The 227,285-nt window shown below is 70.6% G+C and carries 213 protein-coding genes, 4 tRNA genes, 6 pseudogenes and 1 riboswitch (2 of these 224 running past the window's edge); of the genes and pseudogenes, 71 read left to right on the top strand and 152 right to left on the bottom strand.

Translation table 11 applies throughout. The features are described from left to right. Positions 1-740 carry the 5' portion of an NAD(P)-binding domain-containing protein gene (locus KKZ08_RS23420; protein WP_223776313.1) on the bottom strand. The gene continues 151 nt to the left of window position 1, outside the view, so only the first 740 of its 891 coding nucleotides appear in the window; its start codon is at positions 738-740; its stop codon lies beyond the left edge, outside the window. 153 nt (positions 741-893) lie between these two features. Continuing rightward, positions 894-2,299, bottom strand: a pseudogene (locus tag KKZ08_RS23415) (PLP-dependent aminotransferase family protein). Between the two features lie 47 nt (positions 2,300-2,346). Here KKZ08_RS23415 and KKZ08_RS23410 point away from each other — a divergent pair. Genes KKZ08_RS23410 through KKZ08_RS23400 form a run of 3 tightly spaced genes read left to right on the top strand, consistent with a single transcriptional unit; the run spans position 2,347 to position 4,051 of the window. Next, positions 2,347-2,865: a carboxymuconolactone decarboxylase family protein gene (locus tag KKZ08_RS23410; protein ID WP_223776312.1), complete on the top strand. Its 519-nt coding sequence runs from the start codon at positions 2,347-2,349 to the stop codon at positions 2,863-2,865. After that, positions 2,862-3,308, top strand: coding sequence for a carboxymuconolactone decarboxylase family protein (locus KKZ08_RS23405; protein WP_223776311.1), 447 nt, complete (start codon positions 2,862-2,864; stop codon positions 3,306-3,308). Before KKZ08_RS23410 ends, KKZ08_RS23405 begins: the two co-directional genes overlap by 4 nt. Continuing rightward, positions 3,305-4,051 (top strand): isocitrate lyase/phosphoenolpyruvate mutase family protein, encoded by a 747-nt coding sequence (locus KKZ08_RS23400; RefSeq protein WP_223776310.1) that lies wholly within the window; start codon positions 3,305-3,307, stop codon positions 4,049-4,051. Before KKZ08_RS23405 ends, KKZ08_RS23400 begins: the two co-directional genes overlap by 4 nt. Positions 4,052-4,157: 106 nt before the next feature. Here KKZ08_RS23400 and KKZ08_RS23395 read toward each other — a convergent pair whose 3' ends face one another. The 5 genes from KKZ08_RS23395 to KKZ08_RS23375 all read right to left on the bottom strand — a co-directional run bounded on the left by KKZ08_RS23395 (position 4,158) and on the right by KKZ08_RS23375 (position 11,364). Beyond that, positions 4,158-5,138 (bottom strand): ABC transporter substrate-binding protein, encoded by a 981-nt coding sequence (locus KKZ08_RS23395; RefSeq protein WP_223776309.1) that lies wholly within the window; start codon positions 5,136-5,138, stop codon positions 4,158-4,160. A gap of 1 nt (position 5,139) precedes the next feature. Further along, positions 5,140-7,113, bottom strand: a complete 1,974-nt coding sequence (locus tag KKZ08_RS23390; RefSeq protein WP_223776308.1) for an ABC transporter permease subunit — start codon at positions 7,111-7,113, stop codon at positions 5,140-5,142. Further along, positions 7,113-8,228, bottom strand: a complete 1,116-nt coding sequence (locus KKZ08_RS23385) for a glycine betaine/L-proline ABC transporter ATP-binding protein (RefSeq protein WP_223776307.1) — start codon at positions 8,226-8,228, stop codon at positions 7,113-7,115. Before KKZ08_RS23385 ends, KKZ08_RS23390 begins: the two co-directional genes overlap by 1 nt. Continuing rightward, positions 8,225-9,772, bottom strand: coding sequence for a GMC oxidoreductase (locus KKZ08_RS23380; RefSeq protein WP_223776306.1), 1,548 nt, complete (start codon positions 9,770-9,772; stop codon positions 8,225-8,227). Before KKZ08_RS23380 ends, KKZ08_RS23385 begins: the two co-directional genes overlap by 4 nt. Positions 9,773-9,834: 62 nt before the next feature. Further along, positions 9,835-11,364 carry an aldehyde dehydrogenase family protein gene (locus tag KKZ08_RS23375; protein WP_223776305.1) on the bottom strand — a complete coding sequence of 510 codons (1,530 nt, stop codon included), beginning with the start codon at positions 11,362-11,364 and terminating at the stop codon, positions 9,835-9,837. Between the two features lie 156 nt (positions 11,365-11,520). Between KKZ08_RS23375 and KKZ08_RS23370 the strand changes: the two genes are divergently transcribed. Then, positions 11,521-12,402: a hypothetical protein gene (locus KKZ08_RS23370; RefSeq protein WP_223776304.1), complete on the top strand. Its 882-nt coding sequence runs from the start codon at positions 11,521-11,523 to the stop codon at positions 12,400-12,402. 1 nt (position 12,403) lies between these two features. On the opposite strand, the gene KKZ08_RS23365 is transcribed toward KKZ08_RS23370, so the two are convergent. The 3 genes from KKZ08_RS23365 to KKZ08_RS23355 form a co-directional block, all read right to left on the bottom strand. After that, positions 12,404-12,967, bottom strand: a complete 564-nt coding sequence (locus KKZ08_RS23365; protein ID WP_346657890.1) for a hypothetical protein — start codon at positions 12,965-12,967, stop codon at positions 12,404-12,406. Next, the gene (locus tag KKZ08_RS23360; RefSeq protein ID WP_223776303.1) at positions 12,964-13,209 is read right to left on the bottom strand and encodes a helix-turn-helix transcriptional regulator; all 246 of its coding nucleotides are present in this window, start codon (positions 13,207-13,209) and stop codon (positions 12,964-12,966) included. The genes KKZ08_RS23365 and KKZ08_RS23360 overlap by 4 nt, the downstream gene beginning before the upstream one ends. Positions 13,210-13,288: 79 nt before the next feature. Beyond that, entirely contained in the window at positions 13,289-14,224 is a 936-nt protein-coding gene (locus KKZ08_RS23355) for a LysR family transcriptional regulator (RefSeq protein WP_223776302.1), read from the bottom strand. Between the two features lie 91 nt (positions 14,225-14,315). On the opposite strand from KKZ08_RS23355, the gene KKZ08_RS23350 reads away from it, so the two are divergent. Then, complete coding sequence (locus tag KKZ08_RS23350) at positions 14,316-15,803, top strand: MFS transporter (protein ID WP_223776301.1); 1,488 nt, start codon at positions 14,316-14,318, stop codon at positions 15,801-15,803. Positions 15,804-15,957: 154 nt separating this feature from the next. Here KKZ08_RS23350 and KKZ08_RS23345 read toward each other — a convergent pair whose 3' ends face one another. Beyond that, positions 15,958-16,947, bottom strand: coding sequence for a malate dehydrogenase (locus tag KKZ08_RS23345; RefSeq protein WP_223776300.1), 990 nt, complete (start codon positions 16,945-16,947; stop codon positions 15,958-15,960). Between the two features lie 379 nt (positions 16,948-17,326). After that, positions 17,327-18,451 (bottom strand): XRE family transcriptional regulator, encoded by a 1,125-nt coding sequence (locus KKZ08_RS23340; RefSeq protein WP_223776299.1) that lies wholly within the window; start codon positions 18,449-18,451, stop codon positions 17,327-17,329. Between the two features lie 443 nt (positions 18,452-18,894). Between KKZ08_RS23340 and KKZ08_RS23335 the strand changes: the two genes are divergently transcribed. Continuing rightward, complete coding sequence (locus KKZ08_RS23335; protein ID WP_223776298.1) at positions 18,895-19,227, top strand: hypothetical protein; 333 nt, start codon at positions 18,895-18,897, stop codon at positions 19,225-19,227. On the opposite strand, the gene KKZ08_RS23330 is transcribed toward KKZ08_RS23335, so the two are convergent. From KKZ08_RS23330 to KKZ08_RS23315, 4 genes are all read right to left on the bottom strand, one after another. Next, on the bottom strand, positions 19,228-19,932 hold the full coding sequence (locus tag KKZ08_RS23330; protein WP_223776297.1) for a response regulator transcription factor: 705 nt from the start codon (positions 19,930-19,932) through the stop codon (positions 19,228-19,230). A 4-nt stretch (positions 19,933-19,936) separates the two neighbouring features. Continuing rightward, entirely contained in the window at positions 19,937-21,103 is a 1,167-nt protein-coding gene (locus KKZ08_RS23325; protein WP_223776296.1) for a sensor histidine kinase, read from the bottom strand. 214 nt (positions 21,104-21,317) lie between these two features. Continuing rightward, positions 21,318-21,959 carry a DUF3017 domain-containing protein gene (locus KKZ08_RS23320; protein ID WP_263303406.1) on the bottom strand — a complete coding sequence of 214 codons (642 nt, stop codon included), beginning with the start codon at positions 21,957-21,959 and terminating at the stop codon, positions 21,318-21,320. 127 nt (positions 21,960-22,086) lie between these two features. Beyond that, positions 22,087-22,947, bottom strand: coding sequence for a bifunctional methylenetetrahydrofolate dehydrogenase/methenyltetrahydrofolate cyclohydrolase (locus tag KKZ08_RS23315; RefSeq protein ID WP_223776294.1), 861 nt, complete (start codon positions 22,945-22,947; stop codon positions 22,087-22,089). Between the two features lie 255 nt (positions 22,948-23,202). Between KKZ08_RS23315 and KKZ08_RS23310 the strand changes: the two genes are divergently transcribed. After that, a complete protein-coding gene (locus KKZ08_RS23310; protein WP_223776293.1) occupies positions 23,203-23,829 on the top strand; it encodes a hypothetical protein in 627 nt (208 codons plus the stop codon). 100 nt (positions 23,830-23,929) lie between these two features. On the opposite strand, the gene purH is transcribed toward KKZ08_RS23310, so the two are convergent. Next, positions 23,930-25,501 (bottom strand): bifunctional phosphoribosylaminoimidazolecarboxamide formyltransferase/IMP cyclohydrolase, encoded by a 1,572-nt coding sequence (gene purH / locus KKZ08_RS23305; RefSeq protein ID WP_223779152.1) that lies wholly within the window; start codon positions 25,499-25,501, stop codon positions 23,930-23,932. Positions 25,502-25,512: 11 nt separating this feature from the next. After that, the gene (gene purN / locus KKZ08_RS23300) at positions 25,513-26,136 is read right to left on the bottom strand and encodes a phosphoribosylglycinamide formyltransferase (RefSeq protein ID WP_223779151.1); all 624 of its coding nucleotides are present in this window, start codon (positions 26,134-26,136) and stop codon (positions 25,513-25,515) included. A gap of 301 nt (positions 26,137-26,437) precedes the next feature. Here purN and KKZ08_RS23295 point away from each other — a divergent pair, with 301 nt between their 5' ends. Further along, on the top strand, positions 26,438-27,220 hold the full coding sequence (locus tag KKZ08_RS23295; RefSeq protein WP_223776292.1) for a hypothetical protein: 783 nt from the start codon (positions 26,438-26,440) through the stop codon (positions 27,218-27,220). Positions 27,221-27,236: 16 nt separating this feature from the next. Here the strand turns inward: KKZ08_RS23295 and KKZ08_RS23290 are convergent, their stop codons facing one another. Then, the gene (locus KKZ08_RS23290) at positions 27,237-29,090 is read right to left on the bottom strand and encodes a DUF6350 family protein (protein WP_223776291.1); all 1,854 of its coding nucleotides are present in this window, start codon (positions 29,088-29,090) and stop codon (positions 27,237-27,239) included. Positions 29,091-29,241: 151 nt separating this feature from the next. On the opposite strand from KKZ08_RS23290, the gene KKZ08_RS23285 reads away from it, so the two are divergent. Further along, a complete protein-coding gene (locus tag KKZ08_RS23285) occupies positions 29,242-30,492 on the top strand; it encodes a helix-turn-helix domain-containing protein (protein WP_223776290.1) in 1,251 nt (416 codons plus the stop codon). Between the two features lie 134 nt (positions 30,493-30,626). Here the strand turns inward: KKZ08_RS23285 and sucD are convergent, their stop codons facing one another. The 7 genes from sucD to KKZ08_RS23250 all read right to left on the bottom strand — a co-directional run bounded on the left by sucD (position 30,627) and on the right by KKZ08_RS23250 (position 40,377). Then, complete coding sequence (gene sucD / locus KKZ08_RS23280) at positions 30,627-31,511, bottom strand: succinate--CoA ligase subunit alpha (protein ID WP_127912796.1); 885 nt, start codon at positions 31,509-31,511, stop codon at positions 30,627-30,629. Positions 31,512-31,532: 21 nt separating this feature from the next. Next, positions 31,533-32,711: an ADP-forming succinate--CoA ligase subunit beta gene (gene sucC, locus KKZ08_RS23275; protein ID WP_223776289.1), complete on the bottom strand. Its 1,179-nt coding sequence runs from the start codon at positions 32,709-32,711 to the stop codon at positions 31,533-31,535. 308 nt (positions 32,712-33,019) lie between these two features. Then, positions 33,020-34,303: a hypothetical protein gene (locus KKZ08_RS23270; protein WP_223776288.1), complete on the bottom strand. Its 1,284-nt coding sequence runs from the start codon at positions 34,301-34,303 to the stop codon at positions 33,020-33,022. 132 nt (positions 34,304-34,435) lie between these two features. Next, positions 34,436-35,446: a hypothetical protein gene (locus tag KKZ08_RS23265; protein WP_223776287.1), complete on the bottom strand. Its 1,011-nt coding sequence runs from the start codon at positions 35,444-35,446 to the stop codon at positions 34,436-34,438. A 133-nt stretch (positions 35,447-35,579) separates the two neighbouring features. Beyond that, complete coding sequence (locus KKZ08_RS23260) at positions 35,580-36,749, bottom strand: VWA domain-containing protein (protein ID WP_223776286.1); 1,170 nt, start codon at positions 36,747-36,749, stop codon at positions 35,580-35,582. Further along, a complete protein-coding gene (locus KKZ08_RS23255) occupies positions 36,746-39,256 on the bottom strand; it encodes a DUF5682 family protein (protein ID WP_223776285.1) in 2,511 nt (836 codons plus the stop codon). Before KKZ08_RS23255 ends, KKZ08_RS23260 begins: the two co-directional genes overlap by 4 nt. After that, on the bottom strand, positions 39,253-40,377 hold the full coding sequence (locus KKZ08_RS23250) for an AAA family ATPase (protein ID WP_223776284.1): 1,125 nt from the start codon (positions 40,375-40,377) through the stop codon (positions 39,253-39,255). The genes KKZ08_RS23255 and KKZ08_RS23250 overlap by 4 nt, the downstream gene beginning before the upstream one ends. Positions 40,378-40,530: 153 nt before the next feature. Here KKZ08_RS23250 and KKZ08_RS23245 point away from each other — a divergent pair, with 153 nt between their 5' ends. Beyond that, on the top strand, positions 40,531-41,934 hold the full coding sequence (locus KKZ08_RS23245; RefSeq protein ID WP_223776283.1) for an SWIM zinc finger family protein: 1,404 nt from the start codon (positions 40,531-40,533) through the stop codon (positions 41,932-41,934). Between the two features lie 167 nt (positions 41,935-42,101). Continuing rightward, positions 42,102-43,755 (top strand): annotated as a pseudogene (locus KKZ08_RS23240) (DUF5691 domain-containing protein). A gap of 49 nt (positions 43,756-43,804) precedes the next feature. Here KKZ08_RS23240 and KKZ08_RS23235 read toward each other — a convergent pair. Further along, a complete protein-coding gene (locus tag KKZ08_RS23235) occupies positions 43,805-44,221 on the bottom strand; it encodes a cobalamin B12-binding domain-containing protein (protein WP_205036198.1) in 417 nt (138 codons plus the stop codon). A gap of 423 nt (positions 44,222-44,644) precedes the next feature. On the opposite strand from KKZ08_RS23235, the gene KKZ08_RS23230 reads away from it, so the two are divergent. Further along, positions 44,645-45,673 carry an alpha/beta fold hydrolase gene (locus KKZ08_RS23230; RefSeq protein WP_223776282.1) on the top strand — a complete coding sequence of 343 codons (1,029 nt, stop codon included), beginning with the start codon at positions 44,645-44,647 and terminating at the stop codon, positions 45,671-45,673. 216 nt (positions 45,674-45,889) lie between these two features. Beyond that, positions 45,890-47,470: a M23 family metallopeptidase gene (locus KKZ08_RS23225; protein ID WP_223776281.1), complete on the top strand. Its 1,581-nt coding sequence runs from the start codon at positions 45,890-45,892 to the stop codon at positions 47,468-47,470. A 26-nt stretch (positions 47,471-47,496) separates the two neighbouring features. Here the strand turns inward: KKZ08_RS23225 and pcrA are convergent, their stop codons facing one another. Next, on the bottom strand, positions 47,497-50,013 hold the full coding sequence (gene pcrA, locus KKZ08_RS23220; protein WP_223776280.1) for a DNA helicase PcrA: 2,517 nt from the start codon (positions 50,011-50,013) through the stop codon (positions 47,497-47,499). Positions 50,014-50,289: 276 nt separating this feature from the next. Next, positions 50,290-50,446, top strand: a riboswitch (cyclic di-AMP (ydaO/yuaA leader). A 7-nt stretch (positions 50,447-50,453) separates the two neighbouring features. Between pcrA and KKZ08_RS23215 the strand changes: the two genes are divergently transcribed. Next, positions 50,454-51,701, top strand: a complete 1,248-nt coding sequence (locus tag KKZ08_RS23215) for a C40 family peptidase (protein ID WP_223776279.1) — start codon at positions 50,454-50,456, stop codon at positions 51,699-51,701. 79 nt (positions 51,702-51,780) lie between these two features. On the opposite strand, the gene KKZ08_RS23210 is transcribed toward KKZ08_RS23215, so the two are convergent. Beyond that, positions 51,781-52,134, bottom strand: coding sequence for a hypothetical protein (locus KKZ08_RS23210; RefSeq protein ID WP_223776278.1), 354 nt, complete (start codon positions 52,132-52,134; stop codon positions 51,781-51,783). A 344-nt stretch (positions 52,135-52,478) separates the two neighbouring features. On the opposite strand from KKZ08_RS23210, the gene KKZ08_RS23205 reads away from it, so the two are divergent. Both KKZ08_RS23205 and KKZ08_RS23200 read left to right on the top strand, forming a co-directional pair. Beyond that, positions 52,479-53,549 carry a C40 family peptidase gene (locus KKZ08_RS23205; protein WP_223776277.1) on the top strand — a complete coding sequence of 357 codons (1,071 nt, stop codon included), beginning with the start codon at positions 52,479-52,481 and terminating at the stop codon, positions 53,547-53,549. A 33-nt stretch (positions 53,550-53,582) separates the two neighbouring features. Beyond that, positions 53,583-54,239: a hypothetical protein gene (locus KKZ08_RS23200; RefSeq protein WP_223776276.1), complete on the top strand. Its 657-nt coding sequence runs from the start codon at positions 53,583-53,585 to the stop codon at positions 54,237-54,239. 34 nt (positions 54,240-54,273) lie between these two features. Here the strand turns inward: KKZ08_RS23200 and KKZ08_RS23195 are convergent, their stop codons facing one another. Both KKZ08_RS23195 and KKZ08_RS23190 read right to left on the bottom strand, forming a co-directional pair. Beyond that, positions 54,274-55,002, bottom strand: coding sequence for a response regulator transcription factor (locus KKZ08_RS23195; protein ID WP_223776275.1), 729 nt, complete (start codon positions 55,000-55,002; stop codon positions 54,274-54,276). Then, positions 54,999-56,288: an ATP-binding protein gene (locus KKZ08_RS23190; protein WP_223776274.1), complete on the bottom strand. Its 1,290-nt coding sequence runs from the start codon at positions 56,286-56,288 to the stop codon at positions 54,999-55,001. The genes KKZ08_RS23195 and KKZ08_RS23190 overlap by 4 nt, the downstream gene beginning before the upstream one ends. 183 nt (positions 56,289-56,471) lie before the next feature. Here KKZ08_RS23190 and KKZ08_RS23185 point away from each other — a divergent pair, with 183 nt between their 5' ends. Beyond that, positions 56,472-57,833 carry a PspC domain-containing protein gene (locus KKZ08_RS23185; protein ID WP_223776273.1) on the top strand — a complete coding sequence of 454 codons (1,362 nt, stop codon included), beginning with the start codon at positions 56,472-56,474 and terminating at the stop codon, positions 57,831-57,833. Continuing rightward, a complete protein-coding gene (locus KKZ08_RS23180; protein WP_223776272.1) occupies positions 57,820-58,065 on the top strand; it encodes a hypothetical protein in 246 nt (81 codons plus the stop codon). The genes KKZ08_RS23185 and KKZ08_RS23180 overlap by 14 nt, the downstream gene beginning before the upstream one ends. 7 nt (positions 58,066-58,072) lie before the next feature. Here KKZ08_RS23180 and KKZ08_RS23175 read toward each other — a convergent pair whose 3' ends face one another. The 3 genes from KKZ08_RS23175 to KKZ08_RS23165 all read right to left on the bottom strand — a co-directional run bounded on the left by KKZ08_RS23175 (position 58,073) and on the right by KKZ08_RS23165 (position 61,007). Beyond that, on the bottom strand, positions 58,073-58,621 hold the full coding sequence (locus KKZ08_RS23175) for a DoxX family protein (RefSeq protein ID WP_223776271.1): 549 nt from the start codon (positions 58,619-58,621) through the stop codon (positions 58,073-58,075). Between the two features lie 162 nt (positions 58,622-58,783). Then, complete coding sequence (locus KKZ08_RS23170) at positions 58,784-60,049, bottom strand: hypothetical protein (RefSeq protein WP_223776270.1); 1,266 nt, start codon at positions 60,047-60,049, stop codon at positions 58,784-58,786. 172 nt (positions 60,050-60,221) lie between these two features. Then, a complete protein-coding gene (locus KKZ08_RS23165; protein ID WP_223776269.1) occupies positions 60,222-61,007 on the bottom strand; it encodes a class II aldolase/adducin family protein in 786 nt (261 codons plus the stop codon). Positions 61,008-61,176: 169 nt separating this feature from the next. On the opposite strand from KKZ08_RS23165, the gene KKZ08_RS23160 reads away from it, so the two are divergent. Further along, positions 61,177-61,656, top strand: a complete 480-nt coding sequence (locus tag KKZ08_RS23160) for a pyridoxamine 5'-phosphate oxidase family protein (RefSeq protein WP_223776268.1) — start codon at positions 61,177-61,179, stop codon at positions 61,654-61,656. 182 nt (positions 61,657-61,838) lie between these two features. On the opposite strand, the gene guaA is transcribed toward KKZ08_RS23160, so the two are convergent. Continuing rightward, the gene (guaA, locus tag KKZ08_RS23155; protein WP_223776267.1) at positions 61,839-63,425 is read right to left on the bottom strand and encodes a glutamine-hydrolyzing GMP synthase; all 1,587 of its coding nucleotides are present in this window, start codon (positions 63,423-63,425) and stop codon (positions 61,839-61,841) included. A gap of 481 nt (positions 63,426-63,906) precedes the next feature. Between guaA and KKZ08_RS23150 the strand changes: the two genes are divergently transcribed. Next, on the top strand, positions 63,907-64,215 hold the full coding sequence (locus KKZ08_RS23150; protein ID WP_223776266.1) for a chorismate mutase: 309 nt from the start codon (positions 63,907-63,909) through the stop codon (positions 64,213-64,215). A 734-nt stretch (positions 64,216-64,949) separates the two neighbouring features. On the opposite strand, the gene KKZ08_RS23145 is transcribed toward KKZ08_RS23150, so the two are convergent. The 3 genes from KKZ08_RS23145 to KKZ08_RS23135 form a co-directional block, all read right to left on the bottom strand. Further along, complete coding sequence (locus KKZ08_RS23145; RefSeq protein WP_223776265.1) at positions 64,950-65,660, bottom strand: hypothetical protein; 711 nt, start codon at positions 65,658-65,660, stop codon at positions 64,950-64,952. Between the two features lie 148 nt (positions 65,661-65,808). Continuing rightward, the gene (locus tag KKZ08_RS23140; protein WP_223776264.1) at positions 65,809-66,657 is read right to left on the bottom strand and encodes a hypothetical protein; all 849 of its coding nucleotides are present in this window, start codon (positions 66,655-66,657) and stop codon (positions 65,809-65,811) included. A 110-nt stretch (positions 66,658-66,767) separates the two neighbouring features. Next, complete coding sequence (locus tag KKZ08_RS23135) at positions 66,768-67,133, bottom strand: hypothetical protein (protein ID WP_223776263.1); 366 nt, start codon at positions 67,131-67,133, stop codon at positions 66,768-66,770. A 260-nt stretch (positions 67,134-67,393) separates the two neighbouring features. Here KKZ08_RS23135 and KKZ08_RS23130 point away from each other — a divergent pair, with 260 nt between their 5' ends. After that, positions 67,394-68,491 carry an LAETG motif-containing sortase-dependent surface protein gene (locus KKZ08_RS23130; protein WP_223776262.1) on the top strand — a complete coding sequence of 366 codons (1,098 nt, stop codon included), beginning with the start codon at positions 67,394-67,396 and terminating at the stop codon, positions 68,489-68,491. 126 nt (positions 68,492-68,617) lie between these two features. Here the strand turns inward: KKZ08_RS23130 and KKZ08_RS23125 are convergent, their stop codons facing one another. From KKZ08_RS23125 to KKZ08_RS23095, 7 genes and pseudogenes are all read right to left on the bottom strand, one after another. After that, positions 68,618-70,441 (bottom strand): GMC family oxidoreductase, encoded by a 1,824-nt coding sequence (locus KKZ08_RS23125; RefSeq protein ID WP_223776261.1) that lies wholly within the window; start codon positions 70,439-70,441, stop codon positions 68,618-68,620. A 75-nt stretch (positions 70,442-70,516) separates the two neighbouring features. After that, positions 70,517-72,133, bottom strand: coding sequence for a succinic semialdehyde dehydrogenase (locus tag KKZ08_RS23120; protein ID WP_223776260.1), 1,617 nt, complete (start codon positions 72,131-72,133; stop codon positions 70,517-70,519). Between the two features lie 143 nt (positions 72,134-72,276). Next, positions 72,277-73,926 (bottom strand): serine/threonine-protein kinase, encoded by a 1,650-nt coding sequence (locus KKZ08_RS23115; RefSeq protein WP_223776259.1) that lies wholly within the window; start codon positions 73,924-73,926, stop codon positions 72,277-72,279. 123 nt (positions 73,927-74,049) lie between these two features. Then, entirely contained in the window at positions 74,050-75,609 is a 1,560-nt protein-coding gene (locus KKZ08_RS23110; protein ID WP_223776258.1) for a serine/threonine-protein kinase, read from the bottom strand. A gap of 123 nt (positions 75,610-75,732) precedes the next feature. Further along, entirely contained in the window at positions 75,733-77,247 is a 1,515-nt protein-coding gene (locus tag KKZ08_RS23105; protein ID WP_263303405.1) for a serine/threonine-protein kinase, read from the bottom strand. 185 nt (positions 77,248-77,432) lie between these two features. Beyond that, a pseudogene (locus KKZ08_RS23100) lies at positions 77,433-79,955 on the bottom strand (protein kinase). A 128-nt stretch (positions 79,956-80,083) separates the two neighbouring features. After that, positions 80,084-82,153, bottom strand: coding sequence for a serine/threonine-protein kinase (locus tag KKZ08_RS23095; protein WP_223776256.1), 2,070 nt, complete (start codon positions 82,151-82,153; stop codon positions 80,084-80,086). Positions 82,154-82,288: 135 nt separating this feature from the next. Here KKZ08_RS23095 and KKZ08_RS23090 point away from each other — a divergent pair, with 135 nt between their 5' ends. Then, positions 82,289-82,534, top strand: a complete 246-nt coding sequence (locus tag KKZ08_RS23090) for a hypothetical protein (protein ID WP_223776255.1) — start codon at positions 82,289-82,291, stop codon at positions 82,532-82,534. A gap of 73 nt (positions 82,535-82,607) precedes the next feature. On the opposite strand, the gene KKZ08_RS23085 is transcribed toward KKZ08_RS23090, so the two are convergent. After that, complete coding sequence (locus tag KKZ08_RS23085; protein WP_223776254.1) at positions 82,608-84,317, bottom strand: glycerol-3-phosphate dehydrogenase/oxidase; 1,710 nt, start codon at positions 84,315-84,317, stop codon at positions 82,608-82,610. A 228-nt stretch (positions 84,318-84,545) separates the two neighbouring features. Here KKZ08_RS23085 and KKZ08_RS23080 point away from each other — a divergent pair, with 228 nt between their 5' ends. Next, the gene (locus KKZ08_RS23080; RefSeq protein ID WP_223776253.1) at positions 84,546-85,799 is read left to right on the top strand and encodes a nucleotide sugar dehydrogenase; all 1,254 of its coding nucleotides are present in this window, start codon (positions 84,546-84,548) and stop codon (positions 85,797-85,799) included. A 71-nt stretch (positions 85,800-85,870) separates the two neighbouring features. On the opposite strand, the gene KKZ08_RS23075 is transcribed toward KKZ08_RS23080, so the two are convergent. From KKZ08_RS23075 to KKZ08_RS23060, 4 genes are all read right to left on the bottom strand, one after another. After that, positions 85,871-86,995: a GuaB3 family IMP dehydrogenase-related protein gene (locus KKZ08_RS23075; RefSeq protein ID WP_223776252.1), complete on the bottom strand. Its 1,125-nt coding sequence runs from the start codon at positions 86,993-86,995 to the stop codon at positions 85,871-85,873. Between the two features lie 111 nt (positions 86,996-87,106). Further along, positions 87,107-88,624 (bottom strand): IMP dehydrogenase, encoded by a 1,518-nt coding sequence (guaB, locus tag KKZ08_RS23070; protein ID WP_223776251.1) that lies wholly within the window; start codon positions 88,622-88,624, stop codon positions 87,107-87,109. Positions 88,625-88,751: 127 nt separating this feature from the next. Further along, positions 88,752-89,327, bottom strand: coding sequence for a sigma-70 family RNA polymerase sigma factor (locus KKZ08_RS23065; RefSeq protein ID WP_127909693.1), 576 nt, complete (start codon positions 89,325-89,327; stop codon positions 88,752-88,754). A 266-nt stretch (positions 89,328-89,593) separates the two neighbouring features. Continuing rightward, on the bottom strand, positions 89,594-90,205 hold the full coding sequence (locus KKZ08_RS23060; protein ID WP_003948568.1) for a response regulator transcription factor: 612 nt from the start codon (positions 90,203-90,205) through the stop codon (positions 89,594-89,596). Between the two features lie 389 nt (positions 90,206-90,594). Between KKZ08_RS23060 and KKZ08_RS23055 the strand changes: the two genes are divergently transcribed. Then, on the top strand, positions 90,595-90,924 hold the full coding sequence (locus tag KKZ08_RS23055; RefSeq protein WP_223776250.1) for a WhiB family transcriptional regulator: 330 nt from the start codon (positions 90,595-90,597) through the stop codon (positions 90,922-90,924). Between the two features lie 81 nt (positions 90,925-91,005). On the opposite strand, the gene KKZ08_RS23050 is transcribed toward KKZ08_RS23055, so the two are convergent. Further along, positions 91,006-91,935, bottom strand: coding sequence for a LysR family transcriptional regulator (locus KKZ08_RS23050; RefSeq protein WP_223776249.1), 930 nt, complete (start codon positions 91,933-91,935; stop codon positions 91,006-91,008). A gap of 82 nt (positions 91,936-92,017) precedes the next feature. On the opposite strand from KKZ08_RS23050, the gene KKZ08_RS23045 reads away from it, so the two are divergent. Next, positions 92,018-92,695 (top strand): MOSC domain-containing protein, encoded by a 678-nt coding sequence (locus KKZ08_RS23045; protein WP_223776248.1) that lies wholly within the window; start codon positions 92,018-92,020, stop codon positions 92,693-92,695. A 58-nt stretch (positions 92,696-92,753) separates the two neighbouring features. Continuing rightward, a complete protein-coding gene (locus KKZ08_RS23040) occupies positions 92,754-93,527 on the top strand; it encodes an SDR family oxidoreductase (RefSeq protein ID WP_223776247.1) in 774 nt (257 codons plus the stop codon). 189 nt (positions 93,528-93,716) lie between these two features. Here KKZ08_RS23040 and groL read toward each other — a convergent pair whose 3' ends face one another. The 3 genes from groL to KKZ08_RS23025 all read right to left on the bottom strand — a co-directional run bounded on the left by groL (position 93,717) and on the right by KKZ08_RS23025 (position 97,185). Next, the gene (groL, locus tag KKZ08_RS23035) at positions 93,717-95,345 is read right to left on the bottom strand and encodes a chaperonin GroEL (protein ID WP_223776246.1); all 1,629 of its coding nucleotides are present in this window, start codon (positions 95,343-95,345) and stop codon (positions 93,717-93,719) included. Positions 95,346-95,461: 116 nt separating this feature from the next. Further along, positions 95,462-95,770 carry a co-chaperone GroES gene (gene groES, locus KKZ08_RS23030; protein WP_017239619.1) on the bottom strand — a complete coding sequence of 103 codons (309 nt, stop codon included), beginning with the start codon at positions 95,768-95,770 and terminating at the stop codon, positions 95,462-95,464. A gap of 488 nt (positions 95,771-96,258) precedes the next feature. Then, the gene (locus KKZ08_RS23025) at positions 96,259-97,185 is read right to left on the bottom strand and encodes a polysaccharide deacetylase family protein (RefSeq protein WP_223776245.1); all 927 of its coding nucleotides are present in this window, start codon (positions 97,183-97,185) and stop codon (positions 96,259-96,261) included. 82 nt (positions 97,186-97,267) lie between these two features. Here KKZ08_RS23025 and KKZ08_RS23020 point away from each other — a divergent pair, with 82 nt between their 5' ends. Next, the gene (locus KKZ08_RS23020) at positions 97,268-98,533 is read left to right on the top strand and encodes a methyltransferase domain-containing protein (protein WP_223776244.1); all 1,266 of its coding nucleotides are present in this window, start codon (positions 97,268-97,270) and stop codon (positions 98,531-98,533) included. A gap of 135 nt (positions 98,534-98,668) precedes the next feature. Further along, a pseudogene (locus KKZ08_RS23015) lies at positions 98,669-99,254 on the top strand (class I SAM-dependent methyltransferase). A 3-nt stretch (positions 99,255-99,257) separates the two neighbouring features. Here the strand turns inward: KKZ08_RS23015 and KKZ08_RS23010 are convergent. The 4 genes from KKZ08_RS23010 to tsaB are packed head-to-tail and all read right to left on the bottom strand — an operon-like array spanning position 99,258 to position 101,794. After that, complete coding sequence (locus tag KKZ08_RS23010) at positions 99,258-99,515, bottom strand: hypothetical protein (protein ID WP_223776243.1); 258 nt, start codon at positions 99,513-99,515, stop codon at positions 99,258-99,260. Further along, a complete protein-coding gene (gene tsaD, locus KKZ08_RS23005) occupies positions 99,512-100,630 on the bottom strand; it encodes a tRNA (adenosine(37)-N6)-threonylcarbamoyltransferase complex transferase subunit TsaD (protein ID WP_223776242.1) in 1,119 nt (372 codons plus the stop codon). Before tsaD ends, KKZ08_RS23010 begins: the two co-directional genes overlap by 4 nt. Further along, positions 100,623-101,105, bottom strand: a complete 483-nt coding sequence (rimI, locus tag KKZ08_RS23000) for a ribosomal protein S18-alanine N-acetyltransferase (RefSeq protein WP_223779150.1) — start codon at positions 101,103-101,105, stop codon at positions 100,623-100,625. Before rimI ends, tsaD begins: the two co-directional genes overlap by 8 nt. A gap of 32 nt (positions 101,106-101,137) precedes the next feature. Beyond that, positions 101,138-101,794 carry a tRNA (adenosine(37)-N6)-threonylcarbamoyltransferase complex dimerization subunit type 1 TsaB gene (gene tsaB, locus KKZ08_RS22995; RefSeq protein WP_223776241.1) on the bottom strand — a complete coding sequence of 219 codons (657 nt, stop codon included), beginning with the start codon at positions 101,792-101,794 and terminating at the stop codon, positions 101,138-101,140. 111 nt (positions 101,795-101,905) lie between these two features. Here tsaB and KKZ08_RS22990 point away from each other — a divergent pair, with 111 nt between their 5' ends. Next, on the top strand, positions 101,906-102,457 hold the full coding sequence (locus KKZ08_RS22990) for a hypothetical protein (RefSeq protein WP_223776240.1): 552 nt from the start codon (positions 101,906-101,908) through the stop codon (positions 102,455-102,457). 323 nt (positions 102,458-102,780) lie between these two features. Here the strand turns inward: KKZ08_RS22990 and tsaE are convergent, their stop codons facing one another. The 5 genes from tsaE to KKZ08_RS22960 form a co-directional block, all read right to left on the bottom strand. Continuing rightward, positions 102,781-103,293 carry a tRNA (adenosine(37)-N6)-threonylcarbamoyltransferase complex ATPase subunit type 1 TsaE gene (tsaE, locus tag KKZ08_RS22980; protein WP_223776238.1) on the bottom strand — a complete coding sequence of 171 codons (513 nt, stop codon included), beginning with the start codon at positions 103,291-103,293 and terminating at the stop codon, positions 102,781-102,783. Between the two features lie 10 nt (positions 103,294-103,303). Beyond that, positions 103,304-104,491: an alpha/beta hydrolase gene (locus KKZ08_RS22975; RefSeq protein ID WP_223776237.1), complete on the bottom strand. Its 1,188-nt coding sequence runs from the start codon at positions 104,489-104,491 to the stop codon at positions 103,304-103,306. Positions 104,492-104,524: 33 nt separating this feature from the next. Then, complete coding sequence (alr, locus tag KKZ08_RS22970) at positions 104,525-105,685, bottom strand: alanine racemase (RefSeq protein ID WP_223776236.1); 1,161 nt, start codon at positions 105,683-105,685, stop codon at positions 104,525-104,527. Between the two features lie 122 nt (positions 105,686-105,807). Then, entirely contained in the window at positions 105,808-107,247 is a 1,440-nt protein-coding gene (locus KKZ08_RS22965) for an NAD(P)H-hydrate dehydratase (protein WP_223776235.1), read from the bottom strand. 271 nt (positions 107,248-107,518) lie between these two features. Then, on the bottom strand, positions 107,519-107,887 hold the full coding sequence (locus KKZ08_RS22960; protein WP_223776234.1) for a holo-ACP synthase: 369 nt from the start codon (positions 107,885-107,887) through the stop codon (positions 107,519-107,521). A 107-nt stretch (positions 107,888-107,994) separates the two neighbouring features. On the opposite strand from KKZ08_RS22960, the gene coaA reads away from it, so the two are divergent. Together coaA and KKZ08_RS22950 are read left to right on the top strand one after the other, a co-directional pair. Continuing rightward, complete coding sequence (coaA, locus tag KKZ08_RS22955; RefSeq protein ID WP_223779149.1) at positions 107,995-108,990, top strand: type I pantothenate kinase; 996 nt, start codon at positions 107,995-107,997, stop codon at positions 108,988-108,990. A 34-nt stretch (positions 108,991-109,024) separates the two neighbouring features. Further along, positions 109,025-109,972 carry a DUF389 domain-containing protein gene (locus tag KKZ08_RS22950; RefSeq protein WP_223776233.1) on the top strand — a complete coding sequence of 316 codons (948 nt, stop codon included), beginning with the start codon at positions 109,025-109,027 and terminating at the stop codon, positions 109,970-109,972. Here KKZ08_RS22950 and glmM read toward each other — a convergent pair. The 4 genes from glmM to KKZ08_RS22930 form a co-directional block, all read right to left on the bottom strand. Then, complete coding sequence (glmM, locus tag KKZ08_RS22945; protein WP_223776232.1) at positions 109,969-111,336, bottom strand: phosphoglucosamine mutase; 1,368 nt, start codon at positions 111,334-111,336, stop codon at positions 109,969-109,971. The genes KKZ08_RS22950 and glmM overlap by 4 nt on opposite strands. Positions 111,337-111,439: 103 nt before the next feature. Continuing rightward, positions 111,440-111,961 carry a 30S ribosomal protein S9 gene (rpsI, locus tag KKZ08_RS22940; protein ID WP_223776231.1) on the bottom strand — a complete coding sequence of 174 codons (522 nt, stop codon included), beginning with the start codon at positions 111,959-111,961 and terminating at the stop codon, positions 111,440-111,442. Between the two features lie 42 nt (positions 111,962-112,003). Further along, positions 112,004-112,447, bottom strand: a complete 444-nt coding sequence (gene rplM, locus KKZ08_RS22935) for a 50S ribosomal protein L13 (RefSeq protein WP_076684960.1) — start codon at positions 112,445-112,447, stop codon at positions 112,004-112,006. Between the two features lie 244 nt (positions 112,448-112,691). Next, positions 112,692-113,897, bottom strand: coding sequence for a glycosyltransferase family 87 protein (locus KKZ08_RS22930; RefSeq protein ID WP_223776230.1), 1,206 nt, complete (start codon positions 113,895-113,897; stop codon positions 112,692-112,694). 74 nt (positions 113,898-113,971) lie between these two features. Here KKZ08_RS22930 and KKZ08_RS22925 point away from each other — a divergent pair, with 74 nt between their 5' ends. Then, entirely contained in the window at positions 113,972-114,838 is an 867-nt protein-coding gene (locus KKZ08_RS22925; protein ID WP_223776229.1) for a hypothetical protein, read from the top strand. Positions 114,839-114,860: 22 nt separating this feature from the next. Here the strand turns inward: KKZ08_RS22925 and truA are convergent, their stop codons facing one another. The 49 genes and pseudogenes from truA to KKZ08_RS22680 form a co-directional block, all read right to left on the bottom strand. Continuing rightward, the gene (gene truA / locus KKZ08_RS22920; protein ID WP_223776228.1) at positions 114,861-115,721 is read right to left on the bottom strand and encodes a tRNA pseudouridine(38-40) synthase TruA; all 861 of its coding nucleotides are present in this window, start codon (positions 115,719-115,721) and stop codon (positions 114,861-114,863) included. A gap of 142 nt (positions 115,722-115,863) precedes the next feature. Next, positions 115,864-116,364 (bottom strand): 50S ribosomal protein L17, encoded by a 501-nt coding sequence (gene rplQ / locus KKZ08_RS22915; RefSeq protein WP_223776227.1) that lies wholly within the window; start codon positions 116,362-116,364, stop codon positions 115,864-115,866. Between the two features lie 137 nt (positions 116,365-116,501). After that, positions 116,502-117,524 (bottom strand): DNA-directed RNA polymerase subunit alpha, encoded by a 1,023-nt coding sequence (locus KKZ08_RS22910; protein ID WP_016645160.1) that lies wholly within the window; start codon positions 117,522-117,524, stop codon positions 116,502-116,504. A 116-nt stretch (positions 117,525-117,640) separates the two neighbouring features. Beyond that, the gene (gene rpsK / locus KKZ08_RS22905) at positions 117,641-118,045 is read right to left on the bottom strand and encodes a 30S ribosomal protein S11 (RefSeq protein ID WP_003948617.1); all 405 of its coding nucleotides are present in this window, start codon (positions 118,043-118,045) and stop codon (positions 117,641-117,643) included. A 65-nt stretch (positions 118,046-118,110) separates the two neighbouring features. Then, positions 118,111-118,491 carry a 30S ribosomal protein S13 gene (rpsM, locus tag KKZ08_RS22900; RefSeq protein WP_030782528.1) on the bottom strand — a complete coding sequence of 127 codons (381 nt, stop codon included), beginning with the start codon at positions 118,489-118,491 and terminating at the stop codon, positions 118,111-118,113. Positions 118,492-118,697: 206 nt separating this feature from the next. Continuing rightward, a complete protein-coding gene (gene rpmJ / locus KKZ08_RS22895; RefSeq protein WP_003948619.1) occupies positions 118,698-118,811 on the bottom strand; it encodes a 50S ribosomal protein L36 in 114 nt (37 codons plus the stop codon). 58 nt (positions 118,812-118,869) lie between these two features. Next, positions 118,870-119,091, bottom strand: coding sequence for a translation initiation factor IF-1 (gene infA / locus KKZ08_RS22890; RefSeq protein ID WP_003948620.1), 222 nt, complete (start codon positions 119,089-119,091; stop codon positions 118,870-118,872). Between the two features lie 163 nt (positions 119,092-119,254). Further along, positions 119,255-119,413 (bottom strand): annotated as a pseudogene (locus KKZ08_RS22885) (type I methionyl aminopeptidase); the annotation flags it as partial. Between the two features lie 95 nt (positions 119,414-119,508). Further along, a complete protein-coding gene (gene map, locus KKZ08_RS22880; protein WP_223776226.1) occupies positions 119,509-120,345 on the bottom strand; it encodes a type I methionyl aminopeptidase in 837 nt (278 codons plus the stop codon). Between the two features lie 116 nt (positions 120,346-120,461). After that, positions 120,462-121,115, bottom strand: a complete 654-nt coding sequence (locus KKZ08_RS22875; protein WP_223776225.1) for an adenylate kinase — start codon at positions 121,113-121,115, stop codon at positions 120,462-120,464. Continuing rightward, on the bottom strand, positions 121,115-122,428 hold the full coding sequence (gene secY, locus KKZ08_RS22870; RefSeq protein WP_223776224.1) for a preprotein translocase subunit SecY: 1,314 nt from the start codon (positions 122,426-122,428) through the stop codon (positions 121,115-121,117). The genes KKZ08_RS22875 and secY overlap by 1 nt, the downstream gene beginning before the upstream one ends. A 225-nt stretch (positions 122,429-122,653) precedes the next feature. After that, positions 122,654-123,109: a 50S ribosomal protein L15 gene (gene rplO / locus KKZ08_RS22865; protein WP_062775150.1), complete on the bottom strand. Its 456-nt coding sequence runs from the start codon at positions 123,107-123,109 to the stop codon at positions 122,654-122,656. A gap of 1 nt (position 123,110) precedes the next feature. Then, complete coding sequence (gene rpmD, locus KKZ08_RS22860; protein ID WP_005481207.1) at positions 123,111-123,293, bottom strand: 50S ribosomal protein L30; 183 nt, start codon at positions 123,291-123,293, stop codon at positions 123,111-123,113. After that, complete coding sequence (gene rpsE, locus KKZ08_RS22855) at positions 123,293-123,901, bottom strand: 30S ribosomal protein S5 (RefSeq protein WP_127912612.1); 609 nt, start codon at positions 123,899-123,901, stop codon at positions 123,293-123,295. Before rpsE ends, rpmD begins: the two co-directional genes overlap by 1 nt. A 41-nt stretch (positions 123,902-123,942) precedes the next feature. Next, a complete protein-coding gene (rplR, locus tag KKZ08_RS22850; RefSeq protein ID WP_127912613.1) occupies positions 123,943-124,326 on the bottom strand; it encodes a 50S ribosomal protein L18 in 384 nt (127 codons plus the stop codon). Between the two features lie 3 nt (positions 124,327-124,329). Beyond that, positions 124,330-124,869 (bottom strand): 50S ribosomal protein L6, encoded by a 540-nt coding sequence (gene rplF, locus KKZ08_RS22845; RefSeq protein ID WP_055527119.1) that lies wholly within the window; start codon positions 124,867-124,869, stop codon positions 124,330-124,332. A gap of 21 nt (positions 124,870-124,890) precedes the next feature. After that, positions 124,891-125,289: a 30S ribosomal protein S8 gene (rpsH, locus tag KKZ08_RS22840; protein WP_018528360.1), complete on the bottom strand. Its 399-nt coding sequence runs from the start codon at positions 125,287-125,289 to the stop codon at positions 124,891-124,893. A gap of 219 nt (positions 125,290-125,508) precedes the next feature. Further along, positions 125,509-125,694 carry a type Z 30S ribosomal protein S14 gene (locus KKZ08_RS22835; RefSeq protein WP_003956452.1) on the bottom strand — a complete coding sequence of 62 codons (186 nt, stop codon included), beginning with the start codon at positions 125,692-125,694 and terminating at the stop codon, positions 125,509-125,511. Between the two features lie 5 nt (positions 125,695-125,699). After that, entirely contained in the window at positions 125,700-126,257 is a 558-nt protein-coding gene (rplE, locus tag KKZ08_RS22830) for a 50S ribosomal protein L5 (RefSeq protein WP_062775145.1), read from the bottom strand. Beyond that, positions 126,257-126,580, bottom strand: a complete 324-nt coding sequence (gene rplX / locus KKZ08_RS22825; protein ID WP_223776223.1) for a 50S ribosomal protein L24 — start codon at positions 126,578-126,580, stop codon at positions 126,257-126,259. Before rplX ends, rplE begins: the two co-directional genes overlap by 1 nt. A gap of 2 nt (positions 126,581-126,582) precedes the next feature. Further along, entirely contained in the window at positions 126,583-126,951 is a 369-nt protein-coding gene (gene rplN, locus KKZ08_RS22820; protein ID WP_003974257.1) for a 50S ribosomal protein L14, read from the bottom strand. Positions 126,952-127,057: 106 nt separating this feature from the next. Next, positions 127,058-127,342, bottom strand: a complete 285-nt coding sequence (rpsQ, locus tag KKZ08_RS22815) for a 30S ribosomal protein S17 (protein WP_125514477.1) — start codon at positions 127,340-127,342, stop codon at positions 127,058-127,060. Next, on the bottom strand, positions 127,342-127,566 hold the full coding sequence (gene rpmC, locus KKZ08_RS22810) for a 50S ribosomal protein L29 (protein ID WP_127912615.1): 225 nt from the start codon (positions 127,564-127,566) through the stop codon (positions 127,342-127,344). Before rpmC ends, rpsQ begins: the two co-directional genes overlap by 1 nt. After that, entirely contained in the window at positions 127,566-127,985 is a 420-nt protein-coding gene (gene rplP, locus KKZ08_RS22805; protein ID WP_014047785.1) for a 50S ribosomal protein L16, read from the bottom strand. The genes rpmC and rplP overlap by 1 nt, the downstream gene beginning before the upstream one ends. A gap of 5 nt (positions 127,986-127,990) precedes the next feature. Beyond that, the gene (gene rpsC, locus KKZ08_RS22800) at positions 127,991-128,824 is read right to left on the bottom strand and encodes a 30S ribosomal protein S3 (protein ID WP_223776222.1); all 834 of its coding nucleotides are present in this window, start codon (positions 128,822-128,824) and stop codon (positions 127,991-127,993) included. Next, positions 128,824-129,171 carry a 50S ribosomal protein L22 gene (gene rplV, locus KKZ08_RS22795; protein ID WP_004571827.1) on the bottom strand — a complete coding sequence of 116 codons (348 nt, stop codon included), beginning with the start codon at positions 129,169-129,171 and terminating at the stop codon, positions 128,824-128,826. The genes rpsC and rplV overlap by 1 nt, the downstream gene beginning before the upstream one ends. Before the next feature lie 42 nt (positions 129,172-129,213). Next, positions 129,214-129,495, bottom strand: coding sequence for a 30S ribosomal protein S19 (gene rpsS, locus KKZ08_RS22790; RefSeq protein WP_062775140.1), 282 nt, complete (start codon positions 129,493-129,495; stop codon positions 129,214-129,216). 12 nt (positions 129,496-129,507) lie between these two features. Beyond that, positions 129,508-130,344, bottom strand: a complete 837-nt coding sequence (gene rplB / locus KKZ08_RS22785; RefSeq protein WP_223776221.1) for a 50S ribosomal protein L2 — start codon at positions 130,342-130,344, stop codon at positions 129,508-129,510. Positions 130,345-130,383: 39 nt separating this feature from the next. Beyond that, a complete protein-coding gene (gene rplW, locus KKZ08_RS22780) occupies positions 130,384-130,803 on the bottom strand; it encodes a 50S ribosomal protein L23 (protein ID WP_223776220.1) in 420 nt (139 codons plus the stop codon). Further along, positions 130,803-131,456, bottom strand: a complete 654-nt coding sequence (rplD, locus tag KKZ08_RS22775) for a 50S ribosomal protein L4 (RefSeq protein ID WP_223776219.1) — start codon at positions 131,454-131,456, stop codon at positions 130,803-130,805. The genes rplW and rplD overlap by 1 nt, the downstream gene beginning before the upstream one ends. A gap of 8 nt (positions 131,457-131,464) precedes the next feature. Continuing rightward, positions 131,465-132,109, bottom strand: coding sequence for a 50S ribosomal protein L3 (gene rplC / locus KKZ08_RS22770; RefSeq protein WP_030782583.1), 645 nt, complete (start codon positions 132,107-132,109; stop codon positions 131,465-131,467). Positions 132,110-132,123: 14 nt separating this feature from the next. After that, complete coding sequence (gene rpsJ, locus KKZ08_RS22765) at positions 132,124-132,432, bottom strand: 30S ribosomal protein S10 (RefSeq protein ID WP_003948644.1); 309 nt, start codon at positions 132,430-132,432, stop codon at positions 132,124-132,126. Positions 132,433-133,048: 616 nt separating this feature from the next. Then, the gene (gene tuf, locus KKZ08_RS22760; RefSeq protein ID WP_040252668.1) at positions 133,049-134,242 is read right to left on the bottom strand and encodes an elongation factor Tu; all 1,194 of its coding nucleotides are present in this window, start codon (positions 134,240-134,242) and stop codon (positions 133,049-133,051) included. A gap of 143 nt (positions 134,243-134,385) precedes the next feature. Continuing rightward, the gene (gene fusA, locus KKZ08_RS22755; RefSeq protein ID WP_223776218.1) at positions 134,386-136,512 is read right to left on the bottom strand and encodes an elongation factor G; all 2,127 of its coding nucleotides are present in this window, start codon (positions 136,510-136,512) and stop codon (positions 134,386-134,388) included. Between the two features lie 39 nt (positions 136,513-136,551). After that, the gene (gene rpsG, locus KKZ08_RS22750; protein WP_003974303.1) at positions 136,552-137,022 is read right to left on the bottom strand and encodes a 30S ribosomal protein S7; all 471 of its coding nucleotides are present in this window, start codon (positions 137,020-137,022) and stop codon (positions 136,552-136,554) included. Positions 137,023-137,024: 2 nt separating this feature from the next. Beyond that, entirely contained in the window at positions 137,025-137,396 is a 372-nt protein-coding gene (gene rpsL, locus KKZ08_RS22745) for a 30S ribosomal protein S12 (protein WP_003948652.1), read from the bottom strand. Between the two features lie 266 nt (positions 137,397-137,662). Beyond that, complete coding sequence (locus KKZ08_RS22740; protein ID WP_223776217.1) at positions 137,663-138,079, bottom strand: hypothetical protein; 417 nt, start codon at positions 138,077-138,079, stop codon at positions 137,663-137,665. An 11-nt stretch (positions 138,080-138,090) separates the two neighbouring features. Further along, entirely contained in the window at positions 138,091-138,849 is a 759-nt protein-coding gene (locus tag KKZ08_RS22735) for a hypothetical protein (protein ID WP_223776216.1), read from the bottom strand. 133 nt (positions 138,850-138,982) lie between these two features. After that, on the bottom strand, positions 138,983-142,897 hold the full coding sequence (locus tag KKZ08_RS22730; protein WP_223776215.1) for a DNA-directed RNA polymerase subunit beta': 3,915 nt from the start codon (positions 142,895-142,897) through the stop codon (positions 138,983-138,985). Positions 142,898-142,995: 98 nt separating this feature from the next. Beyond that, complete coding sequence (gene rpoB / locus KKZ08_RS22725; RefSeq protein WP_223776214.1) at positions 142,996-146,481, bottom strand: DNA-directed RNA polymerase subunit beta; 3,486 nt, start codon at positions 146,479-146,481, stop codon at positions 142,996-142,998. Positions 146,482-147,056: 575 nt separating this feature from the next. Then, positions 147,057-147,440: a 50S ribosomal protein L7/L12 gene (gene rplL / locus KKZ08_RS22720; RefSeq protein WP_223776213.1), complete on the bottom strand. Its 384-nt coding sequence runs from the start codon at positions 147,438-147,440 to the stop codon at positions 147,057-147,059. Positions 147,441-147,548: 108 nt separating this feature from the next. Beyond that, on the bottom strand, positions 147,549-148,079 hold the full coding sequence (rplJ, locus tag KKZ08_RS22715) for a 50S ribosomal protein L10 (protein WP_223776212.1): 531 nt from the start codon (positions 148,077-148,079) through the stop codon (positions 147,549-147,551). Positions 148,080-148,340: 261 nt separating this feature from the next. Beyond that, positions 148,341-149,327, bottom strand: a complete 987-nt coding sequence (locus tag KKZ08_RS22710; protein ID WP_223776211.1) for a hypothetical protein — start codon at positions 149,325-149,327, stop codon at positions 148,341-148,343. A gap of 102 nt (positions 149,328-149,429) precedes the next feature. Next, entirely contained in the window at positions 149,430-150,332 is a 903-nt protein-coding gene (locus KKZ08_RS22705) for a hypothetical protein (RefSeq protein ID WP_223776210.1), read from the bottom strand. A gap of 158 nt (positions 150,333-150,490) precedes the next feature. Then, entirely contained in the window at positions 150,491-151,213 is a 723-nt protein-coding gene (rplA, locus tag KKZ08_RS22700; protein WP_055698213.1) for a 50S ribosomal protein L1, read from the bottom strand. Positions 151,214-151,302: 89 nt separating this feature from the next. Further along, on the bottom strand, positions 151,303-151,737 hold the full coding sequence (rplK, locus tag KKZ08_RS22695; protein ID WP_030782612.1) for a 50S ribosomal protein L11: 435 nt from the start codon (positions 151,735-151,737) through the stop codon (positions 151,303-151,305). 192 nt (positions 151,738-151,929) lie between these two features. Continuing rightward, the gene (gene nusG / locus KKZ08_RS22690) at positions 151,930-152,835 is read right to left on the bottom strand and encodes a transcription termination/antitermination protein NusG (protein WP_223776209.1); all 906 of its coding nucleotides are present in this window, start codon (positions 152,833-152,835) and stop codon (positions 151,930-151,932) included. Positions 152,836-152,912: 77 nt separating this feature from the next. Next, positions 152,913-153,200, bottom strand: a complete 288-nt coding sequence (gene secE / locus KKZ08_RS22685) for a preprotein translocase subunit SecE (protein ID WP_223776208.1) — start codon at positions 153,198-153,200, stop codon at positions 152,913-152,915. Positions 153,201-153,307: 107 nt separating this feature from the next. Then, positions 153,308-153,380 (bottom strand) — tRNA-Trp (locus KKZ08_RS22680). A gap of 181 nt (positions 153,381-153,561) precedes the next feature. Here KKZ08_RS22680 and KKZ08_RS22675 point away from each other — a divergent pair. Together KKZ08_RS22675 and KKZ08_RS22670 are read left to right on the top strand one after the other, a co-directional pair. Further along, complete coding sequence (locus KKZ08_RS22675) at positions 153,562-154,788, top strand: pyridoxal phosphate-dependent aminotransferase (RefSeq protein ID WP_223776207.1); 1,227 nt, start codon at positions 153,562-153,564, stop codon at positions 154,786-154,788. Positions 154,789-154,950: 162 nt separating this feature from the next. Then, complete coding sequence (locus KKZ08_RS22670; protein ID WP_223776206.1) at positions 154,951-155,970, top strand: adenosine deaminase; 1,020 nt, start codon at positions 154,951-154,953, stop codon at positions 155,968-155,970. Here KKZ08_RS22670 and KKZ08_RS22665 read toward each other — a convergent pair. Beyond that, positions 155,960-156,559: a TetR/AcrR family transcriptional regulator gene (locus KKZ08_RS22665; protein ID WP_223776205.1), complete on the bottom strand. Its 600-nt coding sequence runs from the start codon at positions 156,557-156,559 to the stop codon at positions 155,960-155,962. The genes KKZ08_RS22670 and KKZ08_RS22665 overlap by 11 nt on opposite strands. A 100-nt stretch (positions 156,560-156,659) precedes the next feature. On the opposite strand from KKZ08_RS22665, the gene KKZ08_RS22660 reads away from it, so the two are divergent. Beyond that, positions 156,660-157,292: an NAD(P)H-binding protein gene (locus KKZ08_RS22660; RefSeq protein ID WP_223776204.1), complete on the top strand. Its 633-nt coding sequence runs from the start codon at positions 156,660-156,662 to the stop codon at positions 157,290-157,292. Between the two features lie 22 nt (positions 157,293-157,314). On the opposite strand, the gene KKZ08_RS22655 is transcribed toward KKZ08_RS22660, so the two are convergent. From KKZ08_RS22655 to KKZ08_RS22630, 6 genes are all read right to left on the bottom strand, one after another. After that, positions 157,315-158,370 carry a UDP-N-acetylmuramate dehydrogenase gene (locus KKZ08_RS22655; RefSeq protein ID WP_223776203.1) on the bottom strand — a complete coding sequence of 352 codons (1,056 nt, stop codon included), beginning with the start codon at positions 158,368-158,370 and terminating at the stop codon, positions 157,315-157,317. Positions 158,371-158,450: 80 nt separating this feature from the next. Next, positions 158,451-158,879: a MaoC family dehydratase gene (locus KKZ08_RS22650; RefSeq protein WP_223776202.1), complete on the bottom strand. Its 429-nt coding sequence runs from the start codon at positions 158,877-158,879 to the stop codon at positions 158,451-158,453. Between the two features lie 4 nt (positions 158,880-158,883). Further along, on the bottom strand, positions 158,884-159,348 hold the full coding sequence (locus tag KKZ08_RS22645) for a MaoC family dehydratase N-terminal domain-containing protein (RefSeq protein WP_223776201.1): 465 nt from the start codon (positions 159,346-159,348) through the stop codon (positions 158,884-158,886). A 102-nt stretch (positions 159,349-159,450) separates the two neighbouring features. Further along, positions 159,451-159,615, bottom strand: a complete 165-nt coding sequence (rpmG, locus tag KKZ08_RS22640; protein ID WP_004571794.1) for a 50S ribosomal protein L33 — start codon at positions 159,613-159,615, stop codon at positions 159,451-159,453. A gap of 85 nt (positions 159,616-159,700) precedes the next feature. Then, positions 159,701-159,773, bottom strand: a tRNA-Met gene (locus KKZ08_RS22635). A 47-nt stretch (positions 159,774-159,820) separates the two neighbouring features. Beyond that, positions 159,821-159,893 (bottom strand) — tRNA-Thr (locus tag KKZ08_RS22630). A gap of 256 nt (positions 159,894-160,149) precedes the next feature. On the opposite strand from KKZ08_RS22630, the gene KKZ08_RS22625 reads away from it, so the two are divergent. Both KKZ08_RS22625 and KKZ08_RS22620 read left to right on the top strand, forming a co-directional pair. Then, positions 160,150-161,433 (top strand): amidohydrolase family protein, encoded by a 1,284-nt coding sequence (locus tag KKZ08_RS22625; RefSeq protein ID WP_223776200.1) that lies wholly within the window; start codon positions 160,150-160,152, stop codon positions 161,431-161,433. A gap of 343 nt (positions 161,434-161,776) precedes the next feature. Then, complete coding sequence (locus KKZ08_RS22620; protein ID WP_223776199.1) at positions 161,777-162,433, top strand: SDR family oxidoreductase; 657 nt, start codon at positions 161,777-161,779, stop codon at positions 162,431-162,433. Between the two features lie 42 nt (positions 162,434-162,475). On the opposite strand, the gene KKZ08_RS22615 is transcribed toward KKZ08_RS22620, so the two are convergent. Next, a complete protein-coding gene (locus KKZ08_RS22615; RefSeq protein ID WP_223776198.1) occupies positions 162,476-162,688 on the bottom strand; it encodes a hypothetical protein in 213 nt (70 codons plus the stop codon). Between the two features lie 78 nt (positions 162,689-162,766). Beyond that, a tRNA-OTHER gene (locus KKZ08_RS22610) sits at positions 162,767-162,837 on the bottom strand. A 707-nt stretch (positions 162,838-163,544) separates the two neighbouring features. Here KKZ08_RS22610 and KKZ08_RS22605 point away from each other — a divergent pair. Further along, positions 163,545-165,557: a hypothetical protein gene (locus KKZ08_RS22605; RefSeq protein ID WP_223776197.1), complete on the top strand. Its 2,013-nt coding sequence runs from the start codon at positions 163,545-163,547 to the stop codon at positions 165,555-165,557. 587 nt (positions 165,558-166,144) lie between these two features. On the opposite strand, the gene KKZ08_RS22600 is transcribed toward KKZ08_RS22605, so the two are convergent. Continuing rightward, complete coding sequence (locus KKZ08_RS22600) at positions 166,145-167,290, bottom strand: restriction endonuclease (protein ID WP_223776196.1); 1,146 nt, start codon at positions 167,288-167,290, stop codon at positions 166,145-166,147. 324 nt (positions 167,291-167,614) lie between these two features. Further along, positions 167,615-168,166, bottom strand: coding sequence for a hypothetical protein (locus KKZ08_RS22595; protein ID WP_223776195.1), 552 nt, complete (start codon positions 168,164-168,166; stop codon positions 167,615-167,617). A 1,255-nt stretch (positions 168,167-169,421) separates the two neighbouring features. On the opposite strand from KKZ08_RS22595, the gene KKZ08_RS22590 reads away from it, so the two are divergent. Next, entirely contained in the window at positions 169,422-170,210 is a 789-nt protein-coding gene (locus KKZ08_RS22590) for an NUDIX domain-containing protein (RefSeq protein WP_223776194.1), read from the top strand. Here KKZ08_RS22590 and KKZ08_RS22585 read toward each other — a convergent pair. Next, the gene (locus KKZ08_RS22585) at positions 170,194-171,201 is read right to left on the bottom strand and encodes an XRE family transcriptional regulator (protein ID WP_223779148.1); all 1,008 of its coding nucleotides are present in this window, start codon (positions 171,199-171,201) and stop codon (positions 170,194-170,196) included. The two genes, KKZ08_RS22590 and KKZ08_RS22585, sit on opposite strands and share 17 nt — an antisense overlap. 717 nt (positions 171,202-171,918) lie before the next feature. Between KKZ08_RS22585 and KKZ08_RS22580 the strand changes: the two genes are divergently transcribed. The 17 genes from KKZ08_RS22580 to KKZ08_RS22500 all read left to right on the top strand — a co-directional run bounded on the left by KKZ08_RS22580 (position 171,919) and on the right by KKZ08_RS22500 (position 184,978). Further along, positions 171,919-172,137, top strand: a complete 219-nt coding sequence (locus KKZ08_RS22580) for a DUF6284 family protein (protein WP_263303354.1) — start codon at positions 171,919-171,921, stop codon at positions 172,135-172,137. Further along, positions 172,134-172,667 carry a hypothetical protein gene (locus tag KKZ08_RS22575; protein WP_223776192.1) on the top strand — a complete coding sequence of 178 codons (534 nt, stop codon included), beginning with the start codon at positions 172,134-172,136 and terminating at the stop codon, positions 172,665-172,667. Before KKZ08_RS22580 ends, KKZ08_RS22575 begins: the two co-directional genes overlap by 4 nt. Beyond that, positions 172,664-173,671, top strand: coding sequence for a DUF2637 domain-containing protein (locus KKZ08_RS22570; RefSeq protein WP_223776191.1), 1,008 nt, complete (start codon positions 172,664-172,666; stop codon positions 173,669-173,671). The genes KKZ08_RS22575 and KKZ08_RS22570 overlap by 4 nt, the downstream gene beginning before the upstream one ends. Continuing rightward, on the top strand, positions 173,671-174,012 hold the full coding sequence (locus tag KKZ08_RS22565) for an RRQRL motif-containing zinc-binding protein (protein ID WP_223776190.1): 342 nt from the start codon (positions 173,671-173,673) through the stop codon (positions 174,010-174,012). Before KKZ08_RS22570 ends, KKZ08_RS22565 begins: the two co-directional genes overlap by 1 nt. A gap of 37 nt (positions 174,013-174,049) precedes the next feature. Beyond that, positions 174,050-174,550 carry a hypothetical protein gene (locus KKZ08_RS22560; protein WP_223776189.1) on the top strand — a complete coding sequence of 167 codons (501 nt, stop codon included), beginning with the start codon at positions 174,050-174,052 and terminating at the stop codon, positions 174,548-174,550. Between the two features lie 19 nt (positions 174,551-174,569). Continuing rightward, positions 174,570-175,112, top strand: a complete 543-nt coding sequence (traA, locus tag KKZ08_RS22555; protein ID WP_223776188.1) for a plasmid transfer protein TraA — start codon at positions 174,570-174,572, stop codon at positions 175,110-175,112. A 14-nt stretch (positions 175,113-175,126) separates the two neighbouring features. Next, positions 175,127-177,175 carry a plasmid transfer protein TraB gene (gene traB, locus KKZ08_RS22550; protein ID WP_223776187.1) on the top strand — a complete coding sequence of 683 codons (2,049 nt, stop codon included), beginning with the start codon at positions 175,127-175,129 and terminating at the stop codon, positions 177,173-177,175. Between the two features lie 172 nt (positions 177,176-177,347). After that, positions 177,348-177,815, top strand: coding sequence for a hypothetical protein (locus KKZ08_RS22545; protein ID WP_223776186.1), 468 nt, complete (start codon positions 177,348-177,350; stop codon positions 177,813-177,815). A gap of 17 nt (positions 177,816-177,832) precedes the next feature. Next, positions 177,833-178,156, top strand: a complete 324-nt coding sequence (locus tag KKZ08_RS22540; protein WP_223776185.1) for a hypothetical protein — start codon at positions 177,833-177,835, stop codon at positions 178,154-178,156. An 88-nt stretch (positions 178,157-178,244) separates the two neighbouring features. Next, the gene (locus KKZ08_RS22535; RefSeq protein WP_223776184.1) at positions 178,245-179,108 is read left to right on the top strand and encodes a hypothetical protein; all 864 of its coding nucleotides are present in this window, start codon (positions 178,245-178,247) and stop codon (positions 179,106-179,108) included. Then, positions 179,105-179,797, top strand: coding sequence for an SAM-dependent methyltransferase (locus KKZ08_RS22530; protein ID WP_223776183.1), 693 nt, complete (start codon positions 179,105-179,107; stop codon positions 179,795-179,797). The genes KKZ08_RS22535 and KKZ08_RS22530 overlap by 4 nt, the downstream gene beginning before the upstream one ends. Continuing rightward, on the top strand, positions 179,794-180,711 hold the full coding sequence (locus tag KKZ08_RS22525) for a bifunctional DNA primase/polymerase (RefSeq protein WP_223776182.1): 918 nt from the start codon (positions 179,794-179,796) through the stop codon (positions 180,709-180,711). Before KKZ08_RS22530 ends, KKZ08_RS22525 begins: the two co-directional genes overlap by 4 nt. Next, positions 180,708-181,127: a hypothetical protein gene (locus KKZ08_RS22520; protein WP_223776181.1), complete on the top strand. Its 420-nt coding sequence runs from the start codon at positions 180,708-180,710 to the stop codon at positions 181,125-181,127. The genes KKZ08_RS22525 and KKZ08_RS22520 overlap by 4 nt, the downstream gene beginning before the upstream one ends. Then, positions 181,124-182,275 (top strand): DUF3631 domain-containing protein, encoded by a 1,152-nt coding sequence (locus KKZ08_RS22515; protein WP_223776180.1) that lies wholly within the window; start codon positions 181,124-181,126, stop codon positions 182,273-182,275. The genes KKZ08_RS22520 and KKZ08_RS22515 overlap by 4 nt, the downstream gene beginning before the upstream one ends. A gap of 183 nt (positions 182,276-182,458) precedes the next feature. Next, positions 182,459-182,647 (top strand): helix-turn-helix domain-containing protein, encoded by a 189-nt coding sequence (locus tag KKZ08_RS22510; protein ID WP_031034634.1) that lies wholly within the window; start codon positions 182,459-182,461, stop codon positions 182,645-182,647. Between the two features lie 69 nt (positions 182,648-182,716). Then, positions 182,717-184,084 (top strand): tyrosine-type recombinase/integrase, encoded by a 1,368-nt coding sequence (locus tag KKZ08_RS22505; RefSeq protein WP_223776179.1) that lies wholly within the window; start codon positions 182,717-182,719, stop codon positions 184,082-184,084. Between the two features lie 405 nt (positions 184,085-184,489). Then, positions 184,490-184,978 carry a YajQ family cyclic di-GMP-binding protein gene (locus KKZ08_RS22500; RefSeq protein ID WP_223776178.1) on the top strand — a complete coding sequence of 163 codons (489 nt, stop codon included), beginning with the start codon at positions 184,490-184,492 and terminating at the stop codon, positions 184,976-184,978. Positions 184,979-185,033: 55 nt separating this feature from the next. Here the strand turns inward: KKZ08_RS22500 and KKZ08_RS22495 are convergent, their stop codons facing one another. Beyond that, positions 185,034-185,300 (bottom strand): GlsB/YeaQ/YmgE family stress response membrane protein, encoded by a 267-nt coding sequence (locus KKZ08_RS22495; protein ID WP_223776177.1) that lies wholly within the window; start codon positions 185,298-185,300, stop codon positions 185,034-185,036. A gap of 104 nt (positions 185,301-185,404) precedes the next feature. Here KKZ08_RS22495 and KKZ08_RS22490 point away from each other — a divergent pair, with 104 nt between their 5' ends. Beyond that, positions 185,405-186,637 (top strand): APC family permease, encoded by a 1,233-nt coding sequence (locus tag KKZ08_RS22490; protein WP_223776176.1) that lies wholly within the window; start codon positions 185,405-185,407, stop codon positions 186,635-186,637. An 84-nt stretch (positions 186,638-186,721) separates the two neighbouring features. Here KKZ08_RS22490 and KKZ08_RS22485 read toward each other — a convergent pair whose 3' ends face one another. From KKZ08_RS22485 to KKZ08_RS22425, 13 genes are all read right to left on the bottom strand, one after another. Continuing rightward, positions 186,722-187,270 (bottom strand): SMI1/KNR4 family protein, encoded by a 549-nt coding sequence (locus tag KKZ08_RS22485; RefSeq protein ID WP_223776175.1) that lies wholly within the window; start codon positions 187,268-187,270, stop codon positions 186,722-186,724. An 81-nt stretch (positions 187,271-187,351) separates the two neighbouring features. After that, positions 187,352-187,747: a YccF domain-containing protein gene (locus KKZ08_RS22480; protein ID WP_223776174.1), complete on the bottom strand. Its 396-nt coding sequence runs from the start codon at positions 187,745-187,747 to the stop codon at positions 187,352-187,354. Beyond that, complete coding sequence (gene htpX / locus KKZ08_RS22475; protein ID WP_223776173.1) at positions 187,744-188,607, bottom strand: zinc metalloprotease HtpX; 864 nt, start codon at positions 188,605-188,607, stop codon at positions 187,744-187,746. The genes KKZ08_RS22480 and htpX overlap by 4 nt, the downstream gene beginning before the upstream one ends. 158 nt (positions 188,608-188,765) lie before the next feature. Beyond that, positions 188,766-190,307, bottom strand: coding sequence for an NADH-quinone oxidoreductase subunit N (locus KKZ08_RS22470; protein ID WP_223776172.1), 1,542 nt, complete (start codon positions 190,305-190,307; stop codon positions 188,766-188,768). Next, entirely contained in the window at positions 190,304-191,893 is a 1,590-nt protein-coding gene (locus KKZ08_RS22465) for an NADH-quinone oxidoreductase subunit M (protein ID WP_223776171.1), read from the bottom strand. The genes KKZ08_RS22470 and KKZ08_RS22465 overlap by 4 nt, the downstream gene beginning before the upstream one ends. 6 nt (positions 191,894-191,899) lie before the next feature. Continuing rightward, entirely contained in the window at positions 191,900-193,894 is a 1,995-nt protein-coding gene (locus KKZ08_RS22460; protein ID WP_223776170.1) for an NADH-quinone oxidoreductase subunit L, read from the bottom strand. Beyond that, positions 193,891-194,298: an NADH-quinone oxidoreductase subunit NuoK gene (nuoK, locus tag KKZ08_RS22455; RefSeq protein WP_223776169.1), complete on the bottom strand. Its 408-nt coding sequence runs from the start codon at positions 194,296-194,298 to the stop codon at positions 193,891-193,893. The genes KKZ08_RS22460 and nuoK overlap by 4 nt, the downstream gene beginning before the upstream one ends. Then, positions 194,298-194,918, bottom strand: a complete 621-nt coding sequence (locus KKZ08_RS22450) for an NADH-quinone oxidoreductase subunit J (RefSeq protein ID WP_223776168.1) — start codon at positions 194,916-194,918, stop codon at positions 194,298-194,300. Before KKZ08_RS22450 ends, nuoK begins: the two co-directional genes overlap by 1 nt. Beyond that, entirely contained in the window at positions 194,915-195,523 is a 609-nt protein-coding gene (locus KKZ08_RS22445) for an NADH-quinone oxidoreductase subunit I (protein ID WP_223776167.1), read from the bottom strand. Before KKZ08_RS22445 ends, KKZ08_RS22450 begins: the two co-directional genes overlap by 4 nt. After that, positions 195,523-196,491 (bottom strand): complex I subunit 1 family protein, encoded by a 969-nt coding sequence (locus KKZ08_RS22440; protein ID WP_223776166.1) that lies wholly within the window; start codon positions 196,489-196,491, stop codon positions 195,523-195,525. The genes KKZ08_RS22445 and KKZ08_RS22440 overlap by 1 nt, the downstream gene beginning before the upstream one ends. After that, positions 196,488-197,732 (bottom strand): NADH-quinone oxidoreductase subunit C, encoded by a 1,245-nt coding sequence (locus tag KKZ08_RS22435; RefSeq protein WP_223776165.1) that lies wholly within the window; start codon positions 197,730-197,732, stop codon positions 196,488-196,490. Before KKZ08_RS22435 ends, KKZ08_RS22440 begins: the two co-directional genes overlap by 4 nt. Further along, on the bottom strand, positions 197,729-198,367 hold the full coding sequence (locus KKZ08_RS22430; protein WP_223776164.1) for an NADH-quinone oxidoreductase subunit B: 639 nt from the start codon (positions 198,365-198,367) through the stop codon (positions 197,729-197,731). The genes KKZ08_RS22435 and KKZ08_RS22430 overlap by 4 nt, the downstream gene beginning before the upstream one ends. Beyond that, complete coding sequence (locus KKZ08_RS22425; protein WP_055547887.1) at positions 198,358-198,747, bottom strand: NADH-quinone oxidoreductase subunit A; 390 nt, start codon at positions 198,745-198,747, stop codon at positions 198,358-198,360. Before KKZ08_RS22425 ends, KKZ08_RS22430 begins: the two co-directional genes overlap by 10 nt. A gap of 284 nt (positions 198,748-199,031) precedes the next feature. On the opposite strand from KKZ08_RS22425, the gene KKZ08_RS22420 reads away from it, so the two are divergent. From KKZ08_RS22420 to KKZ08_RS22400, 5 genes are all read left to right on the top strand, one after another. After that, positions 199,032-200,234 (top strand): sensor histidine kinase, encoded by a 1,203-nt coding sequence (locus tag KKZ08_RS22420; RefSeq protein WP_223776163.1) that lies wholly within the window; start codon positions 199,032-199,034, stop codon positions 200,232-200,234. Between the two features lie 221 nt (positions 200,235-200,455). Then, entirely contained in the window at positions 200,456-201,814 is a 1,359-nt protein-coding gene (locus KKZ08_RS22415) for a sensor histidine kinase (RefSeq protein ID WP_223776162.1), read from the top strand. 217 nt (positions 201,815-202,031) lie between these two features. Next, entirely contained in the window at positions 202,032-202,691 is a 660-nt protein-coding gene (locus KKZ08_RS22410; RefSeq protein ID WP_276573902.1) for a response regulator transcription factor, read from the top strand. A 315-nt stretch (positions 202,692-203,006) separates the two neighbouring features. Further along, positions 203,007-204,938: a 2-oxoacid:acceptor oxidoreductase subunit alpha gene (locus tag KKZ08_RS22405; RefSeq protein ID WP_223776160.1), complete on the top strand. Its 1,932-nt coding sequence runs from the start codon at positions 203,007-203,009 to the stop codon at positions 204,936-204,938. Continuing rightward, positions 204,931-205,992, top strand: a complete 1,062-nt coding sequence (locus KKZ08_RS22400; protein WP_223776159.1) for a 2-oxoacid:ferredoxin oxidoreductase subunit beta — start codon at positions 204,931-204,933, stop codon at positions 205,990-205,992. The genes KKZ08_RS22405 and KKZ08_RS22400 overlap by 8 nt, the downstream gene beginning before the upstream one ends. A 40-nt stretch (positions 205,993-206,032) precedes the next feature. On the opposite strand, the gene KKZ08_RS22395 is transcribed toward KKZ08_RS22400, so the two are convergent. Further along, positions 206,033-206,404: a helix-turn-helix domain-containing protein gene (locus KKZ08_RS22395; protein ID WP_223776158.1), complete on the bottom strand. Its 372-nt coding sequence runs from the start codon at positions 206,402-206,404 to the stop codon at positions 206,033-206,035. A gap of 124 nt (positions 206,405-206,528) precedes the next feature. Between KKZ08_RS22395 and KKZ08_RS22390 the strand changes: the two genes are divergently transcribed. Both KKZ08_RS22390 and rarD read left to right on the top strand, forming a co-directional pair. Then, the gene (locus KKZ08_RS22390) at positions 206,529-207,389 is read left to right on the top strand and encodes an SDR family oxidoreductase (protein ID WP_223776157.1); all 861 of its coding nucleotides are present in this window, start codon (positions 206,529-206,531) and stop codon (positions 207,387-207,389) included. A gap of 127 nt (positions 207,390-207,516) precedes the next feature. After that, positions 207,517-208,497: an EamA family transporter RarD gene (rarD, locus tag KKZ08_RS22385; RefSeq protein WP_223776156.1), complete on the top strand. Its 981-nt coding sequence runs from the start codon at positions 207,517-207,519 to the stop codon at positions 208,495-208,497. Positions 208,498-208,550: 53 nt separating this feature from the next. Here the strand turns inward: rarD and KKZ08_RS22380 are convergent, their stop codons facing one another. Next, positions 208,551-209,477, bottom strand: coding sequence for an NAD(P)H-binding protein (locus KKZ08_RS22380; protein ID WP_223776155.1), 927 nt, complete (start codon positions 209,475-209,477; stop codon positions 208,551-208,553). Between the two features lie 81 nt (positions 209,478-209,558). On the opposite strand from KKZ08_RS22380, the gene KKZ08_RS22375 reads away from it, so the two are divergent. Continuing rightward, positions 209,559-210,422: an AraC family transcriptional regulator gene (locus KKZ08_RS22375; protein WP_223776154.1), complete on the top strand. Its 864-nt coding sequence runs from the start codon at positions 209,559-209,561 to the stop codon at positions 210,420-210,422. On the opposite strand, the gene KKZ08_RS22370 is transcribed toward KKZ08_RS22375, so the two are convergent. After that, positions 210,359-211,330 (bottom strand): hypothetical protein, encoded by a 972-nt coding sequence (locus tag KKZ08_RS22370; RefSeq protein ID WP_223776153.1) that lies wholly within the window; start codon positions 211,328-211,330, stop codon positions 210,359-210,361. The two genes, KKZ08_RS22375 and KKZ08_RS22370, sit on opposite strands and share 64 nt — an antisense overlap. A gap of 544 nt (positions 211,331-211,874) precedes the next feature. Between KKZ08_RS22370 and KKZ08_RS22365 the strand changes: the two genes are divergently transcribed. Both KKZ08_RS22365 and KKZ08_RS22360 read left to right on the top strand, forming a co-directional pair. Further along, positions 211,875-213,473, top strand: a complete 1,599-nt coding sequence (locus KKZ08_RS22365; RefSeq protein ID WP_223776152.1) for a hypothetical protein — start codon at positions 211,875-211,877, stop codon at positions 213,471-213,473. A 149-nt stretch (positions 213,474-213,622) separates the two neighbouring features. Next, on the top strand, positions 213,623-214,219 hold the full coding sequence (locus KKZ08_RS22360) for an NAD(P)H-dependent oxidoreductase (protein ID WP_223776151.1): 597 nt from the start codon (positions 213,623-213,625) through the stop codon (positions 214,217-214,219). A gap of 18 nt (positions 214,220-214,237) precedes the next feature. Here KKZ08_RS22360 and KKZ08_RS22355 read toward each other — a convergent pair whose 3' ends face one another. From KKZ08_RS22355 to KKZ08_RS22340, 4 genes are all read right to left on the bottom strand, one after another. Beyond that, complete coding sequence (locus KKZ08_RS22355) at positions 214,238-215,131, bottom strand: ABC transporter permease (protein ID WP_223779147.1); 894 nt, start codon at positions 215,129-215,131, stop codon at positions 214,238-214,240. Positions 215,132-215,135: 4 nt separating this feature from the next. Beyond that, on the bottom strand, positions 215,136-216,119 hold the full coding sequence (locus KKZ08_RS22350; protein ID WP_223779146.1) for an ABC transporter ATP-binding protein: 984 nt from the start codon (positions 216,117-216,119) through the stop codon (positions 215,136-215,138). 147 nt (positions 216,120-216,266) lie between these two features. Beyond that, positions 216,267-217,577: a DUF2092 domain-containing protein gene (locus KKZ08_RS22345; RefSeq protein ID WP_223776150.1), complete on the bottom strand. Its 1,311-nt coding sequence runs from the start codon at positions 217,575-217,577 to the stop codon at positions 216,267-216,269. A 285-nt stretch (positions 217,578-217,862) separates the two neighbouring features. After that, the gene (locus KKZ08_RS22340) at positions 217,863-218,873 is read right to left on the bottom strand and encodes a polyprenyl synthetase family protein (protein ID WP_223776149.1); all 1,011 of its coding nucleotides are present in this window, start codon (positions 218,871-218,873) and stop codon (positions 217,863-217,865) included. Positions 218,874-219,131: 258 nt separating this feature from the next. Between KKZ08_RS22340 and KKZ08_RS22335 the strand changes: the two are divergent. Both KKZ08_RS22335 and KKZ08_RS22330 read left to right on the top strand, forming a co-directional pair. Then, positions 219,132-219,851: pseudogene (locus KKZ08_RS22335) on the top strand (oligopeptide:H+ symporter); the annotation flags it as partial. A gap of 97 nt (positions 219,852-219,948) precedes the next feature. Further along, positions 219,949-221,949 (top strand): CocE/NonD family hydrolase, encoded by a 2,001-nt coding sequence (locus KKZ08_RS22330; RefSeq protein WP_223776148.1) that lies wholly within the window; start codon positions 219,949-219,951, stop codon positions 221,947-221,949. 100 nt (positions 221,950-222,049) lie between these two features. Here the strand turns inward: KKZ08_RS22330 and KKZ08_RS22325 are convergent, their stop codons facing one another. Further along, complete coding sequence (locus KKZ08_RS22325; RefSeq protein ID WP_223776147.1) at positions 222,050-222,865, bottom strand: HAD family hydrolase; 816 nt, start codon at positions 222,863-222,865, stop codon at positions 222,050-222,052. Positions 222,866-223,402: 537 nt separating this feature from the next. Between KKZ08_RS22325 and KKZ08_RS38695 the strand changes: the two genes are divergently transcribed. Continuing rightward, positions 223,403-223,537: a hypothetical protein gene (locus KKZ08_RS38695; RefSeq protein ID WP_263303353.1), complete on the top strand. Its 135-nt coding sequence runs from the start codon at positions 223,403-223,405 to the stop codon at positions 223,535-223,537. A gap of 140 nt (positions 223,538-223,677) precedes the next feature. After that, positions 223,678-224,967 (top strand): fumarylacetoacetase, encoded by a 1,290-nt coding sequence (fahA, locus tag KKZ08_RS22320; protein ID WP_223776146.1) that lies wholly within the window; start codon positions 223,678-223,680, stop codon positions 224,965-224,967. A gap of 105 nt (positions 224,968-225,072) precedes the next feature. Here fahA and recQ read toward each other — a convergent pair whose 3' ends face one another. Beyond that, positions 225,073-227,064: a DNA helicase RecQ gene (gene recQ / locus KKZ08_RS22315; RefSeq protein WP_223776145.1), complete on the bottom strand. Its 1,992-nt coding sequence runs from the start codon at positions 227,062-227,064 to the stop codon at positions 225,073-225,075. A gap of 195 nt (positions 227,065-227,259) precedes the next feature. Then, positions 227,260-227,285, bottom strand: partial view of an NADH-quinone oxidoreductase subunit NuoN gene (gene nuoN, locus KKZ08_RS22310; protein WP_223776144.1) — the final stretch only. 1,624 nt of this gene lie beyond the right edge of the window; only the last 26 of its 1,650 coding nucleotides appear in the window; its start codon lies off the right edge, out of view; the stop codon is at positions 227,260-227,262.

Raw genomic sequence — 227,285 nt, 5'->3', positions numbered from 1 at the left:
GCCTGGACGTCGAGCGAGCCGAGGTCCGGCCCGTACTCGCCGCTCTTGACCGCCTCGGCCATCGAGGTCAGCAGTGGCGGGTAGGCGGCGACCGAAGCCGCGAGGCGGTCGGTGAACCCGGTGACGTCGACGCCCTCCGCCTGGACCAGCTTGAGCGTGTGGAGAAAGCCGATGAGCAGCTCGAAGCCCATCGCGACCTGGGCCATGAACTCCACGGCCGCCGCACCGGGGTCCTCGCCGTGGTACACGACGCCGCCCAGCACCCGAAGCGTCGGCTCGTGGGCCTCGTAGGCGGCGCGGGAGCCGCTGAACGGGAACACGACGTGGGGCTTGCCGACGTCCGGCGGGTCGCCCATGACCTTGCCGTCGATGTACTCCGCGCCGCGCTCGCCCGCCCAGCGCTCGTACGCCCGCGCCTGGGCGGGAGAGCCGCTCGTGACGTTCACCAGGACCTTGCCCGCGACCGCCGTGTCGACCGAGGCCAGCACCTCGTCGACCGCCGTGCCGTCGAGCAGGCAGATCACGACGAGCGGGCTCGCCGCCACCGCCTCCGCCGCCGTGGCGGCCGCGGTGGCACCCGCCTCGACCAGTGGCGCGCTCTTGGACGCGGTCCGGTTCCAGACCGTGGTGCGAAATCCGTGCTCCACGAACGTCCGGGCGATCGCTGAGCCCATGTCACCGAGCCCGAGCACGGTGACCTTCCTTGCCGCACCCTCTGCCGGCACCGACGTCGTCGTCATGCTGTCCCCCTTCTCCGGCGGCGGGCCGGGAGCCCGTTCCGCTCGCGGGGAACGCTAGTTGGGCGCCTCGGGGGCGGGATCAGCCGCAGGGCCGAGGGGGTCTAGGGCTTTGGGCTCGGGCCCACCGGACGAGGACGTACCCGTCCCGCCACATCACGGCAGCACCCGGCACAACGCCTCCAGCGCCCCCGCCCACGCGTGCTCCGCGGGCGTCCCGTACCCCACGACCAGCGCGTCCTGCCGCCGCACCGCCGCGAGCGGATGGCGGAAGCGGGAGAGCCCCTGGACCGCGAGCCGCTCCCAGTTGGCGGCCTGGACGACGGATTGCTCGGTGCCCGGCGGGAGTTCGAGGACCGCGTGGAGGCCCGCGGCGATGCCCGTGGCGCGGGTCTCGGGGGACCGTTCGGCGAGAGCGGCCACCAACTGGTCGCGGCGGCGCCGGTAGCGCAGGCGGGCGGCGCGGACATGACGGTCGTACGCACCCGAGGTGAGGAACTCCGCGAGGGTCAGCTGGTCGAGTGCGCTGCCCGACCATCCAGCGGCGTCCTTCTCGCCGACGACCTCGTCGCGCAGCCCCGAGGGCACCACCATCCAGCCCAGGCGCAGGCCGGGGGCGAGGGACTTGCTTGCCGTGCCGAGGTAGACCACGCGTTCGGGGTCGAGGCCCTGGAGCGCGCCGACGGGCTGGCGGTCGTAGCGGAACTCGCCGTCGTAGTCGTCCTCCAGGATCACCCCGCCCTCGCGCCGCGCCCAGTCCACGGCCGCCGCGCGCCGGTCGGGGTGCAGCGGCGAACCCATCGGGAACTGGTGCGCGGGAGTGAGCAGCACCGCCTTCGCCGGGCCCCGCTCCAGCCCCGCGACGTCCGTGCCGAGCCCGTCGAAGGCGAGCGGCGCCGTGCGCAGCCCGGCGCGGTGCAGGAGGTTCCAGTGGATGTCCAGGCCGTACGACTCCACGGCCGCGTCCCGCAGCCCGCGTGCCCGCAGGACCCGGCCGAGGATGGACAAGCCGTGCACGAACCCTGCGGTGATGACGGTGCGGTCGGGGTCCGTGGACACGCCCCGGGCCCGCGCGAGGTAGCCGGCGAGGGCCTCGCGCAGTTCGATGCGGCCGCGCGGATCGCCGTACCCGAACGCGGCGTTGGGCGCCGCCGCCAGCGCGCGGCGGGCCGCCTTGAGCCACTCCGCGCGCGGGAAGGAGGAGAGGTCGGGGTGCCGGGGTGCAGGTCGTACGTCGGCGCCCCGGCGGGCCTGCGGGCGGGCGCGGGCCGCACCGGCGGCGCGACCGGGCGCTCGGCGACGCGCGTGCCCGAGCCCTGGCGGGCGGTGAGCCAGCCTTCGGCGACGAGGTCGGCGTAGGCGTCGGCGACGGTGTTGCGGGCGATGCCGAGGTCGACGGCGAGGGAGCGGGACGAGGGCAGCCGGGTGCCGGGAGCGAGGCGGCCGCCGCGGACCGCCTCGCGCAGAGCGTCGGTCAGGCCCTTGCGCACACCGCCGCGGGCGGCGTCACCGCCCGTCTCCAGGTGCAGGTCGACGCCCAGAGTGGCCCAAGATTCTCCCATGGAAATGGACCATACCGGTGGGCGACCACGCCCGTAGGGTCGTCGTCATGACGACGAACGAGCACCCCGCCACCACCACCGCCACGAAGGAGTACGTCCACGAGCACACCCCCCGCCTGGCCTGGGCCCAGCACGCCCCCGAGGTCTTCAAGGCCATGATCAGACTCGACGCGGCGGCCCGTAAGGGGCTCGACCCGGTGATCTACGAACTCGTCAAGATCCGCGCCTCGCAGATCAACCGCTGCGCGCTCTGCCTGGACATGCACACCAAGGACGCCCTCGCGGCGGGCGAGAGCGTCGAGCGGATCATCCAGCTCAGCGCGTGGGAGGAGTCTCGGCACTTCTACACGGCCAAGGAAGTCGCCGCGATCGAGCTGACCGACGCGGTGACCGTCCTGACCGACGGCTTCGTGCCGGACGAGGTGTACGAGCGGGCCGCCCAGCACTTCGACGAGGCGGAGCTGACCCAGCTGATCGCCGCGATCGCCGTCATCAACGCGTGGAACCGCTTCGGCGTCTCGACGCGCCAGGTGCCGGGCCACTACAAGGCCGGGGACCACAAGTGACCGCTCGTACCACCTACTTGGACAAGGGCGTCGCCTCCGCGATGTCCGCGCTGAGCGCCGCCGCCAAGCGGGGCCTCGGCGATCCGGCCCTCGCCGAGCTGGTGATGATCCGGGCCTCGCAGGTCAACGCCTGCGCGTTCTGCCTCGACATGCATGTGGAGATCGCCCTCAAGAACGGCGAGAGCGCCAAGCGGATCGCGCTGCTCGACGCGTGGGAGGAGGCCGGTGCGCTGTTCGACGAGCGGGAGCGCGCGGCCCTCGCCCTGACCGAGGCCGTCACCGTCCTCACCGAGGACTTCGTGCCGGACGAGGTGTACGAGCGGGCCGCCCAGCACTTCGACGAGGCCCAGCTCGCCCATTTGCACGGCCTGATCGCCGTCATCAACAGCTGGAACCGGCTGATGGTCAGCCGCCGCATCGAACCCGGGGGGACCTTCTCATGACCGCCGCCACCAACGCCGTCGACACCCTGCGCGCCCTGCACCACGACCGCGCGCCCGGCGACCCGCTGATCCTGCCCGGACCGTGGGACGCCGCGAGCGCCCGGGTCTTCGAGGAGGCCGGCAGCCCCGCGCTCGCCACGCCCAGCGCGGGGATCGCGCTCTCGCTCGGATACGAGGACGGGCAGGTGCCGCCCGACGAGATGTTCGCGGCGGTCACACGTGTCGTACGGTCCGTCTCCGTGCCCGTGAGCGCGGACATCGAGGGCGGCTACGGCCTGCCACCGGAGGAACTGGTGGAGCGGCTCCTCGCGACCGGGGCGGTCGGCTGCAACCTGGAGGACTCCGTCAAGGCGGAGGACGGGACGAGCACGCTCAAGGACCCCGCCGAGCACGCCGACTTCCTCGCGGAGGTACGGGCCGCCGCGGGCGACCGGCTCTTCGTCAACGCGCGCGTGGACACGTTCCTCAGGGGTGTCCCCGGGCCGGAGGCCGCGATCGAGCGGGCCCGCCTGTACGTGGCCGCCGGCGCGGACTGCGTGTACCCGATCCTGGCGCCCGCCGAGGCGATCCCCGCACTGCGGGCGGGCATCGAAGGCCCCCTCAACATGGTGGCGGAGCCGGTCGGCCCGTCCCCGCGGAAGCTGGGGGAGCTGGGCGCCACGCGGATCACCTTCGGGCCCGGCCTGCTGCACCGGAGCCTGACGGCACTGCGGGACATCGCCGACGAGCTGGCCCGCCCCTGAGCCCGGGCTGACGGACCGGCCCTGACACGGCTGTGCCGGGCGCCTTGCCCACAAAGCGCCCGGCACACCCGGCCACCCAGCACACAGGGACGGCCCGCGTGGACGCCTACTCAGGAATCCACGCCCGCCACTTCGCCTCGTTCTGCTCGACCCACTTCTTCGCCGCCGCGTCCGGCGACATCTTCTTGTCCGCGATCATCAGGGAGACCTCGTTCTGGTCCTCCTCCGACCACTTGAAGTTCTTCAGGAACTTCGCGGCGTCGCCGCCCTTCTTGGCGAAGTCCGCGTTGAGGTACTTCTGGAGCGGCGTGTGCGGATAGGCGCACTTGATCTCGGCCGGGTCGGCGTCGCAGCCCTCCGTGTACGCGGGCAGCTTCACCTCCGTCATCGGCACCTTCTCGAACAGCCACTGCGGCTTGTACCAGTACGTCAGGAACGGCTTCTTCTGCTTGGCGAACTGCTCGATCTGGGTGATCTGCGCCGCCTCCGAGCCGGCGAAGACGACCTCGTAGTCCAGGCCGAGGTTCTTGACGAGGGCCTTGTCGTTCGTCACGTACGACGGGGAGCCGTCCATGAGCTGGCCCTTGTCGCCGCTCTCGGAGGTGCGGAACTGGTCGGCGTACTTGTTGAGGTTCTTCCAGTCGGTGACGTCCGGGTGCTTCTTGGCGAAGTACGTGGGGACGTACCAGCCGATGTGGCCCGTCACGCCGACGTCGCCGCCGGGGACGATCGTCTTCTTGTCCTTGACGTAGCGCTGTTCCTGCTCGGGGTGGCCCCAGTCCTCCATGATCGCGTCGACGCGGCCCTGGCTGAGGGCGTCCCAGGCGGGGACCTCGTCGATCTGGACCTTGTCGACGCGGTAGCCCAGCTCGTTCTTGAGCAGGTACTCGGCGACGGCGACGTCCGCCTGCGCGCCGACCCAGGACTGGACCGAGAGGGTCACCGTCTTGGCCCCGGCGGCGTTCGCGTACGGCGACGCCTGCTTGGTCATGTCGGCGGCGCCGCAGCCGGAGAGCGCGAGCAGCGCGCCGCCGGCCGTGACGGCGCTCAGGACACGCGTACGAATCACGTGCGTACGAGTGCGCATGTCACGCTCCCTTCTTGACGCGGCGCTCGGTGGGCTGCGTGACCCGGTCGAGCATCAGGCCGAGGCAGACGATCGCGGCACCGGCCACCAGGCCGGTCGCCAGGTCGCCCTGCGCGATGCCGAACACCACGTCGTAGCCGAGCGCGCCACCGCCGACCAGACCGCCGATGACGACGACGGCCAGGACCAGGACGACGCCCTGGTTGAGGGCGAGCAGGAGCGCCGGGCGGGCCAGCGGCAGCTGGACCCTGCGCAGCTGCTGCCAGCTGGTGGCGCCCAGCGAGCGCGAGGACTCCATCGCGGCGCCGTCGACCTGGCTCAGGCCCTGCGTGGTGATGCGGACGACGGCGGGCAGCGCGTAGACCACGGCGGCGGCGACCGCGGGGGCCCGGCCGATGCCGAAGAGGGCGACGACCGGGATCAGGTAGACGAACTGCGGCATCGTCTGGAAGACGTCCAGCACCGGTCGGAGCATGCGTTCGAACCGCTTGCTGCGCGAGGCGAGGACGCCGATGGCGAAGCCGAGGACCAGCGTCACGGCGACACCGGCGAGGACCTGCGAGAGCGTGTCGAGGGACTTGTTCCAGACGCCGAGCACACCGATCGCGGCCATCGCGGCGACGGCGGTGAGCGCCGTCTGCCAGGTGCCGATCAGCCAGGCGAGCGCGGCGACGATCAGCAGGACGGACCACCAGGGCAGGCCCTGGAGACCGTCGCGGACGGGGTTGAGGATCCAGGTGGTGAAGTGCGCCGCCCAGTCCGCGGTGCCGCCGACGACGGGCACGTCGGTGTACAGGTGGTCGACCATCCAGTCCTTGGCGGTGTTGACCGACGGGGCGATGTTGACGACCCAGCCGGTCGGCCAGTCCACGCGGTCCGCGAAGCGGGCGGCGAGCGCGGCGACGACCGTCACGGCGGCCACCAGCGACCAGCCGCGCCAGCCGCGCAGCGGCGACGCGTCGGCCTCGGCGGTCTGCGTGCCCATGCGCTCACCGGCGGCTCCGGTCACCCGGTCCAGGACCACGGCGAGCAGCACGATCGGGATGCCTGCGGCGAGCGCCTGGCCGACGTCGACGGTCGAGAGCGCCTGGTAGACGCGGTCACCGAGGCCGCCCGCGCCGATCACCGAGGCGATGACGGCCATGGAGAGCGCCATCATGATCGTCTGGTTGACGCCGAGCAGGAGTTCCTTGAGGGCGAGCGGCAGGCGCGCCGAGAGCAGGCGCTGGCGCCCGGTCGCGCCGAGCGAGGTGACCGCCTCCATGACGCCGCTGTCGGCGCCCCGCAGGCCGAGCGCGGTGAGCCGGGCCATGGGCGGCGCCGAGTACACGACCGTGGCGAGGACGGCCGCCGGGACGCCCATGCCGAAGACGAGGGCGAAGGGGAGCAGGTAGGCGTACGCGGGCAGCACCTGCATGGTGTCGAGGACCGGCCGCAGGATGCGGAAGACGCGGTCGCTGAGCCCGCCCGCGAGGCCGAGGAGCAGGCCGACCACGACCGAGGCGAGGACCGCCACGATCATCAGGGCGAGGGTCTGCATGGTCGGCACCCACATGCCGAGCAGCCCGCACACGGCGAACGACACGGACGCCATGACGGCGAGCTTGACGCCCGCCACGCGCCAGGCGATGAGCCCGGCGGCGACGGTCACGCCGGCCCAGCCGGCGCCGAGCAGCACCAGGTAGACGCCGCGCACGGAGAGCACGATGGCGTTGCTGACGTGCCCGAAGAAGTAGGTGAACAGCGGGTGGCTGTCGCGGTTGTCGATGATCCAGTCGGTGGTCCTGCCCAGCGGCTCGGTCAGGTCGACGGTGAGGGCGTCGGGCCAGGCGCCGGAGGCCCACTTGGCGTTGAGGATCGGCACGATCACGGCCGCGGCGACGGCGAGGAGCAGGACCTTGCCGACGGCGCGGTGGCGGAGGAGGGCGCCGATTCCCGTATCGCGGACGGGACCGGAGGCGGTGGCGGTGGCCATCAGGCGACCACCTCGCCCTTGCCGGGGACGTTTGGCGCCGGGGCCGCGGTGGTACCCGCGACCACGGCGAGCAGCCCGGCGTGGTCGACCACGCCCAGGCAGCGCGCGCCGTCCATCACGCGCACCGGGGAGCCGGTGCGGGCGACGGCCTCGATGGCCTCGGTGACCTTGGCGTCGGGCGCGAGGGCCGCGCCCGTGGTCTCCTCGTCGGCCTCGGCGGGGCGCATGGCGCTGCGCACGCTGATCACGTCGGCGCGGGCGACGTCGCGCACGAAGTCGCGGACGTAGTCGTCGGCCGGGGAGCCGACGATCTCCTCGGGGGTCCCGAGCTGGACGACGCGGCCGTCGCGCATCAGGGCGATGCGGTCGCCGAGCTTGAGTGCCTCGCTGAGGTCGTGGGTGATGAAGACCATCGTGCGGCCCTCTTCACGGTGCAGGCGGACGACCTCCTCCTGCATGTCGCGGCGGATCAGCGGGTCGAGGGCGCTGAACGGCTCGTCGAACAGCAGGACTTCAGGGTCGACGGCGAGGGCGCGGGCCAGGCCGACGCGCTGCTGCTGGCCGCCGGAGAGCTGGCCGGGCTTGCGCTGTTCGAGCCCCTGGAGGCCGACCTTCTCGACGACTTCGAGGGCCTTGGCGCGCCGCTCGGCCTTGCCGACGCCCTGGATCTCCAGGCCGTACGCGACGTTGTCGAGGACCGAGCGGTGCGGCAGCAGGCCGAAGTGCTGGAAGACCATGGCGGCGCGGTGGCGGCGCAGTTCGCGCAGGCGGGCCTTGTCCATGGCGAGGACGTCCTCGCCGTCGATGGACAGCTCGCCGGAGGTGGGCTCGATGAGCCTGGTCAGGCAGCGTACGAGGGTGGACTTGCCGGAGCCCGACAGGCCCATGACGACGAAGACCTCGCCCTTGTTGACCTCGAAGGACACATCGCGCACGGCGGCGGTGCAGCCGGTCCGCTCACGCAGCTCGGCGGGGCTCAGGCCGTGCAGCTCCGTGTCGCCGGGTATCCGCTCGGCCCTGGGGCCGAAGACCTTCCAGAGGTTCTTGACGGCGAAGACGGGCCCTTCGGCGGGCGCCTGAGCCGTGTCCGCGATCGTCGCGGTGGCCTCGCTCATCGGCCGTCACCACCAAGGATCTCGGCACATTTCTCCCCGACCATGAGCACTCCGATCATCGGGTTCACGGCGGGCATCGTCGGGAAGACGGATGCGTCCGCGATACGGATTCCTGCCAGGCCCCGGATCCTCAGCTCCGGGTCGACCACGGCGAGTTCATCAGTGGAAGCACCCATTCGGCAGGTGCCGGCCGGGTGGTAGACGGTGTGCGCGGCCTTGCGGACCAGTTCGCCGATCTCGGCGTCGTCGGTGACGTCGGGGCCGGGGAAGACCTCGCGCTTGAGCCACTTCTTGAACGGCTCGGCCTGCGCCACCTTGCGCGCCAGCTTGATGCCGTCGACCAGGGTCTGCCCGTCGTAGTCCCCTTCGTCCTCGAAGTACCGGAAGTCGAGGGCGGGCTTGACCTCCGGGTCCGCCGACGTCAGGTAGAGGCGGCCGCGGGCGCGGGACTTGGGGATGTTCGGCGTCATCGACACGCCGTGCTCCGGGCGTTCGTAGCCGAGACGCTCCGGATTGTCGGTGAACGGGATCTGGTAGAAGTGGAACATCAGGTCCGGGCCCTTGTGGTCCGGGTCCCGCTTCACGAACAGACCGGCGTCCGAGTCCATCGCGGAGTTGCCGGGGATCGGCCCGTTGGTCTCCCAGACGATGACCGACTCGGGGTGGTCGATGAGGTTCTCGCCGACGCCCGGCAGGTCGTGCACGACCGGGATGCCGAGGGCTTCGAGGTCCTTCTTCGGGCCGATGCCGGAGTGCATGAGCAGGCGCGGGGTGTCGACGGCGCCGGCGCAGACCAGCACCTCGCGGCGGGCGGTGAGCAGCGCCTCGGCGCCGTCCTTCATCCGTACGTGGACGCCGCGCGCGGTCTTGCCGTCCAGTTCCAGCTTGGTCGCCCAGGTCTCCAGGAACAGGTGGAGGTTCGGGCGGTCACCGGCCTCCATGTGGGGGTGGAGGTAGGCGACGGAGGCGGAGGAGCGCTTGTTGTTCTCCGGGTGGTACGCGAGGTCGAAGAAGCCGACGCCCTCGTCGAAGGGCTTGTCGTTGAAGCCGACGACCTCGGGGACGCCGAGGGCGGTCTTGGTGGCCTCGACCCAGTCGGTGGCGATCTGGTTCTGGTCCTTCTTGGCGACGCGCACGATGTTGTTGCGCAGCTTGCCGAAGTAGGGGTCCATGGCCTTGGCGTTCCAGCCGGTGGCCCCGGCCTCCTCCCACTCGTCCCAGTCGGACGGCAGCGGCTTGAAGGAGATCAGGGTGTTGTGGGAGGAGCAGCCGCCGAGCACCTTGGCACGGCTGTGCAGGATGTGGGAGTTGCCGCGTGGCTGTTCCGTGGTCGTGTAGCCGTAGTCGAGGTCGCCGCCGAGCAGGCCGAGCCAGCGGCGGAGCGTGAGGACGTCCTCACGGTCGATGTCGCTCGGGCCGCCCTCGATGACGGCGACGGTGACGTCCGGGTTCTCGGTGAGGCGGGAGGCGATCACCGATCCCGCGGTGCCGCCGCCGACGATCACGTAGTCGAACTCGGTTGCGGACTGGGGGGTTTCAGCCATGGGGTGGCTACTCCTCTTCCTGCGAGGTCGTACAAGGTGCTTGCGCGTGATGAGCGGGCGGATCAGCCCGCGAACCAGCGGACCGGGCGCGGCGCCAGGTTCTGGTAGATGTGCTTGGACTCGCGGTACTCGGCGAGTCCCGCGGGGCCGAGCTCGCGCCCGACGCCGCTCTTGCCGAAACCGCCCCACTCCGCCTGCGGCAGGTAGGGGTGGAAGTCGTTGATCCAGATGGTGCCGTGGCGCATCCGGCGGGCCATGCGGCGGGCGCGGCCCGAGTCGGCGGTCCACACGGCGCCCGCGAGGCCGTACTCGGTGTCGTTGGCGAGCGCGACGGCCTCGTCCTCGGTGCGGAAGGTCTCGACGGTCAGGACCGGCCCGAAGACCTCCTCCCGTACGACCTTCATCTCGCGGTGGCACTGGTCGAGCACGGTCGGCTCGTAGAAGTAGCCGGTGGCGGGCCGTACGTCGCTCGGCTCGGGGCGCTTGCCGCCGCAGCGGAGCACGGCGCCCTCCGCCAGGGCGGAGGCGACGTACATCTCGGTCTTCTCGCGCTGCTGCTGCGAGACGAGGGGACCGCACTCCACGCCGTCCTCGGTGCCGCGGCCGAGCTTGATCCGCTGGGCCCTGTCGGCGAGTTCGGCGACGAAGCGCTCGCGGACGGACTCCTCGACGATGAGGCGGCCACCGGCGGAGCAGACCTGCCCGCTGTGGATGAAGGCGGCGTTGAGCGCCTGGTCGACGGCGGTGTCGAAGCCCTCTTCGGTGGCGCAGGCGTCGGCGAAGACGACGTTGGGGTTCTTGCCGCCGAGTTCCAGGGCGACCTTCTTCACGCCGAGCGCGGCGGCCTGGGCGACCTTGGTGCCGGAGACGAGGCCGCCGGTGAAGGAGACCAGGTCGACGTCGGGGTGGTCGGCGAGGCGGGCGCCGACGGTGTGGCCGGGGCCGGTGACGATGTTGGCGACACCGGCGGGCAGACCGGCCTCGACGAGCAGGTCGATGAGGGCGACCGTCGTCAGCGGGGTGACCTCGCTGGGCTTGATGACGAAGGTGTTGCCGGCGGCGAGCGCCGGGGCGATCTTCCAGCTGGCCTGGAGGAGCGGGTAGTTCCAGGGCGTGATCATCGAGCAGACACCGACGGGCTCGTGCACGACGACGCTGTGGATGTCGTCGCTGCCCGCGTCGACGACGCGCCCGGCGCCCTCTCCGATGACCAGGTCGGCGAAGTAGCGGAAGGCGTCGGCGACGCAGTCCACGTCCACGCGGCCCTCTTCGAGGGTCTTGCCCGCGTCGCGGCTCTCCAGGAGGCCGATCTCCTCCCGGTCGCGCACGAGGAGGTCGGCGACCTTGCGCAGCAGGGCGGCACGCTCGGCGACGGGCGTGGTGGGCCACGGCCCCTCGTCGAAGGCCTTGCGCGCGGCGGCTATGGCCGCGTCGGCGTCCTCGGTCCCGCCCTCGGCGATGAGCGCGAACGGCTTGGCATCTGCCGGGTCGAGGATCTCGCGGGTGGCGCCGGAGGCGGCGCTCAGCCACTCTCCGCCCACATGGATGGTCTGTTGTGCGGACACGCCCGTATGCCTTCCGTTCCTGGTCATCTGCACCGCCCGTTACACGCGGTAGCCGGGAGCCCCTGCCCAGGGGCGGAGAAACCATGCGCATCCGGTGGCTGAAAGTGCGCTGTGTCACTGCGCGGGTGGGCACTCGGGGCGAAACGCACAGTCGATACACGTTCTGTCACCGGAGGTGACGCAATGAGCCGAATGTCCCGAGTTTCCCGGAAGCGCGTCTGGAGCGGTGCGCTGTGCTGCGCGGTCGCCCTGCTGACCGTACCCGCGTGTTCCTCGAACGGCGACGACGGAGACGGCGCCGGAGACGGCGGCAAGGCCCGCGGCGGGGGCGGCAACGGTGTCGCGGACCTGAGCGCCCGGAAGATCTCCGACAAGGCGAAGCAGGAGCTGTTGGACGCGGAGTCGGTGCACATCTCGATGAAGCGGACGGGCGGGGACACCACGGCGAAGGGCAGCGGCCGCGACGCGGATGCGGACTCGGACGCCGACTCGGGCTCGGACGACCCGGCCTCCCTCGAACTGACCCTCGACCGCGACGGCAACTGCGCCGGCACCATGAAGGACGCCCGCGGCGCCTCGCTGGATCTGGTCAAGCGCGGCGACAAGGTGTGGATGAAGCCGGACGAGGCGTTCTGGAAGACCCAGGCCCCCGGCGGCGACGGCAAGGCCGCCGCCGAGCTCTTCAAGGGCCGCTACATCCACGGCACCACCGGCGACGCCATGCTCAAGGACGCCGTCGGAGTCTGTGACCTGAAGGAGCTCCAGCGGGAGATGCGGGACGCCGACGACACCGATGACACCAAGTCGCTGAAGAAGCGCGAGCCCACGACGGTCGACGGCATCGACGTCGTGCCGCTGACCGAGACGGAGGACGGCAGGAAGAACACGATGTACATCGCGGCCGAAGGCAAGCCGCGCCTGGTCAAGTCCGTGAAGAACGACGACGGCGGCGAGCGGACGACGACGGGCTTCACCGACTACGGCGAGCCGGTGCCGGCCAGGACGCCGTCGCCGAAGGAGTCGGTGGACGTGGCGAAGCTGAAGGAACACCTCCAGAAGGCGTGACTCACAGGGCTCCGGCAGCCCCTACGGCCTCGACGATGTCATCGTCATCGTCGAGGTCCGGCTCGTCCCCTGCCGTGAGGCCGGCCACCCAGAGCGGCATCAGCCAGTGCACGACGAAGACGCTGAACAGGACGGGGAAGACCAGGCCCCCCAGCTTCTGGCCGGCGAGCCCCGCCGCACCGACGGCGACGGCCGCGCCGAGGAGCAGCCACATCATCACGCCGTGGGCGCGGGCCACCACGCGGTCCTTCTCCGCCCGCTGACGCTCGTCGAGGACGCGGGAGCGCAGTTCGAGCAGACCGCGGGTGGCGCCGTTGATGACGCCCGTCGCGACGCACCACGGCAGCAGGAGCCCGAGCATGACGTAGACGGCCCACTCCTGGTGCCCGAGGACCGTGCCGAGCCAGGCGACGATGCTCGCACCGGTCAGCGCCATGTGGACGACGACCGCGGTGCGGCGACGGGCCGCGGTGGCGTAGAGCGAGGCCCCCTCGCGGCGGTTCATGATCGCGTACATCCGCCGGTCGTAGCCGGTCACCGGACGCTTCTCGTCGGTCGTCATCATGGGTTCCTCCCGTAGACCTGATCCGTGAGCGGGCGAAACGGTTCGAGGGAGAACAGCGCCTCGACCGGCAGCCCGAAGAACTTCGCGATCTTCAGCGCGAGGTCGAGGCTCGGGTTGTACTGCCCCCGCTCGATGTAGCCGATGGTCTGGTAGTGGGCCCCCACTGCCTCGGCCAGGCTCTGACGCGACACCTTCCGCTCGGCGCGCACCATCGCCAATCTGTTGTGCACTTGCTCGCTCATGTATAAGAAGTACTACATTCAGAAGCAGGTCAGCAAGAGAAGCCGCCGCCGGGTACCTTGCGCCCCAGCGACTCCCCCGTCACATGAGCAACTCCCGCGCACACTCCCGCAGCCACGCGTGCGCCGGATCCGCGTCGTGCCGGGGGTGCCAGGCCATGCCGAGCGGCAGCGGCGGCAGGTCGAGGGGGATCTCGAAGGTGACGAGGCCGAGCGTGTCCGTCAGGGGGCGGGCCCACGACGTGACCAGGCCGACCAGATCCGTACGCAGCAGCATGAAGGCGGACGCGGCGAAGGTCCCCACGCTGCCCACCACCCGCCTGCTCAGGCCGAGTTCGGCGAGCGCGGCGTCCAGCGGCCCGGTCAGACGCCCCCGGCGCGAGACGGTCACATGGTCGGCCGCCGCGAATCGATGCACCGTCAGCTCGCCACGCAGCAGCGGGTGTTCAGGTCGTACGACGCCGAGCATCCGGTCGTCGCGGAAGTGCTCCACGCGCACCTCGGGCGCGGTCTCACCGATCACGCCCAGCTCCAGGTCGGCGGTGCCCTGCCGCAGCAGGGGCGCGTCCTCGTGGCTCTCCCCCAGGAAGCGGAGCCGGACGCCCGGCGCTTCCCGCGCGGCGCGGGCGAAGAGCGCGGGGCCGTAGGCGCCGACGAGCGCGTCGTTGCCGAGGATCGTCAGCGTGCGGGAGACCGTACGCAGGTCGACGGCGCCGGGCCCGGCGAAGAGCGCGCGGGCCCGCTCCACCACGGCGCTCACCTCGGCCTGGACGGCGAGCGCGTGCGGCGTCGGCACCATCTGCCGCCCCGCGCGTACGAGGACGGGGTCGCCGAGGGCCTTGCGGATGCGGCCGAGCGTGCGGCTCATCGCGGGCTCCGAGAGGTGCAGGCGGCGGGCGGCACCGGACACGCTCTGCTCGTCGAGGAGGACGTCGAGGGCGAGGAGCAGATTGAGGTCGAGCCCCGCCCCGCCCGCACCGGGCACACCTGGTCCGCAGCTGGATTGCGTCACGCGCATTCATTCCTTGCGAAAGTTGCACTGGAAAGCAGGTCGGGCCCGAGCCTACGGTGGCCGCACATCCCACGTCAGACGCTCCCCAGGAGGAGCCTTGCTCTCGCCTGCCCGCACCACGATCCGGCCGCCCGCCCCGCGACCCCCGCTGCCGCGGTCGGCCCTGCTCGCCCTCTGCGCCTGCGTCCTCGTCGCGCAGAGCATGGTCGCCGCCATCAACCTCCTTGTCCCGCAGCTGAGTTCGTCCTCCCTGCACCCGTCCTCCAGCGAGCTGCTGTGGACGGTCGACGCGTATGTCATCGTCTTCGCGGGGCTCCTGATCCCGGCCGGCGCGCTCGGTGACCGGTACGGCCGCAAGGGCGCGCTGCTCTGCGGACTCGGTCTCTTCGCGGCCGGGGCCACGCTCAGCGCGCTCGCCACCACTCCGGCGGTGCTGATCGCCGGGCGCGGCGTGTCCGGCGCGGGGGCGGCGCTGATCACCCCCGCGACCATGTCGATCCTGCTGCGCGTCGCCGCGCCCGCGCACCGGCCGCGCGCCCTCGCCGCCTGGACGCTCGCCGTCGGCCTCGGCGGTCTGGCCGGCAACCTCGGCGGCGGGCTGATCGGCCAGTACCTGTCCTGGCGCGCGCTGTTCTGGGTGATGGTGCCGCTCGCCGCACTGCTCGCGGCGGCGGTCGCCCGCACGACCCCCCGTACGGACAAGGCCGTGGAGACGCCCGCACCGGACCCGGTGGGCACGCTACTGCTGACCGGCGGGCTGTTCGCCCTCCTCTTCGGCATCATCGAGAGCCCGCTGTACGGCTGGGCGTCCGCCCGCATCCTGGCCGCCTTCGCGGTGGGCGCCGTGCTCGTCGCGTCGTTCGCCGCCCACGCCCTGCGCTCGCGCACCCCGCTTCTCGACCCCCGGGTCTTCGGCTCACGGCGGCTGCGCGCGGCGTCGCTCGGGACGGCCGCGTGCTTCTTCGGGCTCTTCTCGCTCTTCTACGTCAACTCGCAGTACTTGCAGTACGTGAAGGGGTACGGCGCCGCCCGCGCGGGCCTCGCCATCATCCCCCTCACGGTCGGCATGGCTCTGGTCCCCAGGCTCGCGGCCCGCTGGTCGGGCCGGCCCCGGCCCGTGGTGGGCGGCGGGCTGCTCCTGATCGGTCTCGGCCTGCTCGGCGCGTCCACCGCGGGGGCCTCGACCCCCTACGCGCTGTACGCCTGCTGGCTGCTGGTCATCTCGGCGGGCACCGGACTGTGCATGCCCGCGCTCACGCTCGGTGTCGTCGGCTCGCTCCCGGCCCACCAGGCGGGGCTCGGCTCCGGCCTCAGCACCTCGGCCCGCGAGGTGGGCGCCGCGCTCGGCGTGGCCGTCACCGGAACGACGCTCGCCGCCCACGCCTCGGGCGGCTTCGCGGACGGCATGGCGGCGGCGCTGCGGGTGGTGGCGCTGGTGGTGGTCGCCGCGGCGGCGGTGGTGACGGCGGGCTACGGCAAGTCCGGATCCGGTTCGGGACAGAGGGCGAACGGCGGGCAGAACCACTCCAGCGCGGCCGCCGGCAACTCCTCCTCGTCCTGCCTGCCGTCGTCCTCCGCGCCGTAGACGGCCAGGGCGTCCCCTTGGCCTTCTGGACCCCGGAGATCTCTGAAGGGGCGAAGAGCGCCCCGGTCCCGCGAACCGGTGAACACCCGGAACGGGAACCGCCCCCGGCGGCCGGTGAACGGCTGCCGGGGGCGGGGCACCCCGAGGGGTGACGTCAGATGAGGCCGAGACCGCGCACGGCGTCGCGCTCCTCGGCGAGCTCCTTGACGGACGCGTCGATGCGCGCACGCGAGAACTCGTTGATCTCCAGGCCCTGGACGATCTCGTACTTGCCGTCCTTGGCGGTGACGGGGAAGGAGGAGATGAGCCCCTCCGGAACGCCGTACGAACCGTCGGACGGAATGCCCATGGAGGTCCAGTCGCCCTCGGCCGTGCCGTTGACCCACGTGTGGACGTGGTCGATGGCGGCGTTGGCGGCGGAGGCGGCCGACGAGGCGCCACGGGCCTCGATGATCGCGGCGCCGCGCTTGGCGACGGTCGGGATGAACTCGTCGGCGAGCCACGCCTGGTCGTTGACGACCTCGGCGGCGTTCTTGCCGGCGATCTCCGCGTGGAAGATGTCCGGGTACTGGGTGGCCGAGTGGTTGCCCCAGATGGTCAGGCGCTTGATGTCGGCGACCGACGAACCGGTCTTCTTCGCCAGCTGCGACAGGGCGCGGTTGTGGTCCAGACGCGTCATCGCGGTGAAGCGCTCGGCCGGTACGTCCGGGGCGGCGGCCTGCGCGATGAGCGCGTTGGTGTTGGCCGGGTTGCCGACGACGAGCACCTTGATGTCGTCGGCGGCGTTGTCGTTGATGGCCTTGCCCTGCGGCTTGAAGATGCCGCCGTTGGCCTCCAGGAGGTCACCGCGCTCCATGCCCTTGGTGCGGGGGCGGGCGCCGACGAGCAGCGCGACGTTGGCGCCGTCGAAGGCGACGTTCGGGTCGTCGCTGATCTCGATGGAGTTCAGCAGCGGGAAGGCGCAGTCGTCGAGCTCCATGGCGGTGCCCTCGGCGGCCTTCAGCGCCGGCGTGATCTCGAGAAGGCGCAGGTTGACCGGCACGTCAGCGCCGAGCAGGTGGCCGGAGGCGATGCGGAAGAGCAGCGCGTAGCCGATCTGGCCGGCCGCGCCGGTGACGGTGACATTCACGGGAGTGCGGGTCATGGCGATCTCCGTAAGACAGCTGGCGGTGGGGTCCCGTGTCCCTCGTACTGGATCCCCTGATTCCTGGATCCCCGCCGACGCCTCTTCGAGTTCTCGATCGCCTCTCGATGATCGATCTCTTGGCATCAAGAGAGATCCGCCCGTCAGGCTATCGCGCCCCGGCCACCCCTCGCCGCCGGGTCCGTGTGGCCCCGCCCACAGCGTCACCCCGGGGGGGCGGCCGCCACCTCGGGGGAGGGAGCGTGGCGGCCGCCGTGGGGGTGTTGACCACTCCCGTGGGGGTACGGTGCGCCTGCCCGCGCACCTTCATCTCATGCGCGCGGCGCCCACCTTTTTCCGCCCCGCCCGCTGCCTTACTCCGTACAGCTACTCCGTAGAGCTATTTCGTGCAGCCGGTCTGCCCCGAGGCCAACGCCGCGCAAGCCTTCGCCGCGCTCCCCGTCTTGACCGCCACCATCGGCGTGTACGCGTCGAAGTCCTCGTCCACCGTGCCCTTCTGCTCGGCGGACGCGCCCCCGCCCGACCCCGTGACGGTGACCTCGTCACCCGGTGACGCCTGGGTGATCCGGGCCCACGCGGCCCCGCACGTCTTGCTGTACCGCACCTCGACCAGCGCCCCGCCCACCGTGGCCCGCGAGGTCGTCTTCGCCAGTTCCCCGCCGCAGCCCATGTTCTCGGGGTCCTTGCCCGCGCAGTCCGCCCCGCGGCACTCCACCCCGTCGGGCAGCTTCGCGTCCCCCTTGCTGCTCGGCGTCACGGACGACTTGGCCGCCTCGCCGCCCTTGCCGTCGTCCCCGAGCCCGGGGACGAGGAGGGCGACCGCGATGACGACGAGCGCACCGACCACGCCCGCGAGGAACATCGTCGCCTTCCGCCTGCGCCGCTGCCCGTCGGGCGAGCCCCCGGCGGGCACGGGCCCGGCATCCGCAGGCACCCCGGCACCCGCCGCGCCGAAGGGCGACGCGGAGGCATCACCGTACGAGGAGGACGTGGCCTGCGGCGGCACGGTGGGCGAGACCCCCGCCGGCCCGGCCACACCGGTCAGGCCTCCCACGCCCGCGGTGCCATTGCGCGCCGGCCGCGCGGGCTTGCCCTTCTTCGCGACACCCGGAGCGGCGGCCCCCGAAGGCGACTTCTTGGCCGTGCCCGCGGCCGCATCGGCCCCCAACTCCCCCAGAGCCGCCCGCGCCTGCGAGATCCGTATCGCCTGCATGGTCATGTCGTGCCGCATCTCGGAACGGCTCCAGGCCCGCTCCGCGAGCTCCCACAGGGTGATGAGATGCACCGGCTGCGTGCCCGTGACCTCGGCCAGCGCGACGACCGCGCCCTTCGGCGCGAGCAGCCGCCCGTTCAGATAGCGCTCCCACGACGTCTTGCTGTAGCCGGTCCGGTCCGATACGGCCGCGATGCTCAGGCCGCTGCGGTCGACGAGCGCGCGCAGCCGGCCGACGAACTCCCTGACTTCCGGGTCGAGTTCATCTGGTAGCGCCTTCCAACGAGGCATTGCTCCCCCTATTCCCCTCCGGAACTACCCAGAGGGATGCGCAAAGCCAGGATGTCAGTTCCCGGGGCGGGGGCGCACGGGTTCGTTATGGGCCACGGGCGCGTCACAGACATCGGGGCAGGCTCGTTGCAGGCCGAGAACACCGTTGCGGAATGGTCACCTCCGTGCCACAGGGACCTGGCATCCCTTGAACGAGATTGGCGCGTCCATGACTCTGGATCTCGAGCGGAACGCACCGCTTACATCGGGAGATTCCATAGGAAACACACCTCCCTGAACGGCGGCGCCCGTCCTCCCACGGGGGAGAGGACGGGCGCCGTCTCTTTTACCCGAAAGGGCGTACTTCGGCCGAGTTCGTGGCAGCGGGCCGGGCCGGGTCGGCAGAGTCTGTGAGGCGGCGCCCGCAGCAGCGGACCGCGCCTCCTCACGAAGGGAACCCGGACATGCAGTACGGCAAACGCCTCGCCGGCGGCCTGATCACCGCAGCCGCCCTCCTCGGCACCGCCCTCGCCGCCTCCCCCGCGGCCACGGCGGCCCCGGCACCCCCCGCGTCCGCCACGGCCCACGCGATCCGCGGGACGGCCCCGGCCTGCGTCAAGCGGGACGTCATCAAGCACCGCAAGTACGTGAAGGTCACCAACCTCTGCGGCCGGGCCATGCACCTGAAGGTCGTCATCGACTGGGGCCCCGACTCGCGCTGCCTCACCTACCAGCACAAGCAGCAGTGGGAGTGGAACTGGGGCCGCGGCTCCTACGGCAAGGTCGTCACCTGCTGATCAGCCGCCCGCCCCGCCCGTCCCTGGCGTGACGAGCCCCGTCTCGTACGCCACCACGACCGCCTGCGCCCGGCTGTCCAGGCCGAGTTTGCTCATCGTGCGGTTGAGGTGCGTCTTGACGGTGGCCTCGCTGATGTAGAGCCGCTCGGCGATGTCCGCGTTGGTCAGGCCGCGCGCGATCAGCTTCAGGACCTCGACCTCACGCAGGGTCAGCGCCGCGAGGCCCGGCGGCGGCCGGCACTCGTCGCCGCCGGGCCCCGACCCCGAGGCCTGCCGCGAGAACGCCTCGACGAGGCGCCGCGTCACGCTCGGCGCGAAGAGCGCGTCACCGCAGCCGACCGCGGCCACCGCGGCCAGCAACCGGTCGGGACCCGAGTCCTTCAGCAGGAACCCGGAGGCGCCCGCGCGCAGCGCCCCGTACACGTACTCGTCGAGGTCGAAGGTGGTCAGCACCAGGACGCGCGGCGCCGGTTCGGGCGCCTGGGCGAGGATCTTCGTGGTGGCCGTGATGCCGTTCATCCCCGGCATCCGGATGTCCATGAGGACGACGTCGGGCCGGGTCCGCGCGGCGAGTTCGACGGCCTCGTCGCCGTCACCCGCCTCGCCGACGACCTCGATGCCGGGCGCGGCACGCAGCAGGCCGACGAGTCCCGCGCGGATGAGGAACTGGTCGTCGACGACAAGTACCCTGATGGAGCCGGTCATCCGGTCATTCCGCCCCGTCGTCCCCCGAAGCCGCGGCCTGCGCCGAGGTCGGCAGCGTGAGCCGCACGGCGAATCCCCCCTCGCTCAGCGGGCCGATGCTGATCGTCCCGCCGTAGAGCTTGGCCCGCTCCCGCATCCCAAGCAAGCCGTGTCCACTGCCGGTTCGCACTCTGTCTCGATTCACCCCCTTCCCGTCGTCGATGACCGAAACCTCTATGTGCCGCGCGCGGTAGGCGAGTTCGACGACCGCGCCCGCTCCCCGCGCGTGCTTCATCACGTTGGTCAGCGCCTCCTGCACCACGCGGTACGCGCACAGTTCGACGCCGGGGGCCACCGGCCGCGGGGTGCCCGTGACGCGCAGGGTGACGGGGACGCCCCCGGCGCGGACCCGCTCGACCATGTCGTCCAGGCGTGCGAGCCCAGGCATCGGCGCCTCGGGGGCCGCGTCGCCGTCCCGCTCGCCGTCCTCGGCGCGCAGTACCCGCAGCATGCGGCGCAGCTCTTCGAGTGCCTCGCCGCTCGTCCCTGAGATGGTGGTGAGCGCGGCGCGCGCCGTGGCCGGATCCGAGCCGAAGACGAACGTGGCGAGGCCCGCCTGCACGGATATCACCGACATGTGGTGGGCGACTACGTCGTGCAGTTCGCGGGCGATCCGGCCCCGCTCCTCGGCGACCTCGCGCCGGGCCCGCTCGTCCTGCTCCCGCTTGAGCTGGCGGGCCAGTTCGGCGGTGCGGCGGGCGGCATATCCGAAGCGCCAGATCACCAGCGGGAAGCCGATGGCCTGGGCGACGACGGACGGCATCCCGGCGCCGCCGCTCACCACTCCCGCGAAGATCCAGACGGTGCCCATCAGGGCCGCGCAGGGCAGCGAGACGCGGGTGGGCCGCAGCGACCCGACCGTATAGACGGCGAGCATGGGCGCGAAGGTGTTCAGGACGGGCCAGTAGCCGGCCAGTACGTAGACGATCCACACCACGTGGATGAAGAGGAGCACGGCCACCGGTGCCTTGCCGCGCAGCACTGCCGGAGCGTTGGCCAGTACCACCAACGCGTATCCCGTGGCGTCGAGTTCCGGCCAGCCCTGCCGTACGGACTCCTGGCCGAGCAGCACGGCCACCGTGGTCAGGGCGACCGCGATGAGCGCGTCGACGACGAGGGGGCGGATCCGCATCGCCGCAGCGTAACCCCGGTGCGGGCGGCGGACGTCAACCATGCGCGGTACCGCGGTAGTTGCAGGGACCGCGCGCCTACCGCCGCCGGAGCATCCGGATGTCAGCCGGGCGGCTGACGACGCGCCCGCCGTGCCGCCCGTAACGTCGTGGACCGGCGGTGGCCCGGCGCTTCGGGGGAGGACGGGCCACCGTCGCGGGGGGGGGCGCCGGGCGCTAGCTGCTGATCGTGAAGTGCAGCGTGTCGTCCAGGAAGGGGATCTCCAGCCACGGTTCGGGCTGCGCCATCATCGCGAGGAGCACGATGGCGGTGCCGAGCGCCCCGTAGGTGACCATGTCCGTGAAGCGCGAGCGCACCGCCAGCATGCCGACGTCCGGCACGGCCCACCGCAGCAGGGCACCGCCGACGAGCGCGAGGCCGACCAGCATGGTGCCGACGCGGAACACGTCGAGCGCGGTCAGCAGCAGCCCGAGCCCGACCAGCGAGGCGACCCCGAGCAGCGGCCACTGCCGGGCGGGCGCGGGCGCGTCCCCGGACGCCGCACGGCCGCCACCCTCGGGCCGCGCGGTATCCCGAGTGAACAACGGAAACCGCCGCGAAACCTTCCGCGGCTGCCCATCGGGGCCGGGGGCGCTGACGGCACCCTTTGCCTGGACGGTTTCGGGGGTCTCGGGGGTGGCTGTGGCGCCGTGGGCTTCGGGGGTGGCGGTGGTCTCTGCGGCCCCGGGGGCCTCAGAGGACCCGGAGGTCCCAGCGGTCCTGGAAGCCTCGGAAGTCCCGGAAGCCTCCGCCGCCTCCGCCCCCGCAGAAGCCCCCGACGACTCGGTCACCTTTGGGGCACCCGGAGCCTTCGCGATCTCCGGAGCCTTCGGCATCTCCGAGGCCCCCGGAGTCTTCGGGGGCACCGGAGTCTCCGGGCGCCGCGGAGCCGGCCCGGCCCCCCGCTCGGGTTCTGCGTTCATGAGCTGCTCGCCCCTTCCCGGGTCAGCTCGCGGCAGCGATTCGCTCGGCGGCCTCGACGACGTTCACCAGGAGCTGGGCGCGGGTCATCGGGCCCACCCCGCCCGGGTTCGGGGAGATCCATCCGGCGACCTCGGCGACACCCGGGTGGACATCGCCGACGATCTTGCCGCTGTCGTCGCGCGAGACGCCGACGTCCAGGACGGCCGCGCCCGGCTTCACGTCCTCGGGCTTGATGAGGTGCGGGACGCCCGCCGCGGCCACGATGATGTCGGCCCGCTTCAGGTGCGCCGCCAGGTCACGCGTACCGGTGTGGCACTGCGTGACCGTCGCGTTCTCGGACTTGCGGGTGAGCAGGAGCGGCATCGGCCGGCCGATCGTCACGCCGCGGCCCACGACCACGACCTCGGCGCCCTTGATCTCCACGTCGTGCTGCCGCAGCAGCCGGATGATGCCGTACGGAGTGCAGGGCAGCGGCGCCGGCTCGTTCAGGACGAGGCGGCCGAGGTTCATCGGGTGCAGACCGTCGGCGTCCTTGTCCGGGTCCATGAGCTCCAGGACGCGGTTCTCGTCGATGCCCTTGGGCAGCGGCAGCTGGACGATGTAACCGGTGCACGCGGGGTCTTCGTTGAGTTCGCGGACGACCGCCTCGATCTCCTCCTGGGAGGCGGTGGCGGGCAGTTCGCGCTGGATGGAGGCGATGCCGACCTGCGCGCAGTCGCGGTGCTTGCCCGCGACGTACTTCTGGCTGCCCGGGTCGTCACCGACCAGGACGGTACCGAGTCCGGGCGTGACGCCCTTCTCCTTCAGGGCCGCCACGCGGGCGGTCAGTTCGGACTTGATCGCGGCTGCGGTGGCCTTGCCATCGAGAATCTGGGCGGTCATGACCCCATCTTCCCGGATGAGACCCGCCCGGTACCAATCAGGGCGCCCCCTCGGCCGCACGGCGGCCCACCGGCTGATCAGCGAGGTTGCACTTGCACAACACATACGGAATGCGGCTGGACAAATAAGCCGCGCCTAAAGAACGATAAGCGGCACAGTGCCGCGGGCAGTGTCGGGGGGACGGACCGCATCTGTAAGACCTACCTCCGTGATGTGCCGCGTCGTCCCCGCACCACCCGACGGAGGAAGACCGCCATGAGTTACGGCGACCCGAACAACCCCTACGGGCAGCCGCCCCAGCAGCCCCCGGCCGCTCCCGGGTACGGCTATCCCCAGCAGGCCCCGCCCGGCGTCCCGCCCCAGCAGGGCTACGGCTACCCGCAGCAGCCGGCCTACCCCGGCTACCCGGGCGGCAACATGATGCCGCAGTCGATGCCGGGCCTCCTGGTCACCGCGCGCGTCTTCCTGTTCCTCATCTCGGCGGTACAGATCCTGGCCGCGATCGGCTATCTCTACGTCGCTGCGGTCGCGAACGACGTCTCCGACAGCGCCGACGAGTTCGGGCTCAGCGGCGCGGGCGACTTCGGCGACGCGGCCGCCGGCATCTTCGTCGTCATCGCGCTCATCGCGGCCGGCTTCGCCGCCCTGTCGATCACGCTGGGCGTGAAGTTCAGCCGCGGCGGCCAGGGCGTGCGGATCACCACCGTGGTCTACGGCGCGCTCGGCGGCATCCTCGGTCTGATCGGCCTCTTCATCGGCCTCGACTCGGGCCTCGCGACCGCCGTCATCTTCCCGCTGATCTGGGTCGTCTTCGCCGTCATCATCACGATGGCCCCGGTCGTCCCCAGCGGCACCGCGTGGTTCAACCGCCCGCGCTACTGAACGGCTTGGCCCCCCGCACGGGGCACGACCGGTGGCCGCGTCCTCCCCGAGGGGAAGGACGCGGCCACCGTCATGCGGTCATACGTAGGTCAGGTGCCGCTCAGTGGAAGAAGTGCCGCGTCCCCGTGAAGTACATGGTGACGCCCGCCTTCTTCGCCGCCTCCACGACCAGCTCGTCGCGGACCGAACCGCCGGGCTGGACCACGGCCTTGACGCCCGCCGAGGTCAGGATCTCCAGGCCGTCGGGGAAGGGGAAGAACGCGTCGGACGCGGCGTAGGAACCACGCGCCCGCTCCTCGCCCGCCCGCTCGACGGCGAGCTTCGCGGAGTCGACGCGGTTGACCTGGCCCATGCCGACGCCGACCGAGGCACCGTCCTTGGCGAGCAGGATCGCGTTGGACTTGACCGCGCGGCACGCCTTCCAGGCGAACGCCAGCTCGGCGAGCTCACCCGCGTTCAGCGCGTCGCCCGTGGCGAGCGTCCAGTTGGCGGGGTCGTCGCCGTCGGCCTGGAGCCGGTCGGTGACCTGGAGCAGCGCGCCGCCGTCGATCTGCTTGACCTCGACCGGGTTCGCCGGCGCCCGGTGGGCGCGCAGCACGCGGATGTTCTTCTTCTTGGTCAGGACGTCCAGGGCGCCGTCCTCGTACTCGGGCGCGACGATGACCTCGGTGAAGATGTCGGCGACCTGCTCCGCCATCTCCTTGCTCACCGGGCGGTTCACCGCGATGACACCGCCGAACGCGGAGAGCGGGTCGCAGGCGTGCGCCTTGCGGTGCGCCTCGGCGACGTTCGCGCCGATCGCGATGCCGCACGGGTTGGCGTGCTTGATGATCGCGACGCAGGGCTCGTCGTGGTCGTACGCGGCACGGCGCGCGGCGTCCGTGTCCGTGTAGTTGTTGTACGACATCTCCTTGCCGTGCAGCTGCTCGGCCTCGGCGAGGCCGCCCGTGCCGTCGACGTAGAGGGCGGCGCCCTGGTGCGGGTTCTCGCCGTAGCGGAGGACGTTCTTGCGCTCGTACGTGGCGCCGAGGAAGCCGGGGTGACCGGAGTCGTCCGCGGCCGCGTAGTCCGCGGCGAACCAGCCGGCCACCGCCACGTCGTACGCGGCCGTGTGCTGGAACGCTTCTCCCGCGAGCCGCTTGCGCGCGGTCAGGTCGAAGCCGCCGGCCCTGACCGCCGCGAGGACGTCCGCGTACCGCTTCGGGTCGGTGACGACCGCGACGGAGGGGTGGTTCTTGGCGGCGGCGCGGACCATGGACGGGCCGCCGATGTCGATCTGCTCGACGCACTCGTCGGGAGTGGCGCCCGAGGCGACGGTCTCCTTGAAGGGGTACAGGTTCACGACGACGAGCTGGAAGGGCTCGACGCCCAGCTCGGCGAGCTGGTCGCGGTGGTCCGCCAGGCGCAGGTCGGCGAGGATGCCCGCGTGGACCTTGGGGTGCAGGGTCTTGACCCGGCCGTCCAGGCACTCGGGGAAGCCGGTGAGCTCCTCGACCCTGGTGACGGGGACGCCCGCGGCGGCGATCTTCGAGGCGGTCGATCCGGTCGACACGAGCTCGACGCCCGCCTCGTGCAGCCCGCGCGCGAGGTCTTCGAGGCCGGTCTTGTCGTAGACACTGACGAGCGCGCGCTTGACGGGGCGCTGCGCGGCGTTCGAGTCGGCAGCGTTCATAGCTTCGGCGGTCACGGGATAAGAACCTTTCGTCCCTCAATGCGGTAGCCGTGCCGGGCCAGACGCCCCACGACATCGACGAGCAGCGTGCGCTCGACTTCCTTGATGCGCTCGTGCAGAGCGCTCTCGTCATCCTCGTCCCTGACCTCGACCACGCCCTGGGCGATGATCGGGCCGGTGTCGACGCCGTCGTCGACGAAGTGGACGGTGCACCCGGTGACCTTCACGCCGTACGCGAGCGCGTCGCGCGCGCCGTGGGCCCCCGGAAAACTGGGCAGCAGGGCGGGGTGGGTGTTCACGAACCGCCCGCCGAAGCGCGCGAGGAACTCCTTCCCCACGATCTTCATGAACCCGGCGGAGACCACCAGGTCCGGTCCGTGCGCGGCCGTCGCCTCGGCCAGGGCCAGGTCCCACTCGTCGCGGCTCGCGTGGTCCCTCACCCGGCAGACGAAGGTCGGGATCCCGGCGCGTTCGGCGCGCTCCAGGCCCGCGATGCCCTCGCGGTCGGCGCCGACGGCGACGATCTCGGCGCCGTAGGCCTGCGCGCCCACGGCGTGAATGGTGTCGATCAGGGCCTGGAGGTTCGTCCCCGACCCGGAGACCAGCACGACGAGTCGCTTGGGGCGCGCGACCACGGCGCTCTCGGCCACGGCGCTTTCGGCCACAGCGGGGCCCTTTCTCGGGAGGTGCGTCTTTGTACGGTCGTACGAAGGCTTCGAGCCCCGCGATACGGGGAACTCTACGAAGCGGCCGACCGTCAGCAACGATACCGGCACACGGAACCGCCCCTCACGGGACGGGGGCGCGCGCGGAAGGTAGCGTCTGTGGAAAAGGCGCCAATACCGACGATCGCCGGGTGGCCGAGCCGCACACGGTCCCGCATGCGGGCTCCACGGCTCTCCACCACGGCTCTACCAAGGGGAAGACGCACACCAGATGCCGGACCGTAGCCGCCCTTCGTCTCCACCGCAGGACTCCGACTCCCAGGGACCGGAGTCCCGGGGTTCGGGCTCCCAGGGCACGGGCAAGGACGACGACAACCCCTTCGCGCCGCCGCCGGAGGGGACTCCGGACCGGCCGTGGCAGCCGCGCCGCCCCGCCGACGGCCCCGAGGGCTCTTCGCCCGACGGCTCCGGTGAGGGCCACGGCTCTCCCTGGGGCAGCCAGTGGAGCGACCGGCAGCCCGGCCGCTCCCCGGGCGGCTTCGGCGAGCGCCCCGGTCAGCGGGGCGGTCCCGGCCAGGAAGGCCCCTCCGGTCCCGGCGGCGGTGGCCTGCGCTGGGACCCGACGGACCCGTCCCAGCGCCACGCGCGCTACGCCCTGCTCTCGGGCATGTGGGCCTTCTTCTTCGCGCTGTTCGGCTGGCGGTACGTGGCGTTGCTGCTCGGCGCCCTCGCGCTGATGTGGGCCATCCAGTCGCTGCGCGCGAAGCCGCGTACGCCGGACCCGACGCGGCCCGCGGCCGGCGCCGCCGCCCAGGGCGGTCGGGCACAGGGCGAGCCGTCGTCCACGCGGCCGCAGACGACGGCCGCGATCAGCGGTCTGGTGACGGGCGCGCTGGCGCTGGTCATGGTGGCGGGGACGTTCACGGCGCAGCTGGTGTACCGCGACTACTACACGTGCGTGGACGACGCGCTCACCACCACGTCGAAGCAGTCCTGCGAGGATCTCCTGCCCGAGCAGCTGCGTCCGCTCCTCGGCGAGCAGGACGACGACTGACCGCTGCCGCTCTGCCTCACCGCTGTCTCACGGCTCGGGGGGCCGTTCCCCGGCCTCCCGCAGCGCCCGCCGACGGGCTTCGCCGGACGCTTCCTCGGCCGTCGGCAAGAAGGGGTACCGCTCGGAGCCGTGCCGCTCGGAACCGTGCCGGTCGGTGGTGGTTCCGGGAGGCGGAGCCGGGGCCGGGCCCGAGGCGGCGGCCGGGGCGGGCGTCGTCACCTCGGCCGGGGCGCCGCCGCGCCGCGTGAGGACCGCGCGGGAGAGTCCGAGGCGGGCAGGCCCAGGCCGGTAGCCCCAGCGCGGCAGCCGGGGCCGCGGCAGGCGCGCCCTCGCGGCGACGGCAGCGTGAACCGCGGCGTCCACGCCCGGCGTCCGGCGCCGGAGGCCTCCCCCGCGTCGGACCGTGCCGCCGCGTTCGCACTCCCGTCCCCTTCCCGGTCCCGTTCCCCGTCCCTTCCCCGCCCTGCCCCGCGCCCCACCCGGCCGCCGGTGCCGCCACCGCCACCCGTCCCGGACCTCTCCCTCTCCCCGCCCTGGGCGCCGCCGCCCGCGCCCCGCGCCCGACCGCTTCCGCAGCCGCCACGCGCGCAGGATCACCGCCGTCGGCACCGCGATCGGCAGGGTCCAGCACAGCGCCGCCGCCCCGGTCCGCCACCACACCGGCCCGAACTCCGCGAGCACCGCCACGCCCATCGGCCCGCCCGCCGACGCCGCGAGGCCCGCCGTAGCCACCCGCACACCGCCGCCGCCCCGCCGCCCCGGCAGCCGTGCGCCCCAGCGACCAGGCCTCGTCCCGCTCCCCGAAGGCGGGCGCCGCCGACTGGACCGTGCAACACGCCACCACGAGCCCCGCCACCACCGGCACCACCCCCACCGCCCAGTCGAACGGCGTCCCGGGCCCCGCCTCGGGCAACGCCTCCAGCAGCGGGATCCGCGGCAGCCGCGGGCCCGCGTCCACGGCGACGGGGGCGGCGACGCTTCCCGCGCCGACCGCGAAACCTGGGCCGAGGCCGTACGCCGCGCCCCACACCGCCGCGTTCGGCACCAGCGCGAGGGCCAGCAGCAGTACCGCGAACTGCCCCGACCGCACCTCCGTGACCTGCGCGAACGCCTCCGTCACCGGCCCTACGCGCAGCACGAGCGCCACCGCGACCAGCAGCGCGCCGCCGCCGACGAGCGCCACCGCCCCGGCCGCCCCGGCCCGCGCCACGGCGAGCGTTCCGCCGCGTACGAAGAGCCCGTGCACAAGACGACTCCGCAGTACCCGGGGAAGCACGGCGAGCGGGGGCCGCAGGGGCGCCGGGAGGGGACCGCGCGGGCGGCCGAGCGCCGCCCACACCCCGCACGCCGCCGCACCCGCCGCGAAGACGGGCAGGTGCAGCAGCGCGTCGAGGAGGTCCGGCCGCAGCTCGCCGCCCGACGCGTACACCGTCGCGGCGATGCCGACCAGCAGATAGCCGCTCACCACCCCGCACCACGCCGTGCCCACCGGGTGGCCCAACTCCTCCGGGTCGGCCGCGTCCCGCGCCGCCCGGTACACGAGCCAGGCCGGCAGGGCGGAGAGCAGCAGCGGCGTCACGCCGACCGGCACGGACGCCCCTGAGAGCGTGTCCGCCCGGACCAGCTCCGTGCCGTGGGCGAGCAGCCACAGGCTCGCCGCGATGTGCAGGGCCCCGTCGGGGCCGCTGTCCGGATACGGCGAGCTGATCCACAGGGCGATCACCAGCACGGCGAGCGAGCCGAGACCGAGGCCCGCCGCGACGGCCCCGCCCGCCAGGCAGGTCGCCAGTCCGGGGGAACGGTCACGGGACTGTTCGCTCAACAGCTTCACGAGGGGCGGCGAGGCGCTGTGATCGGTCGTCTGGGTCACCCGGCCATGCTCCCAACGACACGCGCTTTCTCCTCGTAACAGGCGAATACCGGATGTGTCGCCCAATATACGTTTATGTACTTTTTCGTTCGGCGGCTCGGCTGCGCCCTGCCCTCCGCCGCACGTCGGCCCACGGTGCGGAGAGTCCGACATGCCCCAGAGCCCTGCCACGTCTCTGCCGTCCCCCAAGGAACGCCGCAGGCTGCGCGAGGCGAAGTCGCTGAGCCAGGCCGCCCTCGCCGCGAAGCTGGGCGTCTCGCGCGAAACGGTCCGCTCCTGGGAAAGGGGCCGCACGCACCCCCAGGGCCGCACCCATGAGGCGTACGCGGAATTCCTGACCGCGGTCGCCGAGGAGCAGACCGGAAAGGCGGCACCCGAAAAGGCGGCACCCGAGGAGACCCCACCCGCACCCAAGGCCACCCCCGGCGCCTCGCCCGCCCGCCGGAACCTGCGGACGCAACCCGCCGAGGCCGCGAGGTCGACGACGCGGCCCGAGGCCCCCGCCAAGCGCGCGGCGGGGCCCCAGACGCCCACCGCCGTGGCCGCCGCCCCGGCCGCGGTGACCGGCCACCCCCATCGCGGCCCGGCCCCCGCGCGCCGGGCGGATCTCACCCCTGCCCAGGCCTTCGACGCCCTCTGCGAGGACACCGCTCCCGCCCTGGTCCGCCAGACCTATCTGCTCACCGGGCGCCGCACCCTCGCCCAGGAAGCCGTCGAACGGGCATTCCAGCAGGCCTGGCACCGCTGGCCGGAGGTGGCCGTGGACCGTGACCCGGCAGGCTGGGTCCGCGCCGCCGCGCACGAGTACGCGATGTCGCCCTGGCACCGCTTCCGGCCGCGCCTGCACTTCCCGGACGCCCCGCCCGCCGAACCGGCCGACCGCGTCCTCTTCGGCGTACTCCTGAGCCTGTCGCCCGCCCAGCGCCGCGCCCTGCTGCTCTACGACGGCCTCGGCCTCGACCTGCCCGACACGGCGGCCGAGACGGAGGCGAGCACGCCGACCACCGCGAACCGCCTGCTGTACGCGCGCGAGGTCATCGCCGAGCGGCTGCCCGACCTGGCCGACCCCGAGACCCTGCACCGGCGCCTCGGCGAACTGGCCGCCACGGAGAAGCTCCGGTCGCCGAAACCGGAACGCGTACGGATCACCGGTGAGCGCCGCGCCCGCCTCTGGACCCGGGCGGCCATCGCCCTCACGACCCTGATCGTCGGAGCCACGGCCCTGACCCTGCGCACGGCCCCGACCCGGTACGAGCCGCCGCAGTCCCCGGGCAAGGCCATCAGCGGCGTACCGGCCCGGATGGGCCCGGGCCCTCTCACGTACCAGGACACGAAACTGCGCGAGAAGCTCCGCGCGGAACTGACGACGGGCCGCCACCGCCTGGCCCCGCAGCCGAAATGACGCCCCTGTAAGGGGCTCCCTTCCAGGGCGCGGGGAACCGCGCGACCGGCCCCCACCGGCCCGCAGGTGAAAAACACGAAGTGGGCCCGCACCTCAACAGAGATGCGGGCCCACCTTCAACGGCGGAGGTGAGCTCAGCCCGCCAGGATGGCCCGCGCCAGCTTGGCCGTCTCGGTCGGCGTCTTGCCGACCTTGACGCCCGCGGCCTCAAGGGCCTCCTTCTTGGCCTGCGCGGTGCCGGAGGAGCCGGAGACGATGGCGCCGGCGTGGCCCATGGTCTTGCCCTCGGGCGCCGTGAAGCCCGCGACGTAGCCGACGACCGGCTTCGTCACGTTGGCCTTGATGTAGTCCGCCGCACGCTCCTCGGCGTCGCCGCCGATCTCGCCGATCATGACGATCAGGTCGGTGTCAGGGTCGGCCTCGAACGCCTCCAGGGCGTCGATGTGCGTCGTGCCGATGACCGGGTCGCCACCGATGCCGACGGCCGAGGAGAAGCCGATGTCACGCAGCTCGTACATCATCTGGTACGTCAGCGTGCCGGACTTCGAGACCAGGCCGATGCGGCCCGGCTTCGTGATGTCGCCCGGGATGATGCCGGCGTTCGACTGGCCCGGGGTGATGAGACCGGGGCAGTTCGGGCCGATGATGCGGGTCTTGTTGCCCTTCGACTTCGCGTACGCCCAGAAGGCGGCGGAGTCGTGGACGGCGATGCCCTCGGTGATGACGACGGCGAGGGGGATCTCGGCGTCGATCGCCTCGACGACGGCGGCCTTGGAGAAGGCCGGCGGCACGAAGAGGACGGAGACGTTGGCGCCCGTCTTCTCCATGGCCTCCTTGACGGTGCCGAAGACCGGTACCTCGGTGCCGTCGAAGTCGACGGACGTGCCGGCCTTGCGCGGGTTCACGCCGCCGACGATGTTCGTGCCGTCACCCAGCATGAGCTTGGTGTGCTTCATGCCCGTGGCACCGGTCATGCCCTGGACGATGACCTTGCTGTCCTTGTTGAGGAAGATAGCCATGGCTGTTCTGTCCCTCGTCCCTTACTTCGCGGCCGCGAGCTCGGCGGCCTTGTCGGCCGCGCCGTCCATGGTGTCCACACGCTGCACGAGCGGGTGGTTGGCGTCGCTCAGGATCTTGCGACCCAGCTCCGCGTTGTTGCCGTCGAGGCGCACGACCAGCGGCTTCTCGACCTTCTCGCCCTTGGAGGCGAGCAGTTCCAGGGCCTGCACGATGCCGTTGGCGACCTCGTCGCACGCGGTGATGCCACCGAAGACGTTGACGAAGACGGACTTGACGTCCGAGTCGCCGAGGATGATCTCCAGGCCGTTCGCCATGACCTCGGCGGAGGCGCCGCCACCGATGTCGAGGAAGTTGGCGGGCTTCACGCCGCCGTGCGCCTCACCGGCGTACGCGACGACGTCCAGGGTGCTCATGACGAGACCCGCGCCGTTGCCGATGATGCCGACCTCGCCGTCGAGCTTCACGTAGTTGAGGCCCTTGGCCTTGGCCGCAGCTTCGAGCGGGTTAGCTGCGTCCTTGTCCTCGAGCGCCTCGTGCTCCGGCTGGCGGAAGTCGGCGTTGGCGTCCAGGGACACCTTGCCGTCCAGGGCCAGGATGCGGCCGTCCTTGGTCTTCACCAGGGGGTTGACCTCGACGAGGAGCGCGTCCTCGGCGACGAAGGTGTCCCACAGGGTCACCATGGCCTCGGCGACCTTCTCGGCCACGTCGGCCGGGAACTTCGCCTGGGCCACGATCTCGCGGGCCTTCTCGATGTTCACGCCCTCGACGGCGTTGACCGGGACCTTCGCGAGGGCCTCGGGGGTCTTCTCCGCGACCTCCTCGATGTCCATGCCGCCCTGCACCGAGGCCATGGCCAGGAAGGTGCGGTTGGTGCGGTCGAGGAGGTACGAGACGTAGTACTCCGCCTCGATCTCCGGAGAAAGCTCGGCGATCATCACCTTGTGGACCGTGTGGCCCTTGATGTCCATGCCGAGGATGTCCGTCGCGCGAGCGACGGCCTCGTCCGGATTCGCCGCCAGCTTCACGCCGCCGGCCTTGCCGCGGCCACCGACCTTCACCTGCGCCTTGACGACCGACTTGCCGCCCAGTCGCTCGGTGGCCTCGCGCGCCGCCTCAGGCGTGTCGATGACTTCACCGGCCAGCACCGGTACACCGTGCTTGGCGAAGAGGTCCCTCGCCTGGTACTCGAACAGGTCCACGCGCGTCCGTCCCTAATCCGTGATCTCGCTGCGATCTCGCTGCTTTGGTGTCAGCTGTCTGCGTGGGCGTGCCGCGGAGGGCAACGTGACTGCGCTGTCACAAGGGAGGCGTAGGACGGAGTCCAATACGCGGCATGTCCGTCTCGCAGGTTATCGCCGTGGGCCGTGGGTCCCTAAATCGCAGATCACATTTGGGCGGTGATGACGGTCACAGAGCGGCCCCTTACGGCGTGACCGGCCTCGCCCGGCCGCGGCGGTCACCACGGCAAACGGGCGGCCCCCGCTGCGTCAGGGGCCGCCCGTTTACTTCAGTTGCTCCAGTTGCTCCCGCGATCAGGCGGTGTACGACGTGTACGGGGCCTGGGGGGTCTGCGGGGCCTGGGGGTCTGCGGGGCCTGCGACGCGAGCGGGGCCTGCGGCGCGTGCGGGGTGTAGGACGCGATCGAGTCGTACGTCGGCAGGTAGTCCGGCGTGACGTCGGCGCCGACGCGCTGGACGCCGGTGACGGCGTTACCGGCGAGCGCCTGGGCGTCGGGGGTGACGGTGCCGGTCAGGTCCTGCGCGAAGGGCTGGACGTGTGAGACGACTCCGCCGGCGAACGGCCGTACGTCGCCCGTGACCCCCTGCGCCAGGCTGTCCGCGCTGCCGCCGACGCCCCGCACGACGGGGTTCACCTGGTCCACGACGGTCTGCACGAGCGGCGTGACCGAGCCGATGACGCCGCCGGCGAACGGCCGCACGTCCTCGTCGACGACCGCCTGCGCGAACGGCGGCACCTGTCCGACGACCCCGGCCGCGAACGGCTGCACGTCGCCGACCACGCCCTGCGCGAGGTACGACGCGTCCCCGACGGCCTGCCCGGCGACGGGCAGGAGCCCCTCGACGGCGGTGGCGGCGATGGGCGGCAGCACGGCGGCGGCGGTCTCGTCGACGATCGGCGAGGCGGGGGTCATGGTGGCTGCCGTGGCGGTGGTGGCGGCGCCCTGGGTCTGGACCGCGGTGCCCTGGGTGTAGGCGGCGGCGTCCTCGGCGTAGGCGCCGGTGCTCTGGGCGTAGGTGGCGGTGTCATCGGCGTAGGCGACGGTGTCATCGGCGTAGGCCGGGGCGTGCGCGGCGGCGCCCTGGGCCTCGGCGCGGGCCTGGGTGAGATCCGGGGCGAAGGCGGAGAGGGGGCCGAACAGGTAGTCGACCTCGTCCGCCGCGTCGACCTGCGGGAGCGCGCCGTCGACGTACTGGCGGACCTGGTCCTGGAGGTGGCCCGGGAGCGCGGTCTTCCTCTCGGCCTGGACGGCGGTCTTGGCCGCGGTCTTCTTGGCCTGGGTCGCGGTCTTCTCGGCCTGGGCCGTGGTGGAGCCACCGGTGGCCTTGGAGGCCTTGGCCTGGACGCCGGACGCCTTGGCCTTGGCCTTCGCCTCCTGGGCCTTGATGCCGGTGGCCTCGTCGGTGACGTCGGAGACCGCGTCCGACGCCTGGTCCGGGAGCGCGACGGAGTGCTGGGGCAGCTCGTCGGCGCTGGCGACGGCGGAACCGAGCGCCCACGCACCGGTGACACCAGCGGCTATGACGATGGAACGACGGATGTTCTTGTTCATGCTCGCGTGATCCTTCGAATTCTTGCTCTGGCTGTGGATCCGGTCCGCGGGAGTCCTTCGCAGGAGTCCGGCGGCCGACGGGCAGACCTGTCCCGCCCCCGCGCGGCAGGTCATCGCGGGGAAAGGGCTGCCCTAGCCAGGGAATTCGGGGATGTCACGGTGCCGGTCGCGGATCGGCGCGCAGTCCGCGGGACGCCCGGGCCCCGCGAGCAGCCGGACCGGCGCGCGGCTGTCGAGCGCGGCGGCGCACTGATCGCCGTGGCGCGACGCGTTGCCGTCCACGGCGGTGGCGTTGCCGAGCCTGCCTCCGGGGGCGGCGGGCGAGGGCGTGTGGCCCGCGCCGTATTCACCCACGGCCTTGCCGCTGCCGCTGTGGGCGCCGACGCGGTGGCCCGGGAGCCAGGCCCCGGTGGCGTACGGCGACTCTGCCCGCGGCCCGGCCGACCGCTCGGCACGGTGCTTCGGCCCGGAAGCGGAACCGTCGTCGCCCCGCGCCCCGCCCTCCGAGGCGGCCTCGGGCGCGGGCATGGGCGCAGGCGTGGCTCCGGGGGCCGGGGCGGGATCGGCGTCGCGGCCGGGGCCCTCCCCGTCGCCGACGCCCCCGTCGCCGAGGCCCGGAAGCTGCGGCTCCGGAATCCACCGGGTCGGCGGCGGCGTCTCGCGCAGGGCGTCGGTGACGTCGTCCACGGCCTTGCCGACCGGGAGTTCGGTTCGCGGTACCTCGGGCTTCACGACCGGCTCGATGCTGTACCGCAGGGCGGCGGCCCGGGTCACCGGCTTGGTGGCGGGCTCGGCTGCGGCTGCGGTGGCCGCCTCGGTTTCGACTGCGGCTTCGCTGGCCGCCTCGGTTTCGGCTGCCGCTTTGGTGGCCGCAGAGGCAGTGATCGACTCGGCGACGGCCGCGCCGCCCGATTGCCGGGCAACCGGAACCGGCTCGGCAGACCGCGCCGACTGGACCCCCTCCAAGGGGCGCGACGGAACGCCTTCCACCGCCTGCGCCCGCTCCCCGAAGAGGAGCCCGAGAACCAGCAACCCCAGCAACCCACCCAGCACCAGCGCCACGCGCAGCACACGTCGCCCGGTCACCGTGTACGCGAGGCGCACGGCGGCTCCGGACGGAGCGGCTGCGGAAGCGGGAGTCAAGGCGGGGAGAGTCCTCTGCTGAGGGGAAGGTCCGTCTCACGGCGCGGCGGAACGCATCGCTCCGCAGGTGAGGCGCGTCGATCCTCGCACGGGACGCCCGCCGTCGCGCAAGCCCCCTGCTACCGATGGGCAGTCATGTCCGGTTCCCCCCACTGATGTCCGGTATGGGAAGCGGGCGCCTCTCGATCGCCGCGGCCATCACCTCCGGGAAGAGGTCCGGCGTACAGGCGAAGGCCGGCGCGTCCAGCGCGGCGAGCGCGGCCGCGTGCTCGCGGTCGTACGCGGGCGCCCCCTCGTCGGAGAGCGCGAGCAGCGTCACGAACTGCACTCCGGAGGCCTTCATCGCCGCGACCCGCTTCAGCATCTCGTCGCGTATGCCGCCTTCGTAGAGGTCGCTGATGAGGACGACGACCGTCTCGGCGGGCCGGGTGATCTGCGACTGGCAGTACGCCAGGGCGCGGTTGATGTCCGTCCCGCCGCCCAGCTGCGTGCCGAACAGGACGTCCACCGGGTCGTCGAGCTGCTCGGTGAGGTCCACGACGTTGGTGTCGAAGACGACGAGGCGTGTGTTCAGCGAGCGCATGGAGCCGAGGACGGCCCCGAACACCGAGGCGTAGACGACGGACGCCGCCATCGAGCCCGACTGGTCGACGCAGAGGATGACGTGCTTCTTCACGGACTGCGACGCACGCCCGTACCCGATGAGCCGTTCGGGGACGACCGTCCTGTACTCCGGCAGGTAGTTCTTGATGTTGACCGCGATGGTGCGGTTCCAGTCGATGTCGTGGTGGCGGGGCCTGCTGACGCGCGCGCTGCGGTCGAGCGCGCCGGTGAGCGTGGAGCGGGTCCTGGTCGCGAGCCGCTTCTCCAGTTCCTCGACGACCTTGCGCACGACGGCCCGTGCGGTCTCCTTGGTCGTCTCCGGCATGGCCTTGTTGAGGGAGAGCAGCGTGCCGACCAAGTGCACGTCCGCCTCGACGGCCTCCAGCATCTCGGGCTCCAGGAGCAGCGTGGAGAGCCCGAGCCGGTCGATGGCGTCGCGCTGCATGACCTGGACGACGGACGAGGGGAAGTACGTCCGGATGTCGCCGAGCCAACGCGCGACGGACGGCGCGGATCCGCCGAGCCCCGCCGAACGGTCCCGCCCCCGGCCCTCCTTCCCGTCCCCCGCGCCGTAGAGCGCGGTGAGCGCGCCGTCCATCGCCGCGTCCTGCCCGGCGAGCGCGCGTCCCGTCCCGTCGGCGCTGTCCCCGCCGAGCACGAGGCGCCACCGCCGCAGCCGCTCATCCGTCGTGCCGGTCATCCCGCCACCCCCATCGTGTCGTCGCTCTCCCTCTGTGCCATGCCGAGCAGCAGCCGCACGGTCGGTACGGCGGCGTCCGCGCGCGCGGCATCGATCACCTCGCCGAAGCCGGGCACGCCGCCCCCGCCCACCACGGGCCCTGCCCCCGGCGTCCCACGCCGCACCAGCTCCCCCAACGTCCGCCGCACCCCGGGCTCGTACGCCGAGAACGTGCGCCGCAGCAACGGCAGTACGTCGATGAAGGCGTCGTCCGACACGCCGCTCAGCCAGTCGTCGACCAGGCCGAGCAGCCGCTCGTCGTGCACGAGGAGCATCCCGCCCCCCGACCCGCCCCCGACGAAGCCCTCGATCCAGGCGGCGGCTTCGGCCGGTTCGCTCCCCCGTGACAGGGCGAGCCCCATCAACCGGGCGACTTCGTCGCCCGCCAACTCCCCACCGTCCAACAACAGCCGCACACACCGCCCCCGCACAACCCCGGCAACCGTGTCCCGCCGCGCGATCACACGCAACACGGAGCCCCACCGCGCCCGCATCCCGTGCACGCGGTCCCTGCCGGGGACGGCCGGCCCTCTCCCCTGGGCACCGTCCGCCGGTATCCCGCCAGGGCCAGCCGGCCCACCTGTGACGCCGTCCCGTTCACGCCCGGCCTCGGCAGAGCCCGCAGGGGACTCCTCGGCAGGGCCCCCGCGGAACTCCCCGAGCAGCCCGACCGCCTGGTGGACGGCGTCCACATGCCCCCGCATCTCCAGGGCCGCGTCCGTGCCGAGCCCCACGCAGGCGCCCGGCAGCCCCACGAAGACCCGCTCGGCCAGTCCGAGGGCGACCTCGCCGAGAGCCCCCGTGTCCGTCCCCCGCACGTCCCCGTAGCGGAGCGAGCGCACGAGGGCGGGCAGGGCCTGCGCGAGGTGCCCGACGTCCGCGTCCAGTGCCGCCCGGTCGGCGAGCACCCGCATCACGACGGGCAACGCCTCCGGCAGCTCCGCCAGCAGACACCGCTCGGCGAGCGCGGTGACATCGGCGAGGCCCGCCGCCCCGACCGCGTCGGCCGACGCCTTGCCGGAGGCCGCGCCGAGGACCGTGGTCCCCCACACCCCGGCCTCCGCGACCCGCACGGACAGCTCCGGCTCCCACCGCAGCCGCCAGGTCTCCCGGAACGTCCCCGTGCTCCCCCGGGACCGCTCCGGCCGACCCCAGTCGACGCCGAGGAGCCGCAGGCGGTGCAGCAGCGTGCTGCGGGCCGCGTCCGTCTCCTTGCGGAGGTCGAGCTCCACCTCCCGCTCCAGCGCCTCCGGTTTGAGCCGCAGCCTGCGCTGCGCACGCGTGAGGTCGCGCTGGAGCGGCACGGCGGGCGCCGACTCGGGGACCTCCCCCAGCACGTCCCCGACGACGAGCCTGTCGTGCACGAGGGCGAGCGGCACGTCCGAGCCCTCGCACATCACCGCCCGCACGGCGTCGGTCGTCTCGCTGAGCCCGGCCAGCGGCCGCCCCCGCATCGCGGCCAGCGCCTCGGCGAGCCGTACCGCCTCGATGACGTGCGCGGACGACACGAGCCGGTCCTCGTCGCGCAGGAGCCCCGCGACCTTCGTCATCCAGCGCTCCAGGGGCCGGTCGGCCGCGGCGAACAGGTGGCCGTACCAGCCGGGGGAGGCGATCCCCGCCCCATACCCACTGGCACGGGAGAGGCGACGGTGGGTCCAGGGGACCCACGTCATCTCGGCCTTCACCTTCGGGAGCCCCTTGAGCAGCGCCCGGTCGGCGGCCACGGTGGCCTTGCGCCGCAGCGCGGGCACATGCCAGGCCCCGCACACCACCGCCACGCGGTCGGGGCCGAACTCCTTCTGGGCGGCGCGCATCCGAAGCCTCATGTGGGCCTCGCGGACCAGGTCACGGCTGTGCCCGCCATCTCCGTAGACCTCGCGCAGCGCCTCCATCGCATCACTCACCGCCTCGAACGGCGCGAACGCGTCACCGCCCGCCTCCCGGTGTTCGACGACGTCCTCCCACCAGCGCTCGGGGTCGTCGTATCCGGCCGTCTCGGCGAGGACTGCGATGGGGTCGATCCGTACGGCGTCCTCACCCTCCTCGGGCACATCACTCCCCTCAAGCACATCACCCCCCTCGGGCACATCAGGCTCGTCGGACTCATCAGACTCGTCGGACTCGGCAGGCTTCTCCGCCCGCGCCAGCGAGTGCGCCGCCGGCAGGTCGATGAAGCGGACCGGTACATCCCTCTCCACGGCCCACCGGATGGCCACCCACTCCGGGGAGAACTCGGCGAGCGGCCAGAACGCCGAGCGACCCGGCTCGTCCACGACGTGCGCGAGCAACGCGACCGGCGGCCGCATCCCCTCGTCACCGGCCAGCCGCACCAGGGGGTCGGCCTCCGGCGGTCCCTCGACGAGGACGGCGTCCGGCCGCGCCTCGTCGAGCGCGGCCCACACCGCGCGGGCCGACCCGGGCCCGTGGTGCCGCACCCCGAGCAGCAGCGTCCCACCCGCCCCCGTCATGCGCTCACCTCTCGGCACGCGCGGTAGAAGTCCTTCCAGCCGTCCCGCTCCCGCACCACCGTCTCCAGGTACTCCTGCCAGATCACGCGGTCCGCCGCCGGGTCGCGCACCACGGCGCCGAGGATGCCCGCTGCCACGTCGCCGGGGCGGAGGACGCCGTCTCCGAAGTGGGCAGCCAGGGCGAGGCCGTTGGTGACGACGGAGATCGCCTCGGCCGTCGACAGCGTGCCGCTGGGCGACTTCACCTTCGTACGCCCGTCGGCCGTCACGCCGTCGCGCAGCTCGCGGAAGACGGTGACGACACGGCGTATCTCGTCGAGGCCCTCAGGGCCCGCGGGCAGGTCGAGCGCGCGGCCGATCTGATCGACACGGCGCGAGACGATGTCGACCTCGGCGTCGGCGCTCTCCGGCAGGGGCAGCACCACGGTGTTGAAGCGGCGGCGCAGGGCGCTCGACAGGTCGTTGACCCCGCGGTCGCGGTCGTTGGCAGTGGCGATGAGGTTGAAGCCCCGTACGGCCTGGACCTCCTGGCCCAGCTCGGGGATGGGGAGGGTCTTCTCCGACAGGATCGTGATGAGCGTGTCCTGCACGTCGGCGGGGATGCGGGTCAGCTCCTCGACGCGCGCCGTCATCCCCTCGGCCATCGCCCGCATCACGGGGCTCGGCACGAGCGCGTCACGGCTCGGGCCGTGGGCGAGGAGCTGGGCGTAGTTCCACCCGTACCGGATGGCCTCTTCCGGGGTGCCCGCCGTGCCCTGCACGAGCAGTGTCGAATCCCCGCTGACCGCGGCCGCGAGATGCTCGGACACCCAGGTCTTGGCCGTGCCGGGCACGCCGAGCAGCAGCAGGGCGCGATCTGTGGCGAGCGTGGTGACGGCGACCTCGACGATGCGGCGCGGACCCACGTACTTCGGCGTGATCACGGTGCCGTCGGGCAGCGTGCCGCCGAGCAGATACATCGCCACGGCCCACGGGGAGAGCTTCCACCGCTGCGGCCGCGGCCGGTCGTCCTGCGCGGCGAGGGCGGCCAGCTCGGCGGCGAAGGCGTGCTCCGCGTGCGGCCTCAGGACCGTGTCCTGATTCGCGGTCGCGGACGTCGTCGAGTCGATGGAAACGGTCATGGAGCGATCCCCCTCCAGCTCGTCCGGGCACATCTGGCCCGGATGTGTCTCCACCGTGCACCACGCCACTGACAATCGACCCGCGCACGGCGCTGACCTGCCCCAATCCCTGTCGGCGGACCGATTGTCAGTGGTGGCGCCTACCTTCGAGACATGACTCAGCAGGGGGTGCGCTGGACGGTGGACCAGGTGCTGGCACTGGCGCCTGACGCCTCGTCACGCAGGGCGGGAAGCAAACTGGGCGTCGCCGGACCGTGGTCGGAGACGGGCAGTTCCGGCGAGGGGGTGGTGTGGGGACTGTGCAGGGGCAGTGGCAGCAAGCCGTATCAGACACTCATCGACATCACGGGCGTCACAGGCAATACAGGTATCGCGGGCGTCACAGCCGCAGCGGGCCCAGCGGACGGGGCGGGTCCGGCGTACAAGTGCAGTTGCCCGAGCCGCAAGTTCCCGTGCAAACACGCGCTGGGACTGCTGCTGCTCTGGGCGGGCGCGGACGGCACCGTGCCGGGCGGGGAGCCGCCCGAGTGGGCCGAGGAATGGCTGTCGTCCCGCCGCAAAAGAGCGGAGGACAAGCGGAGTTCGCAGGCCGCGCCCCCCGCGCCGGCCGACCCTGAGGCGGCCCGCAGAAGAGCGGAGAAGCGGGCCGAGCGCATCACGGCAGGGGTGACGGAGCTGGAGCAGCGCCTGTCCGACCTGCTGCGCTCCGGTACCGCCTCCGCCGAACAGGCGGGGTACGGCCTGTGGGAGGAGACAGCCGCCCGCATGGTCGACGCACAGGCGCCAGGACTGGCGGCGCGCGTGAGGGAGTTGGGGTCCATACCCTCCTCGGGCCCCGGCTGGCCGGTACGCCTGCTGGAGGAGTGCGCCCTGCTGCACCTCCTCGACCAGGGCTGGCTGCACCGCGACGCGTTGCCGTCCGGCCTGGCCGCCACGGTCCGCTCCCGCGTCGGCCTGCCCGCCCGGCCGGAGGGTCCACCGCTGCGGGACCGCTGGCTGGTCCTCGCGCAGTACGACACCGCCGACAGCAAACTCACCACGCGCCGCGTCTGGCTGTACGGCACGGCCTCCGGCCGCACCGCGCTGCTCCTCTCCTACGGAGCGGCCGGCCGCGCCCCCGCGCTCACCCTGCCGGTGGGCCTCGCGCTCGACGCGGAGCTGACGGGATACCCGGGCGTGCGGCAGCTACGGGCCGACCTGGGCGAACAGTTCAGCACCCCGGCACCCACCGCCGAGCGGCCACCGGGCGTACGCACGGACGAGGCGGCCGCGCGCTACGGCGAGGCGCTCCGTCACGACCCGTGGCTGGAGTCCTGGCCGGTGACGCTCTCCGAGGTCATACCGGCCAAGGCCGACGGCGCTTGGCAACTGGCCGACGCGGGCGGCGGCTCGGCGCTGCCGGTGACGCCCGCCGCCGCGTCCGGGCCGGGCCTGTGGCGGCTGGTCGCCCTGTCCGGAGGAGCACCGCTGACGGTGTTCGGCGAGTGCGGCCACCAGGGCTTCACCCCGCTGACGGCCTGGCCGCGGGACGCGGAAGAGACGGTGCCGCTGTGCTGACCGACGAACGCCAGGAGGAGCAGATGCCGACCACACCCACGGCGCCTGGGGCACACACAGCGCCCGGAGCACACACAACGCCCGGGACACCGACGGCAGCCGGGACAGCGACGGCACCCGTGACACCCCCGGCAGCCGGGACACCCCGGCCACCCGATGCCGCCTCCATACGCCCGCCAGATGCCGCCTCGACGTCCCCCCGCGTCGCCTGGGAGGACCTCGTCTCGGCGGCGCTGCTCGGCACCGACCGCCGCGCACTGCCCGACCCGCTCCACACACCCGGCAAGGAGCCACCACTCGCCCTCCTCGACGAGGCGGCGGTGCAGACGGTCCGCCGCAGGGCGGGACTGCGCCCGGCACCGGCCGCCACCCCGCCCAGTAAGCGGCGCGGGACCCAGGCCGCCGGTGCCGCCCGCGGCCCGTCGCAGGCTCGCCACGCTGCTCACCGACCAGCCCGGCCTCGGGAGCGGCGGCCGACGCGGCGCGACGCCGGACCTGATGGAACTGCTCCCCCAGTGGCTCGCCCTGGCCAACGCCCGGGGGTACGGCGCGCCGCCCGAACTGCTCCCCGCCCTCCTGAACGCGGCGCGCGGCCGTACGGACCTGCGTCCCCAGGCGCTCGCCTTCGCGGGCCCCAGGGCCCTGTGGCTGGCCCGCCTGAATCCGGACTGGAAGTTCGCGCTCCGGGCCACTCCGGGAGGCGGCGTGGCCCTGCCCTCCACGGACGACGCGCCCAAGGTCCGCCAGCTGTGGGAAGAGGGCCTCTTCGCCGAACGGGTCGCGCTCCTGACCACGCTCCGCGCACGCGACGCGCATGCCGCGCGGCAGCTGCTCGCCACGACCTGGCCGACGGAGCGTGCGGAGGACCGCCTGATGTTCCTCGATTCGCTCCGCACGGGCCTGTCCGCCGCGGACGAGCCGTTCCTCGAGCAGGCCCTCACCGACCGCAGCCGAAACGTCCGGTCCACGGCTGCGGAGTTGCTCTCCGCGCTCCCCGACTCGCCACTGGCCGGGCGGATGGCCGCGCGGGCGGCCTCCTGCGTGGCCGTGGACCACGTGTCGAGCACGCCGACCCTCACGGTCGAGGCCCCGCACGAGTGCGACGCGGGCATGGAGCGGGACGGCATCGTCGCCAAGCCCCCGGCCGGCCGGGGCGAGCGCTCGTGGTGGCTGGGCCAGCTGGTGGAGGCCGCGCCGCTCACCACCTGGCGCACCCGGCTGGGGAATCGCACACCGGCCGAGATAGTGGCGCTCCCGGTGGCCGACGACTGGCGCGGCGAGCTGCACGCCGCGTGGTGCCGCGCGGCCGTGCGCCAACGGGACGCGACCTGGTCCAGGGCCCTGCTCGGCATGCCCGCGTCCCCCGACGCCGCGGGCCCCGGAGCCGTGTCGCTCGCCGAGCGCGCCAAGCTCCTCGCCTCGCTGCCCGCGACGGACCGGGCGGAGTGGGTCGCAGGTTTCATCGCCGCGCACGGTCTGTCCGAGGCGTTCCAGCTGCTCGGGGTGTGCGCGGTCCCCTGGGCCGAGCCCCTGGGCCGCGCGGTCGTCGACGCGTTGAACATCGCGCGGGACGCGGGCAGCTACCCCTGGAGCTTCAGCGGGGTCATGGGCCTCGCGGAGCGCTGTCTCGACCCCTCCGAAGCGGTCCGCCTGGAGGCGCTCACCGCGATCCCGGACGAACCGGAGGACGCGTCACCGGGCGCGGGCAGCTACTGGTCGGAGGCGTTCCAACGCCTGGTCACCACGCTGCGCCTGCGCGCGGCCATACGCGACGAGCTCCCGCCGCTCCCCGAACCCCGCACGGAGCGCGGGATCACGTGAGGGGGCAGGCGGGAGCCCCAGGGCCACCGCCCTGGAACAGCCGCAGGATTCAGGCCCCGGCGGGCTGCTGCACGTTGGCCCGCACCCATTCCACGATCGAGGTCGTGGTGGCTCCGGGGGTGAAGATCTCCGCGACGCCCTTCTCCTTCAGCGGCGCGATGTCCGCCTCCGGGATGATCCCGCCGCCGAAGACCAGGATGTCCTGCGCGTCCCGCTCCTTCAGGAGTTCGAGCACCCGCGCGAACAGCGTGTTGTGCGCCCCGGACAGGATGGAGAGGCCGATCGCGTCGGCGTCCTCCTGGATCGCGGTGTCCACCACCTGCTCGGGCGTCTGGTGCAGCCCGGTGTAGATGACCTCCATACCGGCGTCACGCAGCGCCCGCGCGATCACCTTGGCCCCGCGGTCGTGCCCGTCGAGCCCCGGCTTGGCGACCACCACGCGGATCGGCCCGGCTGCCACACCCATCACTGCCTCCATGTACCGATATCCGTACCGACAACCATCTGTCCAAGCACAGATACCCCGCACCACACCGGCCGGGGAAGTGAACGAACGTTATCCACAGCATCGCGCAAGCGGCAGTTTCACGGTGGAGAGGGAGGGGGAAATCACACGTTGGGACATGTTCGCTGCGCGCCGTCCACCAACCAGGGGTTCACGCTCCGCATCCGGACCAGGCGCGAGGGGAGCCGCAACGAGATCGCCGCACCACCATGCCGTCAGCCGCACGGCATGGTGGTCCGGTGCACCGGCGACGTCACGGGGGTACGGAGCCGCCACACCACGGCGGCACCGCACGCCTTCGCGGAGCCGGCTCCTCGCCCACGACTCCCCCTAGGGCGCACGGGGGACGAAGACGCCCTCCCGTGCGCCGTCGGGAGGTCGACGATGCCGGTCACAGGGGCCCGCCCCTTTCGCTTCCGCAGCTTTCCGCTGCCAGACCTGCCCGCACTGCCGGCCCTGCCCGCGTTCCTGACGCCGTCGACCCTGCCCGCACTGCCCCCGCTGTCGGCACTGCCCGCACTGCTGGCGCTGCCCTCGCTGCCCGCAGTACCGACGCTGCCTTCGCTGCCCGCCCTGCCCCGGCTGCCTTCCCTGGCCGCCCTGCACGCCAAAGCGGCAGGCCGTATCTCCCTGGCCCTCCTGAAGTCAACCGCCCTGGAACTGGCGATCCTCGCGGGCCACCTCGTCCTCTACCCCTCGGGCATCGCCCAGGAGCGCCGGACGGCCCCCGTCCAGCCGCCGCCCGACGCCCCTCGCCTCCCCGCGGACGACAGGCCTCCGGTTCTTCTCCTGCACGGCTTCATCGACAACCGCTCCGTCTTCGTCCTGCTCCGCCGCGCCCTCGCCCAGGACGGCGGACGCCGCGTGGGGTCCCTCAACTACTCCCCGCTCACCTGTGACATCCCTGCCGCCGCCGAGCTGCTCGGCCGCCACGTCGAGGAACTCTGCGAGCGCACGGGCCACCGCCGGGTGGACGTCGTCGGACACAGCCTCGGCGGCCTGATCGCCCGCTATTACGCGCAGCGCCTCGGCGGCGACATACGCGTACGCACGCTGGTCACGCTCGGCACTCCGCACGCGGGCACGCGGGTCGCGCCGCTCGCCGACGCGCATCCGATCGTGCGGCAGATGCGCCCGGGCTCCGCCGTGATCGAGGAGCTGAAGGAACCGGCGCCGGACTGCCGCACCCAGTTCGTGAGCTTCTGGAGCGACCTGGACCAGACCATGGACCCGCTGGAGACGGCGTGCGTCGACCACCCCGACCTGCTCGTGCAGAACATCCGGGTAACCGGAATCGGCCATCTCGCGCTGCCGGTGCACCCGGCGGTGGCGAACGGCGTACGTCAGGCACTCGACCTGGCGAATCCAGGAGCCGACGCGAGGCAAGAACCGGGCGGACTCACGGTCGCCTGACCACGACCGGGCATCGGGTCACGGACCCGATCCACGCCCCCGGACATCGAACGCGGCTCGAACGCAGGGCCAAGGCTGTGCCCACAGTCCCCCGAAAGACGGCCGAATGCCCGTTTCCTGAGAGGGCGAAACCTGCCGAAGATTGTCGCGCCCGTATACCGCCGGGTACAGTCGCCGCACTGCTCTGCCCCTGCTGCCGAGGCGAAAGAGAAGTTGGTGAACGACCGTCACCCGTCGGGGAGCTCGACTCCCCAGCCCTCGGCACCTGGCGCCGACTACGCGACGTACGATCCACACAGCGCCGAGCACGGCGGCTACGGCTACGACGCCCACTCCACCGGCACTTTGGACACCGGCAGCTTCAGCACCGGCAGCTTCGACACCGGTACGTTCGCCACCGATCCGCTCTTCGGCGACATGCCCGGCACCGAGTACGGCACGGGCCAGTGGGCGACCACCACCACCGCCCAGCAGCAGACGGCCGACTACGACGCGTACGCCGGGCAGCACCACGCCGCCGCGTACGACACCGGCAGCTACGACACCACCTCCGCGTGGACGACCGGCGACTACCAGCACCTCGCCGACATTCCGGCCCAGCAGGGCCCGGACAGCTCGGGTCAGTGGGACGCCACCGCCTGGAACCAGGGACCCTCGACCGGCCAGTGGGAGACGCAGGTCTTCGAGACGCAGACCTTTGAGACGGGCGCCTTCGAGACGGGCACGTTCGACTCGGGCACGTTCGACGCCGCGGCGTGGAACTCGCCCGACGAAACGCACGGGACATCCGAGGCGCACGAGGCAAACGAAGCGCACGAAGCAAACGGCGCGCCCGCGAACCAAGGGGCGCACGACACGTCGCACGAGCCGCACGACGCGCCCCACCCGTACGAGACCGCGGAATCCGAGAATCCGCAGCCGTACGAACTCACCGAGCAGTACGAGATCGCCGCCGACGCCCCCTACACGGCCACGGAGCCGGAGCCGGCTCCGGAAGGCCCGGCTCCGGGGTCCCGCGCCGCCGCCCGCGGCAAGAACGGCGGCTCCGGCGCGGGCCGGTCCCGGACCCGCCGCCGCACCCCCGCCAAGCGCTCCGCCCTGTTCACCGTCGCCGTGCCGTCCGCCTGCGTGATGGGCGTCGCCGGAGTGGCCGCCGCCTCCGTGGGCAGCTTCGGCGGGGACGAGGCCAAGGACACGACCGCCTCGGCCCCGGACACCACGTCCGTGAAGCCCTCCACCGCCAACAACAAGCTGGACACCCAGCTGGCGAACCTCTCCGCGGACGCCGGTGACTTCGCGGACCGCGCGAGCCGCACGCAGGAGCGCATCGACCTCAAGGCCGAGCAGGTGGCCGCCGAGAAGAAGGCGGCCGCGGAGGCGGCACGCAAGGAGCGGCTCCGCCCCAAGTTCGCCCTGCCGGTCAAGCAGCACGGACTGAGCGCGTACTACGGACAGGCCGGCGTCAACTGGATGTCCGCCCACTCCGGCATCGACTTCCCCGTGTCGTACGGCACGGAAGTCCTCGCCGCCACCGACGGCACCGTCTCCACGAAGTGGAACAGCGCCTACGGCAACATGGCGATCGTGACCGCCAAGGACGGCACGGAGACGTGGTACTGCCACCTCTCCACGCACAAGATCTCCACCGGGCCCGTGAAGGCGGGCGAGGTCATCGCCTTCTCCGGCAACTCCGGCAACTCCACGGGACCGCACCTGCACTTCGAGGTGCGCCCCAGCGGCGGCTCGGCGATCGACCCGCTGCCGTGGCTGCGCAGCCACGACCTCGACCCGACGTAACGTAACTCCGGCCGCCGCCCGGGGCGTTACAGCTTCTCGACCGGCGCGTACCGCAGCAGGAGCCGCTTCGGCTTGGGCTCGCCGAAGTCCACCGTCGCCTCGGCGTTCGCACCCGTGCCCTTCACTCCGACCACGGTCCCGAGGCCGAACTGGTCGTGCGTGACCCGGTCCCCGACAGCCAGCGAGACCACCGGCTTCTCCGAGGCGCGGCGCGTGGCGAAGCCCTGCGCGCCGCCCGTGCGCGAACGCGACGAGGACAGCGACGAGGTGATGCCCGCGGCGGGACCCGACGACGCGGGGGCGCCGACAGAGCCCTTCCGCTTCCAGTCCAGATACGTATCCGGAATCTCTTCGAGGAAGCGCGACGGGGGGTTGTACGAGGGCTGGCCCCAGGCGCTGCGCATCGAGGACCGCGTCAGATAGAGCCGTTCACGCGCGCGCGTGATGCCCACGTAGGCGAGGCGGCGCTCCTCCTCCAGCTCCTTGACCTGCCCGAGGGAGCGCATGTGCGGGAAGACGCCGTCCTCCATGCCGGTCAGGAACACCACGGGGAATTCGAGGCCCTTGGCGGTGTGGAGCGTCATCAGGGTGATGACTCCGGAGCCGTCGTCCTCCTCATCCGGAATCTGGTCGGAGTCGGCGACGAGCGCGACGCGCTCCAGGAAGTCGGAGAGCGTGCCGGCCGGGGCGGCGGCCCCTTCGTCGCCTTCCGCTGGGCCTTCCGCCTGGCCGTCCTCCTGAGCACCGGCCGCCTGGGCGTTCTCCTGCTCGAACTCCAGCGCGACGGCGGCGAGTTCCTGGAGGTTCTCGATACGGGTCTCGTCCTGCGGGTCGGTCGAGGCCTGCAACTCGGCGAGGTAGCCGGTCCGTTCGAGTACGGCCTCCAGGACGACGGCCGGGCCCGCGCCGGACTCGACGACGGTCCGCAGCTCCTCCATGAGCGTGTTGAACCGCTTGACGGCATTGGTCGAGCGGGCCGCCATTCCGTACGCCTCGTCGACGCGGCGCAGCGCCTGCGGGAAGGAGATCTTCTCGCGCTGCGAGAGCGCGTCGATCATCGCCTCGGCGCGGTCGCCGATGCCCCTCTTGGGGACGTTGAGGATGCGGCGCAGCGGGACCGCGTCCTCGGGGTTGGCGAGGACCCGCAGGTAGGCCAGCACATCGCGGACCTCCTTGCGCTCGTAGAAGCGGACGCCGCCGACGACCTTGTAGGGCAGGCCGACACGGATGAAGATCTCTTCGAAGACACGCGACTGGGCGTTCGTGCGGTAGAAGATCGCGACGTCGCCGGCCTTCGCGTCACCCGCGTCCGTGAGCCGGTCGATCTCGTCCGCGACGAACTGCGCCTCGTCGTGCTCGGTGTCTGCCACGTAGCCGGTGATGCGGGCGCCCGCGCCCTGGTTGGTCCACAGATTCTTCGGGCGGCGGCTCTCGTTCCGCTCGATGACCGCGTTCGCGGCGCTCAGGATCGTCTGCGTGGAGCGGTAGTTCTGCTCCAGGAGGATCGTGGTCGCGTCGGTGTAGTCCTCCTCGAACTGGAGGATGTTGCGGATCGTGGCGCCGCGGAAGGCGTAGATCGACTGGTCCGCGTCACCCACCACGCACAGCTCCGCCGGGTCGTCGCCCTCGCCACCGGAGGGTCCGACCAGCTCGCGCACCAGGGCGTACTGCGCGTGGTTGGTGTCCTGGTACTCGTCGACCATGACGTGCCGGAAGCGGCGGCGGTAGTGCTCGGCGACGTCCGGGAAGGCGCGCAGGAGGTGGACCGTCGTCATGATCAGGTCGTCGAAGTCCAGCGCGTTCGCCTCGCGCAGGCGTGACTGGTACATGGCGTAGGCCTGGGCGAGGGTCTTCTCGAAGCCGTCGGCGGCCTGGGCGGCGAAGTCCTCCTCGTCGATCAGCTCGTTCTTCAGATTCGAGATCTTGGCGCTGAAGGACTTCGGCGGGAACTTCTTCGGGTCGAGGTCCAGGTCACGGCAGACCAGGGCCATCAGGCGCTTGGAGTCCGCGGCGTCGTAGATCGAGAAGGAGGACGTGAAGCCGAGCTTCTTGTACTCGCGGCGCAGGATGCGGACGCAGGCGCTGTGGAACGTCGAGACCCACATCGCGTTGGCCCGGGGGCCGACGAGCTGCTCTACGCGCTCCTTCATCTCGCCCGCGGCCTTGTTCGTGAAGGTGATCGCGAGGATCTGCCCCGGGTGCGCGCCGCGCTCCGCCAGGAGATACGCGATGCGGTGGGTCAGCACCCGGGTCTTGCCCGAACCGGCGCCGGCCACGATGAGCAGCGGGGAGCCGGCGTGCACGACCGCCGCACGCTGGTTCTCGTTCAGCCCCTCCAGGAGCGTCGCCGGGTCGATGACCGGGCGCGGGGCCCCGTCGCGGTAGTGCGTGTCCCGGGTCATGGGCACGTCGAACTTCCCGTCGAACAAGTCGTCCGGAACCGGTTCCGGAGCGCTGTCCTCGGGCGGCGGCGGGGGCTCTTCGTCCGTGGCCCGGGAAGGCCGGAGGTCCGCCAGGAAGCTGTCATCAAAGAGGCTGCTCATCGCCTCCCGAGTCTAGGCGGCCCCACTGACAACCCGCCCCGGGTTCCGGCCACCTTCCTCCCGGGCCCGTCCGGCGTGCGCCTGTCTACGCCTCACCTACGCCACGCCCACACCCGGTCACGCTCCGCAACAGCGCCGCCTGCCCGACCCCGGCGCCCCGGAAAGTAACGGAAATGTATCGGGCATAAGGAACATCAACCTTCACACGCGCCACACGAGTTGGCTAGCGTGCTCCGCGGGCCGCTCGTCCCCCCACCGGCGAATCCCGCCGGGAACGGGTTGCCTCCGCCGAGTCCGACCTGTTCGGAGCCGGGGACCCACCGAAAACCTGGGGTGAATCGGCCCCGTACGCAGTACGGGACCGTAGGGCAACCTTCCGGACCATCCGCCCGAACCCGACAGCTAACCCGGTAGGCGGTCTACGGAAGGAGTCGCCTCCCTTGGCGTCGCACCGCAAGCCGCGGACCCGGACAGCCGGAATACGCACCGCCCCCGCCGTCGGCATCACGACGGCCGCCCTCACCTCCGTGGCGCTCCTGTCACAGGCCGCGCAGGCGGCCCCCTCCGCACCGGCGAAGCCCAGCCTCGAAGAGGTGCGGAAGAAGGTCGACGACCTGTACCACCAGGCGGGCGTGGCCACCCAGAAGTACAACTCGGCCAAGGAGAAGACCGAGAAGCAGCGCAAGAAGGCCGACCGGCTGCTCGACGACGTGGCCGAGCGCGCGGACAGGCTGAACGAGGCGCGCCAGAAGCTCGGCTCCATCGCCGCCGCCCAGTACCGCACCGGGGCCGTCTCCCAGACCGCCACGATGATGCTCGCCAAGGATCCGCAGGGTTTCTTCGACCAGAACCACCTGGCGGACAGGCTGACCAAGCGGCAGAAGAAGGCCGTCGACGACTACCAGGCGCAGCAGGCGTCGGCGACGAAGCAGCGTACGAAGGCCGCGCGGAGCGTGGAGACGCTGAGCGACTCGCGGGACGATCTCAGGACGAGCAAGGAGACCGTCCAGAAGAAGCTGGGCGAGGCGCGTGAACTGCTCTCGGAGCTGACCGCCGAGGAGAAGGCCCGGCTCGCCGCGATCGAGCGGACGAAGGAGCGGGAGGCCAAGCGCAAGGCCGAGGAGCTGGCCCGCAAGGAGGTCGCCGAGGCGGAGCGCAAGCGCAAGGCGGAGGAGGCGGCCAGGAAGGAGCGGGAGGAGCAGGGGCAGGGGGAGGGCCAGGATTCCGGGTCGGGTTCCGGATCGGGTTCCGGCGCCGGTTCGGATGCGGGTTCAGGCCCGGGCGGGGGCTCAGGCTCCGGTGGCGGCTCGGGCTCCGGAAGCACCGGCGGAAGTTACGCCACCAAGGCCGCGAAGGTCATCGACTTCGCGGAGGCACAGATCGGCAAGCCGTACGTATGGGGCGCGACCGGGCCCGACTCCTACGACTGCTCCGGGCTCACCCAGGATGCCTGGAAGGCGGCGGGGATCACCCTGCCCCGCACCACGTGGGACCAGGTGAAGGCCGGCACGACCGTGAAGACCGCCGACGCCGAGCCGGGCGACCTGGTCTTCTTCTACGACGACATCAGCCACGTGGGGATCTACATCGGCGGCGGCAAGATGATCCACGCCCCGAAGCCGGGCGCGAAGGTCCGCGTCGAATCGATCTACTACATGCCGATCCACAGCGTGGTGCGCCCGGCGTAGCCGCGGAAGGTCACCCTCTACGCGCGCGTGGCCCGCACTCCCGAAGGAGCGCGGGCCACGCGCGTAACCGGTTCGGGGATCAGGTCCACAGCACGGCGATGAAGACGTTCGCCGTGGTCAGCAGCCCCACCGCGCCGAACACACCCTTGTCGATCTTCTCCTCGTCCCGCTTCACATAGACCAGCGCGAGGATCACGATCAGCACGGCCATCTTGATGCCGATCTTGACGTTGTTGACCGCGTTGCCGTCCGCCTGGTTGAGACCCACGAGGGCGACGCCGGTGACGAGCATGATCAGCGCGCCGTGCAGCATCGCGGGACCGAAGCGGGCTGCGCCCTGGCCCATCTGCTTCATCTGGGTCAGGAAGCCGCCCAGGAGCGAGGCGATGCCGATGATGTGCAGGCCGACGAAGAGATGGATGAGTACGTCCATGGGGCCGGAGCCTAGCCCGGACCCGTACCGCTCCCCGCAGGCGGCCCCATAGCACCCTCCGCCGGGCCACCAGGGCGCGAACCGTCACATTGGTCACGGTCGCCCGCCAAGCCGTCACCGACCCGTCAGCAGCGCGGACAGGCGCAGTAACGATTCCGACCTTCTCCGGCAGTTGCGCACAATCCGCCTCCACGCCGTGACGCCCACGTTTAGCGTCCTCACCAGGTGACCGGCTCCCCACCGCCGCCCCGCTCAGGGCGGCAGTCGGCCACCACCGCCGAGAAACCCGGCGGCGGCCCGCTCCCCCTTTGCGGGCCGCCGCCGGCCAGGTAAGGAGCTCCTCCGTGGCAGCGCACCGCAAGCCCAGACAGCGCTCGCTCAGCGGCCACACGGCCCGCACCGCCGCCACCCTCGCCCTCGCGGCAGCCGCCTCGGTGACCGCGCTCGACGGCTCCGGGCACGCGGATCCCCGGCCCGGCCCCGCCGAGGTGAAGTCCAGGGTCGACGCGCTCTACCGCGAGGCGGAGATCGCCACCGAGAAGTACAACGGCGCGAAGGAGAAGGCCGAGAAGGCCGAGGAGTCGCTCGGCGAGCTGCGCGACGAGGCGGCCCGCAAGGCGGAGAAACTCAATGCCGCCCGCAACAGCCTGGGTTCGTACGCGACAGCGCAGTACCGCGCGGGCGGCATCGACCCCTCCATGCAGCTCGCGCTCTCCTCGGACCCCGATCAGTTCCTGGACCGCGCCTCTCTCGCCGACCGGGCGGGCAGCCGCCAGGCCGCGGCCATCGGCGGCGTACGCAAGAGGCTCCGGGAGTTCGACCAGCTGCGTACCGAGGCTGACGACCGTCTGGCCACCCTCCGCGCACGCCAGGCGGACCTGAAGAAGCACAAGAAGACCGTCACCGGCAAGCTCGGCGAGGCCAAGCGGCTGCTGGCCCGGCTCACCGAGGAACAGCGCGTGGAGTTCGCGAGGCTCGCGGACGAGGACCAGGGCGGTCACAGCGGCCGGGCCGACCGTTCCAAGGCCCGTGACACACCCCCGAGCGGCGCTGCCAAGGCCCCCAACGCCCGCGCCGCCACCGCCGTTTCCTACGCGTACAAAGCCATCGGCAGCCCCTACGTGTGGGGCGCGACGGGCCCGAGCGCCTTCGACTGCTCAGGGCTGATCCAGGCCGCGTACCGCTCGGCGGGTGTGTCGCTGCCCCGCACCACCTACGCCCAGATCGCGGCGGGCGAGCGTATCCCGCGCTCCGCTTTGCGCCCCGGTGACCTGGTGTTCTTCTACTCGGGCATCACCCACGTCGGCATGTATGTGGGCAACGGCCAGATGATCCACGCTCCCAACCCGAGCGCCCCGGTCCGGCTCGCCCCGATCGACCAGATGCCGTTCGCCGGTGCCACGCGGGTGGCGTGAAGCGGCCCGGCGGCCCCCAGTACTGTCGGGTCCATGCCCAGCCGTACGTTGCCGCCACCTCCCCCGCCCCCGTATCTGCGTACCTGGCCGGACCGGCAGGCCCTGCTGACCGACCGCGGCCTGGCCCTTCACGAACTGCGCAGGCGGCACCTGGGAGTGCACCGGCTCCTCTTCCTGTGGCTGTGCGCAGCCGCTGCCGTCATCGGCTGGGCGCTGCTGATGCAGCCGGTCAAGCTCATCGAGGACGACGATGCCACGGGCATCATCCTCGGCCCGGTCCTCGCGGTCCTCGGCCTCGCGGCGCTGGCCCCCGCTGTGGTCGGCGTCGTCTTCAGCATCCGCCGCGACCGGCGGATACGGGAACTCGCCGATGCCTGGGTCACGTTGGACCGCCACCCGGCGTCCGACGCCCGGCTGCGCGCCCCCGGCCTCAGCCTCCTCTGGATCCTGTCCTCCCTCGCCGTGTGCGCCCTCGGCCTGTGGGTGTCCTTCGCGTCGGCCGCCTACGCCGAACCGGGCCGCCAGACCTACGCCGACGTCGTCCTCGGCATGGGCGCCGGCCTGATCCTGTGGCTGACGGGCCTGCTGGGCGCGGCCAAGGCCCTCGGCCACTACCGCTGGGCCCTGCGGAGGCTCGGCGCCGCCCCTGCCCCGACACCGGCCCCGACACGTGGCGGCATCCCTCACTGAGGCCCGCAGGTCTCACGGCGCAGGCCATGCCCCCTCAGACCAGCCGTCGCGCCGTCGCCCACCGCGTCAGCTCATGGCGGTTGGACAACTGGAGCTTCCGCAGGACGGCCGAGACATGCGACTCGACCGTCTTCACGGAGATGTAGAGCTGCTTGGCGATCTCCTTGTACGCGTACCCGCGCGCGATGAGCCGCAGGACCTCCCGCTCGCGCTGCGTGAGCCGGTCCAGGTCCTCGTCGACCGGGGGCGCGTCGGTGGAGGCGAAGGCGTCCAGCACGAAACCCGCCAGCCGCGGCGAGAACACCGCGTCGCCGTCCTGCACACGGAAGATCGAATCCACCAGGTCGGTGCCGGTGATGGTCTTGGTGACATAGCCGCGGGCACCACCCCGGATGACACCGATGACGTCCTCGGCGGCGTCGGACACCGAGAGCGCCAGGAAGCGCACGGGGTTCTCCGCGTCGGACATCAACGGCGCGCAGCGACGCAGCACTTCCACGCCGCCACCCCCCGGAAGGTGCACGTCGAGGAGGACGACCTCGGGGCGCGCGGCCGTGATGACCGTGACCGCCTGGTCGACGTCGGCGGCCTCACCGACCACCTCGACGCCCGTGATCTCGGTCCGGCCGATCTCCGCCTGCACCCCGGTGCGGAACATCCGGTGGTCGTCGACCAGGACGACTCGCACATGACGCCCGCCCGCACCGCCTTCGTCCGACCCGGTCGGCTCCGCGGGTTCCCCCGCCTCGGTCGCGTCGCTCATGTCGTCGCCGTCCTCTCCATCTCCAGCTCGACTTCCGTGCCGCCACCCGGCACCGCGCGCAGTCGCGCCGTGCCGCCGTTGCGCTGCATGCGGCCGATGATCGATTCTCGTACGCCCATGCGGTCGTCCGGTACCGCGTCCAGGTCGAATCCGGGGCCGCGGTCCCGGACGGACACGAACACCGTCTCTCCCTCGACTTCGGCGAAGACCTGCACCGCACCGCCCTCGCCACCGTACTTGGCGGCGTTCACCATGGCCTCCCTCGCGGCCTGCATCTGCGCGGTCAGGCGGTCGTCGAGCGGGCAGTCGCCGACGACGACGACCTCGATCGGGACGCCGTGCTTGTCCTCGACCTCCGCCGCGCTGTGGCGCACCGCTTCGGCGAGGGTGTCGGGCTCCTCGTCCTCGTCCTTGCCGTTGCCCTCGGGTTTGTAGAGCCAGGCCCGCAGGTCACGCTCCTGGGCCCGGGCGAGGCGGCGCACCTCGCCCGGGCTCTCCGCGTTGCGCTGGATCAGGGTGAGGGTGTGCAGCACGGAGTCATGGACATGGGCGGCGACCTCGGCTCTCTCCTGGGCACGGATGCGCATCAACCGCTCCTCGGAGAGATCCTGCGCCATGCGGACGAGATAGGGGCCGGCGAGGAGCGCGATGCCGACGAGCACGGCGAGGGCGGCCTGGAGCACGGCGCCCAGGTGGGCGGCGGAGCCCTGGAGCACGAAGATGCCGGTCACCCCGGCGCCGACCAGGAGGACACCGGCGGCCGAGCGGGCGAGCGTCAGGGTGCGTCTGCGTCTGCCCACGGCCATCCAGCGGGCCCGGCGGGCGTTGTCGGCCTGCCGCCAGACCAGGGCGACGCCCGCGGCGACGAGCAGGGTCGGGACGACATACGCCTTGGTCGAGCCGTCCAGGTTCACGTTGCCGACGAAGACCATGGAGACGACGACCATCGCGAGGAGCGCGACGATCTGTCCCTTGTCCGGCTTGCGGGCCACGAGTCTGCGGCGGCCGTCGGCCGATGTCTCGCTCGTGACGGCCGCGGGTGGCCGCTCGGCGTCGACACCGCCGATACCGAGCGGGACGAAGAACCAGAACGCCGCGTACAGCAGAGCGCCGAGGCCGTCCGCCGTGAACAGGCCGACGAAGACGAGCCTGACCCAGATCACGGGCAGTCCGAGGTGTCCCGCGAGACCGCGTGCGACACCGCCGAGCCAACGCCCGTCACCGCTGCGGTAGAGCTTGCGCAGCGGTCGGACGTCGTCGAGGGGAGGTGCGGCGGCTTCCGGCATGCCTCGATATTCACACGCGGGCGCGGACGGGGGCATCAGGGTCGATCCCCGAGACTTCCCTGATCTCGACCCCTGCCCCGCCCCTGTCAGGGTGGGAGCCCGAGGAGTCTCAGGGGAGATATCAGGGTCGGGCCAGGGTCTTCCCGACTGCCGCGGCGGGCTCGGGGCGGTCACCATGGATACATGACAGATCAGCAGCCCGCCGAGACGGAGACCGAGGCCGCCATCCGCGACGCCCTGCGCGATGCGTACGGCGCGCCGGACGCTCCCGCGGCCGGTCATGGGCCGGGCCTGCCCGTGGAGGAGCGCAAGTTCCGCCGCGACCGTCGGCACAGAAGGCTCGGCGGCGTGTGCGCGGGGCTCGGGCGGCACTGCGACATGGACCCGGTGATCTTCCGCATCGGCGTCGCGGTCCTCGCCATCACGAGCGGCCTCGGCCTGGTCTTCTACGGCTTCGCCTGGCTCTTGGTGCCGTACGAGGACGAGGAGGAGAACGAGGCGCGCAGGCTCCTCTCCGGCCGGGTCGACGGCCAGGCGCTGACGGCCGTGCTCTTCGCGCTCGTCGGCTGCGGCGTCTTCCTCACCTTGTTGAACAACGGCGGGGCACTCACCTTCGCCGCCGTCCTGACCCTGCTCCTCGCGGGCGCGGGGTATTGGTCGCAGCAGCGCGGCACCCCGGACTCGGACCCGGTCGCCGCACAGGCCGCGGCGGACGCCCCGCCCGAGGCGAAGGCCCCGCCCGTCGCCAGCAGCCCTTCCTGGTGGCGTGACCCGATCGTCAAGGACGGCACACACGACGGACTCTCCGGCTACTTCTGGGGACCGGAGGGCCTCGACATCGCCTACCAGCCGACGGGCCACCAAGGCGTGCCCCGGGCCGAACCGGCTGCCGCCCCGCCGCCCAAGCCGCGCGGGCCGCGGTGGATCGGCGGCTGGGTGTTCCTCCTCGCCCTGGTCGCCGGTGGTTTCGGCACCGGCCTGACCTGGGAGAGCCAGCCCCTCGGCACGACGCTTCAGACCGGCCTGGCCTGCGCGCTCGCGGTGTTCGGTCTCGGCATCGCGATCAGCGCCTTCCTGGGGCGCACGGGGGCGGGTTCGATCGTGCTCGCGGTGCTCACCGCCGGGCTCCTCGCGGCCACGGCGGCCCTCCCGAAGAACATCACGACGCACTACGCCCGCACCCACTGGATACCGGCGACGGCGGCGGACGTCCGCCCCCAGTACGAACTGGGTCTCGGCACGGGCACACTCGACCTGAGCAAGATCGACATCGGCAAGGGCCGGACGCTGGAGACCAGCGCCGAGGCCGGCGCGGGTGACCTCAGAGTGATCGTGCCGAAGGACGCCACCGTGCGGCTGCACGCGGAAGTAGGCGTCGGCGACATCGTGTTGCCGAACGACAAGGGCAAGGATCTGGACATCGCGCCGGGCCGGGAGAAGAAGGTGACGCTGAAGCCGCCCACCGGTGGCAAGGACGGCGGCACGCTCGATCTGCGGCTCGAAGTGGGCGTCGGACAAGCGAAGGTGACCCGTGCTACGTCATGAACTTCACCCCGGCAAGCTGGTGGCAGGCCTCTCCCTGCTGGCGGTCGCCGTCGTGTACGCGGGCGACGCGGGCGGCGCGTGGGAAGCGCCGTGGTTCGTGGCGCTCCCCCTGGTGATGGTGGGCCTGCTGGTCGCGTGCGTGGCGGCGGCGATCCATGGGATACGCCCGCACGGCCCGGCCCGTCGCAGCGGCCGTGCCCGGGGCGGCGAGGAGCCGCGGCTGCGGGAGTAGGCCCCGGTCATCGGCGGCCGCGCACCTGGGGCTTGGCGGAGTCCCAGGGCTCCCCTCGGCGGGCGGCGAGCATGGCGTCCACGGAGAGGACGGAGGCCCCGGCGAGCACCAGCGGCAGCCATGCCATCAGGTACGCCAGGTCGTTGCCGTAGTAGTAGGGCTCCTCGGCCCAGCTGACGGTCAGCCACAGGCTGAGCGAGATCAGCGCACCGCCCAGAGCGGCGACGCGGGCGAACAGGCCGAGCAGGGTGCCGATGCCGACGACCAGTTCACCTAGGGCGATGGCGTAGCCGAAGCCGACGGGGTTCTTGAGGGAGAGGTCGACCAGAGCGGGGATCGCGGAGATCTCGCGGACGCCCTCCATCGTCGCGCCGATCGAGCCGACTCCGTCGGCGCGCATGAAGGCGCTGTCCGTGAGTTTGTCCAGGCCGGCGTAGATGAAGGTGACGCCGAGGAAGATCCGCAGAGGCAGCAGGGCATAGCGGGTGGCGGACTGCCGCCAGTCGTCCCGCCGTCGGTATCCGGTGTGGCTGTCCGTCCGCATGCCGTGAGCCATGGCTGTGCCGCCTCTCCCGTAGCCCCGTCTTCCGACCATACGTAGGAGAAGGGTCCGCTGCTCACCGCTCTGTGGCGGGAATTTCACGACACCGAACATCGACGTCAAGGGGGATCTGATGCGTCAGCCGAAGTGGGTCGGCCGATGGCTGGGGGTGTGGGCTCAGTCCGTGACGTCGATTGTGACGCGGTTCGTCTCCACGCCCGCGGCGGTGACGACCTGCACGTCGACACGGCCCGGCTCGACATCGACCGGGACGGGCACGGTCAGCGTCGTGTCGGCCGGGTTGCTGAAGCCACCGGGCACCGGCACGAGCGGTACGTGGACGTGCACGGCGCCGATCCGGACGACCATGCGGGCGAGCCGGTCCGCGTCGCCCGCACCGGGTGGCACGAAGCCCGCGCCGCGGATCTCGATGTCGTCGCCGGTGCGGATCGGGGCGTCGAGATCACCGGCCTCCCGCGCCCGGACGACGGAGAGGATCACGGGACGGCCGCCTTCGGAGTACTTCCCCGCGAGGTATGTCGCGGCAGACACCAGGACCAGTACGGCGAGTCCCCACGGAAGATCGGGCAGTTGCTCGGGCCGCCGCGCGAGGCGGACGGCGGCGAAGACCACGGCGACGGCGCTGACCAGGACGTACTGCGCGTCGGTGAAACTGCCGCGGCCCGCGTCGTCGGTGAGCGGGTCGGCGGCCCGGGGCCGGTCCGCGGGCACCTTCTGGAGCCGCTGGCCCAGGACGCGCAGGCCGACGACCCTGCGGACGAGGACCGCGACCCCGCACACCACGGCGAGGACGGTCACGACCCCCGCGGCGCGGCCGAGTTCCAGCCCGGCGATCAGCTCGTCTCGTCGTCCGTGCCCGGAGGCCAGGGCCAGCTGCCCGGCGAGGACCAGCACCGAGAAGATGACCAGGAGCACCCAGCAGGCCGCCACGGCACGCGACGTGGAGAGCCGGTTGTCCTCGCCGATGACCGGTGCGAGGACGCCGCCGCGCTCCCGGTGGACGTATGCCGCGCCGGTCAGCAGCCCGCCCACGACCAGCGCGGCGAGTAGGCCCGCGGTGCGCGCAGCCGTCCAGCCGGTGCCGATCGCGGTGAACGCCTGGACGAGGAGGAGGGCGGCGAAGCAGCCCCAGACGAGGCCGAGTGTGCGTGTCCACAGGCGCCGCAGCCAGGCCTCGCCCTCTGCCCTGCCGCGCTCGGCGACGGTCCGGGCGGACTGCGTCAGCTCGTCCGACACCCACTGGCGCGACGCCCCCGCCGAATGGGCAACGGCTGCGGGCAGCCCGTGCCCGGCCGCCAGTTCGTCCCGTTTGGTGAGGAACGCGGCCACGGCGCGCCGGTGCCCCTCGCTCGCGCCGTGTGGGCAGCCGCCGCAGGTGCAGCCTCCCCCGTGCGCGTCTTGTCTCGCCTCCTGCACCGCCACCGCGTACGCCGCCTTCCCCAGCCTCGAAGCCTGTGAGGCCTGTCGTGAACTTCCTTGCAGAGAAGGGGAATTGTGCCGCACTGAAAGGCGAACGAATCCCACGGGTCAGGTCAGCGGGGGTGAATGGGCCACACGCGCGTTGACGGGGTGGCCGAGGAGGCCGGCCGGTGGCTCAGGCCAGCAGGTCCGGTTCGCTGCGGCTGATGTCCTGCCACAGCGACTGGTAGTTGATCCACGCGACCAGGTCACTGCCGAGTTGCTCGCGGGTCCGCACCGCCTGCTTGTGGCCGATCATCACCGGGCGGCCCGCGGCCCGTGCGCTCAACTGGACCTGGCAGGAGCGCTCCATGGAGAGGAACCACCAGGCCGCGGCGTCGACGGAGTCCCCCACGGTGAGCAGGCCGTGGTTGCGCAGGATCACCGCCTTGTGGCCGCCGAGCGCGGTCGCGATCCGGTGCCCCTCCTCGGTGTCCACGACGACGCCCGTGTAACCGTCGTACAGGGCGTGACTCTCGTAGAAGGCACAGGCCTCCTGGGTGATCGGGTCGAGGAGTTCACCGAGGGTGGAGAGAGCGCGCCCGTGCAGCGAATGGCAGTGGGCGACGGCGACGACGTCGGGCCTGGCCAGGTGCGCCTGGGCGTGCACGGTGAAGGCGGCCTGGTTGACGTGATACCGCCCTTCGACCACCTGCCCTTCGGCGTTGGCGAGGACGAGGTCGCTGACGGTGATGTGCTTGAAGGGCATCCCGAAGGGGTTCACCCAGAAGCAGTCCCTGTGCTCCGGGTCCCGCGCGGTGATGTGCCCGGAGACCCCGTCCTCGTACCCGAGCCGCCCGAAGATCCGCAGCGCTCCGGCGAGGCGCTCCTTCCGGTACCGCCGTTCGTCCGCCGGCGAGTCGTGCGCGGGCGGCATCGCGAACTGCAACCGTTCGACGGGTATCGGTGTGGGCGCCTGCATGTGTCCTCCATCCCTGGCTGTACGAGGCGGAAGGTACCGGTGGTACGTGCAGGTGAACAGGGGGGCGCCGCCCGGTGGGAGGGACGGGAGCGCGGGAGCGTGGAAGCCCCGGAGAGTGGGGCGAGCAAAGGCGACAGGAGATGTCTGGTATCGGCGCCACACTCGATGCATGTCGTACAACTGGGAAGCCTTCGCCGCGGCGGAGCCCGGACTCGCCGAGATCGTCGAGAAGCGCTTCGGGGCGTTCACGCACCATGTCCTCGCCACGTTGCGCAAGGACGGGTCGCCGCGTACCAGCGGGCTCGAAGTCCGTTTTCTGTCAGGGGAGTTGTGGTTGGGCATGATGCCCGGCTCCCGCAAGGCGCTGGACCTGCGCCGGGACCCGCGCTTCGCGCTCCAGTCGAATCCGGGGTCCGATCCGGAGATGGCGGAAGGCGACGTCCGTATCGCGGGCCGGGCGGTCGAGGTGCGGGACCCGCAGGTCGTCGCGCGGTATGCGGACGCGGTCAATCCGCCGGATCCGACGGCGTTCCATCTCTTCCGCACCGAACTGACGGAGGTGGTCCGCACGTACATCGAGGACGGGAAGTACCTGGCGGTGCAGCTGTGGAAGCCGGGCGCGCCGCTGCGGACGACACGCCGGACCTGACCCGGCGACCTCCCGCCCGGCGGCCTCCCAGCCGGCGGCTTCCCGCACCCCGACCAACGCCGCACCCCGAAGACCCCCGCACACCCCGCACCGCACTCCCCGCACCGCACACCCCGCAAAGCAGCGAACGGCGCCGTCTGCCTCGGGGGAGGCGGACGGCGCCGTTCAGGGCATGCGGGAGGTCACTCCCACTCGATGGTCCCCGGCGGCTTCGACGTGACGTCGAGGACCACGCGGTTCACGTCGGCGACCTCGTTCGTGATGCGGGTCGAGATCTTGGCGAGGACGTCGTACGGCATGCGCGTCCAGTCGGCCGTCATGGCGTCCTCGGACGAGACGGGGCGCAGCACGATCGGGTGGCCGTAGGTGCGGCCGTCGCCCTGGACGCCGACGCTGCGGACGTCCGCCAGCAGCACGACCGGGCACTGCCAGATGTCGCGGTCGAGACCGGCCTTCGTCAGTTCCTCACGGGCGATGGCGTCGGCCTCGCGCAGCAGGTCGAGGCGTTCCTTGGTGACCTCACCGACGATGCGGATACCGAGGCCGGGGCCCGGGAACGGCTGGCGCTGGACGATCTCGTCCGGCAGGCCGAGCTCGGCGCCGACCATCCGGACCTCGTCCTTGAACAGCTTGCGCAGCGGCTCGATGAGCTTGAACTCGAGGTCCTCGGGGAGGCCACCCACGTTGTGGTGGGACTTGATGTTCGCCGTGCCGGTGCCGCCGCCGGACTCGACCACGTCGGGGTAGAGCGTGCCCTGGACCAGGAACTCGACCGGCTGGTCGCCGGGGGCCTCGGCGATGATCTCCGCCTGGGCCTGCTCGAAGACCCGGATGAACTCGCGGCCGATGATCTTCCGCTTCTCCTCGGGGTCGGAGACCCCGGCGAGCGCGGCGAGGAACCGCTCCTGGGCGTCGACGACCTTCAGCTGCACGCCGGTCGCGGCGACGAAGTCCTTCTCGACCTGTTCGGTCTCGTCCTTGCGCATCAGGCCGTGGTCGACGTACACGCAGGTCAGCTGCGAGCCGATGGCCTTCTGCACGAGGGCGGCGGCGACGGCGGAGTCCACACCGCCGGACAGGCCGCAGATCGCGCGCTTGGTGCCGACCTGCTCGCGGATCGCGGCGACCTGCTCGTCGATGACGTTGCCGGTCGTCCAGTCCGGCTTGAGGCCGGCGCCGCGGTAGAGGAAGTGCTCCAGGACCTGCTGGCCGTGCGTGGAGTGCATCACCTCGGGGTGGTACTGCACGCCGTACAGCTTCTTCTCGTCGTCCTCGAAGGCGGCGACCGGCACGACGTCCGTGGACGCGGTGACCGTGAAGCCCTCGGGCGCCGCGCTGCACGCGTCGCCGTGCGACATCCACACGGACTGCTCGGTGGGCGTCCCCTCGAAGAGGGTGGAGCCGGCCTTGGAGACGGCGAGCGGCGTACGGCCGTACTCGCGCGCGCCGGTGTTGTCGACGGTGCCGCCGAGGGTGGCCGCCATCAGCTGGAAGCCATAGCACATGCCGAAGACGGGGACACCGGCCTCGAAGAGGGCGCGGTCCAGGGTGGGCGCGTGCTCCGCGTACACCGAAGACGGGCCGCCGGAGAGGATTATCGCCGCGGGCTTCTTGGCGAGCATCTCGGAGACGGGCATCGTGCTCGGCACGATCTCGCTGTAGACCCGTGCCTCACGGACGCGACGGGCGATGAGCTGGGCGTACTGCGCTCCGAAGTCGACGACCAGAACGGTGTCGGGAGCGGCGGCAGCGTGGGGCGCTGATGGCACGGCGGCGGCCTTCCGGCGTTGAGCGATGAGCGAGAGGCTCAGTGCGTGTGCAGGGGGTCTGTTTTGTCGATTCTACCGGGCTCGACGTGGCCTTCCTCGTCGCATCCGACGGACCTTGCCCCCGGTGAGCACTGTCTGGACAGCCGTCTCAATATCCGAGCCGCCCGCCGAACGGATTGACCCGGCCCACGGGCGTGGGGGCATACTGGCCCCGTGAACAAGCACCTCGCCTTCCTCTTTACCTATGGCAACCGGCCCGCCGGCTGCCATGGTCGAGCTGCTTGATCCACTGACAAGCGACTTCCCAGGCGCCCCGGGCCGACAAGGCCCGGGGCGTTCTGTCATTTCCGGGCCTTGTCGCTCCGGGGCACCTCATCCGTCAACGGATCAACGGATCAACGGATCACGGGAATCACCGCCACCTCAGGAACCCGAAACCCGAACCCCGAACCCCGAACCCGACAATCACCTGGAGCCCCACATGACCGCCACCGCCACTGCCACCGCCACCACCCCCGCCGAGAAGACCGGCGCCCGCACCCCCGAAGCCGCCGGTGTGATCGAGAACGCCCGCGAGCGGATCGACGCGCTCGACGACCGGATCATCGGCCTCGTCCAGGAACGGATGGCCGTCTCGGCCGTGATCCAGGAGGCCCGGATCACCTCGGGCGGGCGCCGCGTGAACCTCTCCCGGGAGATGGAGATCCTCGCCCACTACAGGGACGCGCTCGGCAAGCCCGGCACGACACTCGCGATGACGCTCCTGGAGCTGAGCCGCGGCCGTGTCTGAGCAGGCGTTCTGCGGACCGGACCTGAGTTCGGATCGCTTCTCACCCGTACGGCGCGTGACCGGTTCCGGCCGGGCTTCGTTGGTCCCGATGTCCGTGCCAGCCAGGGGCGGGCCGTAAGAACCACGCGTGGCTCCGCTGGAGCGATGAGGCGTACGGATCATGTCGTACGCCGTGGGACCTCGCTCCAGTGATGTGACCGGACGGCAGGGGACAGCAGCCCGGTCACCCAAGAGAACGGTCGGCTCCGGGGACGCCCGGGGCCGACCGGCCTCCGTCCCGACGGACCTCGAAGAGCGCCGCAACCCCTCCCCCGGCCCCACCCCGCAGCCCGCTTCCCTCGCGCCTCTGCCGCGGTGCCGCCCCGATCCCAGAGCTCCGGCCCTGTCCGGAATCCACCGTCCGGCCACCCGACCCTTATCGCTATAGATCGCTATAGATGGGGTCGAAATAGATGCGTCGAAATGGTTGCGTCCCCGAGAACCCATCGAGCACGATGCCTGGGAGGGCGAGCCGCAGGGCCCGTCCATCGCCTCACTGCCATTGGTCGATACCACGCGCGCGCCCTCAGTGCGCCGGGGCGGCCACCGGCGCCTCGAACTGCGGCGCACTCCCCCCGGCGCCGCCCCGAGGCATCGACGCCGCCCTGACGTCGGTGCCGACAGCGAAGGGCCCCGCGGATCCGTCCCGCGGGGCCCTTCGCTCTTACAGGCTCTCGCAGGCGGCGACTCGTGGCCTACAGCTTCTCGACCTTGGCGACCTGCGCCTCGACGATCTTCTCCGGCACGCCGAACTCCTTCGGCTTGAGCAGGTTGATCGAGTAGAAGGCGGCAAGCGTCGAACCGCTGCGCACCACCGTGAAGCTCATCGGCGTCTTCTGGCCCTCGATGAGACCCACGACCTTGTACGAGACCGCCTCGTCGCCCGCCTTCGGGGCGGTCAGCGCCGCGACCTCGCGGTACTTGGAGCCGGCGTGCTCGTACGCCTTGCACTTCTGCGTGGCCGTGCGGAGACCGTCCATGACCTTCTCCGCGTCGTCCTGCTCATGGGCGAGCAGCGCGAGCGTGATGATCGTGGCGTCCAGTTCGTCGGGACCGGTCATGGTCCGGCCGAGGCGGGCCTTCGACGCCGGGTCGGTGGCGAACATGAACATGTCCGCGAGCGGCTGGCAGGTCGCCGGGGCGGCGGCCACGGTCTGTGCGGGCATGTCCGCGGCGGACAGCTTCTCGATCTTGTAGCCCTTGAGGTCGCCCTTGGCCAGCACCGCCTTCTCCAGGTCGGCTGCGGACAGCGCGGCCGCCTTCGTGGCGGACGGCTTCGAGTCCTGCGCGGACTTGGCCGGTTCCGACGGCTTCTTGCCGTCGTCGTCACTCCCGCACGCTGCCGTCAGGCCCAGCGCGACCGTGACGGACGCGGCCACGACGGCCCGAGACACAGATGACTTCACGTTTCCTACCTTCATTCGCACGGCGCGGGGACAGACCCGCGCCGAGGCGAAATGAAAGCGGCAAACTCGCCAACTTTGCCAGCGATTTGCGTAACGATCAGGAACCACCGAAAAGGTTGTACGGGACGCGTGTGAAACGCGTGTGAAATCAGAGCTTGCGGAGCTGCGCCTCGACGATCGCGGCCGCCACCTTCGGGTCCTCGTCCGCCTTGGGCGTGCCGATGCCCTCCATGCCGTTCCGCTCGGCCTCCTTGTCCTCCTGGACACCGGCGGGGTCATACAGGTTCGACGCGTCGAAGACCGCGAGTGTGCCGCCGTCGCGCACGACCGTGACTGTCTGCCGGGCCACGTACTCGCCCTTGGGGTGGGCGAGTTTGTACGAGACCGCCTCGTCCCCCTTCTTGTCCGGTGTCTGCGGCTTGCCCGGCGCGGACAGCGGCCTGACCCCGAAGTAGCGGTGGCCGCCGACGCGGAAGGTGGCGCACTTCTTCGACTTCGACGCCGCGCGCAGGCCGGCCATGACGCGCTCCGCATCGGCCTCGGCATAGGCGGCCAGCCTGACGTCGGTCGTCGTGAGGTCCTTGCCGTCGGCGCCGGTCAGGATGCGGCCGACGTGGGCCTTCGCCTTCGGGGAGTTGGCGGCGCCAGGGCCGGTGCCGGTGTCGGGGCCGAGGAGCGCGGCGAGCGGAGCGCACACGGCGGGGTCGGTCTTCCTGGCCGCCTCCGGAGCCTTCGGGGCCTTCGAAGGCTCCACGCCCGCGGAACCGGAGGAGGCGTCGCGAGCCACCGGCTTCTCCACCCTGTAGCCCTTGACGTCACCCGCGACGAGGGCCGCCTTCTCCAGCCGGGTGGCAGCGCCGCCACCGCCCTTCGCGGAACCCGCGCCCGGCTTCGCCGACTTCTCGCCGCCGTCGCCGCTTCCGCCACAGGCCGCGGTCGCCCCGAGGGCGGCCACGACCGACACGGCCACCACGACACGCGACACAGCTGACTTCACGTTCTCTCCCCCATCGTTCCCGGTCCGGCCGAGGACCCACCCTTCTACGACGGAAGAAGATCGTTTCCGGTTCCCCCCTTCCCCCGGCCCCCCCCAACAGCCGCTCCCCCTCACCAGCCCGCGAGCCAGAACCGGAACGGACTGAGCAGCACGATCGCCAGCGCCATGCCGCCGATCACTATCACGACGCTCCACACCCGGCGGCGGCGCTCGGAGCGCGGGTCGCGGCGCGGCCCCGTGGGCGCCGCGCGCCAGTCGTCGGGCCGCCACCGCACGGGCTCGGCGTCACGCCTCGCGCGCCGACGGCGCAACCGCCCCATGCGTTCGGCCTCTTGGCGCGCGGCCTCCTCGTCGAGGCGCCGCAGCCTTTCGGCCACCATGCGGGCCCGCGCGGACGGCTCCTTCGGCGCCGTCGAGCGGATGTCCCGCTCACTGTCCTTCTCGAACTGCTTCCACACCTCGTCGGGTATGGCCAACGCTCTTCCCTCCCCGTGTCTCCCTGTGGTTCCCCGTATCCCCATCGCCCCCTCGGGCGGGGGCAGTTCTACGGCACCCCGCCACAGGGACACAACCCATGTGATCCACACCACATAAGAATTCTGTGAAAGCAAGGACAACCATTCACAGGGATCACAGGTCATGCATGAAGTAACAACAGACACATCCGCGGTCCCGCCGCGGGAACTTCCCTTTCCGCGCTGCCGACCGGGCGGCGCGCCGGACTTTATGAGGTCTCATGAAGCTTCGCCGTGCCATGGCAGCAGCGGCCGCCACGGCTGTCGTAGCGCCGCTGGCGCTCCTGGCCGCACCGGCCGCGTCCGCCACCGGCGGATCCGCCTTCTCGGTGGGCGCGCCGGCCGGGCAGGGCGAGGCCCCCGCTCCCACGAACACGACCACCGACGCGCCCAAGCAGCCCCCTGCCCCGACACAGGACCCGACGCGGGACACGCAGGACCCGACGCACAAGCCGACGCACAAGCCGACCAAGAAGGCTCCCCTGCCGAAGCCGAAGCTTCCGGTCGAGAAGCCGACGAAGCCGGGGGAACCGGGTGAGCCGGGCGGGACCGCGGAGGACGAGGACGAGGGCGAGAGGAAGCCGGCCCCGTGCAAGGTCGAGGGCGGCGACGTGCAGGACCCCGACTCCGTGCTGGAGATCGAGCTCTCGGGCCTGCCCGAGAAGATCGTCGCGGGCAGCGGCTGGCACCCGTTCGAGCTGTCCGCCACCAACCCCACCGACGAGCCGCTCGGCGAGGTCGAGTGGACCATGTTCGTGAACGGCAGGTCGAAGACCGCCGACGGGCAGAGCCGGCTGCGGAAGTACGCCACCCTCCAGTACCTCGACCCCGAGACCGAGACCTGGAAGTCGACCAGGGGCGGGGGCGGCGGCCTCGCCTTCGACGTCATCGAGCTCGGCACCGAGGAGACGGCCGACATCGAACTGCGGCTCAAAGTCGACGCCAAGGCCCCGGCCGGCAAGGGCTACGCGATCGGCCTCGGCGATTACGTGGACTCCGAGCTGGACTGCACGCGCAACTCCTTCGCGAACCAGCCGCTGACCATCCGCAGGCCCGGTGACCAGGCCGAGCACCCGGGCACACCGAAGCCGAAGCCGACCCTGACGCCGACCGTGCGGCCCTCGGCGACGCCGTCCGCGACCGCGACCGCCGCGCCGCAGCCGCAGGGCACCGCCAACGGGCCGGTGAACGGCAGCCTCGCCGAGACCGGTTCCAGCTCGGCACTGCCGGCCATCGGCCTCGTCGGCGGCGCCGCCGTGGTCATCGGCGCGGGCGCGGTGTTCGTCGTACGTCGCCGCAAGGCCGACACCGCCGCGTAGGCGGCACAGCCGCGTAAGTCACAGCGGCACCTGATCACGCGGAAGGACCTGCGCTCGGAGGGGGGCGCAGGTCCTTACGTGTATCAAGTTCCGCTATAGGTGCATCAAGTGCCGCTATCAGTACCGCTACTGCTCGGGCGCCGCCGACGGCATCGCCGGCATCCCCAGGAACGGCAGCTTCAGCGCGCCGAAGGCGTCCGCCGGGACCGCCGGGGTCTTCGGCTCCACGGCCGCGAGCCGCTCGTACGGCCGGCCCTGCGCCGGACGCGGGTCCTCGCCACCCTTGTTGGGCCAGAACGACATCGCCCGCTCGGCCTGCGCGGTTATCGTCAGGGACGGGTTCACGCCGAGGTTCGCGGAGACCGCGGCGCCGTCGACCACCGAGATGCCCGGGTGGCCGTAGAGCCGGTGGTAGGGATCGATGACGCCGGTCTCCGCCGAGTCGCCGATGGGGCAGCCGCCGAGGAAGTGGGCGGTCAGCGGAGTGCCCATCAGCTCGCCTATGTTCGAACCCGCGAAGCCGTTGATCTCCTGGGCCAGGAGCGTCGCCGCGCGCGTGGCCTCGGGGATCTGGTCGGGGTTCGGCGCGCCGTGGCCCTGGCGGGCGGTGAGCAGGCCCTTCCCGAGGCCCTTCTCCTTGCGGTACGTGGTCAGGGAGTTGTCGAGCGACTGCATGACCAGGCCGATGATGGTCCGCTCCGACCAGCGCCGGTTGGAGAGCGAACGGAACAGGAGCGAGGGGTGGCGGGCCACGTTGCCGAGCCAGCCGGTGACCCGCGCCTTGCCGCCCCGCACGCTGTACGGGACCTGGAGCACCGTCAGGCTGCCCATGGCGTTGGACTTCTTGCCGTAGCGGACGGGCTCGATGTGCGTGTTCGCGTTCGGGTGGATCGACGAGGTGATGGCGACGCCCCGGGTGAAGTCGACCCGCTTCGCGCCGTGCCGCTTGCGGTAGCGGCGGTCGGTGGTCTGGGCGCCCACGAGCGCCTCGGAGTTGGTGCGGGTCAGCGTGCCGAGGCGCGGGGAGACGCGGGGCAGCAGGCCGCTGTCCTTCATGCGGTGCAGGAGTGTCTGCGTGCCGTACGTACCGGCGGCGACGACGACCTTGCGGGCGCGGAACGTACGCCCCTTGCCCTTGCGCTTGGCGTCGGTCGGCAGCGTCCCGACGGCGAAGCCGCCGCGCGAGTCCTCGGTGAGGGTGACGACGGAGGTCATCGGGTGGATGACCGCGCCCGCCTTCTCCGCGAGGTGGAGGTAGTTCTCGTTGAGGGTGTTCTTCGCGCCGTGCCGGCAGCCGGTCATGCACTCGCCGCACTCGGTGCAGGCCCGCCGCGCCGGTCCCGCGCCGCCGAAGTAGGGGTCGGGGACCTCGCCGCCGGGCCGCGTCGTCGCCGTACCGTCCGCGTCGTCCTTGTCGCCGAAGAAGACGCCGACGGGCGCCATGTGGAAGGTGTCGCCGACGCCCATGGCCTCGGCGGTCGCCTTCAGGTGGACGTCGGAGGGCGTCGTCGTCGGGTTGAGCCGCACGCCGAGCATGCGCTTGGCCTGCTCGTAGTAGGGGCGCAGCTCGTCCTGCCAGTCCGTGATGTCCTTCCACTGCGGGTCTTCGAAGAACGGGGCGGGCGGTACGTAGAGCGTGTTGGCGTAGTTCAGTGAGCCGCCGCCGACTCCGGCGCCCGCGAGGACCATCACGTTGCCCAGCAGGTGTATGCGCTGGATGCCGAACAGGCCGAGCGCCGGGGCCCAGAGGTAGTTCTTCAGGTCCCAGGAGTTCTTGGGCAGCGTCGCCCGCGTGAAGCGCCGCCCGGCTTCGAGCACGCCGACGCGGTAGCCCTTCTCCGTCAGGCGCAGCGCGGACACGGCGCCGCCGAAGCCGCTGCCCACGATGACTACGTCGTAGTCGTACTCGTCGTCGCCCGCCTGGATCCGGGCAGAGCTCTCCTGTGACATCGACTCTCCTCGTCAAATTGCCCGCGGCCGTCTGTGGTTGCTCGTGCAGTTCCCCGCGCCCCTTACGGGACGCTGCTAACGCAGTCGGAACGCCTTCATGACCTTCAGGCTCGTGGTCATGAACGCCGCGTACTTCTCGTCGTCCAGGCCGAAGGAGGGGGCCAGCGGCACCAGCCGCTGCTGGGCGACGGTCTGGGCCTCGGTGAACTTGAGGATGCCCTCGGAGCCGTGTCGGCGGCCGAGGCCCGAGTCCTTCATGCCGCCCATCGGGGACTGCACGCTGCCGTAGGCGGGCGCGTAGCCCTCGTTGACGTTGACCGTGCCGGTGCGCAGGCGGGCGGCGATCTCGCGGCCGCGGCGGCCGTCCTTCGTCCAGACCGAGGAGTTCAGGCCGTACGACGTGGAGTTGGCCAGCTCGATCGCCTCGTTCTCGTCCGTGAAACGGTAGACGGAGACGACCGGGCCGAAGGTCTCCTCGGTGCAGACCGCCATGGGCGCCTCGACTCCGTCCAATATGGTCGGCTCGAAGAAGTACGGGCCTATGTCGGGGCGTGCGACGCCGCCCGCGACCAGCGTGGCGCCCTTGGCGACGGCCTCCTCGACGTGCCGGGTCACGGTCTCCAGCTGCCGTTCGCCGACGAGCGAGCCCATGTCGGCGCCGTACGTGAGGGACGTGCCGAGCCGCATCGCCTTCGTCCGCTCGGCGAAGCGCTCCAGGAACCGGTCGGCGATCGACTCGTGGACGTACAGCCGCTCGATGGATATGCACAGCTGGCCCGCGGAGGAGAAGCAGGCGCGCACCGCGCCTGCGGCGGCCTTGTCGACGTCGGCGTCGTGCAGGACCAGCATGGCGTTCTTGCCGCCGAGTTCGAGCGAGACGCCGACCAGGCGGGCAGCGGCGCCCTGCGCGACCGCGCGGCCGGTGCGGGTGGAGCCGGTGAAGGAGACGTAGTCGGCGTGCCTGACGACCTCGGGGCCGACGACCGGGCCCTCACCGAGGACGACCTGGAAGACCTCGGACGGCAGCCCCGCCTCGATGATCAGGTCACGGGCCCACAGGGCGGTCAGGCAGGTCTCCGTGTCCGGCTTCATCACGAGGGCGTTGCCCGCGACGAGGGCGGGCAGCGCGTCGCCGATGGAGAGTTCGAGCGGGTAGTTCCAGGGGGCGATCTGCCCGACGACGCCGCGCGGCTGGCGGTTCTCGGTGACCTTGGTGAGCGTCGGGACGACGCCGGTGTGCCGCTTGGGGCTCAGGTACGAGGGGGCCTTGCGGCCGTAGTGCCGGGCGGCGACCGCGACGGCCTGGATCTCCTCGTGGGCGTGGAGGCGGGCCTTGCCGGTCTCCAGCTGGATCAGGTCGAGCACCTCGGCCTGGCGCTGGAGCACCAGGTCGTGGAAGCGGAGCAGGACGGCCGCGCGCTGCCGCACCGGGGTGCGGGCCCAGGCGATCTGGGCGGTGCGGGCCCGCTGGAAGGCGGTGGCCACGTCCTCGGGGGTGGACTCGGGCAGGTCGGCCAGCTTCTCGCCGGTGAGCGGCGTGTGGTTGGCCGTGCGCCGCGACCCGATGACGTCACGGGTGAGCTGGGCTATCAGCTCGGGCGTGACCACGTCGGCGGCGGTACGCGCGCCTTCGGGGGCCGGGGCGGTCGGGTTGGTTCCGAGGGGCGCTGCGGTGGCCTGCGAGTCCGTCATGCTCGTGAGAGTAGGCCCACGTCAGGGTTTTGGGTACCCATCGGTAACGGGCTTCACGGGCCACTCGCACGGCGCCAGTGATTGCTGGCGGCAAAGCCGCTGATCAGGGCGTTGTCACGGCCCGCACCCCTCCTGGGGCCTTTTCAGAGCTTGTCGATCTCCAGCTCCGCGATGGCGGTCTCCGCGACCTCGCGGCCGCGGGCCGTGAAGTCGCCCTTGCCCGGGTAGTCGATCCACAGCCGGTACATGTCGCCCGACCTGGTCCGGTAGTAGAAGATCTTGGCCTCGTGCGGCAGCTCGGTCTGCGAGTCGGTGTACGTGACCGTGTTCACGGCGGCGGCCCGGTCCTTGAACTTGGTCTCCTTGGTCTTCCCGTCCGGCGCGGGATCGCTGTCCATGTCGCTGAACAACGACTCGCCGCTCTCCTTGAACTTCTCCATGTCGGCGTACGCCTGGGCCGCCGAGGACCCGGCGATGTCCTGGGACGTGTCGGTCTTCTCGGCGCGGTCGAGCGTGATGAAGATGGCGCCGCTCGGGTCGTCGTAGCGGATCCAGCTCTCGTTCGTGTCGGTCGGTTCCGGCTTGCTCTCCACGTAGTGCGCCGGCGCGGAGACGGTGGCGGCGACCACTGCCGCCTTGTGCTTCTTCCAGCCCTCCGCCTGCGACGCGCCTTCGAAGGGGTTCACGGCCACCAGCACGCCCGCCGCCACCGCCGCGACGACCACTCCGGCTATGACGGCCAGCGCCTTGCGGCTCAGGAAGACGCCCTTGCCGTTACGTCCGTCGCCGCCGCCCGCGACCGTGACGACCTGCGTCGGCGCGGGCTGCGGCGGCTTGGCCGCTTCCTCCAGGAGGGCGCGGACCCGCGCGGCGTCCGGGCGCTGCGCGGGGTCCTTGGCCAGCAGGCCGTTGATGGCGCGGGCGAGCGGTCCCGAGGCCGAGGCGGGCGCGGCGGGCGTCGCGTTGAGCACCGACTGGAGCGTCGCCGGGGTGTTGCTGCGGCGGAACGGCGAGACGCCCTCCGTCGCCGCGTACAGCACGACGCCCAGCGACCAGAGGTCGGAGGCCGGTCCTGGCCGCTGCCCGAGGACCCGCTCCGGGGCGATGAATTCGGGCGAGCCGACGAAGCCGCCGGTGTCGGTCAGGTTGGTCTCGCCCTCGATCTGGGCTATGCCGAAGTCGGTGAGGATGACCCGGTCGTGCCTGCCGAGCATGACGTTGTCCGGCTTCACGTCACGGTGCAGGATGCCCGCCTGGTGCGCGGCGTCCAGGGCGTTCAGGACCTCCAGGCCGATGCGCGCGGCGTCACGGGCGTCCAGCGTGCCCTCCTGGAGCGCGGCGCCGAGCGAGCGGCCCTGCACCAGCTCCATGACGATCCACGGCTGCCCGTCCTCGACCGCCACGTCATGGACGTCGACCACCGCGGGGTGGTCCAGGCGGGCGGCGGCGCGTGCCTCGCGGCGCATCCGCTCGAAGGCGTTGGCGCGCTCGCGCTCGGGCAGGTGGTCGGGCAGGCGCGGCTCCTTCACGGCGACCTCGCGGTCCACCGTCTCGTCCCTGGCGCGCCACACGGTGCCCATGCCGCCGTGGCCGAGCTTGGCGAGCAGCCGGTAGCGGCCCGCGATCAGCCGCCCGGCGCCGGGGTCTGGGGCGGGGTGAGGGGCGGGGTGAGGGGCGGGGTGGGGCTGCGCGTACGGATTGGGCTGCCCCGGAACACCAGGCTGCCGCGGCTGCTGCAAGCCGAAACTCGTGGGCTCGTACGGGCCGTAGGAGGCTCCCCCGTCATGACTCATGCCCCCATGCCTACCCTGCCGGGCACCTCCGTTTCCAGCCAGCCCCCCCCACTTGTGACCTGGGTGATGCACGCGACGGGACACCGTCCACGTACGTGTCCAGTCGCCCGCGTACGTGCCTGGTCACCGGCGTACGAACGTGTCCACCGCCGTGTCGAAGTACTTCCGCGTCTGATCCGCCTCCGCCGCCGGTCCCGAGACCCACACGTCGTACATCCGGCCGCCCTCCTCCCAGCACAGGTCGTACGTGTGCCGCTCGCCGGCCGGTTCCTCGAAACCGTCCCACGTGAACTCCAGGAGGGCGGCCGGGCGGCCGTTGCGCGTGGTCTGGGTGATCTCGCCGCCGCGGTAACCCGGGTTGGTCCGCGGCCCCTCGGCATCCGCGCGGCGCTGCGCGGCGAGCGGGCCGCCGGGCTCCCGGGCGGACTCCTTGATGCCGATGCGGTAGGTGCCGCTCGGCGAGACGTAGAAGACGCGGGGGCCCTCGCTCTGGCGCGTGAAGCCCTTCGGCACGGCGATCGTGAAGCCCTCCGGGTCCTTCGCCAGGCGGTAGCCGTCGGGCGGCTGAGGGGCGGGCGGCCGGGGCGTACGGGTGCTCTGGGTGACCGTCACGGTGGGCGTCGGGCCGCTGACGGAGGTGGAGGGCAAGGCCGAGTTCGCCGGCGTACCGCCGTCCCCGTCCCGGCCGAGCAGCAGCGCGGCGGCCGAGACCCCGGCCCCCGCCACGGCCGCCGCCAGCGCCCCGGCGATCAGCATGACCCGCCCCTGACGGCCGCGCGGCGCCGGCTCCGGGAGCCCGGCGCCCGGCCTGCCGTGCACCGGCCGCGCGGGCATGTGCCCGGTGTCGACGTACGCCCGCAGCAGCCGCTCCGCCCCCGCCGCGTCGAGGCGTCGCCGCGGGTCGCGCTCCAGGAGGCCGAGGACGACCGGGAGGAGCGGCGCCGCGCTGTCCGGCGGGCGTATCTCCTCGTAGACCACGGCGTGCAGGACACCGCCGATGGAGTCCCTGCGGAAGGGCGACTCACCGGCCAGCGCGGTGACGAGCAGCGCGCCGAGCGACCACAGGTCCGACTCCGGTCCGGTCCGCTCCCCCGCGATGCGCTCGGGCGCGGTGTACTCGGGCGAGCCCACGAACGACCCCACCTCCGTGAGCGTCGTCGCCCCGCTGACCTGCGCGATCCCGAAGTCGGTGAGGACGACACGGCCGGTGGCCCGCTCCACGAGTACGTTGGCGGGCTTGAGGTCCCGGTGCAGGATGCCCGCCTCGTGGGCCGTACTCAGGGCGCCGAGGAGGTTGATGCCCATCCGCGCGACCGCCTGCGCGTCCAGCGGTCCGGCCCGCGCGATCTGCCCCGCGAGGGAGCCGCCCTCGATCAACTCCATCACTATGTAGGGCTGTTCGTCCTGTACGACGACGTCGTGGACGACGACGATGTGCGGATGCCGCAGCTGCGCCACCGCCCGCGCCTCACGCAGGGTCCGCTCGCGCGCCTGGGTGGCCTCGGTGTCGGAGAGCGACTCGTCCCGCTCCAGTTCCTTGACGGCGACCTGGCGCGCGAGCAGCAGATCGGTGGCCCGCCACACGACCCCCATGCCGCCCCTGCCGAGCCGCGCCTCCAGGCGGTAACGGCCCGCGATCACACGGGCGCTGCTCCCACCTGCGTGGTCACCCAGGCTCCCCATGCGGCCATCATGCCCCACACGTGTGCGAACGGAATGCGTGTCACCCGGCGGCTGGCGGGTTCCGGCCGCACTGGCCGGGCGCGCCGGGGGCGCACCACGCGCCTCGGGGGCGGACGCGGGCGCTCAGCCCTTGTGCCCCTCCCGCCATCCCAGCAGCATCGCGTCGAACTGCTCGCGGGCGGTGTCCCAGTCGTCGGCGGGGGCCGACATGTAGATGGCGTACTCCACGCCATCACGGCTGAGATACGTCTGTTCGATGGCGCGGCGCGGACCCCTCGTGGTGTCGTTCGCCCCGGCCCGCCAGCTGAACTCCCAGAGCGCGCCCGGCCGGTCGCGGAAGGTGTTGGAGTTGAGGTGCAGCCGCCGGTAGTCCGGGAGCCGCAGGGTCTTCTCCAGCGCCAACAGGTGCAGGTACGAGGTCTCGTACTGCGGGTCCCTGTCGACGCCGATGCGCAGGAAGCGGCGGCCGCCGTCGGGGGTGTAGTCGATCTGGTTGCCGTCCATCTGGCGCTTCCAGCCCTTGGGCAGCATGAGGCTGAAGCCGCCCGGGTCCTTCACCCGCCGCCAGTCCGCGGGGATGCCGCCCACGCTCTCGGCCGCGTCACGGCCTGCCGTGGACCGCTCCTGGCCGCCGCCTCCGGTGACGTGCAGATAGCCGAAGACACCGCCGCCGCCGAGCAGCGCCGCCGCGACGGTGAGCGCGACCACGGCGAGCCTGCGGCGGCGCCTCCCGGCCGGGCGGGCGGGTCGGGAGGGTGCCCGCCGGGCACCGTGGGGGCGGCCGCGGCCCCTCGGCCACGGTGGCGGCATCGCGTCGCGGCGTGGAGGCTTACTGCCCGTGGCGTGCGTCCGCGTCGGCGCGTAGGGCCGCGCCGTGTTCGGCCGCCTGCCCTCCGCCGCCTCGGCGAGCATTCGCTCGGCCTCCTCGGCGCCGGGCCTGGCCGTCGGATCCTTGCGCAGGAGGGCGCTGATGACGGGCGCGAGGACCCCCGCGTGCCCGGGCGGCGCGGGCTCCTCGGTGACCACGGCCTGCATGGTGCCGATCGGCGACGTGCGCCGGAACGGCGAGTTGCCCTCGACCGCCGTGTACAGCGTCGCGCCGAGCGCCCACAGGTCGGACGCGGGGCCGGGGTTGGCGCCGCTGACCCGCTCGGGCGCCAAGTAGTCCACGGAACCGACGACTTCCCCGGTCCGCGTGATCGTCGAGTCCCCCTCGATCGCCGCGATCCCGAAGTCGGTGAGCAGGACCCGCCGGTCCTCCGCCAGGAGTACGTTGCCGGGCTTGACGTCGCGGTGCAGCACCCCGGCGGCGTGCGCGGCGCGCAGGGCCTTGAGCGTCCACAGGCCGATGCGGGCGGCCTCGACCGCGTCGACGCGGCCCTGCTCCTTGACGGCGTCGGCCAGCGAACAGCCCTCCACCAGCTCCATCACGATCCAGGGCCGGTCGTCGTACTCCAGGACGTCATGGACGGTGACCACGGCGGGGTGGTTGATCCGGGCGGCGGCCCGCGCCTCGGCGTGCGTACGCGCGAGGAGGATCGCGCGGTCGGCCTCCTGCACGTACTGCGCGGCCGTCAGCTCCTTGACGGCGACGGCACGGTGCAGCACCTCGTCCCGGGCACGCCACACCCGGCCCATGCCACCGCGGCCGATGGACTCCCCGAGTCGGTAGCGGCCCGCGAGGAGCAGGCCCTGGCTCTGATTCACGTTCCCCCGCAATGGTCTTGACAGGGCCCAGGTTAAGGAGAGGGGAGCGCGCGCGGAACCACAGGGGGCCTACGGAGACCTCAATGTGACGCATGCCGTGCATGTACCGGCGTGGGCTAGTCAGTGACCTGGTACGTCTTCGACGCCTGCTCGAACAGCCGTGTCACTTCGTCCCGCTCGGCCTCGGGTCCCCGCACCTGCACCACGTGGTACTTCCCGCCGACGATCATCGCGAGGTTGCGCACATAGACCTCGCGGCCCTCCCCGTCCTGCCAGGTGAACTGCCCCTCCGCCATGGCCCGCCCGCCCACGTCGATGCGGCGCATGCCGCTGGAGGTGGCCCAGGAGGAGTCGCGGAACGGCTGGAGCTCGCGCTCGTGCTCACGCTGGTAGCCTTCGGGGTCGCTGAACCGTTAGCCCACCGTGTGTCCGCGCCCCGGCCACCACGGCGACGCTGCGCGAAGCCCGACGTCGGTCCGGGCTTCCTGCGAACTGGGGTCGTTGGAGCCTCTCGTCGGCGCCCGCTTCGCCTCGGGCCGGCTCGGCGGCGCGGCGCCCGCGATGCCGCCCCGGCCTGGCGGCCGTGGCCCCCGGTGGTGGCGGGCACGGCGGCGCGGCGCCTGCGCACGACCTCGCCGCGACGGCGTACGACGGGCAGTCGTCCTGCGTCGTACGGCGGCACCGGCACGACATGTGCCCCGGCCTCCGGCTCCGGGGCCGAGCGCACCAGGGAGCGGAGCCAGCCGCTCAGCTCCTCGAAGTCGAGCCGGTCGGTGGGGTCCTGACGCAGCAGGGACTCGACGACGGGCCGCAGCGGGCCGCACTCCTCGGCGAAGGCGGGCGGCTCGGCGCACACGAGCTGCACGAGTTCAGCGGTGCTGTCCTCGGGGTAGGGCGCGTGTCCCTGCACGGCGCGGAAGAGCAGCGCCCCGAGGGCCCACAGGTCGGTGGCGGGGCCGATCGGCGCGGCGAGCTGCCAGTTCTCGTGCACGGGCCCGGCCTGCTCGGGGGCCCACCGTTCGGTGACGGCCCCGACGACCACCATGCGCGCGTGCCGGGCCCGCTCGGCGGCCAGAGCGGTGCCGGGCCCACGCGGCCCTCCCGCCTCACCGTCGGCCACGTCCCACGCAGCGCGCTTCTCGCGGGCGCTGGCGGGGGTGGGCGCGGGGGGCTGGTGGCGGTTGGGGGGCTCGTGTGGTGCGTGGGGTGGCTGAGGCTGGTGGGGAGCACGGGGCTGGTGGGGTACAGGGGCCCGTTGCTGCTGGCCGGGCTCGTAGGGTGAGCGGCGCTCATGGGGTGCACGGGGTCCTTGCTGTGCGCCGGGCTCGTAGGGTGAGCGGGGCTCATGGGGCGCGCGGGACCCCTGCTGCACACCGGGCTCATGGGGTGAGCGGGGCTCATGAGGTCCGCAGGACCCCTGCTGCACACCGGACTCGTAGGGTGAGCGCGACTCGTAGGGTCCGCCAACGCCCCGCCCGCCGGGCCCACGGCGCTCGGCGCCCTCCACCGCGCCCCGCTGACCGCCGCCGCGCGGAACCGCGCCGTGCCAGGGCTTCGTGTCGCCGACTCCATAGGGGTCCGAGATCCGTCCGGCCGTCCCGGGCTGCGTATCACCGCCCCGAGGGCCCGGCACGCCCGCGGAACCAGGCCCGGTGCCACCCGCGTCCGCCCGGGCGGCGGCTCCTCGACCCGGGCCGAGGCCCGCGCGGCCCCGCGCGATACGCCGCGATGGACCCGCCGCGCGCGGCCCGCGCCTCGCCCCGAGCGGAGCCCTCGGCTTCGGCCGCCTCCGCCGCGTCCACGGCCTGGCCGGCCCGCCGCACCGCGGCCCGCGAAGCACCGCCGTCCCGCGAGTACCCCGCGAACTCCCCGCCCCGCTCGACCTCTTCGTACGCCTCCGGAGCGGGCTCAAGCGGCATCCCTCGGTCCTCGTACCCCACCTCCGAGGCGCCCTCAAACGCGGCCACGTTCCCGACCGACCCCGCCGAACCGGTGGCCTCCCCCGCCTCCACGGGCCGGGGGTCGTACCCGCACAGGGCCTCCTCGGCCGCGCCGGCCGCGAGTCCCGTCAGCATCACGCGGCCGTCGTCGCAGATCAGCACCGTGCGCGCGGTGATGTTCCGGTGCACCCAGCCGTGCGCGTGCAGCACGCGCAGCGCCGCCAGGACGTCCGCCGCGACCTCCGCCGCCCGGTACGGGCTGAGCGGCCGGTCCGCGAGGAGTGCCGCCAGCGGCCTCGCCGCCACCAACTCGCTGACTATCCACAGCGAACCACCCTCGGCGAACACGTCGAACACCTGGTCGAGCCGCGGATGGTCCGGAATCTGCGCGGCCGTCTGCGCCGCCTCCATCGCGCGCCGCACGGCCGGATCCGTGGGCCTGCGCGTCGTGCGCGCCGAGGCCCGCCGCGCTCCGGCCCCTCCCGGACGTGCGCCCGCCCGAGGCACGAAGCCCTCGGGCAGGTCGTCCTCGTCGAGCACCTCCGCCTCGACGACTTCGGGCAACGGCACCTGCCTGACCAGGACTTCCTGCCCGCTGTAGGTGTCGAAGGCACGGGCTTCGGCGAGCTCGTACTCGTCCGAGGGAGGCAGCGGCAGGCGGTAGCGGTCGGCGAGCACCCGTCCCGCATAGTCGTCCACGATGCCTCCCCCGTCCGCCCGGTGGTCAATTCCGTTCGACTTGCGGCTCGTTACGGCTGTGTACGGACCGCAAGCATTCACGATACGTGCCGTGGGCGAACCGCAATGAGGGGATACGAGATCTCAGCTCACGACTTCGGCTGGAACGTCCTCGTGAAGGTCCGCCACGCGGCCCGCCGCTGCTCGCCCTTCCAGTCATCGGCCTTGGCGGTGTACATCATTCCGTAACCGAGCCCGCCGTTGACGACGAAGCCGCGGTCGACGGAACGGTACTTCGTGCCGCCGTCCACGTAGGTGAACTCCCAGTCGGCGGTGTTCCACCCGCGGAAGTCCACCTTCTCGATCCTTATCCGGTCGTACTGCGACCGGACCATGTAGTTCTCCTGGTTCTTCCAGTCGCTCACCGGGTTGTCCTTGGGCGTGGTCGTCCAACCGATCAGCAGCTTCTGGCTGTTGGGCCCGGTGAACCGCGCGCCCGCCCTGCCCGTGGACTGGTACTTCCACCCCTTCGGCAGCCCGATCTTGAAACCCTGGTCGTGCTCGTACGTCGACGCCGCGCCGTCACCCGGCTTCTTGCCGTCGTCCTGGCTGGGGTCGTGCCCCTCGCCCTCGTCCGAGTCCGCCTCGTCGTCCTTGCCCGGGTCCTTGCCCTGGCCCTGGCCCTGCCCCTTGTCGCCCTCGGAGCCGGCACCGGAACCGGAGCTGCCGCCCGTCTCCTTGCCGGTGTCCTTGCCGTCCTCGCGCTGGTCCCCGCCCCCGGACGCCCCGCTGGACGCGGCCTTGTCGCCGCCCTTGCCGCCCTGGGCGGAGCCGCCGTCACCGCCGTTCGACAGCGCGAAAGCCAACACCGTGCCCAGCACGGCGAGTACGGCCACCACGGAGACGATGACCAGCGTCCGGCGCGGCACCACATCGGTGAGCGACGCCTTGGGCGGCACCCGGGGCGCCGTCCGCGGCGGCGCGCTCGGCGCCTGCGGCACGGCGGCACCGCTCCTGTGCCCGGCCACGCCGGAGGCCACAGGACCAGAACCCGAGCCCGCGGCGCCCGCAGCACCGGCCCCCGTGGCCGACGCGGCGGCCTTGCGGACCGACCGCAGCGCACCCTTCAGCCGATCGGCGGCCTCCTCGCCCTTGCGCCCGGCGACGGACCCGGAGGCGGCGGACGCACCGGCGGCACCGGCGGCCGCGCCCGCCTTCTTCGTCAGCCTCGCCGGCATGCCCGGCCCGGAAGCCTTGGGCGCCTTGGGCGGCTTGGACAGCCTGCTGGTCTTCGCCGGCTGCGGCGGCGCCGGAGGCAGCGGCACGACCTTGGTCGCCTCGACCGGTTCCGGCTCCGCCCTGGTCTCCGGCGCGTGGATGACGTCCCTCAGGAGCGCCCGCGCCCCGGCGTCGTCGAGCCGCTGCTGGGGGTCCTTGGCGAGCAGGCCGTAGATGACCGGCTCCAACGGCCCCGCGTTCTTGGGCTTGTCGACGTCCTCGGTCATCACCGCCGTCAGGGTCGCGATGGCCGAGCCCTTGTCGTACGGAGGGACGCCCTCCACCGCCGCGTACAGCAGGCCGCCCAGCGACCACAGGTCGGCCGCCGGGCCCGGCTTGTGCCCGCGCGCCCGCTCCGGGGAGATGTACGAGGGCGCGCCGACGAGCATGCCCGTCGACGTGATGGACGGGTCGCCCTCGACCTGGGCGATGCCGAAGTCCGTGAGCACGACCCGGCCGTCCTCGGCGATCAGCACGTTCGACGGCTTCACGTCGCGGTGCAGGATCCCCTCGCGGTGCGCGGACCGCAGCACGTCGAGGATGGCGAGGCCGACCTCGGCCGCCCGCCTCGGCGTGAGCACGCCGTCCTCGCGGATCGCCTCCGCGAGGGACTTGCCCTCGACCAGCTCCATCACGATCCACGGCCGGTCGTCCTCGTCGACGACGTCGTAGACCGTCACGGCGCTGGTGTTGCGGATCCGCGCGATCGCCTTGGCCTCGCGCAGCGTCCGTGTGATGAGCCGCCGCTTCTCGTCCTCGTCGATGCTCGTCGGGAACCGCAGCTCCTTCACCGCGACCGTACGGCCCAGCGTCTCGTCCTTGGCGCGCCACACGGTGCCCATGCCGCCGCGGCCGAGCACCTCTCCCAGCCGGTACCGGCCGGCGAGGAGACGTTCGCTCTTGTCCCGACGGGCCTCACCCGTCTGCTCCGCGTCCGACATGCGTCCCCTCTGCTGCTACCGCTGCTACCCGAGCAACCCGCCCTGACAGAGCCTTCATTGTCCCTTACTCAAGGACCGGCCGGCGCCCAGGGTCCACCGTCCCTCATGAGGGACCGCGTACCGGGAGGAAGTGCCATGCCGACACCGCGCTCACCGGCGACCGTGATCCTGGCGGCGATCCTCATCTGCCTGACGGCAGGCCCACCGCACCGCACGGCGTCGGCCACGGATGCCACTCTTCCGCTGCTCACCGGTCCCGGCAAGGCCCCGGCCGCGGCCCTCCTGCCCCGGGAGCGCTCCACACCACCCCCACGCCCCTCGGCCCCCGCCGTCAATCCTCCCTCACAGGGCCTCAACAACCCTGTGGGACAAGGCCCGTAACCCCGGCGCGCAGCTTTCCGGGGCCAGCGCTCGGAATCCGCCCGGCTGAAACTGCCCGGCTGAATCCGCCCGGCTAACCGAGCGGCGCGATGTCCGGCGCGCCCAGCCGCGCCGCGTCCGCCGTCAGGTCGTCCGGTTGGCGCTGCGACTCCCGCTCGGCCTCCACCCGCTTCTCGTAGTGCTGCACCTCCCGCTCGATCTGGTCCTTGTCCCAGCCGAGGACCGGCGCCATCAGCTCGGCGCACTCCCGGGCGCTGCGCGTGCCCCGGTCGAACGTCTCGATGGAGATGCGGGTCCGCCGGGTCAGGACGTCGTCGAGGTGCCGGGCGCCCTCGTGTGACGCGGCGTAGACGACCTCGGCCCGGAGGTAGTCGTCGGCTCCCGGCAGGGGCTCGCCCAGCTTCGGGTCGGTGGTGATGAGTTCGAGCACCTCTTCGGCGAGCGAGCCGTAGCGGTTCAACAGGTGCTCCACGCGCACGACATGAAGACCCGTCTGGGCGGCGATCCTCGCGCGGGCGTTCCACAGCGCTTTGTACCCCTCGGCACCGACCAGCGGGATGTCCTCGGTCACGCAGTCGGCGACCCGCTGGTCAAGGCCGTGCACGGCCTCGTCGACGGCGTCCTTGGCCATCACCCGGTACGTCGTGTACTTGCCGCCCGCGACGACCACCAGGCCGGGTGCCGGATGCGCGACCGTGTGTTCGCGCGACAGTTTGCTCGTGGCGTCCGACTCGCCGGCGAGCAGCGGCCGAAGGCCCGCGTACACCCCCTGGACGTCGTCGCGGGAGAGCGGCACCGCGAGCACCGTGTTCACGTGTTCGAGCAGGTAGTCGATGTCGGCGCTGGAGGCGGCCGGGTGGGCCTTGTCGAGGTCCCAGTCCGTGTCGGTCGTGCCCACGATCCAGTGCCGCCCCCAGGGGATGACAAAGAGGACGCTCTTCTCGGTCCGCAGGATCAGGCCGGTCGAGGAGCTGATCCGGTCCTTGGGGACGACCAGGTGGATGCCTTTGGACGCCCTGACGTGGAACTGGCCGCGTTCGCCGACCATCGCCTGGGTGTCGTCCGTCCACACGCCCGTGGCGTTCACGATCTGCTTGGCGCGGACCTCGTACTCCCCGCCGCCCTCCACGTCCTGCACCCGGGCGCCGACCACGCGCTCGCCCTCGCGCAGGAAGCCGGTGACCCGCGCGCGGTTGGCGACCTTCGCCCCATACGCCGAAGCGGTGCGCACCAGGGTGGCGACATAGCGGGCGTCGTCCATCTGCGCGTCGTAGTACTGCATCGCGCCGACCAGCGCGTCCTTCTTCAGGCACGGGGCGACGCGCAGGGCGTGGCGGCGCGTCAGATGGCGGTGCATGGGCAGGCCGCGGCCGTGTCCGCGCGACATCGACATGGCGTCGTAGAGCGCGACGCCCGAGCCGGCGTACAGCCTCTCCCAGCCCTTGTGCTGCAAGGGATAGAGGAACGGCACCGGCTTCACCAGATGCGGGGCGAGCCGCTCCAGGAGCAGGCCGCGCTCCTTCAGCGCCTCCCGGACGAGCGCGAAGTCGAGCATCTCCAGATAGCGCAGCCCGCCGTGGATCAGCTTGCTCGACCGGCTCGACGTGCCCGAGGCCCAGTCACGGGCCTCGACGAGGCCGGTGGACAGGCCGCGGGTCACCGCGTCGAGGGCGGTCCCGGCGCCGACCACCCCCGCGCCCACCACCAGGATGTCCAGCTCCCTCTCGGCCATTCCCGCAAGTGACTCGGCACGCTCCGCCGGCCCCAGTGTCGCTGTCCTCACCGCTGCCTCCCGCTGTGATCGGGTGTGGTCGGACTCACATCATGCCCAGATTTCTCCCGCGCCCGCCGATCTCGCCCGCAGCCTGTGGACAACACTCCGGACCGGCATGGCAGTGCAATGCCACAAAACGGTCATATTTACTCCTAGTCTGACATTGCGCTGGTCCGCCTTGTCCACAGGGCTTGCGCGCTCGTCCCGCTCCGGCTACTGGGAGGACGGCCCACCGCCATGCCCGCAGATCTCGCCGTCATCGGTCTCGGCCACCTCGGCCTGCCCCTCGCCCAGGCCGCCGTCGCGCGCGGCATCGCCACCATCGGCTATGACCCCGCCCGCGCCCCCGACCTGGCGGGCGGCCGCCTGCCCTGCGACGGCGCCGAGGGCACCCTCACCGCCGCCGACGTCCGCCGGATGCTCTCGGGGGGCTTCCGGCCGACCACCGACCCGGCCGAGCTCGGCCGGGTGCGCACCGCCGTCATCTGCGCGCCCACGCCGCCCGCCGCCGACCGCTCGCTCGACCTGAGCCAGGTGGCCGACGCCGCCCGGGCGCTGGCCGTGCGCCTGCGCCCGCACACCACCGTGATCCTCGAATCCCCCGCGTACCCGGGGAGCACCGAGGAATTCGTCCGTCCGATCCTCGAATCCGGTTCGGGCCTGCGCGCCGGCCGCGACTTCCACCTCGCCTACTCCCCGGGCCGCCTCGACCCCGGCAACCGCTCGCACGGCTACGCGGGCACCCCCAAGGTCATCGGCGGCCTCACCCCGGCCTGCACCGAATCGGCGGCCGCGTTCTACGGCCGCCTCACCGACAAGGTCGTACGCGCCCGTGGCCCCCGCGAGGCCGAGACCGTGCACCTCCTGGAGACCAACTACCGGCACGTCAACATGGCCCTGGTCAACGAGATGGCGGTGCTCTGCCACGACCTGGGCATCGACCTGTGGGACGTCATCCGGTGCGCGGAGACCAAGCCCTTCGGCTTCCAGGCCTTCCGTCCCGGCCCCGGCGTCGGCGGCCACGGCGTCCCCCTGGACATCCCGAACCCGTCCCGCGGCGCCCGCCCCCTGCGCATGGTCGAACTGGCCCAGCAGGTCAACGACCGCATGCCGAGTTACGTCATCCAGCGCTCGGCGACCCTGCTCAACGAACACGGCAAGTCCGTCCGCGGCGCCCGCGTCCTGCTCCTCGGCGTCACCTACAAGCCGGACCTCGCCGACCAGCAGGGCGCCCCCGCCCAGGAGGTGGCGACCCGCCTGATGGAGCTGGGCGCGGCCGTCAGCTACCACGACCCCTACGTGCCGAACTGGAGCATCCTCGGCCGTCCCGTCCCGCGCGCGGACACCCTCTACGAGGCGGCGGCCGACGCCGACCTCACGATCCTGCTCCAGCACCACCGCACGTACGACCTGCAAGGCCTGGCCGTGAAGGCGCAGCTCCTGCTCGACACGCGCGGCGCGACCCCGGCGGGCGCGGCGCACCGCCTCTAGGCACGCGCGCGTGCACGTACGAGAAAGGGCCCCGGTACACCTACCGGGGCCCTTCTACGACGTACGGAGTGTCACCGCTTGTGCTGCGAGTCCGCGACCGTCACCTCGACGCGCTGGAACTCCTTGAGCTCGCTGTAGCCCGTCGTGGCCATCGCGCGGCGCAGCGCCCCGAAGAAGTTCATCGAACCGTCCGGGATGTGCGAGGGACCGGTGAGGATCTCCTCGGTCGTGCCGACCGTGCCGAGGTCGACCTTCTTGCCGCGCGGCACGTCCTCGTGGACGGCCTCCATGCCCCAGTGGTGGCCCTTGCCGGGCGCGTCCGTGGCGCGGGCGAGCGGGGAGCCCACCATCACGGCGTCGGCGCCGCACGCAATGGCCTTGGGCAGGTCGCCGGACCAGCCCACGCCGCCGTCGGCGATGACGTGCACGTAGCGGCCGCCGGACTCGTCCATGTAGTCGCGGCGGGCGGCCGCGACGTCGGCGACGGCGGTGGCCATCGGGACCTGGATGCCGAGGACGTTGCGCGTGGTGTGCGCGGCGCCGCCGCCGAAGCCGACGAGGACACCGGCGGCGCCCGTGCGCATCAGGTGCAGGGCGGCGGTGTAGGTGGCGCAGCCGCCCACGATGACCGGCACGTCGAGCTCGTAGATGAACTGCTTGAGGTTCAGCGGTTCGGCGGCGCCGGAGACGTGCTCGGCGGAGACGGTGGTGCCGCGGATCACGAAGATGTCGACCCCGGCGTCCACGACGGCCTTGGAGAACTCGGCGGTGCGCTGCGGGGAGAGCGCGGCGGCGGTGACCACACCGGAGTCGCGCACCTCCTTGATGCGCTGCCCGATGAGGTCGGCCTTGATCGGCGCGGAGTAGATCTCCTGGAGGCGCCGGGTGGCGGTCTCCGAGTCAAGACCGGCGATCTCGTCGAGCAGCGGCTGCGGGTCCTCGTACCGCGTCCAGAGGCCCTCCAGGTTCAGGACGCCGAGGCCGCCCATCTCACCGATGCGGATGGCGGTCTGCGGGGAGACCACCGAGTCCATGGGGGCCGCCAGGAAGGGCAGCTCGAAGCGGTAGGCGTCGATCTGCCACGCGATCGAGACCTCCTTCGGGTCGCGGGTGCGCCGGCTCGGTACGACGGCGATGTCGTCGAAGGCGTACGCGCGGCGGCCGCGCTTGCCGCGCCCGATCTCGATCTCAGTCACGTTGTGGGGCCTTTCCCTCTTGGTCTGCCTGTCCAGTATCCCCGACACACACGGAAGGGGCGGCCCCGGTGAGCGGGACCGCCCCTCCACGCGCGCGTGGAGCGCAGGAGACTACTTGCTACGGCTGTAGTTCGGCGCCTCGACCGTCATCTGGATGTCGTGCGGGTGGCTCTCCTTGAGGCCCGCGGACGTGATGCGGACGAAGCGGCCGTTGGCCTGGAGCTCGGGGACGGTGCGCCCGCCCACGTAGAACATCGACTGGCGCAGGCCGCCGACCAGCTGGTGGACGACCGCGGAGAGGGGACCGCGGTAGGGCACCTGGCCCTCGATGCCCTCGGGCACCAGCTTCTCGTCGGAGGCGACGCCCTCCTGGAAGTAGCGGTCCTTGGAGAAGGAGCGCTGGTCGCCGCGGGACTGCATGGCGCCGAGCGAGCCCATGCCGCGGTAGGACTTGAACTGCTTGCCGTTGATGAACATCAGCTCACCCGGGGACTCCTCGCAGCCGGCGAGCAGCGAGCCCAGCATGACCGTGTCCGCGCCGGCGACGAGCGCCTTGGCGATGTCTCCGGAGTACTGCAGGCCGCCGTCGCCGATGACCGGGACACCGGCCTCCTTGGCGGCGAGCGAGGCCTCGTAGATGGCCGTCACCTGCGGTACGCCGATGCCGGCGACGACACGCGTGGTGCAGATGGAGCCGGGGCCGACGCCGACCTTGATGCCGTCGACACCGGCGTCGATGAGCGCCTGGGCGCCCTCGCGCGTGGCGATGTTGCCGCCGATGACGTCGACGCCCGGGGCGTCCGACTTGATCTTGGCGACCATGTCGCCGACCAGGCGGGAGTGGCCGTGCGCGGTGTCGACGACGATGAAGTCGACGCCCGCGGCGACCAGCGCCTGGGCGCGCTCGAAGGCGTCACCCGCGACACCGACGGCGGCGCCGACCAGGAGGCGGCCCTCGCCGTCCTTGGCGGCGTTCGGGTACTTCTCGGCCTTCACGAAGTCCTTGACCGTGATGAGGCCCTTGAGGACGCCCGCGTCGTCGACCAGCGGAAGCTTCTCGATCTTGTGGCGGCGCAGCAGCTCCATGGCGTCCACGCCGGAGATGCCGACCTTGCCGGTGACCAGCGGCATCGGCGTCATGACCTCGCGGACCTGGCGGCTGCGGTCGTTCTCGAAGGCCATGTCGCGGTTGGTGACGATGCCGAGCAGCTTGCCCGCCGCGTCGGTCACCGGGACGCCGCTGATGCGGAACTTCGCGCAGATCGCGTCGGCCTCGCCGAGCGTCGCGTCCGGGTGCACCGTGATCGGGTCGGTGACCATGCCGGACTCGGAGCGCTTCACCAGGTCGACCTGGTTGGCCTGGTCGGCGATGGAGAGGTTGCGGTGCAGCACGCCGACGCCGCCCTGGCGCGCCATGGCGATCGCCATGCGGGCCTCGGTGACCTTGTCCATCGCGGCCGACAGCAGCGGAACGTTCACGCGCACGTTCTTCGAGATGAACGAGGAAGTGTCGATCTGGTCGGGCGCCATGTCCGACGCGCCCGGCAGCAGCAGCACGTCGTCGTAGGTCAGCCCGAGTGTCGCGAATTTCTCGGGCACCCCAGTCGAAGAACCGCCGTTTGCAGTCATGACACCTTCCCCAAATGGCCTTGATCGGTGCGGATGTCCATGCTAACGGGAACGGAGGGTGTCTCATTCCACGATCAAGATCATCGGCGTTCTTTGTACGTTCGTACGTCTGCCCGCGGGCAGGTGCCTACTGCTCGGCGAGCGCCCTCAGGCGGCTCAGCGCCCGGTGCTGGGCCACCCGCACCGCGCCGGGCGACATGCCCAGCATCTGTCCGGTCTCCTCGGCCGTGAGCCCGACGGCGATCCTGAGCAGCAACAGCTCGCGCTGGTTCTCCGGAAGGTTGGCGAGGAGCTTCTTGGCCCACTCCGCGTCACTGCTGAGCAGGGCGCGCTCCTCCGGGCCGAGCGAGTCGTCGGGCCGCTCGGGCATCTCGTCGGAGGGCACGGCGGTGGATCCGGGATGGCGCATCGCCGCGCGCTGCAGATCGGCCACCTTGTGCGCGGCGATCGCGAAGACGAACGCCTCGAAGGGCCGCCCGGTGTCCTTGTAGCGCGGCAGCGCGAGGAGCACCGCGACGCAGACCTCCTGTGCCAGGTCCTCCACGAAGTGGCGCGCGTCACCCGGCAGCCGGGACAGCCGGGTGCGGCAGTACCGCAGGGCCAGCGGGTGCACGTGCGCCAGCAGGTCGTGCGTGGCCTGTTCGTCGCCCTCAACGGCGCGAAGGACGAGGGCACCGATCACCGTCGTCTTGTCATCGCGCATCGGTCCATGGTGCCTTGGTGGCGACTGATCCGTGGCACCGCGTCCGTAGTTGTGCACTGAAGCGTTATGAGCAGGTGCGCCGGAACTCATCTCCTGCGCCCTCCCCTCCCGCTCGATCGACTCGTCCCCGAGGAACTCCACACCTCAAGGATGCGGCATCGGCGGCGAAGCGACGGCAACCGCTCTCGAAAAGGTCGAAAGCGGGCGTCCGTCGCCCCGCCCACCGAGCGGCGGGCGGGGAGCGCCACGCCCCCGCTGCGGCGCACTCAGCGGACCAGACCCCAGCGGAAACCGAGCGCGACCGCGTGCGCCCGGTCCGAGGCACCGAGCTTCTTGAAGAGCCGCCTGGCGTGTGTCTTCACGGTGTCCTCGGAGAGGAAGAGCTCGCGCCCGATCTCCGCGTTCGACCGGCCGTGGCTCATGCCTTCGAGCACCTGGATCTCGCGCGCGGTCAGCGTGGGCGCGGCGCCCATCTCGGCCGAGCGCAGTCTGCGCGGGGCGAGCCGCCACGTCGGGTCGGCGAGCGCCTGCGTGACCGTCGCGCGCAGTTCGGCGCGCGAGGCGTCCTTGTGCAGATAGCCGCGGGCACCGGCGGCGACCGCGAGCGCGACCCCGTCGAGGTCCTCGGCGACGGTGAGCATGATGATGCGCGCACCGGGGTCGGCGGACAGCAGCCGCCGGACGGTCTCCACGCCGCCCAGACCAGGCATGCGTACGTCCATCAGAATCAGGTCCGAGCGGTCGGCGCCCCAGCGGCGGAGGACTTCCTCGCCGTTGGCCGCCGTCGTCACGCGCTCGACGCCGGGCACGGTCGCGACCGCCCGGCGGAGCGCCTCTCGGGCAAGCGGGGAGTCGTCGCAGACGAGGACGGATGTCATGACTGTCCTCCGCGGCTCTCACAGCTGCTGCGCGTCACCTTGAGCCTCCAGGCTGGTACTTATTCGTCACCTGTGCGGTTGACGCTCTCGGACACCTGCCCGAGCGCTTGTTCTTTCAACCGCCTCCGCACTCTCAACGACGGTCACCCGAAAGAGTTACGGGGCTGTCAGTCATCTTCGGCACTCTACGTGAGGGCCCGGACACGGAGCAGAGCGCGCGGGAGACCCTCAACGTTTCATCACAAGCTATGCCCCATTTAGCGGCTTTTCTTCCCATTTACCGGTGTCTATGGCTAGATTCGCAATGAGTCATATTTTCATCTCCTTAGACAGTAGATGTACGGTCGTGGGCACCTATCCGCGTCAGAACGGCTTCAAGGGGACCAGCAATGGCAGATTTCTCCCGCCTTCCCGGACCGAACGCAGATCTGTGGGACTGGCAGCTCCTCGCGGCCTGCCGCGGGGTCGACAGCTCGCTCTTCTTCCACCCGGAGGGCGAGCGGGGCGCGGCGCGCAGCGCACGAGAGAACTCCGCCAAGGAGGTCTGCATGCGGTGCCCGGTACGCGCGGAGTGCGCCGCTCACGCGCTCGCGGTGCGCGAGCCGTACGGCGTGTGGGGCGGACTGACGGAGGACGAGCGCGAGGAACTCATGGGGCGGGCGCGCAACCGCCTGGTCACGGCGACCGCGTCGCCGGGGAGAGCCCCGTCCCACCACTGAAGTAACGTTTCTTCGGATTGGGCCCGGTTTCCCGGTGGGGCCTGGCCCCTCGGAGCCTCACGGCCCCTCGGTGCGCCGCGCTCAGCGGGCCGCGGCCCGCGCGAGGTGGTCCAGCGTGGCGGCGACGGCCGGCACCTGCGCCAGGTCCGGCAGCGTGAGCGCCACGATCTCCCGCCGCACGGCAGGCTCCACCGTCACCGTGCGGGCACCCCTCGGGCGCACCGACTCGATCGCGAGCTCGGGCAGCACGGCCACCCCGAGGCCCGCGCCGACCAGGCCGATCACCGCCGGATAGTCGTCGGTCGCGAAATCGATCCGGGGCACGAAGCCGGCCCCCTCACAGACCTCCACCAACTGCCGTCGGCAGCGCGGGCAGCCCGCGATCCACGGCTCATCGGCGAACTCCCCGATGGTGACCGCGTCGGCCCCCGCGAGCCGGTGCCCCTCGGGTACGAGCCCGACGAGCCGGTCCGCGAGCAGGGGGCGCACGACGAGGTCGTCCCACTCCTCGGCGGCGGCCACACCACCGCCCCTGCCCTGAGGCGCTTCACGCCGCCCCTCGTACCGGAAGGCCAGCGCCACGTCGCAGTCGCCCTCGCGCAGCATCTCCACCGAGCGCGGCGGCTCGGCCTCCACGAGGGACACGCGCGTGCCGGGGTGTGCCGCGCGCAGCGCCGCGAGGGCGCCGGGCACCAGCGTCGAGCTGCCGCTGGGGAAGGAGACGAGACGGACCCGGCCCGCGCGCAGGCCCGCGATGGCGGCGATCTCCTCCTCCGCGGCGGTGAGCCCGGCGAGGATGCCCGTGGCGTGCCTGACCAGGGCCTCGCCCGCCTGGGTCAGGCGCATCTCACGGCCGGTGCGGATCAGCAGCGGCGTCCCGGTCGAGGCTTCGAGGGCCTTCATCTGCTGGCTCACGGCGGGCTGGGTGCAGCCGAGCTCGCGGGCCGCCGCCGAGAAGGAGCCGGTGGTGGCCACGGCGCGCAGGACACGGAGATGACGGGCCTCGATCACGGTCCGAGCATAAGCGATGCTTGGGCATGAAGCGAAATATTCGGTCGCGCCTTTGAGGCCGTTGCGCCTACGCTGCCGCGTCATGAAGCTTCTGTCTGTGAACCTGGGCCGTTCCGAAGCCGTCCCGTACACCGACGCCCCCTCGGGCCGCACCGGCATCGCCAAGCGCCCGGCCGCAGGACCGGTCAAGGTGAGCGCACCGGGCCCCAAGGGCGTCGCCGGCAGCGGTCTGGCCGGTGACTCGGTCAGCGACCTGCGCCACCACGGCGGAGACGACCAGGCGGTGTACGCCTACGCCCGCGAGGACCTCGACGCCTGGGAGCGCACGCTCGGGCGGTCCCTGCCCGACGGCTCCTTCGGCGAGAACCTCACGACGTCCGGGATCGACGTGAGCGGCGCGAAGATCGGCGAGCGCTGGCGGATCGGCTCCGGTCTGGTGCTCGAAGTGACGAGCGGCCGCATTCCCTGCCGTACGTTCCAGGGCCATCTCGGCGAGCGGGGGTGGGTGAAGCGGTTCACCCGGGAAGGCGTTCCCGGCGCCTATTTCCGGGTGATCGAGCCGGGTGAGATCAAGGCCGGGGACGCCGTCGAGATCCTGCACCGCCCGGCGCACGAGGTCACCGTCGCCCTCCAGTTCCGCGCCGTCATGACGGAGAACACGCTGCTGCCGCGGCTGCTCGACGCGGGCGAGGCGCTGCACCCCGAGGTGGCCGAGCGGGCGCGCACATACGCGGCGCGCTCCGGCGCGGGGGCCTCGTGATCCGGAGGCCTGACGTCCGCGCGGCACGGCCGTCACCGGATCTCACTAGCCTTGGTCCATGACTACGGCTCTGATTACGGGATCAACCGCCGGCATCGGCGCCGCCTTCGCGCGACGCCTCGCCGGTGACGGCCACAACCTCGTCCTGGTGGCGCGCGACACCAAGCGGCTGCGGGAGCAGGCGACCGAGCTGCACGACCGGCACGGCATCGAGGCGGAGGTGCTCACCGCCGACCTCTCGACGGACGACGGCATCGAAGCGGTCGAGAAGCGGCTCTCGAACCGCAGGGACGCGGTCGATCTGCTGATCAACAACGCGGGCTTCGGCAACAAGGGCCGGTACCTGGAAGTCCCCATGGCCGACGAGCTGACCATGCTCAAGGTGCACTGCGAGGCGGTGCTGCGGCTGACGTCGGCGGCCGTGGAATCGATGCGGGAGCGGGGCCGGGGCGGTGTGGTGAACGTCGCGTCGGTCGCGGCGTTCCTGCCGCGTGGCACGTACGGCGCTTCGAAGGCGTGGGTCGTGCAGTTCACGCAGGGCGCGGCGAAGGATCTGGCGGGCAGTGGGGTGCGGCTGATGGCGCTGTGCCCCGGCTTCGTCCGTACGGAGTTCCATGAGCGTGCCGGCATGGGCACGTCCAACATCCCCGACTGGATGTGGCTCGACGCGGACAAGCTGGTCGCGGCGGCGCTGGCCGACTTGGCCCGGGGCAAGGTCGTCTCGATCCCCGACCCCCGGTACAAGGCCCTGATGGGCGTGGCCAAGCTGACGCCCAGGTCTCTGCTGGGCGGGGTCACGTCGCGTACGGGACGGAAGTACGGCCCCCAGTAGCCCTGGCCCTGGGCGGGGCCGGGGCCACGCCCCGTCAGGGGCGCGGGGAACTGCGCGACCAGCCAGAGACGACCTGCACCCGGCAGAGGCAGAGCCACCCGGCAGACGCGCCCCCGGAAAGGGCCGAGGCCCGGCTCCCCGCAAGGGGGGAGCCGGGCCTCGGTACACCGTTCAGGCAGAGCGCAGCGGTCAGTGGGAGTGACCGTGGCCGTGGCCGTGACCCGCGTCGCCCTCGTCCTCCGCCGGCTTCTCGACGACCAGCGTCTCGGTCGTCAGCAGCAGCGAAGCGATCGACGCGGCGTTCTCCAGGGCCGAACGGGTGACCTTGACCGGGTCGATGACGCCGGCCTTGACCAGGTCGCCGTACTCGCCGGTCGCGGCGTTGAAGCCGAAGCCCTTGTCGAGCTCGGCGACCTTGGAGGTGATGACGTAACCCTCCAGGCCGGCGTTCTCGGCGATCCAGCGCAGCGGCTCGACGGCGGCGCGGCGGACGACGGCGACACCGGTGGCCTCGTCGCCCTCCTTGCCGAGGTTGCCCTCAAGGACCTTGACGGCGTGGACCAGGGACGAGCCACCACCGGAGACGATGCCCTCCTCGACCGCGGCGCGGGTCGCGGAGATGGCGTCCTCCAGACGGTGCTTCTTCTCCTTCAGCTCCACCTCGGTGGCGGCGCCGACCTTGATGACGCACACGCCGCCGGCCAGCTTCGCGAGGCGCTCCTGGAGCTTCTCGCGGTCCCAGTCGGAGTCCGTGGCCTCGATCTCGGCCTTGATCTGGTTGACCCGGCCCTCGACGTCGGCCTTGTTGCCGCCGCCGTCGACGATCGTCGTGTCGTCCTTGGTGATGGTGACGCGGCGGGCGGTGCCGAGCACGTCCAGACCGACCTGGTCGAGCTTGAGGCCGACCTCTTCGGCGATGACGGTGGCACCGGTGAGGGTGGCCATGTCGCCGAGCATCGCCTTGCGGCGGTCGCCGAAGCCGGGGGCCTTCACCGCGACGGCGTTGAAGGTGCCGCGGATCTTGTTCACGACCAGGGTCGACAGGGCCTCGCCCTCGACGTCCTCGGCGATGATCAGGAGCGGCTTCGAGGAGTTGGCCTGGATGACCTTCTCGAGCAGCGGCAGGAGGTCCTGGATGGAGGAGATCTTGCCCTGGTGGATCAGGATGTACGGGTCGTCGAGGACGGCCTCCATACGCTCCTGGTCGGACACCATGTACGGCGACAGGTAGCCCTTGTCGAAGGCCATGCCCTCGGTGAAGTCGAGCTCCAGGCCGAAGGTGTTGGACTCCTCGACGGTGATGACGCCGTCCTTGCCGACCTTGTCCATCGCCTCGGCGATGAGCTCGCCGACCTGCGGGTCCTGGGCGGACAGACCGGCGACGGCCGCGATGTCGGCCTTGTCGTCGATCGGACGGGCGGTGGCGAGGAGCTCCTCGGAGACGGCCTTGACGGCGGCGTCGATGCCCTTCTTCAGGGCGGCCGGGGAGGCGCCGGCGGCGACGTTGCGCAGGCCTTCCTTGACCAGGGCCTGGGCGAGCACGGTGGCGGTGGTGGTGCCGTCACCAGCGATGTCGTTGGTCTTGGTCGCCACCTCCTTCACCAGCTGGGCGCCGAGGTTCTCGTACGGGTCCTCGACCTCGACCTCACGGGCGATGGTGACGCCGTCGTTGGTGATGGTGGGGGCGCCGAACTTCTTGTCGATGACGACGTTGCGGCCACGGGGGCCGATCGTCACCTTGACCGTGTCGGCAAGCTTGTTGACGCCGCGCTCAAGGGCGCGACGGGCGTCCTCGTCGAACTTCAGGATCTTCGCCATGGGAGCGATTCAGCCCTCTCGAAAACTCGGGTGAACGAACTGCGCCCCTCGCCGCCCGGCAATCAGCGGGGTGACCAGGGGCGCAGCTCGAAAGCAATGCTTCTGCTTCGGGTGAACTACTTCTCGACGATCGCGAGCACGTCGCGAGCCGAGAGGACGAGGTACTCCTCGCCGTTGTACTTCACCTCGGTGCCGCCGTACTTGCTGTACAGCACGATGTCGCCGGTCTTCACGTCGAGCGGCAGGCGCTCGCCGTTCTCGAAGCGGCCCGGGCCCACGGCCAGGACGACGCCCTCCTGGGGCTTCTCCTTGGCGGTGTCCGGAATGACCAGGCCGGAGGCCGTGGTCTGCTCGGCATCGAGCGGCTGGACCACGATGCGGTCCTCAAGCGGCTTGATGGCAACCTTGGAGCTGGTGGTCGTCACGATCCGGTCTCCCCCTTCGGAGATCTCACGGGGTCAAGTCTGAGTGTGGCGACCAGGTGGATCCGTCGTCGCGGGTGCCGGACCTGCCCGTCGCTGTTGGCACTCTCCAACGGGGAGTGCCAGAAGCGAGACTAGGACGGCGATTAGCACTCGGTCAAGCGGAGTGCCAACCGGCTGCGTCGGGCCTCACGGGGACGCGGCGCTCCTCGGCCGGGCGGGCACAGGACTGGCCTTGCCCGGGCAACGGGTTTCCGGGGCCCCGAGTTCCCCCGTGGGTGTTGCCGCGGCGCGCGACTGCCCTGCCTCCGGGGCCTGCCGGCAGCCGGGCGTCCCCGGCTTCTCCTTGCGCGGCATCTTCTCGGCCGCCTTTCTGCCGAGACGCTCGATCGGGTCCACCGATTCCGCGCAGGACGTCAACAGCGCGGGCGCGAGTACTCCGCACAGCACGGCCCCGGCGAGGAGGCGGCGGTGTGCCCGCGCCCGCCGGGTCACAGGTAGTCCTCCAGCCTGGCCACCGCGTACCCCTTGCTCGTGACCGTCTTCATGACCCGGCGGACCATGTCGGGCATGGTGCCCTTCCAGTCATCGCGGCCTCGGAAGTGGGTGAGGATGATGTCGCCGGGGTGCAGGTCACGGTCCCACTCGCGGTAGTCCATGCGGTTGGCGAAGGCCTCCGCGTTCCACAGCGGCACCGCCTTGATGCCGCAGGACTTGGCGGCCCGCAGCGTGTCCCGGTTGTAGTTGCCGTACGGCGGCCGGAAGAGTTCGGGCCGCTTGCCGTAGCGCTTCTCGATGACCTTCTGCATGCCGCAGATCTCGTGGCGTTGCCGCTTGTACGAGAGTCCGGGCAGGTACGGGTGGTTGAGGGTGTGGTTGTTCAGGGCGACACCGCGGTCCTGCATCTTCCTGAAGTAGCCGTAGTCCTCCTTGACCAGGTAGTTGCTGAGGAAGGCGGTGTACGGGATCTTCAGGTCGCTCATCATCCGCAGAAACGCCCGGTCCTTTTCGGCGCCGTCGTCGATGGTCAGGAAGACGACCTTCTTCTTGGTCGGGATCGTCGTGAAGACCGGCGGCAGCTTCGCCTGGCCCCTGACCTCGAACCCCTTGCGGGCCTTGATCCGCGGCTTGGTCGCGGGCGGCTCGGGCGCGGTCAGCGGTGTCTTGGCCAGCCCCCAGCGCTTGGCGGCGGCGACGCGCGCGGCCTGGGCGGCGCCGAGCTGGCGGGCGTAGGAGTCGAGGGCCCGGGCGGGCGGTGCCTGGAGCGGCTGCACGCCGTGGGCGGGCCGCACGGCATCGGAGTCACCCTCGGAGACGCAGCCCGAGGCGATCGCCGCGACGGTCAGGGCGGCCACCACGGCACGCGCCTGATTCTTCCGTCTTACGGCGCATTCTTCGTTTTGTCGTACGAGTTGCATGGCGCCGGATCCTCGCAGTTCACCGCCCGGCCGGGGGGCCGACACCGCCGCCCGCCGCACACCGTCCACCGACTGGCCCACAATGGGGCAGGTGAACGCCCCGAACACGCCGAGCAGCCCCGCAGCCGACCACGCCGACGGCGACGCCGGCCTCGGCGATCCCCTCGCCGCCTTCGCCGCCCTGCGCACCGGCACGGGCCGGGCCCTGCTCGACCAGGTGCGAGACGTCGAACCCGCGCAGGAGCTCGCCGCCGCCACCCGGCTGCGCCGTACCTACCCGGCGCCGCTGGTCTCCGCCGCCCTCGCCCAGGCGCGGCTGCGCACGCGGGCCGCGGCGAAGTTCGGCGCCGAGGACGCGGCCCGGATGTTCTTCACGCCGAACGGGGTCGAGCAGTCCACCCGCGCCTCCGTCGCCACGCACCGCGCGGAGCGTTTCAAGGCCCTCGGGGTGCGCTCTCTCGCGGACCTGTGCTGCGGCATCGGCGGCGACGCGATCGCCCTGGCGCGGGCCGGGATCTCCGTACTCGCCGTCGACCGTGACCCGTTGACCTGCGCGGTCGCCCGGGCCAACGCGGAAGCGCTCGGCCTCGCCGACCTGATCGAGGTGCGCGAGGCCGACGTCACCGACGTGGACACCTCGGCGTACGACGCGGTGTTCGTCGACCCGGCGCGGCGGTCCTCGGGGCGGGGCCGCATCTTCGACCCGGAGTCCTACTCCCCGCCGCTGTCGTGGGCGGTCGAGGCGGCCCGCAAGGCCCCGCGCGCCGCGCTGAAGATCGCCCCCGGCATCCCGCACGAGGCGGTCCCCGCCGAGGCCGAGGCCGAGTGGATCTCGGACGGCGGTGACGTGAAGGAGGCCGTGCTGTGGTTCGGCACGGACTCCCCCGCCTCGCACCGCGCGACGCTGCTGCCCGGCGGCGCCTCCCTGCGGAGCCCGCTCGCCACGATGCTGCCCGACCCCGAGGTGCGCCCCGTGGGGCGGTACCTGTACGAGCCGGACGGCGCCGTCATCCGCGCGCATCTGGTCGCCGAGGTCGCGGCCCGGGTCGCCGGCGGACTGATCGACGAGACCATCGCGTACGTCACCTCCGACGAGCTGCACGCGACGCCGTACGCCGTCGCGTACGAGATCACCGATCAGCTGCCCTTCGGCGTGAAGAAGCTGAAGGCCCTGCTGCGGGAGCGGGAGGTCGGGATCCTCACGGTGAAGAAGCGGGGCTCGGCGGTGGAGCCGGAGGAACTGCGGCGGAAGGTGAAGCCCCGGGGCAAGAACGCGGCGACGGTGTTCCTGACGCGGGTGGCGGGGGCGCCGATGATGCTGATCGGACACCCGACGGCTCCGGTCTGACCGGGCGTCTGTTCTGCCTGCCGGGCGCCTGGGGGCCGTTCTTGCCCGCGGGCCGTCCCGGGTTGACCGCGCGGTTCCCCGCGCCCTTTACGGGGCGCCCCCGGAACTGAGCCTTGCTCTGCCAGGCTCGCCGCCATGCCCTTCGACCACAACGACCACTACCACCCGCTGCTCCTGAGGCACCTGCCGCCGCACGGCCGCACCGCCCTCGACGTCGGCTGCGGCACCGGCCGCTTCGCTCGGCGGCTCGCGGCGCGTGGTTACGAGGTCGACGCGCTTGATCCGTCGCAGGAGGTCATCGCCGCGGCCGAGGCGGCCGGCGGAGGCCCCCGCTAGGCAGGCGGACGTGACCGCACAGGATCTTCCCGAGGGCCGCTACGACGTGATCACCTGTCTGGCGAGCCTGCACCACATGCCGTTCGCCACGGTCACACGGCTGCGCGCGGCCCTCGCCCCCGGCGGCACCCTGCTCGTCCTCGGCTGCTACCGCGGGATGACGTGGTGGGACCTCGCGGCGTCGCCCGCCAACGCCGTGGCGCGGGCGGCGGTGTACGCGGGTGAGCGCCTGCGCGGCACGTACGCGCCCCCGCTCAAGGCCCCCGTACGGCAGCCCGACATGACGCTCCCGCAAGTCCGAGCCGAGGCAGCGCGCCTCCTGCCCGGCAGCAGCGTGCGGCAACTGCTGTTCTGGCGGTACCTGCTGACGTACCGCAGGAGCTGATCCTCAGCCCGCGTCCACCGACTCGAACCGCCAGCGGTGCACCGCGCGCGTCACCAACTCCGGCGCCGGTTCCGGCAGCTCCGGAAGGTCGGCGTCGTACGCGGCGTCCCACCAGGTGATGACGAGGACCCGGTCCTGCGGGGCGCGGAAGTACTCCCGTCGCAGCGGCGCGGCGTCGAACCGCTGTTCCCGCGCCCATGCCAGCAGTTCCTCGCCCCGCCCGTCGGCGGCACGGGCCTCCCACATCAGCGCGACGGTCACGAGTACAGGTTCTCCTTGCTGACCTCGTGCACGTGATCGTGGTCGTGCGCGTGGCCATGGCCGTGGCCCGGCACGTGCGGCTCCGTCACCGGCAGCGACGAGTCCGCCGACAGGTCGAGGGACGAGGCCGACCGGTTGCGCGCCACCATCTCCGCGCCGAGGGCGGCGACCATCGCGCCGTTGTCCGTGCACAGCTTCGGCCGCGGCACGCGCAGCCGGATGCCCGCCTTCTCGCACCGCTCCTGGGCGAGGGCGCGCAGCCGCGAGTTGGCGGCCACACCGCCGCCGATCATGAGGTGGTCGACGCCCTCGTCCTTGCAGGCGCGGACGGCCTTGCGGGTCAGCACGTCGACGACCGCCTCCTGGAAGGAAGCCGACACGTCCCGCACCGGCACGTCCTCCCCCGCGGCCCGCTTCGCCTCGATCCAGCGGGCGACGGACGTCTTCAGGCCGGAGAAGGAGAAGTCGTACGCGGGGTCGCGCGGCCCGGTGAGCCCGCGCGGGAAGGCGATGGCGTTCGGGTCGCCCTCGCGCGCGTACCGGTCGATGACGGGGCCGCCCGGGAAACCGAGGTTCAGCACCCGCGCGATCTTGTCGAAGGCCTCGCCCGCCGCGTCGTCGATGGTCGAGCCGAGCGGCCGCACGTCCGAGGTGATGTCGGCGGAGAGCAGCAGCGACGAGTGGCCACCGGAGACCAGGAGCGCCATGGTCGGCTCGGGCAGCGGCCCGTGCTCCAGCTGGTCCACACAGATGTGCGAGGCGAGGTGGTTGACGCCGTACAGCGGCTTGTCGAGCGCGTAGGCGTAGGCCTTGGCCGCCGAGACGCCGACGAGCAGCGCGCCCGCGAGGCCGGGCCCGGCGGTCACCGCGATGCCGTCGAGGTCCTTCGCGCTCACCCCGGCTTCCTTCAGGGCGCGGTCGATGGTCGGCACCATCGCCTCCAGGTGGGCCCGGGAGGCGACCTCGGGGACGACACCGCCGAAGCGGGCGTGCTCGTCGACGCTGGAGGCGACGGCGTCGGCGAGCAGGGTGGTGCCGTGGACGATGCCGACGCCGGTTTCGTCGCAGGAGGTCTCGATGCCGAGGACGAGGGGTTCGTCGCGCGAGTCAGCCATGAATCTCGGTTCCTTGTACGCCTGATACGGGGGTGGAGGGATCGGTGCGACGCATGACCAGGGCGTCCACGTTGCCCGGTTGGTAGTAGCCGCGCCGGAAGCCGATGGGTTCGAAGCCGAAGCGCTCGTACAGCTTCTGTGCGCGCGTGTTGTCGACGCGCACCTCCAGCATGACCTCGGCGCACTCGAAGGCGGTGGCGGCCTGGAGCAGGTCGGTGAGCAGCCGGGCGCCGAGCCCGGTGCCCCAGTGGTCGCGGGCGACGGCGATGGTCTGGACGTCCGCCAGGTCGCCCGAGGCGGCGAGGCCCGCGTACCCGACGAGACGGTCGCCGTCCATGGCCACCACGTAGCGGCGGGTGGCCAGCGGCCCGCGCGCGTGGGCGAGCTCGGACCAGAACATGCCGCGTGACCAGGCGTCGTCCGGGAAGAGCTCCTTCTCCAGGGCGAACACCGCGTCGATGTCCCACCAGCGCATCTCGCGCAGCACGGCGGCCGCGTTCACCTGGGTCACTGGGGAGTGACCACCTTGTAGTTCTTCGGCACCTGCGCGTCGGGGCGGCGCAGGTACAGCGGCCTCGGCTCCAGGAGTTCCTCGCCCGCGGCGAGCCGCTCGGCGGCGAGGGAGGCGAGGGCCGCCGCCGAGACGTGCTCGGGGGCGCGGGCGTCGGGGAAGGTGTCGGGGTAGAGCAGCGCGCCCGCGCCGACGGCGGGCAGGCCCTGGACCTCGGCGGCGATGTCCGCGGGCCGGTCGACGGCGGCGTCGGTCACGCGCGTGCGCGCGTCGGCGTAGCGCGCCCAGTAGACCTCCTTGCGCCGGGCGTCGGTGGCGACCACGAACGGGCCGGTCTCGATGCCACAGGCGTACGCGAGGCCGTCCAGCGTGCACACGCCGTGCACGGGGACGCCGAGCGCGAGGCCGAACGTCTCGGCGGTCATCAGGCCGACCCGCAGCCCGGTGTAGGGGCCGGGACCGACCCCGGCGACGATGCCGGTGACGGCGTCGAGTCTCAGGCCGGCGTCGGCGAGGACGCGGTCGACGGCCGGAAGCAGCAGTTCCCCGTGTCGGCGGGCGTCCACCTGGCTCGATTCGGCCACGACGGAGGAGCCGTCGTGCAGGGCGACGGTGACGGCGGGCGTTGCGGTATCAAGAGCGAGCAAGAGCACGCGAACAGCCTACGGCTCCGGCGCCCGCCGCACGGCCGCCCCGGGATGAGGGGCCCTTCCTGCTACCGTCACTTCATAGTCGTCGCAGTACGAAAAGGTGGGTGGCGCAAGGTGTCAAGGAGCAGCTCGGGATTCGTGGCCGGGCTCACCGCCGCCGCGGTCGCCGCGATCGGCTTCCTCGCCTATCAGGCCTCGGCCAGCGTGCCGGAGGACCTCGGCAAGCGTCCCGAGAAGTCCCCCGGCGCGTCCGCCCCGCGCAGCCCCGAGGAGAAGGCGGACCCGACGGCGGTGCCGGCGCGGTCCGGCGCGGGCGAGCGGGTCGTGTACTCCCTGGCCGAGGACCGCGTCTGGCTGGTCGAGGCCTCGGGAAAGCCTCGGATCACGTTCAAGGTGACGCCGGGCACGGTCGACCCGGCGCCGGGCACGTACGCCGTCACCTCCCGCTCCGGCTCCGTCACCGGCACGGACGGCGTGCCGATCGAGCACGTCGTGCGGTTCACGAGCGTCGACGGCATCACGGTCGGCTTCAGCGCCGCGGTCGACAACTCCACGCCGAAGCCGGACCCGTCGAAGAAGACCGGCGGCATCCGCGAGTCGCGCGCGCACGGCAACGCGATGTGGGAGTTCGCGACGATCAGCAAGAAGGTCGTCGTCGTTCCGTAGCCACCTCGGGCCTGCGTCCGGCGGGCGCCGGATACCTGGGCGGCGTGGAGATGGCCGTGGCGGCGGCGCACGAAGCCAGCAGATCACTCATCGACAGGTGCGCCGGGTCCGAGACGGCCAGAGGTCCCGGCAGCCCGTGCGGCTGCGGCTGTGCGTCACGTTCTGAAGCCGACATGGATGCCTCCTGGGCTCCCGGGGGCAAACGTGGTTAGGTAGACCTAACCAGTACCGGTATCCATGTGACCACGCGCGACGCACGCGACGCAACATCTTGCCGACGACTTGTCGGAACCTTCGGGTGAACGTACGAGTCCGTGCCGCGCCTAGGCCGCGAGCGACGCCAGATCCGCGCCGGCCCACCGCTCGCCGAGCCCGGTCAGGGTCACCTCGCGCACCTCGTCCGTCGTGTCGCCGACGGCCCGGTGGATGACGACGTGCAGCCGGTCATCCGTCAGCTCCTCGACCTTGCCCTCGCCCCACTCCACGACGATCACCGATTCGGGGAGCGAGACGTCGAGGTCCAGGTCCTCCATCTCGTCGAGGCCACCGCCCAGGCGGTACGCGTCGACGTGCACCAGCGCGGGGCCCGCGCCGAGCGGCGGGTGGACGCGGGCGATGACGAAGGTCGGCGAGGTGACGGCGCCGCGCACCCCGAGGCCCTCACCGAGGCCGCGGGTCAGCGTGGTCTTGCCGGCACCGAGCTCACCGTTGAGCATGACGAGGTCGCCGGGGTGCAGCAGTTTGGCCAGGCGGCGGCCCAACTCGCCCATCTGTTCGGGGGAGTTGACGGTGATCTTGAGTACGTTGGCGGGGGCCTGGTGGTGCGGTGCTTCCATACCGACCACGTTAGCCGCTGGAGGACCCCGCATCGGCTGCCGCCCGGCCACCGGCGCCCGCCCTGGACAGCAGCTCGGCGAGCCGGTCCGTGACCACCTCCGGGTGCTCCAGCATGACCAGGTGCCCGGCGTCCGGGACCAGGACCAGCTCGGCGTCCGGCAGCAGCGCGGCGATCGCCTCGCTGTGCTCGCTCGGCGTGACGAGGTCCTTCTCGCCCGCGAGCACCAGCACCGGCAGCCCCGCGAAATGCGCCAGGGCCGCCGCCTTGTCGTGCTCGGCGAAGGCCGGGTAGAACTCCGCGACGACGTCGATCGGCGTCGACTCGATCATCCGCTCCGCGAAGCGCGCGATCGCCGGGTCGACGTCCTTGCGCGAGAACGAGTAGCGCTTGATGACGCCGGCGAAGAGGTCGGCGGTGGCCCGCCGCCCGCGCTCCACCAGCTCGGCCTGCGAGCCCAGCGCCCGCAGCACACCGGGCAGCACCCGCCGGACCGCGTTCATCCCGGCCACCGGCAGCCCGAAGTTCACCTGACCGAGCTGCCCCGAGGACGTGCCGACAAGGGCGACGCCCACGACGCGCTCGCGAATCAGCTCCGGGAACTGGTCGGCCAGGGCCATGGTCGTCATGCCGCCCATGGAGTGCCCGACGAGGACGAGCGGCCCCTCGGGGGCGGCCGCGTCGATGACGGCCTTCAGGTCGCGCCCCAACTGGTCGATGGAGACCGGCACATCGCGCTCCACCTGGTCGACGCCCCGGGCCGAACGGGCGTGGCTGCGCTGGTCCCAGTAGACCGCCCGGACCACCCCGCGCAGGGCGGCGCGCTGGAAGTGCCAGGAGTCCTGGTTCAGGCAGTAGCCGTGGCTGAAGACGACGGTGACCGCGTCGCGCGGCGCGTCCTCGACCTCTTCGACCTCGTAGGCCAGCTCGGTGCCGTCGTCCGCGTACGCCGTGCCGGGCATGCCGCGCAGCGAGCCGTACGGCCCCGCGGCGTCCAGGGCGAGGCGGGCCTTCTTGCGCATGCCCCGGCCGACGGTGAGCCGCTCTATGGCGACGCCGGCGGCGGCGCCCGCGGCGATGACACCCAGCGCCGCGCCGGCCACCCCGGCCCGGCGCCAGCTCCCCGCCACGGCGGCGGCCTCCGTCACGACTTCCGTCACCGCTTCCGCCGCGGCAGCCCCCGTGCTGCTCTCGCTCACGTGCCGCTCCTAGTCAGTGGTCGGACTGCTCGTTCACATCTCTCCGGTGCCGGGCCGCTCATTCACGTACAGCCGCGGGACGCGCGATCCGATGCGGGTGACGATCTCGTACGCGATGGTGCCCGCCGCCTGGGCCCAGTCCTCCGCGGTCGGCTCCCCCCGGCCACCGGGCCCGAACAGCACGGCCTCGGCGCCCACTTCGGGCTCGTCCCCGCCGAGGTCGACCACGAACTGGTCCATCGCCACGCGGCCCGCGGCCGTCCGCCACTTGCCGCCGACGAGCACCGGGGCCGTGCCGGAGGCGTGGCGCGGGATGCCGTCGCCGTACCCGGCGGGGATGAGGCCGAGGGTCGTCTCCCCCGGAGTGACGTAGTGATGTCCGTAGCTGACGCCGTGACCGGCCGGGGCGCGCTTCACGTGGGCGAGCGAGGCGGTGAGCGTCATGACGGGCCGCAGCCCGAAGTCCTCGGGGGTGCCCACCTCGGGGCTCGGCGAGACGCCGTACGTCGCGATGCCCGCCCGTACGAGATCGAAGTGGGCCTCCGGGAGCGTGAGCGTCGCCGGCGAGTTGGCGATGTGCCGCACCTCGGGGCGTATCCCCTGGTCCTCGGCGTACGCGACCATCTCCCGGAAGACGGTGAGCTGGGCGGCGATCGAGGGGTGCCCCGGCTCGTCGGCGCACGCGAAGTGCGACCAGAGGCCGGTGACCCTGACCAGTCCCTCGGCCTCGGCGCGCAGGGACTCGGCGATCAGCTCGGGCCAGTCGGCCGGCATGCAGCCGTTGCGCCCGAGGCCGGTGTCGGCCTTGAGCTGGATACGCGCGGGGCGCCCCGCCTCGCGGGCCGCCGCCGTCACCTCGCGCAGCGCCCACAGCGCGCTCACCGCCATGTCCAGGTCGGCCTCGACGCCCTCGCGCCAGGGGCCGCCGGGCGTCCACAGCCAGCACATGATCCGCCCCGGCAGGCCCGCGGCGCGCAGGGCCAGGGCCTCCTCCGGCGTCGCGGTCCCGATCCACGTGGCGCCCGCCTGGACAGCGGCCCTGGCGCAGGGCACCGCTCCGTGGCCGTACCCGTCGGCCTTCACCACGGCCATGAAGGCGGCTTCCGGCGCACGGGCGCGCAGCGAGCGCACGTTGGCGCGGAGGGCGGCGAGGTCGATCTCGGCGCGGACACGGAAAGGGGCTGTCTCGTTCATCGCGGACCAGTGTCTCAGAGCGCACCGACAGCCCCGCCCGCACGGCTGGGCCTCGGCGGGCGGGCGGAGCCGACCACCCGAACCATGTCCACCAGCCCGCCTACGCCACCCATCGCAACCGGTCAGCCGGGGCGCCGCACGTCCCGCCAGGCCGCGGGGATCGCGTCGGCCACGTCCTGCGCGGCCACGGGCGCCCCGTCCGCGGCGTGCCGGGCGGCGAGGCCGTGCAGGTAGGCGCCGACGGACCCCGCGTCGCGCGCCCCGAGGCCCGCGGCGAGCAGGGAGCCCGCGAGACCGGACAGCACGTCGCCGCTGCCCGCAGTGGCGAGCCAGGGCGTGCCGGTGGCGTTGACGCGCACGGCGCCCTCGGCCGAGCCGACCAAGGTGGTGGACCCCTTCAGCAGAACAGTCGCGCCGAACCGCCCCGCCAGCTCCCGCACCGCGGAGAGCCGGCCCGCCTCCACCTCCTCACGCCGCACACCGAGCAGGGCGGCGGCCTCCCCGGCGTGCGGTGTGAGCAGCGTGGGCGCGTGGCGCTCCCGCACCGCCCGCTCCGCCACCAGCCGCAGCCCGTCGGCGTCGATCAGCACCGGCACCTCGGCGCCGACCGCGTCCCGCAGCCGCTCCTCGTCGTCACCGAGGCCGGGCCCCACGACCCAGGCCTGCACCCGCCCCGCCTTCGACGGCGGCCCGGCGGAGACCAGCGCCTCGGGGAACCGCGCGATGACGGCGTCCGCGGCGGGCCCCACGTACCGCACCGCGCCCGCGCCCCCGCGCAGCGCCCCGGCCACGCAGAGCACGGCGGCGCCGGGATACCGCGCGGAACCGGCGACGATGCCGACGACCCCGCGCCGGTACTTGTCGCTCTCCCCTCTCGGCAAAGGCAGCAGCCCCGCGACATCCGCGTACTGCAACGCCTCCAACACCCGCTCCCCGGAAGCCAACTCCAGCCCGATGCCGACAAGCCGCACCGCTCCGGCATACTCCCGCCCGGGATCGATCAACAGCCCCGGCTTGTACGCCCCGAACGTCACCGTCACATCGGCCCGCACCGCCTCGCCGTGCACCTCGCCGGTGTCCGCGTCGACGCCGCTCGGCAGATCCACGGCGACGACCAACGCGTCCCGCGCGGCGGCGGCGACAAGCTCGGCCGCCCGCTCCCGGAGCCCGCCGCGCCCTCCGATCCCCACGATGCCGTCCACGACAAGCCGGGCCCGCGCGACCACGTCCTCCGCCCGGTCGGCACCACCGTCCACGACCACGCCCCCGGCGCCCCGCAACGCGGCGAGCCCTCCGGCATGGGCCCGCTCCGGAGCCAGCAGCACCGCGCTCACACCCGCCCCCCGCCGGGCCAGCCGAGCCCCGGCGTACAGGGCGTCCCCACCGTTGTCCCCGCTGCCCACCAGCAGCGTGACCCGGGAGCCGTACACCTTGCCGAGCAACTGCGCACACTCGGCGGCAAGCCCCGCGGCCGCCCTCTGCATCAGGGCCCCTTCGGCCCCCCGAGCCATGAGCTCCCGCTCCGCCGCCCTGACACTCGACACTCCGTACGCATCACGCATGCCCCTCAGTGTCCCCCCACGCCCACGGAAATACCCGGCGCGGTGTGGCAGGCGTGACGGGAAAAGCGACGACGGCCCGCACCCGCGAGCGCACCCGAGGGGACACGGGGGTATGTGCGCGCGGAGCACAGTGGTGGTCATAAGGGCGCCGAAGCAGCACAGGCCCCACGCCAAGATGGCGAGCACGGACATACCCCCGGGGCCCCGCCCCCAAAGACGCACCCGAGGCACCCCACGGCACAACCCGCACCCGCACCCACGGCCGCCCCACCTACCCCTCAGCGATCACCACCGCAGAAGCAACCCCCGCATCGTGGCTGAGCGACACATGCCAGGCCCGCACCCCCAACTCCGCAGCCCGCGCCGCCACAGTCCCCCGCACCCGCACCCGCGGCTGCCCACTCCCCTCGACATACACCTCGGCATCGGTCCACCGAAGCCCCCCCGGCGCCCCCAACGCCTTCGCCAAGGCCTCCTTCGCCGCGAACCGCGCCGCCAGCGAGGCCACCCCCCGCCGCTCCCCACTCGGCAGCAACAACTCGCTCTCCAGGAACAGCCGTTGGGCCATCCCCGGCGTCCGGGCCAACGCCGCCCCGAACCGCTCGATCTCGGCCACGTCGATGCCGACCCCGATAATCACAGGCCCACTCACCCCAGAAATCGCCCGAAAAACACCGGGTCAGCGTGACACACCCCACCACACGCCCCGCCCCACGGCCGTTCAAACAGCCGTAACAATGGACTGTGATCTCTTCGGTCTCCGCGCCAGACAAGGCGCAGCGGAGCGCCCACCGGCACAAACCGGAGGCGACTCCCTACCTCGACCTGACCCGCGCCGAGTGGAGCGCTCTGCGGGAGAAGACGCCCCTGCCCCTGACGGCGGAGGAGGTGGAGAAGCTGCGCGGCCTCGGTGACGTCATCGACCTGGACGAGGTCCGCGACATCTACCTCCCGCTCTCCCGCCTCCTGAACCTCTACGTAGGAGCGACGGACGGCCTCCGCGGCGCCCTCAACACCTTCCTCGGCGAAAAGCGATCCCAGTCCGGCACCCCCTTCGTCATAGGGGTCGCCGGCTCCGTGGCCGTCGGCAAGTCAACCGTCGCCCGCCTCCTCCAGGCCCTGCTCTCCCGCTGGCCGGAGCACCCTCGCGTGGAGCTGGTGACGACCGACGGCTTCCTCCTCCCCACGAAGGAACTCGAAGCACGCGGCCTGATGTCCCGCAAGGGCTTCCCCGAGTCGTACGACCGCCGCGCCCTCACCCGCTTCGTGGCGGACATCAAGGCGGGCAAGCAGGAGGTCACGGCCCCGGTCTACTCCCACCTGATCTACGACATCATCCCGGGCAGACGCCTCACCGTCCGCCGCCCCGACATCCTCATCGTGGAGGGCCTGAACGTCCTTCAGCCCGCCCTCCCCGGCAAGGACGGCCGCACCCGCGTGGGCCTCGCGGACTACTTCGACTTCAGCGTGTACGTCGACGCCCGCACCGAGGACATCGAGCGCTGGTACCTGAACCGCTTCAAGAAGCTGCGCGACACGGCCTTCCAGAACCCGTCCTCGTACTTCCGCAAGTACACGCAGGTGTCGGAGGAGGAGGCCCTGGACTACGCCCGCACGACCTGGCGCACGATCAACAAGCCGAACCTCCTGGAGAACGTGGCGCCCACCCGGGGCCGCGCCGCCCTGGTGGTCCGCAAGGGCCCCGACCACAAGGTGCAGCGCCTGAGCCTGCGCAAACTCTGAAGGGACACACGCCCCGCCCGACTACCCTGCGCACATGCTGCACCTACGCCTGATCTCCCCCGCCGACAAGACCGACGACGTACTGCGCCTGATCGAGGGGACGACGGGCACCACGCACCTCGCCGTGGTCCCGGGCGCCGCCCGCAACCCCACGGGCGACGTGATCATGTGTGACGTCGCACGCGAGGCGGGCGACGAGCTGATCGGCGGCCTGCGCGCGCTGGACCTCGACAAGTGCGGGTCGATCGCGGTGGAGAACATCGATCTCTCCCTCTCCGACCGCGCCGACAAGGCGGAGCACGAGGCTCCGGGCGAGGCGGCGGACGCGGTCCTGTGGGAGCAGCTGTCCGACGCGACGCACGAGGAGTCGACGCTCTCGATCACGTACGTCGCGTTCATCACGCTCGCCACGATGATCGCGGCCTGCGGCGTCGTGCTCGACAACGCGATCCTGATCGTGGGCGCGATGGCCGTCGGGCCGGAGTTCGGCCCCCTCGCCGGTTTCTGCACGGCCCTGGTGCGGCGCGCGCCGAGGCTGGCGCTGCGCTCGCTGATCGCGCTGCTGGTGGGCTTCCTGGTGGCGATGGCGGTGACGGTCGGCTTCAGCTACTTCATGGACGCCACGGACCTGTTCAGCGACGAGGCCCTGAGGGCGGAGCGGCCGAACACGAACTTCATCTACCGCCCGGACTGGTTCTCGTTCGTCGTCGCGGTCCTCGCGGGCGCGGCGGGCACGCTCTCCCTCACGTCGGCGAAGTCGGGCGCCCTGGTGGGCGTGGCGATCTCCGTGACGACGGTCCCCGCGGCGGCGAACGCCGCGGTCGCCTTCAGCTACAGCGAGTACAAGCAGGCGTGGGGCTCCACCGAGCAGCTCCTGCTGAACCTCCTCGGCATCGTCCTCGCCGGTACGCTCACGCTGCTGGCCCAGAAGGCGCTCTGGGCCACGCAGCGCGACCGTACCGCCAAACCCCGGCGCGCCTAGCCGAGCGCGGACTTCACCGAGTCCGCGAGCCTCTCGGCCACGGACCGCGCCTGCTCGATGTCGGCGGCCTCGACCATGACCCGCACCAGCGGCTCCGTACCGGAGGGCCGCAGCAGGACCCGGCCGGTGGAGCCCAGCTCGCGCTCGGCGTCGGCGACGGCGGTGGCGAGCTCGGCGGAGGTCTTCACACGCGACTTGTCGACGTCCGGCACGTTGATGAGGACCTGCGGCAGGCGCTCCATGACACCGGCGAGGTCGGCCAGCGTACGGCCGGTCTCGGCGACCCGCGCCGCGAGCAGCAGCCCGGTCAGCGTGCCGTCGCCGGTGGTGGCGTGGTCGAGGATGATGACGTGCCCGGACTGCTCGCCGCCGAGGGCGAAGCCGTGCTCCTTCATCGACTCCAGGACGTACCGGTCGCCGACGGCGGTCTGCACCAGCGAGAGGCCCTGCCCCTCCATGGCGAGCTTGAAGCCGAGGTTCGACATGACGGTGGCGACAACGGTGTCGTGACGCAGCGTGCCGTGCTCGCGCATGGCGAGGGCGAGCACGGCGAGGATCTGGTCGCCGTCGACCTCGGCGCCGGTGTGGTCCACGGCCAGGCAGCGGTCGGCGTCGCCGTCGTGCGCGATGCCGAGGTCGGCCTTGTGCTCGACGACGGCGGCCTTGAGCAGGTCCAGGTGGGTGGAGCCGCAGCCGTCGTTGATGTTCAGACCGTCGGGCTGCGCGCCGATGGTGATGATCTCGGCACCGGCGCGCGTGAACGCCTCGGGCGAGACGCGGGCGGCGGCGCCGTGCGCCTCGTCGAGGACGATCTTCAGTCCGTCGAGGCGGTTGGGCAGGACGCCGAGCAGGTGCGCGATGTACTGGTCGAGCCCCTGGTCGTACGACTTGACGCGGCCGACGCCGGCGCCGGTGGGCCGCTGCCAGGGAGCTGCGGTGCGGTGCACGAACTGCTCGTCGTACTCGGCCTCGATGCGGTCCTCCAGCTCGTCGGCGAGCTTGTGGCCGCCGCGGGCGAAGAACTTGATGCCGTTGTCGGGCATGGCGTTGTGACTGGCGGAGAGCATCACGCCGAGGTCGGCGCCCAGCGCACCGGTGAGATGCGCCACCGCGGGGGTGGGCAGCACACCGACGCGCAGGACGTCCACGCCCGCGCTCGCGAGGCCGGCGACCACGGCGGCCTCCAGGAACTCCCCGGACGCGCGCGGGTCCCGCCCGACCACCGCCACCGGGCGATGGCCTTCGAAGGTGCCCACCTCGGCCAGTACGTGCGCCGCCGCCACGGAGAGTCCGAGCGCGAGCTCGGCCGTCAGATCCGCGTTGGCGACACCGCGCACGCCGTCCGTGCCGAAGAGTCGTCCCACTGCTGTCCTCCGAACGTTTGTTCTTGATAGACGAACGCCCCGGCAAGCACAGGATGTGCCGCCGGGGCGAACGAAAAGTACAAGCAGGCCAAGCAGGCAGCGATTAGCGCTTGCTGTACTGCGGGGCCTTGCGGGCCTTCTTGAGACCGGCCTTCTTGCGCTCGACCGCACGGTCGTCACGCTTGAGGTAACCGGCCTTCTTCAGGGCGCCGCGGTTGTTGTCGACGTCGGCCTCGTTCAGCGCACGGGCGACACCGAGACGGAGCGCACCGGCCTGACCGGAGACGCCGCCACCCGAGATGCGGGCGATGACGTCGTAGCGGTTGTCGAGCTCGAGCACCTTGAAGGGCTCGTTGACTTCCTGCTGGTGGACCTTGTTCGGGAAGTAGTCCTCGAGCGTGCGCCCGTTGACCTTCCACTTGCCGGTGCCCGGGACGATCCGGACGCGGGCGATGGCGTTCTTGCGACGGCCCAGGCCGGCGGCCGGCTGCGGGTCGCCGAAGCGCGCGGCGTTCGACTCCGAGGTGTACTCGCCCTCAAGGGGAGCCTCGGACTCGGTGGTGTACTGCTCGACGTCAGCGATCTCGGTCTCTTCGACCGGCTGCTCAACGGTGGTCTCGGCCACGATTCTCCTCAGATTTCTTTTCGTCTTTGGGGGTGGCCGGAACTACTGCGCGACCTGGGTGATCTCGAACGGGACCGGCTGCTGAGCGCCGTGCGGGTGCTGGTCGCCCGCGTAGACCTTCAGCTTCGAGAGCATCTGACGGCCCAGGGTGTTCTTGGGGAGCATGCCCTTGACGGCCTTCTCAACGGCCTTCTCGGGGCTCTTGGCGAGCAGCTCGTCGTAGCGGACGGAACGCAGACCACCCGGGTAACCGGAGTGGCGGTACGCCATCTTCTGGGTCTTCTTGTTGCCGGAGAGGTGCACCTTCTCCGCGTTGATGATGATGACGAAGTCACCGGTGTCAACGTGGGGGGCGTAGATCGGCTTGTGCTTGCCGCGCAGGAGGGTGGCAGCGGTGGTCGCCAGACGACCCAGGACGATGTCCCGGGCGTCGATGACGTGCCACTGGCGGGTCACATCGCCGGGCTTGGGGCTGTACGTACGCACTTAGTAGCCTTCGCTTCTTCAGTGGATGGGGTCCAGACACACGGCACCCAGGAAGCGATCATGCAGCTGGGGCCCACAATGCCGGGGACGCTGCCCGTATGCGAGCCACTGGTAACTGCTCCAGGGAACCTACGTAAGGGCCCTTTCGCGTGAGATCGAGGACACCAATACGTATCAATCCCCGAGAGTACCTGCGCCGCCCCGTACCGGTCAAAACGCGGCCCTGAAGACCGGCACCGGCGACTCACACATCACGGACAGGTCTGTACTCATCAGGGTAACCGCCCGCCCGCTCCACCCCGTACCGACCGCACAGCGCCCCCGCCGCACACGCCCACCCGACCGTGACCGCGAGCAGACACAGCGTCGCCGCGTCCTTGAAGGCCCGCCGCGTCATCGGCTCCAGCCAGGGCCAGGTGAAGCCGGGTACCTGCGGGACCAGCGCCACCCAGAACCACGGACTGCGCCCCGGCGCCCCCGCACTCAGCACCCCCGCGAGCAGCAGCGGCAGCACGACGAGGAGGTAGTGGTCGTAGGAGGGCCGGGAGACGAGGAAGGCCGAAAGCATCAGCATCGTGGCGCACTCCACCACCCGGGCCGGCCCCTCGTCCCCTCTCCCCCACCGCCGCCAGGCGCACCACACCCCGGCACCGGCGGCACACCCCGCGAGCAGCGCCGCCCCCGACTGCGGTACCCCGACCCGCGCGAGGACCGCCGCGGGCGACGCCTCGTAGAGCCGTACGAAGGCGTCGTCGCCGCGCAGCAGGAAGGGCAGCGTCCGCGTGAAGAACCCGGCGGGGTCCGGCATCGCCAGCGCGGCCCCCAGCGACGCCACCACCGGGACCGCGACCGCCGCCCCGAGCGCCCGCCACCGCCCCGCGAAGACGAAGAGGAGCACGACCGGCGCGAGCAGCGGCTTCACGGCGACGGCGGCGCCGATGACGAGCCCGGCCGCGGTCCACCGCCCGCGGCACACGAGCAGCAGGGCGAACGGCAGCGCCGCCGCGGAGGCCACCGTCCAGTTGCCGAGCGCGATGAGGTGCCCGAAGGGCGTGAAGCCGAGCGCGAGCCCCAGCAGGCCGTACGCGGCGAACCGGCTGCGCCACGGCACGTCGTACAGCCGCAGCGCGCACAGCCAGCCGGTGACGAGGCCCGCGCTGACGCCCGCGGGCACCAGGAAGCGCACCACCCCGGGGGGCAGCAGGGCCTGCGGCACCGCCGCGAGGACGGCCGCGGGCAGATAGAGGAAGTGCCGGTCGGCGTAGGGCGAGCGCCCGTGGATCCACGCCTCGGCGGCCCGCACCACGATGGCGTTGTCCATGCCGCCGTCGGGCGACCGCAGCCCCACCCGGACGGCCCCGGCGAGCAGCACCAGAGCGAGCACGGCCCGGACATGCCACCCGGAAGGCCGCAACAACCATCCACTTACCGCCGATTTGCCCGTATTCATACGGCTCAGGCTAGGCCGGGAACCCCACGCGACCCCGCCTCAACATCCCCAACTCCCCGTCTAAGATGCGCCCCATGAGCTTTGGGCAAGGGGGACCTCAGTGGGGTCCGGGCGGAACGGGCGGACCCGGCGGCGGACCCACGCCCGACTGGGCGGCGCTCGCCGAAGCCTCCGAGGCACGCACACGGCGCCGCAAATGGCTGATGATCGGCGGCGGCGCGCTCGCCACGATCGGCATCGCGGCGGCCGTGGCGATCACCGTCGTCTCCGCGAACAGCGACGACGCCACCGCCTCGAACAAGCCGGCCAGTGAGCTGCCGGCGACAGCGGACATCCCCGGAGCGAGCGACGACCCCGGCCCGACCTTCAAAGAGACGACGCCGCCGCCCCCGCCGAACCCCAAGGACTTCATCTCCAGCGCCAAGAAGGACAAGGCGCCGCTCACCCCCGAGGGCCTCTTCCCCGGCAAGACGTTCACCTCGGGCGAGACGGTCTACAAGAAGGGCGCGACGGCCGATACCCAGAGCTGCGCGTCCGTCACCCAGCCCGCCCTCGGCACGATCCTCACCAAGCACGACTGCTCGCGCATGATCCGCGTCAGCTACCTCAAGGGCGGCGTCGCGGTCACCATCGGCGTCGCCGTCTTCGACACCTCGGCCGAGGCCGCGAAGGTCAAGGACGAGGTGAAGAAGGGCCTGGTCAACGCGTTGTCGGGCAAGGGCGTGCCGGGCTTCTGCCAGACCGGGGTGTGCCGCGGCACGTACAACGCGTACGGCCGCTACGCGTACTTCACCACCACGGGCTACACCAACGGCAAGAACGTGACGACGGGCGACAGCAAGGCCTACGCCGCCGGCGACACCCTGGCCCGCTTCGCCTTCCAGCGGATCAACCAGCGGGGCGAGGCCCAGGCATCGGCCGCGGCCGCCGCCCCGCAGTAGCGACCGGCTGCCCGGCCCCGGCTCAGCAGCAGCCTGCGTCGGCGCCGGGCAGCGTCCGCTTGTTGCGCGCTTCCTTGCTGCGCGCGGCGAGCAACTCGTCGGCGGGGTAGCCGACTTCCTCCAGCGTGAGCCCGTGGGGCCGCACGACGTGCACCGCCGAGTCCCGCACGCGCGCCTGAAGCACCTTCCCCGGCCACTCCACGGGCCGGTGCCCGTCCCCCACGAAGAGCATGGCACCGACGAGCGAGCGCACCATGTTGTGGCAGAAGGCGTCGGCCCGGACGGTCGCCTCAAGGATCCCGTCGGGCCGCCGCTCCCACCGCAGCTCCTGGAGCGTACGGATGGTGGTGGCCCCCTCACGCCGCTTGCAGTAGGCCGCGAAGTCGTGCTCGCCGATCAGGTGCTCGGCGGCGGCGTTCATGGCGTCGAGGTCCAACTCCCAGTCGTGCCACAGCACATGACCGCGCAACAGCGGGTCGACACCGCCGGGGTGGTCGGTCACGCGGTAGGCGTACCGCCGCCACACGGCCGAGAAGCGCGCGTTGAACCCCGCGGGCGCCTCGGCGACCTTCCACACCCGCACGTCGTGCGGCAGCCGCCCCGCGAGCCGCCGCAGCAGCTTCTCGCGGTGCTCCTCCCACACGGCCTCGGGCAGATCGACGTGCGCGACCTGCCCGCGTGCGTGCACTCCGCTGTCGGTCCGCCCGGCGACGGTCAGCTCGTACGTCTCCTGGGAGCGCGTCACGGTCCGCAGCGCGGCCTCGATCTCCCCCTGGACGGTCCGCTGCCCGTCACGCTGCTTGGCCCAGCCGGAGAAGCCCTTCCCGTCGTACGACAGGTCCATCCGTACCCGCACGAACCCGGGCTCTGCCTCATCACTCACTCGTGGATCCTCTCAGGCAACAAAAAAACGGGCCCACCCCGGCAAGGGGCGGGCCCGCGACGCGCCCTGAAGGGGCGCGGGGAACTGCGCGACAAGCCACGACGAGGCCGCGGCCGACGACGCGCAGTCCCCGGCAGGACGCTTACGCGTCCTTCGACTCCTCGGCCGGAGCCTCGGCAGCCTCATCGGCCTTGGCCGTGTCGACCTTGGCGTCGGTGGCCTCGGCGTCCTTGGCGGCGCGCTTGGTCGCGGCCTCGGCCTCACCGGTGGCCTCCTGGGCCACGGTCAGGGCCTCCACCAGCTCGATGATCGCCATGGGCGCGTTGTCGCCACGACGGTTACCGATCTTGGTGATACGGGTGTAGCCACCCGGGCGGTTCTCGTAGCGCGGGCCGATCTCCGTGAAGAGCGTGTGCACGATGCTCTTGTCGGTGATGACGGACAGCACCTGGCGGCGGTTGTGAAGGTCGCCCTTCTTCGCCTTGGTGACCAGACGCTCCGCGTACGGACGCAGGCGGCGGGCCTTCGCCTCGGTGGTGGTGATGCGGCCGTACTCGAAGAGCTGCTTGGCGAGGTTCGCCAGCAGAAGCTTCTCGTGCGCGGCGCTGCCGCCCAGACGGGCACCCTTGGCAGGCTTCGGCATGGTGTTTCTCCTAGTGATCTGCCCCGGCCGTATCAGGTACCGGAGTCAGTGGACCCGAGCCCCGTCAGGGGCGCGGGGAACTGCGCGATCAACCACAACGATCCCGCAGCCAAATTCAAACCGTCGGTCCCGAGCCCTTAGTACTGCTCGGTCTCGACGAACCCGGCATCCGCGTCGTCGTCCGCGCCAAACGCGTCCGCGGCGGCGGTCGGGTCGAAGCCGGGAGGCGAGTCCTTCAGCGCGAGACCCATGCCGTTCAGCTTCATCTTGACCTCGTCGATCGACTTCGCACCGAAGTTGCGAATGTCGAGCAGGTCCGCCTCGGAGCGGGCCACGAGCTCGCCCACCGAGTGAATGCCCTCGCGCTTGAGGCAGTTGTACGACCGAACGGTGAGCTCAAGCTCCTCGATCGGCAGCGCCAGATCGGCGGCCAGGGCGGCGTCCGTCGGGGACGGGCCCATGTCGATGCCCTCGGCGTCGATGTTGAGCTCGCGCGCCAGACCGAACAGCTCGACCAGGGTCTTGCCGGCCGACGCCATGGCGTCACGCGGACGCATGGCCTGCTTGGTCTCGACGTCGACGATCAGCTTGTCGAAGTCGGTGCGCTGCTCGACACGGGTCGCCTCGACCTTGTACGTGACCTTGAGCACCGGGGAGTAGATGGAGTCGACCGGGATACGACCGATCTCCTGGCCGACCTGCTTGTTCTGCACGGCGGAGACGTAGCCGCGACCGCGCTCGACGGTCAGCTCCATCTCCAGCTTGCCCTTGCCGTTGAGCGTGGCGAGGACGAGGTCGGGGTTGTGGACCTCGACACCGGCCGGCGGGGCGATGTCAGCGGCGGTGACCAGGCCCGGACCCTGCTTGCGCAGGTACATGACGACGGGCTCGTCGTGCTCGCTGGACACGACCAGCTGCTTGATGTTGAGGATCAGGTCGGTGACGTCTTCCTTGACGCCCGGCACGGTGGTGAACTCGTGCAGGACACCGTCGATGCGGATGCTGGTGACAGCAGCGCCGGGGATCGACGAGAGGAGCGTACGACGCAGGGAGTTGCCGAGGGTGTAGCCGAAGCCCGGCTCCAGCGGCTCGATCACGAACCGGGAGCGGAATTCGTCGACGACCTCTTCGGTCAACGAGGGACGCTGAGCAATCAGCATGTTGCGATCCTTCAGTCAGGGGCACCCACTATTTGATGCCCTGAATTCACTACAAGGGTACGGGCGGCACGCCTCCGAAGAGCCGTACCGCCCGGAACCTCAAGAAATACCGTGCGTCAGACGCGACGGCGCTTGGGCGGACGGCAGCCGTTGTGCGGCGTGGGCGTCACGTCCTGGATCGAGCCGACCTCAAGGCCGGTCGCCTGGAGCGAACGGATGGCGGTCTCGCGACCGGAACCCGGGCCCTTGACGAAGACGTCGACCTTGCGCATGCCGTGCTCCTGCGCGCGACGGGCAGCCGACTCGGCGGCCATCTGCGCGGCGAACGGCGTGGACTTGCGCGAGCCCTTGAAGCCGACGTGGCCGGCGGAGGCCCACGAGATCACGTTGCCGGTCGGGTCCGTGATGGACACGATCGTGTTGTTGAACGTGCTCTTGATGTGAGCGTGCCCGTGAGCGACGTTCTTCTTTTCCTTGCGGCGCACCTTCTTGGCAGCGCCCTGACGACCCTTGGGGGGCATCTATAACTCCTACGGGAGGTGGTCGGTCCTGCAGCGACAGCTGTCGATAGACCGCTGAGCGAGGACTACTTCTTGCCCGGCTTCTTCTTACCGGCGATGGCGCGACGCGGGCCCTTGCGGGTGCGGGCGTTCGTGCTGGTGCGCTGACCGCGGACGGGCAGGCCACGACGGTGACGCAGACCCTGGTAGCAACCGATCTCGACCTTGCGGCGGATGTCGGCCTGGATCTCGCGGCGGAGGTCACCCTCGGTCTTGATGTTGGCGTCCACGTACTCGCGGATCTTGACGAGGTCTTCCTCGGTCAGGTCGCGGACGCGGGTGTTGCGGTCCACCTCGGTGGCGTCCAGCGTCTGCTGGGCCAGCGTGCGGCCGATGCCGAACACGTAGGTGAGGGCAACCTCGATGCGCTTTTCGCGCGGGAGGTCAACGCCTTCAACGCGTGCCATTCATGGCTCCTGTTGATTCTTCGGAGGTCTTCAGCAGAACCACTCCCAGCCGCCGTCCCCTTCTGCTCGAGAAGAGTTGGTACGTACTGGGTCCCCGGCCTCCGACCGGGGGTGTCGCCCTCCATTACCAAGGGAATTGAAGAGGGACGGGTCCTGCATATGTGCTTACTTGCGTCGCGCGAAACTCTGCGAACTGCAGTCGTACGTCAGCCCTGGCGCTGCTTGTGGCGCGGGTTGTCGCAGATGATCATGACCCGGCCGTGACGGCGGATCACCCTGCACTTGTCGCAGATCTTCTTGACGCTCGGCTTGACCTTCATTGGGTGAGGTTCTCCGGGTCAGTGCCACCACCCCGCCGCGGCGGAGTGCGGGCAAGATCTACTTGTACCGGTAGACGATCCGGCCACGCGTCAGGTCGTACGGAGACAGCTCCACCACGACCCGGTCGTCAGGGAGGATGCGGATGTAGTGCATGCGCATCTTGCCACTGATGTGTGCCAGGACCTGGTGGCCGTTCTGGAGCTCCACCTTGAACATGGCGTTCGGAAGAGACTCGACGACAGTGCCTTCGATCTCGATGGCACCTTGCTTCTTGGCCACGCTTCGCCCTTCGAATCGACTACCTTGATCGACTTCATGCTCCGTATGCAGGCACACGGATGCACGAGAGCCGACGCGTCAGTCTACGTCAGTGCACTCCGAAAGACGAATCGAGAAAGTCTGCCCCACGACGAAGATCCTTAAGCAAGAGGGGAGAACCCCCTCAGCCCAGCGGATCCGGCGCGACAGCGACCCCGTACTCCGCCAGCCTGGCCCTGCCGCAGTCCGGAGCCGTCAGGACCAGCGGGCCCTCCTCCGTCAGCGCCACCGAGTGCTCCCAGTGCGAGGACCACGTGCCGTCCGTGGTGATGACCGTCCAGTCGACCTATCCCAGACGCCCCCCTCGCGGGCTCGGCGCCGGGGCGCCTCACAGGCTTCGGGCGGCTGCGCCGGACTCCGTCCGCCGGGCGGCCCGCCTCAGCCCAGCGGATCCGGCGCGACAGTAACCCCGTACTCCGCCAGCCTGGCCCTGCCGCAGTCCGGAGCCGTCAGGACCAGCGGGCCCTCCTCCGTCAGCGCCACCGAGTGCTCCCAGTGCGAGGACCACGTGCCGTCCGTGGTGATGACCGTCCAGTCATCCTCCAGGACCTCCGTGCGGGGGGTGCCCAGGGAGACCATCGGCTCGATGGCCAGGCAGAAGCCGGGGACCAGCTTGGGGCCCTTGCCGCGGCGGCGCTCGACGTAGTTCAGGAGGTGGGGGTCCATGTGCATCTCGGTGCCGATGCCGTGCCCGCCGTAGTCCTCGACGATGCCGTACTTGCCGCCGCCCGGCTTCGGCTGGCGGCGGATGTACGTCTCGATGGCGCGGGAGATGTCGACGAGGCGGTTGCCCTGCTTCATGGCCGCGATGCCGGCCCACATCGACTCCTCGGTCACCCGGGACAGCTCGACCAGCTCCGGGGCGTGACCGGTGCCGACGAACGCGGTGTACGCGGCGTCGCCGTGCCAGCCGTCGATGATCGCGCCGGCGTCGATGGAGATGATGTCGCCGTCCTTGAGGACGGTCTTGTCGTCGGGGATGCCGTGCACGACGACCTCGTTGACCGAGGTGCAGATCGTGGCGGGAAAGCCGCCGTACCCGAGGAAGTTGGACTTGGCGCCGTGCTCCTCGATCACCTTGCGGGCGACCTCGTCCAGATCCTTGGTGGTGGCGCCGGGCACCGCGGCCTCACGTGTGGCGGCGTGAATCGCGGCGACGACAAGGCCCGCCTCACGCATCTTCGCGATCTGCTCGGGGGTCTTGATCTGCACCATGGGGCTTCCGCTCTCCGTCATCCGTCGACAAACCGGCTACGCACACGAACCGGGTACGTAGACAACAGTACGGCCGCGGTCCCCTCACGGGCACCGCGGCCGAAACAGCGTACTGACTACTTGTCGCCCTTCAGGGCTTCCATCGCACGCTCGGTGACCTCGTCCACCTTGCCGAGCGCCGAGATCGTGACGACCAGACCCTGGGTCCGGTAGTAGTCGATGATCGGCTCGGTCTGCGTGTGGTAGACCTCAAGGCGCTTGCGGACGGTGTCCTCGCTGTCGTCCTCGCGCTGGTACAGCTCACCGCCGCAGACGTCACAGACGCCTTCCTGCTTCGGCTGCGAGTACGTCACGTGGAAGACGTGGCTGGAGTCCTTGCGACAGATCCGGCGGCCGGCGATCCGCTTGACGACCTCGTCCTCCGGGACCTCCAGGTCCAGGACGGCGTCGAGCTTCACGTCATCGGCCTTGAGGGCCACGTCCAGCGCCTCGGCCTGCGAGACATTGCGCGGGAACCCGTCGAGCAGGAAGCCGTTCTCGGCGTCCGGCTTCGCCATGCGGTCCTTCGCCATGCCGATCGTCACCTCGTCGGGCACGAGGTTCCCGGCGTCCATGTACGCCTTCGCCTGCTTGCCCAGCTCCGTGCCCTGGCTGATGTTGGCGCGGAAGAGGTCGCCCGTGGAGATGTGCGGGATCGACAGGTTCTTGGCGAGGAACGCGGCCTGCGTTCCCTTGCCCGCACCGGGCGGCCCGACGAGGACGATTCGCATCAGCGGAGGAACCCTTCGTAATTGCGCTGCTGGAGCTGGCTCTCGATCTGCTTCACGGTTTCCAGACCCACACCCACGATGATGAGGATGCTCGTCCCGCCGAACGGGAAGTTCTGGTTGGCCCCGAAGCCCACCAACGCCATCGTCGGCACAAGAGCGATCAGACCCAGATACAGCGAACCCGGCCACGTGATCCGGTTGAGTACGTAACTCAGGTACTCAGCGGTCGGACGGCCAGCCCGGATGCCCGGGATGAAGCCACCATACTTCTTCATGTTGTCCGCGACTTCCTCGGGGTTGAAGGAGATCGCGACGTAGAAGAAGGCGAAGAAGACGATCAGCACGAAGTATGTGGCGATGTAAATCGGGTGGTCACCACTGGTCAGGTTTGCCTCGATCCACGTCTTCCATCCCGCATTGCCGCCCGCGAACTGGGCGACCAGGGCCGGAATGTAGAGCAGCGAGGAGGCAAAGATCACAGGGATGATGCCCGCCTGGTTCACCTTCAGCGGGATGTACGTCGACGTCCCGCCGTAGGACCGGCGGCCGATCATGCGCTTCGCGTACTGGACCGGGATGCGCCGCTGCGCCTGCTCGACGAAGACCACCAGCCCGACCATGACGAGCCCGACCGCGATGACCGTGCCGAACTCGATCCAGCCGTCGGCGAGCGAGCCCTGCTCCTTGATGGCCCACAGGGCGCTCGGGAAGGTCGCGGCGATCGAGATGAACATCAGGATCGACATGCCGTTGCCGATGCCGCGGTCGGTGATCAGCTCACCGAGCCACATCACACAGGCCGTACCGGCGGTCATCGTGATCACCATCGTGATCGTGACGAAGATCGACTGGTCAGGAACGATCTCGCTGGCGACGGGGCAGCCCTGGAAGAGGGTGCCGGTACGGGCGGTGGCCACCAGGCCGGTGCCCTGAAGGATCGCGAGCGCGATGGTCAGATAGCGCGTGTACTGCGTGATCTTCGCCGTGCCGGCCTGACCCTCCTTCTTGAGGGCCTCGAGCCGCGGGATCACCACGGTCAGCAGCTGCAGAATGATGCTCGCCGTGATGTACGGCATGATGCCGAGCGCGAAAATCGTGATCTGAAGCAGCGCGCCACCACTGAACATGTTGACGAGACCGAACAGGCCCTGGTTCTGATTTGCGTTGTCGATGCAGGCCTGGACGTTCTTGTAGCTGACCCCGGGGATCGGCACATGCGTACCCACCCGGTAGATCACGATGATGCCGAGCGTGAAGAGCAGCTTCTTGCGCAGGTCGGGCGTCTTGAACGCCCGGGCGAACGCGGTGAGCACGGTGCCTCCTGCGACCCCCGCGCGCGTGCGCCAGAGGTGGTGGTCTTGAGGTTCGACGAATACGTATCAGTCAACAAAACCGTGCGGGCAGACCGCACGGAGCTTAGACAGTGCACGCCACCTTACCGGCGACCGTGCCCCCCTTGGAACGACCAACCGGGGATGCCCCTTTTGTGGGGCATCCCCGGCTGGGAATCGCTCATGTCATCGACACGTCTGAGGGAATCAGACGAGCTCGGTGACAGTACCGCCCGCGGCGGTGATCTTCTCCTTGGCGGAGCCGGAGACGGCGTCGACCGTCACCTGCAGCGCCACGGTGAGCTCACCCTGGCCGAGGACCTTGACGAGGCTGTTCTTGCGAACGGCACCCTTGGCGACGAGACCCTCGACGGTGACCTCGCCACCCTCCGGGTACAGCGCGCTCAGCTTGTCGAGGTTCACGACCTGGAACTCGGTCTTGAACGGGTTCTTGAAGCCCTTGAGCTTCGGGAGACGCATGTGGAGGGGCATCTGGCCACCCTCGAAGCGCTCCGGAACCTGGTAACGGGCCTTGGTGCCCTTGGTACCACGACCAGCGGTCTTACCCTTGGACGCCTCACCACGACCCACACGGGTCTTGGCGGTCTTGGCGCCCGGGGCGGGCCGGAGGTTGTGGACCTTCAGCGGGTTCTGCTCCGCCATGTCAGTCGACCTCCTCAACCGTCACGAGGTGGCGGACGGTGTGCACCATGCCGCGGAACTCGGGACGGTCCTCCTTGACGACCTGCGTGTTGATGCCCTTGAGACCAAGGGAGCGCAGGGTGTCGCGGTGGTTCTGCTTGCTGCCGATGTACGACTTCGTCTGCGTGATCTTGAGCTGTGCCATTACGCAGCACCAGCCCCGGCACGCGCCCGCAGCAGAGCCGCGGGAGCGACGTCCTCGAGGGGCAGACCACGGCGAGCCGCGATCTCCTCGGGACGCTGCAGACCCTTGAGGGCCGCCACGGTCGCGTGCACGATGTTGATCGCGTTCGACGAACCGAGCGACTTCGACAGGATGTCGTGAACGCCGGCGCACTCGAGCACGGCACGCACCGGGCCACCGGCGATAACACCGGTACCGGGGGAAGCAGGCTTCAGCAGGACGACGCCCGCCGCCTTCTCGCCCGTGATCGGGTGCGGGATGGTGCCCTGGATACGGGGGACCTTGAAGAAGTGCTTCTTGGCCTCCTCAACACCCTTGGCGATGGCGGCCGGCACCTCCTTGGCCTTGCCGTAACCGACACCCACGGTGCCGTCACCGTCGCCCACCACGACCAGCGCGGTGAAGCTGAAGCGACGACCACCCTTCACAACCTTGGCGACGCGGTTGATCGCGACGACGCGCTCAACGTACGCGGTCTTCTCGGCGGCGGCGTTGCCACCGTCGCGACCCTTCCGGTCCCGCCGCTCGCCGCCACCGGCACCGCCACCGCGGCGCTGGGGTCCAGCCATTGGAATTACCTCTCTCTGTTTCCGCTAGCTACGGAACCGACTCAGAACTTGAGTCCGGCTTCGCGGGCGGCGTCCGCCAGGGCGGCGATGCGCCCGGCGTACTGGTTACCACCACGGTCGAACACGACAGTCTCGACACCGGCGGCCTTGGCGCGCTCGGCGACCAGGGCGCCGACCGACTTGGCGGCCGCGGACTTGTCGCCCTCGGCGCCGCGGATCGTGCTGTCCAGGGTCGACGCCGACGCAAGGGTGTGACCCTTGATGTCGTCGATGACCTGGGCCACGATGTGGCGGTTGGAGCGCGTCACGACCAGGCGCGGACGCTCAGCCGTACCCGAGATGTGCTTACGGATGCGGATGTGACGACGCTTGATGGCAGCACGCTTGTAAGCGTCGCCCTTAGCAATCTTGACACCGTATGCCATGGCTTACTTACCCGCCTTTCCGACCTTGCGGCGGATGACTTCGCCTTCGTACTTGACGCCCTTGGCCTTGTACGGGTCGGGCTTGCGCAGCTTGCGGATGTTGGCCGCAACCTCGCCGACCTTCTGCTTGTCGATGCCCTCGACCGAGAACTTGGTCGCCGATTCGACCTTGAAGGAGATGCCCTCGGGCGCCTCGATCAGGATCGGGTGGCTGTAGCCGAGCGAGAACTCCAGGTTGGAGCCCTTCGCCAGGACGCGGTAACCGACACCGCTGATTTCGAGCTTCTTCACGTAACCCTGGGTCACGCCGGTGATCATGTTCGCCACCAGCGTGCGGGACAGGCCGTGGAGGGCCTTGTTCTGACGCTCGTCGTTCGGGCGGGTGACGTTCAGAACGCCGTCCTCACCCTTAGCGATCTCGATCGGCGCGACGATGGTGTGGCTCAGGGTGCCCTTGGGACCCTTGACCGCGACCGTCTGGCCGTCGATGGTGACGTCCACGCCGGCGGGAACCGTGATGGGGAGCTTGCCAATACGCGACATTAGCTATTCCTCCGTTCCCGACTACCAGACGTAGGCGAGGACTTCCCCACCTACGCCCTTCTTGCCTGCCTGCTGGCCGGTCAGGAGACCGTGCGACGTGGAGATGATCGCCACGCCGAGGCCGCCGAGGACCTTCGGCAGGTTGGTGGACTTCGCGTAAACCCGGAGACCGGGCTTGGAGATCCGCTTGATGCCCGCGATGGAGCGCTCACGGTTCGGGCCGAACTTCAGCTCGAGAACGAGGTTCTTGCCAACCTCGGCGTCCTCGACCTTCCAGCCCGTGATGAAGCCCTCCTGCTGGAGGATCTCCGCGATGTGAGACTTGATCTTGCTGTGCGGCATCGCCACGGTGTCGTGGTACGCCGAGTTCGCGTTACGCAGACGAGTCAGCATGTCCGCGATCGGATCAGTCATGGTCATGAATTGGCCTTCGGCCTCTCTCGCCGGGGTTTCCTATCTGCGCCATCCCTCTCCCCACTCAGAGGCGGGACGGGTGCGGCGCGGGGACCTACGGCGTAGTAAGTCGGTCAGGGCGGCAGACGCCCAACCCTCCTAGCCTAAGCCATGGAGAGGGGGGCCTCTGCCGACCCTTTACTTACCGAGAGATCCAGGAGTCCTTGAACCCTTGAAAAGGGAGGACTACCAGGAGCTCTTGGTCACGCCCGGCAGCTCGCCACGGTGAGCCATCTCACGAAGGCACACGCGGCAGAGGCCGAACTTGCGGTAGACGGAGTGCGGACGGCCGCAGCGCTGGCAGCGGGTGTACGCACGCACACCGAACTTGGGCTTACGAGCAGCCTTGGCAATCAGAGCCTTCTTCGCCATCTCGCTTACGCCTCCTTGAACGGGAAGCCGAGGTGACGAAGGAGCGCACGGCCCTCAGCGTCGTTGGTCGCCGTGGTGACCACGGTGATGTCCATACCCCGGACGCGGTCGATCTTGTCCTGGTCGATCTCGTGGAACATGACCTGCTCCGTGAGACCGAAGGTGTAGTTGCCACGGCCGTCGAACTGCTTGGGGGACAGACCACGGAAGTCGCGGATGCGCGGCAGCGCGAGCGACAGGGTGCGGTCCAGGAACTCCCACATGCGGTCGCCGCGGAGCGTGACGTGGCAGCCGATCGGCTGACCCTCGCGCAGCTTGAACTGCGCGATGGACTTCCGGGCCTTCGTCACGGCCGGCTTCTGGCCGGTGATCGTGGTGAGGTCGCGGATGGCGCCGTCGATCAGCTTCGAGTCACGGGCGGCGTCGCCGACACCCATGTTGACCACGATCTTGACGAGGCCGGGGATCTGCATGACGTTCTCGTACGAGAACTCCTCACGCAGCTTGCCCGCGATCTCCTCGCGGTACTTCGTCTTGAGACGCGGAGTGGTGGTGGTCGTCATCAGATGTCCTCACCCGTCCGCTTGGCAACGCGGATCTTGTTGCCCTCGTCGTCGAAGCGGTAACCGACGCGCGTGACAACCTTGTTGCCGTCCTTCTCCACGACCAGCTGGACGTTGGAGACGTGGACGGGGGCCTCGGTCGTCACGATGCCACCGGCCTGCGAGCCGCTGGCGGTCGGGCCGGCCTTCGTGTGCTTCTTGACCCGGTTGACACCCTCGACCAGGACGCGCTCCTCGCGCGGGAAAGCGGCAATGACCTTGCCCTGCTTGCCCTTGTCCTTACCGGTGATGACCTGGACCAGGTCGCCCTTCTTGATCTTCATGCTTACAGCACCTCCGGCGCGAGCGAGATGATCTTCATGAACTTCTTCTCGCGCAGCTCACGGCCGACGGGGCCGAAGATACGGGTGCCGCGAGGGTCGCCGTCGTTCTTCAGAATGACGGCGGCGTTCTCGTCGAAGCGGATGTACGAGCCGTCCGGACGGCGGCGCTCCTTGACGGTGCGAACGATGACCGCCTTGACGACGTCACCCTTCTTCACGTTGCCACCGGGGATCGCGTCCTTGACGGTGGCGACGATGACGTCACCGATACCCGCGTAGCGGCGACCCGAGCCACCGAGAACACGAATGGTGAGAATTTCCTTCGCACCCGTGTTGTCGGCGACGCGAAGTCGCGACTCCTGCTGGATCACGTCTATCTCCTGTTTGTCTGCCGGTTCCCGGCAGGGGCTTCACTCTGACGAGCTGGGCCCCTGCCGAGCCTGGCGGAACGAACTCCTAGGGATACCCCTGGGAGAATTACTTGGCCTTCTCGAGGATCTCGACGATGCGCCAGCGCTTGGTCGCCGACAGCGGACGCGTCTCCATCAGGAGGACGCGGTCGCCGACGCCGGCAGCGTTCTGCTCGTCGTGCGCCTTGAGCTTGTTCGTACGGCGGATGACCTTGCCGTACAGCGCGTGCTTGACGCGGTCCTCGACGGCGACGACGACGGTCTTGTCCATCTTGTCGCTGACGACCAGACCCTCACGGGTCTTGCGGAATCCGCGGGTCTCGGTGTTCTCAGTCACGTTGCTCTCGCTCATCAGGCGCTCTCCACCGTCTCGATGCCCAGCTCGCGCTCACGCATCAGGGTGTAGATCCGCGCGATGTCCTTACGGACGGCCTTGAGCCGGCCGTGGTTCTCGAGCTGACCCGTCGCCGCCTGGAAGCGGAGGTTGAACAGCTCTTCCTTGGCTTCGCGAAGCTTGTTGACAAGCTCCTCGTCGCCCAGTTCGCGCAGCTCGGACGCCTTGGTACCGGCCGACATCACGACTCACCTGCCTCGCGCCGGACGATGCGGCACTTCATCGGAAGCTTGTGAGCAGCGCGGGTGAGCGCCTCACGAGCAATCTTCTCGTTCGGGTAGGACAGCTCGAACATCACCCGACCGGGCTTGACGTTCGCGATCCACCACTCGGGAGAACCCTTACCGGAACCCATGCGGGTCTCGGCGGGCTTCTTGGTGAGCGGACGGTCCGGGTAGATGTTGATCCAGACCTTGCCGCCACGCTTGATGTGGCGGGTCATCGCGATACGAGCCGCCTCGATCTGGCGGTTGGTCACGTACGCCGGAGTGAGGGCCTGAATGCCGTACTCGCCGAACGCAACCTGCGTACCACCCTTGGACATACCGCTGCGCTTCGGGTGGTGCTGCTTGCGGTGCTTGACCCTACGGGGGATCAGCATTTCGGTCAGGCCTCCGTTCCGGTGCTCTCAGCAGCCGGAGCAGCGGCGGCAGCCTCGGCCTTGGGGGCCTCGGCGGCCGAAGCCGACTGCTGCGGCTTGCGACCGCGACCGCCACGCTCGCCACCGCGGCCACCACGGGCCGGGCGGTCGTTGCCACCACGGGCCGGGCGGTTGCCGGCGCGGGCAGCGGCGTTCTCGGCGCGAACCTCGGCGATGTTCTTGACGTCGCCCTTGTAGATCCAGACCTTCACGCCGATGCGGCCGAAGGTCGTCTTGGCCTCGAAGAAGCCGTAGTCGACGTTCGCGCGGAGCGTGTGCAGGGGCACGCGGCCCTCGCGGTAGAACTCCGAGCGGGACATCTCGGCGCCGCCGAGACGGCCACCACACTGGATCTTGATGCCCTTGGCGCCCGCCTTCATCGCCGACTGCATGCTCTTACGCATGGCGCGACGGAAGGAGACGCGGGAGGACAGCTGCTCCGCCACGGCCTGGGCCACGAGCTGAGCGTCGACCTCGGGGTTCTTGACCTCGAGGATGTTCAGCTGGACCTGCTTGCCCGTGAGCTTCTCGAGGTCACCGCGGATGCGGTCGGCCTCGGCGCCACGGCGGCCGATGACGATGCCGGGACGAGCGGTGTGGATGTCCACACGCACGCGGTCACGGGTGCGCTCGATCTCAACCTTCGAGATGCCGGCGCGCTCCATGCCGGACGTCATCATCCGACGGATGGCGACGTCTTCCTTGACGTAGTCCTTGTACAGCTTGTCGGCGTACCAACGCGACTTGAAGTCGGTCGTGACACCGAGCCGGAACCCGTGCGGGTTTACCTTCTGGCCCATTACCGGGTTCCTTCCTTGCTGCTGACGACCACGGTGATGTGGCTGGTCCGCTTACGGATCCGGTAGGCACGGCCCTGAGCACGCGGACGGAACCGCTTCAGGGTCGGGCCCTCATCCACGTACGCCTCGCTGATGACCAGCGAAGAGGCGTCGGTGTGGTCGTAGTTGTGCGCGGCGTTGGCAATGGCGCTGTCCAGCACCTTGCCGACCGGCACGCTCGCGGCCTGCGGGGCGAAACGCAGGACCGCCTGAGCCTCCGTGGCATCCATGCCACGGATGAGGTCCACCACGCGGCGGGCCTTCATGGGCGTGACGCGGATGTACCGCGCCTGGGCCCTGGCTTCCATGGTTGTCCCTTCGGTGTTAGTCATAGTCGATTCCACCCCGCCTTAGCGGCGCTTCGACTTCCGGTCGTCCTTGACGTGACCCCGGAAGGTGCGCGTCGGCGAGAACTCGCCGAGCTTGTGGCCGACCATCGACTCGGTGACGAACACCGGGATGTGGGTCTTGCCGTTGTGCACCGCGATCGTGTGACCCAGCATGCTGGGGACGATCATCGAGCGACGGGACCAGGTCTTGATGACGTTCTTGGTGCCGGCTTCGTTCTGGGCGTCCACCTTCTTTACGAGGTGGTCGTCGACGAAGGGCCCCTTCTTGAGACTGCGCGGCATCTAAACCCGCTCCTAGCGCTTCTTGTTCGACTTGCGGCGGCGGACGATGTACTTGTTGCTCGCCTTGTTGCGATCACGAGTACGACCCTCCTTCTTGCCCCACGGCGAGACCGGGTGACGACCACCGGAGGTCTTGCCTTCACCACCACCGTGCGGGTGGTCGACCGGGTTCATCACGACACCGCGCACGGTCGGGCGAACGCCCTTCCAGCGCATACGGCCGGCCTTGCCCCAGTTGATGTTCGACTGCTCGGCGTTGCCGACCTCGCCGATGGTGGCGCGGCAGCGGACGTCGACCAGACGGATCTCACCGGACGGCATGCGAAGGTGCGCCATGGCGCCTTCCTTCGCGAGCAGCTGCACGGAGGCACCCGCGGAGCGGGCGAACTTCGCGCCGCCGCCGGGCCGCAGCTCGATGGCGTGGATGGTCGTACCGACCGGGATGTTGCGCAGCGCCATGTTGTTGCCGGGCTTGATGTCGGCGCCGGCGCCACTCTCGATCCGGTCACCCTGCTGCGTGCCGCGCGGGGCGAGGATGTAGCGCTTCTCGCCGTCCGCGTAGTGCAGCAGCGCGATGCGCGCGGTGCGGTTGGGGTCGTACTCGATGTGCGCGACCTTGGCCGGCACGCCGTCCTTGTCGTGACGACGGAAGTCGATCACGCGGTAGGCGCGCTTGTGTCCGCCACCCTGGTGGCGAACGGTGATCCGACCGGCGTTGTTACGGCCGCCCTTGCTGTGCAGCGGGCGAACCAGCGACTTCTCCGGCGTGGACCGCGTTACCTCGACGAAGTCGGCGACGCTGGAGCCACGACGGCCCGGCGTAGTCGGCTTGTACTTGCGGATTCCCATTTCTCAGTCCTCGTCCGATATTCGGACCAGGGCGCTCCGTTAGGAGGCCTGGCCGAAGATGTCGATACGGTCGCCCTCAGCAAGGGTCACAATCGCGCGCTTGGTGTCGGCACGCTTGCCGAAACCAGACTTGGTGCGCTTGCGCTTGCCCTGACGGTTGATCGTGTTGACCCCGGTGACCTTGACCGAGAAGACCGACTCGACGGCCTGCTTGATCTGGGTCTTGTTGGAGCCGGGGGCCACGATGAACGTGTACTTGCCCTCGTCGAGCAGCGCGTACGACTTCTCGGAGACGACCGGCTTGACGAGGACGTCGCGCGGGTCCGAGAAGGACTTGCTCAGCGGGGTGGGCTCAACGGCGATCTTGCCCTCGGTCGCGATGCGCTTCGCCTTGGCGACGCGCGCGGCCTTGGCGGCCTTCGCAGCCTTGGACGCGATGCTCTGGTGACGGATAGCCATCAGGCTTCGCTCCCTTCGGTCTCATCGGCCTTGGGGCCAGACACGAAGGACTCGAACGCGGCCTTGGTGAAGACCACGTCGTCCGAGACGAGCACGTCGTACGTGTTCAGCTGGCCCGGCTCCAGGATGTGCACCTGGGGCAGGTTGCGGGCGGAGAGCAGCGAAAGCTCGTCCGAGCGCTCGATGACCAGGAGCACGTTCTTGCGCTCGCTGACCTTGCCGAGCAGGCTCTTCGCGGCCTTCGTCGAGATCTCGCCCTCGACCACGCCGGAGACGACGTGGATGCGGGAGTTGCGCGCCCGGTCGGTGAGGGCGTGACGCAGAGCGGCAGCCTTCATCTTCTTGGGGGTGCGCTGGGAGTAGTCACGCGGCACGGGGCCGTGGACGACGCCACCGCCGGCGAACTGCGGCGCACGGGTCGAACCCTGGCGCGCGCGGCCGGTGCCCTTCTGGCGGTACGGCTTCTTGCCGCCACCGCGGACTTCGCCGCGGCGCTTGGTCTTGTGCGTGCCCTGACGGGCCGCGGCCAGCTGCGCGACGACGACCTGGTGGATCAGCGGAATGCTGATCTTCTCGACGTCGAAGATCTCCGCGGGGAGCTCGACCGTCCCGGTCTTGTCGCCTGCCGGCGAAAGGATGTCAATGGTGCTCATGGGTTACCTCAGGCCCCCTTGGCCGCGGTACGGACCAGGACGAGGCCGCCGTTCGGACCAGGAACCGCGCCCTTGATGAGCAGCAGGCCCTTCTCCGCGTCAACGGCGTGGACGGTCAGGTTCTGGGTGGTGACCCGCTCGTTGCCCATGCGACCCGCCATGCGCATGCCCTTGAAGACACGGCCGGGGGTGGCACAGCCACCGATGGAACCGGGCTTGCGGTGCACGCGGTGGGCACCGTGGGAGGCCTTGCCGCCGTGGAAGTTGTGACGCTTCATCACACCGGCGAAGCCCTTGCCCTTGCTCTTGCCGGTGACGTCGACCTTGATACCGGCCTCGAACGTCTCGGCGGTCAGCTCCTGGCCGAGGGTGTACTCGCTGGCACCAGCGGTACGGATCTCGACGAGGTGGCGACGGGGGGTCACGTCGGCCTTGGCGAAGTGGCCCTTGAGGGGCTTGTTCACCTTGCGCGGGTCGATCTCGCCGAAGGCGATCTGGACCGACTCGTAGCCGTCGCTGTCATTCGTACGGACCTGGGTAACGACGCAGGGCCCGGCCTTGACCACGGTCACCGGGACGACACGGTTGTTCTCGTCCCAGACCTGGGTCATGCCGAGCTTCTCGCCCAGGATGCCCTTGATCTGCTTGGTCATCTTCTTCGCGCCCTTCAGAGCTTGATCTCGATGTCAACGCCGGCCGGAAGGTCCAGGCGCATCAGCGAGTCAACGGTCTTGGGCGTCGGGTCGAGGATGTCGATCAGGCGCTTGTGCGTGCGCATCTCGAAGTGCTCGCGCGAGTCCTTGTACTTGTGCGGCGACTTGATGACGCAGTACACGTTCTTCTCAGTGGGCAGCGGCACCGGGCCCGCGACCGACGCACCAGTGCGAGTCACCGTCTCGACGATCTTCTTCGCCGAAGAGTCGATGACCTCGTGGTCGTAGGCCTTGAGCCGGATGCGGATCTTCTGTCCCGCCATGGCTACTTAGTAGTCCTTTGTCTCGAACGCTCTGGCTCCCGGGAGGCCCTTTTTTCTACTTCCTCCGACCCACGCGGTCGGGCGTGTCGCAGTCCCGCTCACACAGTTCTCCCGAAGGAGAATCCCTGCCAGGGGCTGCGGCCCTGATGACCGCGGGTCCGGGGGAAGAAACCCACCGGGCGCCTGGCCGAACCCCGCGCTGCACTTCCCGAAAGATTCCCGTACGTCCGCTCCAGCGCTGCCGCAAGCGACAGATGGGGCGACGAGTACTGTGGGACTCGCTTTCGGTCCTCCCGGCGGGAGGCGCGCAGCATCGGCACTCAACCGAGCAACCAGGACAGTCTGCCATACGGGGCACGTCTGGTGCCAATCGAGCCGAAGACATTACCCCGTGAGTGACGAAGGTCAAACCCGGGGTGCGTGTCGGCGCGCCTCTCCCCGGCCCCTGCGGGGCCTGGGCGGGCCCAGGCCGGCCGGGTGGCCACCGCCGCGGCCCCGCGACACCGTCCACGCGCGAAAGGGCCCGTACGACCGAAGTCGTACGGGCCCTCCCGTTACTGCGATGCGCTCAGTTCAGAGCAACCGGGTCTCCCCGATCAACGCGCAAGCGAGATGCTTACTTGTTGATCTTGGTGACCTGGCCGGCGCCCACGGTCCGGCCACCCTCACGGATGGCGAACTTCAGGCCCTCTTCCATGGCGACGGGCTGGATGAGCTCGACGGTCATCTCGGTGTTGTCGCCCGGCATGACCATCTCGGTGCCCTCGGGGAGGGTCACGACGCCGGTCACGTCCGTGGTGCGGAAGTAGAACTGCGGACGGTAGTTGTTGAAGAAGGGGGTGTGACGGCCACCCTCGTCCTTCGACAGGATGTAGGCCTGGGCCTCGAACTCGGTGTGCGGCGTGACCGAACCGGGCTTGATGATGACCTGGCCGCGCTCGACGTCCTCGCGCTTGATGCCACGGAGGAGCAGACCGACGTTCTCACCGGCCTGGCCCTCGTCGAGCAGCTTGCGGAACATCTCGATACCGGTGACCGTGGTGGTGGTCTTCTCGGTCTTGATGCCGATGATGTCGACGGTCTCGTTGACCTTGAGGATACCGCGCTCGATACGACCGGTGACGACGGTGCCACGACCGGTGATCGTGAAGACGTCCTCGATCGGCATCAGGAACGGCTTGTCGACGTCACGCTCGGGCTCCGGGATGGACTCGTCGACAGCCTTCATCAGGTTGAGGACGGACTCACCCCACTCCTTGTCGCCCTCGAGCGCCTTGAGCGCCGAGACCTTGACGACCGGAACGTCGTCGCCCGGGAACTCGTACTCGGAGAGGAGCTCACGGACCTCGAGCTCGACGAGCTCCAGGATCTCCTCGTCGTCCACCATGTCGGCCTTGTTCAGGGCGACGACGATGTACGGAACGCCGACCTGGCGGGCCAGGAGCACGTGCTCCTTGGTCTGCGGCATCGGGCCGTCGGTGGCGGCGACCACGAGGATGGCGCCGTCCATCTGCGCGGCACCCGTGATCATGTTCTTGATGTAGTCCGCGTGACCGGGGCAGTCGACGTGGGCGTAGTGACGCGTCTCCGTCTGGTACTCGACGTGCGCGATCGAGATCGTGATACCGCGCTGGCGCTCCTCGGGAGCCTTGTCGATCTGGTCGAAGGCCGAGGCCTCGTTCAGGTCGGGGTACGCGTCGTGCAGCACCTTGGTAATGGCGGCCGTGAGGGTCGTCTTACCGTGGTCAATGTGACCGATGGTGCCGATGTTGACGTGCGGCTTAGTCCGCTCGAACTTCGCCTTCGCCACTGGGTCCTCCTGGGAGTGGTTCTGTACGCCTTGCTTCATCGGCGCCAGGTGATCTTTGCTGGGAAGCCAGCCGCCGGGGTTCTTGCCTTACGGGGTCGAACCCCGGCGGATGGTGTCAAGCCTAAAGCGTTAACTGGGGTGAGTTACTCGCCCTTGGCCTTCGCGATGATCTCCTCGGCGACGTTCCGCGGAACCTCGGCGTAGGAGTCGAACTGCATTGAGTAGCTTGCGCGACCCGACGTCTTGCTGCGGAGGTCTCCGACGTAGCCGAACATCTCCGAGAGGGGCACGAGGCCCTTCACGACGCGAGCGCCGCTGCGCTCCTCCATGGCCTGGATCTGGCCACGGCGGGAGTTGATGTCACCGATGACATCGCCCATGTAGTCCTCGGGCGTGGTGACCTCGACGGCCATCATCGGCTCAAGGAGCACGGGGGACGCCTTGCGCGCGGCCTCCTTGAAGGCCTGCGAACCGGCGATCTTGAAGGCGAGCTCGGAGGAGTCGACCTCGTGGTAGGCCCCGTCGATGAGCGTGACGCGGACGCCCGTCATCTCGTAGCCCGCCAGGATGCCGAACTGCATGGCCTCCTGAGCACCCGCGTCCACCGAGGGGATGTACTCCTTGGGGATGCGGCCACCCGTGACCTTGTTCACGAACTCGTACGACGCGTCGCCGCCCTCGATGGGCTCGATCGCGATCTGCACCTTCGCGAACTGACCGGTACCACCGGTCTGCTTCTTGTGGGTGAAGTCCACGCGCTCGACGGCCTTGCGGATCGTCTCGCGGTAGGCCACCTGCGGCTTGCCGACGTTCGCCTCGACGCGGAATTCGCGCTTCATGCGGTCGACGAGCACCTCGAGGTGAAGCTCGCCCATACCACCGATGATGGTCTGGCCGGTCTCCTCGTCCGAGTGCACGCGGAAGGAGGGGTCCTCCTCCGAGAGACGCTGGATGGCGACACCCAGCTTCTCCTGGTCGCCCTTGGACTTGGGCTCGATGGCGACCTCGATGACCGGCGCCGGGAAGTCCATGGACTCCAGGATCACCGGGTTCTTGTCGTCGCTCAGCGTCTCACCGGTGGTGGTCTGCTTCAGGCCCATGACGGCGACGATGTCGCCGGCGCCCACCGAGTCGATCTCCTCACGCTTGTTCGCGTGCATGCGGTAGATCTTGCCGATGCGCTCCTTCTTGCCCTTGACGGAGTTCAGCACCGCGGTGCCGGCGTCCAGGCGACCGGAGTAGATCCGGACGAAGGTGAGCTTGCCGAGGTGCGGGTCGCTCGCGATCTTGAACGCGAGGGCCGACAGCGGCTCGTCGTCGGACGGCTTGCGCTTGACGACCAGCTCCGGGTCCTTCACGTCGTGGCCCTCGATGGCCTCGACGTCCAGGGGAGACGGCAGGTAGCGCACGACCGCGTCGAGCAGGGGCTGGACGCCCTTGTTCTTGAACGCGGTACCGCAGAAGACGGGGGTGACGGTGGTGTCGCCGCCCTTGCCGGAGGCGATGGTGATGCGACGGATCGCCGCGTACAGCTGGTCCTCGGTGGGCTCCTGGCCCTCGAGGTACAGCTCCATCATCTCTTCGTCGTTCTCCGCGACGGCCTCGAGCAGCTTGCCGCGGTACTCCTCGGCAGCCTCGGTGTGCGTGTCGGGGATGTCGACGATGTCGTAGGCCTCGCCCATCTTGGTCTCGGCGGACCAGACGAAGGCCTTCATGGTGACGAGGTCGACGACACCCTTGAAGTCAGCCTCCGCGCCGATGGGCAGCTGCATGACCAGGGGGGTCGCACCGAGGCGGTCGACGATCATGTCGACGCAGCGGTGGAACTCGGCACCGGTACGGTCGAGCTTGTTGACGAAGCAGATACGCGGGACGCCGTAGCGGTCCGCCTGACGCCACACGGTCTCGGACTGGGGCTCAACGCCGGCGACGCCGTCGAACACCGTCACGGCACCGTCGAGCACGCGGAGCGAACGCTCCACCTCGACGGTGAAGTCGACGTGGCCCGGGGTGTCGATGATGTTGATGGTGTGGTCGACGTCGTTCAGCGGCCAGTGACAGGTGGTGGCAGCAGAGGTGATCGTGATGCCACGCTCCTGCTCCTGCTCCATCCAGTCCATCGTCGCGGCGCCGTCGTGGACCTCACCGATCTTGTACGAGACACCGGTGTAGAACAGGATCCGCTCGGTGGTCGTCGTCTTGCCCGCGTCGATGTGAGCCATGATGCCGATGTTGCGCACCTTGGCCAGGTCAAGTGAAGTGGTAGCCATGTCGGCTCAGTCTTCTCTCGGTCTCGATGTGGGTAGCGACTACCAGCGGTAGTGCGCGAAGGCCTTGTTGGACTCGGCCATCTTGTGGGTGTCCTCGCGCTTCTTCACAGCGGCACCGAGGCCGTTGGAGGCGTCGAGGAGCTCGTTGAGCAGACGCTCGGTCATGGTCTTCTCGCGACGGGCGCGGGAGTAACCGACCAGCCAGCGCAGGGCGAGCGTGTTCGCACGGCCCGGCTTGACCTCGATCGGGACCTGGTAGGTCGCGCCACCGACACGGCGGGACTTGACCTCGAGGGTCGGCTTGATGTTCTCGAGCGCGCGCTTCAGCGTGATGACCGGGTCGTTGCCGGTCTTCTCGCGCAGGCCCTCCATGGCGCCGTACACGATGCGCTCGGCGGTGGAGCGCTTGCCGTTCAGCAGCACCTTGTTGATGAGGGAGGTCACCAGAGGAGAACCGTAGACCGGGTCGATGATGACCGGGCGCTTCGGGGCGGGGCCCTTACGAGGCATTCTTACTTCTCCTTCTTGGCGCCGTAGCGGCTGCGGGCCTGCTTGCGGTTCTTGACACCCTGGGTGTCGAGGGAACCGCGGATGATCTTGTAGCGAACACCAGGCAGGTCCTTCACACGGCCACCACGCACGAGCACGATGGAGTGCTCCTGCAGGTTGTGTCCCTCACCCGGAATGTAGGCCGTGACCTCGATCCCGGAGGTCAGACGCACACGCGCGACCTTACGGAGGGCCGAGTTCGGCTTCTTCGGGGTGGTCGTGAACACACGCGTGCAGACGCCACGGCGCTGGGGCGAACCCTCGAGTGCGGGCGTCTTGTTCTTCTCGACCTTGTCCTGCCGGCCCTTGCGGACCAGCTGCTGGATCGTAGGCACTACTTCTCCGGTTTCTGTGTGCCGAATAGTAAAGCTAACCTGGAACGTCCCCGACCCACGCGGTCGGGTGTGTCGAATGCTGCAGACTCCCGCCGCAAGGCGGAAAGGGGCGCAGATTACGGTGGCCGTTGACGGACTCGCGATGCGGTTGAAGACACGCGCACGAGCCCAGGCACACCCCAGGCACAAGGTCTGAGCGTACCTACCTCATCGAGTCTGGTCAAAACAAATGCGATGGGGGGCGACACGCCGGACATCTGACCGCATCAGGAGCGCCGCAGGAAGTCCTTGATCAATCGAGCGTCCGCTTGGTCCTTGGGGCGGATCGAACGTTCTTTCCAGAGGAGGATCTGGGACAGCGGGCAGAACGGGATGCCGGACACCCACTCGGCCCCCTCGATCAACACGTCCGGCTCCGGCGTCCCGGGCAGCCAGCGGTCGAATACCTCGATGTCGCCCCCGAAGAGCAACACCATGCGGCCGTGCCAGGACGGCGCGGGGACCGGATCGGCCAACGCCTCGGCGGTCTTCCAGGCGGCGCCGCGCGCGACGACGTCCAGGTCCCCGATCTGGTCCCGGATGCCGTGCGCCAGCAGCGCCCCGCTCCCGGCCACCACGTAGTCCGTGGCCGGCAGGTGCAGGGACAGCAGCTTCACGACCAAGGGGTGCCTTCGCAGCTCCAAGGCGGCGCCTCCTAGAGGATGGGCAGCCCGACCGCCGTGCGAGCGGCCATGCTCATCACCAGCGAGGCGATGACACTGGCCAGCGTACCGATGAGGAAGTACTCGGACGCGTGCTTGCCGTGTTCGCTCGTGGGCACCCGGGCCAGCGATTTGGCGGCGAGCACCAGTGCAGCGGCCTCCGGCTGGCCCGCGGCGAGGAACGCGAAGAGCAGCCCCCGCTCCAGCAGGCCGATCGCCCGCCCAGCGCTCATGAACTCGACCGCGGCCCGCCGCTCCGGACCGTCCTCCAGGGCCAGGATCTCCCGGCGCACCGGAGCGGTCGCGGACTTGGCCAGGGCTCCGCCCCCGAACACGGAGATGAGCGCCGCCGAGAGGAACACCGCCACCCCGTCGCTCAGCAGCAGCTCCCGTGCGAGCGCCCCGGCGGTGGGGCCGGCGGACCATGCCGCGAGGCCCACGGCTGCCGAGAGGGCCGCGGCGCTCACCCAGCGGTTGCGTGCGACTCTCCCCACCATGAGCGGCAGCGTGACCGAGAAGGCGAGAGCCGGCATGCCCGCCGGGTGCTTCCACAGGACGAAGCCCAGGGACAGCAGGGCGGCCACACAGAGCGCGATCCAGGGCTTGCCCTCGTCGCCGTACGGGAGAACCGCGTACGCCCCGTAGAGGGCCGTGAAGACGACCATCCGCCAGGGGCGCGGGCCGTGCCACGCCAGTCCCAGCGGGATCAGCACCGCGGCCGCCAGACCGAAAGAGACCCGAGCCGTCTCCACTCCCCCGCCCCTCCAACTCCCCCGCGCCGCAGGGTACTTCGGCTCGGACCACCCGCATCCTAGTCAGCCGGGAACGCCGAAGGGCGGCCACCCCGCGCAATGCGGGGCGACCGCCCTTCAGTGAACCCAGGCCTTACTGGTTGTACGGCCCGTAGTCGTAGTCCTCCAGCGGAACGGCCTGACCGGAGCCCGTGCCGAACGGCGAGTAGTCGATGTCGTCGTAACCGACGGCCGAGTACATCGCTGCCTTGGCCTCCTCGGTCGGCTCCACCCGGATGTTGCGGTAGCGGGACAGGCCCGTACCGGCCGGGATGAGCTTACCGATGATGACGTTCTCCTTGAGGCCGATCAGGGAGTCGGACTTGGCGTTGATCGCCGCGTCCGTCAGGACCCTGGTCGTCTCCTGGAAGGAAGCCGCGGACAGCCACGACTCCGTCGCCAGCGAGGCCTTGGTGATACCCATCAGCTGCGGACGGCCGGAGGCGGGGTGACCGCCCTCGGTGACCACACGACGGTTCTCGGTCTCGAACTTCGAGCGCTCGACGAGCTCGCCCGGCAGCAGCTCCGCGTCGCCGGACTCGATGATCGTCACGCGGCGCAGCATCTGCCGGATGATGATCTCGATGTGCTTGTCGTGGATCGACACACCCTGCGAGTTGTAGACCTTCTGGACTTCGCCGACCAGGTGGACCTGGACCGCGCGCTGACCGAGGATCCGCAGCACGTCGTGCGGGTTGGTGGCACCGAAGGTGAGCGGCTGGCCCACCTCGACGTGGTCACCCTCACGCACCAGGACCTTGGCACGCTTCGAGATCGGGAACGCCGTCTCGTCGCTGCCGTCGTCCGGGGTGACGACGATCTTCTTGGTCTTCTCGGTCTCCTCGATGCGGACACGGCCCGCGGCCTCGGAGATCGGGGCGACACCCTTCGGCGTACGAGCCTCGAAGAGCTCGACGACACGGGGCAGACCCTGGGTGATGTCGTCACCGGCCACACCACCGGTGTGGAAGGTACGCATCGTCAGCTGGGTACCGGGCTCACCGATGGACTGGGCGGCGATGATGCCGACCGCCTCACCGATGTCGACCAGCTTGCCGGTGGCGAGCGAGCGGCCGTAGCAGAAGGCACAGGTGCCGACCGCCGACTCACAGGTCAGGACCGAGCGGGTCTTGACCTCCTCGACGCCGTTGGCGACCAGGGCGTCGATGAGCACGTCACCGAGGTCGACGTTGGCCGGCGCGATGACCTTGCCGTCGATGACGACGTCCTCGGCCAGCATGCGGGCGTACACCGAGGTCTCGACGTTCTCCGTCTTGCGGAGCACGCCGTCCTCGCCCTTGACCGCGATCTTGAGCTTCAGACCGCGCTCGGTGCCACAGTCCTCCTCGCGAATGATGACGTCCTGGGAGACGTCGACCAGACGACGGGTGAGGTAACCGGAGTCGGCGGTACGCAGAGCCGTGTCCGCCAGACCCTTACGGGCACCGTGCGTGGAGATGAAGTACTCGAGGACGGAGAGGCCCTCACGGAACGAGGCCTTGATGGGACGCGGGATGGTCTCGTTCTTCGCGTTCGACACCAGACCACGCATACCGGCGATCTGCCGCATCTGCATCATGTTTCCTCGGGCACCCGAGTCAACCATCATGAAGATGGGGTTGGTCTTGGGGAAGTTCGCGTTCATCGCCTCGGCGACCTCGTTGGTCGCCTTGGTCCAGATCGCGATGAGCTCCTGCGTGCGCTCGTCCTTGGTGATCAGACCGCGCTCGTACTGCTTCTGGACCTTCTCGTCCTGCTCCTCGTAGCCCTTGACGATGGCCTTCTTGGCCTCGGGCACGACGACGTCGGAGATGGCCACGGTGACGCCGGAACGGGTCGCCCAGTAGAAGCCCGCCGCCTTCAGGTTGTCGAGCGTCGCCGCCACGATGACCTTGGGGTAGCGCTCGGCGAGGTCGTTGACGATCTCGGAGAGCTGCTTCTTGCCGACCGAGTAGTCGACGAAGGGGTAGTCCTCGGGCAGCAGCTCGTTGAAGAGCGCGCGGCCCAGCGTCGTACGCAGCCGGAAGCTGTCGCCCTGCTGGTAGGCACGCTCGTCACCGAAGTCGTCGCCCTCTTCGCTGACCGGCGGGGTCCAGCCGCGCGGCGGGATGGTGCCCACCGGGAAGCGGATGTCGACCTTCGCCTGCAGCGAGAGCTCACGGGCGTCGAACGCCATGATCGCCTCGGCCGTGGAGCCGAAGGACCGGCCCTCGCCGATGACCTCGCGCTCTTCCTCGTCCGTGGTGAGGAAGAACAGGCCGAGCACCATGTCCTGGGTCGGCATGGTGACGGGACGGCCGTCGGCCGGCTTCAGGATGTTGTTCGAGGACAGCATCAGGATGCGGGCCTCGGCCTGCGCCTCCGCGGAGAGCGGCAGGTGCACGGCCATCTGGTCACCGTCGAAGTCCGCGTTGAACGCGGTGCAGACGAGCGGGTGGATCTGGATGGCCTTGCCCTCGACCAGCTGCGGCTCGAAGGCCTGGATGCCGAGGCGGTGCAGCGTGGGCGCACGGTTCAGCAGCACCGGGTGCTCGGCGATGACCTCTTCGAGGACGTCGTACACGACCGTGCGGCCGCGCTCGACCATCCGCTTGGCGCTCTTGATGTTCTGCGCGTGGTTCAGGTCGACCAGGCGCTTCATCACGAACGGCTTGAAGAGCTCCAGCGCCATGGCCTTCGGCAGACCACACTGGTGCAGCTTCAGCTGCGGACCGACGACGATCACGGAACGCGCGGAGTAGTCCACACGCTTGCCGAGCAGGTTCTGACGGAAGCGACCCTGCTTGCCCTTGAGCATGTCGGACAGCGACTTCAGCGGACGGTTGCCGGGGCCCGTGACCGGGCGACCGCGACGGCCGTTGTCGAAGAGCGCGTCGACGGCCTCCTGGAGCATGCGCTTCTCGTTGTTCACGATGATCTCGGGCGCACCGAGGTCGAGAAGCCGCTTCAGGCGGTTGTTGCGGTTGATGACGCGGCGGTACAGGTCGTTCAGGTCGGAGGTCGCGAAGCGGCCACCGTCCAGCTGCACCATCGGACGCAGGTCCGGCGGGATGACCGGCACGCAGTCGAGCACCATGCCCTTGGGGCTGTTGCTGGTCTGCAGGAACGCGGAGACGACCTTGAGGCGCTTGAGCGCACGGGTCTTCTTCTGGCCCTTGCCGGTACGGATGATCTCGCGAAGCCGCTCGGCCTCTTCGTCCAGGTCGAAGGACTCCAGGCGCTTCTGCAGGGCAGCGGCACCCATGGAGCCGTCGAAGTACGTGCCGAAGCGGTCACGCAGCTCGCGGTAGAGCAGCTCGTCGCCCTCGAGGTCCTGGACCTTGAGGTTCTTGAAGCGGTTCCACACCTCGTCGAGACGGTCGATCTCGCGCTGGGCGCGGTCACGGAGCTGCTTCATCTCGCGCTCGGCGCCTTCGCGCACCTTGCGGCGCACGTCGGCCTTGGCGCCCTCGGCCTCGAGCTCGGCCAGGTCGGTCTCGAGCTTCTTGGCGCGGGCCTCCAGGTCGGAGTCGCGACGGTTCTCGATCTGCTGACGCTCGACGGAGACGTGCGCCTCCAGGGACGGCAGGTCGCGGGTACGACGCTCCTCGTCCACGAACGTGATCATGTACGCCGCGAAGTAGATGACCTTCTCGAGGTCCTTCGGGGCGAGGTCCAGCAGGTAGCCGAGGCGCGACGGGACGCCCTTGAAGTACCAGATGTGGGTGACGGGAGCGGCCAGTTCGATGTGGCCCATCCGCTCGCGGCGCACCTTGGCGCGCGTGACCTCTACGCCACAGCGCTCACAGATGATGCCCTTGAAGCGGACACGCTTGTACTTGCCGCAGTAGCACTCCCAGTCCCGGGTCGGACCGAAGATCTTCTCGCAGAAGAGTCCGTCCTTTTCGGGCTTGAGCGTGCGGTAGTTGATGGTCTCCGGCTTCTTGACCTCGCCGTGGGACCACTGTCGGATGTCGTCCGCGGTGGCAAGGCCGATCCGCAGCTCGTCGAAGAAGTTGACGTCGAGCACTTTGTCGTCAATCCCTCTTTCGGGGTCGAGTCTCAATCATGGTCTGTACGGGTCCGGGGCAGGGCCGGGGCCTCACGAGGAGGCCCCGACCAGACCCGTCAGACCTCTTCGACGCTGCTCGGCTCGCGCCGGGACAGGTCGATGCCGAGCTCCTCCGCCGCGCGGAAGACGTCCTCGTCGGTGTCGCGCATCTCGATGGACATGCCGTCCGAGGACAGCACCTCCACATTGAGGCAGAGCGACTGCATTTCCTTGATGAGCACCTTGAAGGACTCAGGGATGCCGGGCTCGGGGATGTTCTCGCCCTTGACGATGGCCTCGTAGACCTTCACGCGGCCGGTCACGTCGTCGGACTTGATCGTCAGGAGCTCCTGAAGGGCGTACGCGGCGCCATAAGCCTCAAGCGCCCACACCTCCATCTCACCGAAGCGCTGACCACCGAACTGTGCCTTACCACCCAGCGGCTGCTGGGTGATCATGGAGTACGGGCCGGTCGAACGGGCGTGGAGCTTGTCGTCGACCAGGTGGTGCAGCTTGAGGATGTACATGTAGCCGACCGAGATCGGCTCCGGGAAGGGCTCACCCGAGCGGCCGTCGAACAGCGGCGCCTTACCGGTCGGGAGCACCATGCGCTCGCCGTCGCGGTTCGGGATCGTGTGCTCGAGCAGACCGGCCAGCTCGTCCTCGCGGGCACCGTCGAAGACGGGGGTCGCGACGTTCGTGCCGGGCTCGACCTTGTCGGCACCGATGGCCTGGAGGCGCTGCGCCCACTCGTCCGCGAGGCCGGAGACGTCCCAGCCGCGGCTGGCGAGCCAGCCGAGGTGGATCTCCAGGACCTGTCCCGGGTTCATTCGGGACGGGACACCCAGCGGGTTGAGGATGATGTCGACCGGGGTGCCGTCCTCCAGGAACGGCATGTCCTCGATCGGCAGGATCTTCGAGATGACGCCCTTGTTGCCGTGACGGCCGGCGAGCTTGTCACCGTCGGTGATCTTGCGCTTCTGCGCCACGTAGACACGGACCAGCTGGTTCACGCCCGGCGGCAGCTCGTCGCCCTCTTCGCGGTCGAAGACGCGGACGCCGATGACCTTGCCGATCTCACCGTGCGGCACCTTCAGCGAGGTGTCGCGCACCTCGCGCGCCTTCTCACCGAAGATCGCGCGGAGCAGGCGCTCCTCCGGCGTCAGCTCGGTCTCACCCTTGGGCGTGACCTTGCCGACGAGGATGTCGCCGGCGACGACCTCGGCACCGATACGGATGATGCCGCGCTCGTCGAGGTCGGCGAGGACCTCCTCGGAGACGTTCGGGATGTCCCGGGTGATCTCCTCCGGGCCGAGCTTGGTGTCACGGGCGTCGACCTCGTGCTCCTCGATGTGGATCGAGGAGAGGACGTCGTCCTGCACGAGGCGCTGCGACAGGATGATCGCGTCCTCGTAGTTGTGACCCTCCCACGGCATGAACGCCACGAGCAGGTTCTTGCCGAGGGCCATCTCGCCCTCTTCGGTCGCGGGACCGTCGGCCAGGACCTGGCCCTCGATCACGCGGGCGCCCTCGTCGACGACAACCTTCTGGTTGACGGAGGTGCCCTGGTTCGACCGGGAGAACTTGGCGATGCGGTACGTGGTGTACGTGCCGTCGTCGTTGGTGACGGTGACGTAGTCCGCGGAGACCTCCTGGACCACACCCGCCTTCTCGGCCTTGATCACGTCACCGGCGTCGACCGCGCAGCGGTACTCCATGCCGGTGCCGACGAGGGGAGCCTCGGCGGTGATCAGCGGCACGGCCTGACGCATCATGTTCGCGCCCATGAGGGCGCGGTTGGCGTCGTCGTGCTCGAGGAACGGGATCATGGCGGTCGCGACCGACACCATCTGGCGCGGCGAGACGTCCATGTAGTCGACGTCCGTACCGGGCACGTAGTCGATCTCTCCGCCACGGCGGCGGATCAGGACGCGGGCCTCGGCGAAGTGGAGGTCGTCCGTCAGCGGCGCGTTGGCCTGCGCGATGACGAAGCGGTCCTCCTCGTCGGCCGTCAGGTAGTCGACGTCGTCGGTGACCTGGCCCTCGACGACCTTGCGGTACGGCGTCTCGACGAAGCCGAACGCGTTGACGCGGCCGTACGAGGCGAGCGAACCGATCAGACCGATGTTCGGGCCTTCGGGGGTCTCAATGGGGCACATGCGGCCGTAGTGAGACGGGTGCACGTCACGGACCTCGAAGCCGGCCCGCTCACGGGAGAGACCACCCGGGCCGAGCGCCGACAGACGGCGCTTGTGGGTGAGACCCGACAGCGGGTTGTTCTGGTCCATGAACTGCGACAGCTGGCTGGTGCCGAAGAACTCCTTGATGGAGGCGACGACCGGCCGGATGTTGATCAGGGTCTGCGGCGTGATCGCCTCGACGTCCTGAGTCGTCATGCGCTCGCGGACGACGCGCTCCATACGAGCCAGACCCGTGCGGACCTGGTTCTGGATGAGCTCGCCCACGTTGCGCAGACGGCGGTTGCCGAAGTGGTCGATGTCGTCGGTCTCGACGACGATCGACGTACCGCTGTCGCCAACGGTCTCGGTCTCACCGGCGTGCAGCTTCACCAGGTACTTGATCGAGGCGATGATGTCCTCGACCGTGAGGATGCCCGCGTCGAGCGGAGCGTCCGCACCCAGCTTCTTGTTGACCTTGTAGCGGCCGACCTTCGCGAGGTCGTAGCGCTTGGGGTTGAAGTAGAGGTTCTCGAGCAGCGTCTGAGCGGCCTCACGGGTCGGCGGCTCGCCCGGACGGAGCTTGCGGTAGATGTCGAGCAGCGCGTCGTCCTGGCCCTGGGTGTGGTCCTTCTCCAGGGTGGCGCGCATGGACTCGTACTCGCCGAACTCCTCGAGGATCTGCTCGGTGGTCCAACCGAGAGCCTTGAGCAGAACGGTGACCGACTGCTTGCGCTTGCGGTCGATGCGGACACCGACCATGTCGCGCTTGTCGATCTCCATCTCCAGCCAGGCACCCCGGGACGGGATGATCTTGGCGGAGAAGATGTCCTTGTCGGACGTCTTGTCGATCGAGGAATCGAAGTAGACACCCGGCGAACGGACCAGCTGCGACACGACGACACGCTCGGTGCCGTTGATGACGAAGGTGCCCTTGTTGGTCATGAGCGGGAAGTCGCCCATGAAGACCGTCTGGGACTTGATCTCGCCGGTCTCGTTGTTGGTGAACTCGGCGGTGACGAAGAGCGGGGCGGCGAACGTGAAGTCGCGCTCCTTGCACTCGTCGATCGAGTTCTTGGGAGGCTCGAAACGGTGGTCGCGGAACGTAAGGGACATCGACCCGGAGAAGTCCTCGATCGGGGAGATCTCCTCGAAGATCTCCTCCAGACCGGACTTGGTGGGGACGTCCTGTCCGCTTTCGAGAGCCGCCTCGACACGAGCCTTCCACGCGTCGTTGCCGAGCAGCCAGTCAAAGCTCTCGGTCTGCAGCGCAAGAAGGTTCGGAACCTCGAGGGGCTCCTTGATCTTTGCAAAGGAAATGCGCAGCGGGGCGGTGCTGGCGCCGTTGTTCGTATTCGCGGTCGAGGCAGTGCGCGAGGCGGCCAAGAGGGGGTCCTTCCGAGGGCTCGGACTCACTACGCGCGTACCGGTCCCAAGCTGGACACAGAGACGGAGATCCCAGGTCAGGGAAGCTTCGGTCCACAGTGCTCAAGCATGGGCATGCCCCTGGTGACGGGCAGGAGGCAGCTAACAGGCAGCGCAAAGGGTCAGTGTAGCCAGTTGGCCCACTGATGTCCAGTGCGGGTTCTGGGAGACCCTCGTTGTTCTCAACCCCTGCTGCAAGCCACGCCCTCGATGCACATCGATACTGCCCTCTTCGCCGCCGATCCATGCCTCGGATGCGGATCGTTGTGACGACGCGTCCTGAGAATTGCGCGCTGCGTGCGGTTCGTCAAGGCCCCCATGCCCAGACGTCGCCCTGAGACACTCACCGTCACGGGCTGTCCCGAGGCACAACGAAGATCACCATACTCGCCGGGACCGACATCGCAAGGCAGGCCTCGCGCACGTCCCGTGAACGCCGAAAGGCGACCACCCACATGGGTGATCGCCTTAGGCGTCCCGCGCGTTACAGCGTTTCCGCCATACGAACGGTCAGAAGAGTCGGACGACTCGTGAGGTCACTTGACCTCGACGGAGGCGCCGGCGCCCTTGAGGGCCTCGGCGGCCTTCTCCGCGGCGTCCTTGGCGACCTTCTCGAGGACCGGCTTCGGGGTGCCGTCGACGAGGTCCTTGGCCTCCTTGAGACCCAGCGAGGTCAGCTCACGCACGACCTTGATGACCTGGATCTTCTTCTCGCCGGCGCCGGTGAGGATGACGTCGAACTCGTCCTGCTCGGCCTCGGCCTCGGCCGGGGCGGCAGCGGCGCTACCAGCGGCAACGGCGACGGGCGCGGCGGCGGTGACGTCGAACTTCTCCTCGAAGGCCTTCACGAACTCGGAGAGCTCGATGAGGGTCATCTCTTCGAACTGCGCGAGCAGGTCGTCCTGGGACAGCTTCGCCATGATGGCGTCCTTCCACTAATTCGGCTGGTGCCGGGTGTACATGAAGGCGGGCGTACGTTGGGCCCGCGGTGACCGTCGCCTCAGGCGGCGGTCAATGTGCGAGCCGAATTACTCGGCACCGCCCTGCTCGGCCTGCTTGGCACGAAGCGCCTCCGCGGTGCGGACGAACTTCGAGGGAAGCGCCTGGAAGAGCGCGGCAGTCTGGGACTGCTTGCCCTTCATGGCGCCCGCCAGCTTGGCGAGCAGAACCTCGCGGGACTCGAGGTCCGCAAGCTTCTTGATCTCGTCGGCGGACAGCGCCTTGCCGTCAAGGACACCGCCCTTGATGACGAGGTTCGGGTTTTCCTTGGCGAAGTCACGAAGACCCTTGGCCGACTCCACCGGGTCACCGGTGACGAAGGCAACCGCCGTCGGACCCGTGAACAGGTCGTCCAGCGTGTTGATCCCGGCCTCGTTGGCCGCAATCTTGGTCAGCGTGTTCTTCACCACGGCGTACTCGGAGTTTTCACCGAGAGAACGGCGCAGCTGCTTGAGCTGGGCCACGGTGAGACCCCGGTACTCGGTCAGCACGGCGGCGTTCGAGCTGCGGAACTTGTCCGTGAGCTCGGCTACCGCGGCAGCCTTGTCGGGCGTCGGCATAGAGCGTCGGCCTCCTTCCGGGTGATGAGGACCGCTCAGAAGGGGCTGGGAAAAACAGAACGCCCCGGCGCAGGCGCACGGGGCTGAGCTCGACCGAACAGGAACCCGTCCGGGAGCACTTCCACAGTCACCTACGCGGGTCGTCCGCAGTTTCAGCGGATCCTTCGGCCACTGCACCCTCTAGTGCGAGCACAGCAACGACCAGCGGTCTTTGGCTTCTGGGGAAGCGTACGCGAACGGGTCCTCGTCAAGCAAATCCGGTCAGAAGCCGCTGTCGGAGCCCGCTCCGGAGCCGCCCTTGCCGAGCTCCTTGAACATCTCCATCAGGTCCAGGGTCTGCCCGGCCGGCGGCGGGGTGACCTTGGCGGCCGCGCCGTAGTCCGAGAAGGTCTGCGAGGTCTTCACCGTGCCGTCGGGCGTCTTGATGTCGATGTCCATGCGGACCGGGTAGTCGTCCTCGTTGACCCAGACCTCGGTGTCGTAGCCCTTGATGCCGGCCTTCTCGACGTTCTTGAAGAGCTGCTCACGCTCGCTCTTGCCGAGGACGTCCTTGAGCCCGTCGTTGGACTCCATCATCTCCTTGACGGTGAGCCGGCCCTTGTAGCGCTGGGTCTGCACGCCCTCGATCTTCGCGGCACCCAGGTGCTTCAGGTTCGGCGAGTCGAGGAGCATCGCGAGCTGCTGCGCGGGGTCCTGGCTCATGCTGTCCAGGCCGCCGGTCATCTGCTTGGTCAGCTTGTCGTCGCCGGTCTGCTTCGCGATGGAGTTCAGGTCCATCTTCATCCAGCGCCTGCCGTCCATGTCCTTGGCCGCCGCAGCGCCCATGTCCATGTATATGACGTTGTCGCGCCAGAGCATCCGGATCTGCTTGGGGGCGCTCGGGTCACCCTCCGTGAGCGCGGAGCCCGTCATCGTCACGTCCATGACGGTCGGGTCCCAGCCCATGACGCCGGACATCTTCATCTCGCCGGCCCCGCCCATCGCCTTGGCGGTCTCGCCGGGCGGGGTGGACATCGTCATCTCGACCTTGGCCGACTTGGCGGCCGAGGTCTTCTTGTACGCGGCCGTGATGACCTCGGTCACCTGCGAACGGGACTGGTGCTTGCCCGAGTCCGCCGCCCCCTTGTCGGACTTGTCGTCCGAGCCCGTACAGGCGACCGCGCCCGTACAGAGCAGCGCGGTGGCGAGCACGCCGCCCGCCGCCCGCCGCCCGCGCGCCTTGCTTCCACGTACGGCACCAACAGTCATGACCCCACCCCTAGGAACACATGATCGATCCACTTTCTGAGTGCTGAGAGTACCTGAGCACCCGCTCCCGGGGCCCGCGGGTTATGCGGGGGCTGCGTGGGGCTACGCGGCGGGCTGCTTGTTCATGAGCTCCTTGAAGCTCACGGTGTCCGAGGCCGGGGGCTTCTCCACGGAGAGCGGCGTGCCGTAGTCGCTGTAGTAGGCGGTCTGCGAGAAGGCGCCGTTCTTCGTGTCGGCCTTCTCGATCTTCTTGACGAGCAGATCGTCGTCGTCGACCCAGATGTCGATCGTCTCGGTGCTCATGCCGGCCTGCTCGAACTGCTTCTTCAGCTCGCTCAGCTGCTCTTCGTCCAGGTCGGTGTTCTTGGCGGTGAAGTCGGCGACGTCGACCTTCCCCGAGTAGTGGGTCGCCTTCGTCCCGCGGACCTCCTCCTCGCCGACGCGCTTCACGTCGCCCGAGGCGAGCAGCATCTTCACCGACTGGTTCGGCGTGCTCTTCTGCATCTGGTCCTGGAACGCCTCGCCCGCGGCGCCGCTCATCTCCGCCAGCGTGTCGTAGTCGTACTCCAGCCAGTGCTTGCCGCCACCCGCCTGGGACGCGAATGTGTCCCCCATGTGCGCGTAGAAGCCGTTCTTCAAGTAGCGGTAGTCGATCTTCCGCTGGCCGAGCTGTTCCATCTGCTGGGCCTGGGCGCCGCCCGTGAAGGTCACGGTCACGTTGCCCGTGATGCCGTCGGACCAGCCCATGACGCCCTTCATGTCCATGGACACCTGTGAGCCCATGGAGGTCGTGCCGTCGATGCGGGCGGTGTCCGCCTTGTCGGTCGTCTTCTGGACCGTACGCAGGGCGGCTATCGGGCTGACCTTGATCCCGCCCTCGTCCTGCCCGCCCCCGGCTCTGTCGGAGGAACCTCCCGAGTCACCGGAACCGCAGGCCGCCAGGCCCGTCAGCGCGGCCGCCACCGCGATCGAGAGACCCGTACGCCGCATGGTCGTGCTGTTCATCCCGTCCCACCCCTTGGCTTCGTGGAGGTCCGCTTCCTTGCCGCAGGCCTCTGACAGTCGTATCCGAAAGGCTCGTACACAAACAGGACGGGCCCCGCACCTCGAAAGGTTGCGGGGCCCGTCCACAGAACGCGTACGCGACGCGGCTGCCGTCAGTTTCAGACGGCGGCCGGGTCCTCCTCGACGAGGAGGTTGCGGGTGCGGTTCGAGTCCAGCGGGATGCCGGGGCCCATCGTGGTGGTGATGGCGGCCTTCTTGATGTAGCGACCCTTGGCGGCCGACGGCTTCAGACGGAGGATCTCCTCCAGGGCCGCGGCGTAGTTCTCCACCAGCTTGGTGTCGTCGAAGGACACCTTGCCGATGATGAAGTGCAGGTTCGAGTGCTTGTCGACGCGGAACTCGATCTTGCCGCCCTTGATGTCGTTGACAGCCTTGACGACATCGGGGGTCACGGTGCCGGTCTTCGGGTTCGGCATCAGACCACGCGGACCGAGCACGCGGCCGAGGCGGCCGACCTTGCCCATGAGGTCCGGGGTGGCGACGACGGCGTCGAAGTCCAGGCGGCCCTTCGCGACCTCGTCGATCAGCTCGTCGGCGCCGACGATGTCGGCCCCAGCGGCTTCCGCGGCCGCAGCACGGTCACCGGTCGCGAAGACCAGGACCCGGGCGGTCTTGCCGGTGCCGTGCGGGAGGTTCACGGTGCCACGGACCATCTGGTCGGCCTTGCGCGGGTCGACGCCCAGACGCATGGCGACCTCGACGGTGCCGTCGAACTTGGTCGCGGAGGTCTCCTTGGCGAGACGGACGGCCTCGAGCGGGGCGTACAGCTTCTCCCGGTCGATCTTGGCGTCCGCAGCGCGGAGAGTCTTGCTGCGCTTCACTTCTGCTCCTGGTGTGTTCAGGTATGGAGTCGTGGTGCGGGCCAGCGCTTGGCCCTACCACTGGAGAAAGGTCAGACGGGGGAGGAGTCTCAGCCCTCGACCGTGATGCCCATGGAACGGGCGGTGCCGGCGATGATCTTCGACGCGGCGTCCAGGTCGTTGGCGTTGAGGTCTTCCATCTTGGTCTGCGCGATCTCGCGGATCTGCGCCTCGGTGACCTTGGCGACCTTGGTCTTGTGGGGCTCGCCGGAGCCCTTCTCGACACCAGCGGCCTTCAGGATCATCTTGGCGGCCGGCGGCGTCTTGGTGATGAAGGTGAAGGAGCGGTCTTCGTAGACCGTGATCTCCACCGGGATCACCCAGCCACGCTGCGACTCGGTCGCGGCGTTGTAGGCCTTGCAGAACTCCATGATGTTGACGCCGTGCTGGCCCAGGGCGGGGCCGACCGGCGGGGCCGGGTTGGCGGCACCAGCCTGGATCTGGAGCTTGATCAGCCCCGTGACCTTCTTCTTCTTGGGAGGCATTGCTCTCTCCGGGTCCTAGTGAGAGTTTTCAGCCGACCGTCCGGTCATCCGGATGGAGGCATACCGCACAACGATAACGGGTATAGTCGCGCGGCTAAAAACCGAGCAGGTCAGACCGGCTTTGGCAGCCCGTCTGACCTGTTCGGAGGCGTGTGTTCCAGAGGAAGCCGAGGCAGCCGCGAGGGCCGCGGGCTAGTTCTTCTGGATCTGGTCGAAGCTGAGCTCGACCGGGGTCTCGCGGCCGAAGATCTCGACGAGGCCCTTGACCTTCTTCGAGTCGGCGTTGATCTCGTTGATCGTCGCCTGCAGCGTCGCGAACGGGCCGTCGGTGACGGTGACCGAGTCGCCGACCTCGAAGTCCAGGACCTGGACCTCGACCTTGCGGGCGGGAGCCGGCTTGCCCTCGGCCTCCGCGGCCTCGCGGGCGGCCTTCTCCTCGGCCTCGGGGGCGAGCATCTTGACGATCTCGTCCAGGGTCAGCGGGTACGGGTCGTAGGCGTTGCCCACGAAGCCGGTGACGCCGGGGGTGTTGCGGACGACGCCCCAGGACTCGTTCGTCAGGTCCATGCGCACCAGCACATAGCCGGGGAGCTTGTTCTGACGGATGGTCTTGCGCTCGCCGTTCTTGATCTGGGCGACCTCTTCCTGCGGCACCTCGGCCTGGAAGATGAAGTCCTCGACGTTCAGCGAGACGGCGCGCTGCTCGAGGTTGGTCTTCACGCGGTTCTCGTAACCGGCGTAGGTGTGGATGACGTACCACTCGCCGGGCAGGGTGCGGAGCTCCTCGCGCAGGGCGACGATCGGGTCGACCGGCTCGGACTCCTCCTCCACCGGCTCCTCGTCGGCGGCCTCGGCATCCGTGGCGTCGACATCGGCATCGTCCGCGGCCTCGTCCTCTTCGGACTCGGCGGCAGCCTCGGCGTCGCCCTCCAGGTGGACGGCGGCCTCTTCGGCGGGCTCGCCCGCGGCGGCGTCGGCTGCCTCGGCCTGATCCGGCTCCTCGGCGTCCGCCGCCTCGACGATGTCGAGCTGGTCCTCCACGGACTCCGCGTCCTCTCCGCGAGGCGCGACGGCGTCGTTCAGGTTCGGGTCAGACACGGTGGCTGCTTCTTCCTGGATACAAGGGGTGGAACACGCGAATAGGGGCGCCGAGTACGGCGCCCTTCGCTCTCGGCTCAGCCGAAGATGTACTTGACAGCGTGGCTGAAGCCATAGTCAATCACGGTCACAAGGCCGATCATGATGACGACGAAGACAATCACCACTGTGGTGTAGGTCGTGAGCTGGCTACGAGTCGGCCAGACGACCTTGCGGAGCTCCGCGATGATCTGGCGGTAGAAGAGCGCGAGACGGCCGAAGGGGCCCTTCTTGCCGCGCTTGCCGCCCTTGCGGGCCTTCTTCTTGGACTCCGGCGCCTCGTCCTGGGCATCAGGCATGTCGATGGAGCCCACGGCGTCCGTCACTCGTCCTCACCTGATTCCGGGTCGTGGCCGTGCCGCGCCCGGTTGAGCCGCACGGCGGTGCATTGCAGTACGTACATGCGCACACATCCTGGCGAAGGAGTGTGTAGCAGGGCCGGAGGGACTTGAACCCCCAACCGCTGGTTTTGGAGACCAGTGCTCTACCAATTGAGCTACGACCCTTTGATTTCCCCCAACCTACCGCATCCGCCCAGGTGCACGGAGTGCCTCGAGAGGGTGCGGCCGGTGAGGGCCAACGAGCAGTGAGTGTACGTGGTCTGCGGCCCCCCGTCGAACAGATTGGGTTCCGACGGTGTGGGAAACCCACGCGCCGGGGGCCTTTCAGGTCTGGAACGATGGGGCCATGAGCGCTGCAACTTCTCCGACCGAGCGCCGGGTGTCCGCGCGCATCGGCGCGATCTCCGAGTCCGCGACCCTCGCCGTCGACGCCAAGGCCAAGGCCCTGAAGGCCGCCGGGCGCCCGGTGATCGGCTTCGGCGCGGGTGAGCCCGACTTCCCCACTCCGGACTACATCGTCGAGGCGGCCGTCGAGGCCTGCAAGAACCCGAAGTTCCACCGCTACACACCGGCCGGCGGCCTCCCCGAGCTCAAGGCCGCGATCGCCACCAAGACGCTGCGCGACTCCGGGTACGAGGTGGACGCCTCGCAGATCCTGGTGACGAACGGCGGCAAGCAGGCCATCTACGAAGCGTTCGCCGCGATCCTCGACCCGGGCGACGAGGTCATCGTCCCGGCCCCCTACTGGACGACGTACCCGGAGTCGATCCGCCTGGCCGGCGGTGTCCCCGTCGAGGTCGTCGCCGACGAGACGACCGGTTACCGCGTCTCCGTCGAGCAGCTGGAGGCCGCCCGCACGGAGCGCACCAAGGTCGTGCTCTTCGTCTCGCCGTCGAACCCGACGGGCGCCGTCTACAGCGAGGCCGACGCCGAGGCGATCGGCCGCTGGGCCGTCGAGCACGGCCTGTGGGTGATGACCGACGAGATCTACGAACACCTCGTCTACGGAGACGCGACGTTCACCTCGCTCCCCGCGATCCTCCCCGAGCTGCGCGACAAGTGCATCGTGGTCAACGGCGTCGCCAAGACGTACGCGATGACCGGCTGGCGCGTCGGCTGGATCATCGGCCCGAGGGACGTCGTGAAGGCCGCGACGAACCTCCAGTCGCACGCCACCTCCAACGTCTCCAACGTCGCGCAGGCCGCCGCGCTCGCGGCCGTCTCCGGTGACCTGGTCGCCGTCGAGAAGATGCGCGAGGCCTTCGACCGGCGCCGCAAGACCATCGTGCGGATGCTCAACGACATCGAGGGCGTCTTCTGCCCCGAGCCCGAGGGCGCCTTCTACGTCTACCCCTCGGTCAAGGGCCTCCTCGGCAAGGAGATCCGCGGCAAGCGCCCGCAGGACTCCGTCGAGCTGGCCGCGCTGATCCTGGAGGAGGCCGAGGTCGCGGTGGTCCCGGGCGAGGCCTTCGGGACGCCGGGTTACCTGCGCCTTTCGTACGCGCTCGGTGACGAGGACCTCGTCGAGGGCGTCTCGCGCCTCCAGAAGCTCCTTGCGGAGGCCCGCGACTGAGGTCTCTGGAGAAAATCGCGCTCCACGCGCGCGTGCGGGCCGCCTTTCCACCGGAGAGGCGGCCCGTTCCTGCTGAGGGGCGGTCCGTTTCTTCGTTCGGGGAAGGCCTCGAAGGGGGAAAGGCGCTACCGGGACGCCAGGTGCGTACGGCAAGATCCTGGAATGGAGCGTGTACGAGACATAAGAGAGCTGCCCAAGGCCCATCTGCACCTGCACTTCACCGGGTCGATGCGGCCCTCCACCCTGCTCGAGCTGGCCGACAAGTACGGGGTGCGGCTCCCGGACGCGCTGACCGGCGCCGAACCGCCGAAGCTGCGCGCCACCGACGAGCGCGGGTGGTTCCGCTTCCAGCGGCTCTACGACGCGGCGCGCTCCTGTCTGCGTGAGCCCGAGGACATCCAGCGGCTGGTGCGGGAGGCCGCAGAGGAGGATCTGCGGGACGGCTCGGGGTGGCTGGAGATCCAGGTCGACCCGACCTCGTACGCGCCGCGGCTCGGCGGTCTGATCCCGGCCCTCGATGTCATCCTGGACGCGGTCGACACCGCCTCGCGGGAGACCGGCCTCGGGATGCGCGTGCTGGTCGCCGCCAACCGCATGAAGCACCCGCTGGACGCCCGCACGCTGGCGCGGCTCGCGGTGCGTTACGCGGACCGGGGCATCGTCGGCTTCGGGCTCTCCAACGACGAGCGGCGGGGCATGGCGCGGGACTTCGACCGCGCCTTCGCGATCGCCCGCGACGGGGGGCTCCTCGCGGCGCCGCACGGCGGTGAGCTGACCGGGCCCGCCTCGGTGCGGGACTGCCTGGACGACCTGCACGCGGCCCGGATCGGGCACGGGGTGCGGGCCGCCGAGGACCCGCGGCTCCTGAAGCGGCTCGCGGACCGCGGCGTGACGTGCGAGGTGTGCCCGGCCTCCAACGTCGCCCTCGGGGTCTACGAGAAGCCCGAGGACGTGCCGCTGCGGACCCTCTTCGACGCGGGGGTGCCGATGGCGCTCGGCGCCGACGACCCGCTGCTCTTCGGCTCGCGCCTCGCCGCCCAGTACGAGATCGCGCGTGAGCACCACGCCTTCGACGACGCCGAACTGGCCGAGCTGGCGCGGCAGTCGATCCGCGGCTCGGCCGCCCCCGTGGACGTACGGGAGAAGCTGCTGTCCGGGGTCGACGCCTGGCTCAGCGGCTGATTCCCGCGAGGAGCGTGCGGGCGAGGGCCGCCGCGAACGCCTCGACGGGCTGCGGGGGGCGCTTGCCGATCACGGCGTCGTAGGCGAAGGCGCGCTGCGCGCAGGCGCCCAGGAGCAGCGAGGCGGCCGCGAACGTGTCGGCCTCGGCGGCGATCCGTCCGGCGTCACGTTCGGCCCGGAGATAGGCGTCCAGGGCCTCGATGGGGATGTGAGGGCCGGCGCCCATCTGCTGGAGCGCGTCCTCGTGACGTCGCTTGAGCTTGGTCTCGGCGTACAGGGACGCGGCGATCGGGAAGCTCTCGGCGTAGAAGTCGCTGGCCAGGCGGGCGATCTCGGCGAGGTTCTCCTCGACGCCGCGCTCCCCCGGCTCCTCAGTCAGGCGGTGCAGCAGCGGGCCGAGGCGGGGCAGCCTCTCCTGGAGGACGGCCACGAACAGCTCCTCCTTGCTCGCGAAGTGCTTGTAGAGCGCGGCTTCGGAGCAGCCCGCGGCCTTGGCGATCTCCTTGGTGGTGGCGCGGGCGAGGCCGATGGTGAGCATGAGATCGTGCGCCGCGTCGAGGATGCGGGCCCGGGTGGGCTTCTGCTGCATGTGCCGTCCAACCAGACTTGACGAGGGGTGAGTGTTTACTCACTCTAGAGGTGAGTGAATACTCACCCACCTATCTACTACCCCTCCCGAAGGGTGCGCGATGAAGCTGACGGTGTTCGGTGCGACCGGTGGTATCGGCGGGGAGATCGTCCGGCAGGCCCTGATGGCGGGTCACCAGGTCACGGCCGTGGTCCGCGACCCGGCGCGGCTGGCCGCCGAGGGAGAGGGCCTGGAGGTCTTCCGGGCCGACCTGAGGGACGCCGAGGCGCTGCGGGCGGCGGTGACCGGGCGGGACGCGGCGCTCTCGGGGCTCGGGGCGCGCAAGCGGTCGGACGCCGGGATCGCGGCGGAGCTCACCCGGTCGGTGGTGCGCGCGCTGGAGGCCGAGGGGGTGCGCAGGCTCCTGGTGGTGAGCGCCGCGCCGGTCGGCCCGCCCGCCGAGCGGCAGCCCTTGGTCGACAAGGTCGTGGGGCTCGTGGTCAGCGCGGTCCTGAAGGACGTGTACGTGGATCTGCGGGCCATGGAGGCCGAACTGGCACGCAGCGCCACGGACTGGACGTCCGTGCGCCCGCCGAGGCTCCAGGACAAGCCCGTGACGGGCGTCTACAGGAAGGTCGTCGGAGGCACTCCGCGCAGCGGGCGCTTCATCGGGCGCGCCGATGTGGCGCACGCCATGCTGGCGATGATCGACGACCCGTCGACGGTGAAGCAGGGCGTGGGCGTGGCCTATTGAGGCTGCCGTCGGCGGCAGCCGGCTACAGGCTGACGCCGACCATGACCGGTTCGTTGACCAGGGTGATCCCGAAGGCGTCCCGCACTCCGGTGACGACCTCGCGGGCGAGCGCCAGCAGATCCTCGGTGGTCGCGCCGCCACGGTTGGTGAGGGCGAGGGTGTGCTTGGTGGAGATCCGGGCCCGGCCCTCTCCGTAGCCCTTCGTGAAGCCCGCCTTGTCGATGAGCCAGGCGGCGGAGGTCTTCACGCGGCCGTCGCCCGCGGGGAAGCCGGGCGGGTCGATGCCCGGGCCGAGCCGGTCCGCCACGCGCGCGTGGAAGGCGGCGAACTCGTCCTCGGTGAGGATCGGGTTGGTGAAGAAGGACCCGGCCGACCAGCTGTCGTGGTCCTCGGGGTCGAGCACCATGCCCTTGCCGGCGCGGAGCTTCAGGACGGTCTCCCGCGCGACCGCCGCCGGAACCCGCTCGCCCGCCTCGACGCCGAGCGTGCGCGCCGTCTCGGGGTACTTCAGCGGCGCGCTCATCCCCTGCGCGCCCTCCAGCGTGAAGCGGACCCGCAGGACCACGAAGCGCTCGGGGTCGGCCTTGAAGCGGCTGTGGCGGTACGAGAAGTCGCACTCCGCGTTCGGGATCACGACCGTCTCGCGGGTCCGCCGGTCGTACGCGACCACCTCGGTGATCGTCGAGGAGACCTCCTGGCCGTACGCCCCCACGTTCTGGATCGGCGTCGCGCCTGCGGAACCGGGGATTCCGGCGAGGCACTCGATGCCCGCGAGGCCTGCCTCGACGGTGCGGGCGACCGCGTCCGTCCAGACCTCGCCGGCCGCCAGCTCCAGCTTCGTACCGTCGAGGGCGAAGCCCTGGGTGGCGATGCGCAGGGCGGTCCCGTCGAAGCCCTTGTCGCCGATGACCAGGTTCGATCCGCCGCCGATGAGCAGCAGCGGGGTCCCGGAGTCGTCGGCCTCGCGGACGGCCGTGATCACCTCGTCGTCGGTCGTCGCGGTGATCAGGCGGGTCGCGGGGCCACCGAGACGGAAGGTGGTCAGCGGGGCGAGGGGGGCGTCGATGAGTTCCTGCACGTGCCCAAGAGTACGAGAACGGCCCCGCCGGTCCGGCGGGGCCGTTGCCGCGAGGAGCGGTCAGGCTGCGATCACGGCCGTCAGGCCAGCTGCACGACCGCACGCGACATGCCGAGCACCTTCTGGTCCGCGCTCTTGGCGACCAGGTCGACCCGGACCCGCTTGTCGTCCATCTTGGCCGCGACCTTGGCGCTGACGTCGATGGTGGCACCCTTGTCGTCGTTGGGGACGACGACGGGCTTGGTGAAACGGACGCCGTACTCGACGACCGCTCCCGGGTCGCTCACCCAGTCGGTCACGACCCGGATCGCCTCGGCCATGGTGAACATGCCGTGCGCGATGACGTCGGGCAGCCCGACCTCCACCGCGAACTTCTCGTTCCAGTGGATCGGGTTGAAGTCCCCCGAGGCGCCCGCGTACCGCACGAGTGTGGCGCGTGTCACCGGGAAGGTCTGGGCCGGCAGCTCGGTGCCGACCTCGACGTCGTCGTAAGAGATCTTCGCCGTCATCGCCTCAGACTCCCTCTCCCGCGGGCTGCGCCGCACGCGCGACGAGCTTGGTCCAGGCGGTCACGACGTGCTCCCCGGCCTCGTCGTGGACCTCACCGCGGATGTCGATGATGTCGTTGCCGGCGAGCGTTTTGATGGCCTCGATGGTCGAGGTGACGGTGAGCCGGTCACCCGCGCGCACCGGACGCGTGTAGGCGAACTTCTGGTCGCCGTGTACGACGCGGCTGTAATCGAGCCCGAGCTGCGGGTCCTGGACCACCTGACCCGCGGCCTTGAAAGTGATCGCAAACACAAAAGTCGGCGGGGCGATCACATCGGGGTGACCGAGTTCCTTGGCGGCTTCCGCGTCGGCGTACGCGGGATTGGTGTCCCCGACGGCCTCGGCGAACTCGCGGATCTTCTCCCGGCCGACCTCATATGGATCGGTGGGCGGATAGGACCGCCCCACGAAGGACTGGTCGAGCGCCATGGACTCGGTACCTCCTGTGGTTGGTGGTGACGCGGAATTCGTATGGAAACGACACGAGGCCGCCCCCACAAACGGGGACGGCCTCGTGTACGAGCCTGCGTGTCAGCGCGTTTCGCGGTGCGCAGTGTGCGCGTTGCAGCGCGGACAGTGCTTCTTCATCTCAAGACGGTCCGGGTCGTTACGCCGGTTCTTCTTGGTGATGTAGTTCCGCTCCTTGCACTCCACGCAGGCCAGCGTGATCTTCGGGCGGACGTCGGTGGCAGCCACGTGAGTGCTCCTTGGACGGATGGACGGATGAACGCATAAAAGAGTAGCCGATCGAAGGACCGACCCCACAATCGGCTACCAGGAGTAGCGGTGACCGGACTTGAACCGGTGACACAGCGATTATGAGCCGCTTGCTCTACCGACTGAGCTACACCGCTGCGATGCCGGATCCCCCCGCCCGAAGGCGAGGATCACTCGACATCAGAGCCCCAATGCGGAATCGAACCGCAGACCTTCTCCTTACCATGGAGACGCTCTACCGACTGAGCTATTGGGGCGAGCGATGAAGACATTACACGGTTGGTCGCCGATCGCCCAAATCCGTTTCGTCAGGGCCGTCCGAGGGCATCGGGAAGAGCGCCTCAGGCGTCTCCGAACACCTCATCCGCACCCTTCGTCAGAGCCGTCGCACCACACCGGTACGACTATTTCGCTCCTCCTCGAAGCGGGCCTGTCGCCGTCCTAGGCTCGGCACACGCTGCGTGATCTTGACGCCTCGAACGACAGCAGCCGCCCCCGAACCCCAGGAGCGCGATGCCCGACAGCCAGCCGCAGCAGCCCCATTCCTCCGGCTCCTCCGGCCCCGACCCCACGGCCGAATCCGGTTCCCTGCTGCTCTGCGGTGCCAGGCTCACCGACGGCAGGACGGTGGACGTCCGGCTCGGCGGCGGGCGCATCGAGGCGGTCGGCACGACCGGCAGCCTGTCCGCGCACACCGCGCGCGTGGACCTGGCCGGCTACCTGCTGCTGCCGGCCGCCGCCGAAGCCCACGCGCACGGCGACACGGCCCTGTCGGCGGACGCGGCGGGCCCTGTGTCGTACGACATCCCCGATGTGCAACGCAGAGTCACAGAGGCGGCCCTGCTCCAGCTCGGGCACGGTGCGACGGCCGTGCGGTCGCACGTGCGGATCGGCGACGTCCAGGGGCTCGACCCGATGGAGGCCGTGCTCCAGGCACGGCGCTCGCTGCGGGGCCTGGTCGATCTGACGACGGTCGCGGTGCCGCGGCTCCTCACCGGCGTCGCGGGCGCCGACGGGCTCGCGATGCTGCGGGACGCGGTGAAAATGGGCGCCTCCGTAGTGGGCGGTTGTCCGGATCTCGACCCCGACCCGGCGGGCTACGCGGAGGCGGTCCTGGAACTCGCCGCCGAGCATGGCTCCCCCGTCGATCTGCATACGGACGGTGACGATCCGGCCAGGCTCGGACGGCTCGCGGCGATGGCGGCCGGGCTGCGCGCGGGGGTCACGATCGGCCCGTGCGGGGGGCTCGGCCGCCTGCCGTGGGACGTGGCCGCGCGCACGGCCGAGCAGCTGGCGGCGGCCGGGGTGACCGTGGTCTGCCTGCCGCAGGGCGGGTGCGGGAACGCGGAGCGGCGGGGGGTGGCGCCGGTGCGGTTGCTGCGGTCGGCGGGGGTGCGGGTGGCCGCGGGCAGTGGGGCCATGCGGGACGTGTCGAACCCGGTGGGGCGCGGGGATCCGCTGGAGGCCGCCTACCTGCTGGCCTCGCGGTGCGGGCTGCGGCCGAAGGACGCCTACGCGGCGGTGAGCGGGGCAGCGCGGGAAGCCATGGGGCTGCCCGAGGTGCGGGTGGAGGCGGGCTTCCCCGCGGAGCTGCTCGCGGTGCGGGGCGACCGGCTCGCGGGGGCGCTGTCGCTCGCGTACAGCCGGATCGTGGTGCACAGGGGGCGCGTGGTGGCGCGGACCAGCGCGGTGCGGGAGTACTACGACTCGGCGGCGGCCGTGGCCCTGGACCTGCCGCGCCAGGGCCGCGCGCAGGGGGAGGACCCGGGGCTCAGGGGCGGCGAGGCGTCTTCCTGAGGGGTGGCGGGGCGGTGCGAGTGGCCGGTGAGCTGCTGCGGGGGCCGCGTGGTGGGTGTGATGGCGTCGGGGGCTTGTGGCTGCACAGGGGGCGTGAAGGGGAGCGCGGAGGGGCACGCGGAGGCTGGTGCCGCTGAGCTCCGGGCGGTCGCTGTGGTCCCCAGGAGAGGGCGCTGGTGGGTGGCGGGCTCAGGAGCAGCGCAGGCACCTGCGGCGGGCCCCAGGGGCCCGGCTGGCCCCCGCCCTCCCCAGGAAGAGCCCACGTACCCGCATACGCGTGATCCGGTTGTTCCGCCCGCTGCGCGTGCGGCGAACGCGTCCGCCCTGCCGTACGGTCGACAGCATGCGCATTGTCATCGCTGGGGGTCATGGTCAGATCGCGCTGCGGCTGGAGCGTCTGCTCGCCGCGCGTGGTGACGAGGTCGCAGGGCTGATCCGCAACAGCGGCCAAGAGGCCGATCTGCGTGCGGCCGGCGCCGAACCGGTGCTGTGCGACCTGGAGTCGGCCTCGGTCGACGAGGTCGCCGAGAAGCTGCGCGGAGCCGACGCGGCCGTCTTCGCGGCGGGCGCGGGGCCCGGCAGCGGCGCGGATCGCAAGAACACCGTGGACCGGGATGCGGCCGTGCTCTTCGCGGACGCGGCGGAGCGGGCCGGCGTGCGGCGGTACATCGTCGTGTCGTCGATGGGTGCCGATCCGGCCCACCAGGGCGACGAGATCTTCGACGCCTACCTGCGGGCCAAGGGCGAGGCGGACGCGAACGTACGCGCGCGTGCCGCGCTGGACTGGACGATCCTGCGTCCCGGGATGCTGACGGACGACGCGGGCACCGGTCTCGTACGCCTGGAGGCCTCGACCGGGCGCGGGCCGATCCCGCGGGACGACGTCGCCGCGGTGCTCGCGGAGCTTCTGGAGACGTCCGCGACGGCCGGGCTGACGCTGGAGCTGGTGAGCGGCTCGGTGCCGGTGTCGGTGGCGGTCAAGTCCGTTGCGGGCAACTGACTTCCGAACGCCGTCCGCCCCTGAGGAACTCTCTCCTCCCGCTCAGAACAGCGGGAGCTGGCCCGGCAGGTCCGGAACCGTGTAGCCGTCCAGGGCGGGCTGTACGGCGCCCAGCTGGGCCTGGCGGCGGGAGCCCGGGCAGGAGACCAGGTCGCCGGTGGCGCGCGGGCCCGGCGGGTCATGACGGGCGAACCGTCCGCCGACGACGGCGATCTCGCGGCGGCACTCCGGGCAGTTTCTGCGACGGGACGACATGAACCCATTCTGCTGTGGACGCACGAAAAGACCCTCCCCGTCTCGCGTTTCCGCAAGTCGGGGAGGGTCTCCTTCGTGTGGCGGCGCCAGGATTCGAACCTGGGAAGGCTGAGCCGGCAGATTTACAGTCTGCGCGACCACCACGCCACGACCAGGGCTTTCAAGCAACCCGCAGGCGGCCGCCCCACAGGTGCCCCATACGTGAGCGGGCACCCCCTTCTCCACGCCACCCCCTAGGTACGAATGCTCGGCAGCCATGCTCCTGAACGATCGACCAGGCCTGCCCCAGCTGCAGCAAGCACCACTGACCGGACACCAAGAAGTGCTGCGCCAAACGTTGCCGGATGCTGCGCCAGCATTGACAGCCACCCCACCCGGAAGGTGGCCGTGCACCGCGGTCGCCTGCCAAGTATTCGTGTAGGACCAGCTCACTCCCAGCCGCACGGGCAGCTCGGGCCGGGAGACGGGCAGTCCGGTGGCAGCAGCTAACCGGGCACCTTATACCGGACTACCTGATGTACCGTCAATTTATCTTCAGATACGGGCATTTGGCTTGCACAACATCTCCACGACACCTCAGACTCCTGCGCAGTGATGCGAAACACGCGTGACTGCGCCCTCCTGCGAAGCGCCGACTTCTATGGAGTGCAGCGAGGCCCACCCCCACAGCTCACACACGAGCGTCGAGGCCGGACTAGCGCAGTCTGGATGTGATTCGTGACGCTCCCATCGATGCGGGCCGGATCCGCGGAGCGTGGGTGCGAGGGCTGGTGTTCGGCGTGCCTGGCTCCCGCGTGCAGTGACACCGTGGGAGACGGACTTTCACGGTGCAGGGAGCCCGCAAGGAGGCCCTCTCTTGGCACCCAACACCTCGAACAACGGTGAGCCGACCGTCAACGGCGAACGGACCGAGCTGTCCAAGCCTCTCCGCCGCGTTCCTTCCATTCCCGACCCCACGCTGCACAAGGATCTGAGGGCCGCGCTGAAGAAGCGGGGCATGGCGGATCGCGTGGCCGGCGCTATCTCGACGATCTGGACCGACCCGGCAGCCGTGCTGCCCCAGGTGAACAACCCCCAGCGCCGTCGGATCCCGGGGGCCTACCTGCTCGTGATTTCCGGCTCTGTTTACACGTCGCGCCTAGTGCCCGACCCGCTCAACCCGCGCAACCTCGACCACGTTCAGTTCGCACTTGCCCAGGCTGCAGGTGCGCCGCCGGCCACCCTGGTGCCGGCCGTGCAGGAGGGAGAGGGCGAGCTGGCTATCCGCGTCGAGAGCCGCGACGCGCTTGTCGAGCAGGTTGACTGGGCGATCGAGACGACCCGCAACCGCAACAGTCCGCAGCCGGACATTGCCGAACAGGGCATCATGGACCCGCCGATCGGGGTCGCCACGACCGTGTTCTACGACGACACGGACGAGACCCCGACCACGCACATCTTCGTCCGCGAGGGCTCCAGCCGGACCAGCCACGGTCTCTACAATGTGGGCGCGACTGCTGAGGAGGTTCTCTTCTCCCTCCCTCGAAACGCCAGTTCGATGCAGGCTCACATCGACAAGATCAACAGTTACGTCAGCAAGCCTGCAGAGGACATCCTGCTCACCGAGAAGGGTGCGATTCGGTGCGCCGTCACGGACTTCGAGCTCATCATCGGTGTAGTGCCGGACGTTGCCGGGGCGGTCGACCTGTCGCAGGCCATCAAGGCGCGCGTGGCTCAGGATCACCTCAACACCAAGGAGCCGTGGACCGACGCGGCCAAGCACACCTCACTCGCCGAAGAGTGCCTGCTCTCTGCCCGCGCCGCAGGCGTCATTCCCAGCGATGCGGAGGCTGACTGGCTGGGGGGGCGACTCACTCCCAAGGAGGCCGCGGCACGCAAGATCGTTGCGTTCGGAGACGACCGTGCAGCCCGTGCGGTTCACCTGTTCACCACCGACGACAAGCAGATCCACAACGCTGTGCGTCAGCCGATCGCCCTGGTCCTCACCAACGAACCGACTGGCCGCAAGCGCACCCGTGTCACCACCAAGACCAAGCTGCCCTTGGCCGTTGAGCTCATCGTCAGGGAGAAGCGGGGTGCTTCGTCTGACGGCGAGCTCGACCGTTTCCGCAAGGTGCTCACTGAGGCCCTTCCCGCCGACTTGCAGAAGACGTCGTGGCGCCCCACCAAGCGCTCCCCCGAGCAGCTATTTCAGGCAGCTCTGAGGGAGATGGAGGAAGGCAAGGACGAGCGGCCCGCTGGCATCGAACTGTGGGTGCGGGCCGCTTACGTCCTCGCTAAGCACAACGCCATCAGTGGGCCGCGCCACGACGTGGGGGCCGGCGGTGACCGCCGTCGAGCCGGCGCCGTCATGGAGGCTCTGGCCGACACTGAGCAGGGACTTCGCCACCTGCGCCAGGTGATCGAAGACGACCGGGCCGAGCTCCCGCCCCGTCAGGTCGATGACCAGGGTCAGCCGCGCAAGGATGGCGAGGGCAATGACCTCCCCATCGACAACGACTTCCTGCGCACGAAGCTCGCGCCCAAGGGGGGCCTGACTCCGCCGCCCCTTAGCCCTGACAAGGCCGTGCAAGAGCACTACAAGCGCGGTGTGCTTGCCACCAAGGACGCCCTCCGCAGCCTGGAGGCGGAGATGCGTAACTTGGCCGGTCTGGTTGACGACGACGGCGTGCCGCTGATCGAGCGGGAAGGGAAGTCCCACGCTCGGCTCCTCATGGACAAACTGCAGAACCTTGCTGCAGAAGCCCAGGACTGGTGGGAGAAGGCCGTGGAGGCTCAAAGCGGCTCCACGTCGTCCGCCGTCGTCGACGAGAACGAGGCGGACGAGGCGGATGAGGAGGACGAGGCCGCCCGCCGCCGGTGTATGTAGCCGTCGACGAGCGCGGCGCCGTCTGTTACGTCGGCTCCGTGTGCAGGCCCAGCGATGAGCAGGGACTCGGAAGCCACGTCGCTGAGTACCTGGCCGATCTTCCCAAAACGGAGAAGTGGGCTGGGGTGTACACCCTTCCTCTCAGGCCTGACACCCCTGATCCCGAAGTAAGGCGCATTGGCGGGGACATTGCCGGATGGCTCCTGCCGTATGACCGCGAACGCTGGCCACAAGCCGGCTAGTGGGTAGAGGGTGCTGGGTGGTGCTGAACTTGCAGCCGCCGCCCAGCACCCCTCAGCCTTCCCGCGCTCTCTACTCCTCAGCCGACGCCGCCACGGACGCCAATTACGACGGGATATCGAGTGCAGCCAGTTGATAAAGGTGGTCCAGCTGTCGCTATCGGCGCACCCACGGAAATGTTATTGACGATCGGCAGGGCGAGCGAACCGAAAATTATGAGGCCCAGTTTCCATCCGCTCGCTGCATGATAAGGAAATTCCGACCTCCGCAGCATTCGTCTCCCCCAGAGCAATGTGTTCAGTACGCCCGCGAAACGGACGGCATCGCCCAAACCGTCGAGTCGGCCGCTACGGATGCGGAAAGCTCTGCTGGAGCCAGTCCCGCACCGCTTCGGGGGTGGTCCTTCCGTGCTGCCGTAGTGCGTCGGTGATGTCTCGACCACAGACGAGGGCAATGGGATGCCCGTCCTCGTGCACCTCGCTCTGCACTTGACGGTTGAAGTGCGAAGTGGTCACCAGAACGCCGAAGTTGCGGTGCCGAATACGGGAGATGAGCCGGGAGACCTCGCGGACACCGACGCTATTGTCAGGTACGTAGCACTTAGCTTCCAGGGCGAAGTCAATGCTGATTGGAGCGGCCGAAGGCCCCAGAACGTATGAACCGACCGCATCCCTTCCGCCGTCGCGGCTCGGCCGTGTCACATCGACCATCCCTGTGGCGGGAGCAATCAGCCGCCAGACGGCTACGGCACACGCCTCGAAGTCCGTCTCGCGCCCGCGGAAGTACTCCCGGATCTCCGCCAGCATGGCCTGGCCGACGCGGTCGTCGGGAAGCTGCTGGGCAGCTGAGCGTATGACCGTCGTAGCTGGTGCGAGCAGTGGCCGGTAAACCCGGCTTTCAGTCCAGGCCCGCCAGACTTCCGGGCACTCGCCTCCCAAGGGGCTGCCGCCGGCCAGCACGTGCCGGATCCAGGCGCGGGGAATGCGCGCCTGGTCCAGCACGGTGAAGCGGGAGCGGTAGTTCTGAAACCGCTGCGCACCGCTCGTGCGCCAGATCGCCGAGAGTTCGTCATCGGGTGCCAGTGTCGGTCCGCCAGGGGCAAGCAACCCGCGAAAGCGGACCGCACGACCGGGTGCCGCCTTCTCGAAGAGCAGGAACGGGGGGACTCCACTGGCCCGTTCCTGCGCGGACCCGTGAGAGAGCGCGAAGGCGTCGCGCAGCAACACATTGCCCTTGCGCGGTGTCTCATGGAGGCCCTTTCCTGGGGTGCGGTTGTCGCCGTAGTAGGTAAAGGTGCCGGTCTCGGTATCCAGGTGATCCGGCCAGTCCACCGCTCCGCCGCTGGTGTACAGCACCGCCAGGCGCACCGTCCCCTTCACCGGGGACCCGGCGTAGCGGAACCCTCCCTGGTTGCCGGTACCAGGCAGCAGCTTGCCGATGGGGTCATCGCCGGAGTGCCCAAGGGTCCCGCCGGCGTAGACAGCGTCGACCAACAAGTCAGCTTCACCAAGGTCCGTGAAAGGGATGTCTAGTTGGGCTGAGCGAGGTGAAGGGATCATGGGCTACGTCTACCAGACGGCTACGACACCCCAGCGGCCGAGCGCCGCGATGACCAACCGACCGACTGCCCTATCTGATCGGCCCCGCCTCGCCGACCGGCAGCGTTACAGTCTGCGGAGCGAACCCTTGCTGAGGTGCGAAGACGCACGAAGCAGTCGCCGATGCCCCACAGACTCCCCATGACGGGCCGCCTAGAGGCACGCGTGCTTGCCAACGCTGCTGGTTGAAGCCTTCACAGCCTCACCCGCAGATGCTCGCTACAGCCAGCTCGAAACCCATTCAAGTAGGTAACTCAATACCGTGCCGCTCTTCACTTCCGCCAAGAGCAGAGCCACCAAGGCGACAACCAAAGAAACGAGCGACACCCATAGCGCAATTCGCCCTATCTTGAATGTATCGATCGATGCACCAAGAGACGCGACCGCACTGAGGATTTCTCGGTAATCCTTGTCCTCGGTCGCCAGTTCTGCCACCTGTTCCTTCTGCTGGTCCGCCAACATCTGCGTGAAGTTGACCGAGGGGAAAGCTTGACCGGAACGCGCCAACTGGCTAGCCAGCCAAGGCGCATCTTCCATCGTGAAAACAGGAACCCTGCCAGATCTGACATAGGTATCATGAAATTGCGGGAGATCCCGCACTGCACTGCTCAGATCCATGCTGAGCGCCAAAAATGAATCACGCATTCTCTTTAGCCGTCTGGCACTGAATTTGCCATGCTGCGTGCGCGCTTCGTCACGCAGTTTCGAGTAGTCGACTTGCATAACATCAAGGTAGTCGGAGAGCGACACGAAGCAGAGCGCTTCACGCACCTCCGTGTTACACCTACTAGCTATCGTAGTCGCATTCTGGCCGCCATACGCATCCAGATGTGATAGCGCAGAAATAACCGTACTCAAATTCCCGCATAGCCCCCACACGTGCTCGTCAAGCTCTGAAGATGCACGTTCACTGACCGGCTCAAGAATCAGGCCAGGGAGACTGGGAGACGTGCGAAGATAGTGATGCTCAGACACTCCTAGGGCCCGAAGCGCTGTAGCCCTATCTCGCGGTATTTCAGAACCTTGCGCGGGATCGTGCCCCTCGAAAATGAGCAGATCAGCCAGCGACTGAGGCACACCGCGTCGAGCGAAGGAACCGGGAAAGTTTGACGTCATCCACTTTCGAGCCTCTACATGTAGGTGCCGACGAATGCGCTGCACCGCTCGGAAAGTAGTCCACTGTCTATCCTGAACGATGGGCCTCCTCCTACGCCAAACGATGGACGGATCTCTCGGCTTCTTCCATTCTCTATCGAGCAACCCCATTCCCTCTTCTGAGAGCCGGAAGAATGCGGCTACCGCTGTCAGGCCATCACCTACTTGACTGGCAGTAAGTTCGATTGATGAGAAGATCGTAGCCAGATTTCCACGGATGGCGTCAGGCTCAATCCAACCTGTAGCGTTCACGACCTTTCCGACTCTCCACCAGGTCGCCCCCCTACCACTGCGCGACCGCTCCAAGGACGCCTTATTTCCCTCACCGAGAGAGTGCATCCGCCCGGAGTCCCATGACTTACGCGCCAGTGCACGCTTCAGCGCATTCAGCTCGCTCGGCGGGAAAAGCTCCACCACCCAAATTCCCGGCACCTGCACCCGTTCGCCCGGAGGGACCGCCACATTATGCAGCGGATCCTCGCGGCTCCAGACACGGTAACGATCTAGCTCATTGTACGGATGGAGCAGGTTTAGGCCGTATACCAGCCAGCCCCGAATCCTTCTGGTAAGAATCCGACGCATGCGAGACCTGAGGAGCCAAGAAATGCACTTATAAGGCACGTCGTACCAGCGTCTACCTTCTCCAATTTCGGGAACGCGTCGAAACGCCTCTTCCAAGTATCGACTGTCGTAGGTCACCAGCCGCCCCCTCCCTGGTAAGTCACACAAGCGCATATCGCAAGAAGGCGTCCAGTTAAGCAGGTGACATGCATCATGGTCGGATCTCAGAGGGCAACACCTCCGGTCCCCCAGACATGCCCTCTCCCGCTACGCTGGTACGCACCACGTCAGAACGGAGAGTGCTCCGCGGATGGGACCGAAGACGAGCAAGGTCTACGAGACGCTTCGCGCACGTCTCGCGGCAGGCGAGTACGCGGTCGGCGACAAGCTCCCCTCAGAACGCACACTCGTGGAAGAACTCGGCATCGGCCGGACGGCTCTACGGCAGGTGCTCACCCGTCTCGTCTCCGAGGGGCTGTTGGAGGTTCGGGGACGGAGTTCGTACCGGGTGCCGGGCGCGGTGAGCGTTCAGCGTCCGGAAGGGCTGGAGCCCTGGCGTGTCCACGGCGAGCGCGACGTGTACGACAACCGGTGGGTCAGACTCCAACTCTGGGACGTGGAGCCACCCGGAGTAGAGCGGTTCGAGCATCACGTCGTGAGGCTCCACCACGTGGCCATTACCGCCGTCATTGATGATCAGGACCGCGTTCTGATGATGTGGCGGTACCGCTTCGTACCGAAGCAATTCGGCTGGGAGCTCCCCGGCGGCATCGTGGACGAGGGGGAGGATCCTGCGGACACGGCGCTGCGGGAGACCGTCGAAGAGACGGGGTGGCGGCCCAAGTCGTTGGAACACGTCGTGAGCTATCAACCCATGGTCGGCATGGTCGACTCTCCGCACGAAATCTTCGTGGGACACGGCGCTGAGAAGGTCGGTGAGCCGACCGACCTGGAAGAGGCCGGGCATATCGAGTGGGTGCCGCTGGCGGACATTCCCGGGCTCATGGCCCGTGGTGAGCTGCTGGGCTCTGGCACCCTCGTTGCCCTGCTGCACATCCTCGCGGCTCGGCGCACTCAGGGACTCACAACCGCGCACTGAGCAGGTCGACGCGACGACGCTGCCGGACCGAGCCGGTACGGCCCGCCAACAAACGGGCCTGCCGCAAGTGCGTCCCAGCGTCGTCGTACTCGGCTCGCGTGAGATGAGCCTGCGCCAGGTCGGCGTGAAGGCCGGCGCGGGCGCGCACGAACGTCGGGTCCATGACCTCAAGCGCGCCGTAGAGGTTGGTGACTGCCGACTCCTCCCCGAGGAGAGCGAGCACGTTGCCTTGCCATCGGGCGAGATGGGCGCCGTTCAGGAAGATGCTGAGCATGTCCGGGTCCCGGTCCTCGGGGCCCGGTGGAATGACGGCCATGGCCGTTTCCAGCGCACGCCGGCTGTCGTCGGGCATCTCGGCATGCGCGCACAGCTCGGCTTCCGCGGCGTACAGCCACGCCCGCAATCGAGCGGAACCGGAGGAACCGACAGTGCGCTGTGCGTCGCGCACCAGATCGACGGCGAGCGCTGGCCGCCCTGCCTCGCAGAGCACGTACGCCTGCTCGCCCATGGCGTGCGCCAGGTACATCGGTTCTTCAGCGTCGCGGGCCGCCCGCTTGGCAAGTTCGTAGTGCCGCCACGCTCGCTCAACCGCTCCCGAGTCGATCGCTTGCCACGCTGCGAGAGTCGACGCACCGGCGAGCGCGAGCGCCACGGGCCGGCGCGCGCTGGGCAGTACCGCAAAGTTGAGCGCGTCTTCGAGGGCGGAGAGGTGGCCGGTCATCTGGTCGACCAGGGCCGCGGCGCCCCTCTGGCGATCCATGGTGCGCAGTAGTTCGGTCTGATCATTGAACGCTCTCACCATGGACTCACCGACACTGCTCGCCGAGTCGATTCGGCTCAGTAGGTCGTCGTAACCGTCCGCGGTTGGCGCCGCCGGTACCGGGTCGGCCTCCCGCAGTTCCCCGTCCGTGACGCCGAGGAGTTGCCGCAGGACGCGTGCGTACCGGTCTGAAATGGTGCGCTTGCCGTTCTCCCACTCGGAGACATACACCCGCAGACTCGCGGTCGACGCAACGTCCGTGAGGTTCCGTCGGGCGTATTGCTCGATCTCGCGAATCAGTCGTTCCTGCGACCATCCGCGCGCCGTCCGCGCGTTGCGAAGTCCGGCACTCACGGGCGACCTCCCGACGTTGGTTCCGCTCGCACCTTGCCAGCATGGCGCACGTCTCCGCAGGTCAACAGCCCTTAACAGGCCGGATGTTAAACCCTGTTGGCTACCACAGACCCTGCCGCAAGAGGTCTTCTGGAGATGCGCAGCGACGGGGTGGCCATCACCCGAAACAGCGAACCACCTTGACACTGGTGCGCACCAGATGCAATCTACTGGTGCGCACCAGATGACAGGCTGGTCCTGGATTCGCGATGCGCGAGACGAACGCCTGGAGGGCTCCGTGAAACGGGCTCGAAGGAAGCGCCGGCTCTTTGACAACTGCATAGGTGGGCCCCGTCTCCCCGAGTCGAAAAGACGGACCGCGCGGCAACGCCGCGTTCGACCTCTCCCGCAGCTCATCTGCTGCGGGCCGGTTGCCTCCGCTGCACGTCTTGTACGTGCAGCGCTGAGGGGAGCCGGATCTACCGACTTCAACGGCGCGCGGCCCCGGGTGGCTAGACCCGGGGCCGCTGTTTGGGCCGTTCCTCTCTGGAAGGAACCACGACCCATGAACCCCATCGTTACTGTCAGGACGTTGTTACCGCGTTCGCCGACTTCATGGAGCCGACGGCTGCGGAGCTGGACGCGATCGAGCAGGAGATGCCCGTGATCCTCGCGGGTGTCGACCTGGTCGACGCGCAGATCACCGCTCTCGACCGCACGCCGAACGAGATGGACAACCGGCGTATCCGCCGGGCCCGGAACCGGGTGCTGGCCGCCCGCCGGGAGCTGGCCAACCGCGCGGCCGGCGAGAGCCTGCCCGGGGGTGCCGCGTGATCCGCATCGTCACCCTGGCCCGCCTCGCACAACTGAAGGACGCGGCCCGCACCGCGAGCGAGCAGGCCCGGCAGACCAGCGGGGGCGCGAACGAGGCGTTCGGCCGGCACGTGCGGGAGCTGTGGAACGTCACCGACCGCGCGGAGCGGGCCGAGGCCACCACGACCGAGGTGGGCGCCCTGCTGTCCGGAGCTCTGGCGGAGCTGTCCGACGCGCAGCAGGAGCTGTTGCGGAAGGACATCGAGATCCGCCGACTGCGCGAGGAACTGAGCCGCGGGCTGCGTGAGGGCGACGCGGTGACGGTGCTCATGCACCACGGTGAGCCGCACGCCGTCTACGCCTCCCGCGAGGCCGCGCACGCTGACACCGCCACCCACGGCTACCCGGCGGATCACGTGTGGACGCCGTGCGATGAACGCCCGGCCGCCGCGTTCACATGGCGCTGCGAGGCGTTCACCTACAACCCCGCGACCAACGCCTTTCACCGCGTGAGCCGGTCCGTTCCGAGGGCGCTGGACGGTGCGGCATGAACAGTGTTCAGACCCGTTCAGCAGAGCGCGCCCTGTCCGGCGGCACGTGGCTCATCGTCTGCGGGGCCATGCTCTACTCCATCCTGACCGTGACGCCGCTGATGGCGGCGCACACGGCCGAGGCGTGGGACTGGACGGCACCGATCCTACCGCTCGTGGTGGACGCCGCCGTCGTCATCGTGGTCAAGCTCGATGACGTGCTGGCCCGTCTCGGCGGGCAGGGCGGGCGCTGGCCGGTCGTGCTGCGGTGGATGACCGGGCTGATGACGCTCGCCCTGAACACCGCTGACTCCGCACTGAAGAAGGACCTGGTCGGCGTGGCCGTCCACTCCGTGGCGCCGCTGCTGCTCATCGTCACCGCAGAGACCAGCCTGGCCTACCGGCGTGCCATCTCCCGTGCGGTGGCCGCGCTGGAAGCCGAGCAGCGGGCCGAGCGGGAGCGGCGCGAGCAGGCGGCCCGGGAACGTGCCGCACAAGCCCGTGCCGAGGCCCGGGAGGAACGCGAGCACGCCGCCATGCTCGCCCGTGAACAGCGTGAGCACGAGGCCGCCCTGGCCCGTGAGCAGGCCGAGCGGGAAGAGCGCGCGGCCCGTGAGGAGCGTGCCGCGCGGGAGCGTGCCGAGCAGGCGGAGCGGGCCGAGCGTGAACGCCGTGAACGCGAGCGTGAACAGCGTGAACAGGAGCGGCTCACGCGTGAACGGCAGGCCCGGGAGCGGGCCGAGGCCGAGCGGCGCGAGCGTGCCGAGCAGGCGGAGCGTGAACGCCGTGAGCGCGAGGAGCGTGCGGCCCGTGAACGCGCCGCGCTGCTGAACCGTGGGCCCGCCGTCGGCAAGCTTCCGGAGGATGAGGCGCGCCGGATCGTGGCCGCCGCGTTCGCCTCGGACATGTCGGTGCGGTCGGCCGCTGAGCTGTGCGGCTGGTCGGTCGGCTGGGTGTCCGCCCGCTACGTCGAGCACCGCAGCCCGGGCGCGCGTGGTGCTGAGCTGGCCGTTGCGAGCCAGTGATGGCCGCCGTTCCGGTCTACCAGTGGCGTCTGGCCCCTGACGGCCTGGCCACCCGCCGGCAACTCCGTGCCCGTGGGCTGCGGCCTGGCGGGCAGGACGTGGCCGCGCAGGTGGAGCGTCCGCGGCGTCGCCGCGGCCCGCTGGTCGCCTACCTCTACTCCATCGAGCAGGCCAAGCCGGTGCGTCCGATGACGCCGGCCAAGTGGGCGGCCCTGGCCAAGGCCAACGCCGCCCGCCGCACCTGCCCGCAGTGCCGCGGGGATGCCGGCTACGTCATCCCCGCGGAGCTGGGCACGTGCGTGCCCTGCGCCTACCCCGAAGACGAACAGCGCGCCGCCTGAACCCCATCTTTCCGACGCTCTGAACAGGAGAGTTCCTGTGTCCAGTCGTACCCGTGCCCGCGGCGTGAAGACGGCCGCTGGAGTGCACACCGTTCGTATCCCCCGCCAGCGTGGCCGGCGCGGCGCCGACCCGTTCGTCGTGGTCGTGCCCGAACGCCCGTCCCTGACCCGTGAGGCGCTGGCCGTGGTCGGGGGCTGGCTGTGGCGCTCGCGCCGCGCCCTCGCCCCGACCGGTCTCGCCGTGCTGGCCCTGCTGGTGGCCGGCCTGCTGCACGTCATCGCGTGGTGGTCCGGTCTGCTGCTCGCCCCGACCGCCGCGGGCCCGCTGGTGTGGCTGCTGGTCATGCAGCGCCGCCGCCCCGCCACCGGCTCCGTCCTTGCCTGGCGTGCCGGCCTGGCCGCGCTCACGTCGTCCGTGCTCGCCTGGCTCGCCACCGCGGCCGGGTTCGGGCCGCTGGCCGGGGCGCTGGAGCTGTGGTGGCTGCTCACCCTGATCGCCGCTCAGTCCGCCTGGCTCATCGTCCGCCGCACCCACTGACCCGAGGAGACCCGGTCTGATGGCAACCACGACGCGTAACGGCGGCACGAACGGCGCCGCCAACAAGGGCAACAAGTTCGCCAACGCCGGCGCCGCCGCGGGCGGTTTCGTCGGCGCCCTGGGCGGCTCGTTCGTCCCCCCGGTCAACGTCACCGTGAACAACCACAAGAACACCGCCGCCCGCTCGGGTGGTGGCCGCTCGCACGCCGAATCGCTGCTCCCGGCCCCGGAGTTCACCTCGCCGGCGCAGGTGCGGAACTACTGCAACACCCTGCGGGCCGCCGCCGTCACCCTCTCGATCGAGGTGGCGATGGGCGCCGAAATCCTCAAGGGCGTCCTCGCAGCCGTGCCGGACCCGGACGGGCGGGCGTTCGGCTCGCGGGTGCGGGCCGCGAAGGTTGCGCGGAAGATGCAGCGCTCCGCGGACGCGTTGCGGGACGCGGCGAAGAACGCCGCCGCCTGCTACGCGGTGTTCCAGCAGGAGTACGAGGAGGAGATCCAGCGGGTGCGCCACCGTGCCCGCAAGCCGCAGCAGCCCGTCATGAACTGGGCTCAGCAGTAGAAGGGGGTACGACCATGGCACGCAAGTGGACCGATCAGGGAGGCCGGGCGTACCCGCTCGCCGTCCCCGCCGACCCGGACGCAGCCACGGGCGGCTCCGTGCGAGCGTATCTGCTGAACCGGGCCAAGCCGCACCTGCCGCCGTGGCTCGCCGTCGGCGGCGCGGGTCTGGCGGGGGCGCTGGGGAACTGGCGGTGGTCCGACAGTTCCGCGGCCGGCGTCGGCCTCACCCTCGCCTCCGTCGCCCTGACCGGCGTCACGTGGTGGGCGGGCAAGGCCACCAGCTCCCAGCGCCGTCTCCACTCCGCCATCACCGTCGCGGCCGGCTCCGCCTGGGTTACCGCCGCGTGCCTGGCCGGTCCCACCGCCGGGCCGGTCGATGACCTGTACCTGATGGGCGGGCCGGCGGTGGCGCTGTCGTGGAACGTGCGGATGGTCATGCGCCGCACCGACACCACCGGCGAGACTGGCGACAAGGGACTGTTGGAGAAGGTCGGGCTGGCGCGGGCACAGATCGGGGCGGCGAAGGTGGAACCGAACCGGGTCACCGCCCCGGTCGCCCTCGCTCCCGGTGAGCAGACCAACGGCGACATGGCCAAGGCACTGGGCAACCTCGCCTCCGCCCTGGACCTGCCGACCTCCGCCGTGCGCTACACCCCCGACCCGGACTCGAACCGGCGCGGGGACCTGGTCATCGTCCCGGAAGACATGCTCGCCGAAACGGTCGAGTGGGAGGGCCCCTCGAACCTGGGTGGGTCGATCGCGGAGCCGCTGGTCATCGGCCGTTACGACGACGGCGCCCCGCTGGTCCTGTGGCTGCCCGGTGACCCGGACGCGGGCCGCAACTCCACCCACGTCCTCGTCGCCGGCGGCACCGGGTCCGGCAAGGGCGACACGGCGCTGAACCTGCTGACGGAGGTGCTCTCCCGCAGGGACGTGGTCGTCTGGTTTTCCGACCCGAAAGCGTTCCAGGACTTCGCCCCGCTGCGTCCGGGCCTGGACTGGGCCGCCGAAGGCGGCACTGACACGGAAGTCATGGTCGCCGCCGTCCAGGAAGTCATTCCGGCGCGTACGCGGTGGCTCGGGGCGCACGGCTACCGGCAGTGGGTACCCGCCGCCGCCCAAGCGCAGAACGACCCGGAACACACCTGCCGCAACGACGGGCGGGCGTGCAACTGCCCGGGGATGCCGTTCCTGGTCACCTGGTTCGAGGAAGCCGCCAACACCCTCCGCGCGCTCGGCGACGACGCCTTCACCGGCATCGCACAGGAAGCACGGTCCGCGGGGATCTCGCTGATCGTGTCGCTGCAACGGCCGTCGTACGACCAGATGTCCACCAGCACGCGGGCGTCGCTGCCGTCGGTGGTCGCGCTGGGCTGTGACCCGCGGGATGAGGGATTCTGCCTGCCGGACGAGGTACTGGCCGCGGGCGCCCACCCCGGAGCGTGGGGCAACCGCAGGCCGGGCTACTGCTACGTCGTCTCCCCGGGCATCCCCGAGGACCGCTACCCCTCCCCGGGCCGCACCCGCCGCTTCACCCACCGGGCCGTCCCGGTGATGGAGCTGCTGGCCACCTGGGTCCAGCGCAACGGCGCCACCGCCGACCCCGTCACCGCCGGCGCGGCCGTGGGTGTCGCCGGCACCGCCTACACCGGCCGCACCCCCGACGGCGCACAGCCGGCCGCCCTGCGGGCCGTCCCCGAGGAGGACGACGACATGAACCACAGCGGACTGCTCATCGACCCCGAAGACGCCGACATCGACCCCGAGGCGGACCTGCCCGGGGCCGAGGACGGCGACGACGCCCCGATCTTCGGGCAGGAGACCGGCCGCAAGCCCTCCCCCGAGGAGGCGCGGGAGCTGTTCGCCGCCGCGCTGGCCGAGTTCGAGCAGAGCGGGCAGATGATCGTGGGCCCGAAGGACTTCACCGACTGGTGCGACCGGCACAACCTGGGCCGCTCCTGGGTCTCCAAGCGGCTGAAGGAAGCGGCCGAGGAGGGCCGCCTGCAGGCGACGAACACGACCGGCCGGTGGCGCATCGTTCCCGCCATGGCCGCCGCCTGACACCCGTCACACGTGACGGGTGCGTCACACCCAAACCCCTAGGCGGGAGCGGGTGTGACGCGCCCTCACAGTGTCTCGTCACACCGCCGTCACACCCACCCGTCACACCCCGCGCAGCACCCGGGCGGGGGTGTCCCTCGTCTTCCTGACCATCGGCCGGAAGGGATGTCGCATGTACCCCGAGCACACCTCGCACGTGCCCGTACAGCGGGCCGTGGAACTCCACCAGCCCACCCCGTACCCGCCCGCCGCCGTGGCGCCGGCACCCCTCGCGCCGGTGCAGCCGGGCACGGTCCCGGCGGTGGCGAGCATCGTCCTGCCCGACGGCCGTGTCGTCACCGGCTACGCCATCAACCCCGCCCAGCCCGCACCGGTCGCCGCCAAACCGGCCGTGTCCCGCACGGCCGTGAACGTCGCCCTCGGCGGTGCCGGATTCCTTGCGGTGTGCGGAGGGCTGATCCTGCTCACCTCGTTCATCGCCGCGCTCACGGCGTTCATCACCCAGCTCGTCATCCTGGCCGCCGTCGTCTTCGGCGGATGGATCGCCGTGCAGATCTTCAGCACGAGCGGCCACCGCGGCACCGGCACGACCGTGAACATCCGCAAGGCCACGTTCAAGCGCAACCACTTCCACGGCTGAACCAGGCAGGAGAGACCGTGTTCGAGATCCGCATCATCTGCGACACCCCGGACGTGCCCCGCGTCGCCCATGCCGTCCTCGGCTCCGTCGACGCCGTGTCCGTACGCCGCTTCCCCACCCGCGACCGGGCCCGCACCCGCCTGTACATCACCGCCGCCCACCGCAGCACACACCGCGACTGCCCCGGCTGCGACGGCGACGGGCTGACCCTGTGGTTCCTGCCCGACGGCACCCAGGAACAGCGCCCCTGCACCGGCCTGAGCGCAGACGCCCTGCACGCCGCCGGACTCACCCAGGGATCGAGCCAACACGGGCCCTGGCACCGCACCACCGACCACTAGATACGCCAAGGGCGGCCCCCTCGTCTCGCCAAAGTCGCGGGGCCGCCCTTGTCTCCAGTCCTCAACAGACCTGTGGAGGTCTCCCAGCATGACGCAACCCACCACCCTCCCGCGAGCCTTAGCGGCGGGAGCTCCCGCCGCGGGCTCGATGCGGTTCTACCTGACCACCCACAAGCGGCACTGGCTCCGCTGGACCGACGTGCCGCTGTTCCTCAAGGCAGAGCACTTCGACCGCGCGGTCAAGTGGGACGTAGCCCAGGGCCCCTACGCCGTCGACTCCGGCGGGTTCATGGAACTGAAGGAAAAGGGCACCTGGACCCGCCCCCCGCGCCAGTACGTCGACTCCCTGCGCCGCATCTGGGAGCACGTCGGCCCTTACGACTGGGCTGCGCAGCAGGACTGGATGTGCGAGGAAGCCATCATCCACGGCGGCTGGTTCGGCGGGCAGTACTTCGTCGGCACGCACCTCAGCGTCGCCGAACACCAGCGCCGCACTGTTGAGAACTTCCTCGAACTGCGCTCCCTCGCCCCGGACCTGCGGATCGCCCCGGTTCTTCAGGGGCGCACCATTCCGGAGTACGAGCGGTGCGTGGAACTGTTCGAGAACGCCGGAGTCGACCTGCGGCGTGAGCCGGTGGTGGGCCTGGGATCGGTGTGCCTGTTGCAGTCCACCCGCGAGGGCGCCGCGATCGTCTCCGCGATGGCCGCACACGGCTTCAAGCTGCACGGCTTCGGATTCAAGATCCTCGGACTGGAACGCGTCGGGCACCTGCTCGCCTCCGCGGACTCCGCCGCCTGGAGTTCCCACGCCCGCCGCCGCCCACCCCTGGCCGGCCACACGCACAAGAACTGCGCGAACTGCATCGACTACGCCCTGAAGTGGCGCAAGCGCGTCATCAACTCCATCCCCGCCCACCGGCAGACGCTGCTCACCGACAGGAGCGCAGCATGAATCAGCCTCGCGTCATGGTCCGGGGTACCTCTGCGCGACCGCGGCTGCTGGACCTGTTCTGCTGCCAGGGCGGCGCCAGCAAGGGCTACGCCGACGCCGGGTTCGACGTGACCGGCGTCGACAAGGACCCGCAGCCCCGCTACCCGTTCCGGTTCGTGCAGGCGGACGCGATCGCGTTCGTCCTCGAACACGGCGCCGCGTTCGACTTCATCCACGCCTCGCCCCCGTGCCAGCACGACACCGACTGCCAGCGCATCCAGGGCAACACCCACCCCGACCTGATCGCCCCCACCCGCACCGCGCTGGAAGCGACGGGGCGTCCGTGGGTGATGGAGAACGTGGGCGGCGCGGTGCCCAAGCTGCGCGCTCCGGTGATGCTGTGCGGGCAGATGTTCGCCCTGGCCAACTACCGGCACCGGTTCTTCGAGACCGGCGGCGGCTTCACCCTCACCCAGCCCGGCCACCCCGCCCACCTCACGCCGCAGGCCAAGATGGGCCGCCCCGTCCCGGCCGGGCACTACGGGCAGTTCGTCGGCAACTTCTCCGGAGTCCCCCTCGCGCGTGAGGTACTGGGGGTGCCGTGGATGAACCGCGACGGCATCCGCGAGTGCATCCCCCCGGCCTACGCCGAGCACATCGGCCGCGCCGCCCTGGCCATGCTCGCCCCCGTGCTGGAGGTGGCGGCATGAGCGGCATCCTGACCGCCGATCTGGCCTGCCTCCCCCTGCTCGCCTCCGCCCTGTCCTCAGCAGAGCGAGGCTGGCCCGTCATCCCCCTGCACCCGCGGGCCAAGCGGCCGGCCGGGCACGCCGAACGCGACTGCCCCCGTACGGGCCGGTGCGCGGGCGGGCACCGCAAGCCCGAACAGCGCGCCACCACCAACCCCGACCTGATCCACGCCACCTGGGTGGCCCGCCCGTACAACGTCGGTATCGCGACCGGCCCGGCCGGACTGCTGGTCGTCGACCTGGACGTGTGCAAGCCCGAAGAACCAGAAGGAGCGCCTGACGGCGCCACTTCCTTGCAAGCGCTCTGCGAGCGCGCCGCCCAGGCCATCCCCACGACCTACCGGGTGCGGACCGCGCGCGGCGGGGAGCACCTGTACTTCACCGCCCCGCCCGGGGTGCGGCTGAAGTGCAGCGCGAACCGACTCGGACCGCACATCGACACCCGCGCCTGGGGCGGCTACGTCGTCGCCCCCGGCAGCACCACCCCCGACGGCGCCTACGAGGTCACCGACGACGCCCCCGTGGCGCCGCTGCCCGGATGGCTGGCCGAATGCCTCACCGAACCGGACCGGCCCGCCGTCGTCCCCCTCGCCCCGGTGCGGGACGGCACCCGGGCCGCCCGGACGGCGCTGGAACGGGAGTGCGCCGTGATCGCGGCCACGACCGACGGCGGGCGCAACAACACCCTGCACCGCAGCGCCTGCAAGGTCGCCCGGTTCGTCGCGTGGGGCGACCTTTCCCGGGACGTGGCAGAGCAGGCAATCCAGGGGGCGGGGGAGTCCACGGGCCTGCCGCCGGCCGAGTGCCGCACGACCATCCGCAGCGCCATGGACTGGGTCATCACCCACGCCACCCCACGGCAGGCAGCGTCATGACCGGCCCCAACTCCCCCCACCTGGATTGCCCCACCAGCCGGACCACCGGCCCGCAAGCCGCTCCACAGCCTGTGGACGCGGCGGGCGTAGGCGAGCCGAAAGACGCCGCCCGCAAGGGCGTCGTAACCGCCCTTTTCCCGAACCGATCCCAAATCCGGCCCGGGCTCGACCCGGCCCCGGACGCGCCCGGTATCCGGATCTTCGCCCCGCCGGTCTACCGGCACCACTACGACGGCGCCCGCTGGTCCACCCGGCCCGGAGCCCTGCCCACCGCCGCCTACGCCTGCCGCTGCGGGCAGACCGGCGCCGCCACCGGCCCCGAGAAGGTGGCCGCGCTGGTCGCCGAGTACGACGCCCACCAATCCGCCTGCACGGGAGCTCCCGCCGCAACCCCCGAAGGGAGGGCCGCCGCATGACCACCCCGACCGCCAGCGACGGCGCCGCTCTGCTCAACGAGGTGGAAGCCTTCCACCGCCGGTTCAACGTCTTCCCGCACGAGGCCGCGTTCGTCGCGGTGACGTTGTGGGACGCGCACGCGCACCTGCTCGACTGTTTCGACTCCACTCCCCGTATCGCCTTCCTGTCCCCCGAACCGGGGTCCGGGAAGACGCGGGCGCTGGAGATCGTGGAAACGCTCGTGCCGCAGCCCATGACGGCCGTCAACGCGTCCGCCGCCGCCCTGTTCCGCTCCGTCTCGTCGGGCAACGGCAAGCCCACCATCCTGTTCGACGAGATTGACACGGTCTTCGGGCCCAAGGCGGGAGACAACGAGGAACTGCGCGGATTCCTCAACGCCGGCCACCGCCGTACCGGGGTCACCTACCGGTGCATCGGGGACGGCGGGCAGCAGACCGTGCAGGCGTTCCCCTCGTACTGCGCGGTCGCGGTCGCCGGTCTCGGGTCCCTGCCCGACACGATCATGAGCCGGGCCGTCGTCATCCGCATGCGCCGCCGGGCCCGCAACGAGAAGGTGGAACCCTTCCGGGCCCGCGTCCACGAGGCCGAGGGACACAAGCTCCGGGACCGGCTCGCCACCTGGGCAGAACAGGCCCGCGCGTCCGTCGTGGACGCGTGGCCCGAGATGCCGGAAGGGGTCACCGACCGGCCCGCGGACGTGTGGGAACCGCTGCTCGCCATCGCCGACGCCGCCGGCGGCCACTGGCCCGACCGGGCCCGCGAAGCCTGCGTCACCCTGGTCACCGCGTCCAAGGCCAACGACAAGGGCAGTCTCGGGGTACGGCTGCTGACCGACCTGCGCGACCACGTCATGGCCGGCATCGACCGGCTTCCCACGGTCGCGATCCTGGACCGGCTCAACGCCCTGGACGATGCGCCGTGGGCGGACCTGCACGGCAAGCCGCTCGACAACCGGCGCCTGTCCAAGATGCTCGCGGAGTACATGACGGCGGACAACGAGCCCATCGCCTCCCGCAACATCAAGACCGCCGGGAGCGTCCTCAAGGGCTACTACGCCGCCGATCTCTGGGACGCGTGGGCCCGCTACTGCCCCCCGCCCCCGGAAAGTCCGCTACCTCCGCTACCCGGCACCGAAAACGTGGCCTGACCAGCACTGACGCGGTAGCGGCAACCGGCCCTGATTGCCGCTACCGCCCCGCTACCCATCCGCTACCGCTACCCCTTCCCGCTACCCCAAACAGGCCCCTGACCTGCACGGTAGCGGCGGTAGCGGAAGTAGCGGCCCTCAGAGGGACCCCCGGACGACTCGCCCCGAGAAGGAGTCATCACCTTGGCTGGCACCAAGATGCTCAAGCTCCCTGAAGTCCTCACCGAAATCGGCATGAGCCGCGCTGCCTTCTACCGCATGCGCGCCCGTGGGCAGGCGCCACGACTCGTGAAGCTGCCCAACGGTCACCTGCGAGTCCGCCGCACCGACCTGGACAACTGGCTCAGCAACCTGGACTCCCCCGCCTACTGATCGCACCGACAGACCAACTCACCCACGGGGCCCGGCACGAGCCGGGCCCTGTTCGCAGGAGGGCCCCCGATGGGGAAGACGTACGACGTTCGAATTTGGTCCGTCCGGCAGCGGAAGGATCGTGGACAGACCTCAGCGGAACTGCGCTGGAAGACGGGCGAGACGCCGCACTCGCAGACGTTCCGCACCAAGACGTTGGCAGAGGGGCGGCGCGCCGAGTTACTGCGGGCCGCTCACGCCGGCGAGCCGTTCGACGAGTCCACCGGGGCGCCACTCTCCGAGTTGCGCCAACGCAACGATGTCAGTTGGTACCAGCACGCCCGCGAGTACATCGAGATGAAGTGGCAGCACTCCCCCGGCTCCACCCGTCGGACGCTCGCGGAAGCCATGGCTACCGTTACGCCCGCTCTCGTGAGGGACGCCAAGGGAATGGCTGATGCCCAGACGGTGCGGACGGCCCTCTATAGCTGGGCATTCAACGTGAGTCGTCGCGATCAGGACCCGCCCGACGAGGTGGCCGCCGTGTTGGCGTGGTTCGAGCGGAAGTCCGTGCCCACGTCCGCGCTGGCCGACCGTATGCAGGTACGCGCCGCCCTGGACGCCTTGACCAAGAAACTGGACGGCACCACAGCGGCGGCATCGACCATCCGCCGGAAGCGGGCCATTTTCCACAACGCTCTCGGCTACGCCGTTGACGCCGGACGACTGACGGACAACCCCCTGCCACAGGTGCAGTGGAAGTCCCCGGAGCAGGTAGCGGAGGAACTGGACCCCGCCTCCGTACCGGACCCCCGGCAAGCTCTCGCCCTGCTCGATGCCGTGCGTACGCAGAGCCCACGCGGGCGGCGCCTGGTCGCGTTCTTCGGCTGCATGTACTACGCGGCGGCACGGCCGGCGGAAGTCATCGGCCTCCGTCTCCAGGACTGCGAACTGCCCCGCCGGGGGTGGGGCACCCTGCGACTCCGGGAAACCCGTCCGCGCTCGGGGTCGGCCTGGACTGACAGCGGGGAGGCTCACGACCGGCGGGGGCTCAAGCACCGGCCCCGGAAAGCAGTGCGCACTGTTCCGATCCCGCCCGATCTCGTGAACCTGCTTCGGTGGCACATCACCGCGTACGGCGTCGCCCCGGACGGGCGGCTGTTCCGGACGCAGCGTGGCGGACTCATCCAGGACACCGGATACGGCGAGGTGTGGGCGGAGGCCCGTTCTCGTGCCCTCACGCCCGCTCAGTGCGCGTCGCTCCTGGCGAAGCGTCCTTATGATCTTCGCCACGCCGCCGTATCCACATGGCTCAGTTCCGGGGTGGAACCGCAGGAAGTAGCCGCGCGCGCCGGCCACAGCGTGGCCGTGTTGTTCCGGGTCTACGCGAAGTGCCTGGACGGCGGCGCCGCTACAGCCAATGCCCGGATCGAGCGGGCGTTGAAGAACGGCAGCTAGGAGGGGCGGAAGCTGCCCCACGCCTGCCCCACACGGACTGGTCAGCACCCGAATCAGGGTGAGACACACTGGGAAAAAGCGCCCATAACGATCAAGTCGGGCCCATCAACGACGAAAGGGTCTGTGATCAGCATTGCTGCTGGTCACAGACCCTTTCGGTCGTGTGGCGGCGCCAGGATTCGAACCTGGGAAGGCTGAGCCACACCGCCGGGTTTGCTGCCTCGCCCCGCTTTCGCGGCGCTCCGTGGCAACGACGTAAACGATACCTGATGGACAGGGGTGCTTCGCCACCCGATTGATCGGCACCCCGCGCGGGGGCGGTGGCTAGGCTTTGCGGATGCGGCCAGCGTCAGGCGGCCGTGTATCCGCTGAGTACGCACACCCCGATACAAGGAGCCACAGGACATGGCCGACTCCAGTTTCGACATCGTCTCGAAGGTCGAGCGGCAGGAGGTCGACAACGCCCTCAACCAGGCCGCCAAGGAGATCTCGCAGCGCTACGACTTCAAGGGCACGGGCGCCTCGATCTCGTGGTCCGGCGAGAAGATCCTGATGGAGGCGAGCGGCGAGGAGCGGGTCAAGGCGATCCTCGATGTCTTCCAGTCCAAGCTGGTCAAGCGCGGCATCTCGCTGAAGGCGCTGGACGCGGGCGAGCCGCAGCTGTCCGGCAAGGAGTACAAGATCTTCGCCTCGATCGAGGAGGGCATCTCCCAGGAGAACGCGAAGAAGGTCGCCAAGATCATCCGTGACGAGGGCCCGAAGGGCGTCAAGGCGCAGGTCCAGGGCGACGAGCTGCGGGTCAGCTCGAAGAGCCGGGACGACCTCCAGGCCGTGCAGGCGCTGCTCAAGGGTCAGGACTTCGACTTCGCGCTGCAGTTCGTGAACTACCGGTAGACAGACGCGTGTACCCGGCGGCCCGTCCCTTTGGACGGGCCGCCGGTCTCTGTTCTCAGCGGCGCGAGTGGCCGAAGAGGATGCGGTAGGCGACCAGCAGGACGAGCGAGCCGCCGATGGCCGCCGCCCAGGTGGCGCCGTCGTAGAAGTGGTTGACGATCGGGCGGTCGAGATAGCGGGCGGAGATCCAGCCGCCGATGAAGGCGCCCGCGATGCCGATGACGGTCGTGCCGATGAAGCCGCCCGGGTCGCGGCCGGGCAGCAGCAGTTTGGCGACGGCTCCGGCGAGCAGTCCCAGAACGATCCAGCTGATGATGCCCATGCAGTGACCCGGCCTTTCTCGCGCGGTGAGCTCTTTGTGCGCTGTTGTCCTGGAGGACGTCTCTACGGAGGGCTGCGGTTGCGGTGATCCGTAAGGTGCGGCGCATGACACAGCAGCCAGAACTTCGGCGGACCCTCGGTGTCTTCGACGCCGTGGTGATCGGTCTCGGGTCGATGGTGGGGGCGGGGATCTTCGCGGCGCTCGGGCCGGCAGCGGACGCCGCGGGGTCCGGGATGCTGATCGGCCTCGGGGTTGCCGCCGTGGTCGCGTACTGCAACGCGATGTCGTCGGCGCGGCTCGCCGCCCGCTATCCGGCCTCGGGCGGGACCTACGTGTACGGCCGGGAGCGGCTCGGGGAGTTCTGGGGGTACTTGGCGGGCTGGGCGTTCGTCGTCGGCAAGACCGCGTCCTGTGCGGCGATGGCACTGACCGTGGGGGCATACGTCTGGCCGGGGCAGGCGCACGCGGTGGCGGTCGGGGCCGTGGTGCTGCTCACCGCCGTGAACTATCTGGGCGTCCAGAAGTCGGCGCTGCTGACGCGTGGGATCGTGGCGGTGGTCCTCACCGTGCTGGCGGCGGTCGTCGTCGCCTGCCTCGGTTCGGGGGCGGCCGACGCGGGGCGTCTCTATGTGGGGCTCTCGGGCGGGGTCGGCGGGGTGCTCCAGGCCGCCGGGCTGCTGTTCTTCGCCTTCGCGGGGTACGCGCGGATCGCGACGCTCGGCGAGGAGGTGCGTGACCCGGAGCGCACTATTCCACTGGCGATCCCCCTGGCGCTGGGTATCGCCCTGTGCGTGTACACGGCCGTGGCGGTCGCCGTGCTGTCCGTCCTCGGCCCCTCCGGGCTCGCCGACGCGACCGCTCCGCTCGCCGACGCGGTGCGTGCGGCGGGTGTGCCGGGGCTCGTGCCCGTCGTGCGGGTGGGGGCCGCGGTGGCGGCGCTCGGCTCGCTGCTGGCGCTGATCCTGGGCGTCTCGCGGACGACCCTCGCCATGGCACGGGACAGGCACCTGCCGGGGGCGCTCGCGGCCGTGCACCCGCGCTTCCGGGTGCCGCATCGCGCGGAGCTCGCGGTGGGCGCGGTGGTGGCGGTGGCGGCGGCGACGGTGGATGTGCGCGGGGCGATCGGCTTCTCCTCCTTTGGGGTGCTCGTGTACTACGCGGTCGCCAATGCCTCGGCGTGGACGCTCAGTTCGTCGGTCGCGGCGCGTGCCGTGCCGGCTGTGGGTGGTCTTGGGTGCGTGGTACTGGCGTTCGCGCTGCCGTTGTCGTCGGTGGTGGCCGGTGGGGCGGTGTTGGCGGTGGGGGTCGCGGCATACGGGGTACGGCGGCTGCGCTGACGCTTCGGTGTGGCCGGGCGCGGGCAGCGGGGCGGGCAGGACGTGGTCGATCGCTCCGCTGCACTGTGTCAGGCGGGCGTCACCTCAGGCGGGCGTCACGCGCGCGTGGTCGTCTCGCCATGTCGGCAGTTCCGGGCCGTCGTTGTTCTCCTCGTACCAGCCCGTGCCGTCGAGCCAGGCGGTGAGCCAGGTCGTGAGGCTCGGGGAGTCGACGAACCAGGCCTGGTCCGGATCTCCGCCGTTGGGTTCGAAGAGCAGGACCTGGGCGGTGTCCGTACGGCAGTTCACGCACGCGTACATCGCGCATCCCCAGTGGGATATCGGCAGCACGCCTTCCGGCCAGCCCCAGTCGTCGGAGTCGCGCATCCCGAGGTACTTCTCGACGACAGTCGGCTCACCTCCGGAGGACTTGCCTTCGAGCAGGGGCAACAGGCCGTACTCCGGGCCGAACCCGCCGTCGCCTATGCGGGTGTAGAGGGCGGCGAGCAGCGGCGGCAGGCGAAAGCCCAGGGCGGCCTCCGCGCGGGCCAGGGTCTTCGCGTCCAGGGGTGCGGGCAGGACGTCCCATCCCCAGGGGCGGGTGGCGCGCGCCTCGGCGGCGACGCGGGCCAGCAACTGCTCGGTGTCGGTCATGAGTTCATGGTGGACCACGGCACTGACAATCAGACCCGGCGCGTCGCTCCTCTCCGGCTGTCGCACCGGAGGGTGCCGGGTCTAGTAGCGGGCGGTGAACGGCTGGTCCGTGCGGACGATCTCACGGCCGAGCGGCAGCAGTGAGACCGGGATCAGCTTGAAGTTGGCGACGCCGAGGGGGATGCCGATGATCGTGACGCACAGGAGGAGGCCCGTGGCGATGTGGCCGAGCGCGAGCCACCAGCCCGCGAGGAGCAGCCACAGGACGTTGCCCACGCAGGAGGGCGCGCCCGCGTCGCGGCGCTCGACCGCGGCGTAGCCGAAGGGCCACAGGGCATAGCGGCCGATGCGGAAGCTGGCCAGGCCGAACGGGATGCCGATGACCGTGACGCAGAGCAGCACGCCCGCCACCAGGTAGCCGAGGAACATCCAGAACCCGCAGAGGACGAGCCATATGACGTTGAGGATTGTCTTCACTGCTGACGACCTGCCATCTGCTCGAGTCGGGCGATGCGCTCCGCCATCGGGGGATGCGTGGAGAACATCTTGGACATGCCCTGCCCCGGACGGAAGGGGTTCGCGATCATCATGTGGCTCGCCGTCTCGAGGCGGGGCTCGGGCGGCAGCGGCAACTGCTTTGTCCCGGCTTCGAGTTTACGCAGGGCGCTCGCGAGAGCGAGGGGGTCGCCGGTGAGCTGTGCGCCGGAGGCGTCGGCCTCGTACTCCCTGGAGCGGCTGATGGCCAGCTGGATGATGGAGGCCGCCAGCGGGCCCAGCAGCATGATCAGGAGCATCCCGAAGATGCCGGGACCTTCGTTGTCGTTCGACCGGCCGACGGGGATGAGCCAGGCGAAGTTGACCAGGAACATGATCACGGAGGCGAGGGCGCCCGCCACCGAGGAGATCAGGATGTCGCGGTTGTAGACGTGGCTCAGCTCGTGGCCGATGACGCCGCGCAGCTCACGCTCGTCGAGGAGGCGCAGGATGCCGTCGGTGCAGCACACCGCGGCGTTGCGCGGATTGCGGCCGGTCGCGAAGGCGTTCGGGGCCTCCGTGGGCGAGATGTACAGGCGGGGCATGGGCTGGCGGGCCTGGGTGGAGAGCTCGCGGACCATGCGGTACAGCGTGGGGGCCTCGAATTCGCTGACCGGGCGGGCGCGCATGGCGCGCAGGGCGAGTTTGTCGCTGTTCCAGTACGCGTACGCGTTCGTGCCGAGGGCTACGAAGAGCGCGACGATCAGGCCCGTACGCCCGAAGAAACTGCCGATGACGAGGATGAGCGCGGACAGTCCCCCGAGGAGTACGGCGGTCTTCAACCCGTTGTGCCGGCGGTGCACGGTACGCCCTCCTGGTGGTGCGTGGGGGAACCCTCTGCTGGCTGGTGCTTCCACTGTTCAGTGGACCCTCCCGTACTGGTCAACGCCAGGCGGGGAGCACTAGTTCCCTTGTGCGCTCAGGAGCGGTTTGGGCCGCGTGGGTGATGGCCCGGCCCGCGTCAGAAGAGGCCGGTGTCCGAGAACCTCAGGACGAGCTGGGGTGCTCCGGAGAGCGCGATCCCGAGGACCGCGGTCAGGGCGATGGCCGCCGTGAGGGGGGCCGGGGCGCGGTGCTCGACCGGCTCGCCCTCGGGGGCGCGGAAGAGGAGCGCGGTCCACTGGAGGTAGTAGTAGAGCGCGATCACGACGTTCACGGCCATCACCACGGCGAGCCAGCCGAGGCCCGCGTCGACCGCCGCCGAGAAGACGGTGACCTTGGCGAAGAGGCCGATGATGCCGGGCGGCAGGCCCGCCAGGCAGAGCAGGAAGAAGGCCAGTACGAGGGCGGTCAGAGGGCTGCGCGCGTACAGGCCGCGGTAGTCGCTGACGCGGTTCAGGCGCTGGGCGCGGCCGACGAGCGCGGCGACGGCGAAGGCCCCGAGGTTCACAGCCGTGTACATCAGGGCGTACGCGACGGTGGAGCCGACGGCTTTCTCCGCGGCGGCTTCGTTGTCGGCGTATCCGGCGGCGGCGATCGGCACCAGGAGGTAGCCGGCCTGGCCGACCGAGGACCAGGCGAGGAGGCGGACCGCGCTGTACGCGCGCGTGGACTGCTGCCGCAGGGCGGCGACGTTGCCCGCGGTCATGGTGAGCGCGGCGAGGACGGCGAGCGCCGGGCCCCAGACGTCCGCGTACGAGGGGAAGGCGACGACGGTGACGAGGATGAGCCCGGTGAAGCCGACGGCCTTTCCGACGACGGAGAGGTACGCGGCGACGGGCAGCGGCGCGCCTACGTAGGTGTCCGGTACCCAGAAGTGGAACGGCACGGCCGCCACCTTGAAGGCGAAGCCGACGAGGGTGAGGGCGACGCCGGTCTGGGCGAGCGTGTCCAGCTGTCCGTCGGTGACCTGGGTGCTCTGGAGCTTGGTGGCGATCTCGGTGAGGTGCAGGGTGCCGGTGGCCGCGTACACGAAGCTGACGCCCATGAGGCTCACGGCGGTCGCGGTGACCGAGGAGAGGAAGAACTTCAGGGCCGCTTCGGAGGAGCGCTTGTCGCCGTGCCTGAGGCCGACGAGGGCGAAGGCGGGCAGGGAGGCGACCTCCAGGGCGACGATGAGTGTCGCGAGGTCGCGCGAAGCGGGCAGCAGGGCGGCGCCCGCGGCGGAGGACAGCAGGAGGAACCAGAACTCGCCCGCGGGCAGCTCGCCCTTGGTGCCCTTCGCGTCCTTCAGGGTGCTCATGGAGAGCAGGGCCGCCAGCAGGGCGCCGCCGAGGACGAGGAGCTGGATGACCAGGGTGAAGCGGTCGGCGGTGTAGCTGCACGCGTGCGTGCCGCCGCCGGTCAGGCAGAAGGTCGAGCGGTCGTCGTCCAGGAGGGGCAGCAGGGCGAGCGCGGCCGCGGCCAGGCCTGCCACGGAGATCCAGCCGAGGACAGCCTTCTTGCCGTCGCCCACGAAGAGGTCGGCGACGAGCACGACGAGCCCGACCACCGCGGCGATGGTCGGCGGCGCGATCGCGAGCCAGTCGACTGACTGGACGACGCTTGCGGCGGCCACGGTCACGACTTGCCTCCAGTGAGGAGCTTCTGCACGGCCGGGTCGGTCAGGCCGAGGAGAGCCGCGGGCCAGAGTCCGGCGAGAACGGTGAGGGCGACGAGCGGGGTCCAGGCGGCGAATTCGTAGCCGTGGACGTCGGCGAGCGCCGGGGGCGCGGGCTCGGTCGCGGCCTGCGGCGTCGGGCCCATACAGACACGGCGTACGACGATGAGCATGTACGCGGCGGTGAGCAGCGTGCCGAAGGCGGCGATCGCCATGAAGACGAGGAAGGCGGGGCGGCTCAGGTCGTCGGCGGGCTTGAAGGCGCCGAACAGCGCGAGCATCTCGCCCCAGAACCCGGCGAGGCCCGGCAGGCCGAGCGAGGCGACCGCGCCGAACGCGAGCAGGCCGCCGAGGCGGGGGGCCTTGCCGTAGAGCGCGGCGCCGAACTCCTGGGCGAGCGAGTCGAGGTCGGTGGTGGCGGTGCGGTCCTTGAGCGCGCCGACGATGAAGAAGAGCAGGCCGGTGATGAGGCCGTGGGCGATGTTGGCGAACAGCGCGCCGTTCACGCCGGTCGGGCTCATCGTCGCGATGCCGAGCAGCACGAAGCCCATGTGGCCGACCGACGAGTACGCGATGAGCCGCTTGAGGTCGCCCTTCGCGCCCCGCTTGGCGAGGGCGAGGCAGGCGAGGGAGCCGTAGATGATTCCGACGACCGCGAAGGCCGCGAGGTAGGGCGCGAACTCCCGCATGCCGTCGGGGGCGATGGGCAGGAGGATGCGGACGAACCCGTACGTACCCATCTTCAGCAGCACGCCGGCCAGCAGGACCGAGCCGACGGTGGGCGCGGCGGTGTGGGCGTCCGGCAGCCAGCTGTGCAGCGGCCACATCGGCGTCTTGACCGCGAGCCCGATACCGATCGCCAGAACGGCGATGACCTGCACGGATGTACTCAGGCCCGGGTCGTTGTCAGTGGCGAGTGCCACCATGTCGAATGTGCCGGACTTGAGCCCGATGAGGAGCAGGCCCAGCAGCATCACGACGGACCCGAGCAGGGTGTAGAGGATGAACTTCCAGGCTGCCCGGGTTCGTTGCTCGCCGCCCCAGCGGGCGATGAGGAAGTACATCGGGATGAGCACCATCTCGAACGCCAGGAAGAACAGCAGCAGATCGAGGACGGCGAAGGTCGCGAGGGTGCCGGACTCGAGGACGAGGATCAGTGCGACGAATGCCTTGGGGGACGGGCCCTTGGGCATCTTGAAGTAGCTGTAGAGCGCGCAGAGGAAGGTCAGCAGCGCGGTCAGGACCAGAAGGGGGAGCGAGATGCCGTCGATGCCGAGGTGGATGCGCACGTCGAGTGCGGGGATCCAGCTGATGTCGGTCGTGGCCTGCATCTTCGACGGCTGGTCGTGGTCGAAGCCGAGCGCGAGGACGATCGCGGCGAGCAGGATGGTGCCGGTCACCAGCACGCCGTGGCGGAGCACGGCCTGGTCGGGCGACTTTCCCTTCAGCCCGGGCGGGGCCGGCAGGAGAGCGGCCACGGCGCCGATGAGCGGGCCGACGACGATCAACGCCAGAAGAAACTGCATCACGGACTCACTGATACCGATCACGGCTGCTCACGCTCCGGCGGTGGCGACGAGGACGGCGGCGACGGCCAGGACGACCGTGCCTGCGAGCAGCGCGCTCAGATAGGTCTGCACGTTGCCGGTCTGCGCGCGCCGGACGGCCGCGCCGAGCCAGCGGGGTGCGGTGCCCGCGCCGCGCACGTACGTCTCGACGACCTCGCGGTCGAGGAAGCGGACGAGTCGCGCGGCGGCCTGGACCGGGCGGACGAACAGGACGGTGTAGACGGCGTCGAGGCGGAAGCCGCCGGCGGCGTGGCGGTGCAGGGGGCCGAGCAGCAGACGGCCGGGATCGGCCGGGTCGTGGGCCGAGGCCACGTTCCCGTAGGCGGGGGCGTGCGAGGCGATGGCCTCCGACTCGACCTGTCCTGCGTCGCCGCCCGGGCTCGCCGCGACCGCGCCCATCGGGACACGGGCGGCGAGCGCGGTGGTGTGCCGCCACGCGCCGTACGTGACGAGGCCGCCGACGAGGGCGAGGCCCGTACCGAGCACGGAGGTCGTCAGCGTCGGCGTGAGCGAGTGGCCGTCGAACCAGTCAGGCAGGACACCCACCGTGAGACCGAAGGCGAGGGAGGGGACCGCGAGCACCCAGAGCACGGCCGTCATGGCCACCGGCTGCTTCCCGTGGTCCGGGGCCTCGGTGCCCTTTCCGTGGAAGGCGAGCAGCCACAGACGCGTCGCGTAGGCGGCGGTGAGGAGGGCGGTGAGCAGTCCGGCGACGAGGACGATCCAGCCGGCTGAGGCGGGCACGGACGCGGTGTGGCCCGTGGCGGTGTGCTCGGCGGCGCCGAGCACGGCCTCCTTGGAGAAGAAGCCGCTGAACGGCGGCATCGCGGCGAGCGCGAGGAGCGCCACGGTCATCGTCCAGTAGGCGTCCGGGATGCGGTCGCGCAGGCCCCGCATGCGGGACATGGCGGCCAGGGAGTTGGTGCCGGCGGCGTGGATGATCACGCCTGCCGCGAGGAACAGCAGCGCCTTGAAGGCGCCGTGGGACAGGAGGTGGAAGACGGCGGCGCCGCGGTCGCCGACGGCGAGGGCGCCGGTCATGTAGCCGAGCTGGCCGATCGTCGAGTAGGCGAGGACGCGCTTGATGTCGTCCTGGGCGAGCGCGGCGAGGGCCGAGCCGGCCATCGTGACGGCGGCCATGACGGCGAGGACGACCAGGGCCGCCGCGGAGGCGGCGAAGACGGGGAGGAGGCGGGCCACGAAGTACACACCGGCGGCGACCATCGTCGCGGCGTGGATCAGCGCGGAGACGGGCGTGGGGCCCGCCATCGCGTCGGGCAGCCAGGTGTGCAGCGGGAACTGCGCCGACTTGCCCGCCACGCCCGCGAGGAGCAGCAGGGCGATCAGCGTCGGGTGGTCCAGGCCGCCGTCCCGGACCGCCGCGAGGATCGTCGTGATGCGGAAGGAGCCCGCGTCGACGGCGAGGGCGAACAGGCCGATCAGGAAGGGGACGTCGCCGAGCTTGGTGACCAGGAAGGCCTTCAGGGAGGCGGCGCGCGCCTCGGGCGTCTCCCAGTAGTGGCCGACGAGGAAGTACGAGCAGATGCCCATGATCTCCCAGCCGACCAGGAGCACCATCAGGTCGCCGGAGTAGACGACGAGCAGCATCGCGGAGGTGAAGAGGGAGACGAGAGCGGCGTACGAGGGGTAGCGCGGGTCCTCGCGGAGGTAGCCCGTCGAGTAGATCTGCACGCAGGAGGCGACGACGCCGACCAGGACGGCGACGAGGGCGGCGAAGCCGTCGATGTGCAGGGCGAGCTCGACGGGGACCGAGCCGGTCGGGGTCAGCTCCGTGGCGGCGTCCACGGGCCGGTCGCCGCCCTGGCGGAGGGCCACGAGGACGGCCAGCACGAGCGCCGTCAGCGTGGGCAGCACCGCGAGGGGGCGTACGAGTCCGGGGCTCCGGCGGCCGAGCAGCAGGCCCGCGGCCGCGCCCAGGAACGGGAGGAGGGGGACGAGGATGGCGAGGGTGGTCGTGGTCACGCGGTGGCCTCGGTCTTCTGCGACTGCGGTGACTGCGTTGCCTGCGCTGCCTGCACTGCCTGCTGCGGCTCCTGCGACTCGTCCGGCCCGGTGGGCTCGGCGGTGTCACGGAGATCGTCGACGGCGGAGGTGCCGCGGTTGCGGTAGACGGCCAGGACGATCGCGAGGCCGATGCCGATCTCGGCGGCGGCGATGGCGATGGTGAAGAGCGTCAGGGCCTGGCCGGCGTGGAGGGCGTCGCGGAGCCAGACATCGAAGGCGACCAGGTTGAGGTTGACGGCGTTGAGCATCAGCTCGACGGACATCAGGACCAGGATCGCGTTGCGGCGGGCGAGCACGCCGTAGAGGCCGACGCAGAAGAGGAGGACGGCGAGGACGGCGGGATAGGCGAGGTGGAGGTGCATCAGCGGTTCCCCTCCCGGTCCGTGGCCGGGGCGTCCGTGGCCCGGGCATCCGCCGCGGCGTTCTTGCGGGACAGGACGATCGCGCCGACGAGGGCGGCGAGGAGGAGGACCGAGAGCGCTTCGAAGGGGAGCACCCAGTGCCGGAAGAGGACCGAGCCGGTCACGCCGGTGGAACCCTGGGCGGCGCCGTCCAGATCGATCACCGTGGTGCGGAACGCGTCCACGACGACCCAGACCAGGGCGGCCGCGGCGGCGAGGGCCACGGCGAGCGCGACCGGGCGGTTGCCCGAATCGGCGTCCGGGGAACGGCCGATGGGCGCCCGGGTGAGCATCAGGCCGAAGAGGAGGAGGACCACGACGGAACCGACGTAGATGAGGACCTGCACCCAGGCGATGAACTCCGCGGTCAGCAGGAGGTACTCGACGGCGAGGCCGCCGAGCGCCACGACCAGCCACAGGGCGGCGTGCACCAGCTGCCGGGTGGTGACGGTGATGACCGCCGCGCCCAAAGTGACGAGGCCGACGAGGACGAAGGCGATCTCGACGCCGGTCGGCGAGAGGAAACCGTGGCTCTCGGCGGCCGCGGCCGCCGTCGCCGCGGTGGCTGCTGCGGAGGTCACGACTCCCCTTCCCGCGTCTCGGGCGTGGGCCCCTCGGCGGCGGGCGCGGGCGCCTGCGGCTCGGGGACGGGCTTGGGCTCCTGGGCGGCGGCGAGCTTCTCCGCGGCCTTGCGGGCGGCGGCCAGTTCCTTCGGCTCCTCGGCGTCCGGGTCCAGGGCGGGCGGGGCCGGGACCGTCCACATCCACTCGCGGAGCTTGTCGCGCTCGTGGGTGAGTTCGTGGATGTCGGTCTCGGCGTACTCGAACTCCGGGGACCAGAAGAGGGCGTCGAAGGGGCAGACCTCGATGCAGATGCCGCAGTACATGCAGAGGGAGAAGTCGATGGCGAAGCGGTCGAGGACGTTGCGGCTGCGCTCACGGCCACCGGGGGCGGCGGGCGGCACCGTCTCCTTGTGGGAGTCGATGTAGATGCACCAGTCCGGGCACTCGCGGGCGCACAGCATGCAGACCGTGCAGTTCTCCTCGAAGAGGCCGATGACGCCACGGCTGCGGGGCGGCAGTTCGGGCTGGTGCTCGGGGTACTGCTCGGTGACGGTCTTCTTCGTCATCGTGCGGAGGGTGACGGCGAGGCCCTTGGCGAGGCCTGACCCTGGGATCGGAGGCATCAGTTGATCGCCACCTTCACGATTCCGGTGAGCGCGATCTGCGCGAGGGCGAGGGGGACGAGGGTGGTCCAGGCGAGCTTCTGGAGCTGGTCCTCACGAAGACGGGGGTAGGACACGCGCAGCCAGATCACGACGAAGGCGAGGACGGCCGTCTTGAGCAGGGTCCAGATCCAGCCCAGGCCGTCGGCGCCCCACGGGCCGTGCCAGCCGCCCAGGAAGAGGACGGTGGTCAGGCCGCACAGGACGACGATTCCGGCGTACTCGGCGAGGAGGAAGAGGGCGAAGCGCAGGCCGGTGTACTCGGTGTAGGCACCGAAGATGATCTCGGAGTCGGCGACCGGCATGTCGAAGGGCGGGCGCTGGAGTTCGGCGAGGCCCGCCACGAAGAAGACCAGGGCGCCGACGATCTGCCAGGGCAGCCACCACCACACGAACGCGTCGACGATGCCGGGCAGCGAGACCGTGCCCGCCGCCATCGCGACCGAGGCGGCGGCGAGCAGCATCGGCAGTTCGTAGGCGAGGAGCTGGGCGGCGGTGCGCAGGCCGCCGAGGAGGGAGAACTTGTTGGCGCTGGCCCAGCCCGCCATCAGGGAGCCGAGCACGCTGATGCCCATGATCGCGAGGACGAAGAAGATGCCCGCGTCGACGACCTCGCCGACCGCGCCCTCGCCGGGGCCGATCGGGATGGCGACCAGGACGAGGAGGTAGGGCAGCAGGGCGATGGCGGGCGCGAGCTGGAAGACGCGGCGGTCGGCCTCGGCCGGGACGATGTCTTCCTTCTGGGCGAACTTGACGCCGTCGGCGACGAGTTGGGCCCAGCCGTGGAAGCCGCCGGCGTACATGGGGCCGAGGCGGCCCTGCATGTGGGCCATCACCTTGTGTTCGGTCTGGCCGATGACGAGGGGCAGGACCAGGAACACCGCGAAGACGATGACGAGGCGCAGGGCGACGTCGAGGGCGTCGTTCACTCGGTGCCTCCGGTGCGGTGGTCGTTTTCGGGGTGCGGGGTGGGCGGCGTGGGCGGGGAGGACTCGGATTCGGGGTGCGTGGGTCCGGGCTGGGGCTGCGTGGACTCGGGGTGCGCGGGCTCGGGCTGCGCGGACTCCGCCTCGGGGCGGTCGGCCCCGGCCTCGGAGTGCGCGGGCGCCGCAACCACAGCTTCCGGCTCGGGACGCTCACCCTCGGCCGCAGGACGCTCGGCCCCGGGCGCGGGACGCTCAACCCCCGGCTCCGAACGCTCAGCCTCCGCCGCCTGGGTCGGCGCGTCGAACGCCGGGCGGGCTTGGTGCCACGGGGCGTCGGGGCTGCGTGGCGTCGACGGCCGCTTGGGCTCGGGGCCCGCAGCCGCGCTCTCCGGCGCTGCCTCTCGTACCGCCTCAGGCTTGGCCTCAGCCTCCGCCCCCGCCGCCGGCTCCCCCGGCAGAACCGGTGGCGTCCGCTGGGAGGCCGAGCCCTGGCTGACGCTGCGCGAGCGGCGTGGGGGGCGGGTCGGGGTTTCCGGTTGTTGTGGGTCGGCCGGCGGCGTCGCGGCCTGGCTGGCCGAGCCTTCGCTCGCCGTGCGGGTGCGCCGCACCGGACGTTCACCGGCCGCCGCTCGACCGGCGGAGCCCGCCGCGCCTCGGGCCGGGCGGGCCGGGGCCGCCGGGAGCCGGCCCTTCAGGGGGCCCCATTCGTTGGGGTCGGGGACGCCGGGCGGCAGCATCTGGCGACGCTTGGGGCCGCCGTGCTCGGACTCCCCCGGCTCCTTGGCTCCCGGCCAGGCCTTCGCGACGCGCGCCGCGAGCACGAAGTCCTTGCGCAGCGGGTGGCCCTCAAAGGTCTCCGGCAGCAGCAGCGGGGTCAGGCCGGGGTGGCCCTCGAACGTCACGCCGAACATCTCGTGCGTCTCGCGCTCGTGCCAGGCGGCGCCCGCGTAGATGTCGACCGCGGAGGCGAGCACCGGGGCGTCGTGCGGGACCGTCGTACGCAGGAGAAGGCGGCGTACGGGCGTGAGTGCGACCACGTGGGCGCAGATCCGGAAGCCCGTGCCGGGTTCGTCGACCGCGCTCAGCCAGTCGAAGTAGGTGCAGGAGAGCGTGGTGCGGGCCGTCTCCAGGGCGGTGGTCCACCGGTCCGGGGGGACGTCGACGGTCAGTACGTCGTACGACTCCTCGGCCGTCGCCTCCGCACCGAAGAGCTCCTCGACGGGGCTCGGCAGCCAGCCGGTCACCGGTCACCCTCCTGGGTCTCGGGTCCCGGTGCCGGCGCCGGGCCCTGGACGAGGCCACTGCGCAGCGCCGCCACGGAAGGCCGCGCTCCGCCGCCGTACCGCTCGCCGAGCGACTCGCGGGCGATCTTCTCCTGGAGCTTGAGAATGCCCTGGAGCAGCGCCTCGGGCCGGGGCGGGCAGCCGGGGACGTACACGTCGACCGGGATGATCTGGTCGACGCCCTTGGTGACGGAGTACGAGTCCCAGTAGGGCCCGCCGCAGTTGGAGCAGGCGCCGAACGAGATCACGTACTTCGGTTCGGGCATCTGTTCGTACAGGCGCTTCACGGCGGGCGCCATCTTGTCGGTCACCGTGCCGGACACGACCATCAGGTCGGCCTGGCGCGGCCCCGGCGCGAACGGGATGACGCCGAGCCGGATGAAGTCGTGGCGCGCCATGGAGGCGGCGATGAACTCGATCGCGCAGCAGGCGAGGCCGAAGTTGAAGACCCACAGGGAGTAGCGGCGGCCCCAGTTGAGGACCACCTTCATCGGCTCGGGGGCCAGGCGGGAGAGCACGCCGAGGCGCTTCGGCTCCGGCAGGTCCACGGGAGCGGGGGTCACGGGGGGCACGGGGGTCCCGGGGCTCACGTCCATGTAAGGACGCCCTTCTTGTATGCGTACAGCAGGCCCACGGCGAGGAAGCCGAGGAAGATGAACATCTCCACGAGCGTCGTCGCGCCGTAACCGGGCGCGGCGAAGACCGTCGCCCAGGGGAAGAGGAAGATCGAGTCGACGGCGAAGATCACGTAGAGGAAGGCGTAGACGTAGTAGCGGACCTGGGTGTGGGCCCAGCCCTCGCCGACGGGGTCGACGCCGCACTCGTACGTCAGGAGTTTCTCCGGGGTGGGCACCACCGGGCGCAGCAGCCGTCCGGCGCCGAAGGCGACGGCGACGAACAGCACGCCGACGACCGCGAGCAGCCCCACGACGGAGTACGACTGGTAGTAGCTCGCCGCGACGTTCGTCACGTGCACGTCAGCCCCTCACTCCCCGACCGCCTTGATCCTGATCCTGTTCGACGATCTGTACGCACGGGAGTCTAGGGCCTGCTAAAGGATCGGTAAGCAGAGCGTCACGCATCCGTCAGGGCGAGCGACACACATCGGTCAGGGTGAGCGCCGTACATCGGTCGGGGTGAGCGGCACGCATCGGTCAGGGTCAGCGGCACGCGTCGGTCGGTGAAGGTGGGGTTATCCCCCGGTCGTCCGGGCGGGGGTCCTCATGGCGTTACGGCGGCGCGCCCGGCACTCTGGCGCGTATGACCGCACGCAGCACCACGCCCCCGCATGACGACGATCCACTGCCGCCCGCGCGCTTCGCGTACGACGCGCGTACCTGGCGGGAGATCGCCCACCTTCTGGTGAACCTGCCGATGGGCATCGCCGGTTTCGTCTACGCGGTGGGCGCGCTCGCGCTGGGCGCCGGTCTGACGGTGACGGTCGTCGGCCTGCCGCTGCTCGCGATGGGGCTGCTCGGCGCGCGGCTGCTGGGCCGGACCGAGCGGGCGCGGGCCAGGAAGCTGCTCGGGGTGCGGGTCGATGAGCCGAGCCCGATGCGGGTGCTCGACGGGGGCGGTTTCTTCGGTCGGCTCTGGTCGACCCTGAAGGACCCGGTGGGCTGGCGCACGATGCTGTACGCGTTCATCCGGTTGCCGTGGGGCGTGCTCACCTTCGCCGTCACGCTCGTGGGGCTCTTCGTGCTCTGGCCGGTGCTGCCCTTCGTCGTCCGTGGGCTGACCAACGTCGACCGGATGATGGTGCGCGGGCTGCTCTGCCCTTCCGACGAGCTGGAGCGCCGCATCGCCGAACTGGAGTCCGACCGTGGCGTGGTCGTGGACACCGCCGCCGCCGATCTGCGCCGCATCGAGCGCGATCTGCACGACGGCGCGCAGGCCCGCCTGGTCGCCCTCGCGATGGGGCTCGGCCTCGCCAAGGAGAAGCTGCTGGAGGACCCCGACGCCGCGGCCCTGATGGTGGACGAGGCGCACGGCGAGGTGAAGCTGGCCCTCCAGGAGCTGCGCGACCTCGCCCGCGGCATCCACCCCGCGGTCCTCACCGACCGCGGTCTGAACGCCGCGCTCTCCTCGGTGGCGTCGCGCTGCACGGTGCCGGTGAAGGTGACCGCCGACCTGCCGGCGCGTCCGGCGGCGGCCATCGAGGGCATCGCGTACTTCACGGTCTCCGAGCTGCTTCAGAACGTCAGTAAGCACAGCGGGGCGCGCAGCGCGAGCGTGGAGGTGTGGCGCGCGGACGAGCGGCTGCTCATCCAGGTGTGGGACGACGGGCGGGGCGGGGCCCGGCTGGACGGCGGCACCGGTATGGCGGGGCTCGCGGACCGGCTCGGCGCGGTCGACGGCCTCTTCGTGATCGACTCGCCGGAGGGCGGGCCGACGACGATCACGGCGGAGCTGCCGTGGCGCGGCCGCACGGCGGACGCCCCTTCCGGGACCCACGGGACGTGACACCGTCCCCAAAAAAGTCCCCTCCAAAAGTCCCCTCCGAAAAGCCCCGCCGAAGGCCCCGAGGGTAGGGAAAACCCCCGCCCCAAGACGCCGACGCGCTCCATGGCCCGGGGACGGCCCGGCCGCGAGGCTGGAGGTACGGAAAACAGGCAGCTCCAGCAGCAGGGCAGCGGAAGCGGCAGAACCTGGGTGCGGAACTCGAGCAGAAACGGACGGCAGTGATGGCCACGGAGTACGGACAGGGGTACGCGCACATGGACCGGCCGGACTTCCGCGCAACCGACGCCGAGCGGCGGCGCCACCGCCTCCCCGCGGGGCTGCGCGCCCCGATCGAGGCCCGCACCTGGAAGGAGCTCGGCTACACCCTGCTGAGCCTGCCCATCGGCATCGTCTCCTTCGTCTTCGCGGTCACGATGCTCTCGCTCGGCGCGGGACTGCTGATCACCTTCATCGGCGTGCCGGTCCTCGCCGGCGCCCTGGCCGGCTGCCGCGGCATCGGCGCCCTGGAGCGGACGCGGGCCCGGGGTCTGCTCGGCCTGGACGTCGCTCCCCCGGAGCCGCTGCGGCCCAAGGGCGGCGGCGCGCTCGCGCTCATCGGGGCCGTCCTCAAGAGCGGCTCGTCCTGGCGGCACCTGCTCTACTCCGTGCTGCTGATGCCCTGGGCGATCTTCTCGTTCGTCGTGGCGGTCGTCTTTTGGACGTACGGCTGGCTGATGCTCACGTATCCGCTGTGGTTCTGGCTCTTCCCGCTCTACGGCGGCCAGGGCGGCATCCAGCTCTACGGCGACGACCACCACCGCATCTACCTCGACAACCCCTTCGAGCTCGGCGTCACGGCGGCGACCGGCTTGCTGATCACGCTGGCCACGCCATGGATCCTGCGGGCCCTGACGACGGTGGACCGGCTGATGGTGCACGGGCTGCTCGGCCCCTCGCGGCTCGCGTCCCGCGTCGTCGAACTGGAGTCGGACCGGGGCGTGGTCGTGGACACCGCCGCCGCCGATCTGCGCCGCATCGAGCGCGATCTGCACGACGGCGCGCAGGCCCGCCTGGTCGCCCTCGCCATGGACCTCGGCCTGGCCAAGGAGAAGCTGACCGAGGACCCCGAGGCCGCTGCCCGCATGGTGGACGAGGCGCACGGCGAGGTGAAGGTCGCCCTCCAGGAGCTGCGCGACCTCGCCCGCGGCATCCACCCCGCGGTCCTCACCGACCGCGGCCTGAACGCCGCGCTCTCCGCGCTGGCCGCCCGCTGCACGGTGCCGGTCCAGGTGGAGGTGGACCTGGCGAGCCGTCCGGCCCCCGCCATCGAGGGCATCGCGTACTTCACGGTCTCCGAGCTGCTGCAGAACATCAGCAAGCACAGCCGGGCGAGCCGCGCCTCGGTGGACGTGTGGCGGTCCGAGGACCGGCTGATGCTCCAGGTCACGGACGACGGCTCGGGCGGCGCCGACGTGAGCGCGGGCTCCGGTCTCGCGGGCCTCGCGGAGCGACTGGACGCGGTCGACGGGATCCTGGTCGTCGACTCGCCGCAGGGCGGCCCGACGGCGGTCACGGCGGAACTCCCCTGGCGCCAGGCGTGATGTGACAGATCCTCAGCCAGGCGCGCCGCCCCTGGTCCGTACGCCGGACCGGGGCGGCGCGACGGGTGACGGGTGAACCAGTCTGGCGACAGCACCGGTGGACGGCCCCGGATCGCGCGATACTGAGGTGCCGGACGCCCGGCCGACGTCACCGGCGTCGGAGCGCGCCGGTGACTCAGCCGAGCGCGCCGGGGGGCCAAGAACAGTGGAGGACAAAGTGCGGGTGGTCATCGCCGAGGATTCAGTGCTGCTCAGGGAGGGCCTGACCCGGTTGCTGACCGACCGCGGGCACGACGTGGTCGCCGGCGTGGGTGATGCCGAGGCGCTGATCAAGACGATCACCGGCCTCGCGGCGGAGAACGCCCTGCCGGACGTGGTCGTCGCCGATGTGCGGATGCCGCCGACACACACCGACGAGGGGGTGCGGGCCGCGGTGCATCTGCGCCACCAGCACCCCGGGCTCGGGGTGCTGGTCCTTTCGCAGTACGTCGAGGAGCAGTACGCCACCGAGCTGCTCGCCGGGTCCAGCCGGGGCGTGGGCTATCTGCTCAAGGACCGGGTCGCCGAGGTGCGCGAGTTCGTGGACGCGGTGGTGCGGGTGGCCGAGGGAGGCACCGCGCTCGACCCGGAGGTCGTGGCGCAGCTGCTCGGCCGCAGCCGCAAGCAGGACGTCCTGGCCGGGCTCACGCCGCGCGAGCGCGAGGTGCTCGGGCTGATGGCGGAGGGGCGGACGAACTCGGCGATCGCCCGGCAGCTCGTGGTGAGCGACGGCGCCGTCGAGAAGCACGTGAGCAACATCTTCCTGAAGCTCGGCCTGTCCCCGAGTGACGGAGATCATCGCAGGGTGCTGGCCGTCCTGACCTACCTCAACTCATGACCGGGCCGACCTCGACTCATGACCGCCGAGGTCAGAGCAAGGTCAGAAATGAGCCGGTCGCGTCAGGACCAGGTCAGGGATCGGCCATAGACAAGCCGTAGGAGTCCTAGAACCAAAGGATGAGCGGGGAGCGTCATCTACCAAGGGCCGGGGGAATAGGCAGATCATGGCAGACCAGGACAACAAGGCGTCTCAAAACGGCGTCCAAAATACGAGCTACCCGAGGAAGGCACCCCTTACAGACGTAGGGTGGGCCTTGGGAGCGCCGGGCGTCCCGGCGATTGCCCTCAGCCGCCTTGAGGGAGGTCCAGTTCAGTGACCAGCAAGGTCAGTAGCGAAGCCGAGCAGGCCGACGGGGCACTCGTCGGAGAGCAGCGCAGGCCCGCGAGTGAGAAAGACGTACGGCGCCTGGACCGGGTGATCATCCGTTTCGCGGGTGACTCCGGTGACGGCATGCAGCTCACGGGTGACCGTTTCACTTCGGAGACCGCGTCCTTCGGCAACGACCTGTCGACGCTGCCGAACTTCCCGGCCGAGATCAGGGCTCCCGCCGGGACCCTGCCGGGTGTCTCCTCCTTCCAGCTGCACTTCGCCGACCACGACATCCTGACCCCCGGTGACGCCCCGAACGTGCTGGTGGCGATGAACCCGGCGGCCCTGAAGGCGAACATCGCGGACGTGCCGCGCGGCGCGGAGATCATCGTCAACACGGACGAATTCTCCAAGCGCGCGATGCAGAAGGTCGGTTACGACACCTCGCCGCTGGAGGACGGCTCCCTGGACGGCTACAGCGTGCACCCGGTGCCGCTGACCACGCTGACGGTGGAGGCGCTGAAGGACTTCGACCTCTCGCGCAAGGACGCGGGCCGGTCCAAGAACATGTTCGCGCTCGGTCTGCTGTCGTGGATGTACCACCGGCCGACGGAGGGCACCGAGAAGTTCCTGCGGACGAAGTTCGCCAGGAAGCCCGAGATCGCCGAGGCGAACATCGCGGCGTTCCACGCGGGTTGGAACTTCGGTGAGACGACCGAGGACTTCGCGGTCTCCTACGAGGTGGCTCCGGCCTCGACGGCGTTCCCGACGGGCACCTACCGCAACATCTCCGGCAACCTCGCGCTGTCGTACGGGCTGATCGCGGCGGGCCGGCAGGCGGATCTGCCGCTGTATCTGGGCTCGTACCCCATCACGCCGGCCTCGGACATCCTCCACGAGCTGTCCAAGCACAAGAACTTCGGCGTACGCACGTTCCAGGCGGAGGACGAGATCGCGGGGATCGGCGCGGCGCTCGGCGCGGCGTTCGGTGGTTCGCTGGCGGTGACGACGACCTCGGGGCCCGGTGTGGCGCTGAAGTCGGAGACCATCGGGCTCGCCGTCTCGCTCGAACTGCCGCTGCTGATCGTGGACATCCAGCGCGGCGGCCCTTCCACCGGTCTGCCGACCAAGACCGAGCAGGCCGACCTGCTCCAGGCGATGTACGGCCGCAACGGCGAGGCGCCGGTGCCGATCGTGGCGCCAAGGACCCCGGCGGACTGCTTCGACGCCGCGCTGGAGGCGGCCCGGATCGCGGTCACCTACCGCACGCCGGTCTTCCTGCTGAGCGACGGCTACCTCGCCAACGGCAGCGAGCCGTGGCGGATCCCGGACGTGGACGAACTGCCCGATCTGCGCGTGCAGTTCGCCTCGGGCACCAACCACACCGAGGACGACGGCACCGAGGTGTTCTGGCCCTACAAGCGCGACCCGCAGACCCTGGCCCGCCCGTGGGCGATCCCGGGCACGCCCGGCCTCGAACACCGGATCGGCGGCATCGAGAAGCAGGACGGCACGGGCAACATCTCCTACGACCCGGCCAACCACGACTTCATGGTCCGCACCCGCCAGGCCAAGGTCGACGGCATCGACGTACCCGACCTGGAGGTCGACGACCCGAGCGGCGAGGCCCGCACGCTGGTCCTCGGCTGGGGCTCGACGTACGGCCCGATCACCGCGGCGGTCCGCCGGCTGCGCGCGGCCGGTGTCCTCATCGCGCAGGCCCATCTGCGCCACCTGAATCCGTTCCCGCGGAACCTGGGCGAGGTGCTCCGCCGTTACGACAAGGTGGTGATCCCCGAGATGAACCTCGGTCAACTCGCCACCCTCATCAGGGCGAAGTACCTGGTGGACGCGGTCTCGTACAACCAGGTCAATGGAATGCCGTTCAAGGCCGAGCAGCTCGCCACGGCTCTCAAGGAGGCCATCGATGACTGACGTCGGCAACGCACTGCTGAAGCTGGTTCCCAAGGCCGAGGCCAAGCAGTCCATGAAGGACTTCAAGTCCGACCAGGAGGTGCGCTGGTGCCCGGGCTGCGGTGACTACGCCGTCCTGGCCGCCGTGCAGGGCTTCATGCCGGAGCTCGGCCTGGCGAAGGAGAACATCGTCTTCGTCTCCGGCATCGGCTGCTCCTCCCGCTTCCCGTACTACATGAACACCTACGGGATGCACTCCATCCACGGCCGCGCCCCGGCCATCGCCACCGGTCTCGCCTCCTCGCGGCGCGACCTCAGCGTGTGGGTGGTCACCGGTGACGGCGACGCCCTGTCCATCGGCGGCAACCACCTCATCCACGCCCTGCGCCGCAACGTGAACCTGAAGATCCTGCTCTTCAACAACCGCATCTACGGCCTCACCAAGGGGCAGTACAGCCCCACCTCGGAAGTCGGCAAGATCACCAAGTCGACGCCGATGGGCTCGCTCGACGCGCCCTTCAACCCGGTCTCGCTGGCGATCGGCGCGGAGGCGTCCTTCGTGGCACGGACCGTGGACTCCGATCGCAAGCACCTCACGTCGGTGCTGCGCGAGGCCGCCGAGCACCCCGGCACGGCGCTGGTGGAGATCTACCAGAACTGCAACATCTTCAACGACGGCGCCTTCGAGGTCCTCAAGGACAAGCAGCAGGCCGAGGAGGCGGTGATCCGCCTGGAGCACGGGCAGCCGATCCGCTTCGGCGCCGACGGCTCCAAGGGCGTCGTGCGCGACGCGGTGACCGGTGACCTGAAGGTCGTCGCCGTCACCCCGGAGAACGAGCGCGACATCCTCGTCCACGACGCGCGCTCCGCGTCCCCGACGACCGCGTTCGCCCTCTCCCGCCTCGCCGACCCGGACACCCTGCACCACACGCCGATCGGTGTCTTCCGGAACGTGGAGCGCCCGGTCTACGACACCCTCATGGCCGATCAGCTCGACACCGCCATCGAACAGAATGGCAAGGGCGACCTCGCGGCCCTGCTCGCGGGCGGCGACACCTGGACGGTCGTCGGCTAGCCCGGCCGCACCCTGCCTCCGGGGCCCGGTCCTGAATCCCTCAGGACCGGGCCTCGTCGTATGCCGTGCGCGCCTTCTGTACGTCGGCCATGCGCCGCTCCGTCCAGGCCGCGAGGCCCCTGACCTGCGCGGCGGCCTCGCGGCCGAGCTCCGTGAGGGAGTAGTCGACGCGGGGCGGGATGACCGGCTTGGCGTCGCGGTGCACCAGGCCGTCGCGCTCCAGGGTCTGGAGGGTCTGGGTCAGCATCTTCTCGCTGACGCGGCCGATGGCGCGGCGCAGCTCGCTGAAGCGGTGGGAGCGCTCTTCCAAGGCGATCAGTACGAGGACGCCCCACCGGCTCGTCACGTGCTCCAGGACGAGGCGGTACGGGCACATGTCCTCGGCGCCCTGGTTCCGGTTACTTACGGCCATGCCAGTACCTTACTTCAAAGTGGGTACTTACGGATAGTTAGTGCCGGAGCTAGGGTGAGTGCCGTACCGTACGCCCATTCCGCATGTAACACGTGCATTCCGCATGCAATAGGAGCATCCAGACATGAGCATCGTCGTCACCGGAGCCACCGGACACCTCGGCCGCCTGGTCATCGAGGGCCTCCTCGCCGCCGGCATACCCGCCGGGGAGATCGCCGCCGTGGTCCGCGACAAGAACAAGGCCGCCGGCCTCGCGGAGCGCGGCGTCGAGCTGCGGATCGCCGACTACAACGCCCCCGAGACCCTGCGCGGCGCCTTCGCGGCGGGCGACCGCGTCCTGCTGATCTCCGGCAGCGAGGTCGGGCAGCGCGTGGCGCAGCACCGGGCGGTGATCGACGCCGCGCGCGAAGCCGGGGTCGCGCTCCTCGCCTACACGGGCGTCCTCGGCGGCCCCGACGCCGACTTCGACCTGGCGGCCGAGCACAAGGTCACCGAGCGGCTGGTGCTCGACTCGGGCCTGCCGTACACCTTCCTGCGCAACGGCTGGTACCACGAGAACTACACCGAGCACCTCGCCCCGGTCCTCGAACACGGTGCCGTCGTCGCCTCCGCGGGCGAGGGGCGCGTCGCCTCCGCCTCGCGCGCCGACTACGCCGCGGCCGCCGTCGCCGTGCTGACCGGCGAGGGCCACGAGGGCAAGGCGTACGAGCTGAGCGGCGATGTCGCGTGGAGCATGGCCGAGTACGCCGCCGAGGTCGCCCGGCAGAGCGGCAAGGACATCGGCTACGCGAACGTCCCCGCCGAGCAGCACCTCGCGATCCTGACCGGCGCCGGCGTGCCCGAGCCGATGGCGGCGATCCTCGTCGACGTGGACGCGGCCATCGCGCGCGGCCGCCTCGCGGGCACCAGCGGGGACCTGGCGCGGCTGATCGGCCGGCCGACCACGCCTCTCGCCGACGCGGTCTCCGTGGCGCTCCGCGGCTGACCCACCGGAGGGGCCGGGGCGCTCGCGACTGTCATGAGCGTCTCGGCCATACGGGCATGACAGCCGGGGGGTTTCGGCGCTACCTTCGGTCTGGCAGCGTCGGACTGCCGTGCGCGAAGGAGGGGCCGTGGACAGCGGAGCAGCCGGACAGTCGAGGAGCGAGCAGCGCATCGGTCTGCTGAACGGCTTCGCGGCGTACGGGATGTGGGGCCTCGTCCCCCTCTTCTGGCCGCTCCTCAAGCCGGCCGGGGCCGCCGAGATCCTCGCGCACCGCATGGCGTGGTCCCTGGTCGTCGTGGGCATCGCGCTGCTCTTCGTGCGGCGCTGGGGCTGGGCGCGCGAGCTGATCCGCCAGCCGCGCAGGCTGGGCCTGGTGGCGATCGCCGCGGCCGTCATCACCATCAACTGGGGCGTCTACATCTGGTCGGTGAACACCGGCCACGTCGTCGAAGCCTCGCTCGGCTACTTCATCAACCCCCTGGTCACCATCGCGATGGGCGTCCTGCTGCTCGGCGAACGGCTGCGGCCCGTCCAGTGGGCGGCGGTCGCCGTCGGGCTCGCGGCGGTCCTCGTCCTGGCCTTCGGTTACGGACAGCCGCCGTGGATCTCGCTCTGCCTCGCCTTCTCCTTCGCCACGTACGGCCTGGTGAAGAAGAAGGTCAACCTCAGCGGCCTGGAGTCGCTCACCGCCGAGACCGCCGTGCAGTTCCTGCCCGCCGTCGGCTACCTCCTGTGGCTCGGCTCCCAGGGCGAGGCCACCTTCGGCACGGAGGGCCTCGGCCACGCGGCGCTGCTGGCCGCCACCGGTGTGGTGACCGCCGCCCCGCTGGTCTGCTTCGGCGCGGCGGCGATCCGGGTGCCGCTCTCCACGCTGGGGCTGCTCCAGTACCTCGCGCCCGTCTTCCAGTTCCTCCTCGGCGTCCTGCACTTCCATGAGGCGATGCCGCCCGAGCGGTGGGCGGGCTTCGGGCTCGTGTGGCTGGCGCTCTCGATGCTGACGTGGGACGCGCTGCGGACCGCCCGCCGGAACGCGGGCTTGGCCGCCGCTCGCCGGGCCGCGGCGGCCGCCCCGCCCGCCGTCCAGGGCGAGCGGGAGCCCGCGGCCTGACGGCCGGCTCCGGTCCTGCCGCCCCCGCGCCATCCCCAGGTCTGTCCCCCGCTCTATCCCCAGGCACCCGACTCCGCGGCCCGCTTCGCGTACTCGGTGAAATCGCGGGCCTCCCGGCCGAGGACCTCGCGGACACCGGAAACCGGCGCGGAGTTGTGGCCCCCGGCGAGGAAGGTGAGCACGGCCGCGAGCGACCGGGCGGCATCCTCGGGCATGCCGCGCCCCATCGTCTCGGCCACGTACGCCTCCTCCGTGATGTCCTCGAACCGCATCGGCCGCCCCGACGCCTTCGCCATCTCCGCCACCGCTTCGGCGAACGTCAGCGAGCGGGGCCCGGAGAGTTCGTACGTACGGCCCGAGTGACCGTCCTCGGTGAGCAGGACCGCGGCGACCTCCGCGATGTCCTCCACGTCGATGAACGGCTCCGGCACGTCACCGACGGGCAGCGCCAGGCGCCCTTCGAGCAGGGGCTCGTGGAAGACGTCCTCGTCGAAGTTCTGCGAGAAGTTGTTCGGACGGATCACCGTCCAGTCCACGCCCGCCTCACGGACCACGCGCTCGGCCTCCGCCATGGACGGCTCGAACGAGTCGCCGTAGACCTCGATGCCCCTGCCGGACAGGACCACGAAGCGGCGCACGCCCGCGGCCCGCGCCTGCGCGACGAAGTCGGCGATCGGCTCGGGGTCGGGCGGGCCGACCAGGTAGAGGGCGCCCACCCCCTCCAGGACGGGGCCCCAGGTGGTGCGGTCGGTCCAGTCGAACGGTGTCTGAGCCGTCCTGGAGGCGGCGCGCACGGTGTGCCCGGCCGCGCGGAGCCGGGCGACGACGCGGCTGCCGGTCTTGCCGGTGGCCCCGAGGACGAGGATCGGGGCGCCACGGCCGGACGGCTGGTTCCGCGGGGCGGAGTGCTGCTGCCGCTTCTCGGTCTGCTGTGCCTGGGAGGTCTGCCGTGCCTGCTGGGTCTGCTGGTTGCTGGTCATGAGTTCAGCCAACCGCCTTGGCGTGTCGTGGGGCATGGGCATCCGTCTCCAAAGGATCCGCGTCCGTCTACCGTGGGTGGCATGGACGCTCTGGGGGATCTGCTGCGAGGGGTGCGTGCGGACGGCGCGCTGTTCAACCGGACGGTGCTGACGCGCCCTTGGGAGACCAACCGCGCCGAGGCGGCGGCTCTCGAACTGATCACGGTGGTACGCGGCTCGGCCCGCGTCTTTGTCGCGCCGGACGAACCGCGGACCCTGCGGGAGGGCGGCGCCGCGATCGTGTGCACGAAGGCGCCGTTCACCCTGTCCGCTGTCGGCGCCGAGTGTGAACTGGTCAGCGGCGCCTACCAGTTGGACAGCTCTGTCGGGCGGCGCCTGATCAGCGCGCTGCCGCCCCTGCTCGTCGTCCCCTCCGGCGAGGAGTGCATGCCCATCGTGGAACTCATCGCCGCCGAGATCTCCGCCGACCGCCCCGGGCGCCAGTACGTGATGGACCGGATGCTCGACTGGATGCTGGCCTGCACCCTGCGCGAGTGGTTCGACCTGCCCGAGGCCTGCCCACCCGCCTGGTACCGCGCGCTCGGCGACGATGTCGTCGGCCCCGCCCTGCACGCCATGCACGACGAACCCGCGCGCCCCTGGACGGTGGCGGCGCTCGCCGCGCGCGCCCGGGTCTCGCGCGCGGTGTTCGCCAGGAACTTCACCGATCTGGTCGGCAGGCCCCCGATGGCGTACCTCACCGAGTGGCGCATGACGCTCGCCGCGGAACTGCTCGCCGAGCCCGGCGCGACGGTCGCCTCCGTGGCCGGACAGGTGGGCTACGCCGACGGGTTCGGCTTCAGCGACGCCTTCAAGCGGATCCGGGGCATCGCACCGGGCGCTTACCGCGCCTCACTGACCACGGGCGGCACGACCTCGGGCACGGCGCTCCGCGCGGCGGGCTGAACGGTGGTCCGAGCTGTGGGCCGATCAGTGGTCTGCGCGCTGGTCAGAGCTGCGGACTGAACGGTGGTCTGCGCCGCCAGGAACGCGGAGACCACCCAGAGCAGCCCCAGATCGATGCCCAGCTCGATGACCGCCGCGAACTGGTCCATCGTGAACTTGAATATCTGGCCGACCAGGATGTCCACGAGCAGCGCCGCCCGGAAGAGCCGCAAGGCCGCCCTCCGGTCTCCGCGCAGGCGTATCAGCCCGGCGATGCCCAGCGCGGCCGAGGCCACCTCGGTGAGCGCGACGGCGAGGTGGGCGCCCGGCTGCGGCTCCCGCGCCGGCTGTCCGCCGAAGAAGTCCATGGACATCCAGACGGCGAACAGCAGCGCCTCGGTCAGCAGGCAGAGCACGGCAGCGCCCAGCACCACCCGCGTACGCGCCAGCCACCGCAGCGCCCGCCCCGCACCGTCCGCCCACGTCCGCCACCGCGCGGGCGCGGCGGGCGGGCGCTCCGGGAGGGCGGCGAGCAGGCGGACCAGCGCCGCGTCCACCTCCCGGTCCGAGCCCTCGACGAGCCGTATCGCCGCCTGGCGCTGCTCGGCCGGGAGGCCCGTGGTGACGCCGGCCAGGGCGTGGTCGGCGGCGTGCGCGGTGCGCTGCCGGGCGTCCAGTGCCGAGGAGTCGGCGGTGCGGCCGCGTATGAGGTGGGTGAGCAGGAGCAGCGAGGCGAAGCTCAAGTAGATGATTCCGGCGGCCGGTTGGTAGAAGTACCCCGGCTCGTCCGTGATCTGCTTGCCGACCTCGTCGATGAAGAGTCCGAAGCCGGCGCCGCCGACGACCGCGCCCGTGAGCCGGGCCGCGCGGCCGAGGAAGCCGAGCGTGAGCAGGACCGCGGCCGCCATCAGGAGCCCGCCCCAGAGCATGTGGGCGATGTGCAGCCGGCTGCCGCCGCCCCCGCCGAGGTTCGGATAACCGGCCAGGGCCAGGAAGGCGCGGGTGGCCAGGACCGTGACGATGCCGGTCAGCGCGAAGGCGTTGGCGTGCAGAGCGGCGGCGTCAACGTGGTGGCAGCGTGAGATCCGGGAACAGAACCGCTCCGTCGCGCGATGTCAACGTGGCCCCTCACTTCTCCCCTGGCACTCCAGGTCTCCCGTGACCACTCCAGCGTGCCGCCCCGGGCCCCTCCCCGTGATCCGGGAACACCCCGAACCGACCCTCAACCACCCCCTAGGTCACGTGAGTTCGCGCGATGTCGCGGAGAAGCGTGGAGAACAGTGGAGGGGCGGTGCTCGCGGCGAAGACACGGTGAGCGAACGAGGGGTCGCACGCCGCCAGACCGCCACGAACGCCGGCAGCCCGGCACCACCCGCAAGCTCCCCGCCCGGCGAAGCCTCCGTAGGTCCGCCCGGCGAAGCCTCTGTAAGTCCGCCCGGCGAAGCATCCCAAGGTCCGCCCGGCGAAGCCTCCGTGGATCCGCCCGCCAAAGCCCCCGCCCCGCCCGGCGGGACCGCCACGGATCCGGGCCGCCCCCCGCACGGCACCGGCCAGACCGACCCCACGCACCCCCGCCACCCCACGCACCCCGCCCACGCACACGCACGCCTCGCCCACCGCCTCCTCCTCGCCGTCTGCTGCGCCTTCGCCCTGCTGTCCTGCGTCCTCGTCCCGCTCACGCTGCCCCTCGGCTGGGACGAGCTCGTCTACGCCAGCCGGTACTCGCCCTACGCCCCCGCCACGCCGTTCAGCGCCCCCCGGACCCGCGGCGTGCCGTTCCTCATCGCGCCCGTGGCCACCTGGAGCGACTCCACCGTGCTCCTCAGGGTGTGGCTGACGCTGCTGGCGACCGCCGCCCTCTATCTCGGGTTCCGCCCCTGGCTCCGCGCGGCCCACCGGCCCTGGGCGGCGCCCGTCGCCGCCGCGCTGTACGGCAGCCTCTGGATCACGCTCTTCTACGCGAACTCGGCCATGCCCAACCACTACACGGCCATGGGCGCCGTCGGCGCGGTCGGGCTCTTCCTGTGGCCACGGCAGTCCCTCCTCACGTGCACCGGCATCGCTGCCGGTATCGCCCTCGCCACGCTGATGCGGCCCAACGACGGCTTCGCCATAGGGCTGCCCCTCCTCGTCGCCGCCCTGCTGGTGCCCGCCTGGCGCGGACGGAGCCGCGTCCTCGCGGTGCTCGCCGGGCTCGCGGCGGGCGCGCTGCCCTGGGCCGTGGAGGCGTACATCCGTTTCGGCGGGATCCGCGAACGGCTGACGGAGGCGAGCGAGGTGCAGGGCGATCTGCGTCCGCTGCTCTCGTTCGTCCACCACCTCACGGTCATCGACGGGCCGCTGCTCTGCCGCCCCTGCGACAACGACAGCGTCCGGCCCGTGGCGGCGGAGTGGTGGCTGCTGCTGACGCTCCTGGTGGCGGCCGGCCTGTGGACCCTGCGCCGCGCGGGCTGCCGGCCCACGCCCCGACAGGCCTCCGCGCCACCCGCCCCCACCGCGGCCCCGGCCGGCCCCCTGCGCGACGCCCTCCTCGCCCTCGTCACGGGCCTGGCCATCGCCCTGCCATACTTCGTCCTCGTCCCCTACGCCACCCCGCGCTTCCTGCTCCCGACCCACGCCCTGTTCGCCCCCACCGCGGCCATCGGACTCCTCACCCTGCTCCGCCTCGCCCGCGCGGCCAGGCCCCGGTGGGCCGGTGTCGCCGTCCCCGCAGTCGTACTCGGCGGTCATCTCGCCGTCCAGGCCGCCCTCGCCCACGGCAACGCCACGATCCAGGGGGAGGCCCGCCGCGACTGGGTCCGGGTCGCGGAGACCCTGGAGCGGCACGGCGTGGGCAACGGCCCTGGCCCCGGCGCCGGGACCGGCACGCCCTGCCTCCTGAACGGCAACACCTCCGTCATCCCCCTCGCCCACACCGCCGGCTGCGCGCCCGGCGGCGGACTCGACGATCCGCGCCGCCCCACCGCCCTGGTGATGCGCGGGGCGGCGCCTCCCGAGTGGGCCCGCGACTGGCCACGCCATACGGTGCCCGGCACGTATGTACGCGGGTGGGTCATCCACGTACGCCCGTAAAGGAACGCTCCTGACGCGGGGCGTTACCGGAACACCCTGGACGCCATTGCTTGCGCATGCATATAGTGCACGCGCAAGCAATTGCCGCAGCGATCGGCCCGCCGCCGCACCCGTCGGCCGTGCCGGGCCACCTCCAGGGGGAGACTCTTATGACCCGCAAGTTCCTCTTCGTCGTCGGCAGCGCCCGCCCCGAGGGCAACACCGAGCTCTTGGCCCGCGAGGCCGCCGAGCAGTTGCCCCCGGACGTCGAGCAGCGCTGGATCCACCTCGCCGATCACCCGCTGCCCGACTTCCAGGACCTGCGTCACGACGACACCCGGCCCCGCGCCCGCCCGCGCCCCGCGGGCGACACCGAGGCGCTGCTGCTTGACGCCACCCTCGACGCCACGGACATCGTCATCGTGTCGCCGCTGTACTGGTACTCGGTGTCGGCCACCGTCAAGCGGTACCTCGACTACTGGGACGCGTGGCTGGAGACGCCGGAGATCGCCTTCAAGGACACCCTGAAGGGCCGCACCCTGTGGGGCGTGACGGCGCTCGCGCACCGCGAGGAGGAGGTGGCGGACCCGCTGGTCGGTACGTTGAACCACACCGCCGCCTTCTTCCCGATGCGCTTCGGCGGCGTCCTGCTCGGCAACGGCACCCGGCCCGGCCAGGTCCTTGAGGACTCCGAGGCCCTGGCGCGCGCCAAGACGTTCTTCGCGCAGGAGCCGCCGCTCGCCCGCTACCCGTACGACAAGGGCTGAGTACGACGACACCTGCGGCTACGCCATGACGTCCTTCGCCCCGAACCGCGCCCACGCCGCCGAGCCGAAGACCGCCGCGTAGAGCCCCTGCATCTGGAAGTTCTTGACGAGGTCGTCCCAGTGGACGGGCTCGCGCATCAGGTCGGCGAACGACAGCCAGTAGTGGGAGAAGAAGTACGGGTGCAGCGCGTCCAGTTGCGGGATCTGGTCGAGGATCTGGACCGTGATCAGCAGACCGACGGTCGTCGCCATGGCCGCGATGCCGCTGCTGGTGAGCGTCGAGACGAACAGCCCGAGCGCCGCCACGCCGATCAGTGACGCGGCGACGACCAGCGCGATGAGCAGGGCCCGCAACAGCCCCTCGCCGAAGCTGATGCGGGTGCCGGAGATCGTGGTGACCTCGCCGAGCGGAAAGAGCAGCGCGCCCGTCGCGAGCGCGGACGTGGCGACGACCAGGGTCGCGACCAGGCAGAACGTCAGTGTGGTCGCGTATTTGACGAGGAGCAGGCGGGTGCGTCCGGCGGGCGCCACCAGCAGGTAGCGCAGCGTGCCCGCGCTCGCCTCTCCCGCGATGGCGTCGCCTGCGACGACGCCGACCGCCATCGGCAGGAAGAACGGCAGCGTCGCGGCGAGCGCGGTGAAGACCAGGAACAGGCCGTTGTTGGTGATCTGCGCGATGAACGCGGGGCCGCCGCCATCGCCGCCCCCGCCGATCGACGAGCCGTCGCTGGTCTCGATCCTGACGGCGACGCCCACGAGGACCGGCACCGCGGCTAGCACGCCGAGCAGCGCGAGGGTCCGCCAGCGGCGGAAGGTGATCGCCAGCTCGCTGCGGAAGAGCCCGAGGGTCCAGCTCGGCCTCGGCTCGCTCGGGTCGCGGTCGCCTGCCACACCCGCCTTGAGTACGTCCATCGGCTCAGCCCGCGGCATCGAAGCCCTCCCCTGTCAGCGCCACGAACGCGTCCTCCAGCGAGGCCCGTTCCAGGCCGAAGCCACGGACGCGTACGCCCGCCTCGACCAGCGCGGCGTTCAGCTCGGCGAGTTCCGTGTCCCGGCCGGACGCGTCCTTGCCCGGCGGCTCACCCGTCACGCGGTCCTCCGTCACGACCAGATCCGCCACGCCCCGCTCCTTCAGGACGCGGGCCGCGTCGCCCGGATCCGGTGTGGTCACGATCAGCCGGCCGCGCGCGCCCGCCGCCAGCTCGGCGACCGGGCCCTGGGTGATCAGGCGGCCCCGGGTCATCACGGCCGCGTGGGTGCAGACCTGCTCGATCTCGTCGAGGAGGTGCGAGGAGAGGAAGACGGTCGTGCCCTCCCGTGCCAGCTCGCGCACCAGGGCGCGGATCTCGCGCATGCCCTGCGGGTCGAGGCCGTTCGTCGGTTCGTCCAGGACCAGGAGCCTGCGCGGCTGGAGCAGCGCGGCCGCGAGGCCGAGCCGCTGCTTCATGCCGAGCGAGTACGCCTTCGCCTTCTTGCCCGCGGCGGCGGTCAGGCCCACCCGGTCCAGGGCGGCCTCGGCGCGCCGCCGCCGGGTACGGGGATCGGCGGTCGGGTCGGCGGAGTCGTACCGCAGGAGGTTGTCGCGGCCCGACAGGAAGCCGTAGAGGGCGGGGCCCTCGATCAGCGCGCCCACGTGCGGCAGGACGGTACGCGTGGAGCGCGGCATGGGGCTGCCGAGGACGCGCGCGGTGCCCGAAGTCGGCTCGATGAGGCCCATCAGCATGCGGATCGTGGTCGTCTTGCCCGAGCCGTTCGGCCCGAGGAACCCGAAGACGCTGCCTTCGGGGACGGTCAGGTCCAGCCGGTCGACGGCGAGGTGCTTGCCGTAGCGCTTGGTGAGCCCGCGCGTCTCGATCACGTAGGGGAGCGGCGCGTCACCGTCCGACGGCCCCCCGATCATGCCCGGCACCGCATCCTCCTGTCGCCCGGCCCTCTTCGGCTCTTCGGCCCTTCGGCCCTACGGCACGCGCGCGGTTCGGCGGTGCCGCACGGCCCGGCGCGGTGGTCCGCGGTGTCTCCACCGTGGACCACCGCCCGGGGCTCACGCCTAGTGGGCCGCGTTCGCCGCCTTCACCAGGGCGTCCTTCGTGACCGCGCCCGCGTAGACCTTGCCGTCGTCGGTGACGAGGGCGTTGATCAGGCGGGTCGAGAAGACCGTGCCGGAGCCGAACTTCCCGCTGACCTGGTCGCCCAGCGAGTCGAGCAGCTTCTGCGCGTCCGGCGGGACGTCGCCCGAACCGGCCGTCGGCAGACCCTGGCCGCCCGGCAGCCGCAGCTCGGCGATGGAGGTCCAGCCCTCGCCGATGACCTTCAGGTCGTTCAGGTCCTCTTCCTTGAACTCCTTGCCGCCCTTCGCCTTGTCCGCGAAGTCATGGTCCTTGAAGTCACGGCCCTTGAAATCACGGCCCTTGAAATCACGGCTCAGCGCCGCGTGTTCGTCGGCCTCGGTGACCTTCGCGCCCTTGGGCGGCGCGAAGTCGAACGTACTCGCGGACGGCTTGCCGAAGTCGACCTTCGTGAAGCCCGCGTCGATCACCGCCGCGCCGCCGGAGGACGGGGTCAGGGTGAACTTGAGCGGCGTCCCCGTCTTCGCGTCCACGGCGACCGTGATCCGGCCGACCGTCGAACCGGACTGCTTCGGCTCGATCACCAGGCGGTACGCGTCGCGGCCCGCGACCTGGGCGGTGCCGTCGACCTTCACGGACGTCGTGTCGTCGACCGCCTTCAACGCCTGCTCGGCGAACTCCTCGGGCGTGGCGGGCATGCCTGCGGGAGACTCCGCCTGACCCTTGTCACCCTTGTCGCCCTTGTCTCCCTTGTCTCCGGAGACCTGGAAGCCCTTCGCGTGGTACGCCTCGTTCGACGCGCTGTCGTACGCCCACACCTCGTCGCCGTTGTGGATCAGGCTGTACTCGGCGGCGTCCTCCAGGAGGGACACCTTCTGCTTGTCGGGGCCGTCGGCCGCGACGCGCAGCGTGTGCGTGCCGGACGCCAGCTCCATCAGCTTGTTCTTGGGATCGGCGGCCGAGCCTCCGCCGCCCTCACCGCCCCCGGCGTCCCCACCGCCGGCGAAGCCGCCCGCCATGCCGCCCATCGACGGCAGCCCCAGATCCGTGCTGATCTTGACGGTGCCGGAGAGCTGCTGCGTGTCCGACGCGGCGATCTTCTCTATGAGTTCCTGAGCGGTGACCTTCGGCAGATCCGGGTCGCCCGAGGTGGCGAGCGCCGGGACGAGCCCGATGGTCGCCGCCGCCACCCCCGCCACCGCGACCGGGACTACGTAACGGGCCGCCTTGCGGCGCCCGAGGCGCAGTTGCCCGGCTTCACTGGTGTCCTGTTCCGGTTCGTACGGTGCCATTGTGTGCCCTACCTCCGTGGTCGGCGGCGGCCTTCCTGTACGTCCATACATGCGCACGTGCCTGCGTCCACCCCGCGCCGCCATTCTCACCCGAATTGGTCAGGAGTGGTGGTCCTTGCTGAGGTCTATCCGACCAAATCGGCCGGGCAGAAGCGTCAACCCCCGGGCGCAACTCGACGTACTGCCACGGGATGACAGAAAGCGGCGGCGCCTCCCCCGACCCGTAGGGGGTGACGCCGCCGATCAGCCGTACCGCGTACCGGTCCCTTCCGGTACCGACGGGCGTCAGCCCGCCCGGTGCACCACCAGGTCGCAGAGCTCGACCAGCGAGACCTTCGCGTCGCACTCCGGCAGCGGCGCCAGCGCGGCCCGCGCCTCCTCGGCGTAACGCACCGTGTCGCGGCGGGCCTGCTCCAGGGCGGGGTGGGCGCGCAGCCCGGTGAGCGCCTCGGCGTGCCGGGCGTCGTCGGTGAGGTCGGAGTCGAGCAGTTCGCTCAGGGCGATGTCCTCGGGCAGGCCGAGCCGCTCGACGCGCTCGCGCAGGCGCAGGACCGGCAGCGTCGGAATGCCCTCGCGCAGGTCGGTGCCCGGGGTCTTGCCGGACTCGTGCGAGTCGGAGGCGATGTCGAGCACGTCGTCGGCGAGCTGGAAGGCGACGCCGAGCCGCTCGCCGTACTGCGTCAGGACGTCCACGACGGTCTCGTCGGCGCCCGACATCATCGCGCCGAACCGGCACGCCACGGCGACCAGCGAGCCGGTCTTGCCGCCGAGCACGTCGAGGTAGTGGTCGACCGGATCGCGGCCCTCGGTCGGTCCGGCCGTCTCCAGGATCTGGCCGGTGACCAGCCGTTCGAAGGCCTCCGCCTGGATGCGGACGGCCTCCGGGCCGAGGTCGGCGAGGATGTACGAGGCGCGGGCGAAGAGGAAGTCGCCGGTCAGCACGGCCACGGAGTTGCCCCAGCGCTGGTTGGCGCTGGCGACGCCGCGGCGCACGTCCGCCTCGTCCATCACGTCGTCGTGGTAGAGCGTCGCGAGGTGCGTGAGCTCGACGACCACGGCGGAGGGCACGACGCCCGGCGCGTAGGGGTCGCCGAACTGGGAGGCGAGCATCACGAGCAGCGGGCGGAAACGCTTCCCCCCGGCCTTGACGAGGTGCTGAGCTGCCTCGGTGATGAACGGGACCTCGCTCTTGGTGGCCTCGAGCAGGCCCTCCTCGACAGCCGCCAACCCTGCCTGGACATCGGCTTCGAGAGCCTGGTCCCGCACGCTCAGCCCAAAAGGCCCGACGACGGTCACGAGAGGTTCTCCTGTCTGCTGACGATCACATGGCGAACTCGGTCGATCATTGGATCTCGGTCGATGACACGGTTTGTCGATGTGTCGCTGCCATCACTCAAGTCAGCGTATCCGGTCGCCTTTCGATCACAGCGAGCACCTGCCCGTGCGAAGCCGGCCAGGCAGTCCGCGATCACCACCGGTATGTTCTTGATCAGCCCATACGACTGACAGGACCGATCCGCACCAGAAAGTACCCAAAGACCGGGAGCGGCCACTTTGTCCCGTCCTACCGACGAGTACGAGCCACCTGCCGAACCGCCCTCAAAACCACCCGGGGAATCGGCGGCGGGCCCGGCGGCGGATCCGTCGCCGGGTGACGACCACGCGTTCTTCGGCCAGCCCCGCGGACTGCTCACCCTCTCCGGTCTCGAGGTCTGGGAGCGCTTCTCGTTCCTCGGTATGCAGGCCATCCTGGTCCTCTACTTCGCCGACTCCGCCGGACACGACGGCATGGGCATGGCTCCCGGCACGGCCGCGTCGGTCTCGGCGGCGTACGGGACGCTGGTCTATCCGGTCTCCGTCGCGGGCGGCTGGCGCGCCGACCGCACCGTCGGTTCGTACCGCGCGGTGCTGTGGGGCGGCGTGCTCATCGCCTGCGGCCATTACGCGATGGCGGTGCCCGCCGCGGCGATGACGTGGGTGGGCCTCGGCCTGATCAGCGCGGGCACCGGCCTGCTCAAGCCCAACGTCGCCTCGATGGTCGGCAAGCTCTACCGCACCGAGGACGACCGCCGCGACGCGGGGTTCGCGCTCTCCTACATGGCGATCAACGTGGGCGCCTTCGCCGGTCCGCTGACCACCGGCTGGCTCGGCGACCACCGGGGCTGGCACCGGGGATTCTCGGCGGCCGCGATCGGCATGACGTTCGGCCTCGTCCAGTACGTGCTGGGGCGCCGCCATCTCGCCGGACGCAAGGCCGCCGCGGAGTTCGCGCTGCCGCTGCGCCGCACCATGCACCCGGCCCACTGAGGAGGCACCGCACGCCCGCCCCGCCGATCCCGCACCCCCCGCCCCGTTCACCGAGGTTCCTCCCATGACGCACCCGAAGATCCGGACCGACTTCCCGTACGAGACGACGCACGAGGACATCCGCGTACCCCTCGCCGACGGCACCAAGCTCTACGCGCGCGTGTGGCGTCCCGTCACCGACGAGCCCGTGCCTGTCCTCCTCGAATACCTCCCCTACCGTCTCAGCGACTGGACGGCGCCCCGCGACCGGCAGCGCCACCCCTGGTACGCGGGCCACGGCTACGCCTCCGTGCGCGTCGACGTCCGGGGCCACGGCAACAGCGAGGGCCTGCCCACGGACGAGTACTCGGCGCAGGAGCTGGCCGACGGCGTCGAGGTGGTGAACTGGCTGGCCGCGCAGCCGTGGTCGACCGGCAAGGTCGGCATGTTCGGCATCTCCTGGGGCGGCTTCAACTCCCTCCAGATCGCGGCCCTGGCGCCCGAGCCGCTCAAGGCGGTCGTCACGGTCTGCTCGGCGGACGACCGCTACGACAACGACGTGCACTACATGGGTGGTTCCGTCCTCGCGGTGGACATGCACGCCTGGGCGGCGACGATGCTCGCCTTCGTCTCGCGCCCGCCCGACCCGTATTTCGTCGGCGACACGTGGCGCGAGATGTGGCTGAGGCGCCTGGAAGCCGTCGAACCCTTCATCCACACCTGGCTGGAGCACCAGACCCGCGACGACTACTGGCGGCACGGCAGCGTCTGCGAGGACTACTCCGCGATCGGCGCCGCGGTCCTCGCGGTGGGCGGCTGGCACGACCCGTACCGGGACACGGTCCTGCGCCTGGTCGAACACCTCCCCGACCACCAGGTGCGGGGCCTGATCGGCCCGTGGTCGCACCAGTACCCCGACCGGGGCCTGCCGCCGGGCCCGGCGATCGGCTTCCTCCAGGAGACGCTGCGCTGGTGGGACCACCACCTCAAGGGCATCGACACCGGTGTCATGGCCGAGCCGAAGCTCCGCTCCTGGATCAGCGAATCGCACCCGCCGGCCACGGTCTATCCGGAGCTGCGCGGCGGCTGGGTCGGTGACCCCGCCTGGCCCTCCCCGAACGTCACCCCGGTTACCTACGCCCTCCAGGGCACCCCGCTGCTGGTCAACTCCCCGCAGCACACCGGCCTGGACGCGGGCCGCTACTTCCCGTTCGGCAACGACGCCGACCTGCCGCCCGATCAGCGGGAGGAGGACGCGAAGTCGGCGTGCTTCGAGTTCGAGGTCCCTTCGGAGGTACGGATCCTCGGGCGCCCCGAGGTGACGCTGCGGCTGCGGATGGACGTGCCGTACGGCCAGGCCATCGCGCGCCTGTGCGACATCGCGCCCGACGGCTCGTCCACGCTGGTCACGCGTGGCGTGCTGAACCTCTCCGCCCGGCACGGCAGGGACCGCGCGCACGCCTGGCCGCTCGGCGTCACGCAGGACGTGACCTTCGAACTCAACGGCATCGGGCACACCTTCCCGCCGGGCCACCGCATCCGCCTCGCGATCTCCTCCGCGTACTGGCCGTGGATCTGGCCGCAGGCGGACACGGCCGGCTTCACCCTGGAGCCGGTCGGCAACACCCTCGAACTTCCGGTGCGGGCGGGCGGCTTGGACCCGACGATCACCTTCGAGCCCCCGGAGCAGGCCGAACCGCTCGGCGTGGCATACCCGGCGACCCTCGACGAGGAGCGCCCCGAACGGCTGGTCGTACGCGATGTCGCCAAGGGCGAGTGGCGCCTTGAGGTCGACCCGCGCTACGGCGGCACGCGCGTGTACCCCGACGGTCTGGAGTTCACCGAGGACGCCCTGGAGACGTACACGATCCACGAGAACGACCCGCTGAGCGCCCGCACCCGCTCCGACTGGACGATCCGCCTGCACCGCCCCGAACTGGGCTGGGACGTCTCGGTCGAGACGCACTCCGAGATCACCTGCGACGCGGCGGACTTCCTCACCTCGGACGAGGTGATCTGCCGCCACGGCGACGAGGTCGTCTTCCACCGCACGTGGGAGCGGCGGATCAGGCGCACAGCGGGGTGAGCGCCCGCGGCGGACCCGGGCGGACGGCAGACGGCAGACGGCAGACGGCAGACGGCAGGGACTATTGGACCCCGCTCATCGTCCGCTCATCGTCGTCCGTTCATCGTCGTCCGTTCATCATCCGTTCGAGGACGACGGCGACCCCGTCGTCCTCGTTCGAAAGGGTCAACTCGTCGGCCACGGACTTGAGTTCCCCGTGGGCATTGGCCATGGCTACGCCGTGCGCCGCCCACAGGAACATCGGGATGTCGTTGGGCATGTCCCCGAAGGCGACCGTGTCGGCGGCCGTCAGGCCGAGCCGTTCGGCGGCGAGCGCGAGCCCCGTCGCCTTGGTCACCCCGCACGGCTGGAGCTCCACGGTGCCCGGCCCGGACATCGTCACCGTCGCGAGCGACCCCACGACGCCGCGCGCCACCGCCGCCAACTCGTCGTCGGCCAGCGTCGGATGGCGCAGCAGCACCTTGCTGATGGGCGCCTCCCAGAGCACGTCACGCTCGGGCACGCGCATCGCGGGGAGCGTGGGGTGCGGCATCTCGTACCCCGGCTCGATGAGCGTGAGCCCGTCCACACCGTCCTGGTCGACGGCGGCGAAGACCTGCCCGACCTCCGCCTCGACCTTCCCGAGGGCGACCTCGGCGAGCTCCCGGTCGAGGGTCACGGACCACACCATGCGGTGCGCACCGGCGTCGTAGAGCTGCGCGCCCTGTCCGCAGACGGCGAGCCCGCCATACCCGAGGTCGTCGAAGAAGGGCCGCACCCGGGGCGCGGGCCGCCCCGTCACCACCAAGTGCCGCGCGCCCGCCCCGCCCACGGCGGCCAACGCCCTCCGTGACCGGTCGGAAACCGTGTCGTCGCCGCGCAGCAGCGTCCCGTCCAGGTCAGTGGCGATGAGGGCATATGCGAGGGGAGCGGCCATGATCCAGAGAATACGGATCCTGAGCGATGCGGGAAGCGGCTTGGCAAGGCCGGTACGGGCGGGGGGCGGCGGAGCCGCATGCAGTTCATCAGAAAGTGGAAGTTAACGTTCCAACACAACACCCCTGAAGGCCCGCTCGGCGCAGCAGCGTCCCGTCCGGAACCCGCTCGCCCCTGACCCGTCCGTCCACCCGTACAACCAGTAGCTTTGCTTCGCATGCGCTGCTGAACGAACGGGCACGGTGGGGGATGACGCATGGGGGCCATCGGCCGTGGTCCGCGACAACCGACCGCGCGGTGCGGCAGGCAGGCCGGCGCCCCGGTCGCGCGGTACCCACCGAGGAGTGGCGGCGCTCGCTACTGGGTCGCGGTGGCATCGACATGTCCGAAGCGGCCCGGCGGTTCCTGGCCGAGTTCGGAGGGCTGCTCGTCATGGGGCAGGCCGGAGGGCTCCGGACCGACCCGCTCACGGCAGGCCGGAAAGACAAGGTCTTCGACGGGCCGGACGAGGGCTCACCGGCGCATCTCTACCCCGTCGGTGGGATCCGGCCGTGGCGTCTCCTATCTCGGCATGGCCCCGGGCGGAACGGTCTACAGGGGCGTGGACGACGTGGAGTTCCTGGCGGAGAACGGCGACGAGGCGTTGCGGAAACTCATCGAGGGGATCCGGTAGCGCTCGGAGCGGTCGACCCCACCGGAACTCAGAACATCCCGGGCATTGGGGACTCTTCAGGCACTGCCGTAACGGGGGGCTCCACACGTAACGTGTGGCACACCCTGTGGCACATCCCATGGAAAGCGAGGCAGGTACGCATGTCCGAGCAGACCCCGCTCGACCCGGCCGCCGGTCACTCCTCCGGCCTCCCCGAGAGCGACCCCTTCGGCCTGCCCGAGGGTGACCCCTTCGGACCGCACAACCTCCCCTACGGCGTGTTCTCCCTGCCCGGCGAGCGGGACGACCAGCGCAGGGTCGGGGTGCGGCTCGGCTCGTACGTCCTGGACGCGGGCGCCGCGGCCGCCGCGCTCGGCTCCCCCTACGTCTCGCTGCTCGCCCGGCCCACGCTGAACGCGCTGCTCTCCGCGGGCCGCACCGCCTGGTCCGACGTGCGGCGCGCCCTGACCGCGTGGGTGACCGTCCCGTCGTACCGCGACTCCGTACGCCCTCTGCTCCACCCTCTCTCCGACGCAACCCTGCATCTGCCGTTCGAGGTCGCGGACTATGTCGACTTCTACGCGTCCGAGCACCACGCGACCCACCTGGGCCAGATCTTCCGCCCGGACTCGCCGACGCCGCTGACCCCCAACTGGAAGCATCTGCCCATCGGTTACCACGGCCGGTCCGGCACCGTCGTGGTCTCCGGGACGGACGTGGTGCGCCCCTGCGGCCAGCGCAAGGCGCCCGCCGACACGGCCCCCGTCTTCGGTCCCTCGGTCCGCCTCGACATCGAGGCGGAGGTCGGCTTCGTCGTGGGCGCGCCCTCCACGCACGGCACGCCCGTGCCCCTCGCGGACTTCCGCGAGCACGTCTTCGGGCTCACCCTCCTCAACGACTGGTCGGCGCGCGACATCCAGGCCTGGGAGTACGTCCCCCTCGGCCCCTTCCTCGGCAAGTCCTTCGCCACGTCGGTGTCGGCGTGGATCACCCCCCTCGAAGCGCTGGACGCCGCCCGGGTCGCGCCCCCGGAGCGCACCCACCAGCTCCTGCCGTACCTGGACGACTCCGCCGAGTCCGCGGCGGACGAGCCGGGCGGCTACGACCTGCGCATGACGGTCACGCTCAACGGCCACGTCATCTCCGAGCCGCCGTTCTCCACCGTGTACTGGACGGCCGCGCAGCAGCTCGCGCACATGACGGTCAACGGCGCCTCCCTGCGCACCGGCGACCTGTACGGCTCGGGCACGGTCAGCGGGCCCTCGGCCGGTCAGTACGGCTCCCTGATCGAGATCACCTGGAACGGCCGCGACCCCCTCGAACTCCCCGACGGCAAGCGGACGTTCCTGGAGGACGGCGACGAGGTCACGCTCTCCGCATGGGCCCCGGGCCCGGCCGGCACCAGGGTGGGCCTCGGCGAGGTGACGGGACGCATCGTGGCGGCGCGGTGAGATGACGTGAGGTGAGCGGGGGCGGGGCGGGGCCGGAGCGGGTGGACGGCGAGCCGCGCCGCCCCCTTCCCGGCCCCCCTACCGTCGCCCCCTCGCGTCACCTCGTCACGACGCCCAGTCCGGCTCCTCCTCGAACCCCCAGTCCGGCTCCACCTCATCACCCGGCGCCGACTCACTCCCGCCAGGCGAAGCTTCCCCCGCAGTCGCGCCCCCGGCGGGCACCGCACCACCGCCCCCGCCGGCCGCCCCGCCCAGGAACTCCGCGACGACCCCGACCACGCCCTCGCCGTACGTCGCCCGCTTCTTCTCGCCCACCCCGCTGATGCCCGCGAGGTCCGCCACGGACGTCGGCCGCAGCGTGGCGATCTCTCGCAGCGTGGCGTCGTGGAAGATGACGTACGCGGGGACGCCCTGCTCCTTGGCCTGGGCGCCGCGCCAGGCACGCAGCGCCTCGAAGACCGGCACGGCCTCCTGGGGCAGGTCGGCGACGGCCGCCGCCGACTTCGCCTTGCGCTCGCCCTTGGCGGACCGCGCCGCCGGGACCCGCTTCGGCTCCTTGCGCAGACGCACCTCACGCTCGCGGCCCAGCACGGAACCGCTCGTCTCGGTGAGCACCAGCGTGCCGTACTCCCCCTCGACCGCGAGCAGGCCTTGCGCCAGCAACTGCCGCACCACGCCCCGCCATTCGGCCTCCGCCAGCTCCTCGCCGATGCCGAAGACGGAGAGCTGGTCGTGGTCGAACTGGATGACCTTCGCGGTCTTCTTGCCGAGCAGGATGTCGATGATCTGGCCCGCGCCGAACTTCTGGCCGCGCTCACGCTGGAGGCGCACCACCGTGGAGAGCACCTTCTGTGCGGCGACCGTGCCGTCCCAGGTCTCGGGCGGGGTCAGGCACGTGTCGCAATTGCCGCACGACTGCGCCGCCGCTTCCTGGCCGAAGTAGGTGAGGAGCTGGGCCCGGCGGCACTGCGCCGTCTCGCAGAGCGCCAGCATCGAGTCCAGGTGCGAGGCGGCGCGGCGTCGGAACGCCTCGTCGCCCTCGCTGCCCTGGATCATCTTCCGCTGCTGGACGACGTCCTGGAGGCCGTACGCCATCCAGGCCGTCGAGGGCAGGCCGTCCCGGCCCGCGCGGCCCGTCTCCTGGTAGTACCCCTCGACCGACTTGGGCAGGTCGAGGTGGGCGACGAAGCGGACGTCCGGCTTGTCGATGCCCATGCCGAAGGCGATGGTGGCGCAGACGACGAGCCCTTCCTCGCGCAGGAAGCGGGACTGGTGCGCCGCGCGCGTGCCGCCGTCGAGGCCCGCGTGGTACGGGACGGCCTCGATGCCGTTCCTGCACAGGAACTCGGCGGTCTTCTCGACCGAGTTGCGCGAGAGGCAGTAGACGATGCCGGCGTCGCCCGCGTGCTCCTCCTTCAGGAAGGACAGCAGCTGCTTCTTCGGCTCGGCCTTGGGCACGATGCGGTACTGGATGTTGGGCCGGTCGAAGCTCGCCACGAAGTGCTTGGCGTCCGGCATGCCGAGACGATCGGTGATCTCCCGGTGCGTGGCGTGCGTGGCCGTCGCCGTCAGGGCGATGCGGGGCACGTCCGGCCAGCGCTGCCCGAGCACGGAGAGCGTCAGATAGTCGGGCCGGAAGTCATGGCCCCACTGCGCCACACAGTGCGCCTCGTCGATGGCGAAGACGGAGATCTTGCCCCGCGACAGGAGGTCCAGGGTGGCGTCGAGCCGCAGCCGCTCCGGGGCGAGGTAGAGCACGTCGAGCTCCCCCGCGAGGAACTCCGCCTCCATCACGCGCCGCTCGTCGAAGTCCTGCGTGGAGTTGATGAACCCGGCGCGCACGCCGAGCGCCCGCAGCGCGTCCACCTGGTCCTGCATGAGTGCGATCAGCGGTGAGACCACGATGCCCGTGCCCGGTCTGACCAGGGCCGGGATCTGATAGCAGAGGGACTTTCCGCCGCCGGTGGGCATGAGGACGACGGCGTCCCCGCCGGCGACCACATGCTCGATGATCGCCTCCTGCTCGCCCCGGAAGGCGTCGTACCCGAAGACGCGATGGAGCGTCCGCAGCGCGTCGCTCTCCGTCACCTCGCTCATACCGCTGTTCCCGTCCATCGCTCTGTCCCCCGCCGTACGTCCTGCCTCGGTCACCGCTCCGGTCACTGCCCCGACCACTGCCTCCACGATAGGGCCCCGCACCGACAGCCCGAGAAGTTATCCACAGGCCACCGCCCGGCATCCCCAGATCGGGATGCCGGGCGGCGACACATGTTCGACTTCGAAGACGGCGGCCTACCGGACGAAGACTCCCGCCTGCC

Origin of the sequence: Streptomyces sp. 135, from assembly GCF_020026305.1 — a bacterium.
Classification (GTDB): Bacteria; Actinomycetota; Actinomycetes; order Streptomycetales; family Streptomycetaceae; genus Streptomyces.
The sequence above is the reverse complement of the archived record's forward strand: the minus strand, read 5'-3'. Positions and strand labels throughout refer to the sequence as shown.

Coding starts and splice junctions, on each gene's coding strand:
- KKZ08_RS23410 (WP_223776312.1), top strand. CDS start 2,347: ATGACGACGAACGAGCACCCCGCCACCACCACCGCCACGAAGGAGTAC.
- KKZ08_RS23400 (WP_223776310.1), top strand. CDS start 3,305: ATGACCGCCGCCACCAACGCCGTCGACACCCTGCGCGCCCTGCACCAC.
- KKZ08_RS23395 (WP_223776309.1), bottom strand. CDS start 5,138: ATGCGCACTCGTACGCACGTGATTCGTACGCGTGTCCTGAGCGCCGTC.
- KKZ08_RS23390 (WP_223776308.1), bottom strand. CDS start 7,113: ATGGCCACCGCCACCGCCTCCGGTCCCGTCCGCGATACGGGAATCGGC.
- KKZ08_RS23385 (WP_223776307.1), bottom strand. CDS start 8,228: ATGAGCGAGGCCACCGCGACGATCGCGGACACGGCTCAGGCGCCCGCC.
- KKZ08_RS23380 (WP_223776306.1), bottom strand. CDS start 9,772: ATGGCTGAAACCCCCCAGTCCGCAACCGAGTTCGACTACGTGATCGTC.
- KKZ08_RS23375 (WP_223776305.1), bottom strand. CDS start 11,364: ATGACCAGGAACGGAAGGCATACGGGCGTGTCCGCACAACAGACCATC.
- KKZ08_RS23370 (WP_223776304.1), top strand. CDS start 11,521: ATGAGCCGAATGTCCCGAGTTTCCCGGAAGCGCGTCTGGAGCGGTGCG.
- KKZ08_RS23365 (WP_346657890.1), bottom strand. CDS start 12,967: ATGATGACGACCGACGAGAAGCGTCCGGTGACCGGCTACGACCGGCGG.
- KKZ08_RS23360 (WP_223776303.1), bottom strand. CDS start 13,209: ATGAGCGAGCAAGTGCACAACAGATTGGCGATGGTGCGCGCCGAGCGG.
- KKZ08_RS23355 (WP_223776302.1), bottom strand. CDS start 14,224: ATGCGCGTGACGCAATCCAGCTGCGGACCAGGTGTGCCCGGTGCGGGC.
- KKZ08_RS23345 (WP_223776300.1), bottom strand. CDS start 16,947: ATGACCCGCACTCCCGTGAATGTCACCGTCACCGGCGCGGCCGGCCAG.
- KKZ08_RS23340 (WP_223776299.1), bottom strand. CDS start 18,451: ATGCCTCGTTGGAAGGCGCTACCAGATGAACTCGACCCGGAAGTCAGG.
- KKZ08_RS23335 (WP_223776298.1), top strand. CDS start 18,895: ATGCAGTACGGCAAACGCCTCGCCGGCGGCCTGATCACCGCAGCCGCC.
- KKZ08_RS23330 (WP_223776297.1), bottom strand. CDS start 19,932: ATGACCGGCTCCATCAGGGTACTTGTCGTCGACGACCAGTTCCTCATC.
- KKZ08_RS23325 (WP_223776296.1), bottom strand. CDS start 21,103: ATGCGGATCCGCCCCCTCGTCGTCGACGCGCTCATCGCGGTCGCCCTG.
- KKZ08_RS23315 (WP_223776294.1), bottom strand. CDS start 22,947: ATGACCGCCCAGATTCTCGATGGCAAGGCCACCGCAGCCGCGATCAAG.
- KKZ08_RS23310 (WP_223776293.1), top strand. CDS start 23,203: ATGAGTTACGGCGACCCGAACAACCCCTACGGGCAGCCGCCCCAGCAG.
- purH (WP_223779152.1), bottom strand. CDS start 25,501: ATGAACGCTGCCGACTCGAACGCCGCGCAGCGCCCCGTCAAGCGCGCG.
- KKZ08_RS23295 (WP_223776292.1), top strand. CDS start 26,438: ATGCCGGACCGTAGCCGCCCTTCGTCTCCACCGCAGGACTCCGACTCC.
- KKZ08_RS23285 (WP_223776290.1), top strand. CDS start 29,242: ATGCCCCAGAGCCCTGCCACGTCTCTGCCGTCCCCCAAGGAACGCCGC.
- sucD (WP_127912796.1), bottom strand. CDS start 31,511: ATGGCTATCTTCCTCAACAAGGACAGCAAGGTCATCGTCCAGGGCATG.
- KKZ08_RS23270 (WP_223776288.1), bottom strand. CDS start 34,303: ATGAACAAGAACATCCGTCGTTCCATCGTCATAGCCGCTGGTGTCACC.
- KKZ08_RS23260 (WP_223776286.1), bottom strand. CDS start 36,749: ATGACCGGCACGACGGATGAGCGGCTGCGGCGGTGGCGCCTCGTGCTC.
- KKZ08_RS23255 (WP_223776285.1), bottom strand. CDS start 39,256: ATGACGGGGGCGGGTGGGACGCTGCTGCTCGGGGTGCGGCACCACGGG.
- KKZ08_RS23250 (WP_223776284.1), bottom strand. CDS start 40,377: ATGACCGTTTCCATCGACTCGACGACGTCCGCGACCGCGAATCAGGAC.
- KKZ08_RS23245 (WP_223776283.1), top strand. CDS start 40,531: ATGACTCAGCAGGGGGTGCGCTGGACGGTGGACCAGGTGCTGGCACTG.
- KKZ08_RS23235 (WP_205036198.1), bottom strand. CDS start 44,221: ATGGGTGTGGCAGCCGGGCCGATCCGCGTGGTGGTCGCCAAGCCGGGG.
- KKZ08_RS23230 (WP_223776282.1), top strand. CDS start 44,645: ATGCCGGTCACAGGGGCCCGCCCCTTTCGCTTCCGCAGCTTTCCGCTG.
- pcrA (WP_223776280.1), bottom strand. CDS start 50,013: ATGAGCAGCCTCTTTGATGACAGCTTCCTGGCGGACCTCCGGCCTTCC.
- KKZ08_RS23210 (WP_223776278.1), bottom strand. CDS start 52,134: ATGGACGTACTCATCCATCTCTTCGTCGGCCTGCACATCATCGGCATC.
- KKZ08_RS23200 (WP_223776276.1), top strand. CDS start 53,583: ATGCCCAGCCGTACGTTGCCGCCACCTCCCCCGCCCCCGTATCTGCGT.
- KKZ08_RS23195 (WP_223776275.1), bottom strand. CDS start 55,002: ATGAGCGACGCGACCGAGGCGGGGGAACCCGCGGAGCCGACCGGGTCG.
- KKZ08_RS23190 (WP_223776274.1), bottom strand. CDS start 56,288: ATGCCGGAAGCCGCCGCACCTCCCCTCGACGACGTCCGACCGCTGCGC.
- KKZ08_RS23185 (WP_223776273.1), top strand. CDS start 56,472: ATGACAGATCAGCAGCCCGCCGAGACGGAGACCGAGGCCGCCATCCGC.
- KKZ08_RS23175 (WP_223776271.1), bottom strand. CDS start 58,621: ATGGCTCACGGCATGCGGACGGACAGCCACACCGGATACCGACGGCGG.
- KKZ08_RS23165 (WP_223776269.1), bottom strand. CDS start 61,007: ATGCAGGCGCCCACACCGATACCCGTCGAACGGTTGCAGTTCGCGATG.
- KKZ08_RS23160 (WP_223776268.1), top strand. CDS start 61,177: ATGTCGTACAACTGGGAAGCCTTCGCCGCGGCGGAGCCCGGACTCGCC.
- KKZ08_RS23150 (WP_223776266.1), top strand. CDS start 63,907: ATGACCGCCACCGCCACTGCCACCGCCACCACCCCCGCCGAGAAGACC.
- KKZ08_RS23130 (WP_223776262.1), top strand. CDS start 67,394: ATGAAGCTTCGCCGTGCCATGGCAGCAGCGGCCGCCACGGCTGTCGTA.
- KKZ08_RS23125 (WP_223776261.1), bottom strand. CDS start 70,441: ATGTCACAGGAGAGCTCTGCCCGGATCCAGGCGGGCGACGACGAGTAC.
- KKZ08_RS23120 (WP_223776260.1), bottom strand. CDS start 72,133: ATGACGGACTCGCAGGCCACCGCAGCGCCCCTCGGAACCAACCCGACC.
- KKZ08_RS23115 (WP_223776259.1), bottom strand. CDS start 73,926: ATGAGTCATGACGGGGGAGCCTCCTACGGCCCGTACGAGCCCACGAGT.
- KKZ08_RS23110 (WP_223776258.1), bottom strand. CDS start 75,609: ATGGGGAGCCTGGGTGACCACGCAGGTGGGAGCAGCGCCCGTGTGATC.
- KKZ08_RS23105 (WP_263303405.1), bottom strand. CDS start 77,247: ATGGGCCGGGTGTGGCGTGCCCGGGACGAGGTGCTGCACCGTGCCGTC.
- KKZ08_RS23095 (WP_223776256.1), bottom strand. CDS start 82,153: ATGTCGGACGCGGAGCAGACGGGTGAGGCCCGTCGGGACAAGAGCGAA.
- KKZ08_RS23090 (WP_223776255.1), top strand. CDS start 82,289: ATGCCGACACCGCGCTCACCGGCGACCGTGATCCTGGCGGCGATCCTC.
- KKZ08_RS23080 (WP_223776253.1), top strand. CDS start 84,546: ATGCCCGCAGATCTCGCCGTCATCGGTCTCGGCCACCTCGGCCTGCCC.
- guaB (WP_223776251.1), bottom strand. CDS start 88,624: ATGACTGCAAACGGCGGTTCTTCGACTGGGGTGCCCGAGAAATTCGCG.
- KKZ08_RS23065 (WP_127909693.1), bottom strand. CDS start 89,327: ATGCGCGATGACAAGACGACGGTGATCGGTGCCCTCGTCCTTCGCGCC.
- KKZ08_RS23060 (WP_003948568.1), bottom strand. CDS start 90,205: ATGACATCCGTCCTCGTCTGCGACGACTCCCCGCTTGCCCGAGAGGCG.
- KKZ08_RS23055 (WP_223776250.1), top strand. CDS start 90,595: ATGGCAGATTTCTCCCGCCTTCCCGGACCGAACGCAGATCTGTGGGAC.
- KKZ08_RS23045 (WP_223776248.1), top strand. CDS start 92,018: ATGAAGCTTCTGTCTGTGAACCTGGGCCGTTCCGAAGCCGTCCCGTAC.
- KKZ08_RS23040 (WP_223776247.1), top strand. CDS start 92,754: ATGACTACGGCTCTGATTACGGGATCAACCGCCGGCATCGGCGCCGCC.
- groL (WP_223776246.1), bottom strand. CDS start 95,345: ATGGCGAAGATCCTGAAGTTCGACGAGGACGCCCGTCGCGCCCTTGAG.
- KKZ08_RS23025 (WP_223776245.1), bottom strand. CDS start 97,185: ATGCAACTCGTACGACAAAACGAAGAATGCGCCGTAAGACGGAAGAAT.
- KKZ08_RS23020 (WP_223776244.1), top strand. CDS start 97,268: ATGGGGCAGGTGAACGCCCCGAACACGCCGAGCAGCCCCGCAGCCGAC.
- tsaD (WP_223776242.1), bottom strand. CDS start 100,630: ATGGCTGACTCGCGCGACGAACCCCTCGTCCTCGGCATCGAGACCTCC.
- rimI (WP_223779150.1), bottom strand. CDS start 101,105: ATGCGCTGGTGGGACATCGACGCGGTGTTCGCCCTGGAGAAGGAGCTC.
- tsaE (WP_223776238.1), bottom strand. CDS start 103,293: ATGGAAGCACCGCACCACCAGGCCCCCGCCAACGTACTCAAGATCACC.
- alr (WP_223776236.1), bottom strand. CDS start 105,685: ATGAACGAGACAGCCCCTTTCCGTGTCCGCGCCGAGATCGACCTCGCC.
- KKZ08_RS22965 (WP_223776235.1), bottom strand. CDS start 107,247: ATGCGTGATGCGTACGGAGTGTCGAGTGTCAGGGCGGCGGAGCGGGAG.
- KKZ08_RS22950 (WP_223776233.1), top strand. CDS start 109,025: ATGCTGCACCTACGCCTGATCTCCCCCGCCGACAAGACCGACGACGTA.
- KKZ08_RS22930 (WP_223776230.1), bottom strand. CDS start 113,897: ATGAATACGGGCAAATCGGCGGTAAGTGGATGGTTGTTGCGGCCTTCC.
- KKZ08_RS22925 (WP_223776229.1), top strand. CDS start 113,972: ATGAGCTTTGGGCAAGGGGGACCTCAGTGGGGTCCGGGCGGAACGGGC.
- rplQ (WP_223776227.1), bottom strand. CDS start 116,364: ATGCCGAAGCCTGCCAAGGGTGCCCGTCTGGGCGGCAGCGCCGCGCAC.
- KKZ08_RS22910 (WP_016645160.1), bottom strand. CDS start 117,524: ATGCTGATTGCTCAGCGTCCCTCGTTGACCGAAGAGGTCGTCGACGAA.
- rpsK (WP_003948617.1), bottom strand. CDS start 118,045: ATGCCCCCCAAGGGTCGTCAGGGCGCTGCCAAGAAGGTGCGCCGCAAG.
- rpsM (WP_030782528.1), bottom strand. CDS start 118,491: ATGGCACGCGTTGAAGGCGTTGACCTCCCGCGCGAAAAGCGCATCGAG.
- rpmJ (WP_003948619.1), bottom strand. CDS start 118,811: ATGAAGGTCAAGCCGAGCGTCAAGAAGATCTGCGACAAGTGCAGGGTG.
- map (WP_223776226.1), bottom strand. CDS start 120,345: ATGGTGCAGATCAAGACCCCCGAGCAGATCGCGAAGATGCGTGAGGCG.
- KKZ08_RS22875 (WP_223776225.1), bottom strand. CDS start 121,115: ATGCGAATCGTCCTCGTCGGGCCGCCCGGTGCGGGCAAGGGAACGCAG.
- rplO (WP_062775150.1), bottom strand. CDS start 123,109: ATGGCGGAGCAGAACCCGCTGAAGGTCCACAACCTCCGGCCCGCCCCG.
- rpmD (WP_005481207.1), bottom strand. CDS start 123,293: ATGGCACAGCTCAAGATCACGCAGACGAAGTCGTACATCGGCAGCAAG.
- rpsE (WP_127912612.1), bottom strand. CDS start 123,901: ATGGCTGGACCCCAGCGCCGCGGTGGCGGTGCCGGTGGCGGCGAGCGG.
- rplR (WP_127912613.1), bottom strand. CDS start 124,326: ATGGCATACGGTGTCAAGATTGCTAAGGGCGACGCTTACAAGCGTGCT.
- rplF (WP_055527119.1), bottom strand. CDS start 124,869: ATGTCGCGTATTGGCAAGCTCCCCATCACGGTTCCCGCCGGCGTGGAC.
- rpsH (WP_018528360.1), bottom strand. CDS start 125,289: ATGACCATGACTGATCCGATCGCGGACATGCTGACTCGTCTGCGTAAC.
- KKZ08_RS22835 (WP_003956452.1), bottom strand. CDS start 125,694: ATGGCGAAGAAGGCTCTGATTGCCAAGGCTGCTCGTAAGCCCAAGTTC.
- rplE (WP_062775145.1), bottom strand. CDS start 126,257: ATGACGACCACCACCACTCCGCGTCTCAAGACGAAGTACCGCGAGGAG.
- rplX (WP_223776223.1), bottom strand. CDS start 126,580: ATGAAGATCAAGAAGGGCGACCTGGTCCAGGTCATCACCGGTAAGGAC.
- rpsQ (WP_125514477.1), bottom strand. CDS start 127,342: ATGAGCGAGAGCAACGTGACTGAGAACACCGAGACCCGCGGATTCCGC.
- rpmC (WP_127912615.1), bottom strand. CDS start 127,566: ATGTCGGCCGGTACCAAGGCGTCCGAGCTGCGCGAACTGGGCGACGAG.
- rplP (WP_014047785.1), bottom strand. CDS start 127,985: ATGCTGATCCCCCGTAGGGTCAAGCACCGCAAGCAGCACCACCCGAAG.
- rpsC (WP_223776222.1), bottom strand. CDS start 128,824: ATGGGCCAGAAGGTAAACCCGCACGGGTTCCGGCTCGGTGTCACGACC.
- rplV (WP_004571827.1), bottom strand. CDS start 129,171: ATGGAAGCCAGGGCCCAGGCGCGGTACATCCGCGTCACGCCCATGAAG.
- rpsS (WP_062775140.1), bottom strand. CDS start 129,495: ATGCCGCGCAGTCTCAAGAAGGGGCCCTTCGTCGACGACCACCTCGTA.
- rplB (WP_223776221.1), bottom strand. CDS start 130,344: ATGGGAATCCGCAAGTACAAGCCGACTACGCCGGGCCGTCGTGGCTCC.
- rplW (WP_223776220.1), bottom strand. CDS start 130,803: ATGGCTATCCGTCACCAGAGCATCGCGTCCAAGGCTGCGAAGGCCGCC.
- rplD (WP_223776219.1), bottom strand. CDS start 131,456: ATGAGCACCATTGACATCCTTTCGCCGGCAGGCGACAAGACCGGGACG.
- rplC (WP_030782583.1), bottom strand. CDS start 132,109: ATGACCAAGCAGATCAAGGGCATCCTGGGCGAGAAGCTCGGCATGACC.
- rpsJ (WP_003948644.1), bottom strand. CDS start 132,432: ATGGCGGGACAGAAGATCCGCATCCGGCTCAAGGCCTACGACCACGAG.
- fusA (WP_223776218.1), bottom strand. CDS start 136,512: ATGGCTACCACTTCACTTGACCTGGCCAAGGTGCGCAACATCGGCATC.
- rpsG (WP_003974303.1), bottom strand. CDS start 137,022: ATGCCTCGTAAGGGCCCCGCCCCGAAGCGCCCGGTCATCATCGACCCG.
- rplL (WP_223776213.1), bottom strand. CDS start 147,440: ATGGCGAAGCTGTCCCAGGACGACCTGCTCGCGCAGTTCGAAGAGATG.
- rplJ (WP_223776212.1), bottom strand. CDS start 148,079: ATGCCGACGCCCGACAAGGCTGCCGCGGTAGCCGAGCTCACGGACAAG.
- KKZ08_RS22710 (WP_223776211.1), bottom strand. CDS start 149,327: ATGACTGTTGGTGCCGTACGTGGAAGCAAGGCGCGCGGGCGGCGGGCG.
- KKZ08_RS22705 (WP_223776210.1), bottom strand. CDS start 150,332: ATGAACAGCACGACCATGCGGCGTACGGGTCTCTCGATCGCGGTGGCG.
- rplK (WP_030782612.1), bottom strand. CDS start 151,737: ATGCCTCCCAAGAAGAAGAAGGTCACGGGGCTGATCAAGCTCCAGATC.
- KKZ08_RS22675 (WP_223776207.1), top strand. CDS start 153,562: ATGAGCGCTGCAACTTCTCCGACCGAGCGCCGGGTGTCCGCGCGCATC.
- KKZ08_RS22670 (WP_223776206.1), top strand. CDS start 154,951: ATGGAGCGTGTACGAGACATAAGAGAGCTGCCCAAGGCCCATCTGCAC.
- KKZ08_RS22665 (WP_223776205.1), bottom strand. CDS start 156,559: ATGCAGCAGAAGCCCACCCGGGCCCGCATCCTCGACGCGGCGCACGAT.
- KKZ08_RS22660 (WP_223776204.1), top strand. CDS start 156,660: ATGAAGCTGACGGTGTTCGGTGCGACCGGTGGTATCGGCGGGGAGATC.
- KKZ08_RS22650 (WP_223776202.1), bottom strand. CDS start 158,879: ATGACGGCGAAGATCTCTTACGACGACGTCGAGGTCGGCACCGAGCTG.
- KKZ08_RS22645 (WP_223776201.1), bottom strand. CDS start 159,348: ATGGCGCTCGACCAGTCCTTCGTGGGGCGGTCCTATCCGCCCACCGAT.
- KKZ08_RS22625 (WP_223776200.1), top strand. CDS start 160,150: ATGCCCGACAGCCAGCCGCAGCAGCCCCATTCCTCCGGCTCCTCCGGC.
- KKZ08_RS22620 (WP_223776199.1), top strand. CDS start 161,777: ATGCGCATTGTCATCGCTGGGGGTCATGGTCAGATCGCGCTGCGGCTG.
- KKZ08_RS22615 (WP_223776198.1), bottom strand. CDS start 162,688: ATGTCGTCCCGTCGCAGAAACTGCCCGGAGTGCCGCCGCGAGATCGCC.
- KKZ08_RS22590 (WP_223776194.1), top strand. CDS start 169,422: ATGGGACCGAAGACGAGCAAGGTCTACGAGACGCTTCGCGCACGTCTC.
- KKZ08_RS22580 (WP_263303354.1), top strand. CDS start 171,919: ATGGAGCCGACGGCTGCGGAGCTGGACGCGATCGAGCAGGAGATGCCC.
- KKZ08_RS22570 (WP_223776191.1), top strand. CDS start 172,664: ATGAACAGTGTTCAGACCCGTTCAGCAGAGCGCGCCCTGTCCGGCGGC.
- KKZ08_RS22565 (WP_223776190.1), top strand. CDS start 173,671: ATGGCCGCCGTTCCGGTCTACCAGTGGCGTCTGGCCCCTGACGGCCTG.
- traA (WP_223776188.1), top strand. CDS start 174,570: ATGGCAACCACGACGCGTAACGGCGGCACGAACGGCGCCGCCAACAAG.
- traB (WP_223776187.1), top strand. CDS start 175,127: ATGGCACGCAAGTGGACCGATCAGGGAGGCCGGGCGTACCCGCTCGCC.
- KKZ08_RS22545 (WP_223776186.1), top strand. CDS start 177,348: ATGTACCCCGAGCACACCTCGCACGTGCCCGTACAGCGGGCCGTGGAA.
- KKZ08_RS22535 (WP_223776184.1), top strand. CDS start 178,245: ATGACGCAACCCACCACCCTCCCGCGAGCCTTAGCGGCGGGAGCTCCC.
- KKZ08_RS22530 (WP_223776183.1), top strand. CDS start 179,105: ATGAATCAGCCTCGCGTCATGGTCCGGGGTACCTCTGCGCGACCGCGG.
- KKZ08_RS22525 (WP_223776182.1), top strand. CDS start 179,794: ATGAGCGGCATCCTGACCGCCGATCTGGCCTGCCTCCCCCTGCTCGCC.
- KKZ08_RS22520 (WP_223776181.1), top strand. CDS start 180,708: ATGACCGGCCCCAACTCCCCCCACCTGGATTGCCCCACCAGCCGGACC.
- KKZ08_RS22515 (WP_223776180.1), top strand. CDS start 181,124: ATGACCACCCCGACCGCCAGCGACGGCGCCGCTCTGCTCAACGAGGTG.
- KKZ08_RS22505 (WP_223776179.1), top strand. CDS start 182,717: ATGGGGAAGACGTACGACGTTCGAATTTGGTCCGTCCGGCAGCGGAAG.
- KKZ08_RS22500 (WP_223776178.1), top strand. CDS start 184,490: ATGGCCGACTCCAGTTTCGACATCGTCTCGAAGGTCGAGCGGCAGGAG.
- KKZ08_RS22495 (WP_223776177.1), bottom strand. CDS start 185,300: ATGGGCATCATCAGCTGGATCGTTCTGGGACTGCTCGCCGGAGCCGTC.
- KKZ08_RS22490 (WP_223776176.1), top strand. CDS start 185,405: ATGACACAGCAGCCAGAACTTCGGCGGACCCTCGGTGTCTTCGACGCC.
- KKZ08_RS22485 (WP_223776175.1), bottom strand. CDS start 187,270: ATGACCGACACCGAGCAGTTGCTGGCCCGCGTCGCCGCCGAGGCGCGC.
- nuoK (WP_223776169.1), bottom strand. CDS start 194,298: ATGCACCTCCACCTCGCCTATCCCGCCGTCCTCGCCGTCCTCCTCTTC.
- KKZ08_RS22445 (WP_223776167.1), bottom strand. CDS start 195,523: ATGCCTCCGATCCCAGGGTCAGGCCTCGCCAAGGGCCTCGCCGTCACC.
- KKZ08_RS22430 (WP_223776164.1), bottom strand. CDS start 198,367: ATGGACGTGAGCCCCGGGACCCCCGTGCCCCCCGTGACCCCCGCTCCC.
- KKZ08_RS22420 (WP_223776163.1), top strand. CDS start 199,032: ATGACCGCACGCAGCACCACGCCCCCGCATGACGACGATCCACTGCCG.
- KKZ08_RS22415 (WP_223776162.1), top strand. CDS start 200,456: ATGGCCACGGAGTACGGACAGGGGTACGCGCACATGGACCGGCCGGAC.
- KKZ08_RS22400 (WP_223776159.1), top strand. CDS start 204,931: ATGACTGACGTCGGCAACGCACTGCTGAAGCTGGTTCCCAAGGCCGAG.
- KKZ08_RS22395 (WP_223776158.1), bottom strand. CDS start 206,404: ATGGCCGTAAGTAACCGGAACCAGGGCGCCGAGGACATGTGCCCGTAC.
- KKZ08_RS22390 (WP_223776157.1), top strand. CDS start 206,529: ATGAGCATCGTCGTCACCGGAGCCACCGGACACCTCGGCCGCCTGGTC.
- KKZ08_RS22380 (WP_223776155.1), bottom strand. CDS start 209,477: ATGACCAGCAACCAGCAGACCCAGCAGGCACGGCAGACCTCCCAGGCA.
- KKZ08_RS22375 (WP_223776154.1), top strand. CDS start 209,559: ATGGACGCTCTGGGGGATCTGCTGCGAGGGGTGCGTGCGGACGGCGCG.
- KKZ08_RS22370 (WP_223776153.1), bottom strand. CDS start 211,330: ATGCTCTGGGGCGGGCTCCTGATGGCGGCCGCGGTCCTGCTCACGCTC.
- KKZ08_RS22360 (WP_223776151.1), top strand. CDS start 213,623: ATGACCCGCAAGTTCCTCTTCGTCGTCGGCAGCGCCCGCCCCGAGGGC.
- KKZ08_RS22355 (WP_223779147.1), bottom strand. CDS start 215,131: ATGGACGTACTCAAGGCGGGTGTGGCAGGCGACCGCGACCCGAGCGAG.
- KKZ08_RS22350 (WP_223779146.1), bottom strand. CDS start 216,119: ATGATCGGGGGGCCGTCGGACGGTGACGCGCCGCTCCCCTACGTGATC.
- KKZ08_RS22345 (WP_223776150.1), bottom strand. CDS start 217,577: ATGGCACCGTACGAACCGGAACAGGACACCAGTGAAGCCGGGCAACTG.
- KKZ08_RS22330 (WP_223776148.1), top strand. CDS start 219,949: ATGACGCACCCGAAGATCCGGACCGACTTCCCGTACGAGACGACGCAC.
- KKZ08_RS22325 (WP_223776147.1), bottom strand. CDS start 222,865: ATGGCCGCTCCCCTCGCATATGCCCTCATCGCCACTGACCTGGACGGG.
- fahA (WP_223776146.1), top strand. CDS start 223,678: ATGTCCGAGCAGACCCCGCTCGACCCGGCCGCCGGTCACTCCTCCGGC.
- recQ (WP_223776145.1), bottom strand. CDS start 227,064: ATGAGCGAGGTGACGGAGAGCGACGCGCTGCGGACGCTCCATCGCGTC.